Origin of the sequence: Nonomuraea thailandensis, from assembly GCF_024172165.1 — a bacterium.
Classification (GTDB): Bacteria; Actinomycetota; Actinomycetes; order Streptosporangiales; family Streptosporangiaceae; genus Nonomuraea; species Nonomuraea thailandensis.
In genome coordinates this window covers 11,959,802-12,185,506 of sequence record NZ_JAMZEB010000002.1, presented here as the reverse complement: position 1 = coordinate 12,185,506, position 225,705 = coordinate 11,959,802, and the positions used below count along the sequence as shown (strand labels likewise).

Below are 225,705 nucleotides of genomic sequence, written 5' to 3'. Positions count from 1 at the left end.
GAGCTGTTCGAACGCGTCGCGGCCACCGCCCAGACCCTGGGCCTGGGCACCGCCCGCGACCTGCTGGTCAACGAGCGGGGGCGGCTGCCCGGCGGCAGGATCAGCAGGGACGGCCTGGCCAGGGCGGCCCGCGGGCGGTCGGCGTTCGCGCAGCCGCCGTCGTACGCGCGGCCCCCGGTCCCGACCCCGCGGGACGAGGGCGACATCGTCACGCTGCTGCGCGTGCCGGGGCAGTCGGCGGGGCCGCTCCGGTCCGGCGGCGGCGTCGGCACGCAGCCGCAGGGGCCGCCGGCCGGCCCGCTCCAGTTCGGGCCCGGCATCGGCACGCAGCCGCAGGAGCCGGAGACGCCGGCCCAGCGGATCTGGCGGGAGGGGCGCGACGAGGCCGCCACCGTGCACCGCCCGGGCGGGCGCCTGGCCAAGGCGTCGCGGGCGCGGCGGCGGCGCACGGTCCTGGCCACGGTCGTCTTCGCCGTGATCATGGCGGGGGCGGTCCTGGCCTGGTTCAGGCTGGGGAACGCGCCGGACCTGGCGGTGAAGTCGATCAACGTGGTGGCGCCGAAGAAGACGCAGGGCTGCGGAAGCGCGGTCATGATCACCGGCACCGTCGTCACGAACGGGGCGCCCGGGGAGATCACCTACGAGTGGCGCAAGAACCTGGACAAGGAAGTCGTCAAGGGAACGCTGCGCACGAAGGCCGACCAGACCTCGTACACCGTGCCGCTGCGCTGGACGTTGCAGGGCAGGAGCAGTGTCAAGGCCACCGCGACGCTGCGGATCATCACGCCGGGTCCGGAGATCACCGACAGGGCGACCTTCACGTACAAGTGCTGATCGCCGGATCCGCCCATGCACCTCGAAGCGATTTCTTACTAATCTGGCGAACATGACCACGCAGACCCCCGCGGGCTGGTACCCGGACCCCTACGGCGAGCCCCAGCTCCGCTGGTGGGACGGCAACCAGTGGACGGACGCGACCCATGCGCAGGAGCAGGGCGCGTCCCAGCCCCAGCCGTCCTCCGGGCCCCAGCCCCCTTCGCAGCAGCAGCCGCAGCTCCAGCCCCAGTCCGGCCCCGGCTGGGCGGCGACCCCGGCGAACCCCACGGCCCAGTTCGGCCAGCCGACGTACGGGCAGGGAGCCTACGGCGCGCCCACGGCGCCCACCCAGCAGCAGCCGCAGTGGGGCGGCGCGCCGCTGCCCGGCCCCGGCTACGGTCCGCCGCCCAAGCAGAGCAACCCGCTGCCCTGGGTGTTCGGCGGTCTGGCGGCGCTGGTCGTGCTCGCGTTGATCGTGGTCGCCGGGATCTTCTTCCTCAACAGCGGCGACTCGGGCAGCGCGGCGCAGCCGAGGCGGTCCGACACGTTCGAGCCGCAGCAGCCGCCCACGAACGAGCCCCCGTCGCAGCAGCCCCTGCCCAGCCAGGGCGGCGAGTTCCCGCAGCCGGCCAACGGCACCGTCACCGACCCGCGCGCCGGCGTCTCCTTCCTGGTGCCGGACGACTGGGGCGTCGCGGCCCCCGGCGACGTCAACAACGGCAACCCCGCCGAACAGCAGTGGACCGCCGGGGTCAAGGCCGTCTCCCACGAGAACTACAAGGGCGAGGGCGACTGGATCGGCAACGTCTACACGGGCGTGCTGAACGAGCTCTACCCGTACAGCGGCGTCGCGGGCATGGGCGAGACGGCCAAGGCCGTCTTCGTGCACTTCTCCACGCAGTACTACGAGCCCGCGCACGAGAGCGAGATCGTCGCCGACAAGGCCATGAAGATCGGCGACCGGGACGCCTGGGTGCTGCAGTTCGAGCTCGACTTCACCAAGATCTCGGAGGAGAACGGCTACAAGTGGAAGAAGGAGAACGGGGCCATCGTGCTGATGGACCGAGGCGAAGATCAGAGCCCGGCGATCGTCTACGTGAGCGTTCCCGACAATCTCGGCACGGACGTGGTCGGCAAGGTTCTCAGCTCGCTCAAGCCCGCCTGACCGGTGGCACTAGGCTGGTGGGGGTAACAAGCGGGCGGATCGCTCCGAGCCGCTGGGCGAGGAGATCGTATGAGTGACTTGCTGGTCTGGATCGACTGCGAGATGACCGGGCTCGACCTGAGCCGCGACGCGCTCGTCGAGGTGGCGTGCGTCATCACCGACAGCGAGCTCAATCAGCTGGACGAGGGCGTCGACGTGGTCATCAAGCCGCCGCCGGAGTCGCTGGAGCAGATGTCGCAGGTCGTGCGCGAGATGCACACCGCCTCGGGCCTGCTGCCCGAGCTGGCGGGCGGCGTGACGTTGTCCGAGGCGGAGTCGCTCGTGCTCGACTACATCCGCCGCCACGTGCCCGAGCCGAAGAAGGCGCCGCTGTGTGGCAACTCGATCGGCACGGATCGCACGTTCATCGCGCGCGACATGCCCGGGGTGGATGCGTATTTGCACTACCGGATGATCGACGTCTCGTCGATCAAGGAGCTGGTGCGCCGGTGGTACCCCCGGGTCTACTTCGCCGCGCCCGAAAAGCAGGGCGGACACCGGGCTTTGGCGGACATCACGGAGAGCATCAGGGAGCTGCGCTACTACCGCGCGGCCATCTTCGTGGGGCAGCCTGGGCCCGATTCGAGCACGGCCAGAGCCCTGGCTGAGCGCGTCAGCGGTTAATCGGGTGGCGTAAAGACTCCCGAATCCCGCTACACTTTTCCTGTGCCGCCACACAGCGGGTGGCCATGGTGGGTGTAGCTCAGTTGGCAGAGCGCCAGGTTGTGGTCCTGGATGTCGAGGGTTCAAGTCCCTTCACTCACCCCAAGGCGAACGGCCGGTCCGTCAGGACCGGCCGTTCGCGTTTTCTCCCGGGCAACGGCCCCAAATCATGACAATGCGGGTTATGCTCGCTGTCTAACGCTAACGCCGGCAGCACGGGGGCCATCGGCGATCTTGACAGTCTGCGCGCCCCCGGAGGCCGGATGAGAGTCGACGACGCAGCTTTCGAAAGCGTGTTCACGTCGCTGAGCAAACGCGAGGCCGAGGTCATGGACCTGATCGCCACCGGTCAGTCCAACGGGCAGATCGCGCAGCGGCTGTTTCTCAGCGAGAAAACGGTCAAGAACCACGTCAACCGGATCTACGCCAAGCTCGGCGTGGACTCCAGGGTCACGGCCATCGGGCTCTGGCGGTCGCGGCGGCAGTAGCGATCGGTGACGGCTGTCACCGATCCTCGGGCGCACGATCGGCCACGAGGCCACCTCACCACGCCCCACCACCTTGCGTGACACGGCCCTCATGCCCGATGCGCGCCCGCCCCGGCCACCGTGCTCGCCGGAGCACGGGCGCACCAGGCGCGGCACGCAGGGCACAGCCGGGGCGATGCGCCGGCCGAGGCGGGTGGTCACTTGCTGAGGCATGCGGCGATCTCCCCTTCCGGGCCACGGTAGCCACGTTTCGCCGCCGGATACGGGACCGGACGATCTGGGCGCTTCCGGCCCGGGCGTGTTTAAGAGAAGCTGGCGGTGCCATTGACATCCATGAGCCCGTTGAGGGGGAAGGAGAGATCATGGTGCAGAGAGCGCGGGTCGTCGTGGTGGGCGCGGGTTTCGCCGGGCTGGCCGCGACGAAGGAGCTGGCCAGGAGCGGAGCGCTGGTGACGCTGGTCGACCGGAACCCGTACGCGACCTTCCAGCCCCTGCTCTACCAGGTGGCCACGGCCGGAATGGGCACGGCGGACGTGTCCTTCCCGATCCGGACGTTCGCCGCGAAGTGGCCGAACGTCCGGGCACGCCGGACGGCGCTGAGCAGGATCCTGCCGGACAAGCGGCGGGTGGAGTTCGACGACGGTGGCGCGCTCGACTACGACTACCTCGTGCTGGCCACGGGCGTCACCACCAACTGGCTCAACGTGCCCGGCGCTCCGGAGAACGCGCTGCCGATCTACTCGCTGGGCGACGCGGCGGGCCTGCGGCGCCGGCTGCAGCACTACCTGGAGGACACCGCGACGGGGCGGCGCGAGAGCACGCACGTCGTGGTGGTGGGGGCGGGGGCGACCGGCGTCGAGACGGCGGGCACCCTGGCCGAGCTGCGGCGCAACACGCTGCCGCTGACCCATCCCGAGGTGCGGCCGGACCAGACGAGCGTGACGCTGGTGGAGCGCTTCGACTACGTGCTGGCGCCGTACAAGCCGCGGCTGCGGGACGCGGCGGCGCAGGCGCTGCGCAAGCGGGGCGTGAACCTGCGGCTGGGCGCCACCGTGGCCGGCGTGGAGCCGGACGCGGTGCTGCTGGAGGACGGCACGCGGCTGGAGAGCGACGTGACCGTGTGGGCGCTGGGCGTCACCGCGCCGCCCGAGGTGGCCGCGTGGGGCCTGGAGCAGGGCAAGGGCGGGCGCATCAAGGTGACGGACGCACTGAACGTGCCCGGGCATCCGGAGATCTTCGTGGTGGGCGACCTGGCCGGCGCGCCCCACGCGCTGCCGCAGCTCGCGCAGCCGGCGATCCAGATGGGCAAGCACGTGGGCAGGCAGATCGCCGCGATGGCCAAGGGCGGGCAGCCACGGCCGTTCTCCTACCGGGATCCGGGGATCATGGCGACGGTCGGGAAGGCCGAGGCGGTGCTGCAGCTGGAGAACGGGCTGACGATGCGCGGGCTGCCCGCCTGGCTGGTGTGGATCTTCATCCACGTGGCGTACCTGCTGGGCGGGCGCAACCGGATCAGCGTGCTGCTCAACTTCTTCTGGCGCTACGCCGGCCCGCACCGCAGCCGGGCCAGCGTCACGCAGTAGCGGGGCCTACAGCGCCGCGGACAGGGCGGCCAGGCCGTGGTCGAGGTCGGGCTCGGGGATGTTCAGGGCGGGGCGCAGGCGTACGGAGCTGGGGCCGCACGGCAGCACCAGCACGCCGTGCTCCTCCCGGAGCCGGGTCACCAGGGCGTCGCGGGCCGCCTGGTCGGGCAGGTCGAAGGCGCACATCATGCCGCGGCCGCGCACGTTCGACATCGCCTGCGGGCGCTCGGCCTCCAGCTTGCCCAGGCGTTCGAGCAGCACGTTGCCCACGGTGGCGGCCCGGGCGATCAGCCCGTCACGCTCGATGATCTCCAGGAGGCCCCGGCTGCGCACCATGTCCACCAGGCCGCCGCCCCACGTGGAGTTGATCCGGCCACTCTGCTGGAACACGTTGTCGGGCACCTCGTCCACCCTGCGTCCGGCCATGATCCCGCCGACCTGCACCTTCTTGGCGAACGCCACCACGTCGGGCTCCAGCCCGAGCTGCTGGTACGCCCACGCGGTGCCGGTCGTGCCGCCGCCGGTCTGCACCTCGTCGAGGATGAACAGGGCGTCGTGCCGGTGGCACAGGTCCTGCATGGCCCGCAGGAACTCGGGCCGCATGTGGTTGTCGCCGCCCTCGCCCTGGATGGGCTCGGCGATGAAGCACGCGATGTCGTGCGGGTGGCGCTCGAACGCCTCCCGCGCCTGCGCCAGCGCCCGCTCCTCGGCGGCCTCGACGTCGCCGAAGTGGATGGCGGGCACGTCGATCCGCGGCCAGTCGAACTTGGGGAAGCGGTCGGTCTTGCCGGGCTCGGTGTTGGTCAGGCTCAGGGTGTAGCCGCTGCGGCCGTGGAAGGCCTTGGTCAGGTGCATGACCCTGGTGCCCAGGTCGCGTGAGCGGCCCGCGGCCTCGTTGCGGCGGCTCTTCCAGTCGAAGGCGGTCTTGAGCGCGTTCTCGACGGCCAGGGCGCCGCCCTCGACGAAGAACAGGTGCGGCAGTTCGGGGTCGCCGAGCACGCGGGCGAAGGTGTCGACGAAGTCCGCCAGGTGCTCGGTGTAGATGTCGGGGTTGGCCGGTTTGTTGCGGGCCACCTGGCCGAGCAGCCGGACGTGGTCGGGGTCGAAGGGCGGGTTCACGCCGAGCGGGGCCGAGGCGAAGAAGGTGTAGAAGTCCAGGTAGCGGCGGCCGTTGCGGGCGTCGACCAGCCAGGAGCCGCGGCTGAGCTCCAGGTCGAGCACGAGGCGGTAGCCATCGGTGAGCAGGTGGCGGGCAAGGCGGGTGTGTACGTCCATGGCACCTCCACAATGGGCGGAAGCCGGGCATTCCTCTTGAATAACACGGCTATATATACAAAATTTACGGCACACCAGCCCTTGGCGTGAAGTTCTTCACGCGCAAGGACAACGCAATCATGGCGATGCCGTACAGGACCGCGAAGGCGCCGATGAGCCAGACGAGGCTGAGCATGCCCGCGCCCGGCCAGATGAGGAGCAGCACACCGAAGATCACCGACAGCGCGCCGCCGACGATGAACATCCACTCGTTGTCGATGAGCTTGCGCAGGTGGATGCCGGCCACGATCTCGGAGACGCCGGTGAAGATCGCCCAGAAGGCCACGACGTAGAGCAGGGCCAGGGAGGTGATCCCCGGCCAGACGAGCGCCACGATGCCGGCGAGGATGCCGATGACGCCGGAGACGATGAGCCAGGCCCGCGACCGGGCGCCGTGCCGGAATCCGGCGAACAGCGCGAAGAGGCCGCTGACGAGGGCGTACGCGCCGAAGAAGATCACCAGGACGAGGAGCGTGATGCCCGGCCAGATGAGGGCCAGGACGCCGAAGATGACGGCCGCCAGCCCTCTGACGAGCAGAAGCCACCAGGATTGCGAGATTTCCCCCATGCTGGTCTGCTTTCCGACTCTTACCCGGAAAGAGACCAGCAGTGGGTCAAATGTCGGTGATCCGTACGGCCACGGTGCCGGTGTCGCCCCTCCGAAGCCTGCTGCCCAGCAGGACCAGGCGGCCGACGAGGCCGTACTTGCGGCGGATGAGACCGCGTACACGCTCGGTCTCATCCGCGCCGAGGAGCTCGGCCCGGCCCTTGACCGGCGGCGTCCTGACGTTGCCGCGGACGTCACAGCCGGCCACGGTGACGTCGGGGTTGTTCCTGATGCGTTTGATCTTGCCGGAGTCGGCGGTGGTCCAGATCACGGCCGCGTCGCCGTCCTGGACCACCCAGACGGGAGTGGCGACCGGGGTGCCGTCCTTGCGGTAGGTCGTCACCGAGATGTACTGCTCTGTGCCGAGATTCACACCTTCGAGTATGACAACGACCTGATCAGGACCCCGTCACCAGCCCGAACGCGGCACGCACCACTCCGAGCTGCTCGTCGGTCACCGACGGCTTGATCGGCGCGCCGGGGTCGACCGCCATCGTGGTGACGACGTACGTCTTCCCCTCCGCGGTACGCGCCAGGAAGCTCAGGTCCGACACCCCCGGCTCCGACCCGCCCTTGAACCACCGCGTCGGCCACTTCGCCCGGTCCAGCCCGATCCCGGCGTCATTGATCGACATGACCTCGCCGATCCGCGGGTCGCCCAGCTTCACCAGGCCCGCGTACGCCCGGCAGATCTCGTTCGGCGAGGCGAACCACTCCAGCGAGTCCAGCTCGCGCGGCTGCGTCCACGCCTGGATCTTCGACAGCGGCACACCGGCCACGACCTTCTTCAGGTAGGCCCGCTGCCTGGCGTCGTTCAGCGCCAGGTACCGCTCGGCGTGGCGCGGATACTCGGCGCCCTTGAGCGCGAACAGCTCCCGCGTCGTCAGGAGCGGCACGTTGCGCGCGTCGCGGACGCCCCACTCGCGCATCGTGCGCTCGACCGCCTTGCGGCCCACCTTGTGGATCAGCAGGTCGGTGGCCGTGTTGTCGCTGATGGAGATCATCAGCCTGGCGGCCTCCAGCACCGTCACCCTGCTGCCGTCGGGGCGGTCCTGGAGCACGCCCGACGGCAGGCTCTTCAGCTCAGGCGTGATCGTGAGCCGGGTGTCCCAGCGCAGGGCGCCGCTCTTGACGCGCTCGGCCACCGCGCCCAGCACGTACAGCTTGATCATGGATCCGAGAGGCCGCCGCTCGCCGGCGGCGACGGCGTGCGCGGGGCGGCACGTGCCGTCGGCGGCCAGCTCGGCCGCCAGGAAGGCGGGCTTCGGTGAGATCCCGCGCAGCCGCTCGTCCACCTCGGCCCAGGTGCGCGGGTCCGCCGCGCTGAACAGCAACCCGGCCATCAGGCCGGCGGCGTCCACCGTGATCACGACATTGAACGACTCGGCGCCCACGGCGGCCTGGGCGACCAGCTGACCGTTGCGCGAGGACAGCACGCGCTCCAGCTTCATGCCCTTGAGCCCGGCCAGGCTCTGGTTGATCTGCGCGGGCGGGATGCTCTTGAGGAAGTCGGCGGTGAAGTGCCGGGCCAGCTCGCTCTCCGCGATCGGCGCCCGGTTGACCGCGTCGAGCAGCCAGCCGAGCTGCCGGCCCGCCGGAGTGCCGGGGACCTCGGGCGTGGCGCTGATCACCGTGCCCGTGGCCTGGGCGGGGACCGGCTGGCTGACGCAGGCCGTCACGGCGATCGCCGCCGCGGCCGCCGCGAGGACCCGGACGGGCTTCGACGGAGTGTGCATGAGAGGGGCTCCATTCGCAGAGATCGGCTTCGTCTCCGCCAAGCCAACCCCGGCGGGCGAGCTCGCCACCACGGGGTGAGCCACCGTTCCGGCTGGTGCGGATGACCGCAGGAAATATGCGGATAACCTCGTAGACGCTTCCTCTGAACACCCTTCACGATGGGGCCTCATGAGTTCCAGGCTGGTGGCCGGACCACTGGCGTTGATCGCCGCAGGCGGGATGGTGGCCGGCCCGCTGCTGGAGAGCGGCCTGCCCGCCCCGCCTCAGCAGTGGGCGTTCATCGTGCTCACCCTGCCGCTGCCCGCGCTGGGCTGGCTGCTGGCCGTCAGGCGGCCCGAGCTCCGCTACGGCTGGTTGCTGCTGGCCGCCGCCCTGGCGCTGGGGCTCGGCACCTTCGGCGTCGGCCTGTCTGCCCGTGGTGACGCGCACGCGCTCACCACCGCCCTCGGCTCGCTGAGCGCGGTGTTCTACGGGCTCACCTGGATCTTCGTGCCCCTGCTGTTCCCCGACGGGCGGCTGCCCTCACGCCGTTGGCGGGCCGTGGCCTGGATCTCGGGCGGCGCGATCGCCCTGCACGCCGGAGGGAACCTGGCGTTCGGCTACAACCCCTACCACCCGCCCAGCGGGCCGCTGTCGGCCACGCAGTGGGCCGGTGTGTACGCCTCGTCAGCCGGGCAGCTCACCACCTGGGTCATGGCGGTGATCGTGTTCTGCGGCCTGGTCGTCCGGTGGCGGCGCAGCGGCCGGGCGGAGCGCGGGCAGTACGCCTGGATGGTCGGCGGCATGGCGGCGACCGCGGCGGGAGCGGTGCTGCTGTCCCTGTTCCACTTCGCCGGGCCCCGGTACGGGGTCGCCGGACTGGTCGGGATCCTGGCCGTGGTGGGGTCGTTGCCGGCCGCGATCGCGGTGGCGGTGGTCCGCCACCGGCTGCTCGACGTCCGCGTCGGGCTCCGCGGCTCGCGCCTGCACCTGGTGTTCGACCTGCGGCCGACGGTGGACGAGGTGCTGTCCGACCTCGGCACGGCGCTGGAGGAGACACCCGAGCCGGTGGAGCAGCTCGCCCGGCTGGCGGCCGCCGTACGCGCCGGGCTGGACCTGCGGTGGGCGGCGGTGACGCTGACGGACGGCACCCGCGTGGTCTCCGGCGAGCAGGAGGGGCGGGCGGTGCTGGAGCTGCCGGTACGCGGCGGGCGCATCGAGTGCGGGCCCCGCGGCACCGGCCCGCTGACCCGCGTGGACAGGAGGCTCCTGGAGGCGCTGGCCGTGCCCGCCGGGCTGGCCATCCAGAGCGCCGGCCTGGTCACCCGCCTGGTCAACGCCCAGGAGGCGGAGCGCCGCCGCATCGAGCGCAACATCCACGACGGCGTGCAGCAGCAGCTCGTCGCCCTCATCGCCGGCCTGGAGCTGGCCAGGGCGACCGGCGCCGGCCCCGACATGCTCGCCGGCCTGCGCGAGCAGGCCCGCCAGACCCTGACCGACCTGCGGGAGCTGGCCGCGGGCATCCACCCGTCCGCGCTCAGCCAGGGCGGCCTGGTGGAGGCCGTGGAGGAGCGCTGCTCCCGCCTGCCCGTACGGACGACGGTGACCTCTCCCCCGTCGCTGCGGGCCAGGCGCTTCACCGACGAGGTCGAGGGCGCGATGTACTTCACGGTGAGCGAGGCCGTGACCAACGCCCTCAAGCACGCGGGCGCGGCCACCATGGAGGTACACCTGACCCTGGACGGCGGCCGCCTGCGTGCCACCGTGGCCGACGACGGCAAGGGCTTCGACCCGCGCACGCAGGCCCGCCGGGGGCTGGCCACGCTCGCCGACCGGCTCGACGCGCTCGGCGGGAGCCTGACAGTGGACAGTGAGCCGGGAAAGGGGACACGGGTGAACGCGTGGGTGCCGGTCGATGGGTGAGCTGATCCGTACGGTGGTGGCCGACGACCACTACCTGGTGCGCGAGGGCACCCGGCAGTTGCTGGAGATGTCGGGCGAGGTGGCGGTCGTGGGCGCGGTGGGCGACGCCGACGAGCTGCTCGACGCCGTACGCAGGCTCGGCCCCGACGTGGTGATCACCGACATCCGGATGCCCGGAGGGCAGTGGCGGCAGGGCTTCGAGGGCATCGACGCCGCCCACCGCATCCGCTCCGCGCATCCTGGGGTGGGGGTGGTGGTGCTGTCGCAGTTCTCGGACGCGCTGTTCGCGTTCGAGCTGTTCAAGCACGGCACCGAGGGGTTCGCGTACCTGCTCAAGGACCGGGTCGGCGACCTGGACGAGCTGCTCGGGGCGATCAGGGCGGTCGTCTCCGGCGGCTCGGTCATCGACCCGAAGGTGGTCGAGGGCCTGCTGGCCAGGCGCGACGTGCGCGGCCAGCAGGAGGCCCTGACCACCCGCGAGCGGGACGTGCTGCGCGAGATGGCCCACGGCCGCACGAACTCCGCCATCGCCCGCGCCCTGCACCTGTCGATCTCCTCGGTGGAGAAGCACGTGAACTCCATCTTCACCAAGCTCGGCCTGGAGAACAGCGGTGACGTGCACCGGCGGGTGGCGGCGGTCCTGGCCTACCTGGGGCCGGAGCCGTCCTGAGTCAGCGGTAGGCCAGGCGGCGCAGCAGGATCTCCGCCGGGCCCCGGTAGCCGACGCGGCGCATGAGGTCGGCCAGCAGCAGCGAGAGCAGCCACGTGCCTGCCGCCACGAGCGTGGCGCCGACCAGGCCGAGGTCGTCCTGAAGGCCCAGCCCGTACGGGTAGAAGATCACGATGAACGCGATCGACTGGAAGAGGTACAGGCTCATCGAGCGCTGGCCGAGCGCCTCGACCATGGTGGTGAGCCGGTTGCGGCGCCGCCCGGCGCGGATCGCGACGAGGGCCACCAGGCCCGCCGTGCCGATGCCGCCCGCGTACGCGGTGAGGGGCTGGGCCACCACGGCCGCCCACACCGCCGCCGGCGACGGCTCGGCCCACACGCCGGCCTGGATGAGGGCGGCGGGCAGGGAGCCGGCCACGGACAGGACCATGGTGACCACGGTGGCGCGGACGAGGAAGGGGCGGTGCCGGTCGGGCTCCTCCAGGTAGCGGCGGCGCGCCGCCCACATGCCCAGCACGACGCCGGGGACGACCGAGAGGCCGCCCACGACCAGGCCGAAGGGCCAGACGGAGAGCCGCTCGACGAGCATGGGCAGGAAGCCCTGGCCGTCAGCGGCCACGCTGCCCTTCGTCAGGGTGGAGATGCCCCGCGACAGCGGGAACCACATGCCGACGGCGACGAGGGCGGTGGCGGGGACGAACGTGAGCCCGGCCGTCCACAGCAGTGCCGAGTCCCGGCGCCGCAGCAGGCCGGTCAGCACGACGGCGGCCAGGCCGTAGGTGGCGAGGATGTCGAGGGGGACGAGCAGCGCCACGTGGGCGAGCCCGATGGCCACCAGCCACCAGCCACGCCGGCGCAGCAGCTTGCGGGCGCTCACCCAGTCGCCGCCCGAGCGCTCGAGCTGCCGGTCGAGCAGTTGCACCAGCGCGTACCCGAACAGGAAGGCGAACATCGGCCGCGCGTGGTTGTTGACGAAGAGGAAGTGGAAGATGTCGGTGATCGCGTTGAGCACCGCGGGACCGCGGTGGACGTCGGTCACGAACAGCGGCGCGTGCGCGAACGCGATGGCCAGTAACATCGCGCCGCGCGCCAGGTCGGGGGCGAGGGCTCGCCCGGCGGTGGCGCGCGGGCGGGCCGGCGCCTCGTTCAACGTGGTCATCTGTCGCCCTCCTGGTAACGGCATGTGCGTCAACCCGCCGCGCTCGAGCTCCTGTGCGCGTCCACGCTCTTGCGCAGCGCGGTGGCGATGGGCTCGACGGGCACTGACAGTTGCTCGATCCGGTTCCGGTACTGATGTGCCTCGCTCGATCCCGGAACCCCCTTCATGCGAGCCGCGGCGGCCAGCGCCGCCAGGACGCGGACGTCCCGCTCCATCCGCCCGACCGGCCGGCCCCCGCGGATGGCCCGCCCCACGCGCTCGGCGAGCCTGCGCGACAGGTACGCCTTGCGCGGGACGATCCGCTCCACCGGGATGAACAGCACCCGGTGCCGCTCCACCCGGATCAGCCGGTCGGCGGCCAGCTCGTCACGCACCAGGCGGACCGCCTTCGCGGAGTCCTTGCCGATCCAGCGCCGCCACGTACGCGGCGGCGAGCCGGAGATCTGCTCCCAGACGAGCGCGCGCAGCGAGCCCGTGCCCGCGTCCGCGGGCTCCGCCAGGGCCCGCGCCTTGCCCGACTCGTCGGCCAGGCTCCCCTCCAGCAGCAGCTCGGCCATGGCGGTGGCGCGCAGCAGGTAACCCAGCTCGCTCCGGTTCGCCAGCCGTTCCTTGCGCAGGTCGAAGGCCAGCAGGAAGGCCGAGTGCGTCAGCGTCTCATTCCGCTTCACCGTCGTCTCCATCCGTTCGCTCCCCTTCTTCCTCCTCGGCGTCCCGGCGCGGCCGGCCGCGCGGGCGCATCCGCCCGACCCCCTCGGGCAGCCGCCCCGCCTCTGACAGCGCCCTGCGCAGCAGGAACTCGATCTGGGAGTTCGTGCTGCGCAGCTCGTCGGACGCCCATCTGGCCAGCGCGTCGTGGACCACCGGGTCGAGCCGCAGCAGAAGCTTCTTGCGCTCGGCCATCACTGGTAGAGCGTGCCCGTGTTGACCACGGGCTGGGTGTCGCGATCACCCACCAGCACCACGAGCAGGTTGCTGACCATGGCCGCCTTGCGCTCCTCGTCCAGCTCCACCACGTCGTGCTCGGCGAGCCTGGCCAGCGCCATCTCGACCATGCCGACGGCGCCCTCGACGATCCGCTGCCGGGCCGCCACGACCGCGCCGGCCTGCTGGCGGCGGAGCATCGCGTGGGCGATCTCCGGCGCGTACGCCAGGTGGATGATGCGCGACTCGATGACCTTCACCCCGGCCGAGGCGACCCTGGCCGCGATCTCGGTGGAGAGCTGGTCGTTGATCTCGTCGGCGTTGTCGCGCAGGGACAGCCTCGGCTCGCCGTGGGCGTCGTACGGATAGGTGCCCGCGATGTGCCGCACCGCCGTCTCGGCCTGGATGGCCACGAACTCCACGAAGTCGTCCACCTCGAACACGGCCTGCGCGGTGTCCTCCACCTGCCAGACCACCACGGTCGCGATCTGGATGGGGTTGCCGTCGGCGTCGTTGACCTTGGTGACGTCCGTCTCGTGGTTGCGGATCCTCGTGGAGACCCGGCGGCGCACGGTGATCGGGTTGACCCACTGGAAGCCGGGGTTGCGCAGGGTGCCGACGTAGCGGCCGAGGAGCTGCACCACCCTGGCCTCGCCCGGCGCCACCGCGGTCAGCCCGAACAGCATCACGAACCCGGTCGAGATCGCCAGGACGCCCACGATGAGCGCCGTGAGCCCGGCCGCCGCCGACCCCGACACCAGCAGGGCGATGCCCATGACGACCAGCGCGATGCCGGCCAGCACGATCAGCGTGGCCACGCCCAGCATCACGAACCCGTTCGCGGCCCTGACCTGGCGCTCGTAGGTGTGGGGTGCGGGCATGTCGACCACGCCGTCGAGCGCGCCCCCACCCGATGTGTCTGCCATCGTCTTTCCTCCCGCTCTGTGTGACTTCATCTCGATAGCAAAGTGATATCACTTTTTCGGTGGCGAGGGAAGGGGCGGTAGGGCTGGCCCTACCGGGCATCAGGGTGGCGGCGGCAATGCCGCGGCTCCCACCAGCGCCCTAGGGTTTCTGTCATGAGGAGAACGGCGTTGATCGCGGGCCTGCTGGGGCTCGCCACGGTGCTGGCCGGCTGCGGCGTCGGTGAGCACAGCGAGGACACCGTGTCGTACGACGTCACGGACAAGGTGGCGGCCCTGCACGTCGAGGCCGACTCCGGCACCGTCGAGGTGGTCGAGTCCGACCGCAGCGGCATCCACGTCAGCGAGCGGCTGGTCTGGCGCAAGGACAACAAGCCCAAGGCCACCCACCAGGTACGCGGCGACACGCTGGAGTTGGCGTTCACCTGCCCCACCACCTGGGGCTTCGGCGCCGTGGGGGTGTCCTGCGACGTGAGCTACCGGATCGAGGTGCCCAAGGGGCTGCGCGTCAGGGCGGGCACCGACTCCGGGGACCTCACGCTGAAGAACCTGTCGGGCGAGCTGGATGCCTCGAGCGACTCGGGCGCCATCGAGGCCGGCGGGCTGACGGGCAGGCAGGTCGTCGCCCGGACGGACTCGGGCGACATGACGCTGACCTTCACCGGTCAGCCCGACAAGGTCACGACCTCGACGGACTCGGGGCGCACCGAGATCCACGTGCCTGACGGGCCGTACGCCATCGAGGCGCGGACGGACTCAGGGGGCAAGGAGATCACCGCGACCGCCGACCCCTCGGCGCCGCGCTCGATCGAGCTGACCAGCGACTCGGGCGACCTGGAGGTCGCGACCCCCTGAGGGCGGATCAGCCGTGGGAGTAGACGACGATCGACACCGCGATGTACTGCACCAGGTAGGCGGCGATCGTGAACGCGTGGAAGACCTCGTGGAAGCCGAACCAGCGGGGTGACGGGTCGGGGCGGCGCAGGCCGTACACGACGGCGCCGGCCGAGTAGAACACGCCGCCCACCGCCACCAGCACGACGGCGGCCACCCCCGCGCCTTCGAGCAACTGCGGCATCACGAAGATCGCGGTCCAGCCCAGCGCCAGGTAGAGCACCGTGTAGAGCCAGCGCGGGGCGCTCATCCACAACACCCGGAACATCACTCCGGCCAGCGCCCCGCCCCAGATCACCGACAACACCGCCACCCGCGGCACACCGTCGAGCGCCAGCAGGGCGAACGGGGTGTAGGTGCCCGCGATGATCAGGTAGATGTTCGCGTGATCGATCCTGCGCAGGAACTCCGCCAGCCGCGGGCCCAGCGTGCTGCGGTGGTAGGTGGCGGAGATGCCGAACAACAGGGCCGACGTGATGGCGTAGATCGTCGAGGCCAGACGGGCCTGCAAGGTGGGGCCGAGCGCCACGAGCACGAAGCCGGCGATCAAGGTCACAGGCAGCGCTCCGGCGTGCAACCAGCCTCGCAGCCTCGGCTTGACGGTGATGGTCGTCATGCAACCTACGGTACCGTAGGTTGCAAAAGCCGCGAACCTGTGCCGTCCCGCTGAAAGCGGGCCGCCAGAGGTTAGAGCCCCTTGAAGAAACGGGCGGCAATGGGGACAGCGGTCGACCTTCCGGACCCGCCGTGCCGGACGAAGACGCAGAACGCCAGATCATCGCGGTAGCCGATGAACCAGGCGTGCGACGTCTCGCCCTCCACCTCGGCCGTCCCCGTCTTGCCCGCGACCCCCTCGGGAAGCCCCGCCTCACCCGCCGTCCCGTAGTCGACGACGGCCGCCATCATGTCCCTGAGCGCCGCCACGACGTTCTCGTCCATCGGGACGTCCTCGTGCGGGGTGCCGTCGATGCGGCGCACCTGCTCCGGCGACAGCAACCGCGGCGAGCGCCAGGTGCCGCTCTGGACGGCGGCGGCGAGCGCGGCCATGCAGAGCGGGGTGGCGACCACCTCGCCCTGGCCGATGGCGTCGGCCGCCAGCATGTCGAGGTCGTCGGTCCGGGGCACGGTGCCGCAGGTGCCGCCGATGCCGGTCGCGATCGGCCGGCCGAACCCCCACTCGTCCGCCGTCCTACTCAGCTCCTCCCCCGTCAGCCTGGTGGTCGCCTGCTCGACGAACGTGGTGTTGCAGGAGTGGGCGAAGGCGTCGGTGAACGTGACGACGCCGCGGTCCACCTCGCCGTCGTTGCTCATGGCCCCGTGGAACGGGATCTGGTACGTGCCGGGGCAGCCGACCTGGGCCGCCGGGTCGAGCCCGCCCTTGAGCAACGCCGCCGCGGTGATCGTCTTGAAGGTGGAGCCGGGCGGGAACACGTCGCGCACGGCGCTGTAGTTGTCCCCCAGGCGGTCGGCCAGCGCGAGGATCTCGCCGGTGCTCGGCCGGACGACGATGATCGTGGAGTCCGCCACGCCGTCCAGCGCCCGCGCCGCCGCCGCCTGGACGGCCCGCGAGAGCGTGGTGCGCTCGACGTTCGCCTTGGGCTCGCGGTGCAGCAATGTCCGGTCCGGCTGACCCGGCACCTTCGACACCAGCGCCCAGCCGTAGTTGACCTCCTCGAACTCGGGCTTGAGCGGGTCCAGGTACGCCTCGGCGTAGCTGTCGTTCGGGATCTTGTCGCCCTCGCTGGTGACCAGCTCGGCCGCCGAGGTCTCCACCTCCTCCAGCGCCAGCGTGCCGCCGTCCTTGAGCAGCGGGTGCAGCGTCTCGGGAGCCCATAACACCTTCCACGAGCGGTCCCGCACGGCCAGCCGCAGCGTGCCGTCGAACGGCCAGTCACCCAGCTCGCTGAGCCTGCGCAGCCCCGAGAACGGCACCTCGGCCGTCTGCTCGCCCCTGCTGCGCAACTGGCCGGGGGTGAGCTGGAGGGACTCCACGTGCAGTTCGTCGCTCAGTTTCCGGTGCCGTACGGAGAAGTCGGACGGAGCCTGGTACACCAGCCGCTCCATCGCCGTCACGTTCCCCCGGCGCCAGGCGTCGAAGTACGCCTCGGCCGTCTGGGCGGCGCTGCCCTTGACCCGGTTCGACGCCACGATGGCGAAAGCACCCGCCCCGACTACCGCGACAAGCGCGATAACGAGCACAATCAGCCTTCGCCGTGCCATACGGTACTCCCAGGGAGGGGATCAGACGTGGCTCGTGGACAGCGTGAACCGATGCCTGGCCTGTACCCGGTGACGTTCGGCGAGGTCGAGCTGCTCCGGGATCTGGACAGGCAGGACGGCTGGGTGCTGTCCAAGGATGGCGTACCTCAGTCGTATGTAGATCTTCAAGACCCGACATTTCTGGAATTCGAGTATGTACGACTCATGGCGGATGTGATCGACCTTTTGTCAGAAGGGCCGTTGAGCTGTGTCCACGTGGGCGGCGGCGCCTGCACGATCCCCCGCTACGTCACCGCCACCCGCACCGGCTCCAGGCACATCGTCATCGAGCCCGACGGCCTGCTGGTCAACCTGGTGCGCGAGCAGCTCGACCTGCGCTCGGTGCCCCGGCTGAAGGTCATCGTCGCCGGCGGCAGGGAGGGCACCGCCAAGGTCTGGGACGAGACGGCCGACCTGGTGGTGCTCGACGCGTTCACGGGCGCGACGATGCCGGTGGAGCTGGCGACGGCCGAGTACATGGGCGACCTCGCCAGGATCCTCCGCCCCGAAGGCACCCTCCTGATCAACATGGCCGACGGCAAGGGGCTGGCCTTCGCCAGGCGCCTGCTGGCCACGGTGACGGGCACGTTCAGGCACGTGGCCCTGATGGCCGAGCCGGGCATCATGCGGGGCCGCCGCTTCGGCAACCTGATCGTGGCCGCGTCGAGGACGGAGCTCCCGCTGGAGCTGCTGACCAGGAGGGCGGCGGGCGGCCTCACGCAGGCGCGGTGCGTGCACGGGGAGGCGCTGACCAACTTCGTCGCCGGCGCCGCGCCCATCAGGGACGGCGACCCGGTCATCGCGCCCGTCCCGCCTCCCGCGGTCTTCGGCTGACCCCCGGCGGGGTCTCGCCAGGAATAGTTGAATAATCAACTTGGTTGAGCCGGGCAGACCCGCTGGAAGGAGCGCGACATGCCCGCCGTGACCGTAGAGAACCCGCTCACCCTCCCCCGCCTGCCCGAGCCGCAGGCCGGTACGCCGGGACGCAAGGTGCTCGCCGTCGAGACCGCGCCCAGCGGATTCGAGGGCGAGGGCTTCCCCGTGCGCCGCGCGCTGGCGGCGATCAAGCCGGAGTACCTGGACCCGTTCGTGATGATGGACCAGATGGGCGAGGTCGACTACGCCGCGGGCGAGCCCAAGGGCACGCCGTGGCACCCGCACCGGGGCTTCGAGACCGTCACGTACATGATCGACGGCGTGATGGAGCACCTCGACTCCAACGGCGGCGGCGGCACCATCACCAACGGCGACACGCAGTGGATGACCGCCGGGGCCGGGATCCTGCACAAGGAGGCGCCGCCGGAGTGGCTCGTGCAGCAGGGCGGGCTCTTCCACGGGATCCAGCTCTGGGTGAACCTGCCGGGCGCCAAGAAGATGATCGCGCCCCAGTACCAGGACATCGGCGGCTCCAGTGTCGTGCTGCTGAGCAGCCACGACGGCGGGGCACTGGTGCGGCTCATCGCCGGCGACCTGGCCGGGCACGTGGGGCCGGGCAGCACGCAGACGCCGATCACGCTGCTGCACGCCACCGTCTCGCCGGGGGCGCGGCTGGTCATGCCGTGGCGCAAGGACTTCAACGCCCTGGCGTACGTGCTGTCCGGGCGCGGCACCGCGGGCACGGAGCGGCGTCCGCTGAGCGGCGGGCAGCTCGCCGTGTTCGAGGGGTTCGGGAACCGGCCGGGGCTGGCGACGCAGGCCGGAAGCATCACGATCTCGGCGGCCAAGGAGCCGCTGGAGGTGATCGTGCTCGGCGGCGAGCCCATCGGGGAGCCGGTGGCGCACTACGGGCCGTTCGTCATGAACACCAAGGCCGAGCTGGTGCAGGCGTTCGAGGACTTCAAGGCCGGACGGCTCGGGAGCATCCCCGCCCAGCACGCGTGATCACACCTCTTCCTCATTTGCAGCGCGCACCAGGGCGTGGAGCGCATGCGCGCGCACGGCAGCGAGGGGCGCGGGCTCAGCTCGGGCGCGATGGATCTGCTGCTGCGGCTCAGCTCGGCCGGTGACGGCGGCACCGGCATCGGCGAGCTGGCCCAGGCGGCCGGCGTGAGCCCCAGGAACGCCACCGGGCTGGTCGACACCCTCGAACGGGACGGGCTCGCGCGGCGCACCCCCGACTCGGACGACCGGCGGGCGGTGCGGGCGGTGATCACCGATGACGGGCGGGCCTGGATCGAGGCGTTCAGGCAGCCGTCACGGATGGCCATGAAGGCGATCTTTCACGGCTTCACGGAGGAGGAGCTGGCGACCCTGCGGCACCTGTGCCTGCGGCTGGCGGTCAACCAGGAGCGGCTGGCCGAGCACCTCAGCGGGCAGGTGAGCGCCCAGTGAGCACGCGGGAGGTGGTCAGGGGCTACCACGACGCCCGGTATCGCGGGGACGTGGCCGCGGCGGTGGCGCGGGTGTCGGCCGAGTCGTTCTCGTTCCGCAGCCCGTTCGTCACCTCCGCCGACCCCGCCGGGCATCTGGCGGGGCTGGAGGGCTTCCTGCGGGTGGTGGCGGAGGTGGAGCTGATCAGCGAGCTGTACGGCGAGTCGGAGGCCACGCTCGTGTACGACGTGCACACGGCGACGCCCGCCGGCGTCCAGCGCACGGCCGAGCACTTCCGGCTGCGCGACGGGAAGATCTGCACGATCATGCTGATCTTCGATGCCGCCCCGTGGCAGCCGATGGCCGCCGCGATCAGGTGAGCGGCCCCGTCATTTCAGGGTCAGGCAGGCGACCCTCGCCCCCGCCTGGCCGACCTCGGGCCCGGAGGTGGTGGTCGGCTGGGAGTGGATGACGAGCGAGCCGGGCAGCTTGGCACGTTCCAGCATCCAGTCGTTCCGGGCGCTGGAGCGGCCCGCGCCCTCGTCGTCGGTGGTGAAGTCGAGCCAGACCTCGCTGTCCGCGTCGATCCGGCCCGGGTGGTGCTGGTAGTGGGGGCCGGCGTCGTCGGGCTTCCTGCCGCACGGCTTGGTGTGCAGGTGGGCGCCGTAGCGGCGGCCGGGCAGCAGGCCCTCGACGACGAGCGAGGTGCGCGTCTGGCCGTCGCCGGACTCGATGGTGACGCTGGCCTGGGCGCCCTGGGGGGCGAGCTTGCGATCGTAGGCGATGGCGCCGGGGTCGTCGGCGCTGAACTCGCCGGCGGCGTTGAGGTTGACCGTCTCGTCCGGCGCGGTCTTGGCGTTCTGGACGGGGGCCGGCGGCCCGGCGCACGCCCCCGCCAGCGCGGTCGTCGCGGTCATGAGGGCGAGCAGGAACGCGGGCACGCGCATGGGACCTCCCACGGGTCGAGCCCCTCCGGCAACGGGGACTCCGAGAGGCCACCACTCTAACGAGTGATCGGCCCGCTACGTACCGTCATTCGGCCTGGGCGCCATGTTTTGCCGCGATGTCATCGATCGCGGCGGCCAGCGTGAAGTCGAGGTCGGTGAGACCGCCCTGGTCGTGGGTGGTGAGGGTCAGGTGCAGGTCGCGCCACCGGATGTCGATGTCGGGATGGTGGCCGAGCTCCTCCGCCCTGACCGCGATCTCGTCGACGATGCGGATGGCGGTGGGAAAGTCGGGCGCGGCGACCGTGCGCTTGATCGCCTCGCCCTCGCGCCGCCATCGGGGCAGGTCGCGCAGCTTGCTCTCGACGTCCATGCCCACACGTTACTTCAGGGCGCCCGAGCTGAGCCCGGACTGGATCTGCCGCTGGAACACGATGTACACGATCATGACCGGGAGGATGGTGATGGACAGGGCGGCGAACAGGCCGGGCCAGTCCGCCTCGTAGCCGGCCAGCGTGGAGATGCGGGCGATGCCCTGGGTGAGCACCCACTTGTCGGGCGCGCCCGCGAGCAGGACGAGAGGCAGCAGGTACTGGTTCCACTGGCCGAGCACGTTGAAGATGGTGATGCTGACCAGGCCCGGCCTGGCCATCGGCACCATGATCTGGAAGAACGTGCGGGTGTGGGAGGCGCCGTCGATCAGCGCGGCCTCGGCGACCGCCTCCGGCAGCGTGCGGAAGAACGCCGCCAGGAAGAACACCGTGAACGGCAGCGAGTAGGCGATGTAGACCAGCACGAGCCCGACGTGGCTGTTGAGCAGCCCCACCTGCTTGACCACGAAGAACAGCGGCCCGAGCGCCAGGAAGACCGGGAAGGCCAGCCCGGCCACGAAGTAGTAGTAGATCAGCCTGCTCCCGGCGAACCGGTAGCGCGCCAGCACGTACGCCGCCATCGACCCGAACACCATCGTGCCGGCCGTGCCGAAGACGACCACGACGACGGTGTTCAGCATGTACTGCCCGATGTGCGCCTTGTCCCAGGCCCGGCCCCACGCGTCCAGCCGCAGCGCGCCGGGCAGTTGCAGCGGGTCGCCGAAGATCTCGGTGTTGCTCTTGAACGAGGCCAGGAACGTCCACAGCAGCGGCGCGACGATCAGCAGGGCCCAGACGGCCAGTGCCACGTGGGAGAGCCCGCCGAGCAGGCCGGGGCCCTTGTCCTTACGCGAGGCCATCTCTACAGCTCAACCCTCTCACGCCTGGTCGTACGCAGGGTCAGCACCGCGAACGTCACGGTGAGGAAGAACAGCGCCACGCCCATCGCGGACGCGTATCCGACCTTCTGGTAGGAGAAGGCGGTGTTGTAGATGGTGATCGGCAGGATGGTCGTGGCCCCGTCGGGCTCGCCCTTGTCGCCCGCCAGCACCTGGACGAGCGCGAACCCGTCGAAGGCCGCGATGCCCAGGTAGATCCAGCCGACCTGTACGGTGTCGCGCAACAGCGGCAGCGTGATCGAGAAGAACAGCCGGACGCGGCCGGCCCCGTCCAGCGCGGCCGCCTCGAAGTAGTCCTTGGGGATGGCGGCCATGCCCGCGGAGAACAGCACCACGTAGAAGCCGACCGCCTGCCAGACCATCACCGCGATGATCGACCACAGGGCCAGGTCCGGCTCGATGAGCCAGCCGACGGGATCGATGCCGAACCGGGCCAGCACGCCGTTGACGACGCCGTCCGCGTCGGGGCGGTAGACGGCCTGGAACAGCACGCCGACCACGGCCACGGCCAGGACCTGGGGGAAGAAGAACACCACGCGGTAGAACCCCGATCCCCAGACCCCCCGCATGCCGGCGCCGCGGGTGCCGCCGCCGAGGTTGAGGAGGAAGGCGAACGTCAGCGCGATGACGATGGTCGCCAGCGGCAGCACCAGCAGCAGGATCCCGTGATTGCGCAGGGCCCGCCAGAAGACCTCGTCGTCGAGCAGCCGGCCGAAGTTGTCCAGCCCCACGTAGCGGACGATCGAGCTGTATCCGTTCCAGCTCGTCAGCGAGAGCTGGAACGCCTGCACGTAGGGGCTGATGACGAAGACCGTGTAGAGCGCGAGGGGAACGGCGAGGAACGCGGCGACGAAACCGTACGTGCGCAACCGCTGCATCTGTCACTGGCTCCGCGTCTGCTTGGTGACCGCCTCGTCCTGCTTGACGGCGTCGGCCTTCTTCTGCAGGTTGGCGCAGAACTCCTCGGGGGTGATCCGGCCGGCCATGACCACGTTGATCTGCTCGGTGCCGTAGTCGAAGAGCTCCTTGTACCAGCCCTCGAAGCGCGCCTCGGTGATGATGTTCTGCCCGGCCTTGTCCTGGGCGCGGGCGGCGCTCAGGAGGCCGGCGGGCAGGTCGACGCCCTCGGCGGCGCCGTTGACGACCGTGACGTTCCTGGTCTTCTCCGTGAAGCTGCGCGCGCCCTCCTTGGAGAGCATGATGCGCAGGTACTCCAGGCCGCCCTGCGGGTTCTTGCCCTTGGCGGCGACCACGAAGTTCTCGCCGACGCCGACCTGGATGGCGCCGTACGGCATCCTGTCGGAGCCGGTGACCTCGGGGATCGGGGCGATGGCGTACTCGAAGTCCTTCGGCTTGTCCTTGGCCATCTCGTTCTCGATCCAGGAGCCGACCGGGTAGAACAGCACCTTGTTCTGGAGCTGCTTGATCTGGGTCTGCGTGTGGTCGAGGCCGAAGTACGCCTTGTCGCCGTACCTGGTCTGGACGTCCACCCAGACGGTGACCGCCCGCTTCATCGGCTCGGCGTTCCAGGCGTTGTCGACGAGGTTGTCGATGTCGAGGATGACCTGGTTCCCGCCGATCTTCGCGGCGGTGTAGAGGACGTTCCAGAGCTGGTAGTACGGGCCCTTCTGCCCCGGGTAGGCGAACAGCAGGATGCCCTCCCGCTTGGCCGTCTCGCCGAGCGCGGTGAACTCCTCCCAGGTCGTCGGCACCGTCCAGCCCTTGTCGGCGAAGAGCGCGGCGTTGTACCAGAGCGCGCGGTGCGACACGGTGTAGTTCAGCACCAGGTCCTTGCCGGTCACGTTGGCGTTGACGAGCACGGCGGGCGTGACGGTGTCGCGCACCTTCTTGGCGGGGTCGTCGATCGAGGGGGCGTCGAACAGGGGGGCCAGGTCGGCCAGGTGCCCCTCGGCGGCCAGGGCGGCCAGGTCCATCGACTTGGGGCCGGAGTTGTTGATCACGTCAGGCGGGTCGCCGGCGACCAGGCGGGGGCGGAGCTGGGTGCCGATCTCCTGGGTGGCCGTGTGGGTGATCGCGACGCCGGGGAACGCCTTCTTGTAGAGCTGCTCGTGCAGGTCCTTGGCGTAGGAGTCGCCGTACGCGCCGCTGAAGATGGCCACTTCGAGCGGCTTCCCGGCGTCCACGCCGAACGGGTTCGCGGGATCGGCGGAGACCGGGAGCGAGGTGGCGGGGGCGGCCGAGGGCTCGCCGCCGCCGGCGGTGGCGCAGGCGCTGAGCAGGCCCGCGCCGGGGCCGGCGACGAACGCGGTCATGCCGATCCGGCGTATCAGCTGGCGCCTGGTGATCTCGCCCGGGTGGGTCATGGCGGCTCCTGAATTAGGAAAGTTTCCTAAACGATTCCCCGCAACGTACGAACGGGTTCCGACAGCCGTCAAGAGGGCGCAATCGAGACGTGACCTTGCCGTGATGCCTTGCCTAGAACGGCGTTCTAGAAGCAGAGTGGGTCACATGATCGAGGAGTACGCCGACCAGGTGTGGCGGGGCGAGGCGGACGACAGCATCGTCGACGCGGGCATGACGGGGAAGGGCGTCCTGACCGTCACCGAGGGAGTGGGCTGGTGGTCGGGCTTCGGCAACGTCATCGCCTTCGAGAGCGGGGGCGAGCTGGTGCTGTTCGACACCAGCAGCCCGTTCTCGGCGGCGCGGCTGCACGAGGACGTGCGCAAGTGGACACGGGCGCCGTTGACCACCGCCATCTATTCACACGGGCACATCGACCACGTCTTCGGCACCGCGCCGTTCGAGGAGGAAGGCCATCGAGCAACCATTTACGCGCATAAAGCCGTGGTCGAGCGCTTCGAGCGATATTTGTTGACTAATGGCTATAACTCGGTGATCAATCAGCGGCAGTTCCAGGCCCCGAACCTGCGCTGGCCCGACTCCTACCGCCACCCCGACGTGACCTACACCGACACCCTGACCGTGAGGCGCGGCGACCTGACGTTCGACCTCGTGCACGCCAAGGGCGAGACCGACGACGCGACCATCGGCTACGTGCCCGAGCACCGGCTGCTGCTGCCCGGCGACCTGTTCATCTGGGTGACGCCCAACTGCGGGAACCCGCAGAAGGTGCAGCGCTACCCCCGGGAATGGGTGCACGCGCTGCGGCTGATGGCGGCCATGGACGCCGAGATCATGCTGCCCAGCCACGGCGCTCCGATCTTCGGCCGCGACCGCATCAGGCAGGCGCTGCTGGAGACCGCACAATGGCTTGACTCGCTCGTCACGCAGACCCTGGAACTGCTCAACTCCGGAGCCCGGCTCGACGAGATCGTGCATTCCGTACGGCCGCCGGAGCACCTTTCCGACCGGCCCTATCTGCGTGCCCGCTATGACGAGCCGGAATTCGTCGTACGCAATCTGTGGCGGCTCTACGGCGGCTGGTACGACGGAAATCCGGCCCATCTCAAACCCGCGCCCGAGGCCGTTCTGGCGAGGTCCGTGGCCGCACTCGCGGGCGGCCCCGCCGCACTCGCGGACGCCGCGCTGCGGGCCCTCGCCGACGGCGACGAACGGCTCGCGGGACACCTCGCGGAGCTGGCCGCCCTGGCGGCTCCGGACGACACGGGCGTGCACCGCGTCCGCGCGGAGGTCTTCGCCGCCAGGGCGGCGGGCGAGCTCTCGCTCATGGCCAAGGGCGTCTTCACCTGGGCGGCGGAGGAGTCGAGGCGGCGCTCCTAGTCCTTCCACCAGGGAGACCGCCGCGGCCCGTCGATCTTGGGGAGTGAGTCCTTCGGCACGTCGGCGGGAGCGGCGACGTGCACGGCCACGGCGTCGGACGCGATCCGCCACGCGGTCTCGACGGGCCAGTCGTCCTTGACGTGCGCGACGTCGACGTCGTAGCCGCTCCCGCTGCCATCCGGGTCGACCCACATCACCACGTAGGAGATCTTCTCGATCCCGGCCCGCTCGTAGGTGTCCCTGACCTGCCCCACCGGCCTGCCACGCGGGTCGTAGCCCCCGACCACTCCCCCATCGGCGTAGAAGTCGGCCTGCACCGGCGTGGACCAGAGCTCTCCGGGCGCGGCGGGCCGGCCGATCCCGAAGACGACCTTCCCGGTCAGGCCGACGGGCATGGAGACCCTGCCGCACCAGGCGGAGCGGCAGCCCTCCTGATACGTGTGGATGGTGATGCCCGTGCCCGGCGGGAACTTCCCCTCGGTGTACGGGCCGACCAGCTTGCCCACGTCCTGCGGCGCGACAGGGGCCTTGCGCACCTCCGCGTCCAGGCCGACGGCGCGGAACGCCTCGGTGAACGTCGCGGCGTCGGCCTCCGGGTCGTTGATCCGGACCTCGACGAAGTCCTCGCCGGTCCTCAGCGAGACGGCGGCGTTGGCGTACTCGGTGGCCGGCCCGCCGAGCGGCGTCCAGACCACGAGCGCGGCGGCCAGCCCGGCCGCCACCACCCCGAGCCCCACCCCGCGCGCCACACTGCGCGCCACACTGCGCCGCGGCGGGACCCGCCTGCGCCCGGCGGGCTCCCGCCCGGTCGCCGTGATCGACTCCATCAGCGCCCGCGCCCCCTCCCCGGACGCCTGCCCCGCGGGCTCTCCTGCCAGGTCCTCGTCCCGTACGCGGGCGAGATCGGCGATGTTCACAGCCTGCTCCCTTCGAACGCGACGGCGCGCGAGTGGTGGATGCCCGCCTCGGTCAGCCGCCGGGCGAACCGCCTGCGGGCGCGATAGAGCCTGACCCGGACGACGTTCGCCGACGTGCCGAGCACCTTGGCGATCTCGCCCGGGCTCAGCCGCTCCCAGGCGACCAGCGCGAGCAGCTCCCTGTCCGCCTCGGGCAGGGCCCTGAACACCTGCCCGAGCCGGGAGAGCTCCTCGCCGGGTGGCTCGGCCGCCAGCGGCGAGGCGGCGAGCTGCGCGCGCAGGGCGGCGGTGCGCTGCTCGTGGCGGCGCTCGCCGCGCCGGTGGTTGGCCAGCACCTTCCTGGCCACGCCGAAGAGCCACAACCTGGCCTCGTCCCCCTGCGGGACCGCCTCGATGCGGCGCCAGGCGACCATGAACGTCTCGGCCACGACGTCCGCCGCGTCGTCCAGGTCCGGACAACGGCGCAACGCGTACCCGAGCAGGGGACGGTACGAGGACGCGTAGAGCTCCTCGAAGCGCCTCTCGGGATCTGCTCCCACTTAGGCTCCTCAGTCGGGGCGGTCAACACTCAACCCCATGTCCGGGATGTCGGGAGCATTACGCGTTGGAGGGAACTTTCGTGAGGGTTGATCGTGTCATCGGAGTGGGTGTGGTGCTCGTCGACCCCGATGGGCGGGTGCTGCTGGGTGAGCGGGTCAAGGCCGGGGAGCCGCCGTCGTGGTGCCTGCCCGGAGGGGCCGTCGAGCCCGGGGAGAGCTTCGAGGAGGCGGCCGTGCGGGAGCTCCGGGAGGAGACCGGCATCCACGACGCGGGGACGCCCCGGGTGACCGCCGTGGTGCTGGATCATCCGGCGGGCGGGGTGCGGGTGACGGCCGGGGTGAGCATGGCGGCGGGCGCCGCGGCTCCGGTGGTGACGGAGCCGCACGTCTTCCGGTCGTGGCGGTGGTTCTCGCCTGACGGGCTCCCTGAGCCGTTGTTCGAGGCCAGCGCCCGGTTGCTGGGCGCGGTGGAGGCCGGGGGCCGCTATCGGGTCGCCGCCGGCCAGCCGAACTCGAGGTCGAGAACGGCCAGGAACGTCGCGTAGGCCTCGGGGGACCAGTCGGTGTTCACGTGGCAGGCGACCAGGTGCGTGCCGTCACGGCTGCCCAGGACGAGAGTGAACGTGCCGTAGTCCGCGCCGCCGTTGCCCCACACGTGCACGCCGCTGCCGAGCTTCTGCTCCACCCACACCCCGAGCCCGTAGCGGGTGCCGGGCAGCCAGCCGGAGCCGTCGGTCGGCACGGTGGTGTACATCTCCGCGAGCTGCGCCGGGCCGAACAGCCGGCCGGAGAGCAGGGCCGAGAAGAACGTGAGCAGGTCACCGGTCGAGGAGATCATGCCGCCCGCGCTCCAGCCGGTCGTGGTGTTCGACTCGCTGGCGTCGTGCAGCGGCGCCGCCGGGTCGTCCACGTACAGCCTGGAGTAGTGCACAGGATGCGGCCCGGGGATGAGCGTCCGCGTGGTCGGCAGCGACGTGCCGGTCAGCTCCAGCGGCCGCAGGACGAGCCGGTCGAGCACCTCCCCGTACGGCTCGCCGGTCGCCCGCTCCACCATCATCGCGGCCAGGTAGTACTGCGTGTTGGAGTACCGGAACGCCTGGCCGGGCGGGTTGACGGGCGGATGGCGCAGCGCGATCCGCACCAGCTCCTCCGGGGTGAAGGTCGTGAACCGGCGTTCGTACCAGGCCTCGCCCTGGCCGGAGGCGAAGAAGCCGGGGTCCATGCTGAAGTTGTAGAGGCCGCTGGTCTGGTTGAGCAGCTGCCGTAACGTGATCGCGCGGCCGTCGTAGGGGCTGCCGTCGAGCAGGCCGGGCAGCCACTTGTGCACCGTGTCGCCGAGGCCGAGCACGCCTTCGCCGGCGAGCTTGAGCACGGTGGCGGCGGTGAACGCCTTGGCGGCGCTGCCGATCCTGAACAGCTCTCCCGGCCGGCGCTCGCGGCCGGTGGCGAGGTCGGCCTTGCCCGCGGAGGCGAACCAGCGGGCGCCGTCCCGCAGGACCTCGACGACGATGCCCGGCGTCACGCCCGTGGACACCGCCTCGTCCAGTACGCGCCGCACCGCCTCGTTGTCCGCCATGGTCTGTCTCCCTCCGCGCATGTGTTTCTCAGGCCGGAAACGCTACGTTGCGTTTGCGAATCAGTCAACGATAAATGCGCAGGTGAAATACATTGTTGCGCTGGCTATGGCGGTGAACGCAACAGTCGTTGCGCTGACTGTGGTTGAATGCAAGCGACCGAGGAGGGGGCGGCGGATGCCCGAAGGCCGGTTGACGCTTGAGGATCGCGAAACGATCGCGCAGGGCCTGGCGGAGGGCCTCGGGTTCGCCGAGATCTCCCGGCGGCTGGGCAGGCCGACGTCCACGGTCAGCCGCGAGGTGAACCGCAACGGCGGCGCGGGCGTCTACCGCCCGGAGCAGGCGCACGAGGCGACGCGCGAGCGCGCCCGGCGTCAGCGCCCCAGGGCGGCCCCGGCGCCGGAGGCCGCGCCGGCCGGGATCCGCGAGACGGAGGACAGGCTCACCGGGGTCCTCGTCGCCTCCGGGCTGACGAGGATGTCCTCACGGGTGCTGGCCTGCCTCTGCCTCACCGACAGCGGCGGCCTCACCGCCGCCGACCTCGTCCGGCGCCTGCGAGTGAGCCCGGCGTCCGTCTCCAAGGCGGTCGCCGAGCTCGAAGGCATGAGCCTGATCGGCCGCGAGCGGGACGAGCGGCGGCGACGTGACCGCTACGTCGTCGACAACGAGATCTGGTACCGCTCGCTCCTGGCCAGCGCCCGCTTCAACACCGACATCGCCGAGGTCGCCCGCCAGGGCGCCGAGGCGCTCGGCCGCTCGTCACCGGCCGGCGCCAGGATGCGCGCCATGAGCGAGTTCTTCGAGCAGGTGGGCCGGGAGACCGTCGCCGCCGCCCGGCGCTACCGCCACCTCCTCGGCCACTGAGCGGTCGCCCGGGTCAGCCGAAGTGGGCCCGCGTCTCGGCGAAGGCCCGGTCGGTGCCCTCCAGGGCCGCCGCCACGTCCGCCTCGGTGTGGGCCGCCGACATGAACCAGTTGTGCCAGGGATGGATGTAGACCCCGTGGCGCAGGCAGGCGTCGCTCCAGTGCATGGCCACCGACAGGTCCGCGTCGCCGTCGAAGCTGAGCCACGGGATCGTCACGGGGCCCGTCTGGTTCACCACGAAGCCGTGGGCCTTGGCCTGGGCGTGCAGGCCCTCGCGCAGTTGCGAGCCCGCCCGTTCCATGGCGCCGATGCCGTCCTCGTCCCTGAGGGTCTCGATGGTGGCCTTGGCCGCGGCCATGGCCACCGCGGAGAACCAGAACGAGCCGGTCGAGTACAGCGTCTGGGCGGGGCCGCGCAGGGCGTCGGTGCCGGTGACGGCGGCGATCGGGTAGCCGTTGGCCATGGCCTTGGACCAGGCCGTCAGGTCGGGGCGGACGCCGTACGGCTCCCAGGAGCCCCGCAGGTCGATGCGGAAGCCGGCCCGCACGTCGTCGATCACCAGCGCCGCCCCGAGGCGGTCGGCCAGCGCGCGGGCGCCGCGCGCGAAGGCGGGCTCCACCAGCTCCTGGTCCTCGAACGAGTCGTGCTTGAACGGGGTGACGATGATCGCGGCCACGTCGCCCTCGACGGTCGCCGCCGCGGCCTCCAGGGACTCCAGGGAGTTGTAGGCGAACTCCACCAGGTCGGCCCGCTCGTTCGGCGTCGTCCCCGCCGGGGACGGCGTGCACCACGGGTCCGCCCCGTGGTACGCCCCGTGCGCCATCAGCACCTTCGTGCGGCCCGTCGCGGCCCTGGCGACCATGAGGGCCTGCGTGGTGGCGTCCGTGCCGTTCTTGGAGAACATCGCCCAGTCGGCGCTCGGCACGGTGTCCACCAGCAGCTCGGCCAGCTCCACCATGATCGCGCCAGGGCCGTTGAGGCAGTCGCCGAGCGCGGCCTGGCGGGCGGCGGCCTCCTCGACGCGCGGGTGCCGGTGGCCGAGCACGACGGGGCCCCAGCTGCACATGAAGTCGATGTAGGAGCGGCCGTCGACGTCCCACTGGCGGCAGCCCTCGCCGCGTTCGAAGAACTGGGGGTAGCCGGGGGCGAAGATGGCGGCGTTGAGGTGGCCGTACATGCCGCCGGGGACGACTTTCGCGGCGCGCTGGCGGAGGTCGGCGTCTGTGGTCATGAAGCTGGGTCCTAAGTGAGGAGGTCGAGGGTGGAGGGGAGGTCGGTGAGGCCGGCGTCGGAGCCGAGGCCGGTGGCGACGCGGGCGGCGGCGGCCGTGCCCCAGCGGGCGGCCGTCGGCACGTCCTGGTCGTGCAGGAGGCCGGTGAGGAAACCCGCGCAGTAGGCGTCGCCGCAGCCCGTGGTGTCGGAGACGTCCGTCTTGAGCGCCGGCACGTGCCGCGCGCCGGCCTCGGTGACCACCAGGCTGCCGGCGGCGCCGAGCGTGACCAGCACGCCGCGCGGGCCGTCGGCCAGCAGGGTGCGGGCGGCGGTCTCGACGTCCGCGGCGCCGGTCATGAGCAGGGCCTGGGACTCGTTCGGCAGGACGTAGTCCACGTGCGGGAGGAACGCGCGGGCCATGCCGAGCAGGTCGGGCATCTCCGACAGCAGGTCCATCGTGATGACGGCGCCGGCCGCGCGGGCCTCGTCCAGCAGCGCGAAGAAGGCCGGGTCGCCGAGGCCGAACGTGACGTCCATGCCGCCCAGGTGGATGGCGCGGGCCGAGCGGAGCAGGCCCTGGTCGAGGTCGGCGGGCGTCACGCCGAGGTTCGCGCCGGGGACGTGGAAGCTGGGGCGGCCGCCGTCGGGCCGGATGGGCAGGATGGAGGCCGCCGTCTGCTCGCCCGCCCTGCGTACCAGGCGGGAGATGTCCACGCCGCGCTTGGCCAGGATCATCAGCAGGAAGTCGCCGAGCTCGTCGTCGCCGATCGCGCCCATGGTGACCACCTCGTTGCCCAGCTTGACCAGGTCGACGGCGGTCCCGGCGGCGGCTCCGGCCGCGGTGAGGCGGATCTGGTCGACCAGCACCGTGTCCTGGCCCTGCGGGATGTGATCGACGGGTCTGGCGAGGATGTCGACGATGTGGACGCCGACTGTGACGACGGTCATGGTCTTAAATAGACAGACGTCCGAATAAAACGTCAAGAGGTGGGCGATGCCGAAGATCGTTGATCATGATGAGCGCAGGCGCGAGGTGCTGTCGGCGGCCAGCAGGGTGATCGTCAGGGACGGCATCGACGCCGCCACCACCCGGGCCATCGCGAAGGAGGCGGGCTACTCCAACGGCGTGCTGGCGCACTACTTCGCCGACAAGGACGAGATCCTGCTGTCGGCGTTGCGGCAGTCGCACCGGCGCATCCGGGGCCGGCTGACGGGCAAGGTGGCGGGGATGACGGGGCTGGCGGCGCTGCGCGAGGTGCTGCTGGACAACCTGCCGCTGGACGACGAGCGGGCCGGGGAGACGCGGCTGGAGGTGAGCTTCTGGAGCCGGAGCCTGGCCGCCGAGCGGCTGGCCGAGGTGCAGCGGGCGGAGGCGGGCGAGTTGCGGGCCGCCGTGCGGGAGCTGCTGGGGCAGGCGCGGGAGGCCGGGGAGCTGGCGGGGGACGACGACCTGGACGACGTGACCGAGCGGCTGCTCGCCCTGGTGGACGGCCTCAGCCTGCACCTCCTGCTCTACCCCGACCGGCTGGGCAGGGACGTCGTCGAACGCCTGATGCTGCAGGCGCTGGAACGGCTGTAGCCTCACGCGCATGAGCATTCGCGAGCAGTTGTGCGAGTACGGCCGGCGAGCCGTCGAGCTCGGCCTGGTCATCGGCACCTCGGGCAACCTCAGCGTGCGGGAGGGCGACCTGGTGACGGTGACGCCGTCGGGCGCCGCTCTGGACCGGCTGACGCCCGAGATGTGCCCGGTCGTGGATCTGACGACCGGCAGGCGGGTGGCGGGCGAGCTGCGGCCGTCCAGCGAGACGCCGATGCACCTGGCCATCTATCAGACCACCGACGCGCGGGCGATCGTGCACACGCACTCCGTGTTCGGGACGGTGGTGGCCACGACGATGACCGAGCTGCCGCCCGTGCACTACAACGCCTTGATGCTCGGCGGGGTGGTGAAGGTGGCCGAGTACGCCACGTACGGCACTCCTGAGCTGGCCGCGAACGTGCGCGAGGCGCTGGAGGGCAGGCGGGCCGCCCTGATGGCCAACCACGGCGGGGTCACCATCGGGGCGACGCTGGAGGAGGCGTTCGAGGGCACCCGCCTGCTGGAGTGGCTGTGCGAGGTGTACGTGCGGGGGCTGAGCGTCGGCAAGCCGAACATCCTGACGGAGGAGCAGCTCGCCGCCGTGGTCGAGCGGGCGCTCAACCTCCCGCCGCTATGAGGGGAGCGCGGCCTGCTCGGCCAGCCCGAGCGGGAGCCCGCCCGATCCGGCGATCCGGTCGTGGAACTCCTTGAGCGAGCCCTGGAACGACTCCCGGATGCGGTCGATCTCGATCGCGCCCGTGAGGTAGGAGGGCGCCTGCGTGGGCCAGGCGCAGTAGCGGTTCACCTCGCCCTGCGCCGTGCCGGGCGACAGCGACGCCTTGGTGGCCATGAACGTCTCGGCCTCCTCGATCGTCATGTCCTCGCAGTGCAGCGCGGTGTCCACGACGATGCGGGCGGCGCGGAAGACGCGGCAGTCGAGGTGGGCCAGCTCGGTGGCAGGGGTGTCGAAGTAACCCTGCTCGTGCAGCATCTTCTCCACGTACAGGGCCCAGCCCTCGGTGAAGTACGGCGTCCTGAAGACCTTCCTGGCCGTACGCGGGTTGCCCGCCATGTACGACAGGTGCCAGTGGTGGCCGGGGTAGGCCTCGTGCACGGCGATCGAGGGCATCTGGGCCCGCGAGTTCGTGCGCAGCCGCTGGCGCACCTGCTCGGGACTGAAGTCGTCCGGCGTGTACGGCACGAAGAAGATGCCCGTCCGCGACGCGCTGAGGGGCGGCGGCGCCAGGTAGTGGGCGACGGACAGGACCGGGCGGGTGTACTCGGCCGACGGCAGCACGTGGCACTCCTCGCCGTCGGCGAACGTCACCAGGTCCCGCTCCCTGACGAACTCGCGCGCCCGCAGCGTCTCGGCCTCGTACTCGGCGCGCATGTCGGCCAGCGTCGGCGGGTGGTCGTCCATGAGCTGCTCCATGGCGGCCCGCCAGTCCTGGGTGCCGTTGACCTGGAGCGCCACCTCGCGCATGCGCGTGTCCAGCTCCGCCCAGGCGGCCTTGCCCTTCTCGTGCAGCTCGGCGGCGCCGTACCCGAGGAGCTCGCGCTCGCGCAGCAGCGTGGAGTAGAGCCGCTCCCCCATCCGCCAGGTGCCGCCGCACTCGAAGCCGTCGAGGAAGGTGACGAGCTCGTCGAACGCCCGCGCGGCCGGCTCGGCGGCCGCGGCCAGGTCGGCGCGCAGGCTCTCGTCCTCGACCATGGACGGGATCGTGCGGGTCAGGAAGTTGCGGCCGGTGCGCGCCTGGCCGAGCCCGCGCTGGATCAGCAGGGGGGCGGCCAGGTCGGGGTCCAGGTTCGCGCGGCAGGCGGCCAGCACGCCGGGCACCTCGGCCAGGCGGAGCAGCGCCGAGGCGACCAGCTCGGGCTCGGGCTTGAGCCGGCGCTGGAACGGCGCGTACATGGAGGTGAAGATCGCGCCGAGGTAGACGCTCGGGTCGCGCCGCCACTCGGGCCAGGACGCGAGCGCGATCGAGCCTCTGAGCTGCGACAGGACGAGATCTCTGTCGATCGCGTCGTCCAGGGTGGGTGCCTCGGCGGCGGACAGGCGGTCGAGCCAGAGCACCTGCTCGCGCTCGCGGGCCTGCCAGGCGGAGGCGGTGAAATCGCCGAGAGTGTGATCGTAACCGTCGGCCCCTAGCGAGGCGGCGACCACCGGACGGTCGGAAAAGTACCACTTGAGAAACTCGTCCACCGATGCACCATATCCTGAGCAAATGCCCCTGCAGATCACTGGCGCGCTAGGCGACCCTGACCTGATCCGCCTCCCCTGGGAGACCCCTCTCGAAGACTGGCCGCAACACCATCTGGTCGATCTGCCTCGCGGCATCTCGCGGCACGTGGTGCGCTTCGCCCGGCTGTCCGGCAAGGTGTACGCGATCAAGGAGATCAGCGAGCGCTACGCCAAGCGGGAGTACCAGCTCCTGTGGGATTTGGCCAGGCTGGACGCCCCGGCCGTGGAGCCGGTCGCGTACGTCACCGGCCGCGAGGACGGGTTGGACGCGGCCCTGATCACCCGGCACCTGCAGTTCTCGCTGCCCTACCGCGCGGTCATGTCGGGCACCCTGCGCCCCGACACGCTGACCCGCCTGCTGGACGCGCTGGCCGTGCTGCTGGTGCGGCTGCACCTGAACGGGTTCTACTGGGGCGACTGCTCGCTGTCCAACACGCTGTTCCGGCGCGACGCGGGGGCGTTCGCGGCCTACCTGGTGGACGCCGAGACCGGCGAGATGCACCCGATGATCAGCGAGGGCCAGCGGCTGACCGACATCGACAACGCGCACACGAACATCTTCGGCGAGATGCTCGACCTGGAGGCCGGCGGGCTGCTGCACCCGTCGATCGACCCCATGGAGACCGCCGAGGACATCGTCGCCCGCTACCACCGCCTGTGGAACGAGATCAACGAGAGCGAGATCATCGAGGAGGTGGACTGGCACCGCGTCGAGCAGCGCATCAGGCGCCTGAACCTGCTGGGCTTCGACGTGGCCGAGATGATGGTGCGGCGCAAGGTCGGCACGGGCCGCCTGATCGTCCGCCCCAAGGTCGTGGACGCCGGCCACCACCAGCGGCGGCTGCTCCGCCTGACCGGCCTCGACGTCGAGGAGAACCAGGCGCGGCGGCTGCTCAACGACCTCGACGGCTTCCGGGTGGCCAAGGGGCTGCGGCACGAGGACGAGGCGATCGTGGCGCACCGGTGGCTGGCCGAGGTGTTCCAGCCGACCGTGGACGCCATCCCCGCCGAGCTGCGCGGGAAGCTGGAGCCCGCGCAGCTCTTCCACGAGCTCCTGGATCACCGCTGGTTCCTGTCGGAGCAGGAGGGCGCCGACGTCGGGCTGGCCGAGGCGGTGAAGTCGTACGTGGACAACGTGCTGGTGCACAAGCCCGACGAGCGGGCGCTGCTGCCCGAGGAGGCCGATCAGTAGGCCACGCAGACGCGCTGCCGGAGGTGGGCGTTCTTGTCCACCTCGTCGGCGATCGCGACGGCGAAGTCCTCGGCGGTGATGAAGCTGCGGCCCTCGGAGTCGGTCATCAGCAGGTCGCCGCCGAGCCTGAACACCCCGGTGCGCTCCCCCGGCGCGATCTGCGCGGCCGGGGAGACGAACGTCCAGTCGAGGTCCTCGACCTCCCGGAACAGGCGCAGCAGCGAGCGGCCGGCCAGCGCCTCCTTCTTGTAGACCTCCGGGAAGTCCGGCGTGTCGACGAGGTCCTGGCCCGGGGCGACCTGGAGGCTGCCCGCGCCGCCCACGACGACCACCCGCCGCACCCCTGACGCCCGCGCGCCGTCGATGAGCGCGCGGTAGGCCGCCAGGAAGGGCGGCTCGGGCTCGGTGCCGTCGCGCGGCGGGGCGATCGCGGAGACGATCACGTCGTGGCCCTCGGCCAGCGCGGCGGTGTCGTGGACGTCGCCCTTGTCGGGGCCCTTGCGGCTGAGGCCGGTGACCTCGTGGCCGCGGTCGCGGAGCTCGGTGGCGATGCGGCTGCCGACCATGCCGGTCGCGCCGAAGAGAAGGATCTTCATGCGGCCAAGAGTATCCATCGGATACTGGTTACTTCATCGTGCTATAAGTACCTCATGGATACCGGCGATGTCTTCGACCCCAATTGCCCGACCAGGGTGGTCCTGGACCGGATCGGCGACAAGTGGTCGGCGCTGGTGCTGCTCTGCCTCGACGGCGGGCCCATGCGCTTCACCCAGCTCAGGACCCGGATCGGCGGGGTCACGCCCAAGGTGCTGACCCAGACGCTGCGCGCCATGGAGCAGGACGGGCTGGTGACGCGGGAGGTGTTCGCGGAGGTGCCGCCGCGGGTGGAGTACACGCTGACGGAGCTCGGGCGCTCGCTGCACGGGCCGATCTCCGTGGTGGCCGACTGGGCTGAGCGAAATGTCGCCGAGATCATGCGCTGCCGCGAGAAGTTCTCATAAATCGTACGTTTCTCCGTAGTAGTGGTGTTTTTCTACTCCACGGCCGTATAAAACCTCCACGCCCATGACCGGCCGTCACGTGAGGTTGCCCCCTTCGCCCTACGCTGTCTGCGTTCCACCACGGTGAGGGAGGTCACGTGCTGGGAATCGACGGCTGCCTGGCGGAGGTCATGTCCATACCGGGCGCGCTGGACGCCATGCTGGTGGACCACACGAGCGGCATGGCGGTGGCCTTCAGCACGGCCGTGGGCGTGGACGCCGACCGGTCGGCCGCCGCGCTGACCGAAGCCCTGCGCGCCACCACCGACGGCCTGGCCCGCACCTGTCCTGGCGACGTCATCCGGATCGACGACATGCTCGTCACCACGGACAAGGGCCACCATCTGCTGCGGCTGCTGGAGACGGTGTTCGAGGGGCCGCTGGTCATCTACGTACGCCTTGACCTGGAACGATCCAACCTCGCCCTGGCCAGGCACCGACTGCGGTCCATCTCCAGCCGGTTCGCGACGTGACCCATGACGAAGCTGGACACACTCCTGGCCGGGCTCGCCCGCGAGCGCTCCACCGGCGCGCTCCAGGTGGGCAGGAGCGGCACGATCTTCCTTTCCGACGGGCGCGTGACGTACATGGAGTGCGCCCAGGCCCCCAGCGTGGAGCGGCTGCTCGCGGCCAGAGGGCTGATGAGCGAGGCGGCGCTGCGGCGGCTGCCGACCGACGGCGGCTGCGAGCGGCTGCTCGCCGAGGGGCCGCTCACGCAGGGCGAGCTGCAGTACGCGGTGCTCGGCGGCGTCCTGGACGCGGCCTTCTTCCTGCTGCCGGTCAGCGGGGCGCGCCCCAAGTTCCGCCCCGGGGAGCGGCACTGGCTGGGCGGGCAGTGGTTCTTCGACGTGCCGGGGCTGGTGCGGGAGTGCGCGCGGCGGCGGACGCAGCTCGCCGAGATCTGGCCCTCCGCCGACGTGGACACCCTCCCGGTGCGGCCGCTGCCACGGCTGCCCGGCCACGGGGTGACGCTGAGCCGCGTCCAGTGGGAGGTCATCGTCAGGGCCGACCAGAAGGCGACCCCGCTGGAGCTGGCCAAGCAGATCGGCCGGCCGGCGTACCCGGTGCTGCTGGCGGTGCGCCGGCTGGCCGCCTCGGGGCTGCTCGCCGCGCCCGACCTGCCCCAGCGGCGCAAGCCCGGCGAGCGTCCGCCGCACGACCCGCAGGCGCAGGCCCAGCCGCTGGGCCCGCCCGTGACGGGTGACCCGACCGATCTGGCGCTGCTGATGCGGCTGAAGAAGGCGCTCGAGGAGCTGTCGTGAGGTTCCCCTCACTCAGGAGGAGGCCACCTGTGGAGCTACGACAAGAGGTCCTGGAGGAGATGGCGCTCCTGCGCGAGCGCACCCCGGACGTCCAGGGCAGCGTCGCCTGCACCGTGGACGGCCTGCAGCTCGCCTGCGACCTGCCCGGGGAGTCGGGCGAGCAGGCGGCGGCCCTGTCGGCGGCGCTGCTCGCGATGAGCAGGCGGATGCTCGTCATCACCGGCCAGGGAGCGCTCGAGGAGACGCTCATCTCCGGCACCGCCGGCTTCACGGCCTTCTACGCCGCCGGCCCCACCATCGTCCTCACGGTCCTGGCCGGACCCGGCGCGAACGTCGGGCTGCTGAGGCTGGAGGGCAGGAAGACGGCTGCCGCCGTGGCCGCCGTCTCATCACGTAAGCACTGACGAAAGGAGCAAGGGCATGGCCGGCATGGACGTGTCTCTCAAGGAGATGATGACCATCGACGGCTCCATCGGAGCGGCGATCGTCGATCACGGCAGCGGCATGGCGCTCGGCGCGCTCGGCGGCTCCAAGGATCTGGACCTGCAGATCGCCGCGGCCGGCAACACCGAAGTGGTCAAGGCCAAGCTGCGCACGATGGACTCGCTGGGTCTCAAGGACGCCATCGAGGACATCCTGATCACGCTGAGCGGCCAGTACCACATCATCCGCCCGATCACCGGGCGCAGCGGCAAGGGCCTGTTCCTGTACCTGGCGCTCGACCGCAACCGCGCCAACCTGGCGCTGGCCCGCCACCAACTCCGGGGCATCGAGGAGAAGCTGGAGGTCTGACGCGCGTTCCGGTGGCCCGGCCCCCGCGAGGGGCGGGCCACCGGCGGCGTCAGGCCGAGGTCAGCTTGGTGATCTCGGCGACGAAGGCCGGCCAGAGCTCGCGCGGCAGGTCGTGCCCCATCCCCGGGTACGTCACCAGCCGCGCCCCCGGGATGGCCGCGGCCGTGGCCCTGCCGCCCACCACCGGGACGAGCGGGTCCGCCTCACCGTGCAGCACGAGCGCGGGCACCTTGACCTGGGCGAGCAACTCCGTACGGTCGCCCGAGGCCATGATCGCGGCGAGCTGCCTGGCCGTGCCCGCCGGGTCGAAGCAGCGGTCGTAGGCCAGCCCGGCCATCGCCTTGATCCGCTCCTGGTCCAGCTCGTACCCCGGCGAGCCGATGGTCGACCAGGTCAGCACCGCCTGCTCCAGCACCGCCTCGCGGCCCTCGGCGGGCCTGCCCATCAGGATCGCGGCGGCGGCCTCCGTGGGAGGGGCCACGGAGGGGCCGGGCGTGGACATGATGGAGGTCAGCGTCAGCACCCGCCCGGGGTGCCGGATGGCCAGTGTCTGGGCGACCATGCCGCCCATCGAGGCGCCCACGACGTGGGCGGCCGGCCAGCCGAGCACGTCCATGAGGGCCGCGGTGTCGTCGGCCAGGTCGTCCAGCAGATAAGGCGGCGCGGCTCCCCTCGCGGGCACGCCGTGCTCGTGGAAGTGCGTGGACAGGCCGGCGTCGCGGTTGTCGAACCGTACGACGTGGTGTCCCTGCTCGGCGAGGAGCTCGCAGAGCCCCTCGTCCCACTGGATGAGCTGGGCGCCGAGCCCCATGATGAGGAGCAGCGGGCGCCCGGAGGGGGAGCCGAAGCTCTCGTAGGCGATGTCGATGCCGTTCACGGCTGCGCGGGTGGTCACGACGACCAGAATGACATTCTGGTGCTCGCCGCGTAAAGGCCGGACGACGGGTCGAGGAGTGCGGTCAGCGCTTGAGGAGCGTGCGCAGGCGCTCGCCGCCGAGCAGCACGCCGCCGCCCGCCGCGGAGAGCACGCCGGCCATCAGCGCGCCGGTGACCACGCCGGACTCCTCCGGCTCGGCCGCGGGAGCCTCGGGGAGGCTGCCGCCCGCGGCGGAGGAGTCCTCCTCGGGCTGCGGCGGGGTCGCCGGGTTGCGGTCGCGCTCGGACCAGGCGCCGGTCGAGAACGGCACCGGGTAGTTCTTCTTGCCCACGCCGTCGCCCCACTTGGTGATGACGTAGTCGACCTCGATGTGGCCCTGGCCGCCGATGCCGTCCACGCCCAGCGTGCTGGAGTTGAACTCGCCGCCGGTCAGCTCGGCGAACGTCTTGGCGTCGAGGTCGAGCATGATGCCGCGGTTGGAGGGGGTGCCCGGCCCGCGGTCACCCACGAAGAAGGGCATCTTCTTGCCCTTGTAGACCACGTAACCCTCGGTCAGCAGCGGCCAGCTCGGGCTGGCGGCCAGCCCCTTCTGCATCGGCTTGCCACTGGCCGGCAGGCCCGTGTCACCGGCGCGGCCGGAGGCGTCGTCCCAGAAGTACGAGGCCGTGGTCGAGCCCTTGAGCAGGATCTTCTCACCGTCGGTGTCGGTGTCGGTGTCGGCGTGGGCGGCGGTGCCGGCGACGCTCAGCGCGCACAGGGTGGAGGCGGTCAGCACGGCGAGGGAACGCAGGCCAAAGCGGGCAGACATGAAGAAGCAAACCCTTCACTGGGGGACAGGGAGGTTGCACTCAGGGGATGAGGGGCGCAGCGGGGCAGAGCGCCGCGAGGTCGCTACGCGGAGCGCAAGATACGAGCCTTTGGGGAAGGGGGCCGCTCAGGAGGCGCCCGTCAAGACGCGGTCCGGGGGTACGACGCGCTGATGCATGGGGTGACTTGTCCTCTCCATCACGCCTACCGGGTTAGCTGACGGGTTCGGGCGGTGGAGTTGCCCTACCGGCACGGAGCCGGATTCACCCCAACAAAGGTGGTTCCCCGGTTCCCGAAGGTTCGGGATTCGGCGCCAACCGGCCGTCCTTCTGGGGTAAGGACTGGGTCACCGGCTGGTAATGGCGATTACAGTAGCCACGGAAACGGACATCTGCAAACGATTCTTCACGAATCGGGCGAAAGATCTACCTGTCCAGGTAAAGGAAAAGGGGGCACGGCACGCCGTACCCCCGCAGAATTCCAGCCTCAGCCGCCGCTCTTGCGCCTGAACGATCTTTTGCTCGCAGCCGGACCGTGCGCCCCGTGGATCTTGGATGGGTCGCCGCCCCTGCCACCCGCGCCCGATCCCGCCTGCTGGTTGCGCTTGCGGTCCAGCGCCTCGCGGAACTTGCGCTTAAGCTCGTCCTCGGGAGTTTCGCTGACTTCCGGCTCCGGTGTATCCGCCATGAGGACCTCCATGGTGTTGGGGACAGTCACAGCTTCGCACGACCCCGCTTATGACGCGAAACCGGGCTCACTGTGAAGTGAGAGACAGCAAGCGGAAGACAGGGCCGGGACCGCCCGAACGCCCTGCCCGTGACCGGCGAACCGCGCCTCCCGCTCGGCCGCAGCCATCGCGCGCGGAAGCCCGCCGCGGGTCGTGTCGTGACACCCGGCTTCGCGGTCGTAGTCGATCACACTCCACTACTGACAGGTAAAGCGGATCCGTTCCGTTCGTGGTGTTGTGTTGGAACGGATCCGGAAAGTAATCCCGCGATGAGACTCCTCGGTCGTGACCTGGCGATGGATCTGGGAGCGGCGAGCACGCGGATCTACGTCAAACGCAAGGGAATCGTGCTCGACGAGCCCTCGGTCGTCGTGTGCGACGACCGCACGGGCAAGGTCGTCGGCTTCGGGGCGGAGGCGGTCGCCGACTCCGGCGGGCGCACGCACCGGCCTGTCAGCGGCGGGCTGCCCGCCGACGCCGAGCTCGCCCGGCGCATGATCCGGCACTTCCTGCGCAAGGTGCACTGGCATCCGTACGCCAGGCCGCGCCTGGTCATGGCGCTGCCCGCCGACTTCACGCCGATCGACCGCGAGGCGCTGCAGGACATCGCGTACGAGGCGGACGCCAGGACCGTGCGCCTGGTCCCGCACGCGCTGGCCGTGGCGCTCGGCGCGGGCATCTCACCCGCCGACCGCACCGGGCGCATGGTGATCGACATCGGCCTCGACGCCGCGCGGATCGCCGTGTTGTCCGGCGAGTCCGTGGTGGCGACCGGCGCGGTGCCGTACGGCGGGCAGGCCGTGAACAGGGCCATCGTGCGCTTCGTGGAGCGCGAGCACGGGCTGCAGCTCGACGACCACGAGGCCGAGTCGGCCAAGCGGCACGCGCACGACGGGCACGTCGTCGTGCGGGCCCGCGATCCCGGCACCGGCCGCGAGCGGGAGCTGCGGCTGGCCGTCCAGCACCTCTTCGAGGCCACCGGGCAGCCGGTCGAGTCGATCGCGCGGGCGGCGATGGAGACGGTGGAGCGCTGCCCGGCCGAGCTGGCCGCCGACCTCGGGGAGCACGGCGCGGTGCTGGCCGGCGGCGGGGCGTTGCTGCGCGGGCTCGGGCGGCGGCTGCGGGAGACGCTGTGCATGCCCGTGCGCAGGGCCGAGCGCCCGCTGGAGTGCGTGGCGCTGGGGCTGGGCCGGTGCGTGGACGAGCTGGGCCTGATCGGGAGGCTCCGTGGCGGCCGTACATGATCGACGACCTGTTCCACAGCGGGGTCTCCCTCGCCGACAAGGCCATCAGGACCGTCGCGGTGTACGTGACCGTGGCGGCGCTGCTGCGCATCGGCGGCAAGCGGGGCATCGCCCAGCTCAACAACTTCGACTTCGTGGTCATGCTGCTGATGAGCAACGTCGTGCAGAACGCGATCATCGGGCCTGACAACTCGCTGGCCGGCGGCCTGGCCGGGCTGGTGATCCTGATGGCGGTGAACGCGGTCGTGGTGCGGCTGGCGGCGACGGTGCCGGCGGTCGGCAGGCTGGTCGAGGGCAGCCCGATCGTGCTGGCCCGCGACGGCGGCTACCTGCCCGCGGCGCTGCGGCGGCTGGGCGTGCGGCAGGCCGACGTCGACGTGGCGATCCAGCTCAGAGGCGGTACGAGCGTGGCCGACACGAGCCTGGTGCGGCTGGAGCCCGGCGGCGCCGTGCTCGTCAGGCTGCGGCCCGACGAGGAGAACGCCGAGCGGGGTGACGTGGCGGAGCTGCGTACCCGGCTCGACCGCATCGAGCGCAAGCTCGACGCCCTGGCCAGAACAGGAGGCAGCGCATGACCGTCCGCGGCATCGACCACGTCGGGGTGACGGTGCCCGACCTCGACACGGCCACGGAGTTCTTCGCCCGCGCGTTCGGCGCCGAAGTGCTCTACGACACCCTTCCCCGCGCGCAGGGCCCCAAGGGCGGCTGGGCGACCGAGCGGCGGCTCGGGGTGCCTCAGGGCACGGCGGAGGTCGCGGTGCGCATGCTGCGCCTGCCGAACGGGCCGGGGATCGAGCTGTTCGAGTTCAGCGGGCCGCGGCAGGGCGGGGCCGCGTTGCCGTGCGACCTGGGGTGGCAGCATGTCGCCCTGTACGTGGACGACCTGGACGAGGCGTTGCGGCTGGTCGCGGAGGCGGGCGGGATCCGGCTGTCGGAGCCGGTGCCGCTGCCGGGGCCCGAGTCGGGCGAGGGCAACCGGTTCGCCTACTGCCGGATGCCCTGGGGCGGGACGGTGGAGCTGCTGACGTATCCGGACGCGCAGCCGTACGAGAAGGACACGGACCAGCGACGCTGGCGGCCCTGACCTGGGTCAGAGGCATACGCGCAGGCCGGGAGCCTGCTCCCAGCCGGTCAGGGCGAGGACGCGGCGGACCGCGGGCGAGATCGGGTCGAGGATCAGCTCGCGGTCCGCGGGTAATCGGGCGGCGGCGACGATGACGAGGCGCAGGCCCGCCACGTCGATGAAGGTCAGGCCGGACAGGTCGAGCCGGATGTCGTGGCTGCCCGCCAGCAGGGCCCAGCCGAGGGCGCCGGCGAGCAGGTGACGGTTGCCGCGGTCGATCTCGCCGGTGATGCGCAGGCCGAAGGGGTGCGCGACGAGGGTGACGCGTGCTCGGTCAGCTGTTTCGAAGGTCATCCGGCTCCGTGGGGGCGGACTGCCGTACAGTCTGGCCATCTGCCCTAAAAGGACCGGTTTATGCCGATGCGAGCTGGCGCCGCCGTGCTTTTTGCGTGATTCACTCGTTAGCTCACGGTGATCTTCGATAGGGTCCATTCGTGCGCGCCCGCCGACACGCTCTGTCCGCGATGCTCATCTGTGTCGCGGCGGTCACGGCGTGCGCCACCGCGTCCGAGCTGCCCACCCTGGAAGCGGCCACGAGGCGGCTCGATGCCGACGCCGACGCGCTGATCAGGGCCTCGGAGCTGCGGCTGACGTCCTTGCGGCGGGCCGATGACGACACCTGCGTGCCAGGGCAGCTACGGCATTTCGTCCAGGCGGAGAGCGAGCTGGCCGACGCGGCGGACGGGCTGCTGGCGCGGTTGCGGACGCTCGGGTACGACAAGGTCGTCGACGATCTCGACCTGCGCGACGACGAGCAGGGTGTGGCGGTGCTGCGCCATCCCACGACGCGGCTGGAGTTCGAGCTGACCGTGCTGTCCGGGGAGAGGGCAGGGGTGCGGGTGGTGGGCAAGACGACCTGTTACGCGGCCGGGTAGCCGCCCCCCTGCGGCTACCCGGCTCGCTGCTCGGCTACCTGCGGCTGCCCACCGTCCCGTGACTGCCCATCTTCCTGTCGGCTGCTTCCCGCGGCTGCGCGGCTTCCTGCGGCCCCCGGCCGTGGTTACGGCGTGGACAGGGCCTCGGTCGGGGACAGGCGGGAGGCACGGATGGCCGGGTAGAGGCCTGCGACGGCGCCGATGAGCAGGGTGGCCGCGAGGCCGCCGACCGTGGCCCAGGCCGGGACCACCGAGGGCCAGCCGCTGTAGAGCGCGTACCCCATCGTCACCCCCGTCCCCAGCAGGACGCCGCCGGTGCCCCCCAGCGCCGACAGGAGCAGCGACTCGGCCAGGAACTGCGTCCTGATCTGCCCCCTGGTCGCCCCCAGCGAACGGCGCAGGCCGATCTCCGCGCGGCGTTCCAGGACCGAGATGACCATCGTGTTGGCCACGCCGACCCCGCCCACGAGCAGGGCCACCGCGCCGACGCCCAGGAGCAGGTTGGCGAACGCCTGGCTGGTGGCCTGCTTGGCGGCCAGGGCGTCGGACGGGCGGGAGATGTCCACCTCGTTCGGCGCCTCGGGGTTGGCCGTGCCCGCCAGCACCTGCCGTACGGACTCCAGCCTGGACTCCTCCGAGCGGGTGTAGAGGGTGGTCGGGTGGCCGTCGAAGCCCAGCCGCTCCTCCGCCACCGGCCAGCCGACCAGCACGCCGCTGTCCAGCTCCGTGGCCAGCGCGACCGGCTCCAGGATGCCGACGACCGTGAACCGCACGCCGCCCACGACGATCTGGGTGTCCGGGCCCGCCGCGCCGATGCCGAGCCGCTGAGCGGTCAGCGAGCCGATCACGGCGGCGGGGTAACGCTCGGTGGCCGCGTTCAGCCAGGCTCCGCCCCGCAGGGTCGCGCCCACGGTGGCGGGCAGGTCGAGGCGGGCCGCGTACGCGGTGAGCCCGCCCGTCTGGGCCTCCGGGATCTGCTCCGAGCGGTAGACCTTGGCCTCGCCCACCTTGCCGATGGACGAGACCCCCTCGACCGGCCCGATGCGCTCGATCATCGCCTCCGCGTCCTTCGGCATCTGGGCGGCCTCGCCCGTGATCGTGGATCCCGCCGAGAGGGTGAGCAGGTTCGTGCCCAGCGCGGAGAGCTGGCGGTCGAGCTCGGCCCCCGAGGAGGACGACAGCCCGACCACGCCCACCATGGCCGCGATGCCGATGGCGATGCCCAGCGCGGACAGGAACGCCCGCAGCGGGCGCGTCCGCAGGCCGACCGCGCCCACCCGCATCACGTCGGCCGACCGCATCCGGGCCGGGAACAACCGTGGCCGCTCGACGGGCCGCTCGATGGCCGTCATCACGCCACCCCGGATTCCACGGGCCCTACCGGCTCTCGCGCCGAGTCGGAGATGATCTCGCCGTCGCGCATCCGCACCTGCCGGGGCAGGCTGGCCGCGATCTCCCGGTCGTGCGTGATGATCACGATGGTGGTGCCGGCCGCGTTCAGCTCGTGCAGCAGCTCCATCACCCCCGTGCCCGAGACCGAGTCCAGGGCCCCGGTGGGCTCGTCGGCCAGGAGCAGCGGCGGGTCGCCCGCCACGGCCCTGGCGATGGCCACGCGCTGCCGTTCACCGCCCGACAGCTCGTGCGGCTCGTGGTCCATGCGGTGCTCCAGCCCCACCCGCTTGAGCGCGCCGGCCGCGCGGCGGCGGCGCTCGGCCCTGCTCAGGCCTGTGTAGACCAGGCCGTCGGCCACGTTGTCCAGCGCCGGGACCTTCGCGGCCAGGTGGAAGGACTGGAAGACGAACCCGATCGTGGTCGCCCGCAGCGCCGAGAGCTGGTTGTCCGACAGCTTCGAGACGTCGTAGCCGTCGATCTGGATGGTGCCCGACGTCGGCCGGTCGAGGGTGCCGACGACGTTCAGCATGGTCGACTTGCCCGACCCGGACGGGCCCACGATGGCCACCAGCTCGCCGTGGCCGATCCGCAGCGACACCGACTTCAGCGCCGCCACCCCGCCCGGGTACGTCCTCGACACGTCCGTCAGAGCGATCATGGGGTACGTCATTTCGGCATCCCCACGGTCATGCCCTCACTCAGCCCGTCACCCGAGACCTCGACCTTGCCCCCGGCGAACAGCCCCGTCTCGACGGCGACGTACCTGGAGCCACCGCCTTCGACGACCTCCAGGCCGAACCCGCCCTCCTGCAGCGCCACCAGCGCCGCCACCGGCACCGTCAGCACGTTCTTGCGCTGCGACGCCGTGAACGTCACGTCCACCGACGCCTTGTCCAGCCCCTTGGCCGACTTGGCGCTCCCGATCGAGACCAGCGCCTCCACCCGCGTGTCCGGCTCCTCCTGCCCCTCGCCGGGCACGATGACCGTGGCCACCTCGGTGACCTTGCCCTTCACGCTCTTGCCGTCCGGCAGCGTGACCTCGACCTTGGCGCCCTTCCTGGCCATCCGCTGGTCCTCGGCCTCGAGCTGCACCGTGATCACCTTGGACGTGCCCGTGTACGTCAGCACCTTCTGGCCCGGCTGGGCCGGCTGGCCCTCCTCGGCCTCGACGCTCTCCACGCGCACCTTGCCGTCGGCGAAGACGACCTGGCCCAGCTTGACGACGCCGGTCTCGTCCAGCCCGCGGTCCTCCTGCCATTCCAGGACGGCCTCGTAGGTGTCGTAGGTGAACTCGTCGTCCACCGTGAAGCCGTCGTAGCCGAGCTTGTCCAGGTTGCGCTCCAGGTTCTCGACGTCCTTGCCCTCCGTGCCGATCTTCAGGTCGCGGTAGGCGGGCGTGTCGCCGTACATGAGCGTGACGGGGTCGTTGTCGAGCCGGTACAGCGACTTCCCGCGCGTGACCGTCGCCCCGCTCTCGGGCAGCCAGGTGATCGTGCCGGGCGCCCGGCTCACGGCCGTGGTCACCGGGCCGTAACCGAGCTCGCCGTCGGCGTCTCTCGTGTCGTTCAGGGTCTGCCTGGACACCGTGGCGGTGGCCGGGGGCAGGGCGCTGGCCGACCTGGTCGGGCCGGCGCCGCCCTCCAGCAGGCCCGTGCTGTTGACCGCGACGAACCCGCCGCCCGCCGCCGCCACCGCGATCAGGAGCCCGGCCACCAGCCTGCCCCTGCCGCGGCGGCGGCGCTGCCGGGCGGGCGTGGCCTCCGGCTCCGCCCTGCCGTCGACGGTGGTCCTGTCCGTCATTGGGCCCATCAAGAACCTCCCATGCCGGCCTCAGCGGACTCCTTCTGGCACTTCTCCTGGGCGGCCTTGAAGTCGGGGTCCTCGCCGACCTCGGGGGTGAGGCGCATCATGTTGCCCTCGGGGTCGGGGTAGGCCTCGACGCCGTTGTCGCGCATGCACTGGGCGAGCTTGCGCATGTTCTCGGCCTGCTTGGGGTCGCCGCCGCCCTGACGGGTGCCGCTCGGGGCGTACTGCTTGCACGCCTCCTGGGCCGCCTGGACCTTCTCCTGCGGCGTGTTCTTGTCGAACTTCATCATCACCCTGCCGCTGGGGTCGGGGTCCGGCATGTCGATGCCGTTCTCGCGCATGCACTGGGCGAACTTGAGGCCCTTGGCCTGCGGATCCTCGCTCGGCTTGGCGCTGGCGGCCTGGTTGCCGGTGCCGGTGCCGGTCACCGAGGCCACGTCCGAGCCGCCGCTGTCGCCCGAGCCGCAGCCGGTCAGGACCAGGGTGAGTGCGAACGGCGCCGTGACCAGCGCGCTGAGGACTCGTCGTCGCATGAAGCTCTCCTCGTCGAAGAAACCGTCGGATGAACGTCGTTCGATGGGAGATGCAATAGGGGGCGATGTTTCCTCAGCGTTTCCACCTCCACGGCCCTCGAAGGTGCGGCCGCGCCGGCGTTGCCCGGGCTTGTTCGGAGCAAATGCGGCGGCGTTGCCCGGGCTTATTCGGAGCAAATGCCGCCTCCGTCACACTCGGCTCTGTAAGCGGATGGAAGACCTGAGGTGCGCGATGCGGGTGCTGGTGGTTGAGGACGAGCCGATGCTCGCCGACGCGATTGCCGAGTGGCTGCGCGAGGAGACGCACGCGGTCGATCTGGCGCACGACGGCGAGGCGGCGCTGGAGCGGATCGCGGTCAACGACTACGACGTGGTCGTGCTGGACCGGGACCTGCCGCGCGTGCACGGCGACGAGGTCTGCCGGGAGATGGTGGCCTCGGAGTGCGACGCGCGGGTGCTGATGCTCACCGCAGCCGCGCAGCTCGACGACCGGGTGACCGGCCTGTCCATGGGGGCCGACGACTACCTGACCAAGCCGTTCGCCTTCCCCGAGCTGGCCGCCAGGGTGCTGGCGCTGGGGCGGCGCTCGCGGCCCGCCGCGCCGCCCGTGCTGCGGCGGGCCGGGATCACGCTCGACCCCGCGCGGCGGGAGGTGTTCAGGAACGGGCGGTTCGTCCCGCTGTCGAAGAAGGAGTTCGCCGTCCTGGCCGAGCTGCTGCGGGCCGGCGGCAACGTCGTCTCCGCCGAGCAGCTCCTGGAGAAGGCGTGGGACGAGAACGCCGACCCGTTCACCGGAGCGGTCCGGCTCACCATACTCAAGCTGCGCCGCAAGCTGGCCGACCCGCCGGTCGTGGAGACCGTGGCGGGAGTGGGGTACCGGATCGCGTGAACCTCCTGCCGTCGTCACTGCGCAGCCGCGTGCGGCCCACGCTGCGGCTACGGCTCACGCTGGTGTACGGGGCCGTCTTCCTCCTGGCCGGGCTGGTGCTGCTCGGCGCCACGTACCTGCTGTTCAACCAGCAGCTCGCGCAGACCTTCGACGACCGGTACGCCGCCCCCATGGAGCCCGGCCGCTCCAAGCAGCTCTTCATCAAGCAGGACGGCGTCATGCTGTACGGCGACGCCGCGGTCGAGTGGCTGTGGCGGCAGCAGCAGGAGCTGCGCGACGCCGCCGTGACCTCCCTGCTCACCCAGGGGGCCATCGCGCTCGTCGTGGTCGGCGGCGCGGCGGTGGCCCTGGGCTGGTGGGTGGCCGGCCGTGTGCTGGCCCCGCTGCACCTGGTCACCGAGACCGCCCGCAAGATCGCCGCCGCCCCCATGGCCGAGCGCGGCCTGCACGAGCGGATCGCGCTGCGCGGGCCCGCGGACGAGGTCAAGGACCTGGCCGACACGTTCGACACCATGGTGGAGCGGCTCGACCACTCCTTCGACGGGCAGCGCCGCTTCGTGGCCAACGCCTCCCACGAGCTGCGCACGCCGCTGACGCTCAACCGGGCGCTGGTCGAGCTGGCCATGCACCGCCGTACGGCCTCCCACGACGTCAAGGAGCTGGGTGAGAGCCTGCTGGAGATCAACGCCCGCCACGAACGCCTGATCAGCGGCCTGCTGCTGCTCGCCAGGTCCGAGCAGGAGGTCGCCGACCGCTCGCCCGTGGACCTGGCCGACATCGTCACCCACGTGGCCGCCCAGGCCGCCGGCCAGGCCGCCGACGCCAAGATCACCGTGTACGAGGTCGTCGCCCCCGCCCCCACCACCGGCGACGCGCTGCTGCTCGAACGGCTCGTGCACAACCTGGTGGAGAACGGCATCCGCTACAACCTCGACGACGGCACCGGGTGGGTGCGGGTCGTCAGCCGTACCGTGTCGGGGGACAAGGTGGAGGTGGAGGTCAGCAACACCGGGCCGGCCGTGCCACCGTACGACGTGCCGCTGCTGTTCAAGCCGTTCCACCGGCTGGCGGGCGAGCGCGCCGTGACCGGCACCAGTGCCGGGCTCGGACTGTCGATCGTGCGGTCGGTGGCCGTGGCCCACGGCGGCGACGTGCGGGCGCGGCCCCGGGAGGGCGGCGGCCTGATCGTGGCCGTGTCGCTGCCCCGGGTCACCGCCCGCTCCTGGTGAGCAGCGCGCGAGCCCTCCGCTCCAGGTAGGCCACGTGACCCGGCACGTGCGGGGTCACCTCGCCGGGCGGGGCGGTGCAGCGGACGAGCAGCACATGCAGCATGTCGTCATTTCTCCTTATATATAGAGGTGTCCGGGAAGGGTCCCGCGCTCGTGCTGACAGGGTTCGCCGTGACAGGCGGTGCTCCCATCGATGCGCAGGAGAACGAGGCCATGCATCTCACGCTTTCCTCCCGGTACAGTGCGGCGCTGGTCGGGGGCGTCCTCATCCCCCGCGTCCTCGACCTCGGCTTCGGCCTTCGCTTCGGCCTCCGCCAGCCCCAAGGTCGCGAAGGCCGCGGACGGGCGGAAGCTCTCGGCGTGCCGGAACCTCCGGTGCGAGGTCGAGGTGAAGGGCGGGACACGATCCGGTTCGCCGCCAGGTACGACATCCAGGCGTTCCACGTGCAGCAGATCGCCAGGCAGACGCTGTACTTCGCCACGGCCGACAGCGACGGCGGGGTGCACGGTTACGTGGGCGGCTCGGGATCCGTCAGCACGGCCGACGCCCACGTCGAGATGACGCCGCTGGGAAGCAAGCGGACGATCCTCAAGATCCGCCCGAGGTGACCACCTCTTCCCCGCCCGCCCCAGCACCCCCTTCCCGCAGCCGGCCCGCCCGGACGCGCACCCGGCGGGAAGATGTCGGCACCCCTTCCGGCTCGTGGCTCCGCGGCCCGCGCCCCTGCGGGAGGGGGCGCGGGCCGAGGGTGCCACCTTGCCAGGAGCCACCGACGGAATCGGCTCACGGCCGGTCACGGACGTAGTAGTGGCCGAGGGTGTCGTCGTACCGGCCGGTGGGGCGGCAGCAGCGGCGGAAAGCGGCGCCCGGAGCCGCAGGGGCACGGGTCGTTGCCGCCGAGCTTCTCGATCAGCTCCTTGCCGCGGCCGGTGCCACGGTCGCCGCGCTTGACGTGCGTCTCGCTAGAGGGAACCCCCTGCGGCGCTTGCTGATCGGCTCAAAAGGACATCTCGTCGCGGTGCATGGCGGGCCTCCTCGATCCGGGGCTGACGGAGGTCACGATAGGTCGCCGGTACGCCGGGCGGCGACCGGTTTTTCCGGCGCGTAGTAGGAGTCGACGGCGGGCTGGCCGGTGTAGTTCGGGCCGGCCTGGTCGTCGGCGCCGAGGTAGCGGTAGGGGAGGTCGAGGGTGCGGGGGCCGGTGCAGCGGATTCTTCTCGTACGGGCGTCGTACGTCAGGCCCTGCGAGCGGAGGGCGGAGGTGAGGCGGCGGCCGGCGGGAGAGCCGTCCTCCAGGCGCCGACGATCTCGGCGTGGCGGCCGAGGAGGTGGGTGGCCTCGCCGAGGGCGTACGCGGCGCCGCAGCACAGGTCGAGCCAGCGGGCGGGCCCGGTGGCCGAGGCGCGGCGCAGGAGGGCCGGGACATCGATGCCGAGCTCCCGGTTGTAGGCGGGCAGGCGGCGTTCGCGGTTCATGAGGTTGTTGGCGACCACCGTCGACTGCTCCAGCTCGGCGTCCGTGGTCAGGCGCACTTTCGGCTCCTCGCTGCCGGACTGCCGGGAGGATTTCGGACAAGTACTCGACTTCACTACAAATCCTGATTCGGGTCGCTATCGTACGTAAGATCCACCGCACCCGTCCCAGGAGTCACTTCTCTCATGGCGCACATGGAACCGCTGCGGGAGGACGACCCGGCGGCGGCGGGGGCTTATCGGCTGCTCGGCCGGCTCGGCTCCGGCGGGCAGGGCACCGTCTACCTCGGCCAGGCGCCCGACGGGCGGGCGGTGGCGGTCAAGGTGCTGCGTGAGGGGCGGGCGGGGTTCGGGGAGCGGCTGGCCAAGGAGATCGAGGCGGCCCGGCGGGTGGAGCCGTTCTGCATCGCGCAGGTGCTCGACGCCTCGCTGAGCGGGCCGCGGCCGTACATCGTGACCGAGTACGTCGAAGGGCCGTCCCTCCAGCAGGCCGGCCGGCACACCGGGGCGGACCTGCAACGCCTGGCCGTCGCCACGGCCACCGCGCTGGCGGCCATCCACCAGGCGGGCATCGTGCACCGCGACTTCAAGCCCGCGAACGTGCTGCTCGGGCCTGGTGGGCCGCGCGTCATCGACTTCGGCATCGCCCGGGCCGTGGACGAGGGCGTCACGCACACCAGTGGCGTCGTGGGGACGCCCGCCTACATGGCGCCCGAGCAGCTCGCGGGGCAGGCCGTGGGTCCGGCGGCGGACGTGTTCGCGTGGGCGTCCGTCATGGTGTGGGCGGGCACGGGGACGCCGCCGTTCGGGCAGGACACGTTGCCCGCGATCATCAACCGCATCCTGCACAACGAACCTCAGCTCGGCGAGCTGGCCCAGCCGCTGCGGCCGGTCGTGTACGCGTGCCTGGCCAAGGACCCGCACCGGCGGCCGAGCATGCGCGACGTGCTCCTGCGACTGCTGAGCGGCCCGAACGCGGCGCCGGGGCAGGGCGCCGGGTTCCCTCCCGGGCCGATGAGCACGCCTGGACCGCACGCCGGCCGGAGGCCCGGACCGTACCCGGGGCCCGGCGCAGGACCGATGCCCGGCGCAGGACCGATGCCCGGCGCAGGACCGATGCCCGGCGCGGGACCGATGCCCGGCGCGGGACCGATGCCCGGCGCGGGACCCGTGAACAGGAGGGGGCGGCGGGCCTCGCGGGGGGCGTTGGGGCGGGTCGGTGCGCCGATGGCCGTCGGCATGGCCGTGATCATGGTGGTGGCGCTGGTCGGCGGGCTCGTCTGGCTGAGTCCGTGGACGGGTGAGCCGGGCGCCGAGTCGCTCGCCGCCGTCTCCCCCGGCTCGTCCGCCACCCGGAGCCCGTCGGCCACCCCCACGAAGGACCCCACGGGCCGCCCCGCGACGCCGAGCCCGCGCAGGACCGCCCGCAAGACCCGGAGACCCACGCGGACACCCACTCCCACGAGCACCCCGAAGACCACGCCGACGACGGCCGCGAAGACCCCCACCCCCACCCGGACCACCAGGAAGCCGGCCACCGGCGCCAAGGCCAGCATCCTGGAGATCGAGCTGTTCGGCGGCCCCGGCCAGTCGGACGCCGACGGCTGCTACATGCCGCCGATCCACTTCCAGACCAACGTGGAGTCGACCCGGCCCGGCGTCTGGGTCTCCTACGCCTGGGTCGTGGACGGCAGGACCGTGGAGAGCCGCAGATCCTGGGTTCCCGAGGACGGCTACACGGCGTTCGTCACGGCCGGCCAGTACATGCTGGACGCGGGCAGCCACACGATCACCCTGCGCGTCACCTCGCCCTCCGCCACCAGCAAGAGCGTCTCGGTCGAGATGTGCTCCCTGGACGACTACTCATGACACCCCAGGCCATCGGCCCGTACCGGGTGGTCGAGCTGCTCGGGGAGGGCGGCCAGGGAGTGGTGTACCTGGGTGTGGCCCCGGACGGCACGCGGGTCGCCATCAAGGTGCTGCGCGACGGGGTGGCCGGTGACGGGCGGTTCGCGAAGGAGATCGCCGCCGCGCGGCGGGTGGAGCCGTTCTGCATCGCGCAGGTGGTGGACGCCTCGCTGGGCGGGCGGCCGTACATCGTGACCGAGTACGTCGAGGGCCCCTCCCTCGCCAAGGCCGGCGTGCACACCGGGGCGGACCTGCAACGCCTGGCCGTCGCCACGGCCACCGCGCTGGCCGCCGTCCACCGGGCCGGGGTCGTGCACCGCGACTTCAAGCCCGCGAACGTGCTGCTCGGCCGCGACGGGCCACGCGTCATCGACTTCGGCATCGCCCGGGCCGTGGACGACGCGGTGACCCGTACCAGCACGATCGTGGGGACGCCCGCGTACATGGCGCCCGAGCAGTTCCTGGGCGCGCCCGCCGGGCCGGCGGTGGACGTGTTCGCGTGGGGGTCGGTGATGGTGTACGCGGCCACCGGCGCGCCGCCGTTCGGCAACGACTCGCTGCCCGCGGTGCTCAGGAGGATCCAGTACGAGGAGCCGCGCCTGGAGGGCGTGCCGGAGCCGCTGCGGTCGATCGTGTACGCCTGCCTGGCCAAGAACCCCGCCACCCGCCCCGCCATGCAGGACGTCCTCTTCCGCCTCATCGGCGCCCCCGCCCAGAGCGGTCAGCGCCAGGCGCACTTTCCGGACGGTGCAGGCGAGGCGCACGTCCCACGCGGCCCAGGCCACATGCACGTTCCAGGCGGTCCGCCGCGTGGCGGCGGGTTCTCCGCCGAGTCCGCGCAGGAGCCTCCAGCCTGGAACGGCCGCGGGCCGATCTCCCATGCCCCCACCGGCCCCGTCCGCGGGTCCGCACGCGGCCGGCTGATCACCGGGCTCCTGGCCGGTGGGACGGCGGTCCTCGTGACCAAGGGCGCGGCGGCGGCGTGGGTCCTGCTGCCCGCCTCGCCCGGCAACGGCACCAGCACCGCCGCGATCACCACCACGGACGCCACCCCCACCACCCCTCACCCGGCCGGCAAGGCGAAGAAGTCGGCCAAACCCCTGCGCCCCGGCAAGACGCCGACGCCCACCACCGTACGCACGAAGGCCCCCACCACGGAGCCCACCCGGACGCCGGCGACGACCGGACCGGCGACCACCAGACCGGCGACCACCAGGCCCGCCACCTCCAAGCCCGCCACCACCAGGCCCGCCACCGGCGGGGTGCAGTCGGTGGCCTTCACCTACGAGGGCATCAGGGTCGGCGACTGCTGGCGATCCGACACCAACATCTGGGCCAGGGTCACCGCCTCCGGCACCTACAGCTACCGCTGGCTGGTCAACGGCCGGAACCAGGGCAGGCAGCAGGGCACCTCCGCCACCAAGCCCCTCCTCCCGTCGATCACCTGGAAGCAGGGCGGCACGTACCGGGTGGTGTTCGAGGTCGTCACCCCCAACCCCAGCCGCAGGAGCATCACGGTGGACATCTGCGACTTCGACCAGGGCTGGTGACGGGCCGGACGGCGTACGGGGGCGGACTCCCGGGTACTGGAGTGATCACCGATACGGAAGGACCTCGCATGGAACTCCCCCGTTTCCACCTCGCCGTCCCCGTGGACGACCTGGACGCCGCCCGCCACTTCTACGGCGACCTGATCGGCTGCGCCCAGGGCCGCAGCTCCGAGCGCTGGATCGACTGGAACCTGCACGGCCACCAGTTCGTCACCCACCTCGCTCCGGCCCGCGCCGAGCGGGTGCACAACCCGGTGGACGGCCACGACGTGCCGGTCCCGCACTTCGGGCTGATCCTGACAATTCCGGAATTTCACAAGCTGGCCGACCGGTTCCGCGCGGCGGGCACCGCGTTCGTCATCGAGCCGTACCTGCGCTTCGAGGGGCAGCCCGGCGAGCAGTGGACGATGTTCCTGCTGGACCCGGCGGGGAACGCGCTGGAGTTCAAGGCGTTCGCCGACGACTCGCAGGTGTTCGCCGTCTAGGATTTCGCGGAAATAACCTCGACATCCAGCCACATATTTCCATTTTTCGGCGGCTTACCGATTGTCCGGGAAAAAGAGTGCGTCCCTGACGCGTCGACCATCATCCAGCCGGCCACGCACCTCGCGCCCCGGAGAGCCGGTCACGGTGATCGGGACGCTGACGGCGACGGTGCCGGCGGGATCGGCGTCCGGAACGGACACCCGCCGCCCGGAGGTGGCGCACGGGTCGTCGCCGCTGACGATGCCGGAGGTCTCGGGCGTGCCGGAGGTCTCGGGCGTGCCGGAGGTCGCGGGCGTGCCGGCCGCGTCGGCCCGTCGAACAAGCCATGCAGATTACCGCCAGGCCCGCATTTCACGCAGCGAATCATCCGAGGAAGAAATCGCGACAAATTAGGAGTATGACTCTTTTGCGAGGAGTTCCGCGAAGCTGGTGGCCGGACGACCGGTGAGCGCGGGAATGTCGCCTGTGACTGCTTCGAGCTCCCCGGCCGCGATCGCGAGGTACGTGGACACCCACGCCTCCACCTGCCACCCCGGCGCGCCGTAGATCTCGCGGGACGCATACGCCTCCGGCACCGTCTCGGCGTGATAGGTGACGTCCCGCCCCGTCGCCGCGCTGATCGTGGCCGCGACCTCGTCCAGCGTCAGCGCCTGCGGCCCGGTCAGGTGGTAGGTGACCCCTTCGTGCTCCTGCGGCGCCAGCAGCACGTCGGCCGCCGCCAGCGCGATGTCGTCCTGCGCCACGGCCGCCACCCGCCCCTGCCCGGCCGGCCCCCTGATCACGCCGTCGTTGCCCGCCATGCCGGGCAGGAAGTCGGCGTACAGGTTGTCGCGCAGGAAGGTGAAGGTCAGGCCGCTGTCGCGGATGTACTGCTCGGTCGCCCAGTGGTCGCGCGCCAGCGTGAAGGTCGCCTCCGGGGCCGCGCCGTAGAACGAGACGTACACGAGGTGGGAGACGCGGGCGTCGCGGGCGGCGTCGACGAACGTACGGTGCTGGCCCAGGCGGTCGGCGCTCTCCGACGCCGACACGAACAGCACGGTCGAGGCCCCGTCGAGCGCCTGCCCCATCGCCTCGCGATCCCCGTAGGAGGCGGCGGCGGCCGTGGCGCGGTCGAGGCGCGGGGCGCGGCCGGCGTGCCGGGAGACGAGCCGCTGCTCGGCACCGGCGGCGGCGAGCAGCGCGGCGACCCGGCCGCCCAGCCGCCCGGTGGCGCCGGTGGTGACGATGAACGACATAACGGCACCCTAGCCGGGGCGCCGCTCAGACCCCGAACGCCGCGCGCGTCCATCGGTACTGGGCGTCCAGCAGCTCGCCCAGCAGGTCGTACAGCGTTCCCTCCGGGGACTCTCCCACCCGCCGCGGCAGGGCGTGCTCGCCTTCGGAACCCCGCTCGGCCATCAGGATCACCCGGCCGTTCCGCCGATCCACCCCCAGCCCCACCAGCGCCCGCCGCGCGCCCGCGCACGCCTCCGCGTCGCCCTCGCGGTAGTAGCCCTCGACGAGGTTCTCCAGCAGGGCGCGGGCGGGCGGGCTCTGGTCGGGGCTGAAGGCCCGGCCCGAGAAGACCATCACCATGGCGTCCACCCGCATGGCGGCCGCGCTGCGCCGGTAGGCGTCGTCGTACGTGCCCTCCGGCGGCACCGGCTCCGCCCGGAAGGACTCGGCCAGGAACCGCAGCACGGAGGCGAGGTCGCGCTCCGCCATCCTGGGATCCATCTCGTACTCGATGAACCCCGCCAGCGGGAACGGCGGATCCGGCAGCGTGTTATAGCCGAGGAAGAGCCGGGGCCGGCCGGGCTCTTCCCTTGAGGAGTCGAGCGGTGCCGTCAGCGCTCCATGCGCCACCCTGCCGAGCGCGCCGCACCCGTGATCGGGCAGACCTTCAGCCGACCGAAACATACTCATGAGCGAAGTGTGGCAGGCGCATTACTCAGCGTACAGCTCAGCGGGCAAACTTCGGCCCCGGTCATGAACGAGCGAGCACCGCCACGGCCTCGACCTCGACGAGCTGGTCGGAGTAGCCGAGCACGGTGACGCCGAGCAGCGTGCTCGGGACGTCGTGCTCCCCCATGTACTCCCGGTACACCTGCCACGCCGTCACCAGGTCGCTCTGCCGAGTGGAGGCCACGTACACGGTGGTCTTGACGACGTCGGTCAGTGAGGCCCCCGCGCCTTCGAGGGCCGTGACGAGGTTGCGCATCACCTGGTGGGCCTGGCCGGCGTAGTCGCCGACGGCGACCGTCCTGCCGTCGAGGTCGAGGGGGCAGGCGCCCGCGACCCAGATCGAGCGTACGGGGGCGTCCACGGTGGCGGCGTATGCGTAGTCGACCTGCTGCGTGAGCTGGTCGTTGCGCAGGAGTCGAACACCTGATGTCATGGCTGTTCTTCCTATCACTCGGCAAGCTGGGAAGCTTCCGAATTTTTCGCCACTTCAGGCGGCGCCGATACCATCCTTCATGGCACCGTCCGCTCAAGGGAGAGTCGCCGTGCGTGTCCACCTGGCCGTCTTAGCCGCCGCCACGATCCTCCCGTTCGCCGCCGCACCGGCCGCGGCGGCCGCCCCCGTGACGTACGAGTGCACCACCGCCTCCACGGGCGAGAAGCAGGAGGTCGGCCTCGACGTCGAGCTGACCGTGCCCGCGCAGGCGACCGTGGGGCAGCAGCTGACGATCGGGTGGAGCGGCGTGTTCGTCACGGGCAAGGAGCTGGTGGCCCCCGCCACGGGCATGGAGGGCGAGCTGAACATGTACGTGTACGCCGGGATCAGCGGCATCGACGACCTGACCTCGGCCACCGGCGTCGCCGAGCTCGGCACGGTCATCCCCGGCGAGCCCGTCTCGATCCCCCCGACGGCCACGATGACGACCACCCCGCGAAAGTCCGGCAGCGGCACGGTGCGCGCGGCCTCCGTCAACTTCGGCCTGACGCCCCAGGACCGCCTCGTCGAGTGCGAGCTGAAGAGCTCGGGGCCGGAGTACCCGCTCACCGTCACCGGCGCCGACGGCTCCACCAGCAGCCCCGACCCCTCCGGCAGCCCCGACCCCTCCGGCAGCGCCACCACTCCCGGCGCCGAGGACGACACCAACGGTGGCGGCAGCGAGCCCGACAGCACCGCCACGACCACCTCCGCCGACGTTCCGTCCGGCGGGGTCGACACGGGCGCCGGCGGGATGGCGGGCCCCGACGGGCGGGCACTGATGCTGACCGGCCTCGCGATCATGCTCGCCGCCGCCGTCGGCCTCCGCCTGCGCAGGCCCCGCTCCCGCACGTAGCGCATCGCGCCCCCGCGGCGAGCGGGCCCATGATGCCGTTCAAACCATTGAACTCTGACGCCGCCGACGTTACGGTGCCACAGAAGTGACTTTCTGACCGCCTGTAATATTGTATCGATTACACCCCGCGAGGTCTGCTTCAGCATGCCAAGAAAAGCGATGATCCCCCTGCTGGCAGCGGCTCTGGCGACCGGTGTCGGAGCGTGCCCCGCCGCCGCCACCCCACCCGCCCAGAACGTCGTGTACGTCGCCAAGAACGGTGACGACAACGCGGCCGGGACGGAGAAAGCCCCGTTCGCCACGATTGAACGCGCGCGCGACGCACTCGCGGGCAGGACGAGCGCGCGCTCCCCCGGGACCGTCTACATCCGCGAAGGCGTGTACCAGACGTCCAGGACGATCGAGGTGACCGGCGCGGAGCAGTCGTACGTCACCTACGCCGCCTACCCCGGCGAGCAGGTGGAGCTGGCCGGGGTCACCACCCTCGCGCCGGACCTGTTCCGCAGGCTCGGCGACGTCCCGGCGGGCGAGGCCAAGTGGTCGTCGAAGTCCCGCGTCCCTGCCGCCGCCGCCCCCCACGTCTTCGTCTACGACTTGGGCGCGCAGAACATCCCCGCCGGAACCCTCAACAAGAACGGCTTCAACTGGAAACCGCAGCCCTTCGCCCCCGCGCTGATCACCGACGACGTCACGCAGACGCTCGCGCAGTATCCCAACGGTGACGCGAAGCTCGACCGCACCCACCTCACCGTGAAGGTGGCCCCCAAGGGCGCCCGCGACTACTTCTCCGACAAGACCGCCGACGGCACGACCATGCCGTACGAGGACATGCTCAAGCTCCCCGGCCCCGTCTACACGGTCAAGGACCCGGAGCTGGCCGCCCGCTACGAGAAGTGGGCCGTACCGGCCGGCGCCGACAACACCGCCTACGAGACCGACGGCTGGCTGTCCGGCTACTTCGGCAACAACTACGCCAACGACCGCCTGCGCATCGAGTCGGCCGCCGGCGGCGACATCGGGACCGGTTACCCGACCATGTACGTCGCCACCGACAAGTGGTCGTCGTTCGTCGCCCAGAACGTGCTGAGCGAACTGGACGCCGAGGGCGAGTACTACATCGACCGCCACCAGGGCCACGACACGCTCTACTACTACCCGCCGGGCGGCACCGTCGAGGGCAAGGAGATCAGCCTCACCTCCTTCGACGCCCCGTTCTTCACCTTGGAGAACGTCAGGAACGTCACCCTCAGGGGCCTGAAGCTGAACGGCACGACGGGCACCGGCGTGCGCCTGCTGGACGCGGAGTCGTGCACCATCGACGGCCTGGAGATCCTCAACGTCAGCATGGACGCGGTCGCGATCGGCCAGGCCAACGACGCGATCACGGCCATCGCCGAATACCGCACCAGCAGGGGCGGCCACCGCAACCGCGTCGTCAACAGCAGGCTGCACGACCTGGGCGGCGGCGGCGTCTTCACGGCCGGAGGCGAGCGCGACTCGCTCGAACGCGGCGGCCACGTGGTCGAGCACAACGAGATCTACGACTTCTCGAAGCTGGCCACGTACACGCCCGCCGGCTACATGTACGGCGTCGGCAACACCTTCCGGCACAACCACGTCCATGACGCGCCGCACATGGCCGTCCAGATCATGGGCAACGACATGGAGATCAGCCACAACAGGTTCGAGCGTCTCGTGACGCACGCCTCGGACCAGGGGGTGATCTATGCGGGCCGGGACTACACGTACCTGAACAACGTGGTGGCCTACAACCTGTTCAAGGACATCGGCGCGGACGGCAACCAGGCTATCTACATGGACGACGGGATGACCGGCATGGTCGTCCACCACAACGTCTTCGACAACGTCCAGCACGGCCTGTTCTACCAGTCCGGTCACAGCAACGTGGCCTCGGACAACGTGTTCAAGGACGTCAAGTACATCGGCCACGACAAGCTCTACCACGAGGGCGGCAAGCGGCTGCCGGTGGCCAACCAGAAGGTCGTGGTCGAGCGCTTCAACGACATGCTGAAGGTCGGCGACGGCACCGGATTCACCAACACGCGCAAGAACGTCGAGAAGTGGCACCGCCGTTACGCCAGGCAGTACCCGAACATCCGCGACTGGTACGTCCCCGTGGACTCCCAGGGCCGGGCGTGCACCTCGGTCGGCGCCACGGAGTGCACCGACGAGTACGTGTGGAGCAATCCGAACTCGGTGTACGTCCCGGCGAACAACGTGCTGACTCGCTCGGTGAGCATCGGCACGGGCGACTTCGCCTACACCGACGACGCGGGCGGGCTGAGCAACAAGACCTTCAACCCGGACTTCGACTCCTACAACGTGAAGAGGGCCACGTCCGCCGAGCTCGCCTTCGACCCGGCCACCGGCCGCTTCGACGCGCGGGCCACGCCGCTCAACGACACGGACGGCTTCGGCCCCACGTGGGTGAAGGAGTGGAACAGGAAGTTCACCCTGGAAGGGATCGGACCTCGCACGTGAGGTGAAACGACATCGGGCACCCTCACCGAGGGTGCCCGATCGCTGGGTGCGCCGCCAGGGACTCGAACCCCGGACCCGCTGATTAAGAGTCAGTGGCTCTTGTGCCGGATGCTAACGCAATGTGCCCAACGCATCGCTCCGTACAGAAATGCCCGTGCCCAAAATATCCAAAAATGTCGCTTGGTGTTTTAGGGTGCTGTTAGCCGAAGAGCAACTATCGAGCAACCCACGGCGTGATTGCGCGGCCTTGACCATTCCGATTTGATCGGATTTGGGGTATCGGTCTCGCATAATCGGTGTTCCTGGAAGGTCTCCTCGGCGATGACGAACCTTGCCGCGGATACCGTTAAGAACGTGCACCACTGCGCCTGCCGAAAATTCCATCCATGCATTTCAAGCCGCTTGTGAGTCCTCGTTAGGACGCCGCCGAGCCGGTCTCGTCGGCGTATGTTCAGGTCGATGATTCGCTCGGGGTCCGTGATCGGGTCCGGGATGGGACGCAGCGGCGCTGCTTGACCCAGGGCTTGATGGGCTTAGAGCGCCTAACGCAATGAAGTGAGGCGCCGCCAGCAGATAAGTGCGCAGGCCAGCTTGAGGAAGGCTTCGTGGATGTCGGCGCGGACTTCCCAGCGGATGCGCAGGCGACGGAAGGCGTGCAGCAGGGCGAAGGTCTGCTCGACGACCCATCGCTGCTTGCCCAGGCCGGAGCCGTGCTCGGTGCCGCGTCGGGCGATCAGCGGGCGGATCTGCAGCTCGCGCACCAGGGCGCGGTACTTGTCGTGGTCGTAGCCGCGGTCGGCGAGCACCACGTCGGGACGCTGGCGAGGCCGGCCGCGCTTGCCGCGCACCTTCGGGATGGCCTCCAGCAGCGGGCGCAGCTGGGTGACGTCGTTGCGGTTGGCGCCGGTCAAGATGACGGCCAACGGGATGCCGGTGGCCTCGGTGATCAGGTGGTGCTTGCTGCCGGCCCGCCCTCGATCGACCGGGGATGGGCCGGTCTGCGCCCCCCTTTTAACGCTCTGATCTGCGAGGAGTCCACCGCGGCGCGGGAGAAGTCGAGCACGTCGGCGGCCCGCAGCCGATCGAGCAGTATCTCGTGCAGCCGCTGCCACACGCCGGAGGCGTTCCACTCGGCCAGCCGCCGCCAGCACGTCATGCCCGAGCCGTAGCCGAGTTCCTGCGGCAGGTGCTCCCAAGCGATCCCGGTGTGCAGCACGAACAAGATGCCCTGCAGCGCCAGCCGGTCATCCAGCCGCTTGCGTCCCGGATGCCGGAACCGCCGCTGACGCTGCGGCAACAACGGCTCGATCACCGCCCACAGCTCGTCGCTGACCTCCCACGGCTTCAGCCTGGCCACCCGCTCTCCTCCCGCTCGGCTACAGCGAGAGATCAAAGCACAACAAAGATCATTCTGTTAGGCGCTCTTAGTGCTGGTTGTAGAAGTGTTCGTACTCGCGCAGGGCGTGGCGTAGGTGGTGTTCGCTCCAGAGCAGGCAGCGGTCGAGAAGCTCGTGGCAGCATGACTGCACCCACCGCTCCATGATCGAGTTTCATGCGCGGCATCGGAATACCGGTGAGCACCGTCTTGATGCCGGCCTCGGCGAGAATCTCGTCCATGAGGGCGGGGAACTTCCCATCCCGATCTCGGATCAGAAAGCGCGCCCGGCAGTTCGCATCGTGCAGATCCATCACGAGATTCCTGATCGCCTGGATGACCCAGCTCGCGCTCGGGTGCGCGGTGGTGCCGAGCACACGGATGCGCCTGGTGGCGTGTTCGATGACGGCCAGGATGTACTGGCGCTGCCCGTTCAGGGTGATGGTCTCGATGAAATGGGCGGCCGGCAGGGCGTCGGCTTGCGAGCGCAGGAAGTCGTCCCATGTGGTGGAGGCCCGCTCGGGCGCCGGATCGAGACCTTCCTGCTTGAGGATCTCCCACACCGTGGACGGCGCAACCTTGATGCCGAGCGTGGTCAGTTCTCCATGCACCCGCCGATAGCCCCAGCTCGGGTTCTCCCGAACCAGACGCAGGATAAGAGCGCGGATGGAGCGGACCGTGGGCGGGCGCCCACGTCGCTTCGGCCGTCAGGTACGGGCATGACGCCGTCTCATCAGATCGCGAATGCCGGCGCAGCACGGCATCCGGCCGGACGAGAAGCCGCAGCCGGCGCAGGACTTCCCGGGGCAGCGAGGTCAGGAGCGCGGCCAGGAAGGCTCGATCCTCGGGTGCGAACCTCACTCTGGGGCGGCGCTGAGTTGGCGTTCAAGGACGGTGATCTGGTGACGCAGGGCGTGGATCTCCACGTCCTTGTCTCGGCCGCCCATGGACAGCAACCGCAGCGCGGCGAATGCGTTCGTGACGGTCAGATAAGCCAGGCGAAGGAGCACAACCGATCATCCTGCCGTACGCGCTGCCGTCTCCCGAGGGAGCGAAGCTCGCGTACTTCACACAAAGCCCTCGCAGGGCCACGACCTGGGCGGATGTAATTGTCGGCAGGCGCAATGCCCGCGGCGACAGACCGGTAGCCTCCAAGCGCACCTGTTCACGCCTGGCTCGCGCCGCCGGGGTAAGACCGCCGCCATCCGGATAACGCATCCTTCTGGCATGCACCCGAACGCCACCCCGAGCAGGCAACCGCGCGATGACACCTCAGACTTTCAACCTCTGTGATGCAGATGGCCGAATGGCGGGAGCTTGGGATCGTCTTAATGAGTGACGATGAGTTTCCGCAGCTGCGGGCCGCTCTGTGGAATCAGATGAGGATAATCTCGAATGAGCAGCTTCGCCACGAGATCGTCGACACTTTCCCTGAGAAGGCTGCTGTTCATACTGAGAAGCTCTTCGCAGATGCCGAGGAAGGAGTTAATCACGTCCTCGTCATCGTCCTCCACCGCTGGCATAAATACTTCGGCAACGACCTCGAGTAGATAGTCGAACATGCTGATGTAGGTTTCGCCGGCTTGCTCGGCCTCCGCGTCGAGCTCCTGAATGAATCGTCGCGCAGAGGGCATCTTCCAAAGGATCTCCCGAGTTCGCAAAATCTGTTCTTCCAGGCTTACGAACTCGTTGAGATCAAAGTCATTCATGGTCATCCCCGAGGGAATATTTGCCGAATATTGGAGTGATAGATCAAGAAATTCTCAGTCTGATACGCAAGCCCGATGCACAGGCCCATTCGTTTGGCAGAATGATTATATCATTGCCGGCTTGGGCAGCCCGAACTCTTCATCGAAATAAGCATTCGCACATTGAGGATCAGCTACGCAGCCCACACTGGTGAAAACGAAGAGTAGGTCACCCAGAGCGCCTAGCGCATTACCTAGCCCCACCATACCGCGAAGGAACCCCGTCGGCTTCTTGCCCGCCCCGGGAACATGATATTTCTTCGCATTGGGATTGCGTTGCTGCCCGGGCTTGCGGACGGAATTCTTGGCCCGTCACACTCTTAACCGCCTCGGTCTTCATTATTTTAGCGATAGTGTTATTGAAATCCTTCAGTCGATCAGAATTGGCCTGAAAAAAGCTTATGACATTGGGGTGATATTGTGCACGATTAAGCACTTGCCAAATCCCTGCAAACTCCTTCGCCGCATAATGTGCGTCGCTTGGCGACAACTTGATCGTGCCCTTTTTGTGGTCCTCCAGTAGTTTAGCTAGTGCGTTAGCCAGCGCCGCCGCTTTGTTTGCGTGATAAATACCCTTTATTTTCTGTCCAGTTCTGAGTTCAAATTCGAGCGCGGATCCGACCTTGCCGTCTCCGACCACTCCGCCCTTCACCTTGTCCGTCTCGTAGATGGCGTTCAGCACCGCTTGAAGCTTCTTATTGGTCACTTTGGGCGGCTTGACTGGCTTGTTGGCAACCCACTTGTTGCCCCTGATGTGATGTGATTCGTAGAAAAGTTTGCATTTGTCGCTAGCTGCGGCCCCACATCCAGGATCCGGCATCGAGCCGTAGCCGACGGAGCCGCCGGCGGAGCCACCGTTGCCTTGCGACGGGTCTGGCTCACTGATGGCGAGCCACAGCAGGTACAGCTCGAAGTCCTCGGCATCCGGTGAGTAATAATTGAGTCCTTTTCATCCTGAGTAGCGGCCCTCTTCGATGAGCTGCAGGACGAGGATGGCCTGCACGATCGCGGTGGCGCGGTGCGGGCAGCAGCGCAGCCGGGTCAGAACCTTCCAGGTCTTCAAGGTGGCAACGGCACGTTCTTCGCAGGCGCGGATGCGAGCGTGCGCGCGGTTGACCGAGCGCTGATGGCGCGACAGCGGCGGCCGCAGCCGATGGCCTTTGAACGGCGTGCGGATGCTGCCGCCCGCACCCTGATATCCCTTGTCGGCGAGAGTCTTGACCCCTGCGGCCATCAGGGCGTCGATCAGACCGGTGGCACGCGCCGCGGTCAGGTCATGCGTGGCACCGGGCAGCACGGGTGAGGCCCAGACGAGCCGGCCGACCGGATCGGCCAGGACTGCACGTTCACACCGTGACGTCGGTGTTTGCCGGAGTAGTACGGCCGTTCGTCGGCCAGCCTGTCAATTGGGATCAGGGTCCCGTCGAGGATGGTGTAGGCCAGCCGGCCGACGCGTAAGACGGCGGCGTGGACGTCGTCAGCGAGCATGGCGAGAAGGTCGATCGCTTCGCGGACGTAACGCCAGGCGGTGCTGGCGCCGACGGCGAAGCCCGCGGCCAGGCGTGCGTAGGTGTCGCCGTTTCGCAGGTGGGCCAGGACCAGTAGAGCTTGCCGTGACGCATCCAGGCGCCGCCAGCGGCAGCGGCGCTCAGCATGCCGGGCACGGAGCAGCTCGGCCAGGCGGGTCAGGGTGTGATTGGACAGCGGAATCGCGGCAGGATATGACAGCAACGAGGCTCTCCGGTAGAGGCATCGGATCTTGGTCGACTGCTGTCTTACCGGGAGCCTCTTCTCATGCCAACCGGTCCTGGTGCTGCCCCTGCTGACCAGCGCGATCAGGTTGGAAAAGCCTCATTCTCCATGAAGTCCATCTGGGATGCCTCGCTGGCCTGCCAGAAGTCCTCCATGCCTTCGACGAGAGGGCGCCCGTTCGGCATGATCTTCCAGCCCAGCCTAGCGAGCTCCCCTTTCCGAGCCAGGATTTCTTTTCGTTCTCCAGCTCGATCATGCGGGCCCAGCTCGGATCGACGGTGGCGCTGCCGCATGTTCGGCCGTCGCAGGCTACGGCTCCGCCCCCGATGTCTTGCCTGCTATCGGAGAAACCGAAAGATGAACCGGTCCGGGTTTCGTGGAGGCCCTGGTGTGCCCGGGGTTGAGTGGAGGTGGATTTCTGGATTCTTGTGCCGCTTGATGAGAGGAAAGTGGCATGGGACGACGGGGCTACCCGCCGGAGTTCCGGCGCAAGGTACTGGACCTGCTCGAAGCAGGCCGCGCGGCCACCGAGCTGGCGCATGACCTGGACATCAGCACACAGACGATCTACACGTGGCGACGCCAAGACCGCATCGACCGCGGCCTGGAGCCGGGCCTGACCAGCGGCGAGAAAGCCGAGCTAGCGGCTGCCAAGCGGCGCATCGCCGAGCTGGAGACCGAACTGCAGGCCACCCGGCGCGCGATCGAGCTCGTCCGCGAGGCGGCGCCCCCAAAAGACGGTTCGCAGCCATCGCGGTGATGGCCGGCGAAGGCATCCCGGTCGAGATCGCCTGCCGCGTCCTTGCCGTGTCGGTGTCCGGCTACTACGCCTGGCAGGACCGGCCGCCCTCGCCGCGGGCCATTCGGCACGCCTGGCTGACCGACCTGATCCAGCAGATCCACCAGGACTCACGCGGCACCTACGGCGCCCGCCGGGTGCACGCCGAACTGACCCTCGGCCACCAGGTCACGGTCAGCCACGGAGCAGTGGAGCTGCTCATGCGCCGGGCCGGGCTGGAAGGCCTCAGCGGCCGGCCCAAGTGGCGACGCGCCAAGCCCGACCAGATCGCCACCGACCTGGTCGACCGCGCCTTCACCCGGACCGGCCCCAATCAGCTGTGGATCACCGACATCACCGAACACCCGACCCGCGAGGGCAAGGTGTACTGCTGCGTGGTGCTGGACGCCTACTCCCGCCGGGTGGTCGGCTGGTCGATCGACTCCACCCAGACCGCCACCCTGGTGACCAGCGCGTTAGGCATGGCCATCGACAACCGCACGCCACCCGCAGGAACGATCATCCACTCCGACCAGGGTGTCCAATTCGGATCCTGGGCCTTCACCCAGCGGGCCAAGGACTCCGGCCTGCTGCCCTCGATGGGCAGCGTCGGCGACTGCTTCGACAACGCCATGATGGAGTCGTTCTGGTCCCGGATGCAGGTCGAACTCCTCGACCGTCAGCGCTGGAACACCCGCATCGAACTCGCCAACGCGATCTTCGCGTACCTGGAGATCTGGCACAACCGGCAACGACGACACAGCAGCCTGGGCATGCTCACCCCGATACAGTTCGAGAACACACCCACCGTGGCATGACAATCCAGGAACGCGACTCCACCGAACCCGGGGCACACCACTGGACCATCAACGTCGGTTGGATGCTGGCCGCTAACCTCGGCCACGACCTGGACTGCTGGCTGCGCCTGCTGACCCTGCATGACCAGGACGCCCTGGACCGCGCTGAGCCGGACACCATGCGTTACCGGCTCTACCATCTGCCCGCCCGGGCCCGGCTGGCCGCTCACGCCCGCCGCCGTCACCTGCGCCTCGAGCGCACCTGGCCTTGGGCCGGGGCGTTCGTCCTGGCCTGGCAGCGCCTCACCGACCTGCCCGCTCTCGCCTGAGAGCCGGACCGGCCGCAACGATCCAGAAAGGAGCCTCATCCGGGCCCGTGGAACCCGGCGCCCCCGCAGCGTCATGCGACGGCCCGCCCCAACCGCCTCGGGGACATTACGGGCAAACCGCGGAGCCGCTCAGGCAACCGAACCAGCTGAAGAATCGAGGCTAGGTGTCGCTATTTAACAACCATTCACCAGCAAGCGAGGCGATCCCTGGCATCTTGGCAGTATTGCACCCCGTGCTGAAAGCCGATGCTCTGGTATCCCTCCTGAGCTACGGCATACATCTCGCATGCGAGCGTTGACTGCTTTTGAGCCTCCGCTAATTTGGCGAGTCCCACAAAGACGTTGGCTTGGCCGCGCTGGTTCCCGACCTCCACATACAGAGTACGAGCCAGCTGATAAAAGTGAGACGCCCGCACGTACTCGCCTCGCATCCGTTCGGCATCCCCCAGACCCAGCACTGCAGTGGCCTGGCCGCGCCGGCTCTCGATCTCCTCATACAGAGTTCGGGCCAGCTGGTAGAACTGAGATGCCCTCAGGTAGTCGTCCTGCAGTCGGGCTACCTCTCCCAGACCCATCACCGCGGTGCCTTGTCCTCGCCTATCTCTGATTTCCGCATACAAGATGCGGGCTTGCTCGAAGAACTCAGCCGCCTTCCCATACTCGCCTCTTATCCGCGCAGCATCTCCTAGACCCCTCGTCGCGTCAGCCTGGCCGCGTATGTTTCCAATCTCCGCATATAGAGTGCGGGCTTGCTGATAGAACTCAGCTGTCTGCATATACTCGTCCTGCATCAGAGCGGCATCCCCGAGACCTCTCAACGCGTCAGCCTGGCCGCGCCGGTCCCCAATGTCCGCATACAGAGTGCGGGCCTGCTGGTAAAACTGCGCTGCCTCCTCGCACTCGTCCCGCAGTCGGGCGGCATCCCCGAGACCTCGCAACGCGTCAGCCTGGCCGCGCCGATCTCTAATCTCCGCATACAAGATGTGGGCCTGCTCGAAGAAATGGGCCGCTTGTGCGAACTCATCTTGCAGCCGGGCAACCTCTCCTAGACCCCTCACCGCGTCGGCTTGGCCGCGTGTGTTCCCGCTCTCTGCAAATAGGGTATGGGCTTGCTGGTAGAACTGCGCTGCCTGCATGTACTCGTCCCGCAGCCTGGCGACATCCCCTAGCCCCCAGACGGCGTGGGCCTCGCCGAGTCGATCCTCCATGCTGCGCGCTCGCTCTCCCAAGCGCGTGTAGAGATCGCGGGCACTGATCGCTCGATCGTCCAGTCGCAGCCACCGCGCAACTTCAATCACCAGATTGTTGGCGTCGTCCACGCTGGTCTGCAGAGCCATTTCAGCAACGGTGATGAGTTCGCCAGTCGCGGCGCTCAGCCATGCTCGAGCCTCAGCGGGTGTAGCGAATAACGTAGGTGCGCCGGGGGTATCAGAAACGGAGGTGAGGGTAGCTATCGCTGCTTTCACTCGCTGTTGCAGAAGCGTGGCCAAGCGGTTGTACGCGTCGAATTCCTGTTCCGGGGCGGCGTCGAGATGGGTGCCATGGGCGGCGGCGTTATCGGCGTATTCGGCAAAGAGGTCGTGAAAGGTGTAGCGATCGGTGGGCAGCAGGGACAACAGAGCTTGACCATGCAGCTCATCCAAGCGCAACGCGCTGACATACATCGGCTGGCCACTAAGTGCGCCGATGGAGTGGGCGTCAAAATCGGGGCCGGGGTGGCGGGCACACCACCGGACTATCTGTTGCTGGGCGGGGTTAAGGGCCTGGTAGGACACCGTGAACGCGGCTCGTACCCGCTGATCGATGTCGAACAGATGGTGAAAGCGTTCCCGCCCTTGGGCCATCGCTTCATGCAGGGCATCACGAACATGCTCCGGAGCTACGCGGGCCAAACGACGGCCGATTGGGTCTAACGTCAGTGGCAGATACCCGCACAGTCGGGCAATTTGCTCCAACACGCTTGATGTAGGCAACGGCCGGTCGCTACGGGCTCGTAGCAATTTCACCGCATCGGTCCGAGTCAACGTGTCCAACCGAAGCCGCTGTACCTCATCCAGGTCAACCAGCTCATCGCGGCTGGTGATTAGGGCGAGACAGCCCGGCGCTGCGTGCGGAAGAAGCGGCTGGATGTGAGCGGTGTTACGGGCGTTGTCCAGCAGGAGCAGCACGCGGCGCTCGGCCAGCCACCCCCGCCACAACCGTTGCCGCCCATCCAAACCGTCGGGAATTTGAGCGGCTTCAAAGCCCGCCCAACTTAACAAATCAGCCAGCATGTCTTTAGGGGTGGGGGGAATCGTGCCGGGGGTGAATCCATACAGATCGGCTTCTAATCGCGCGTCAGGAAAATCGGCTGCAATGGCGGCTGCGACTGCGCGAGCCAGCGCGGTTTTTCCCACCCCCGCCATCCCATGCACCGCAGAAATTACTACTGACTGCCCCTGCCCACGGGTCGCTCGCACGCGTTGTACTACGTCTGCGACTTCTTGGTCACGGCCCACCATCTGGGGTGGGGCCACAAGCGGCAGCAGCGATATACGCGGGCGCACTACATCGGCAAAGATGTTGATCTGGGTGCCGCTGCCCTGAACGGCCTGCTGGGCGTGCCCCTCAGCCTTGGCGTCTACCCCACCCGTTTCCGGGGCCTGCCATGCAGGGTGTTCGGCGGTCACGGGGCGGACGAGCGGAATGTGTTGCGCTGAGTGCCCTGGCCCTGAACTGCTTGCTGCGCTTGATCATGGGCAGAGGCGTTCAACTGCACCGCTCCAGCCTGCACCGTGCCAGAGGCGATGTGGGACTCGATAAAAATCACCAGTCTATCGAGCGGAGGGGCGATGGAGGGATCGTCCTCCAACATATCGATCAAGCGGGTCCGCCATATCGTCTGCTGCTCGTCTGCCACCCGCGTACGGTCATCGGCAGACAGCAGCTCTTGTCTAGAGTCCTCCAACCGGACTGCCTGTCGTTCTTGCGCTTGCGGATCGCCGCGGCTCAGCAGACTGGCAGTGCGAGTCTTGATCTGCTCCCACGCGTCCTCGGTCATAGCCGACACCATCGCCCCTGCCGCAGTCCCCGCCAGTACACTCAACGCCTCAGCCAGCATGGCCGTCCCCATCTCCTCTGTGCGCCTGTTCGTGCTCCTTACGCGCCATCCCTCTATAACGTGATACCGCACCGAGGCCGGTCTTTCACCAAACTTGGCCGACTAGCATCGCGCGGCCCCGGGATCAGTGAACCTTTTTCATCCTCGTGCGACCTCGTAGTCCTGCCCGAGCGCATGTGAAGATGACCGCATGATCGAGACGAGCCGCGGGGAAAAGCCTGCGGTACGCAGAGCCGCGTACGTGGGTGCGACGCTCCTGGCTGGCATCCTTGTCGTGGCCCTGATCTGGGCTGAGGACCTGCGCTTCATGCACTCGTCAGGGGATATGGAGGCGGTCGCCCGCACCTTGGAGGAGGGCGTCGAACTCAGGGATCAAAGCATCGGAAGCCTCTCGTTCGAGTTCGTCCGCCGGGAGGACGAACAGGTCTACTTCTACCGAGGCAAGGGGGGGAGGGGACGGCTACGGCTATGTCTGGAGCCCCGTGAGCCGACCGGGCGATGTCCGGCACGTGAAGGGGCCTTGGTACGAGTTCCGGGACGACGCGCACCAGTGAGCTGCTCCGCCCTCAGGCGGCCTGGGCGACGCGGTGGTTTTGAAGGACGGCGATGGCCTTGCACAGGGGGCCGGCCTTGGACAGGCTGCAGCGTAGCTTTCGGAGGATCTTCCAGCTCTTCAGCTAGGCGTTCGCGCGTTCGCCAGGTCCGCGGAATTTGGCGTGGGCGCGGTTGGCCTGCTTCTGAGATTCAGGCTTGTCCTTGCCCTTGTACGGGGTGAGAACCGGACCTTCGGCCCCTTGATACGCCTTATCCGCCAAGGTGACGATGCCGCCTGCTCCAGTGCACGCAGGATGCCCCAGATGCGAGCAGCGCTCAGATCATGGGCCTTGCCGGGCAGGGCTCCAGACGTCCACAGGATGGTGCCGTCCGGGGAGGCGATGACCTGCACGTTCATCCCGTGCACCCGGTGCTTGCCGGAGAATTACGGCCGATCGGCGGCGATCCGGTCGGTGCGGATCAGCGTGCCGTCCAACACCAGGTAGTGCAGCCCGTCCCGCTTCGCCTTGCGCAGCGCCTGGCCCAGCTTGGGCGAACGCGCCGACAACAGTGCCACCGTCTCCTCCACGTACCGCCACGCGGTTGCCGTTGACACCCCGAAACCGGCCGCGAGCTCGGTATAGGTCTCGCCCTTGCGCAGATAGACCAGGACCAGCAGCGCTTGGCGCCCCGGGTTGAGCCGCCGCCAGGCCGACCTGATCGCCTTGCGGTGCCGGCGGATCACTCCGGCGACGTAGTTCAAGGTCTGATGCGACAAATCGACGGCAGCACGATAGAAAAGCATCCGAGGCCCCTGGTTGTGACGGATCTGGTTGTGGTGATCAATCCATCTACCAGGGGTTTCTTACGCCGCCAGGCGAACGCCAGGCTCGCGATCACGCTGTGACCAGCGCCCCGCCGCCAAGGGGATGCAAAAGCCTCAATAATGGCCAACCTTCGGGGGCAAAAGGAGGAGGCCGCAGTCGCCTCCTGTGAAGAACGGCGCGCCGACTGCGGCGAGGGGCCGCCTGCCCCGGACACTGCGGCCGCTGGTCGGCCGGGTGGTTGGTAGAGGTCCGGGCGTGGCCGCCGTACCGGAGAGCTCCGGCGACGCCGGAGCATCTCCGCTCCCAAACAAGGCGCTGTGGGCCCGGGTCGCGAGCGCGGTAGGCGTCAGCGGTACCGCCGGTGCCCTGGCGCTGAGTGGTGCGCTTCTGCTGGCTGTGACATTCCTCGGGGTACTCACCGTGCTCACGGGCGTCGTAGTTACGATCTCGCTCTTGCGCGACGATTCGCGCATGTTCGAACGATTGGTGTGTCTCACCGGGCTGCTGCTGGGCCGACGTGTCCAGAGCTACCTGACCACCTTGCGTGAGACAGACCACACCACCCCCGTTGTGATCAAAATTGAGGAGGTCAGGCCGACGCCGCTGCCACCAGCCGACCCGAGCGCCGAGGACAAGTAGCCCAATCGCCGGGTACGGAGCCCGTCCGCACCCGGCGATGCCCTCGCGCAGCGCGGCGGCCTGCCCCAAGATCCAGCGAGCGTCCGGCGTGGGGATGTCGAGCAGCCCCGCGATCACTCTTCCTGATGGGCGGGCGCCCCGGCCGCTTCGGCCAGCAGGCACGGGCATGACGTCGGTTCATCAGGCGCGATGCCGGCGCAGGATGGTGTCCGGTTAGATGAGGAGCCGCAGTTGGCGCAGAACCTCGCAGGCAGCGCGATCAGAAACACAGCGAATCATCCTGCCGTCCACGCCTCCGTCTCCCGGGTGACCGAAGCCCGCGTACGCCACGCGAAACCCTTACAGAGCCATAATTTAGGCGGATGTAATCATCGGCAGGCCCAGAGCAAGCCAACATCAGGAGCGCGCGTTACGGCCAATTTGATCATGTCTTGAGCTGGGGCAAAAGACAACTCGCCCCAACACGCAGCCAAAGCCTTGCAGGCTGCCCATGCCTGGATGTCCACATGGGCCGGTGTTGACGATCGGGTCCATGGCGAATGCCACGACATCCTGTCGCGTGCCGGAACCGTGCCGAAGAGCAACCACCGAGCAACCAATGGCGCGTCTCGGTCTCTCCAGGGGCGGGCGGAAGCCCTTCGAAACCGAGAAACCCCAGCTCAGCGTGCTGAGCCGGGGCTTCCGTATGGTGCGCCGCCAGGGACTCGAACCCCGGACCCGCTGATTAAGAGTCAGCTGCTCTGACCAACTGAGCTAGCGGCGCGCTGGCAGATAGGAATATACCGGTGATCCGCATCCTGGTCGAATCGGTATCCGGGGCCCATCTCCGGCTAGAATAAAGTTCGGCTCACAGGCACCGGCAGACAGGATCATGCATGTTCGACTCGCCCGCCGACGTGACGGAGCGGCTCGCCGCCGTGGACTACCTCTCCGACGACGCCATCTCCACCTCGGTGTTCCTGGCCGCGGCGCTGGGCAAGCCGCTGCTGGTGGAGGGCCCGGCGGGAGTCGGGAAGACGCAGCTCGCCAAGGCGGTGGCCCGGACGACCGGGGCCGAGCTGATCCGGCTGCAGTGTTACGAGGGGCTCGACGAGGCCAGGGCCCTGTACGAGTGGAACTACAAGAAGCAACTCCTCAGGATCCAGGCCACCAGCGACGACGACGACATCTTCACCGAGGAGTTCCTGCTGGAGCGGCCGCTGCTCAAGGCCATCAGGGCCGAGGGGCCGACGGTGCTGCTCATCGACGAGATCGACAAGGCCGACGTCGAGGTGGAGGGGCTGCTGCTGGAGCTGCTGTCCGACTTCCAGGTGACGATCCCCGAGCTCGGCACGATCGGCGCCACGCGCAGGCCGTACGTGGTGCTGACCTCCAACGCGACCCGCGAGCTGTCGGAGGCGCTCAAGCGGCGCTGCCTGTACCTGCACATCGAGTACCCCACTCCGGAGCGCGAGCGGGACATCGTGCTGGCCCAGGTGCCCGACATCCGGGCCGAGCTGGCCGAGCAGCTCGCCAGGACGGTGGCCACGCTGCGGGCGCTGGAGCTGAAGAAGGCGCCGTCCGTGGCCGAGACCGTCGACTGGGCCAACACGCTGCTGGCGCTGGGCCGGGACGAGCTGGACGAGGCGACCGTGGCCGGGACGCTGGGCGTGGTGCTCAAGCACGCCTCCGACCACGAGCGGGCGGCCAAGGAGCTGGGGCTCCCGGATGCCTGAGCAGCGGGGATCGCTCGTCGACCGGCATGTCGGGTTCGTGCACGCGTTGCGGGCGGCCGGCGTGCCGGTGTCGGTGGCCGAGGGGCTCGACGCGGCCAACGCGATGCGCGTGATCGAGCTGGCCGACCGCGAGTCGCTGCGGGCCGCGTACGCGGCGACGCTGGTGAAGAAGCCGGCCTACCGGCCGGGGTTCGACGTGCTGTTCGACCTGTGGTTCCCGGCCTCGACCACCGGCCTGTCCGCCGTGCGCACGGGCAGCCGCGTCGATCCGGGGACGGCGGAGCTCAAGGAGCTGCGCGAGCACCTCGCCGGCCTGCTGACCGACTCGACCGACCAGGAGATGCGCGAGTTCGCGCAGGCCATGGTGGAGCGGTTCGGCAGGCAGGACTCGGCGGGGCCGGGCCGGCAGAACTGGTTCTCCTACAGCGTCATGCGCGCCCTGTCGCCCGAGACGCTGATGGCCTCCATCCTGCGCAACGTGCTGCAGGGCCGCGAGCGCGGCGGGCTGGCGGAGAAGACCGTCCGCCAGCAGGTCACCACCGGGATCAGGCGCTTCGAGGAGGCCGTGGCCACCGACGTGCGCCGCCGCATCGCCGAGGAGTCGGGGATCGAGCGGATCGCCCGCTCGGCCGTGCGCCCGCCGCTCGACCAGATCGACTTCCTGCGCGTCACCAAGGCCGACCTGGCCAGGCTGCGCAGGGAGGTCTACCCGCTGGCCAGGCGGCTGGCCGCGCGACTGACGATCAAGCACCGCAAGGGCCGGCGGGGCCGGCTCGACTTCCGCCGGACCGTACGGGCCTCGTTGCAGAGCGGCGGCGTGCCGCTGACCACCCACTTCAAGCCACCCCGCCCGCACAAGCCCGAGCTGGTCATCCTCTGCGACACCAGCGACTCGGTCTCGTCGTTCGCGCACTTCACGCTGCTGCTGACGTACGCGCTGCGCGAGCAGTTCACGAAGGTGCGGGCGTTCGGGTTCGTGGACACGGTGGACGAGATCACCCGGTTCTTCCTGCCGGGCTCCGACGTGGTCGAGGCCGTGACCAGGCTGGTGAACGAGGCGGACATGGTGCGCTTCGGCCGCACCAACTACGGGCACAGCCTGGAGCGCTTCGCCGAGCGGTACGCCGACGCGCTCGGCCCGAGGACGACCCTGCTGATCCTGGGCGACGCCCGCTCCAACTACCAGCCACCCGCCCTGGACGTGCTCAAGTCGCTGGTGTCGAGGACCCGCTCCGCCTACTGGCTCAACCCCGAGCCGCGCCCGCAGTGGGACACGGGCGACTCGGTCGCGAGCGAGTACGGCACGGTCGTCCCCATGTCGGAGTGCCGGAACGTCGCCCAGCTCACCGCGTTCATCGAGACGCTGGCCTGACCCTCAGACGCGCTGGAGCTCCCGGGCCGCGGTGCGGGCCAGCAGCTCGATCTGCGAGTCGTTCAGCGCGCCCGTGTCGGTCGCCTTGATCAGGCGGGCCGCCGTGCGCGGCCTGAGCAGGGTGAGGCCCTCGGCCGCCACCACGCCGTTCCTGGGCAGGACCCCGCAGTGGACCGCGATCATGGGGTTGATCGTGACCGGGACGCCGGTCTCGCGCGTGAGCAGATCGGCGAACGCCTCGGCCTTCTCCACCAGCGCCTTGGCGGTCTTGCTGCCGTACTTCTCGCCGAAGAACAGCCGGCCCGCGTAGCACGCGATCTCGATGTCGGGCGCCCAGGACTCGTTGTCGACGATCCAGATGCCGCCCGGGCCGATCACGAGGTGGTCGATGGAGGCCTGGCCGCGGATGGCCCGGCCGTCCAGGACCTGGTAGCCGTGGCGGCGCAGGGAGCGGCGCAGCACGCGACCGGTGATCGCCTCGCCACGCCTGGCGCCGCGCCACACGGCCGTGCGGTAGAAGGAGTACCAGTCGAGGAGCCAGTCCCCGCCGTAGACGAGCGCCGCGAGCAGCAGGCCGGTCAGCGCGGAGACGCCCGAGAGGTCGAACCTCAGGCCGAGCGCCACGCCGATGATGAACCCCACTCCGGCCTTGACATAGCGGTACTTACGCCGGTTCGGCGCGTCCTCGCGCCAGAACTTCTCGTACCACCACTGCGGGGAAGACCCTGTGTACTTCTCGTTGGGCTGCACGTAGATAGAGCCACCGGGCACGGCAAACTCCCCGAATGAGTAGATGTTGTGCAGGATCTGCCACGCCGAAGATCCCTCGCCGGTCAAGAGATACCCGCTCCCCAACCAAGGTGAGCCTAAGGTGACGGAATTAGTACCCGCAAGACCATCAACCGACCAGTCGGTATGCTAAGGCGGTGACCAAGGGGGACGATGTGAAAGACGAACCGGTCAGACAGCGACTGCTGGCCGAGGCGACCAGGCTGTTCGCCGATCGGGGCTTCGAGAGCACCTCCGTGCAGGAGATCGTAGTGGCGGCAGGTGTCACCAAGGGTGCGATGTATCACTATTTCGACTCCAAGGATGATCTGCTCCACGAGATCTACGCCCGGGTGCTGCGCATGCAGATGGACCGGCTGACGCAGATCGCCGACGGCCCCGGCACCATCCAGCAGCGGCTGCACAGGGCCGCGGCCGACGTCGTGGAGACGACGGCCGCCAACCTCGACGACTCGAAGATCTTCTTCAGGTCGATCCACCTGCTCGCGCCCGAGACGCAGAAGACCGTGCGCGCCGAGCGCCGCCGCTACCACGAGCGCTTCCGCGGGCTCGTGGCCGAGGGGCAGCGCACCGGCGTCTTCAGCGACCGCGTCCCGGCGGAGCTGGTCGTGGACTTCTTCTTCGGCTCGGTGCACCACCTGGGCTCCTGGTTCCACGCGGCGGGGCCGCTGACCGGCGCCCAGGTGGGCAGGCACTTCGCCGACCTGCTCCTGACCTCCCTCGACGCCCCGCCGTCAGGAGGGCCCGGGCACGTCGACCAGTGAGGCCAGCGCCTCCCGGTGGTCGCCGGGCGTGCCCAGCGCGATCTCGGTCGCCTTGGCGCGCTTGAGATACAGGTGCACGGGGTGCTCCCAGGTCATCCCGATCCCGCCGTGCAACTGCAGGGCCTCCTCGGCCGCGTGCACGGCCACCCCCGCGTTCCACGACTGCGCCACGGCCACGGAGATGGACGAGGCGTCGGCCACCGCGTTCCTGGCGGCGGCCCTGGCCCGCACCACGTCCAGCCACAGGTCCGCCAGCCGGTGCTTGATCGACTGGAACGAGCCGACCGGCCGGGCGAACTGGTGCCGCTCCTTGACGTAGGCCAGCGTCGTCTCCAGGCACCACTCGGCCACCCCGAGCTGCTCGGAGGCCAGCAGCCCCGCCCCGAACCTGAGCACCGCGGCCAGGTCGCACCCCCCGACGCGCCGCGCCCCGGTCCTCGCGAACGTGACCGTGGCCACCGGCCTGGTCAGGTCCAGCGAGGGCACGACCTCGACGGAGGCGCCCTCCACCGCGTACAGGTCGCCGCCGACCGGCACCAGCAGCACGTCGGCCACCTCCGCCCCGGCCACGCCGGTGACGGTCCCGGACAGCCGCCCGTCGCCGTCCACGGTCACGGACGAGCCGCGGGCGGGCGCGTACGGGGACGCGGCGAACGACACGGCCAGCGCCGCCGTCCGCCGCCCCTCGGCCAGCTCGCCGAGCAGCGTGTCACGCGTCGGCAGCAGCGCCTGCGTGGCCAGCACCGCGCTGGTGAAGAACGGCACCGGCGCCACCGCCCTGCCCAGCTCCTCCAGCACCACGGCCGCCTCGCTGGCCGACGCGCCCGCGCCGCCCAGCTCCTCGGGGATCAGCAGCCCGGCCACGCCGATCTCGCCGGCCAGGGTCTTCCACAGGTCCAGGTCGCTGGGCTCGGACTCGATGCGCTTGAGCACCGCCGCCGGCGGGCAGCGGTCGGCGAGCAGCCCGCGCACGGAGGACCTGAGCTCCTCCTCGACCTCGGAGTACAGCAGGGTCATCGCGGCAGGTCCTTCCAGGGCACGTCCTTGTCGACACGGGGTTCGGAGGGCAGGCCGAGCACCCGCTCGGAGATGATGTTGCGCAGGATCTCGGAGGTGCCGCCCTCGATGGAGTTGCCCTTGGCCCGCAGGTAGCGGTAGCCGGGGCCGCGGCCGTAGAAGTCGACGTCCTCCGAGCGGCGGAACGCCCAGTCGTCGTAGCCCAGGTCGCGCCGCAGCTCGACGTCCACCCCGGTCAGCGCCTGGTTGAGCCGGGCGAACGACAGCTTCATGCCCGACCCCTCGGGCCCCGGCTGCCCGGCGGCGAGCTGCTCGCGCAGGCGGGCCCCCGACAGGCGGGTCACCTCGGCCTCCACCCACAACGACAACAGCCGCTGGTGCAGGTCATGGGTGCGCAGCTCGGGCTGCTCACGCCAGGCCGACAGCACGGTGGCCATCACGCCGCCCCCGCGCCGCGTGGGCGCCCCGCCGATGGCGACGCGCTCGTTCATCAGCGTGGTCTGCGCGACCCGCCACCCGTCGCCGACCTCGCCCAGCCGCAGGTCGTCGGAGAGCCGCACGCCGGTCAGGAACACCTCGTTGAACTCGGCCTCACCGGTGATCTGCCGCAGCGGCCGCACCTCGACGCCGGGCGCCTGCATGTCGCACACGAAGTACGTCAGGCCGCGGTGCTTGGGCACGTCCGGGTCGGTACGGGCGACGAGGATGGCCCACCGGGAGTGGTGCGCGCCGGACGTCCACACCTTCTGGCCGTCCACCACCCACTCGTCGCCGTCCCTGACGGCCCGCGTCGCCAGCGTGGCCAGGTCGGAGCCGGCGCCGGGCTCGCTGAAGAGCTGGCACCAGATCTCCTCCCCCGTCCACAGCGGCCGCAGGAACCGGCGCTTCTGCTCGCCGGTCCCGAACGCCAGGATCGTCGGCGCCGCCATGCCCAGGCCGATGCCCTGCTTCCCGCCGTTGATCTGCGGCGTGTCGGCCAGCTCCCGCTCGACGACCTGCTGTAGCTCGCGAGGAGCCGCCAGCCCGCCGAGCCCTTCGGGGAACCACACCCACGCCAGCCCGGCGTCGAACCGGGCCCGCAGGAACTCCAGCCGGTCCCCGCTCGGATCGTGCTCGCCGAGGAACGCGGCCACGCGCTCCTTGATCTCCGCTTCGTTCACATGTACCTCTTCAGCTCGCGATAGGCCAGTGACCGCTTGTGCACCTCGTCGGGCCCGTCGGCCAGGCGCAGGGAGCGGGCTCCGGCCCAGAGGCCGGCCAGGGGGAAGTCCTGGGAGACGCCGCCCGCGCCGTGGACCTGCACGGCCTTGTCGAGGATCCACTCCACGGTGATGGGAGTGGAGATCTTGATGGCCTGGATCTCGGTGTGGGCGCCCTGGTTGCCCACCGTGTCCATGAGCCAGGCCGTCTTCAGCACGAGCAGGCGCGCCTGCTCGATCCTGATCCGGGACTCGGCGATCCAGTCCTGGATGACTCCCTGCTGGGCGACGGACTTGCCGAACGTCGTCCGGGCCAGGGCCCGCCTGCACATGAGCTCCACCGCGCGCTCGGCCATGCCGATCAGGCGCATGCAGTGGTGGATGCGGCCGGGGCCGAGCCTGGCCTGGGCGATGGCGAAGCCGCCGCCCTCCTCGCCGACGAGGTTGCCGGCCGGGACGCGGACGTCCTCGAACACGATCTCGGCATGGCCCCCGTGATCGGCGTCGGTGTAGCCGAAGACGTGCATGCCGCGCTTGATGTGCAGGCCGGGGGTGTCGCGGGGGACGAGGATCATGCTCTGCTGGCGGTGCTTGGGCGCGTCCGGGTTCGTCTTGCCCATGACGATGAAGATCTTGCAGTCGGGGTTCATGGCCCCGGAGATGAACCACTTGCGGCCGTTGATGACGTACTCGTCGCCGTCGCGGGTGATGGAGGTGGCGATGTTGGTGGCGTCGGAGGAGGCCACGTCGGGCTCGGTCATCGCGAACGCGGAGCGGATCTCGCCGTCGAGCAGCGGCTGGAGCCACTCCTTGCGCTGCCACTCGTTGCCGAACATGGACAGCACTTCCATGTTGCCCGTGTCGGGCGCCGCGCAGTTGGTGGCGACGGGGGCGATGGAGGGACTCCGGCCCATGATCTCGGCCAGGGGGGCGTACTGGAGGTTCGTCAGGCCGGCGCCGTGCTCGCCCGGCAGGAACAGGTTCCACAGGCCGCGCTTCCTGGCCTCGTCCTTGAGGTCGTTCAGCAAGGGCGGCGGGCTCCAGCCACTGGTCTGGGCCTGCTCCTCGAAGGCGGGCTCTGCCGGATAGACGCATTCGTCCATGAAGCGGAGCAGGCGCTCGCGCAGGTCCTCGGTGACGGTGTCAAAGGCGAAGTCCATGGGCGTGAGCCTACCGACCGGCCGGTATGAGTGTCGACAGGTGGTTCCCCGCAAAAAGGGGCATGTGGCCATAAAAGTGGCACATGGGGTCTCATAAGGTTGCCCACATGACCGCGAAGCTGCCTGCGCCTGTGGTGCTCGAGAACGACGTCGTACGCCTCGAGCCCCTCACCATGGACCACGTACCCGACCTGTTCGCCGCCGGTGGCGGTGACGAGGAGCTGTGGCGCTGGCTGCCCATCGACGCCCCGCGCACCGAGGAGGAGCTGGGCAAGGTCGCCAGGAAGCTGATCGACGACGACGTGCACGTGCCGCACGCCGTGGTGTGGAAGCAGAGCGGGCGGGCCGTCGGCTGGACCACGTACGCCGACGTGCCCGGCTTCGACGCGAGCGTCGAGATCGGCTGGACCTGGTACGGCAGGGCCGCCTGGCGCACGGCCGTGAACACGAGCTGCAAGCTGCTGCTGATCGACCACGCCTTCGCCCTGGGCTACAACCGCGTCCTGCTCAAGACCGACAACCTCAACCTCCGCTCGCAGAACGCCATCAAGCGCATCGGCGGCGTGCACGAGGGCACCCTGCGCCGCCACCGCAAGAGGCCGGACGGCACCTGGCGCGACACCGTCTGTTTCGGCATCCTCGAAGAGGAATGGCCGCAGCACCGGGATCGGCTGACGGCCCGGTTGAACCTTTCCTAGAAAGGCGGCGTCTCACCCCGCATGACCGACCGGCTGGGGGGCTACTGGCTCGGCGCCCGGCTCGACGGCGGCGGGCAGGTCGTCGTGCGCGAGGCGTACGACGAGTCGGGCGCCCGCCACGCGCTGGGGGTGCCGTGCCTGCCCGACGCCGACGCGCGGGCGAGGCTGGCCGCCTCGGCGCAGGCGGCGGAGCACGTCCGGTCGCTGTCGGTGGCCAAGCTGACCGCGATCTGCCTGGACGGCGAGCCGCCCTACCTGGTCAGCGAGTACATCGAGGGCCCGGCGCTGAGCCAGGTGGTGGAGCGGCACGGCCCGTACGCGGGCGACGACCTCTACCGGCTGGCCGCCGCCACGGCCACCGCGCTGGCGGCGGTGCACGAGGCGGGCGCGGTGCACGGGGCGCTCACGCCGGAGAAGGTCGTCCTGGGGGCCGAGGGGCCCCGGCTGGTCGGGCTGGGCCTGGCCGGAGACGGCGGCGGGCCGCCCGCGGACGTGCACGCCTGGGGCCGGCTGCTCGTCTTCGCCGCCTACGGGCCGGGTGACCGCTCGGACGGCGTGCGATTAGACGGCGGCGAGCGCTTCGACCGGCTGTTACGCGGGCTCGTGGCCGCCGCGCTGCACCGGGACCCGGAGCGCCGCCCGAGCGCCCGCCAGCTCCTGATGTCCCTCCTGGACGCGCCCCAGTCGCAGCAGGGCCGCCTGCTGCCCCCCGAGCCCGTCGACGACCCGCCGCTCGGAGCCCGCGCCGAGGCCGTCTACGCGAAGCTGAGCCCGGCCGAGCAGGACCTGGTGCCTGACGTGTTCCTGCGGCTGGTGGGCCTCGACGCCGAGGGCGCCGACGCCGTCGTGAGCGCCGGCAGGGACGAACTGGTCGCCGGGCGGGGGCCCGACGAGGTGGCGGCCATCGACGGGGTGCTGGCGGCGTACGGCAAGGCCGGGCTGATCGGGGAGCCTCCGGCGATCGCGTACGGCGCGCTGTTGCGGGCCTGGCCGCGGCTGCGGGAGTGGCTGGACGGCGAGCGGGCCGGGCTGGCCGTGCACAGGGAACTGGCCGAGGCGGCGCGGCGGTGGGAGGCGGACGGGCGCCGCGAGTCGCTGCTCTTCCAGGGCGAGCCGCTGGACAGGGCGCTGGCGTGGGCGGCCGGCGGGCGGCGGCGGGTGACGCTGAGCGCGGGTGAGCAGACCTTCCTGGACGCGGGCCTGGCCTACGTGCGGCGGCGCGCCCGCGCGCGGCGCACGGTCATGGCGGGGGTGTTGTCGGTCGCCATGGTGGCCGTGCTGCTCGCGCTCTGGCAGCGCGGTGTGGCCGACGACCGGCTGGACGAGGCGATGGCCAGGGTGGCGGCCTCGCGGGCCGAGGCGCTGCGGGTGGCCGACCCGGTCACCGCGCGCAGGCTGGGCCTGGCCGCGTGGCTGCTGGCGCCGACCCCCGAGAGCAGGCGGGCCCTGGCGGCGCACGATCCGGCGGTTGAGGCGTTCGCCGACCCGCACGCGGGGCCGCGCACCCTGCACGCCATCACCGCCGACGGGGCCACGCTGGCCGCCCTGGACGAGGGCACGCTGCGGCTGTACGACCTGACCTCCGGCGGCCGGCCGCTGGCCACCACGGGAGGCCCCACGCAGAGCGTGCGGGCGATGGCCTGGTCGCCGGACGGCCGGACGCTCGCGCTGGTCGGGGTGGACCGCTCGTACCTGTACGACCTGCGTACCGGGATCCTGGGCCGTCCCTTCGGCCGCGGGCTGGGCGCGGCCGGGGAGCAGTCGGCCTGGTTCAGCCCGGGAGGCGGGCTGCTGTTCGCGGCGGCCAGGCAGTCGGGCGAGCGGTGGGCGTGGGACCTGCGGGCGGGGCGGGCCGCGTACGTGGGCGAGTACGCGGTGATCGGCCCCGGCGACCGGGTGGCGCTGGTGTTCGACGGCAAAGACTCGCAGATCAGGCGGGCCGGCCGGTCGTCGCCCGCGCCGTGGCTGGACAGGATGCCGTGGGAGTACACGACGTTCGCACCCGACGGCGTGCGGGTGGCCATCGCCGAGGAGACCGGCATCCAGATCTACGGGCTGGACGGCGTGCCCACGCGCAACAGCCGTTACCGCCCCTCCCCCGGCCACCTGCGGTTCAGCTGGGACGGGCGGCTGCTGGTCAGCACCGGCAGCGACCGCGTGCGGGTCTGGCGGCTCGACCACGGCACGCAGATCGCCGACCGGCAGGTGCCGGCCGCCGCGGAACGGCCCGCGCAGGCGGCGATCTCCGCGGACGGCCGCTGGCTGCGCGTGCTGGCCGGGCGCGGCACGGTCCTGACCGTCGACCTGGCGGCGCCGTCCGCCCCGGCCGACCCGGCGGCGTGGGTGTGCGAGCGGTACGGCCCGCTCTCGGCCGAGGAATGGCGGCGGCACCTGCCGGAGGTGCCGTACCGGGAGACGTGCTGAAGCGCGGCTGGGACGAGACGGCGCCGTGACGCGGGGATGGTTGTGTACTTCTTCGTATGCGAACCTGGTTCCCGGAGGGATGCATGAAGACGGGCGCGACGCTGCGGGCGGTGATGAGCGCGCTCGGCGGACCGGTGACGGGGCTCGTCGCGGCCCCTGGCGGGCTGGACGTCGAGCTGCGCGCCGTCGTCATCGCCGAGCCCGGCGACCCGGTCGGGCCCGGCGACCTGGTGCTGGTGGCGGGGGCGCGGGGCGAGGCGGCCGTGCCGGTGATCGAGGCGGCCGCCGGGTGCGGCGCGGCGGCGGTCGCGGTGAAGGGCACGCCGGTCGAGGCGATGCGGCAGGCCGGGATCGCGGTGCTGAGCGTGGCCGCCGGCGCGCGCTGGGACCAGGTCGAGACGCTCGCCAGGGCCGCCATCGAGGGCGCCGGCGGCGACAGCCACCAGGACCTGTTCTCGCTGGCGCAGACGGTCGCCACGCTGACCGGAGGCGCGGTCACGATCGAGGACACCGCGCACCGCGTGCTGGCCTACTCCGAGTCCGACGACGACGTGGACGAGCTGCGCCGCCAGTCCATCCTGGGCCGCAACTGCCCCGAGTCCTACCTGGCCCACCTGCGTGAGTGGGGCGTCTACCAGCGGCTGTGGGCCGGCGAGGAGGTCGTGGACGTCGCCGAGCGGCCCGACCTGGGCGTGCGCCGCAGGCTCGTCATCGGCGTGCACGCGGGCAGCCGGCCGCTGGGCAGCATCTGGGTGCAGGAGGGGCGCGCGCCGCTGGCCGGGCGCGGCGTCGAGGTGCTGCGCGGCGCGAGCCGGCTGGCCGCTCTGCACCTGGCCCGCCTGTACGGCGGCGCCGCCACCGCCCGCACCGAGCAGGACCTCGCGGTCGGCCTGCTGACCGGCCGCTTCGACTCCGAAGGGCTGGCCAGGCACCTGGGCGTCGATCCCGGCACGCCCACGGCGGTGATCGCCGTGGACCTGCGGGAGCGGCCCGACCGGTCCTGGCTGGAGCTGCGCAGGACCCAGGCCACCGAGATCATCTCGGTGCACGCCGCCGCCTACCGCCGCGACGCCATGGTCATCCCGGCCTGCGGCCTCGTCTACATCCTGCTGCCCGACCCGGCGGGCGCCACCCTGTCCACCTGGACCACCGACCTGGTGGCGGCGCTGCGGCGGCACCTGGGCACGCCCGTGCAGGCGGCGGTCTCCGGCGTGGCGGCGCACGTCAGCGAGGTGCCGAGGGCCAAGAAGGAGGGCAGCAGGATCCTGGAGATCATCGCCTCCGCGCCCGAGCGGCTGATGGCCACCGTCGCGGAGGTGCGCTCCTCCATCGTGCTGGGAGACATGCTGGACGTGCTGCGCGGCAGCGGCCTGCACGACCCGACGCTCGACGCGCTGGAGCCGGAGCTGGCGCACACGCTGCTGGCCTACCTGGACGCGTTCGGGGACGTGGCGGCCGCGGCGGAGGTCCTGCACGTGCATCCGAACACCGTGCGGCACCGGATGCGCCGCGCCGGCGCGCTCACCGGGCTCGACCTGTCCGACCCTGAGCAGCGCCTGGTCGCGATGATCCAGCTACGGCTGGGCTCCTGAGGGGCCTACTCCTCCGCCGACTTCATCAGCTTCGCGTAGGCGAGCTGCAGCCAGTCCGAGACCGCCACCGCCGTCATCGTGGCCCCCACGAGCCTGGTCACCCGGGGAGCCAGCACGAGCCCGGCCGCGTACGCGGTGGCCACCCACTGGGCCAGGCAGAAGGGGCAGGCGAGCAGCTCGCCGATCGCCCCGCGCGGCTTCTCCTGCACCTCCGACGGGCCGCCCTGCCCCTCGTACTGGGTGAACGGGGCCCGCAGCGGGCTGGTGACCGGGTCCTTGGCCAGGCGACGCGACACCTTGTGCGTGCAGGCCGCCATCAGCGCCAGGTCCATCACGCCGACATGGTCGGGGACCTTGCGCCCCGCGAGCATCGCCACGGCGGCGGCCACACCGACCGTTCCGCCGTACGCGCTGAGGAGGCCGACGTACCCCGCCAGAGGCCGGTCGTGCCCGTTCTCGTAGGCCCGTTCCGTCTTTTCCAGAATGTCGGTCATAGCTTCCCGCGCTACCCGGAACCCCTGACATCCAACGTCTAGTTGACGATCGTTTGGGTAGCCCGTTCGCATGAGTAGCCACGGTCACGCGGTCACTGACGCCATCCTCGACACGCTCAAACGTGCCAGCTCAGGGCTGAAGGAGGCCGGAGTGAAATTCGCGCTCGCCGGCGGGTGCGCGGCGTACGCGCGTGGCGCGGCCCCCTCGCTGCATGATGTGGATTTCGTCCTCACCGAGCACGACGTGCCCGCCGCGCTGGAGGCGCTGCGCGGACTGGGCTTCCAGACGGCCAAACCGCCGGAGGACTGGCTGGTCAAGGCGTACGACGACGGCCGGCTGGTGGACCTGATCTTCCGCGTCTCCGACCTGTCGATCACCGACGCGTTGCTCGACCGGGCGGAGCCGCTGAAGGCGTCCGCGGTGATCGTCCCCGTGCTGGAGGCCACCGACCTGGTCATCTCCTGGCTGCTGCCGCTGTCGGAGCACGCCTGCGACTACGGCGCGCTGCTGGCGCAGGTGCGGGCGCTGCGCGAGCAGGTGGACTGGCCGCGGGTGGCCGCCGTGACGGCCGACTCGCCGTACGCGACCACGTTCATCACCCTGCTGGAGCGGCTGGGCGTGCTGAACGGGCCGGTCGTGCCGTCCGGCGACCCCAAGTGGCCCTGATCAGCCGCGCCGCGTGGCAGCCGTGACCCGCTTGAGGATGCGGTCCCACTCGGTGCCGAACGGGTTGTCCTGCACCAGGTACGTCCACGTCGCCGTGGGCCGCTTCAGATCCGGCTCCGGCGCCTCGAACGACTCCAGCGAGCGCTTCTCCACCTCGGCCAGCAGCGATTTGTACTCCGCCACCGCCTCCCGGTGGAACTCGTCGATCGGGCTCATCCGGCCCAGCGCCCGCAGGTGGATCCCCTCGCGCAGGTCGGTCAGGAACGCCAGGTGCTCGGTCCAGCAGCGGTCGATGGCGTGCAGGACGATCTGGCGGGCCGTCTCGTCCCTGGTGTCCTCGGGCATCGACGCCCAGCGCTCGGGGTCGGCCTCGGCCAGCGCCTTCGCGGCGGCGTCGCCGTGCAGCACCTTGTCGCGCCACTCCAGGATGAGCTCGCGCTGGTGCTCCAGCAGCCGGGTGTAGCGCCACGTGTTGCGGTGGATCTCCAGGTTGACGCCCTCGGCGACGCGCTGCGCGTGCCCCACGAGGTACGCGCCGCGCCGATGGCGCACGACACCGTCGGCGTCGGCGGCGGGCGGGCGCTCGTCGGGGACGAACTGGGTGATCAGATCGTCCTTCGTGCTCACGAAGAAGACCGAGCCGCCCGGGTCGCCCTGGCGGCCCGCGCGGCCGCGGAGCTGGTCGTCGAGGCGGCTGCTGGCGTGCCGGCCGGAGCCGATCACGTAGAGGCCGCCGAGCTCGGCCACGTCGTCGCCGAGGCGGATGTCGGTGCCGCGGCCGGCCATCTGGGTGGAGACGGTGATGGCGGCGCGCTCGCCCGCCCTGGCGATGATCGCGGCCTCTTCGGCGTCGTTCTTGGCGTTGAGCACGACCGGCTCCAGGCCGCGCCGCTGCAGCAGCTTGGCGAGGTTCTCCGACTCGGCCACGTCGAGCGTGCCGATGAGGATCGGCCGGCCGCTCTCGTGGACCGACTGGATCTCCTCCACCAGCGCCGCGTCCTTGTCGGGCACGGTCGGGTAGATGCGGTCGGGCTCGTCCACCCGCACGCACGGCCGGTTCGGCGGGATCACCGCGACCTTGAGCCCGTAGAACTCGCCGAGCTGCTCGCTGACGGCCACGGCCGTGCCGGTCATGCCGCAGATCTGCGGGTAGCGGCGGATCAGGCCCTGCACGGTGATGGAGTCGAGGATCTCGCCCTTCTCGCTGGGCGCCAGCGCCTCCTTGGCCTCCACGGCCGCCTGCAGGCCGTTGGGCCAGCGCTGGAGCAGCGCCACCCGGCCGCGGGAGGGGTTGATGAGCTGCACCTTGCCGTCGCGCACGATGTAGTCGACGTCGCGGGTCAGCAGGGCGTGGGCGTGCAGGGCGAGGTTGAGCTCGATGAGCGTGCCGGGCTCGTGCTCGTCGTAGAGGTCGACGCCGAGCAGGTTCTCGACGCTGTCGGCGCCCTTGGGGGTGAGGTAGACGTTGCGGGCCTGCTCGTCGATCTCGTAGTGGTAGCCGCGCACGAGCTGGCGCACCAGCGCCGCCATCTCCGGCACCGCGTTGCCGGGGTCGGCCGCCCCGGCCATGACCAGCGGCACCCGGGCCTCGTCCACGAGCACCGAGTCGGCCTCGTCGATCAGGGCCACCTCGGGCGCGGGCACGATGATCTCGCTCGCGTCCGTGCGCAGGCGGTCGCGCAGCACGTCGAACCCGATCTCGCTGACCGGCCCGTACGTCACGTCCTTCGCGTACGCCGCCCGCCGTTCCTCCGGCGTGGAGTTCTGGTCGATCCAGCCGACGCTGACGCCGAGCGCCTCGTAGAAGGGGCCCATCCACTCGGCGTCGCGCTTGGCCAGGTAGTCGTTGACCGAGATGACGTGCACGCGCTTGCCCTGCAACGCGTATCCGGCCGCCGCCATGGCCCCGGACAGGGTCTTGCCCTCGCCGGTGGCCATCTCGGCGACCTTGCCGTCGAGCAGGGCGAGCGTGCCCAGCAACTGCACGTCGTAGGGCCGCAGCCCGAGGGTCCGGTCGGCGGCCTCGCGCGCGACGGCACAGAACTCGGCCAGATCGCTCATGTCGGGTTTGGGCAGCTCTTCGAGCTCGCGGAGTTTCTCCGCCCGGCCGTCCGCCGCTTTGACGATCTTCTGATAGGGCGTCAGAGGGACGCCTCCCGGACGGTCCAGGAGGTTCCTCAGTATTCCCTTAAACGAGGCCACAGTTCCTCCAACGCACGCTTCGCCGACACCGTTCCCTTCATTCGTCGGGGCCCGTCGCTTGGCTTTGGGGCGGGGAGCGGAGCGACGATTCGGCAAGCGTCGCCGTACCGGACCTTAACTCATCCGGCGGCCAGGACCGTCACATCACGCGGTTTCCGCTCGTGCGGCGAGCACCGTGACGGCGGCCAGCAGCAGCACGCAGCCCGACCAGGCCAGGGGCGTCAGCCGCTCGCCGAACAGCAACACGCCGAGCAGCGCCGCGCCCACCGCCTCGCCGAGCGAGATGATCGACACGGTGGTGGCGCGCAACGCGGTCAGGGCGCGGAAGAACAGGCCGTACGCGAGCGCGGTCGGCACCGCGCCCAGGTAGACCAGCAGCGCCACGGACGACCAGCTCACCTCGGGCACCACCCCTTCCGCCAGCGCGAACGGCGCCAGGCACACCGCGCCGACCACGAACCCGCCGACCGCCGCGGCCCGCGGGTCGTCGTCCCTGCCCTGCCGGGACAGCAGCGTGACCCCCGCGTACCCGGCGGCCGAAACCAGCGCGAAGGCGATGCCGGCCGACGAGCCGGCCTGCATCGCGGCCTCGCCGGTGAGCAGGAGCAGCCCGGCCAGCGCGGCGGCCAGGGCGCAGAGCGCGAGCCGGCCGAGCCGTTCGCGCAGCAGGAAGCGGCTGCCCAGGGCGGTGAAGATCGGGCTGGCGCCCATCGTGACGACGGTCGCCACGGCCACGCCGGAGTGCGCGATCGCGGCGAAGTACGCGGTCTGGTAGACGGCCATCCCGGCGCCGACGAGCACGGTCCTGACGTTCCACGCCAGCGGGGCGCTTCTGGTGATGAGGAGGAGGAAGGCGGCGCCGAGGAGGTAGCGCCACAGGGAGACGCCGACGGGGCCTAGGCCGCCGGTGTCGAAGAGGAGGGATCCGGCTGCGCCGCCGGTGCCCCAGGCGGTCGCGGCCACGGAGACGTACAGGGCGCCCCGCCGGGCGGAGACATGGGTCATGACAGGAGTTCTCCGGGTGGAGTGGTCGGAATCGGGCCCGGTGTGCGGGCAGCAACCACCCCCGGATCGCTCGGGACCCGGAGAGCTCAGGAAACGCCGCCCGCTAGCGGGCGGGAGGCGGGGAACAGATCAGGCGTCTCGGCACGGGGCACAGCCTACGGGACTCGCCGGCCGGGCACGCACCAGGTCACGGCTTGCGGGCGACCCCGCCCAGCAGCAGCTCCTCCCAGGGCGCGAGCGGGCCGGGAACGCGCTCGTCCGGGTGCCACTCGGGGAAGTGCACCACGCCGGGCTCCACCAGGCGCAGGCCGTCGAAGAAGCGTTCGATGGCCGGGCGGTCGCGGAAGTGCCCGGTGCCCATGGTGGCCTGGAGCATGACCTCCAGCGCCTTGGCCTTGGGGCTCTCGGAGGCCAGGAAGTTGGAGACGGCCAGGTAGCTGCCGGGCGGCAGCGCGTCCACGTAGGCCCTGACCAGCGCGTGCGGGTTCTCCTGGTCGGAGAACAGGTGCAGCAGCCCTACGGCCAGGACCGCCGTGGGCTGCGACAGGTCGATCAGGCGGCGCACCGCCGGGTGGCCGAGCACGCCCGCCACGTCGCGGGCGTCGGCGGTGACGGCGTCGGCGCAGGGGTTGCCGTTGAGTATCGCGCGGGCGTGCGGCTCGACCATGGGGTCGAGGTCCACGTACACGACCCTGGACGTGGGGTCGGCGAACTGCGCGACCTCATGGGTGTTCTCCACCGTGGGCAGACCGGCGCCGAGGTCGATGATCTGCCTGATGCCCGCCTCGCGGACCAGGAAGTCGACGACCCGACCGATGAAGGCGCGGTTGCACCAGACGAGATCCACCACCTCGGGGACCGCGGTCCTGAGCTTGCGCGCCACCGAGCGGTCGGCGGCGAAGTTCTCCATGCCGCCCAGCAGCGCGTCGTGCACCCGGGCCACGCTCGGCCGCTCCGGGTCCACGCCGGGAGGCGCCCACTCAACGCTCATCCGACCTCCTCGCGCGGATCGTATCCGCACCTGGGGCCCCGGCGCCCGGACTGGCGGTCAGTTGTCAGGAGAGTCAGATCACCAGTCGGGCCGTCAAGGAGCGGCCAAGGCATCGTCACAGGTTTATGCGGATATCGACGGGTAGTTGAGGGCTTGCCCGAGAAAGACGGAAGAAGAGAGGAAGAGAGCACCAATGGAGCTCTGGGACTATCGACCTGACGTCTACGACCGCGGGCAGGCGCTGGATCTGGTCGGGTACCACGTCCAGGCCACCGACGGCAAGATCGGGTCCGTCGATGAGGCGACCTACGAGGTCGGCGAGAGCTACATCATCGTCGACACCGGTCCGTGGATCTTCGGTAAGAAGGTCCTGCTCCCGGCCAAGGTGATCACGAACATCGATCCCCAGGAACGCAACGTGTTCGTGGCCCGCACCAAGGCCGAGATCAAGGACGCGCCCGAGTTCGACGAGGGCACGTTCAAGGAGCCCGAGTACCGGTCGCGGCTGGGGGACTACTACGGCCGCTTCCCCGGGTGACTTGATGCCGCAAGCGGAGGGCCGCGCCGAGAAGGCGCGGCCCTCTGGCATACCTGACAGAGGATGGCAGGTACGGCTGGAAGGCTGGTCCGCATGACGACGAGAGCAAGCCTCATGGCCTTCACCATCGACTGCGACGACCCCAAGGCCCTGGCCGCCTTCTACCACGAGGTGACCGGGATGGAGGTCACCTACGCGGAGGACGAGTACGCCGCCATCTCCGACGGCACCGTCAACATCTACTTCGGCCGCGTCCCCGACCGTAAGCCGGTCCGGTGGCCGAGCCCCGACAAGCAGTTCCACCTCGACCTCCAGGTGCCGGACGTGGAGCAGGCCGCCGCGGAGTACGTGACGCTCGGGGCCACCAGGCCCGAGTTCCAGCCCGGCGTCACCGAGGAGGGGACGCGGTGGATCGTGCTGCAGGACCCCCAGGGGCACCTGTTCTGCGTCTGCCGCAAGTCCTGATCCCGCGAGCCGCGGGCCACCGCCGGCTCAAGGATGCGCCACATGTTCGTGCAGGTCGGGAGCAACATATGCCGACTTTTCAGCCGAAAGGATGATTCTGGAGGTTCTGCTGCCTCTTAAGCTGGAGCAATGCTCCTGAAAGGATCCCTGCTCCTGCGCGGGCCGCGATGACCTGGGTCGGCATGCTGATCGCCCTGGCCGGAGCGCTGGGATACGCGCTCGGCGCGGCGATGCAACAGTTCGAGGTCGTGGCCGAGGGCGCCTCGCTCAGCCTGGTGAGACGCCCTCGATGGTGGGTCGGCGGCATCATCTCCTTCAGCGGTGCCTGCCTGCACGCCGTCGCGCTGAGCTTCGCCCCTCTGGTCGCCGTGCAGCCGATCAGCGTCGCCACGTTGGTGTTCGCCGTGCCGCTGGCCGCGTTCATGTACGGGCGCAGGCCGTACCGCGCCGAGATCCTCGGCTCGATCGCGGTGGCCGTGGGCCTGCTCTGGCTCATGCTGCTGGTGCCCGCGCACAACGTCACGCCCGTGCTCGGCGACGGCGCAGCGCTGGCCTTCATCGCCGTGATCGCGGCGATCGCGCTGGTCACGCAGCTCATCGCGAGCCGGGTGCACGGGCCGCTGAAGGCCATGCTGCTCTCCGTGGGGGCGGGGGCCGTGACGGCGAGCGTGTCCACGTTCGTGCGCGTGGTCGGCGGCGGGATGCAGGGCGACTGGGGGCGGTTGATCCACTGGTTCAGCCTGGCCGTGCCCGTGCTGCTGGTCTGCGCGGTGGTGCTGCTGCAGCGCTCGTACGCCGTGGGCTACTTCGGCATCGCCTACGCCGGAGTGCAGGTCATCGACCCCATCACCTCCGTGCTGGCCGGAGCGATCCTGCTCGGCGAGCCGCTGCCGACGTCCCCCTCGACGGCCGTGCCCGCCGTGCTGGCCGCCGCGCTGACCATCGGCGGCACGATCACGCTCGGCCGGCTGGCGCCCGACCACCACGCCAAGCCGGCCCCTGCCGCGCCGCCCGCGCCGGCGCCGGTCCCGCTGGAGCGCCCGGCGGCCACGCCGGCCGCCCGCCAGACGTCGGTCACCGTCCAGCCCCAGCCGGTGGACGCCAGCTCAGCACCTCGTCCATCGACCGCAACATCAGATCTGGGCTGAGGCGCGCGGCGGCCGACAGCCCGAAGTCGCGCAGCCCCACCGCCAGCGGATTGCGGAGCTTGCTCATGCGGCACAGGCTCCAGGAGCGCTGGACGATCTTCGCGGTCCGCTTCACGCGCGCGGCGCTGTAGGCCGCGAGCGCGCCGTCGGGCAGCGCGCCGCCCGGGCCGCGTGAGGCCTGACCGGCGTGGTGCGCCAGGACCACGCCGTCCTCGATCGCCTGGCAGGCGCCCTGCCCCAGGTTCGGCGTCATCGCGTGCGCGGCGTCGCCGACCAGGGCGACCCTCCCCCGGTGGAAGGCGGGCAGCGGCTCGGCGGTGCGATAGACGTCGTTGCGGATGATGCGGGCGGGATCGGCCGCCCGCAGCAGGGCCGGGATCGGGTCGTGCCAGTCGCCGAACCTGCGCAGCAGCTCCGCGCGCTCGTCGGCGTGCACGGTGCCGGCGGGCAGCACGTCGGTGGCGTAGACGTAGACGACGTCGCCGGCCAGCAGGTGGATGCCGAACACCGTGCCCCGGCCCCAGCTCTCGCAGCGCGGGACCGTCAGCCCGCCGCGCGGGACGAGCCCGCGCCAGGCCGTCACCCCCGAGTACACCGGCTCCGGGTGCGCGGGGAAGAGCGCGCGCCGGGTGGCCGAGCCGATCCCGTCGGCGCCCACGACGAGGTCGGCCTCCAGGTCGCCCGCGTCGGTCCGCACGAGGCCCTTGTCCGCGTCCACCTCCGAGACGGTCGTGCCCAGGCGCAGGTGCTCGCGGCCGAGCGCGTCCATCAGCACCTCCAGCAGCGTGGCCCGGACCATGAGCACCACCGAGTCGCCGTACTTGGCGTCCGCGACGGCCTCCGTGGTGTGCGTCAGCCACCTGCCGTCCGCCCGGCGCAGGCCGAGCCGGCCCTCCACGGTGGCCAGCTCCCTGATCCGGTCCCCGACGCCGAGGACGTCGAGCGCCTTGAGCGCGTTGGCGGCGATCGCCAGCCCGGACCCGACCGGCTCGATCGCGGGAGCGCGCTCCAGCACGGTCACCTCCCAGCCCCCGCGCCGCAGCGCCGCCCCCGCGGCCAGCCCGCCGACGCCTCCGCCGATCACCACAGCCCTTGCCATCACGGTCTCCTTCAACTACGTCTGTAGTGTCAGCCTACTACGCCTGTAGTTCGGGGTCACTACCGCTGTAGTATCTGGTCCCGTGAAACGCTCCGACCTCGTCGCCGACACGGCCATCACCCTGCTCGCCGAGCGAGGCATGCGCGGGCTCACCCACCGGGCCGTGGACGAGGCGGCGGACCTGCCGCCCGGCTCCACCTCCAACCTCGCCCGCACCCGCGCGGCGCTGCTGGAGCTGACGTTGTCACGGCTCACCGAGCTGGAGGTGCTGGCCCTGGCCGGGGCGTACGGCACCGACCCGTTCGAGCTGGCCTGCCTGCCCGCGCGCATGGCGCAGGCGCTGCACGTCCAGCTCATGGACCGGCGCCGGACCCTGGCCCGCTACGAGCTGGCCCTGGAGGCGACCAGGCGGCCGGAGCTGCGCCGGATCTACGACGAGGCCGGGCGGCGCTTCCGCGACCCGGCCGTCACCATGCTGGCGGCCCTGGGCTCCGCCGACCCGGTGACGCACGCGCGCAACCTGGTGGCGTTCGGGGAGGGGCTGATGTTCGACGCCATCGCCGGCGCGGGCAGCGTGCCCACGCCGGAGGAGCTGGAGGCCGCGCTGGACGACCTGCTGGCGGGCATGCTGCGGCCCGGGGATCAGCGGACCAGCGGCAGGACCTCGCGCTCGTAGAAGTCGAAGAACGCGTCCTGCTCGGCCCCGATCTGGTTGACGTAGACCTCGTCGAACCCGGCGTCCACGTACTGCTTGATGGCCTGGGCGTGCACCTCGGGGTCGGGGCCGACCGGGCTGCCCGCGACGGCCTCGTCCTCCGTCACCATCGCGGCGAGCTGCTCGAAGTGCCGGGGCAGCGGCAGGAGCTGCGAGGCCTCGCCCTTGACGCCCTGCGTGGGCCACAGGCGGTGCACGGTCCTGCGGGCCGCCGCCTCGTCGGTGGCGTAGCAGGCCTTGAGCCCGCCGAGCGCGGGCTTGCCCTCGCCGCCCGCCTCGCGGAAGGCGCGTACGGCGTCGGCGTCCGGCGCGACCGAGATGTACCCGTCGCCCAGCCGCCCGGCCAGTGACGTGGACTTCTTGCCCAGCCCCGACACCAGGACGGGCGGCGGCTCGTCGGGCAGCGTGTAGAGCCGGGCGGTGTCCACGCGGTAGTGCCGGCCCCGGTGCGTGACCAGCTTGCCGGTGAACAGCTCCCGCATCAGCCCGATCGCCTCCTCCAGCATCTCCAGCCGCTCGCTCAGCGGCGGCCAGCGGGACTCGATCACGTGCTCGTTGAGCGCCTCGCCGGTGCCCACGCCGAGCCGGAACCGGCCGCCGGTGAGCGCGGCCGTGGTGGCCGCGGCGTGCGCGATCACCACCGGATGCGTGCGGACGAGGGGGCAGGTCACGGCGGTGGCGATGGGCAGGGACGTGGCCTCGGCCAGCGCGCCGATCACCGACCAGACGAACGGGGACTGCCCCTGCTCGTCGAGCCAGGGGTGGAAGTGGTCGGAGATCCACAGGGCCTCGAAACCGGCGCGTTCGGCGGCCTTGGCCTGGCGCACCAGCTCCTGGGGGCCGTGCTCCTCACAGGACAGGAAATAACCGAAGGTCGTCATGGGTTTTTTCCCTGCCCTGACGCGTTATGTTATGCGGCGCCTCCTGAGGGCAGATGCCAGCGCATGGCTACTTTGCTCTGGATCATCGCAGTAATTCTCGTCATCTCCGGGATCTATGTGATCCTGGCCCGGCGCGACCTGCTCTGGGGGATCGTGCTCATCGTCCTCGGTTTCCTGGTCGGGCCTGGCGGGGTCAGCATCTTCAATGTTTAGGGGCGCCGTCCGGTTCGTTCAACGCCCCTTTCCTGCCGCTGGGCCGATCCCCGAGAACGGTCCAGCGGTCTCTACGTTTTGCTGAAATATCGACAGTGACGCTCCTCGATTCCCGCGTGCCGGGAATGAGGAGCACGTGAGTAGATTTCCGCCGTTCAGCCGCTACGAGACCGGCGCGGCCTCGGCGAGAGTCCGGGACCTGCTCGTACGGCTGCGCCTGCACATGCGCGACGAGGCCATCCTCGACGAGGCCATCGCCCGCCTCGCCACCGAACTGAACGTCCGGCCCGGCGAGGCGGCCGAGCAACTCGCGCGGATGGCCAAGCACAGCGGCCTGGAGCTCGTCGAGGTCGCCAGGGGCATCGAGCGCCCCCCTGACGAGCCCAGGCAGGCGCACGAGGTGCCCGCCTGGGTCACCGGCATGCTGGAGGCCATTCACGCCTCCGCGCTCTACCTCGCCCCCGTCAGGGACGCCTCGGGCCGCGTCGTGGACTTCCTGATCCTGGCGGCCAACCGGCACGCCAGGACGGCGGCCGGGCGTACCGCCGCCGAGGTGGCCGGGCGCCGCCTGATGGCGGTCAGCCCCGGAGTGGCCGGCTCGGGCCTGCTCGACGACTACATCAGCGCCTTCGAGACCGGCGAGCCCGTCCACCGCGAGGGGCTGGAGTTCGTGGAGGTGCTGGACTACCTGCTCTGGCCCGCCACGCTGAACGTGCGCGCAGCCCGCGTGGACGACGGGCTGCTGGTGAGCTGGCGCCCCCTGGACGACGAGGAGCTGCTCGTCTCCGGCTGGGAGCGCGCTCAGCGCCTGGCCGAGCTGGGCTGGGGCGAGTGGAACCTGGCCACGCAGCGCACGCTGTGGACGCCCCAGATGTATGAGATGTTCGGCCGCGACCGGAACGACGGCCCGATGTCGCTGGAGGACCTGCCGACCGTGGTCGTGCCGGAGGACCTGCCGATCGTGGAGGACCTGATGCGTTCCCTGCTGGAGCACAGGGAGGCGGTCGAGACGGAGTTCAGGATCCAGCAGCGGCACGGGGTGCGGCACCTGTGCGTGTTCAGCGAGCCGCTGCTCGACGCCGACGGCGTGCCGGTCAAGGTGCGCTTCCTGGCCCAGGACGTGACGAAGAACCGGCGCAGGGAGCGGGCCCTGGCGGTGGCGCACGAGCAGGCCCACCGGCAGCGCCAGCGGGCCGAGGAGGAGCACCGGGTCACCGTCCGGCTCCAGGACACGATCCTGCCGATCCGCCGCGGCCTCATCCACCTGCCGGGGCTGGCCGTCGGCGTGCGCTACCTGCCCGGCGAGGAGCTCATCCGGCTCGGCGGTGACTGGTTCAAGGCCCGCCTCCTCCCCGACGGCAGGGTGCTGATCGCCATCGGCGACGCGATGGGGCACGGGCTGACGGCGACGAGCATCATGCTGCAGATGCGCTCGGGGCTGGCCGGCCTGGCCTACACGCAGCAGCCCGCCGGCCAGCTCGCCACCTGGCTGAACGATCTGATCGTGCACTCCAACCAGGGCGTCACCGTGACCGGGACCGCCATCATCGGCCACTTCGACCCCGGCGACTGCACGTTCCGCTGGACGAACGCCGGTCACCCGGCACCCGTGCTGATCAGGGACGGCAGGCCCGAGCCGATCGACGGGGTGCAGGGGGTGATGCTCGGCGCGTTCGACGTGAGCGAGTACCAGATGACGACCACGCAGCTCCGGTCGGGGGACGTCCTGCTGCTCTACACCGACGGGATCGTCGAGCGGCGCGGGCAGGACCTGGAGGTGGGCATGGAGGCTCTGCTCCAGGCCGCGCACCTCTGCAGCGACGACGACCCCGAGCGAATGATCGACTGCCTGCTCAACCGGCTGGGCGGCGACGCGGCCGAGGACGACGTGTGCGTGCTCGCCGTGCGGGTGCTGTAGCCACGGGTGCCGTGGCGGGGACCGCGGCTAGTGCTCGTGCGGCTGCATGTCGTCGGAGCAGTTGAGGCAGTACACGGCGTACGCCCTGCTGAGCACCGGCAGCGCCACGTTGCGGACCCGGATGCCGCCGGGGGTCATGCCCTTCTCGCTGCCCTTGTGCGCGTGCCCGTGCAGGATCAGATCGGCGCCCGCCGTGTCCACCGCCTCCGCCAGCAGGTAGCTGCCGAGGAAGGGGTAGATCTCGTGCGGCTCGCCCTCCAGCGTCTCCTTGATCGGTGAGTAGTGCGACAGCACCACCCGGTGGTCGGCGACGATCTCCTTCAGCGCCACCTTCCACGCCTCGGCGATGTAGCGGGTGTGGGAGACGAAGTTCTTGATCTCGCGCTCGCCGAACTCGCTGGCGCACTTGCCCGCGAACCCGCCGCCGAACCCCTTCCCGCCGACCACGCCCAGCTTCTTGTCGCCGCACTGCACCACGACGCCGTCGTCGTCGAGCACGATGACGCCGGCGTCGCGCAGCTCGCTGGCGATCTCGTACTGCAGGTCGGAGTGGTAGTCGTGGTTGCCGAGCACCGCGACGACGGGGATCGACAGGCCGCGCAGCTCGTCGGCCACCACCCGGCCCTCCTCCAGCGTGCCGTGCCGGGTGAGGTCCCCCGCCAGCATGAACACGTCCGCGCGGTCCTCGATGCCGTTGAGCTTCTTCCTGTACTGGCCTCTGACGTCCTCGCCGAGGTGGATGTCTCCCACGGCGGCTATACGCAGGTCAGTCAAGATGCTCATCCTCCCCCGGCGCGTTCGCCTCGACGACGTTGATCTCGTTGTGCACATGGAGCTCGGGCGCGACCTCGTGCGCCACCTGGCCGAGCCGCTCCCGCTGCTCGGCGCCGCTCACCTGTCCGCGCAGGAAAAGCTGGTCGCCTCTGATGTCGACGCGAATTCCGAGCTCGTGCGTGCGTCCGTCCTCGGCCAGCGCCTGCTGGACACGGGCCGCGACGTACTGCGGAGCTTCCATCGCTCGCCTCCTTCTTCTGTCGGCGCATGCCCAGGTGCGAACCGCTCAAACGGCACGAATCAGCTCAATGACCGCCCGTTCGACGGGGCCCGCCGTCGCGAGCTGCCCGAAATCCGCGTCCGCCCCGAGGTCGGTCAGCGCCGCCGCGATCGTCCTGTCCTGGTCGTACGCCTCCACCACGCGCGGATCCACGTACGACGCCCGCGCCACGGTCGGGGTGTTGCCCAGGTACTCCGACACCTCCCGCATCACCCGGGTGACGGCGCGCTTCTTGCTGGTGACACCCGCACGAGCGGGCCTGGACACCGCCAGGCCCACCGCCGCCAGGACGGTGGCGTGCCAGGTGCGGAAGTCCTTCGCCGTGACCTCGTAACCGATGATCCCGCGCAGGTACTCGTTGATGTCCTCGCTCCTGATGTCGCTCCACCCGCCCCGGTGCCGGTAACGCAGCAGTTCCCCGTCCGCGCCGAGCGCCTTGAGCGAGCGCAGCACCTTGCACGCGGCCGGGTCGGCCACCTCGACCTCACGCGCCACGTCGCCCTTGGCCTGGTAGGAGCAGACGACCAGGCCGCCCGAGCAGGTGACGTGCTCCATCCTGAGCGTGGCCAGGCCGTAGGTGTCGTAGCTCTCGCCGCCGATGCGGAAGAAGCCGATGTCGAGCAGCCTGGCCGCGGCGGCCAGCACCCGCTCCTTGGTCAGCCCGCGCCCCTGGAGCTGGTCGTCCACGGCCTTCCTGAACGCGGGCAGCCGCTCGGCCATTTCCAGCACCCGGTCGAACTTGGCCCTGTCCTGCTGCTCGCGCCACAGGTCGTGGTAGCGGTACTGCCGCCGGCCCGCGGAGTCCGTGCCGACGGCCTGCAAGTGGCCTTTGGGCGAGGTGCAGATCCACACGTCCTTCCAGGCAGGAGGGATGGCCAGCGCCCTGATCCGGGCGAGCGTGGCCGGGTCGCGCACCGGGCGGCCACGGGGGCCCTCGTAGCTGAACCCGCGCCCGCGCCGCCGCCGCACGATGCCCGGCTCGCTCTGGTCGCTGGGGTGCAACTCGTCGGTGCGTTGATCTCGCTCGGGCACGCCACCGGGCTACCCCGGACGTTAGGCGGCAAACGGTACGGGCAGGTGAGCCGCATGTCTGACAACGGAGATTGGCGCGAGGAAAGGGACCGGAGAGGCCATGCCATGGTTCCCGCCACCCCGCGCGACATCATGCACGTCAGGGTGGGGTCGTTCATCCTGGTGTTCCTGTTCGCGTTCGCGGTGCTGGGCCTGCTCACCGGGGCACTGCTCATGACCATCATCGCCGTCGTGCTGGCCATCGCCACGGCGGTCGACATCGCGCTGGCCGTACGGCGCCAGAAGCAGCGACGAGGAACGGACCGAGAGGCGGGCTGATCACGACATGGCACCACTTCGTGGACGCGTGGTAGTGGTGACGGGCGCGAGCGGCGGGGTCGGGCGCGCGGTGGTACGCGAGCTCGGCGCGCAGGGCGCCAAGGTGGCGCTGATCGCCCGCGGCACGGCGGGCCTGGGCGCGGCCGCCGTGGACGTCGGGGTGGAGGGCGGCACGGGCCAGGTGTACGAGGCCGACGTGGCCGACTACGAGCAGGTACGCGCCGCGGCGGAGCGCATCGAGAAGGAGATGGGCCCGATATCCGTATGGATAAACACCGCCTTCTCCTCCGTCTTCGCCAAGTTCACCGACATTTCCCCAGATGAGTATGAGCGCACCACGGCGGTGACGTACCTGGGCTACGTCTGGGGCACCAAGGTCGCCCTCGACGTGATGCGGCCGCGCAACGCCGGCGCCATCGTCCAGACCGGGTCCGCCCTCTCGCAGCGCGGCATCCCGCTGCAGTCCGCCTACTGCGGGGCCAAGCACGCCATCAAGGGTTTCACGGAGTCGGTGCGCACCGAGCTCCTGTCCGACGGCAGCAACGTGCGCGTCACCCTCGTCCAGCTCCCGGCGGTCAACACCCCCCAGTTCGACTGGGTGCTGTCCAAGCTGCGCCGCCACCCCCAGCCCGTCCCGCCGATCTATCAGCCCGAGGTGGCCGCGCGGGCGATCGTGCACGCCGCCACGCATCCAGAGCGCAAGGAGTACTGGGTCGGCAGCAGCACCGTCGCCACCATGCTCGCCCAGCGCGTCGCGCCCGCTCTGGTCGACCGCTACCTCGCCCGGACGGGCGCGCAGTCGCAGGTGACCGACGAGAAGGCGCCCACCGGGGTGGCCAACCTGTGGGAGCCCGCCGACGAGAGCAGCGACTACGGGGCGCACGGCTCGTTCGACCACCGCTCGCACGGGCGCAGCCCGCAGCTCTGGCTCTCCCAGCACCGGGGCCCGGTCCTGCTGGCCCTCGCGGGCACCGCCACGGCCGCGGCCCTGGCCGCCGTACGGCGCACCCGGCGCGGCTGACCCACCCGGCCTCCTCCTGAGGACCCCGGCCGGAGTGCGGCGGCCGGGGTGATCGGGCCCGTGCACCGAGTTAACCGGCGGCGCCGGGGTAGACGGGGCGGAAACCATCTCAGGGGAGGTCATGATGCCTGACCGCGATCTTCAGTACCTGGCCGAGCTGGCGGCGCAGTTGCGGGTGGACTCCGTACGGGCGGCGGCGGAGGCCGGCTCCGGCCATCCGACCTCGTCCATGTCCGCGGCCGACCTGATGGCCGTGCTGTTCGCGTGCCACCTGCGCTACGACTTCGACAACCCGGCCAATCCGGCCAACGACCACCTGATCTTCTCCAAGGGACACGCCTCGCCCCTGCTCTACTCCCTCTACAAGGCGGCCGGCGTGATCAGCGACGAGGAGCTGCTGTCGTTCAGGCGAAGAGGCAGCCGGCTGGAGGGGCATCCCACGCCCCGGCTGCCCTGGGTGGACGTGGCCACCGGGTCGCTGGGGCAGGGGCTGCCCGTCGGGGTGGGGGTGGCGATGGCCGGGCGGCTGGAGCGGTTGCCGTACCGGGTCTGGGTGTTGTGCGGCGACAGCGAGCTGGCCGAGGGCTCCATCTGGGAGGCGGCCGAGCACGCGGGCGCCGAGGGGCTGGCGAACCTGACCGCGATCGTGGACGTGAACCGGCTCGGCCAGCGCGGCCCCACCAGGCACGGCTGGGACACCGGGGCGTACGCGCGCCGGTTCGGGGCGTTCGGCTGGCACACGATCGAGATCGACGGGCACGACCCCGGCCAGATCGACTACGCCCTGGGCAACGCCCGCAACACGCGGCGGCGGCCGACCGTGATCCTGGCCAAGACCCGCAAGGGCGAAGGGGTCCTGGAGGTCGAGAACCGCGAGGGCGCCCACGGCAAGGCGCTGAAGGACCCGGGCAAGGCCGTCGAGGAGCTCGGCGGGCCGAGGAGCGTGCGGGTCGAGGTGCACAGGCCGGAGGCGGGCGCGGCGCCGTTCCGGTTCGGGAGCAACGGGATGGAGCTGCCCTCGTACCCGGTGGGCGAGAAGGTGGCGACACGGACGGCGTACGGGGCGGCGCTGGCGGCGCTCGGCTCGGCCCGCGGGGACGTGGTGGCGCTGGACGGCGAGGTGGCGGACTCGACGAAGACGGAGACGTTCGGCAAGGAGCATCCCGAGCGGTTCTTCGAGATGTACATCGCCGAGCAGCAGCTCGTCGCGGCGGCCGTCGGGCTGCAGGTGCGGGGGTGGAAGCCGTACGCGGCCACGTTCGCGGCGTTCCTGACCAGAGCGCACGACTTCATCCGGATGGCGGGCGTGAGCCGGGCGGACATCCGGCTGGTCGGCTCGCACGCGGGGGTGGCGATCGGCGAGGACGGGCCCTCGCAGATGGGCCTGGAGGACCTGGCGATGATGCGGACCGTGCACGGCAGCACCGTGCTGTACCCGTGCGACGCCAACCAGACGGCGGCCCTGATCGCCGAGATGGCGGACCTGGAGGGCGTGTCCTACCTGCGGACCACGCGGGGCGACACCCCGGTGATCTACGAGCCGGGCGAGCGGTTCTCGGTGGGCGGGTCGCGGGTGCTGCGGCACTCGCCCGGCGACCGGGCCACGATCGTGGCGGCGGGCGTCACCGTGCACGAGGCGCTGGCGGCGGCCGACGGCCTTCAGGCGGAGGGCATCCCGGTGGGGGTGATCGACCTGTACTCGATCAAGCCGGTCGACGCGGCGGTGCTGGTCGAGGCGGCGACCACCACCGGCAACCTGATCACGGTGGAGGATCACCGGGTCGAGGGCGGGCTCGGTGACGCGGTGATGGACGCGGTGAGCGAGCTGGGGCCTCGGGTGGTGAAGCTGGCCGTGACCGATCTGCCCGGGTCGGCGACGCCGCAGGAGCAGCTCGCCGACGCCCGGATCGACCGCCACGCCATCGCCGGCGCGGTCAGGCGGCTGCTGTGAGCGGGCATGAATGAGGGCCGGCGATCCAGCTGGATCGGCGGCCCTCTGTTGTGTCGGTCGGTGTTGTGTCGGTCGGTGGCGCAGGCGCCCCGCTGCGTCAGCGGGACTTCTTCGCCGTGGAGCTCTTCTTGGGAGCGGACTTCGTCCTGGACGTCGACTTCGACGCCGGCTTGGAGGCCGACTTCGACGTCGACCTGGACGTCGGCTTGGGCCCCGACTTGACCTTGGACGTCGTCCTGGTGCCCGACTTCGACGAGGAAGCCGCCCTCGTGCTGGTGGACTTGCTGCCGGACTTCGTGGTGCCGGCCTTGGTGGTGCCGGACTTCGTGGTGCTGGCCTTGGTGCCGGCCTTCGTGCCGGTGGACCTGGTCGTGCCGGTGGACCTGGTCGTGCCGGTGGACCTGGTCGTGCCGGTGGACTTCGTCCCGGTGGACTTCGTCGCGCCGTTCGACTTGGCGCCGTTGGACTTCGCGCCCTGGCGGGACTTCGCCGTGGCCGTCCTGTTGGCCTTCTTGATGGCGCCGACCAGCTCCTGCTTGGTCATCTTCGACCGGCCGGTCACCCCCAGCCTGGCGGCCACCTGCTGCAGGTGGTCCTTGCTGGCGTTGGCGTCCACGCCCTCGGCCGTCCGGCCGGAACGGTCGGTGGCGCCCTTGTCGGAAGGGCCCTTGCCGTTCTTCGCCTCCCAGTGGTCGCCCACCTTCTCGAAGGAATGTTTCAGCGCGGCGAACGCGGTCATGTGGGCGCGCCGCCCCTCGCCGTACTCCTTGACGGCCGAGTCGTGCGCCTTGATCCACGTGTTCTGCGCCTTCTTCGGAGAACGCTTGATGGTCGACGGCAGCTCTTCAACAGCTGGCATGTCGATTCACCTCCTACAGCGGTGGTTCGTCGTAGTGGCGACGCTCCTCGTAGACCGTGGTCCTGCGCGTCTCAGGCTCCTCGTAGATCTCGTGCCGGACGACCGGCTCGTCGATCGGGCCGACCGCGCGGCGCGTGACGGTGATCCTGTAGATGCCGAACAGGAGACCGACCAGCCCACCGAGCATGAGGATGACGCCCACTACGTTGATGTCGAGGCCGGCGAGGTCGAACTCGACGGCCCAGGTGAGGATCGCACCGAGCATGATGAGGATGATGCTTCCGGCGATGGTCATCAGATTTACCTCCTTGACACGAAGGAACCTCTATCCACATGTCGAAAAACAAACCAGTCGTGATGATCGGGCTCATGGGCGCGGGCAAGACGACCTCCGGCGTCCTGATCGCTGAGGCCCTCGGGCTGCCCTTCACCGACAGCGACCGGTACCTCCAGGACAAGCACGGCGCCACCTCCGCGCCGATCGCCGCCCGCGAGGGCAAGGAGGCGCTGCACCGGTACGAGGCCGAGCACGTGCTGGAGTCGCTGGCGGGCGAGCCGAAGGTGATCGCCGCGGCGGCCAGCGTGCTGGAGAACGCCGAGGTGCGCGCGGCGATGCGCAAGGCGTTCGTGGTCTGGGTGGACGCCGACGACGCGGTGCTGGCCGAGCGCATGCGCACCAGCAAGCACCGCCCCGACTACGACCCCCGGGAGATGCGGGCCCGCCGCGAGGCGTACTTCCGCGAGGCGGCGGACCTGATCTGCGACGTCGGCATGCTCACCCCCGAGCAGGTGCGCGACGCGGTGCTGCGGAAAATGGGTTTGCCCGACGTTGATCGCGACTGATAGCCAGAAGAGATGTTCGCCGAGAAACCCACGCTGAAGGGCGAGCGCGTGACGCTGCGCCCGGTCGGTCCCGAGCACGTCGAGGGTCTGCTTGAGCTGGTCTCCGACCCGGACGTGCGCCGGCTGACGGGCTCGCACGCCGGCTTCGACGCCGAGCAGCTGCGCCTGTGGTACGCCACGCGCGGCGGCCACCCCGACCGGCTCGACCTGGCCATCATGGCGGACGACGAGTACGTCGGCGAGGTGGTGCTCAACGAGCTCGACGCCGCCAACCTGTCGTGCAACCTGCGCATCGGGCTGATCGGCCCCCGCGTGTTCGGCAAGGGTTACGGCACCGAGGCCATCGAGCTGGTGCTCCGCCATGCCTTCACCACCACGCCGCTGCACCGGATCAGGCTGGGCGTCTACGCCTTCAACGAGCGGGCGCGGCACGTCTACAAGAAGCTCGGCTTCGTCGAGGAGGGCGTCGAGCGCGACGCCCTCCTGTGGGACGGGGAGTGGCACGACTGCGTGCTCATGGCCGTGCTCCGGCGCGAGTGGCAGGCCGGATCGCGAAGCCTGGCATAATGATCATGACGCGCATGGGTCCCCCGAGGCGCGCGGGGGACCTGTGGCGTCCCTCCCGGTTACGTGGCCCCGGACAACCAATGGGCGGTGTCGTGCATCTAAGCTCCAGTGACGATGCGCTTGGTGCCCGGTGACCCAGAAAGGCTTGGCGGCTATTGGCTGGCCGCCAGGCTGGGTGCCGGTGGCCGCGGCGTCGTCTACGACGCCTACGACGACGAGGGCCGCAGGTTCGCGGTCACGGTGCCGCGGGGCGAGGTCGGGCGCCGGTACGAGCGGGTGACCTGCCGCCATCTGGCGGAGGTGGTCGCCGTCGGGTCCGACGGGGGCGTCCCGTACGTGGTGAGCGAGTTCGTGAACGGGCCCGACCTGCGGCAGGCCGTCGCGCTGCACGGGCCGTACACGGGTGACGAGCTGGTCGCGCTGGCCGGGGCGCTGGCGCAGGTGCTGCGCGCGCTGCACGACGCGCGGCTGACCCATCGGGGGCTGAACCCGGAGAGCGTGCTGCTGGCCGACGACGGCCCCAAGGTGATCGAGCTGGGCCTGCCGGTCTCCGGGCCGGTGGGCGCGTACACGTACCAGGCGCCCGAGGTGCTCACCGGCCAGGCGGCCGAGGCGGCGGCGGACGTGTTCGCGTGGGGCGCGGTGGTGCTGTTCGCGGCGACCGGGCGCGACCCGTTCCACGGGGAGAGCCTCGGCGGCATCATGCACCGGCTGCTGACGGTCGATCCCGACGTGAGCTGCCTGCCCGACTCCCTGTGCGAGCTGGTCGGGCGGGCGCTGGCCAAGGACCCGGCCGAGCGTCCCACGGCCGCCGAGCTGCTGGTGGACGGCGGGGCGGAGCTGAGCCCGCCGCAGGCGTACGTGCGGCAGCCCTCCCTGGGCGAGCTGGCCGAGGAGGTGTACGCGGGGCTCACGCCCGCCCAGCAGCAGGAGGTGCCCGGCCTGCTGCTGCGCCTGCTCGACGGCGACACCCCGCACGACGAGGGCGACGTGCTGCGGCCGCTCATGGAGGCCGGGCTGCTGGTACGCCGCAGCGTACGCGTGCCGGGCGTCGAGACCTCGGTCGGCAGGCTGGTGGCCGTCAGCGACGACCGGGTGGCGCCGGCCAGCGCCGCGCTCTACCGGGCGTGGCCGCGGCTGCGCGGCTGGGTGGCCGACGAGCGCGAGGGCATGCTGGTGCACCGCCGCATCCGCGAGGCCGCCAGGCACTGGTCCGAGCACCGGCGCGGGCGCGGCCACCTGCTGCGCGGGCACGAGCTCGACACCGCGCTCGGCTGGGCCGCCACCAAGCGCCGCCACGTGCGGCTGAACCAGCTCGAACGCGACTTCGTCAACGACAGCGTGGCCCTGTCCAAGCAGCGCAGGAAGCTGCTGGTGCCCTCGCTGGCGTCCGTGGCCGCGGTGCTGGCGGTGGCGGTCACGATGACCGTCGTGTCCGTTCACGGGCAGAACGACCTGCGCGAGCGCCTCATCGAGGCCGACGCCCGCGCCGTGGCCGCCAGGGCGCAGGCCCTGCGCACCTCCGACCCGCGCACGGCGATGCGGCTGAGCGTGGCCGCATGGCGGCTGGCGCCGGTCTTCGAGGCGCGGTCGGCGCTGCAGGCCTCGCTGGTGCAGCCGGAGCTGGCCGTGTTCACCGATCCCGAGGCCGACGCGCAGGCCCGCTACCTGCTGAGCGGGGACATGCTGGTCCGGTGGGACACGAGTGCGCTCACCGTCTGGGACGTGCCGGCGAGGCGGCGGGCGGCGACGTACGCGCTGCCCGCCGGGGCCACCGCGCTGAGCGACGACGGGCGGTACGCGGAGGTGGGCGACGGCGGGCCGATCGACGTGACCACCGGGCGCGCGCCCGCCGCTGCCGTCTACGCCATCAGCAAGGGGAACAGGACGCGGGTCTATCGGGGGACACGCGTGTCGCTGGACGTGACGGACGCGAAGGTGGCGCTGTCGCCCGACGGGACTCGGGCGGCCGTCTCGCGGCTGACCGGGCGGGTCGAGCTGTGGGACCTGGCGCCGCGCCGTACCAGGACCGGGGTGGTCGAGGTCGAGCCGTCCACGGGGGCCGCCGCCCCAGCCGTCGCCTTCAGCCCCGACGGGCGCACGGTGGCGGTGGCGGGGCGCGACGGGGTCGCGCTGGTGGAGGCCGGGGGCGTCCGGTCGCGTACGGGGAGCGCGGAGACGTTCGGCGCGGCCGGGGAGCCGGGGCCCGACACTCCCTCCGACCTCGCTCACGGCCCGGAGCCCGCCCCGGCCGCCGCCGCGCAGAGCCCTGGGGTGCTCGCCCTCCCGACCCCCGCCCAGGCCCGGCCCTCGGCCCCGCCCGCTACCCCGGCTCCCGCCTCGCACCCTCCCGCGACGGCCGCCTCACAGGCTCCCGTGGCAGGCGCGTCCGCGAGCACCGGCGCGCAGGCGACCGGCCCGGACCGGGCCGAGACCTCCGGCGGCGGCCAGAGCGCCGAGCCGCAGGCCCGCGCGACCGGAGCGGACCGGCCGAACGCCGAAGACGGGGGTGCCGGGCAACCCGACGGCGGTGAACCCCAGACGGCGCGGACCCGTGGCGGGGAGGCGGGGGCCGACCGTGACGGCCGGGCGGGCCGGCCGGGCGACGACACGGGGGCCGCGCCGGGCACGGCACGGGAGAGCGAGGCCGGGACCCCGCAGGACGGTGCGTGGGGCGCCGAGGTCGTGGACGGGCTGGAGACGACCCCGGGCGCGTCCGCGGGCCCGCTGGTCTTCAGCCCCGACGGCCGCCTCCTGGCGCTCCCCGGCGACGGCGAGGTCCGCGTGTGGAACGTCGCCGAGCGCCGCCTGGCCGGCTCCTACCCTCTCCAGAACCCCGGCCACGGCCTGGCCTTCTCCTCCGACGGCCGCCAGTTGCGCTACCTCAGCGGCCTCGGCTCGGTCGTCTCGCTCGACGTGTCCGGCCTGCCGGCGCCGTCCGACGACGGGCACGTCGCCGCGTTCTCCGGCAACGGCCGCGTCGCCGCCAAGGAGGTCGGCGACGCCATCGAGCTCACCGACACCGAGGAGCACAGGAAGCTGGGCCGCATCGCGGCGGCCGGCGACCTGGCGTTCGACGCCGGCGGGCGGCTGCTGGCGGTGGCGGGCGACCCGGTGACCGTGTGGGAGGTGGCCGGCGGCAGGCAGGTGTCCACGATCACGGCGGGCGGCGACGTGCCCGCCGTGGCGCTCTCCCCCGACGGCGGCACCCTGGCCACCGCCCGGGGGACGCTGCTGGAGACGTGGGACGTGCGCACGGCGCGGCGGATCAAGGCGTACGCGGGCGCGGGCGACCTGGCGCTGGCCTTCAGCCCCGACGGCTCCACGCTGGCCGCGGGCCCGAACCTGCTCGACCTGTCCACCGGCCGGATCACCCCGCTCGACCTGAGCGACGGCGCGGCCCCGACGGCGCTGGCCTTCTCCCCCGACGGCGGCAGGCTGGCGATCGCGCTGGACGCCGGCAGGGTGCTGCTGTGGGACGTGCGCGAGCGCGAGCCCATCGGCACGATCGAGACCGGCTCGGCCCCGGTGGACGAGCTGCGCTTCTCCCCCGGCGGCGACCTGCTGGCCGTCGACGCCGCCCGTACCTCGCTCTGGGACACCGCGGCGCTGCGCGAGGTCGGCCAGGTCGGGTCGTGGGCCGCCGGGCCGGCCTTCAGCCAGGACGGCAAGCGGCTGCGCGGGGTCACCCTCGACGGGACCGTACGGGAGGTCGCGGTCGATCCGGGGCTGACGGCGCGCGAGGTGTGCGCGCGGGCGGGCGGCGCGCTGAGCAGGGCGGAGTGGGCGCGCCTGATCCCGGAGAGCGGCTACCAGGAGAGCTGCTGACCCCGGCGCCGCCTCCGGCCTGCCTGCCCGGTCAGCTGACGACCTTGAGCACCTTTCCCTGCGGGCTGGCCACCAGGTAACCACCGCGGCTGTAGGTGTCGGAGGCGTAGACCAGCAGCACCTGCTTCGTCGAGGTGAACGAGTAGTCGGGCTCCACGATCATGTGGTGGGAGATCGGGGCGCGGGCGCCGAGGTCCTGCTTGGCCTTCTTGAGCAGGTTCGGCAGGGCGTTCCAGTTGAACGTGGCCAGGTCCACCAGGGGCGTGTCGAACGTTCTTCCCGTCCGGGGGCCGGTGACCTCGCCGTCGCGGTAGTCGTAGCTGTCGAAGACCTCCGGGTCGTCCTTGCGGGGGACGTCCACGGAGGCGTGGGTCGGGTGGATCGTCATCCTGACGATCCTGGTCCCGCCGATGACCGGCTTCAGCTTGGCGATCATGCCGCGCATGCCCGCGGGGGTCAGCAGGTCCTTCTCGGCGGGCTCTTCCGTGGGCTCTTCCGTGGACTCTTGCGTGGGCTCCTCGGCGGGGTCGTCGGCCGGCTCCGTGGGATCGTTCCCGAGGCTCAGGCTGGTGGACCGCGGGTCGCCGTCGCGGCCCGCGGTGGCCGGCGGGAGGGACTGCCACACCAGCACGGCCGCCACCACCGCGATCGCCACCGCGGACGCGGACACCGCCACCACCGCTCCCCGCGCGCCGCGCCGGCTGCGGCGCGTGTGCGCGGTGTCCGCTCCCTGCACCGGCCCCCGACCCCACGGGGGCTGCTGCGGGGCCTTCCCGTACCCGGGCGGCACGGTCTGCCCACCGGGCGGGAAACCGGACGCGGACGGCCCGGTCTGCCCGGCATACCCGGCGGGAGGGAAGGCCGGAGCGGGGCCGGGGAAGGAGGGCGCGGGGCCCGGGAAGGCGGGGCCGGAGGGCATGGGTTGCGGCGTCGCGGGGCCGGGGAAGGCCGGGCCGGGGGGCATGGGCTGCGGCGTCGCGGGGCCGCCGGCGTAGGGGCCGGGCAGCGCGGGCGGGCGGCCGGCCTCGGCCTCCGCCAGCATGCGGTCCAGGGTCTCGGGGTCCGGCCGGGCCGACGGCTCCCGGACGAGCAGGGCGCCCAGCACGGGGCCGAGCGCCCCGCCCCGCTCCGCCGGCGGCACGTCCTGGTTGAGCACCGCCGCGAGCGTCGCCAGCGTGGTGCCGCGGCGCAGCGGATGCCGCCCCTCCACCGCGACGTAGAGCATCATGCCCAGCGACCACAGGTCGGAGGCGGGATCGCCCTCGACCCCGTTGATCCGCTCGGGCGCCATGTACTCGGGCGAGCCGATGAACGACCCGGTGGCCGTGAGGCTCGTGGACTCCCGCATCGCCGCGATGCCGAAGTCGGTCAGCACCGAGCGGCCGTCCTCGCGCAGCAGCACGTTGGCGGGTTTGACGTCGCGGTGCTGGATGCCGACCGCGTGGGCGGCCCGCAGCCCGGACAGCACCTCCCGGCCCAGCCGCGCCGCCTCCCTGACCGGCAGGGGGCCGTGCTGGAGGAGGTCCTGGAGCGAGCCGCCGGTGACCAGCTCCATGACGATCCAGGGGTAGCCCTGCTCCCCCGGGTCCACGATGTGGTGGATGGTGGCCACGTGGGGGTGGTTCAGCCGGGCCAGGGCGCGGGCCTCGCGCAGCACCCTGGAGCGCAGCTCGCGGGCGAGGGTGGGGTCGTGCTCCTCGATGGCGGGGTCGGGCGGGCGCACCTCCTTGAGCGCGACCTCGCGGTGCAGGGCCACGTCCCAGGCGCGCCACACCAGGCCCATGCCCCCGCCACCGAGCCGCTCCACGAGCTCGAAGCGGCCGTCGATCACCCTCTTGTCCATGCGGGAAGCGTAGGGCCGGCCCGCCGGGGTTCGCTACGCGCCCGGCCTGTCCTCCAGCCGCGGGAACAGGATCGCGCCCTTGGTGATCGTCGAGCCGGGCGGGAGGCCGCCCCACTCACCGGCGTCCTGGACCCGCTGGCCGGCGAGAGGGCCGAGGGCGGGCTCCGCGCCGAGCGACTCCCAGAGCCGCTGTGAGCTCTCGGGCATGAACGGGTGCAGCAGCACCGCGACCGCGCGCAGGGACTCCGCGGCGGTGTAGAGGATCGTCGCCAGGCGGGCCCGGCCCTCCGGGGAATCGTCCTTGGCCACCTTCCACGGCTCCTGCTCGGAGATGTAGCCGTTGACCTGCTTGACGAAGTCGAAGATGGCCTGGATGCCGGCCTGGAACTCGACCTCGTCGCCGATCTTCCTGTCGGCCTGCGCGACAGTCCTCGCCAGGCTGTCGTGCACGGCCTTCTCGGCCGCGCCGCCGGCGGTCGCCTCGGGCAGGACGCCGTCGAAGTACCTGCCGACCATGGCGGCCACGCGGGAGGCGAGGTTGCCGTAGTCGTTGGCCAGCTCGGAGGTGTAGCGGGCGGCGAGGTCCTCCCACGAGAACGAGCCGTCCTGGCCGTAGGCGATCGCGCGCAGCAGGTACCAGCGGAAGGCGTCCACCCCGAAGTGGGAGGTGATGTCGCGCGGGCTGATGCCGGTCAGGTTCGACTTCGACATCTTCTCGCCGCCGACCAGCAGCCAGCCGTTGGCGACGACGCGGCCGGGCAGCCGCAGCCCGTTGGCCATCAGCAGCGCCGGCCAGATGACCGCGTGGAAGCGGAGGATGTCCTTGCCGATCAGGTGCACGTCGGCCGGGAACCGGCCCTCGAAGGCGTCCTGGTTCTGGTTGTAGCCGACCGCCGTCGCGTAGTTGAGCAGCGCGTCCACCCACACGTAGATGACGTGCCGGTCGTCCCACGGGACGGGCACGCCCCAGTCGAAGGTCGAGCGGGAGATGGACAGGTCCTGCAGCCCCTGCCGGACGAAGCTGACCACCTCGTTGCGAGCCGACTCGGGCTGGATGAAGCCCGGGTTGGCCTCGTAGTGGGCGAGCAGCCGGTCGCCGTACTCGCTCAGCCTGAAGAAGTAGTTCTCCTCCTTGAGGATCTCGACCGGCCGCTTGTGGATCGGGCAGAGCTGCGCGCCCGCGTTCTCGCCTTCGCCGGGGAGCAGCTCGCCGGGGAGCTTGTACTCCTCGCAGCCCACGCAGTACGGGCCCTCGTACCCGCCCTGGTAGATCTCGCCCTTGTCGTACAGGTCCTGGACGAACTCGCGCACCCGGTCGGTGTGCCGCTTCTCGGTGGTGCGGATGAAGTCGTCGTTGTCGATCTCCAGATGCCGCCAGAGGGGTTTCCACTCCTCCTCCACGAGCCTGTCGCACCACTCCTGCGGGCTGACCCCCTTGGCCTCTGCGGTGCGCAGGACCTTCTGGCCGTGCTCGTCGGTGCCGGTCAGGAACCACACCCGCTCGCCGCGCTGCCGGTGCCAGCGCGTGAGCACGTCGCCCGCGACGGTCGTGTAGGCATGACCCAGATGCGGAGCGTCGTTGACGTAGTAGATGGGAGTGGTGACGTAGAACGCCTTTCCACTCTGACTCCCGGATGCGGTGGCCACCATGCGCGAGATCCTAGTGGCCGCCCGACCGTCGTTCCGGGTGAACGGCAGACGCCGGATTCGCCCGGCGAGCAGGGCGGACCCGGTCAGGCGAGGGTGGCCAGCTCCTCCGCCGCCACTCCGTGCGCGAACGGCAGGCCCCGGGCGTACCTGTCCAGCTCGTCCACGGCCAGGTCGGCGATGCGGGCCAGCTCCCCGCCCAGCGAGCCGGCGATGTGCGGGGTGAGCAGGACATTCGGCAGGTCGTACAGGGGCGAGTCCGCCGGCAGCGGGTCGGGCTCGGTGACGTCGATGACCGCGTACAGCCGGCCGGAGGCCAGCTCGGCGACGAGCGCGTCCTGGTCGACGAGCGCGCCCCGGGCGGTGTTGATGAGGGTGGCGCCGTCGCGCATGCCGGCCAGGCGGGCGGCGCTGACGAGGTGGTGGGTCTCGGGCAGCGCGGGCGCGTGCACGCTGACCACGTCGCACCGCTCGAACAGCTCGTCCAGCTCGACGTGCGGCACGCCCAGGTCCTCGCTCAGGTACGGGTCCGCGACCAGCACGTCCAGCTCGAACGGCCGCAGCAGCTCGATCACCCGCCGCCCGATCTTGGACGCGCCGATGATGCCGACCGTGCGCCGGTAGTTGCCGAACCCGGGGAACATCCCGTCGTAGTCGAGCCGCGTCCCCCGGTGCTCCCGGTAGAGCCGGGCGATGTCCGTCACCCGCTTGTTGGCGAACAGGATCGCGGCCAGCGTGTACTCGGCGACGGGCTCGGCGTTGGCCGCCGCGGCGGAGGAGACGAGCAGGCCGCGCTCCCAGCACGCCTCGGTGACGTGGTGCTTGACCGAGCCGGCCGCGTGCACGACGGCCCGCAGGCGCGGCGCCGCGGCCAGCACCTCGGCGGTCAGGGGCGGGCACCACCAGCTCGTGTAGAGCACCTCCGCCTCGGCCAGCGCCGCGGCCACGGCCGGATCGGCGAAGTCGGCGGCCACCAGGTCGGGGTCCACGTCGGCGATCGCGAGCAGGCGCTCGCGCACCGGCCCGGCGATGAGCCGGGCGGCGATGTCGGGCCCCATGGCGAGCAGGGTCTTCGGCCGCGAAACGGTCATCACGCTCCCCCGGACATCACTATGGTCAAGGCGATCATAACGATCACTCTCGGGCCGGTCCCGCGCGGGCCGCCCCGACGGGAGGTGGCGCACGTCCGGCTCGCTGGCGCCACCGTGCGGCACGTCACTCACCGAGATCGCTGAGCTTCCCGATCAGCGCCGTGCGGGAGGTGATGCCGAGCTTGGTGTAGATGTGGCTCAGGTGGTATTCGACGGTCTTGACGCTCAGCACCAGCTTGCGCGCCGCCTGCCGGTTGGTCAGCCCCCTGCTGATCAGCACCGCCACCGTGTGCTCCTGCGGCGTCAGGCCGAGCCTGGCGGTGTCCTGCGGGCGCAGCACCGCCCGCCCGCTCGCGGCCAGCTCCAGGTCGCACTGCTCCAGGTACGGCAGCGCGCCCAGCCGGGAGAGCGTGAGCTGGGCCGCTTCGAGCTGCTCGGCGGCGGCCGAGCGGCGGCCCCTGCGGCGCAGGAACGTTCCGTACGCGAGCTGGATCCTCGCCTCCTCGAACGGTGTCTCGATCTTGGCGGTGTGCTCCAGAGCCACCTGGTAACAGGTCTCCGCCTCGCCCGGCTCGTGCCTGGCCGCGTGCAGCCCCGCCCTGGCCCGCGCGGCGGCGGCCAGCACGCTGCGCCGCTCCCTGTCCAGGGCCAGCAGCTCGCACGGCACGAGAACCCCTTCCGCCTCCTCCGGCAGGCCGGTGTTGACCAGGGCGTCGGCCAGCAGCGTGCGCCAGAGCACGACGGCCGGCTCGTCGGCCAGGTCCATCCTGGTGAGCGGGGTGAGCGCGGTGACGACCGCGTCGTGCTCGCCGCGGGCCGTGGCCACCAGGGCCTCGGCGGCGGCCGTGCTGACCTGGGCGGAGACGTTGCCGGGCGAGCAGGCGGCGCGGGCGGCGCGTACGTGGGCGGCGGCCCGCTCCCACTCTCCGCGCGCGGCCGGCACGAGGGCGGCCACGGCGTGCGCGTAGCTGGCCAGCCACGCCTGGCCGAAGTCGTCGGCGGTCGAGGCGCCGAGCTCGGCGTGCCCGGCGGCGTCGTCCCACCTGCCGAGCCGGTACTCGGCCTGGGCCAGCGTGGTCGCCACCAGGAGCTGGAACGGCGCGGACCTGCCGGCGCCCACGGCGAGCAGGCCGAGCAGGTCCGCCTGCGCGCCGGCCAGGTCGTCGGCCCACAGGCGCAGGGTGCCGCGGCCGAGCAGCGCGTCCAGCTCCCCCGCCGTGCCCTGGGCCGGCGCCGGCAACTCGGCGCTCTCCGCCAGGCCGTCCTCGACGTCCCCCGCCAGCCCCATTCCGACCAGCCGGGCGAACCGCACGAACGCGCGCCCGCCACCCTCGGCCACCTCGCCGCGCGCCCCGCCCTCAGGGGTGAGCGCGGGCGCCGGCGCCCGCGTGGCGCGCCCGCCGTCCCGGGCGGTGGCGCGTTCCGCCCAGCGGGCCGCGTCCGCGCCGCAGCCGCGCAGCAGGCCGGCCATCGCCTGCCGGGTGGCGATGGCCGAGGTGAGCCAGGCGTCGCCGCTCCCCTGTGACGGCGCGGCGCCGCCTCCCCGCGCCGGGCCGCTGCCCGGCGGGTGCGCGCCGCCGCCCGCGTGCGTCCAGGCGTCGTCGAGCAGCCGCACCGCCTCCTCCACCCGCCCCGCCACCAGCGCCACCGAGCCCTGCACGTAACCGTGAACCCCGGGATCGCCGCCGGGCGCCACCTGGGCTCCCAGCGCCCCGGCGTCCGCGGGCCGGCCGGCGGCCAGCAGGGCCTCCACCGCCTCGGCGATCAGCCGGTCCCGTTCCGGCCCGTCCTGGGTGAGCTGGACGGCCCGGGTCAGGCACCCGCACGCGCCGGCCCAGTGCCCGGCCGCCGCCTGCCGCCGCCCCACCAGGGCGACCTCGCGGACGAGCTCGTCGTCCACCTGATCGGCGGCGGCGAGCCTGTGGTGCAGCCGGTGCACCACGTCGTCCACCAGGGAGGCCGCCAGCAGGTGCAGCCGCCGCCGGGTGGCGGGCCCGAGGTCGTGGTAGACGGCGGCCCTGACCAGCGGGTTCGGGAAGCCGACCGACACCCCGGCCCCCGTGCGCCACTCCACGAGCAGCTTGGCGGCGGTGAGCTGCTCCAGCGCAGGCAGCGGCTCGGCCAGCCCGGCCATGCGGGCCACAAGGTGCAGGGGCGCGGACGTGCCGAGCACGGCGGCGGCCGTGAGCAGCCGCTGCGCGGAGTTCTCGCACCCGCCCAGCCGCCCGCGCACCAGCGTGGCGTACGCGCGCGGCGCGGGCAGCGGGGCGTCCACGTCGGCCAGGGTCTCGGCGCGCACCTGCTGGAGCAGCGCCCGCGCGTGCAGCGGCACGCCCTTGGTGTGCTCGTGCAGCCGATCGGCGGCCTGTGGAGTCAGCCGTACGGGGCCGAGCCGGGCGCTGAGCGCCTGCAGCTCGCGCGCGCTCAGCCCGCCCAGCGGCAGCCGCAGCGCCGCGCTGCTGCGCAGCAGCCGCCGCAGCCCCTCCGGCAGCCGGGGATGGTCGCTCTCCCTGACGATCACGACGGCGAGCACCCGGTCGGTACGCAGCCGCCGCAGCGCGAACGTCAGCGCCTGCAACGAGGGCAGGTCCGCCCAGTCCGCCCCGTCGATGGCGACGACCACGGGCGCGGTGAGCTGGAGCTGAGCCAGCAGCTCCAGCAACGCGGCCCCCACGGCCAGCGGGTCGGGTGCGGCCCCGGCGGCCAGCCCGGCCAGCGCCTCGGGCACCTGCTGCGCCTGGGCTCCGAGCTGCGCCAGCACCCCGTACGGCAGCTCGGACTCGCCGTCGTCCCCGCTGACGTCCAGCACGACCGCGTTCTCGATCGCGGACAGGAACTCCCCTGCCAGTGCCGTCTTGCCGATCCCGGCGGGCCCCTCCAGCACGACGAGGCTCGACCGTCCTTCGCACACCCGCCCGAGCTGGGCGTGGAGCACCGCCAGTTCCCGGCACCGGCCGACGAACTGTTCGTCCCGGGAGCGCTCGGGTCCAGTGCGGAGGGCGCGGGCTGCCATCGGACTCACCCCCTCGCCGGATGTTCCCTAGGCCAAAGTTCATCGTGGGCCTTGGCCCGGCGGGCGTCCAGTGTCCTTGACCCGAGTCAGCTCTTTCGGTCATTAGGGAAACGCCCCGGGGTAATCCCCAGGGCGTTCCCTGATGCTCGCGACAGAACCCATTCATACCGTCCAACGTGGACGAATGCCCCAAAACGCCGGGAGAACATCATGCCGTCCTACATCGCAGAGGAGCAGCGGGGAGCGGAGGCACGGATTCTCAACGTGCTGTTTCCCACGATCCTCCAGGGACTCCAGCTGACCCACCAGGCAGCGGACCAGTTCGGCGCACGGCCGCAACAGGCGCACATGCTGCCGATGAGGCCGCACATGGAGCACCGGCCCGTGGAATACCACCAGCAACAGCAGCGCTACGCCGGCCCGGAGACCTACGCCCGGCTCGCCGCCGACCGCTCGTTCATGGACGTGGCCGCCGTCGTCATGCCGGTCGTGCAGGCCATCATCCCGCCGCTGGTGGAGCAGCTCCTGTCGTTCGGCCCGGCCAAGGCCGACACCGACCAGAACGAGGAGGACCGGTTCCTGCAGTTCGTGCCGCAACTGCTCGGCACGGTCACCCCGATCATGATGCAGGTGCTGCCGGGCCTGCTGCAGTCCATGCACGGCATGCGGGCCGAGCACCCCGTACGCGTGACCGACCGCGAGCTCAACCAGCGCTACTTCGGCCCCATCGTGCAGGCCACGCTACCCGCGATCGTCTCGCAGCTCCCCGAGCTGCTGGCCATCGTGCACGGCGACCAGCGCTCCCCCATCCGGTACGAGCGCATGCCCGGCCGCGGCCCGATGCAGCTCATGCGGATCACCAGGACCGAGCTCGCCAACGCCCACCGGCTGCGCGACGGCGACGTCCTGCACCTGACCGAGACCCCGGCCCAGCCCGGCACCACCGAGGTCCGCATCACGGCGGCGCCGCACAGCATCTGGTGGAAGGGCGTCCAGGTCACCGACGAGACCGACAGGCAGCTCTGCTTCGTCGAGACCGACGGCGACCGCTACGCCGTCTTCGAGTCCAGGGCCGTGCAGGCCGGCGGCTCGATCGTGTTGTGGAAGGCGCGGATGTTCGGCGAGCACGCGCCGATGTACGTCATCCCGATCGGCGACCTGTCACCGGACGGCAAGTGCTTCACCTTCCACTGGGCCGCCGACTGATGGCCGGGCCCACGCTGCGGCTCGGCAGCAGAGGGGAAGAGGTCAGGCGGCTGCAGGAGCTGCTGCGCGCCCGCGGCCACCGGCTACGGGCCGACGGGTACTTCGGCGGCGCCACCTACGGGGCCGTGCTGAGCGTCCAGCAGCGCGCCGGGCTGCCCGCCGACGGTGTGGCGGGCCCCGACACCTGGCGGGCGCTCGGCCGGACCGCGGCGAGCACGGCCGACGAGCCCCGCCCGGACGAGCCGGCCGAGTGGAACGTCATGATCTACATGGCGGGCAACAACAACCTGTCCGACGCCGCGGGCCGCGACCTGGAGGAGCTGCGCGCCGTCCAGTCGTACAACGGCGTCCGGGTCACCTGCTTCGTCAAGCGGCAGGACGCCGGGGGCCGGGCCCAGCACCTGGAGATCAGGGCGGGCGGCGCGCCCGACCTGGTCGAGGAGCTGCACCCGCCGGTCGACTCCGGCCACCCGCAGACGCTTCTGGACTTCGTGCGCTGGTCCGTCGCCCGCGCGCCCGCCCGGCGGTACGCCCTGGTGATCTGGAACCACGGCGGCGGCTGGACCCCGGACGACCTCGACCAGATCTACACCCACGTCAGGGGCCGCGCGGTGCGGCGCGACGTCGAGAGCGGCTACGTCCGCAGGGCTCCGCGCGCGGCGATGGCCGACGGCGAGCCGGCCTTCTCCGAGCTGTCCAGGCTGACGGAGTCGCAGGAGATCACCAAGGCGGTGTTCACCACGTCGCTGACCGAGGTGCTGCGCCTGCCGACCGGGCAGGACCGGGCGATCGCCGGCGACGACGGCACGTTGCACTCGCTGGACACCATCGAGCTGTGCAACGTCATGCGGGCCGTCCACCAGGACCTCGGCCGGCCGATCGACCTGCTCGGCATGGACGCCTGCCTGATGAGCAACCTCGAGGTCTGCTACGAGATCCGCGAGCACGCGGGCGTCGTGGTGGGCTCGGAGGAGCTCGAACCCAACGAGGGCTGGCCGTACACCGAGATCCTCACCGCCATGGCGGCCGACCCGCGCATGGACGCGCGCGAGCTCGGGCGGATCGTGGTGGAGGAGTACGTCAAGTCCTACCGCGGCACGCCCCGGACCGTCACCCAGTGCGCCGTGGACGCGACGCGCATCGAGGAGTTCATGCGCGAGTTCCAGACGCTGGCCGAAGGCATGCGCCGGCAGGTGCGGATCAACCGGTCCGTGGTGGACAGCGTGCAGTCGGTCGCGACCCGCTTCCACATCGACCGGTCGCTGACGGACCTGCGCACGATCTGCCTGGCGCTGGTGGCCGACTCGCGGACCGACCCGACGCTGGCCTCGGTGGCCGACAAGCTGCTGGCCATCCACGGGCCCGGCGGCTTCGTGATCAGCGAGGGGCACCAGGGCGAGAAGGTCGAGGAGTGCGGCGGGCTGAGCGCGTACTTCCCGATGGAGCGCACGATCTCGCGCTACTACGGGGACCTCCAGATCGCCCAGCACACCGAGTGGGACGAATTTCTCAGGGACTACGCGAAGGCGCGTACCATCAGGCGATAGGAGGGCGTCGCAGGCCACATGCCGGCGTCCCGCCGGCGTCGCTGGGGCTATTGCGGCCCGGGACCGGCCGCAATAGCCCCTACCTTTACTGTCATGGATCCCCTCATCAGCCGCAGGGCGCTCAACCGGGCCACGCTGGAGCGGCAGCACCTGCTGCGCCGCACCGGCGGCTCCGTGACCGAGGTCGTGGAGCAGGTGGGCGGGCTGCAGGCGCAGACCCCGCACACCTGGTACACCGGCCTGTGGAACCGCATCGCCGGGTTCAACCCCGCCGACGCCGCCGACCTGCTGCTCTCGCGCGAGCTCGTGCGCATCGCGCTGCAGCGCTCCACCATCCACCTGGTCTCCGCCCGCGACTGCCTGGCCATGCGGCCGCTGCTGCAGGTGGTGACCGAGCGCGGGACGCGCACGACGTTCGGCAAGCGGCTGGCGGGCGTGGACCTCGACGAGCTGGCGGCGGTGGGCCGGGCGCTGCTGGAGGAACGGCCGATGACGTTCGCCGACCTGGGGCGGGCGCTGGCCGAGCGCTGGCCGGACATCGACCCGCACGCGCTGGGCCAGGGCGTGCGCTGCCTGGTGCCGCTGGTGCAGGTGCCGCCGCGCGGCGTGTGGGGCAGGAGCGGGCCGATCGCCCACACGAGCGCGGAGTCCTGGATCGGGTTCGAGGTGCCGCCGATGACGCCGGCCGAGCTGGTGCGCCGCTACCTGGCCGCCTTCGGGCCCGCGTCGGCGCAGGACGCTCAGACGTGGTCGGGGCTGACCCGGCTGGGCGAGGTGTTCGACTCGATGGACCTGGTCAGGTTCAGGGACGACGCGGGCAGGACCCTGTACGACCTGCCGGACGCGCCCCGCCCCGGCGAGGACGTGCCCGCCCCCGTGCGGCTCATGTACGACTTCGACAACCTCTTCCTGTCCTACGCCGACCGTTCCAGGGCGATCACCGAGACCGGGGCGGCGGCGCTGCAGGGCTTCATGGGCACGAACGTCATGCCGCGCGTGATCCTGGTGGACGGCGTCACGGCCGGAGACTGGACGGTCACCCGGGCCAAGGGCGTCTCCACGCTCACCCTCCACCAGTGGGAGCCGATCAAGGTGCTGGACGAGGCCGAGGAGGAGGGGCGGCGGCTGCTGGAGTTCCTGGCGCCGGGCGACGAGCACGTCGTCTCAGTCCTTGACGGCCCCTCCAAGCCCTGACACCAGCCGCCGCTGCACGGCGACGAAGAAGATCAGCACCGGGATCGTCATCAGCGTCGAGGCCGCCATGATCCCGCCCCAGTCGTTCTCGTCCGGTTTGAAGAAGACGAGCAGCGCCGCGGGCAGGGTCTGGTTGTCCTTGGCGGAGATGATGAAGGTCCTGGCGAAGACGAAGTCGTTCCAGGCGGTGATGAAGGAGAACACGCTGGTCGCCACCAGCCCGGGTGCGACCAGCGGGAACAGGATCCGCCACAGCACGGTCGCCCGCCCGGCCCCGTCGATCATCGCCGCCTCCTCCAGTGCCTCGGGCACGGCGGCGACGAACCCGCGCATCATCCAGATCGCGAACGGCAGCGTGAACGCGAGCTGCACCACGACCAGCGAGGCCAGCGTGTTCAGCAGCCCCAGGTCCCGCACCACGAAGAACAGCGGGATGGTCAGAGCCTCGACCGGCACCATCTGCGCGATCAGGAACATGATCAGCACGGTCGTCCTGAACCGGAACCTGAACCTGGTCACCGCCACGGCCGCGAGGAACGCCACCGCGGCCGACAGCACGACCACGCTCAGCGCCACGCCCGCGCTGTTGAGCAGGTAACGCCCGAAACCCTCCCCGGTCAGCACCCTGACGAAGTTGTCCAGGGTCGGGTGCGACGTCCACGGCCTGACGTCCAGCGACTGGATCTCGCCGTCGGGCTTGAGCGCCGACAGCACCATCCAGTACAGCGGGAACGCCGTCAGCAGGGCGACCACGCAGGCCACCGTGTTCGGGACGATTCTCCTCACAGCCGTTCCCCTCCCCGATGCAGCGCCCGGATGTAGAGCAGGGTGAACACCAGCAGCACGAGCGTCATGACCACGGCGATGGCCGAGCCGAGCCCGTACTCGGAGGAGCCGAACGCGGTCTGGTAGGCGTAGACGTTCAGCACGGTGTTCTGCCCGGCGACGCCGCCGCCGTTGGTCATCACGTAGATCTGGGTGAACACCTTGAAGTCCCAGATCACCGACTGGATGACGACGATGGTGATCAGGGGCCGCAACATCGGCACGATCACTTTCCAGAACGTGTGCCACGCCGAGGCCCCGTCCAGCGCCGCCGCCTCCAGCACCGAGCCGGGGACGGCCTGGATGCCCGCGTACAGGGTGAGCATGACCAGCGGGAACGAGTGCCACACGATCGTCGCCCCGACCACTGCGAACGTGACCCACCGGTCGTAGAACCAGTTGAAGCCGGCGAGCCCCAGCACCTGGTTGACCAGCCCGAGGTCGGCGTCGAACAGGAACATCCACACGGTGGAGCCGGTCATCGCGGGCGCCGCCCACGCGCCCAGCGCCGCCAGCGACAGCGCGGTCCTCGGCACCGGCCCGGCGCGGGTCAGCAGCACCGCCAGCGCCGCCCCGACCGCCAGCGTGGCCAGCACCAGCGCCGCCGCGAAGCCGATGGTCTGCAGCAGCACCTCCCGGAACCGGCCGTCGCCCAGCAGCGCCGCGTAGTTGCCGAACCCGACGAACGTGCTCGGCTGCCCGCCGCTGACCTGGGCCTGCCGGTAGTCGAAGACCGACAGCAGGCCCAGCATGTAGAGCGGGTAGCCGAACAGCGGCACGAGCACGGCCGCGGCGGGCAGCAGGTAGAGCCATGGGCGATGGCCGGACCCGGCTCTCACGAGCGGCCGAAGGCCGTCTTGACGGCGGCGGCCGCCTCGGTGGTGGCGGCGTCCACGGTGGCCTGGCCGGTGGCGATCTTCTGCAGCATCGTGGGGATGACCTTGCCGTTGTCGATCTTCACCCAGGCGGGGTCGATCGGCACGAACTTCGTGCCCTTGGCCACCGTGTCGAGGAACGGCTTCAGGAACGGGTCCTTGGCCGCCAGCTCGTCCCGCACGGAGGTCAGCGTCGGCAGGTTGCCCATGGCCTCGTACATCCTGGCCTGGTACGCCTTGCCGCCCAGCAGCTCGACGAACTCCACGGCCAGCGTGCGGTGCCTGGCGTGCTTCATCACGCCGAGGTTGTTGCCCCCGGCGAAGGCCGGCGCGATCGAGCCCTCGGCCGAGCCGGGCAGCGGGACGACCGCGTACTTGCCCGCCGCCGCCCCCGCGTCCACGGCCGAGCGGCTGAAGTTGCCCAGGATGCCCATCGCGGCCTTGCCGCTCGCGAACAGCTCGACGGTCTTGCCGCCGGTGAGCGACACGCAGGCCTGCGGCGGGCAGATGTCGTCCGTCAGCAGGTCCGTGTACGCCTTGACGCCCTTGCGCGAGGCGGGCGAGTCGAGGGCGGTGATGTCGCCGCCGGCGTCCCAGACGAAGGGCAGGGCGCCGAAGGTGTACTCGCCGCCGACGGCGATGCCGTACAGGTCTGGCTTCTTCGCGCGGATCGTGCGGGCGGTCTCGGTCAGCTCGGCGATCGACGACGGCGGCTCCAGCTTCAGCTCGTCGAAGACGTCGGTGCGGTAGTACAGGGCGCGGATGCCGATGAACCAGGGCAGGCCGTACTGCTTGCCGTTCACGGTGGCCGACTCGACCAGGCCCGGCGTCAGGTCCCCGGCCGGGAGATCGAGCTCGGCGAACCCGCCGGCGGCCGCGTACTCGGCCAGGTCGGTGTTGCCGTACTCGGCCACGTCGGGCGAGCTGGACGGGTCGTTGAAGGCGCCCTTGAACTTCTCGTGCCTGGCCGGCGTGGTCGGGATGTAGGTCACCTCGACCTGGACGCCGGCGTGCGCGGCGGTGAACTCCTTGACGGCCTCGGCGACGACCTTCTCCTTGGGGGCGCGGTTCGGCTCGTCGAAGAGCCAGACGCGCAGCGTGCCGGTCTTCTCGTCGGCGCCGCCCGTAGCGGGGGCGGTCGAGGGGGCGCAGGCGGCCAGCGCGAGCAGGGCGGCGCCGGCGGCAACATAGTTAAGAAACTTCACTATTACCTCCCGAGCGTGACCCTAGGAAGCCGCGCGCGGGACGGAAAGCGCTCTCGCACGTTGTTGTGCACTGCACAACCTCATGTTGCATAGCGATTTCCCCCGCTATCGTGGGCGACGTGCAGGAACGCAACCAGTCCGCCTCGCTCAGGCGCGCGCTGACGTTGCTCGACCACGTACGCGAGCACCCGGGCCTGACGCTCACCCAGCTCGCCGAGGCGGCCGGCCTGTCCAAGAGCACGGTGCTGCGGCTGACCGTGCCGCTCGTCGAGGCCAAGCTGCTCGACCGCGACCGCAGGACCGGCGTCTACCGCCTGGGCCACGGCACGCTCCGGCTCGGGCAGGCATACCTCGCCACCCTCGACCTGCGCGCCGTGGCGGCCGGGGAGTCGCACCGGCTGATGAGCGAGGTGCGCGAGACCGTGCACCTCGTCGTCCACGACCACCCGCACGTCGTCTACATCGACAAGGTGGAGAACGAGGCGAACGTGCGCATGGCCTCCCGCATCGGCAGCCGCGGCCCCCTCCACTCCACCGCCGTCGGCAAGGCCATCCTGGCCTGGCTGCCCGAGGAGCTCCTGGCCGAGCTGGTCCTGGAGCCCAGGACCAGGCACACGATCACCGACGCCGAGCGGCTGCGCGCCGAGCTGGCGCACATCAGGCGCCGCGGCTACGCCGTGGACGACCGCGAGAACGAGCCCGAGGTGCGCTGCGTCGCCGCACCGATCTTCAACCACCACGACGCCGTCGCCGCCGCCATCTCCGTCTCCGGCCTCACCTCGCGCATCACCGCCGCGCGGGTACGCGAGCTGGGGCCGCTGGTGGCGGGGGCGGCGGTGCGCATCTCGAGAAAGCTGGGTAGTACGAGCCGATGACTGAGCTGGTGACCTTCGGCGAGACCATGGCCCTGTTCGCCGCCCGCCGTACGGGCCCGCTGCGCTTCGCCCGCGACTTCGACCTCGGCCTGGGCGGCGCCGAGTCCAACGTCGCGATCGGCGTGGCCCGGCTCGGGCACGACGTGACGTGGATCGGCCGGGTGGGGGCCGACGAGTTCGGTGACCTGATCCGGGCGACGCTCGCGGGCGAGGGCGTGCACGCGCACGCGATCCCCGACCCTGCCGCGCCCACCGGGCTGATGATCAAGGGCAGGCGCACGGCCGACCTCATCGACGTGCGCTACTACCGCAGGGACAGCGCGGGCTCGCGGCTGAGCCCCGCCGACCTCGACCCCGGCCTCATCCGCGCCGCCAGGGTGCTGCACGTCTCCGCCATCACGCCCGCGCTGTCGGGGTCGGCGCGGGAGGCCGTGCGCCACGCGATCTGCGAGGCGCGCTCCGCCGGGGTGACCGTCTCGCTCGACGTCAACTACCGGCGCGCGCTGTGGACGCCCGAGGAGGCCGGGGCGTGGCTGCGGGAGGTGGTCGGCGAGGTGGACGTGCTGTTCGCGACCGAGGCGGAGGGCCGGCTGATCGCCGACGCCGAGGGGGCCGAGGAGCTGGCCGCGGCGCTGGCGGGGCTCGGGCCGCGGCACGTGCTGCTCAAGTTCGGCGCCGAGGGGGCGATGGAGCTGTCCGGCGGCGTCGTACGGCGGGCGGAGCCGTACCGGGTGACGGAGGTCGACTCGGTGGGCGCGGGAGACGCCTTCGCGGCCGGCTGGCTGGCCGACTGGCTGGCCGGGGCGGAGCCCGGGCAGCGGCTGGCCACCGCGTGCGCGGCGGGCGCGTTCGCCGTCACCAGCCAGGGCGACTGGGAGAGCCTGCCCCGCCGCGCCGACCTCGACCTGCTCCGCCGCCCCGCCGACGGCGTCAGCCGCTGACCACCACACCAAGTCCGCATATGTCGTAGCCTGCCGGAATGCTTGATCACCATCTCGACGCGCTCTTCCAGGCAGCCGCCGACCGCGATCCCGACCGGCTCTTCGAGCACGCCTCGCAGCTCTACGCGGCCACGGAGACCGCCGACAGGGCGACCCTGTCCGCCGTGGCGGCCCGCTTCGGCGAGGTCTTCGACCTGGTGCCGCCCGGCGTCGGCGCCCGCCTGGGCATCGTGGCCGGCGCGCTGGCCGAGCGCGGCGCCGACCCGGCCCCGCTGGCCGAGCCCCTGGTCGAGCAGCTCACCGGGCTGCTGGAGCAGTCGGCCAGGTTCGCCGCGGCCTGGCGCTCGGCCACCGGCGAGGAGCCGCCCGAGCCCGACGACAACGACCCCGGCTGGTTGCCGAGCACGGCCGGCCGCCTGACCGGCCTGCCGGAGCGGGAGGCGTTCGGGCTGGCCGACGCCTGGGCGAGCGTCCACATGGCGCACATGCCGGTCCTGTCCATCCTGCAGCTCTCCCCGGAGGTGCGCGCCGGGCTGCCCGGCCGCGAGCGCCTGGCAGCGGCCCTGTCGGCGGTGGCCGACGACCGCGAGGACCTGGAGTGGCTGGCCGGACTGCTGGCGGTCCTGGAGGACGAGCACCTGATCGTCCTGCACAGGGAGACCGGCCGCGGCTACGAGGTCGTCATCGGCGGCATCGGCGACAACTTCCAGCTCCACACCCTGCTGGCCGACGTGGTGAGCGGCCCGTCCGACCACGGGCTGATCGAGGGCGTGCAGCCGGACCCCGAGTGGGTCATGGCCGCCACCGACGGCGACGTGGACCCGGAGGACGGCCCGGTCCACGGCCAGTTCAACCTGGTGGACGCCTACGGCAAGTGGATCTGGAACGAGGGCGTCCCCGCCGACATCCCGAAGCTGGACGGGGTGCGGGTCGTCGTGCTCGACCCGCCGCCGTACGCGCGGTCGTGGAGCCCCGGCAGGCGCTACCCGATGATGCCGGGCGTCATCCGCCTGGAACGGATCCTGCCGTCCGACGAGGCCGCGGCCTGGATGTCCAGGATCGTCCCCGAGGGCGGCGGCGAGTAGGCCCACCGGCTCCCGATCGGCGAGGGGCCGATCGGGGCCGAGCCCTTACCATGTGGGACATGAAGCGCCCGCTCGGAGAGCTCGAATCCACGATCATGGACAGGATGTGGTCCTACCGCAGGCCCGCCTCCGTCCGTGACGTGCTCGAAGACCTCCGCACGGAGCGCGAGATCGCCTACACCACGGTCATGACCGTGATGGACAAGCTGCACACCAAGGGCCTGCTGCGGCGCGAGCCGGTCGGCCGGGCCTACGTCTACGAGCCGGTGGCCACGAAAGAGGCCTACACCGCCGAGCTGATGCGGCACGCGCTGGCCACCAGCGGCAACCAGGCCGCGACCCTCGTGCACTTCCTCGAGCGCCTCACCCCGGAGGAGGCCACGGCCCTGGAGGCGGCCCTCCAGGTCTTCCCGCCGGGCAGCCGCCGCCCGTAGGAGCAACCTTTGCCCGTTTCCGCTCCGGCCTTGAGGGCAGGCGGGGAAAACTCGTCCCGGGGGAAGGAACGGTGCAATGACAGACGTTTCGGGCATGGGTTCGCGGCCTGACGACAACCGTGAGGTGCTCACCAACCGGCAGGGGCACCCGGTCTACGACAACCAGAACCAGCGCACGATCGGCCCGCGGGGCCCGGCGACGCTGGAGAACTACCAGTTCCTGGAGAAGATCAGCCACTTCGACCGGGAGCGCATCCCCGAGCGGGTGGTGCACGCCCGGGGCACGCTCAGCTACGGCTACTTCGAGGCGTACGGCAGGCTCGGCGACGAGCCGATCGACCGCTACACCCGGGCCAAGCTCTTCCAGCAGGAGGGCAGCCGCACGGACGTCGCGGTGCGCTTCTCCACGGTGATCGGCGGGCGCGACTCGGCCGAGACGGCCCGCGACCCGCGCGGCTTCGCCATCAAGTTCTACACCGAGGACGGCAACTGGGACCTGGTCGGCAACAACCTGGCCGTCTTCTTCATCAGGGACGCGATCAAGTTCCCCGACGTCATCCACGCGCTCAAGCCGGACCCCGTCACCTTCCGGCAGGACCCGAACCGGATCTTCGACTTCATGTCGCAGACTCCGGAGTGCATCCACATGCTGGTCAACCTGTTCAGCCCGCGCGGGATCCCGGCCGACTACCGGCACATGCAGGGGTTCGGGGTGAACACCTACAAGTGGGTCAACAAGGACGGCCAGTCGTTCCTGGTGAAGTACCACTGGATGCCGAAGCAGGGCGTGCGCAGCATGACCGAGGCGGACGCGGCGGCCGTGCAGGCGCACGACCTGGGCCACGCCACCAAGGACCTGCACGACGCGATCGAGCGCGGCGACCACCCGGAATGGGAGCTGCTGGTCCAGGTCATGAGCGACGACGAGCACCCCGAGCTGGACTTCGACCCGCTCGACGACACCAAGGTGTGGCCGGAGAACGACTTCCCCGCGCTGCCGGTCGGCCGGATGGTGCTGAACAGGAACGTGGAGAACCAGTTCGCCGAGAACGAGCAGTCCGCGTTCGGCACCGGCGTGCTGGTGGACGGGCTGGACTTCTCCGACGACAAGATGCTGGTCGGCCGGACGTTCTCCTACAGCGACACGCAGCGCTACCGGGTCGGCCCGAACTACCTGCAGCTCCCGGTCAACCAGACCAAGGCGCCCTGCCGGACGAACCAGCGGGACGGCCAGATGACGTACTTCGTCGACACGGCCGGCGAGAGCCCGCACATCAACTACGAGCCCTCGGTCCGCGACGGGCTGCGCGAGGCCCACTACCCGCACCCGGACGAGGTGGGCCCGGTCGTCACCGGCCGCCTGACCCGCAAGCGCATCCCGCGTACCAACGACTACGTGCAGGCGGGCCAGCGCTACCTGCTCATGGAGGAGTGGGAGCGCGACGACCTCGTCGCCAACCTGGTCACCAACCTCAAGCAGTGCGACCGGGTCATCCAGGAGCGCATGGTCTGGCACTTCCTGCTCGCCGAGGACGACCTGGGGCTGCGCGTCGGCGAGGGGCTGGGCATCACGCCGGACGACGTGGCGGGGCTGGAGCCGCTGCAGAGCCAGGACCTGACCGACGAGGACCGCGGCCGGCTGTCCAAGCTGGGCAGGAACGGCCCTCGCGACGTCGAGAACCTGAAGATGACCCACTGCGTGCCGAACGAGCGGGCGGCCCACGCCGACCGCTGACCACTGACCTTTACGTCCGCCTCTCCTGGAGAGAGGCTGGACGTAGGGAGGAGGTCGTCATGGACTACAAGCAGTGGAACGTGCAGATCTGGATCAGCGAGGATGACGACGACGCCGTGACCACGGCCACGGTCGTTCTGTTCACCCCTGACGGGAAGCGGCACGAGAGCGTGGCGCACGCCCGCCGCAACCCGGACGACCGGCCCGTGCCCGGGATCGGGGACGAGCTGGCCGTCGGCCGGGCCCTGTCCGACCTGGCCTCGAAGCTGATCGAGGACGGCGCCAAGGACGTCGCCGAGCTGGCGAGCCATGTCTAGAGGAGCCGCGGCTGGAGCGGCCGCGCCTGGAGGAGCCGGGCCTAGAGGAGCCCGGCGCTCGCCAGGAGCTTGCCGATCCGGCCGACCTCGTCCTCGTTGAGCGGGACCTGGGGCAGCGCGGTGATCGGGCAGTCGATGACGCCGCGCAGGTGCAGCGCGGCCTTGAACGCCCCGAGCCCCGACGAGCTGCCGCCCATCCGGTCGCCGCCCACGTGGACGATCTCGAACAGCCTGACCAGGCGCTCCTGCTCGGCCCTGGCCGCCTCCCAGTCGCCCTGGGAGGCGCAGCGGTACAGCTCGGCGTACCCCTGCGGGTCCACGTTGCCCAGCCCGGGCACCACGCCGTCGGCGCCCATCCACAGCGCGGAGTCGACGGTCACCTCGGACCCGGTGAGCACACTGAACGGCGCCTCGCGGCCCATGACGACGGCGCGCAGGCCGCCGTCGTCGCCGCTGGAGTCCTTCAGCCCGGCCAGCACCCCCTCGGCGGCCAGCTCCAGCACCAGCGCGGCGCTCAGCTTGGTGTGCACGGACACCGGCAGGTCGTAGGCGTAGACGGGCAGCCCGCCCCGCGCGGCGATCGTCCTGAAGTGGGTGCGGATCTCCTCGGGATGCGTGCGCGTGTAGAACGGCGCCGTCACCACCAGCCCGGACGCCCCCGCCCCGGCGGCGACGCGCGCGTGTTCGAGCACCCGGGGCGTGGTCATGTCGATCACCCCGGCCAGCACCGGCACCTGACCGGCCACGTGCCCGACGACGGTGTCCAGCACCGTCCGCCGCTGGGCGTCCGTCAGGTAGGCCACCTCGGAGGAGGAGCCCAGCACGAACAGCGCGTCCACCCCGCCGTCGATCAGGTGGTCCACCAGCCGCACCAGCGAAGCCGTGTCCACCTCGTACTCGGAAGTCATGGGGGTGCACACCGGTGGGATGACACCGGACAAACTCATACTCGCTCCTGGATCAGTTCGATGTCGGTCGCCCCTGCCGCCACCGGATGGTGGCAGTGGAACAGGTGCTCGCCCTCGACCGTCGCCTCGGGCATCTCGGCGGCGCAGACGTCGTCCGCGCGCCAGCACCGCGTGCGGAACGGGCAGCCGCTCGGCGGCCTGGTGGCCGACGGCACGACGCCCACCAGCGGGATCGGGTTGATCGGCGAGATCAGCCCGGGCGTGGCGGAGAACAGCGCCCTGGTGTACGGATGCCGCGCGCCCAGCGGCACCGACTGCGCCGGCGTGCGCTCCACGATCCTGCCCAGATACATGGTGACCACGCGGTCGCTCATCCTGCGGACCGTCTGGATGTCGTGCGAGACGAACACCAGCGCCAGCCCGAGCCGCTCCTTCAGATCCAACAGCAGGTTGAGTATCTGCGCCCGCACCGACACGTCCAGCGCGCTGGTCGGCTCGTCGGCCACGACGAGGTCGGGTTCGAGCGCCAGCGCCCTGGCCACGGCCACGCGCTGCCGCTGGCCGCCGGAGAGCTGGCCGGGCAGCGCGTCGGCCGCGCCGGCGGGCAGCCCGACCAGGTCGAGCAGCTCCCGTACGCGGGCGTCGCGCTGGGCGGGGGTGCCGCGGCCGTGCACGTTGAGCGGGTCGCGCAGCACCTGCCTGATCGGCAGCCGCCGGTTGAGCGCCGTGGACGGATCCTGGAAGATCATTCCCACGCTCGACCCGACGAGCTCGCGCCGCTCGGACTCCTTCATCCCCCACAGGTCCCGGCCGCGGAAGGTCACGGTGCCCGCGGTCGGTTTCTGCAGCCCCACCAGCACCTTGGCCAGCGTGGACTTGCCGCAGCCCGACTCGCCCACCACGCCGACCGTCTCGCCGGGGCTCACGGTGAGGTTCGCGGCGGTCAGCGCGTACACGCGGTCGCGCCCCAGCAGGCCGCCCGAGCGGGCCCTGTGCACGACGTGCACGTCCTTCAGCTCAAGCATGCTGCTCGCTCCTCACCAGCGTCGGCGCCGGGTGGTGGCAGGCCACCTGGTGCGTGGCGTCCCCTTCCAGGACCGGTTTCTCGGTACGGCACACGTCCGAGGCCATCGGGCACCGGTCGGCGAAGCGGCAGCCGGGCGGGAAGTCGGCCGGCGCCGGCACCACGCCGCGGATCTGCGTGAGCCGCTCGGCCCCCGACTCCAGCGACAGCACCGAGCCGAGCAGGCCGCGGGCGTAGTGGTGGGCGGGCCTGCCGACCAGGGACGCGGTGACGCCGGTCTCGACGATCTGGCCGCCGTACATGACGACCACGCGGTCGGTCACGTCGGCCACCAGCGCCAGGTCGTGCGAGACGAGGATCAGCGCGAACCCCAGCTCCTCGCGCAGCCTCAGCAGCAGCTCGATGACCTGCGCCTGCACGGTCACGTCGAGCGCGGTGGTGGGCTCGTCGGCGACGATCAGCTTGGGGTCGCGCGAGAGCGCCATCGCGATCAGCACGCGCTGCCGCTGCCCGCCCGACAGCTCGTGCGGGTAGGCCGACAGGGTGCGGCGGGCGTCGAGGCCGACGAGTTCGAGCAGCTCGGCGGGGGTGCGCCGGCCGCCTCGCCGGGTGAGCTGCTTGAGCTGGGCCTTGATGGTCATGGCCGGGTTCAGCGAGGAGAGGGCGTCCTGGTAGATCATCGCCATCTCGTGGCCGAGCAGGCGGCGGCGGGCGCGCCTGGACTCGGCGAGCAGCTCCCGCTGGTCGAAGCGCACGTGTCCGCTGACGCGGGCCTCGCGCGGCTGCAGGCCCATGATGGTCAGCGCGGTCAGCGACTTGCCGCAGCCGGACTCGCCGACCAGGCCCAGCACCTCGCCGGGGCGCACCTCGAAGCCGATGCCGTCCACGATGTCGACGCCCTCGGCGAACCCGATCCGCAGCCGCTCCACGGAGAGGATCGGCGGGCCCTGCGGCAGCGGGCGGGCCCGCTCGGCGAGCCTGCGCGCGGCCTCCTCCAGCCCCGGCAGCTCGACGATCTCGCCGGAGCCCGGCCGGGCCTGCTCGAACGCGTCGTCGTCCCTGCGCACCTGCGCCTTGCGCGCCGCCGGGGCGGCCCAGGCGTCGGAGATGCCCTCGGACAGGATGTTGAGCGCGAGCACGGTGATGAGGATGAGCAGGCCGGGGAAGACCGTGGCCCACCAGCCGCCGAGCAGCACCAGGTTCTTGCCGTCGGCGATGACGCTGCCCCACGACGGGTTCGGCGGGCGCACGCCGGCGCCGATGAACGACAGCGACGCCTCGAACACGATCGCGTCGGCCACCATCACCGTGCAGAACACCAGCACGGGCGCGGCGCAGTTGATCGCGACGTGCTTGATGACGATGTGCGGCGTGCGGGCGCCGATGATGCGCTCGGCCGCCACGTAGTCCTCGCCGTACTGCGCGATCACGTTGGCCCGCACGACCCGGGCCACGGACGGCATGTAGAGGAACGCCATGGCCATGACCAGCACGGGGATGCTGCCGCCGAACACGGCCACGAGCACCGCGGCCAGCGCGATGCCGGGGAAGGCCATGATGACGTCGAGCACGCGCATCAGGGTCTCGTCCACGGCCCTGCGCGAGGTCGCCGCGACGGCGCCGATGACCGCCCCGGCGACCAGAGCCAGCCCGGTCGCGCCGAGGCCGATGATCAGTGACCAGCGGGCGCCGTACAGCAGCCTGGACAGGATGTCGCGGTTGGCGCTGTCGAGCCCCATCCAGTGCTCGGCCGACGGGCCGCCGCCGGCGGCCTCCTGGAAGTACGGCGAGTGCGGCGCGATCCACGGCGCCAGCACCGCGGCCAGCACGACCACGGCGATGATGCCGACCGAGACCCACGACAGCGGCTTCAACCGGCGGAAGCCGAGACCGGGCCGCGCAAGGCGCTCTGTCGGTCCACGTCTCATGTGGCACTCCTGAGGCGGGGGTTGACCAGCAGGTAGAGGATGTCGACGACCAGGTTGACGACCATGAAGCCGACCGCGATGGTCAGCACCACGCCCTGGACGACGGCCGGGTCGCCGTCACGCACGGCGTTGATCATGAGCTGGCCCATGCCGGGCAGCCCGTAGATCGTCTCGATCACCACCGTGCCGCCGATCAGGTAGCCGATGCGCAGGCCGAGCACGGTCAGCGGATTGATCAGGGCGTTGCGCAGCACGTTCCGGCCGACGACCACGATCATGGGCAGGCCGCTGCCGATCGCGGTGCGTACGTAGTCGCGGTCCAGCTCCTCCACCATCGAGGTGCGGATGATGCGGGTGAGCTGGGCGGCGATCGGCAGCGACAGCGACAGGGCGGGCAGCGTCATCGACTGCAGCCAGCCGGCCACCGAGTCGGCCGGGTTGATGTAGCCGCCGGTCGGGAAGAGCCCCTCGCCGACCGCCAGCCACTGGATCATCAGCAGCGCCAGCCAGAACGCCGGAGCCGCCACCCCGATCAGCGACACCATGCGGATCACCTGGTCGGGCCACCGGTCGCGGAACAGCGCCGCCGTGACGCCGAACACCAGCGACAGCACCACCGCCACGGCCAGGCCGAGGAAGGTGAGCTGCAACGTCAGCGGCAGCGCGGTCGTCACGGACTCCAGGACCGGCTTCCTGGTCAGCACGCTGGTGCCCAGGTCTCCCTGCGCCAGGTCGGCGACGAAGCGCACGTACCGGACGGGCAGCGGGTCCAGCAGGCCGTTCTCGACCTGGAACTGGCGGATCTGCTCGGGGGTCGGGTTCGCGCCCTGGAAGTAGGCGTACTCCGGCTTGACGCCGGAGAAGCGCATCACGATGAACACGAATGCGATCACGCCGAGCACCAGCGGGATCAGGATGAGGAGCCGCCGCAGCAGCATCCGGGCGACGAGCGTCATGTCCTCTTGGCCTGCAGCAGGTTGATGCCCGGGTACGGCTGGGCGCGGATGCCGGACAGCTTCTTCGGGTCGTAGGCGGTCATCAGCTCGTTGTGCACGACCGGGTAGAGGATGGCCTGCTCCGCCACGAAGTCCAGGTACTCGTGGATCAGCTCGGTGCGCTTGGCCTTGTCCGTCTCCTTGGCGGCCTCGTCCATCATCGTGAAGAGCTTCTCGGCGTCCTCGGTGCCGTCCCAGTGGGCGTACTTCATCCACAGGCCGCCGGGCACGTAGTTGTAGTGCAGGATCAGGTCGGCGTCCATGCCGAACTGGTTGGGGTTCGAGGCCGCCGCGACGACCTGGTACTCCTGCATCTGGTCCATCTTCGTGAAGAGCGCGGCGGTGTCCTGCGGCTCCAGCGTCGTCCTGATGCCGACGGCCTCCCAGGAGGAGGCGATGGTGGGCAGGCAGTCGGCGATCCAGCTCACGTTGACGGCCATGAGGTTGATCGTCAGGTTGCTGACGCCGGCCTCCTTCAGCAGCGCCCTGGCCTTCTCCGGGTCGTGGTCGTAGACGACGGAGGCCCGCTTGTGGTCGGGGTGGCCCTCGTTGAGGAAGGAGCTGGAGGCGGTGCCGTGGCCCTTGAGCGCCACGCCGATCATCTTCTGCTTGTCGATGGCGTAGTGCAGGGCCTGGCGCACCCGGATGTCGTCGAACGGCTTGGTGGCCGTGTTGAACATCAGGAACATGTGGTTCATGCCCTTGCCGCCCTCGACCGTCAGCCCCTGCTGCTTGAGCTGCTCGACGTTGGCGTACGGGATGTTGTCGGCGATCTGCGCCTCGGCGGACCCGCCGGAGATCTTGGCCACGCGGGCGGCGGCGTCCACGATCGTCAGCCAGTTCATCTTCTTGACCGTGGCGGGCCGCGGCCCGTTGTAGCCGTCGAACGCCTCGAACGAGGTGTTGGACTTGGGGTTGTGCGCGGTCAGTCTGTACGGCCCCGACCCCACCGCCTTGCCGCCCTTGGCCTGGTCCCAGGCGCCGGCCTGGCTGAAGACGTGCTTCGGCATGATCTTCGCGATGGTCAGGCGGGGCGCCGCGTCGGGGAACGGGAACTTGAGCACCAGCTCCACGTTCCTGTCGTCCATCTTCTTCACCTCCTGCAGCCAGGACTTGAAGAAGTTGCCGGCCAGCACGTTGTCGGGGCCCAGGATCCGCTCGAAGGTGAAGACCACGTCGTCGGCCGTGACGGGCTGCCCGTCGTGCCACTTGGCGCCGTCCCTGAGCGTGAACGTCCACGTGGTCGCGTTCGGGTCGGCGGGCAGCGCGGTGGCGAGCGCGGGGTAGGGCTCGCGGCTGATCGGGTCGGTGTCCAGCAGACCCTCGTAGACGTGGTTGATGCCGGCCATGGCGAAGGCCGAGGCGGTCTGCGTCGGGTCCCAGCTCTGGTCGTTGCCGTATCCGATGACGGCGGTGATCAGGTCCTTGTCGGTTCCGGCACCGACCGAGCCGGTCGAGGCCGGGCCTCCGGAGCAAGCGGAGAGCGTGGCCGCGATGAACGCCGCCGCACCGGCCGCCCCGCTGTGACGCAGGAAGTCGCGGCGACTGAACTCAGAGCTCACGGTTGCCTCCTGGGAAGAGATATAGGACGTGGGACATCCCATGTCCTACGATGTGCGTAAAGTGGACGCTAATTGCCACCCAGGCTTGAGGTCAACGGAAGATTTCCGGATTGTTACCTGTGATGAAAGGATTCTTCATGACCACAGTCCCGCGTCCGGCGCGCCCCAGCCGCGCCGTCGAGGCCCAGGAGGGCGTCAAGGACCTCATCGTCAGACGCGGGCTGGTGGCGGGCGACTCCCTCCCCACCGAGTCGGAGCTCATGGAGGAGCTCCGGGTCAGCCGCAACTCGGTCCGGGAGGCGCTGAAGGCCCTGCAGGCGGTGGGCATCGTGGAGATCCGCCACGGCTTCGGCATGTTCGTCGGCCGCATGTCCCTGGCCGGGCTGGTGGACGAGCTCACCTTCCACAGCCGCATCACCCTCCAGAACGGCGCCAACCACCTCGCCCACCTGGTCGAGATCCGCGAGATCCTGGAGAGCGGCCTCGTCCAGCGGCTGATCGAGCTGGGCCCCGAGGTGGACCTGACGCCGGTCGCCGACGTCATGGCCCGGATGGAGGGCGAGGCCCAGGCAGGGCTGGTCTCCCCCGAGACCGACCGCCTCTTCCACGACGTCCTCTACCGGCCGCTCGGCAATCCCCTGGTCAGCCGGCTCCTCGGCGCGTTCTGGGACGTCTACTACCAGCTCCGCGACGCCCTCGGCGCTCCCGACGAGCCGCCCGCCGACGTGGCCAGGCGGCACCGCGACATCTACACCGCCGTGCTCAAGGGCGACACGGACGCCGCCGTGGCCGCCGTGCACGCGCACTTCGAGGGCGTACGCAACCGCACGGCCAGGATCGGCGGCTGATCCAGGAGGCGGGCACGTCCAGGAGGCGGGCGCTCAGGAGACCGGCGCGGGCATGACGTGGGCGCTCAGGAGACCGGCGCGGGCGGAACGCGGCCGCTCAGGAGGCGGGCCAGCGCTCGACGCGCCGCCACCTCCCCCGCCACTCGCCGAACCACTGCGCGAACCACGGGTGCGCCCCGGCCAGCGGCATGATGTGCGCCACGGTCTCCAGGTAGTAGCGCCGCTGGAACCGCCACGCCATCCGCTGCAGCTCCTGCACGTTGCTGACCCGGTCCGACAGCTTCACCAGCACGGCCCGCGGCGGCGCCTTGAGCAGCGAGGCCAGGTAGTCGGCCTTCGAGCCGCCACCCGGCTTGGTCACCCACCGCACGAGCGCGGCGACCTCGGGTCCGAAGCGCCGCGCGACCTCGCCCTCGGTGCACGGCGTGTCCTCCAGCACGTCGTGCAGCACGGTGGCCACCAGCACCTCCCGGTCGCTCAGCTCCGCGCCGACGACCGCCACCTCCAGCGCCTCCAGCAGGTGCTCGACGTACGGCCTGCCGGTCGGCCGCTGCTGCACCCCGTGCATGCGCCGGGCGAACGCGACAGCGTCGCGCAGGGAGGCCACGGTGGACGCCGGGAGCGCCCGGGTCAGCGGGCCTTCCGCGTGCGCCCAGGACGGCCAGCTCGTGAAGATCTGCATCCCGCTCCTTCGCATGGGTGGTGCCGCGAGCGTGTCCTAGGCTGAGAATATGGCCGAGATCGCTGTCCCAGACGGGTCATGGACGTTCAATGGGGAAATGCTGCGGATCGTCCCCGGCAGCGACAAGGACATCGAGGAGCTGCGCCGGGCACTGGGCGAGGTGCGCGTGCCGCTGGAGGCGATCGCCGGCGTGGCCTTCGAGCCCGCGCGCAAGGGCGGCCACCTCCGCCTGCGGCTGCGCAAGGGGGCTGACGCGCTGTTCGACGTGGCCGCCGGGGCGCTGGGGCCGCCCGCCGACCCGTACCGGCTGGCCGTGCCGAAGGCCCGGGCGGGCGCGGCCGAATACTTCGCCGACGAGATCCGCGACACCATGGCCGTCCACCAGACGCCGGGCGGCCCCTGCGACGACTACCTCCTGCCCGTTCCTGACGTGCCGATCTCGGCCACGGCCGGCGACGGCGCGGTGCTCTTCGACGGCGAGCGCGTCCGGCTGGAGTGGACCGGATGGGCGAGCTCGGAGAAGGAGAAGGCGGGCCCGCAGGAGTTCCCGCTGTCCGATGTGTCCGGCGTGGAGTGGAAGCCGCAGTCCGGCATGGGGCACGGCACGCTGCGGTTCCGGATCAAGGGCGAGGCGCCGAGCGCCAGGCCGCCGCAGAAGGACCTGCGCTGCGTGTCCTGGGGCATCCAGCGCTTCGGCGGCGCGACGGCCCTGGTCGCCGCCGCCGTGCTGGCCCGCCTGCCGAACGAGCAGCCCGAGCTGCCCCCAGCCGCTCCCCCGCCGGTCGCCGACGACGTGCACGACGCGGTCCTGCGCCGCCTGGCCGAGCTGGGCCGGTTACATCACTCGGGGGTGCTCACGGACGAGGAGTTCGCCACGGCCAAGCAGGCGATGATCCGCCGGCTCCAGGAGTCGTAATCCGCTTTTCCCGTCGCCACTTCTTGCGTACGCTCGACCACGCACAGTGACTTCGGGAGGGGCAATGATCGCAAGATCACACATCGCGGCGGCGGCGACCGGAGCGGCCTTCGCGCTCACGTCGGCGGGGCTGCCGACCTCGGCGTCGGCGGCGGCCACGGTGCTGCGGTGCGACACCTACGTGCACGCCAACGACAACGACCTCGGCATCGCCGCCTGCAGCAACCCCACGGGCCAGACGTGGATCTTCCGGGCCGTGGTGGTCTGCGGCAGGGCGCCCGACGTGGTGGGCGAGTGGGTGACGCTCCCGCCGGGCGGCTACGGGCAGTCGCAGGGTTACTGCGGCGGCATCTTCACCAGCGGGGTCGGGGCCGTCGGCGTGGACGAGCGGCCCGCCTGAGCGGAACGACGAAGGGCACCGTCGCCGGACGGTGCCCTTGTCAGTGGTGGTGCGCCGCCAGGGACTCGAACCCCGGACCCGCTGATTAAGAGTCAGCTGCTCTGACCAACTGAGCTAGCGGCGCAACAAGGGAAACTCTATCAGCCGCCGGGCAGTGGTCGCGCCGGGTCACCCCAGCCGGGTGGCCAGCTTCTCGTACGCCCCGATCACCAGGTCCCAGAACGCGGGCACGTCCACGGACGTCGCCACCAGCGCGTTCGTCTCGCGGCCCGCCACCCTGAAGTCGGTCACGGTCATGCCCCGGGTGAACTCCCCGGCGGTCTCCACGTTCACCACGGCCGGCACGCAGGTGAACAGCGTCGGATCGAGCACGTACGCCACCGCGCACGCGTCGTGGATGGCCGGGCCGCCCTCCGCCGTCACCGCCCCGTAGAACTGCGCGGCCGGCACCAGCAGGTCGGCCAGCCGGCCGAGCGGCCGCATCCGGTCCAGCACCCCGGAGTTGACCACGGCCTTCAGCGTCACGTCGAGCCCGAGCATCGTGACCGTCCACCCGGCCTCGAACACGATCGCCGCCGCCTCGGGGTCGGCCAGCATGTTGAACTCGGCCGCCGGGTTGTGGTTGCCGCGGGTGTAGGAGCCGCCCATGATGACCAGGTCGCGGGCCCACTCCACGACGCGCGGCTCGCGGCGTACGGCGAGGGCGAGGTTCGACAGCGGGCCCACGGCCACCAGCGTGATCTCGCCGGGGGCGGCCCTGAGCGTCTCCACGATGAAGTCGACCGCGTGCCCCTCGGACGGGCCCCGCGCCGGCGTGGGCAGCACCACGTCCCCGAGCCCGGTGGTGCCGTGCACGGCGGTGGCCCTGACCGTGCGGCGCAGCAGCGCGCCCGCGCTGCCCGGCGTCACGGGCACGTCGCCCAGGTGGAGGAAGTCGCGCAGCGCCAGCGCGTTCGCGGTGGTCAGCTCCAGATCGACGTTGCCGCCGACGGTGGTGACGCCGACGAGGTCGAGGGAGTCGGCGGATCCGGCCGCCAGGGCGAGGGCGAGGGCGTCGTCGATGCCGGGGTCGCAGTCGATGAGAACTTTCTTCACGTAACCGGAGGATACGCATGGATCGGGCCGGGCAGTTCCCCCAAAGCTGCCCGGCCCGATCACTGGCGGTCCAGGCCGGCGCTTTCCCCCAAAAGCGCCGGCGGTCCCGCACTTGCGAACCGCGGTCCCCCTCCGCGTCCGCATCGGTGAAGGTCCTCCGGCCAGTCGCCTGAGCTCCTGACCTGCTACAACGCTACCGAGACGAATGCAACGCTCGCGTCATAACGGGGTCGAATATCTGTCTTATCCGCCTACGGAAGCTCCAACCGCACCTCAGTGCCCTCCTCCAGCGACCGGCTCACCGTGCAGTACTTCTCGTGCACCCGACCGGCCACCGCCCTGAACACCTCGTCGGCCTCCTCGGACGGCAGCTCCACGTCGTACGTGATCGTCACCGGGCCCAGCTTGTTCTGCTCGACCTTCTCCGCCTGCACCGTCATCGCCAGCCGCACCAGCCGATGCCCGCGCTTGGCGGTGAGCGGCTCGACGGTCACGATGTTGCACCCGCCCACCGCCGCCAGCAGCAACTCGACGGGGGTGAACACCCCGTCCTCGTCACCGCCTCCGATGAGCACCTCGGCACCACGGGCGTTGGTGGCCCGGAATCCGCCCTCTTCAGTCCGCTCGACACGTACGTTAGCCATGTTTCAGACCCTACTCAGGAACCTTTAATGTTCGTTCAGCATCGTGAGGTCATGGCTAGCGAGGTGAATGTTCGTCAGGGCCCGATCCTCTTCTGGAGCGGGGTCGCGGTGGCCGAGTTCGGCGCGATCGGGCCTGGTTTCGGTTACCCCTGGTCCCCCGCCGCTGTCACGGCGGCGGCGCTGCTCGTGGCGCTGGGCTTCCTCAGCGTCAAGGCCGCCGACTACCTGCGCACCGAGGAGGCCAGGCAGCGCCTGCGGCTCGGCGGCTACCTCGCGGGCGCGCTGCTGGTGGCGCACCAGTTCAGCTCCACCGCCCACGTGACCAGCCTGAGCCGGGTGGGCTCGCTGCTGCTCTACGCCATGGCGGCGGTGATGGCCGTCTGGAGTCACCGGGTTCCCCACGGCACGAGGCCGGCCCTGCTGATCGCGACCGGGCTCGACCCGGGCTCGCTACGCGAGCGCCTGGCCGGCGCGACGGACACCGTGGCCGTCTACCGCGCCGAGCGCGCCACCGACGAGCTGCGCGACCTGGAGCGGAGTTACGGCCTCATCCTCGTGGTGGGCGACGAGCACGACCCGCGGGTCAAGGAGCGTGTGAGCGCCTCCGGCCTGAGCCGCGAGATCCCCGACATCGCCGAGCGCGAGGTGGTCGTGGCGGGTCCGCGGCGGTTCAAGCGGTACGTGGGGGGCGCGTTGTCACGCCTTGCCATCCCCAAGTCACAGATTCATTTCAAATCAGGGCAAAAGGTTTAGGCTCACCATACGCCTCACCTGACAGCGTGGATACCAGGACAAGGAGGCAAGGTGACGACTTCTCAGATCGCCCGGTCCGCGACGACGTTCCCCGGCAGCGCCCGTGTCGAGATGATCATGGGCAGGCCGGTCAGCGTGGACATCCGCACGGCACTGCCTGCTCGTGAGCTGACCCCCCTGCTCGATGACGCGTTCGCCTGGCTGAGGTGGGTGGACGACACCTTCGGCCCGGCCGGCCCCGACAGCCAGATCGCCCGGCTCAACCGCGGCGGGACGATCAGGCAGGTCCCGGAGCTCATCGAGGTCCTGCACCGCTGCGACGAGCTCAGCGAGGCCACCGGCGGCTGGTTCGAGCCCCGCATCGGCGGCGTGATCGACCCGTCGGGCTACATCAAGGGCTGGGCGCTGGAGCGCCTGTCGCGGGCCCTGTCCAACGCCGGGGCCGGCGACCACCGCATCACCGCGGGCAACGACGTCAGGGTGCGCGGCTCCTCCGCGCCGGGCAGGCGCTGGCGCGTGGGCATCCGCGACCCGCGCACCGACGTCGTCCGCAAGGTCGTCTTCGCCCACGACCTGGGCATCGCCACCTCGGGCGGCTCGTCCGTCGTCGACCCGCACACGGGGCAGGTCGCCGAGGGGCTCGGCTCGGTCACCGTGATCGGCCCTGACCTCGGCATGGCCGACGGCTACGCCACCGCCATCTACGCCATGGGGCCCGCCAGGGGTCGCCGCTTCGCCGCCGACCTCGCGGAGTCGGGGCCGTACGAGACGATGATCGTCACCCGGGACGGCCAGGAGCTCACCACGCCCGGCTTCCTCGGCCACAGCTGCCCCCAGGCCCGCCTCGCCGGCTGACCCGCCTCGGCCCGGGCCACACCCCGGCCCCGGCGCGGCCACACCCGGCCCTGCCTGACCTTGGCCCTGAGCCTGTCCGGCCCGGGCCCTGTCCGGCCCTGGGTCCTGCCTGGCCCCGCCTGGCCGGGGCCCCGGCTCAGGCGTCGGGATGCTTGCGCAGGTAGTCGAGGTACACCGGCCGCAAGGCCTCGCCCAGCTTGCCCTCGCCCGCCGCGATGGCGTCGCTGAGCAGCGCGGAGACCTTGCTGAGGTCGTTGGCGGTCTCGTTGGCGTGACCGCTGGCGGCCTCGGCGGCCGGGATCACCTTCAGCAGCTCCCACAGGAACCCCAGGTCCCCATGCCGTACGGCATACCGCACCGCTCGCTCGTGCAACTCGTCGGCCGGCAGCGACTCGAGCCCGTTCGCGTCCATTTCGCTTCCTCCCCTGCACGCCTGTTCCCCGGTTGGCGCGCCGATAACCGGGACTACGCACAGTGACGGCCGGGCATCGTTGTGACTGCGCCCTCTATCGAGCGCCGATCTCAAGTGGGAGGATCAATCAGCGTGAGATTCATCATCAGAACCCTCGCCGCCGCGGTGGCACTCTGGGTGGCCATCCAGTTCATCGACGGCATCGACGTCGACGCTCCCACCAACTCGGCCAGGTACTGGGGCGTCCTGCTGCTCGTGGCGCTGATCTTCGGCATCGTCAACGCCATCGTCAAGCCCATCGTGAAGGCACTCGGCTGCGCGGTGATCGTGCTGACCCTGGGCCTGTTCCTCCTCGTGATCAACGCGGCCATGCTCTACCTGACGAGCTGGATCGCCGGCGAGCTCGACATCCCGTTCCACGTGGACAACTTCTACCCGGCGGCGTTCTGGGGCGCGGTCATCGTCAGCCTGGTGAGCTGGCTGCTCGGCCTGCTCATCCCCGACAAGGACTGACCCTCCCCGTGGAGCTCGACGGCGCCGGCCTGACCTGCGCGCAGGTCCACGAGGCCGCGTACGGCGGGGCCCGGGTCACGATCGCCTCCCTCGATCGCGCCCGGGCCGCGTGGGCCACCGCCAGGGAGCTGACCGGCCCCGTGTACGGCAGGAGCACCGGCGTGGGCGCCAACCGCGACGTCGTGGTGGCGGGCGCGGGCCTCGACCTCCTGCGCAGCCACGCGATCGCCGCCGGGCCGCCCGTCCCGCCCGCCCGTGCCAGGGCCATGCTGGTGGTCCGGCTCAACCAGCTCCTCTCGGGCGGCTCCGGCGTGGACCCGGCCGTGTGCCTGGCGCTGGCGCGCGCGATCAACCACGGCTACACCCCGCCCCTGCACACGTACGGCGCCATCGGCACCGGCGACCTGACCGCCCTGGCCACCACGGCCCTGTGCCTCCTGGGCGAGCTCCCCTGGCGCCACGACCCGGCGCCGCCCGCGGACGCCTCCCCCACGGCGTTCCAGGGCGCTCCCCGCCATCCCCTCACCTCGGACGACGCGCTGCCGTTCATCAGCTCGGGCGCCGCCACCCTCGCCGACGCCGCCCTCGCCTGTCACCGTCTCGGCCATCTCCTCGACGCGGCCATGGACGTGGCCGTGCTGTCGTTCACCGCCGTGGACGCCTCGGCCGAGCCGCTGGCCGCCGTCGTGCAGGAGGCCCGCCCGCAACCGGGCCAGGCCGCCGTGGCCGCCCGGCTGCGCGGCCTGCTCGCCCACGAGCCCACCCCCCGGGTCCAGGACCCGTACGGCTTCCGCGCCTTCGCCCAGGTGCACGGCGCCGCCCTCGACATCCTCGGCCGGGCCGTCGCCACGATCGAGACCGACCTCAACGCGGCCACCGAGAACCCGCTCTTCGCCGCCTCCCTCGCCTGGCACAACGGCAACTTCCACTCCGCCCCCGTGGCCCTGGCGCTCGACGCGCTGCGGGCCGCGCTCGTGCAGACGGCCCAGCTCAGCATCGCCCGCCTGGCCACGCTCATGGACCCGGCCTACACCGCCCGCCTGCCGTTCCTCGCCGACCGGCCGGGCGCCTCGGGCGCGCTGATCCTCGAGTACGTGGCCCAGGACGCCCTGGCCGGCCTGCGCCACCTGGCCAACCCGGTGACCACGGGCACGGCGACGATCTCGCGCGGCGTGGAGGACCACGCGGGGTTCGCCACCCAGGCCGCCCGGCACGCCCTGCGCTGCGTCGAGCCGCTGGAGATCGTCCTGGCCTGCGAACGCACCGCCGCCCTCCGCGCCCTGCACGCCCCGGCGCCCGACCGCCCGCTCACGGCGGACCTGGAGGACTCCCGCCGCGCTCTGTCACCCGGCTAACGGCATCCCCCGGCCCGCCCTCACGACACCGGCGGGATCTCAGGGCACCCGGGCGACCGACCCGCGCTCCCTGAGCGTCGGTCTCTGCATGACGCGCCGCCGCCGGGCCCCGCCGTCGGCCGCCGCCGAGATGAGCCGCACCGCCGCCCGCACGATCCCGTCGATGTCCCAGTCGACGGTCGTGAGCCCCGGTGACAGCAGCCCCGACATCGGATGATCGTCGTAACCCATGACGGACACGTCGCCCGGGATGGACAGCCCCAGCTCCTGCGCCGCCGCGTACACGCCGTAGGCGATCGAGTCGGCGAAGCAGAACACGGCGCTCGGCTTGTCGCCGCCGAGCAGCTCGTGGGCGGCCGCGGTGGCCCCCGCCAGCCCGTGCGGGGCGGTGGCGACCTCGATGTCCAGCCCCAGCCGGTCGGCCTCGGCCATGACGTGCACGTCGGCGGGCCGGTCGGGCGTGCTGGCCTGGGTCGAGGTGAGCACGGCGACGCGGCGGTGGCCGAGCGTGCGCAGGTGCTCGAGGGCGAGCGTCACCCCGCTGCGGTTGTCGAAGACGACCTCGCCGGCCGTGCCCGCGATCGAGTCGCCGATCGCCACCACCGGCAGCGACTCGCACAGCTCGGGCCAGAACCCGGCGGCCGGGTCGATCGGCTGGACGATCATGCCGTCGACCCGCTGGTCGCGAAGCTGCTGGGCCAGGGCCCGCTCCCTGGCGGGATCGCCGAACGCGTCGAGGATGAGGGCGTAGCGGTCTTTCTCCCGCAGCCCCCTGCTGATGCCGACCGCCAGCGACTGCTGCCAGAGATCCTCCAGCGAGCCGCACAGCAGGCCGATCATGCCGGTGCGACCGCTGGCCAGCGCCCTGGCGATGGGATCGGCCTCGTAGCCGAGCTCGGCGGCGGCGGCGCGGACCCGCTCCATGGTCTCCTCCGACACCTGAAGGCCGCGTAGCGCGTAGGAGACGGCCGCCGGGGACAGGCCTGTGGCCTGGGCCACCTCACGGATGGTCGCTCTCTTGCGAGGCATTCCGCCAGCCTATTGCGTGACACCGACAGAAGCAGATTCCCTGTCATCGATTTGTCAGGTTTGCCGTCATACCGTGAATCCGTGCTCACCAGCCCGCACCCCGTCGTTCCCCGGGTCGAACGCCGGCACCGCCTGATCGAGGAGTTGCGGGCCACCGCGCCGCGCAAGCTCACGGCGCGCTCCCTCGCCGAGCGGACCGGCGTGAGCACCAGGACGGTCGAGCGCGACCTGGCCGCGCTCCAGGCCGCCGGCGTGCCGATCACCGGCCCCGCCGCCCGTTGACAAGGGCTAAGTGAAGCGGTTCACTGAACCGTATCACTGAAACGGTTCACGCTAGGGACGTCGCAGTACAGGATGTTTACATGTATTGTGAGTAGGAAATAGCGGAAGGAGGCGGCCGCCGGTGACTGTCGACGTGCACCAGCACCTGTGGACGAGCGCGTTCGTCGAGGCCCTGCGCGCCCGCGACACCCCTCCGTACCTCGACGGCTGGACGCTGATCCTCGACGGCGAGCCGCCGTACGAGGTGGATCCCGCCGATCACGAGCGGCGCGACACCACCGGGCTGGAGCTGGCGCTGGTGTCGCTGTCGAGCCCGCTCGGCATCGAGTTCCTGCCGCCCGAGGAGTGCTGGCCACTGCTCGACGCCTACCACGACGGCGCCCTCGCGCTGGGCGAGCCCTACGGGGCGTGGGCGGCCACCTGCCACAGCGAGCCCGACCCCGACCGCCTGGCCAAGGATCTCGACCGCGGGTTCGCGGGGCTGCAGATCCCGGCCACGGCCGCGCCCGACGACGAGCTGCTGGAGGTGCTGACCGGCCGCGACCTGCCGCTGTTCGTGCACCCGGGCCCGGCCGGGCCGGCGATCGGCACCCCGCCGTTCCCGCGCCACGCGCACGCGCCCGCCACGCCGCCGTGGTGGCCCGCGCTGGTGCCGTACGTGCAGCAGATGCACGCGTCGTGGCACTACTTCCACGCCGTCGTCCGCCCCAGGCACCCGCGCCTGCGAGTGTGCTTCGCGCTGCTCGCGGGCCTGGCGCCGCTGCACTCCGAGCGCCTGATCGCCCGGGGCGGCGGCGGGCGCGGCCTGGTCGACCCGGACTTCTTCGTGGAGACCTCCTCGTACGGCCCGCGCGCCATCGACGCGATCGTGCGCGAGCTGGGCATCGACGTCGTCGTCAACGGCTCCGACGCCCCCTATGCCAGAGCACCGGAACCCGGCCTCGGCGCGGCCGCCGACCACGCCATCAAGGTCGTCAACCCCCGTCGCCTCATCAGCGGAAAGGAGACTCGTACGTGAACACTGAGCAGATCCAGGACGGGGGCACCTGTGCCAGGCTCCCCGAGCGCGTGCTCGACCGGCGCGAGCTGCGCGACCTGGTGAACGAGCTGGCCGCCCACCCTGAGGAGTGGCACGACCAGGTGGACTTCCCGGCCGACGGCGGCCGTCACTACGCCTCGCTCTACCGCGACGCGTACGTGGACGTCTGGCTGCTGTGCTGGCGCCCCGAGGACGACACGGGCTGGCACGACCACGACATCTCCTCGGGAGCCGTGCACGTGGTCCAGGGCGCGCTGAAGGAGTGCAACCCGCGCATCGGCGGCGAGCACCTGGAGACGGTGGTGCCCGAGGGGCAGTCGTTCTCGTTCGGGCCCGACCACATCCACCGGCTCACCGGCGCGGTGGAGCACAGCGTGTCCATCCACGCGTACTCGCCGCCGTTGTGGCGGCTGGGCCAGTACTCGATCGACGGCACCGGCGTCATGCGCCGGGTCTCGGTGAGCTACGCCGACGAGCTGCGGCCGATGGACAGCGGGCCCGAGCCCGTCGCCCCCGAGCCCGCGGGCGCGACGGCGATCAGCCCCGAGCCGGTCGGCTCCGTGGCCTGAGCACGCAGCAGCTCCCGCAGGGCTCCACGTCGGGCAGCGCGATCCACAGGCAGCAGGTCCTGCGGAAGTAGCCGTCGCCGGCGGGCTCCACGAGCCCGTCGAGCGGCGGCCCGAGCTCCCTGAGCAGCCTCATGTAGTCGCCGGGGACGACCGAGGTCAGCGGGTGGGCGACGGCCTCGGCCGTGGAGCCCCACAACGTGCGCTCGCCCACCTTGGCCAGGGAGCCGATGGCCTCGACGAGGGGCCGCTGCGACTCCTCCAGCGCCTCGCGGATCGCGCCGGCGCCGGAGGCCCAGCTCACGCGCGTGGCCCCGAGCGTCACCCCGGCGCCGGACACCTTGAAGTACGTCCGCGCCGCCCGCATGACCGGCACCCGCCCGTCCAGCGCCCACCCGAGCACCATGGGCAGCGTGTGCCAGTAGCCGTAGGTCTTCCAGAACAGCGCCGCGCCGACGTGCCGTGGCGCGTTCCAGCGCGCGGCCGTCTCGTCCACCAGGTGCGTGAGCAGCGTGTACGGCTGCCGAAGCAGCTCGCGCACCGGGGTCCAGCTCTCGTCGGGCTCGATGACGAGGCCGGGCTCCACCCCGAGCACCCCGCCCCGCCCGTCGGCCATCCGCTGGAGCGTCTCGGTCAGCACGCTGCAACTCCTGGAGGGTCTAGGGGTCGGCTCTGCTCAACGTAGCAGGGCGTCCGGCGAACCAGCCCGCCAGGATCTGCCCCGCGAGCACTCCCAGCCCCGCCAGCAGCGGCACCGTCCACCCGCCCGAGACCTGCCGCAGGAACCCGAACAGCAGCGGCCCCAGGGCCGCGATCACGTACCCCACGGACTGCGCCACGGCCGACAGCGCCGTCACCTCGGCGGGATCCGACGGGCGCAGCGCGATGATCAGCAGCGCCAGCGCGAACGAGGCCCCCTGCCCGATGCCGAGCACGATCATCCACAGCCACGGCAGGGTGGTCGGGGCCAGCAGGATGCCCAGATAGCCGAGGACGGTCAGCACGCCGGCCCCGACCACGTACGGGACCTGCGAGGCGCGCCGGCCGGCCAGGACGGGGACGGCCAGCGAGGTGGCGACCTGCACCGCGTTGGTCAGGCTGAGCAGGTAACCGGCCTGGTCGGCGGCCAGGCCGGCCTCCAGGAAGATCGTCGGCAGCCAGGCCAGCATGACGTAGAAGGTGAGCGACTGCAGGCCCATGAGGGCGGTGACGTACCAGGTGACGCGGCTGCGCAGCACGGTGCCGAACGGTCGCGGCCCGTTCTGCCCGTCCGCCCGGCCGCGCAGCGCCTGAGGGAGCCAGAGCAGCGCCGCCAGCAGGGCGGGCACGGCGAGCAGGGCCGAGACGCCGCGCCAGTCGTAGCCGGTGGCGTGCTCGATCGGGATGACCAGGGCGGAGGCGGCCGCGGCGCCGGCCACCACGCAGGAGACGTAGACGCCGGTCAGGAGGTTGACCCGGGTGGGGAAGTGCTGCTTGACGACGCCGGGCATGGAGACGTTCATGACGGCGATGGCGGTGGCGGCCAGGGCCGAGCCGAGGTAGAGCATGGGCGCGCCGTCCAGGCCGCGCAGCGCGACGCCCGCGGCGATGACCAGCAGGCCCGCCATCAGCGTGCGGTCGAGCCCGATCCGGCGCGCGAGCAGCGGCGTGAGCGGCCCGAACACGCCCAGGCAGACCACCATGACCGTGGTGATCGCGCCGCCGCCCGCGGGCGAGAGGCCGACGTCGTTCATGATCTCGTCGAGGAGGGGGGAGACGCCCGCGATGGCCGGGCGGAGGTTGAGCGCGGCCAGGGCGAACCCGGCCACGAGCAAGGCGGATCTCAACGACATAGAGGACCACTCTCGCACAACGCCTTGACAACGTTGTCTGCCCCTCCCGCATGAGACATGATCCAGGCGTGAGACCGACGATGAAGGACGTCGCCTCGGCGGCGGGCGTGGCGCTCAAGACCGTCTCGCGCGTCGTGAACGGCGAGCCCGGCGTGCACCCCGCCACGGCCGAGCGGGTGCGCGCGGCCATCGACCGGCTGGGTTACAGCCGCAACGAGAGCGCACGGGTGCTGCGCAGGGGCAGGACCGCCACGATCGGGCTGGTCATCGAGGACGTCGCCGACCCGTTCTACTCGGGGCTGAGCAGGGCCGTGGAGGGTGTGGTCATCGACCACGGCTGCCTGTTGCTGAGCGGCTCGTCCGGGGAGGAGCCGGGCAGGGAGCGGGAGCTGGTCGAGACGTTCTGCGCGCGCCGGGTGGACGGGCTGATCATGGTGCCGGCGGGCGACGACCACACGTACCTGCGGCCCGAGCTGGAGGCCGGCACGCCGGTGGTGTTCGCCGACCGGCCGCCGGGTGCGGGGATCGACGTGGACACGGTGCTCACCGACAACGTGGGCGGGGCCGGGCAGGCGGTCCGCCACCTCATGACGCACGGCCATCGCCGGATCGCCTTCCTCGGCGACGACCCGGCCATCTTCACGGCCGCCCAGCGGCTGCGCGGCTACCGCGAGGAGCTGGGCGGGCTGTTCGACGAGCGGCTGGTGTCGATGCGGCCGCCCGCGATGGAGGCCGCCCGCGAGGACCTGGCGCGCATGTTCGCCCTGGACGATCCGCCGACGGCGCTGTTCACCGGCAACGGCCGCCACACCGTGACCGCGCTGCGGGCTCTGGACGGGCGGCGGGTGGCGCTGGTCGGGTTCGACGACTTCGAGCTGGCCGATCTGCTCAGGCCGGGGGTGAGCGTGGTGGCGCAGGATCCGTCCTGGATGGGGCGGGTCTCGGCCGAGCTGCTGTTCCGCCGCCTGCGCGGCGACGGCGGCCCGTCCGAGCATCTCGAACTCCCGGTACGGCTCATCCCCCGCGGCTCCGGCGAGCTTCCTGCCGAGGGCTAGCCCCGTCTCCAGGAGCCGCCGGAGGCGCAGCCGCGACGTGGTCCGGCGCGGGCCGCAGCACGCGCGCCAGCGCGAGCGCGACCAGGATCCCCGCCGCGCCCGACACGGCGATGGCCTGCCCCGGCGCGATCACCTCGCCCAGCCCTCCGATCAGCGCCGCCCCCACCGCCTGCCCGGTCATCAGCCCCGCCGACTGCAGCCCGAACGCCTGCCCGCGCACGTCCTCGGGCACCGCGTCCACGAACCGCCGCTGCAACCCGAGCTGGTACGCCAGCCCGGCCGCCCCCACCGCCGCCAGCGCGGCCGCCCAGCCGATCCCCGGAGAGGCGGCGAACCCCAGCCACGGCACCCCCAGCAGCACCGCCAGCGGCATCGACAGCCGCTCCCGCAGCGCGGGCGCCGCGAACCGCCCCACCACGAACTCGCCGACCGCCATGCCGCCCGCCGCCGCGGCCAGCACCACCCCGGCCTGCCCCTGCCCGCCCAGGTAGGGCACCACCATGGCCTCCGCGCCCGCCAGGCACACGCAGGGCAGCCACCCGGCCAGGAGCAGCCCGCGCACCCGCCCGTCGGCCAGCAGCCGCCGGTTGACCTGCAGCGTCTGCCGCACCGCCCCCTGGTCGGCGGCCTTGCGCGCCGCCCGGTACGGCAGCCCGAACCGCAGCACCAGCGCCGCCACCACCGACAGCCCGGCCGTGACCGCCAGCGCCCCCGGCGGCCCGGCGAAGGTCAGGAAGGCGCCCCCGGCGGCCAGCCCCACGATCTGCGCCCCGGCCGAGGCCACGTTCAGGACCGACCGTCCCAGCACGAACGCGTCGCCCGGCAGCACCTCGGGCAACATCGCAGCCCGCGCCGCGAAGAACACCGGCGAGAACAGCCCCGTGGCCACCACCAGGGCCAGCATGCCCCACACGGGCAGCCCGGCGTAGGCCAGCAGCAGGCAGGTGACCGCCCTGATCAGCTCCCCCGCGATCATCAGCGCCCGCGGCGACAGCCGGTCGGCCAGGGAGAGCAGGAACAGCCCGCCCAGGAAGAACGGCAGCCACCCGGCCATGTACGCCGCGGCCGACAGCCCCGGCGACCCGGTCCGCTCGTACACCAGCACGGACAGGGCCAGCATCTTGATCCCGTCCCCGGCGATCAGCAGCACGAAGCTGCCGAAGATCACCTTGAACTCCCTGACGGCGAACACCTCGCCGAACGTCGCACCCTTCACGCTCACGATGCTGGGTCCGGCCCCTGCTCCGGAGCGACTTCTTCGGATATAACCGAAAGATGCTGGTGACGATCGAGGTCGTTCCGCAGGATCTCATGGCGAGCAGGTTCGCGATCTCACCCCTGATCGAGACCATGCACGCGCAGTGGGTGCTGACGGGCCGCTACCGGGCGGGCGCGCACGGCCCGTGGGTGGCGCGGTGGCGGGAGACGTACAGGGAGCTGGCGCGGCGCCATCCCGTGCTGCGGGCCGCCGGCGCGGTCAGCGGCAACCGGGGGGACGCGAACGTCGACTTCATCGCGCCTCCCCCGACCGCCGTGGACGTGCCGTTCGAGGCGGAGCTGGCGGCCATGCGGGCGACCGCGCCGGCGCAGGCGCACGCGGAGATCGAGCGGGTGCTGGCCAAGCGCCCTCCGGTGGCCCGCTGGGTCAGGGAGCTGCTGCTGGGGCCCGAGGTGGTGGCGCGGTTCGCCGACGCGTACGAGGCGTTGTGGACGGAGATCCTCGCCCACGACTGGCCGCGCTTCCGGGCGATCCTGCAGCGGGACGTGGCCTACCGGGCCGGGCGGCTGGCCGCGTACGGCTGGCAGGCGGCGCTGGAGGACCTCAGCCCGAAGGTGCACTGGCGGGCAGGCGGCCGGATCGAGATCGAGATGACCTCGACGGGCAGCCACCGGCTCGACGGCAAGGGGCTGCTCTTCGTGCCGTCGGCGTTCATGGAGACCATCGGCACCTACCTGGAGGACGACTGGCCGTACGCGATGGTCTATCCCGCCAGGGGCATCGCGGCCACGCCCGCCCCGCCGCCGCGGGACCTGGCCACGTTGATCGGGCGCAGCCGGGCCCGCATCCTGGCCGAGCTGGCCGAGCCCGCCACCACCACCCAGCTCGCCGTCCTGCTCGGGCAGAGCGTGGGCACCGCGGGCGAGCACATCGCCGCGCTGCGCAGGACGGGGCTGATCGCGGGCACGCGGACGGGCCGCAGCGTGGTGTACGCGCGCACGCCCCTCGGCGACGCCTTGATCAACGGCTAGCCTGGGCTCCGGAGCACGAAGCTATAGTGGTTGCGCATCAGTTCTGCAAAAATGTTCACGCACCGACCCAGGAGCGCGCGAATGAATGCCGCCGACGTCGCCCCCGAGGCTCAGGCCCGGTTCCCTCACGAGCTGATGTACGCGGCGGCCCAGCAGTACTACCTGGAGGACGCCACCCAGGGTGACATCGCCAAACGCCTGGGAGTCAGCAGGGCGACGGTGAGCCGGCTGCTCACCGAGGCCCGCAAGCAGGGCATCGTCGAGATCAGGGTGCACCGCCCGGCAGCGCTCGGCGACGGCCCGCTGGCCGCCGAGGTGGCGCGGGCGCTCGGCCTGGACCGCGTCCACCTGGTGCCCAAGGTCAGCGGCCCGGCGCTCGGCCCGTGGCTGGCCCCCGGGGTGACCCGCGCGCTGGCCACCGTCGGCCTGGAGTCGGGTGACGTCGTGCTGGTCTCCTCCGGCACGACGGTGTACGAGTGCGCCCGCGAGGGCCTCGGCCACTACCCGGGCGTCACGATCGCCCCCGCCGTGGGCGGCCAGGAGGAGCCGCAGCCCTGGTTCCAGACCAACGAGACCACCCGCATCCTGGCCGAGCGCGTCGGCGGCGTGCCCGCCTACCTCTACGCGCCCGCGCTGCCGGGGCCGGAGCTGTTCTACTCGTTGCAGCACGAGCCCTCCGTGCGCCGGGTCATGGACCTGTGGGCGCACGCCAAGTGCGCGGTCGTGGGCGTCGGCTCGCCCCCGCTGACCAGGCAGATGGTGCCCTCGCTGATGCCCCGCGACGCCGAGGGCCTGCGCCAGGCGGTGGGCGACGTGTGCATGCGGACCTACGACCGCGACGGTGCCGCCGTCACCTACCCGGGCAGCGAGCGCCTGGTGGCCGCCAAGCCCGAGGAGCTGCGCCGCATCCCGCACACGATCGCCGTCGCGGTCGGCGCGGAGAAGGTGCTCTCGATCGTGGCCGGCGCGAAGGGCGGCTACTTCAACCAGCTCGTCACGGACACCCCGACCGCGGAGGGCCTTCTGGCAGCCGCCCACCAGCTCTGAACACTTTTGCTGGACAAAGTTTCTGAACGCGCGCTAACGTGAGCCGCACCACAGGGTGTGCGCTCGTGTGAAGGCGTTCCCTGTGTCGGGGGCAGGTTGCGTTCGGACCCGGCGTAAGTGAGGAAGAAAACCGTGAACAGAGCTCAGATGCGGACCTCCGCGTTCGCCGCAGTGGCAGTGCTCGCAGGCTCCGTGCTGGCGGCCTGCGGCTCCGGCTCGGACGCAGGCGGGGGCACCGGCGGCGGTGACGGCGGCGTGCAGAACGCCAAGGTCGCCTTCCTCATGCCCGACCTCGCCTCCACCCGGTACGAGCTGCAGGACAAGCCGCTGTTCGAGGCCAAGATGAAGCAACTCTGCCCGACCTGCGAGGTCATCTACCAGAACGCCGACTCCGACGCCGCCAAGCAGCAGCAGCAGGCGAACTCCGCGCTCGCCCAGGGCGTCAAGGCCATCGTGATCGACCCGGTCGACTCCGCCGCCGCGGCCACCATCGTCAAGTCCGCGCAGGCACAGCAGGTGCCGATCATCGCCTACGACCGGCCCATCCCGGCCACCCCGGCCGACTACTACATCTCCTTCGACAACGAGAAGATCGGCTCGCTGATCGCCCAGTCGCTGGTCGACCACCTCAAGGCGGAGAACGCCGAGGGCGGCATCCTCCAGGTCAACGGCTCGCCCACGGACGCGGCGGCCGGGCTGATCAAGAAGGGCATCCACAGCGCGGTGGACCCGAGCGGGTTCAAGCTGCTGGCCGAGTACGACACTCCCGACTGGCAGCCGGAGAAGGCGCAGACCTGGGTCAGCGGCCAGATCACCCAGTTCAAGGACCAGATCGTCGGCGTGGTCGCGGCCAACGACGGCACCGGCGGCGGCACGATCGCCGCGTTCAAGGCCGCCGGCGTGAAGGTGCCGCCGGTCACCGGCAACGACGCCGAGGTGGCCGCCGCCCAGCGCATCGTCGCGGGCGACCAGTACAACACGATCTCCAAGCCCATCAAGATCGTCGCCGAGGCGTCGGCCAACGTGGCCTGGGAGTTCATGCAGGGCAAGAAGCCCGCGGGCAAGACGACCCTTTACGACACGCCGTCCGAGCTGTTCGTCCCCACGGTCGTGACCAAGGAGAACATCAAGGAAGTGCTGTTCGACAGCGGCATCATGAAGGCCGCCGACGTCTGCTCCGGTGAGTACGCCAAGGGCTGCGAAGAGCTCGGGATCAAGTGATGACCGTCCTGTCCCTGCGCGGGATCAGCAAGACCTTCGGCGCCGTGGCCGCGCTCACCGACATCGAGCTCGATGTCGCGGCCGGCCAGGTCGTCGCCATCGTCGGCGACAACGGCGCGGGCAAGTCGACGCTGGTCAAGATCCTCTCCGGGGTTCATCCGCCGGACGGCGGCACGATCACGTTCGAGGGCCGCCAGGTGGAGATCCCCACCCCGGCCGCCGCCCACAAGCTGGGCATCGCCACGGTCTTCCAGGACCTCGCGCTCTGCGAGAACCTCAACGTCATCCAGAACCTGTTCCTCGGCCAGGAGATCCGCCCGCTGCGGCTGAACGACGTGGCCATGGAGACCCGCTCGTGGGAGCTGCTCCGCCAGCTCTCCGCGAAGATCCCGAGCGTGCGGGTGCCGGTCGCCGCGCTGTCGGGCGGCCAGCGGCAGACGGTGGCCATCGCCAGGTCGCTGCTCGGCGACCCGAAGATCATCATCCTGGACGAGCCCACCGCCGCGCTCGGCGTGGCCCAGACGGCCGAGGTGCTCAACCTGGTCGAGCGGCTGCGCGAGAACGGCCTGGGCGTCATCATGATCAGCCACAACATGGCGGACGTGAAGGCCGTCGCCGACACCGTCGCGGTGCTCCGGCTCGGCCGCAACAACGGGCTCTTCGACGTCGACAGCGTCTCCACCGAGGACATCGTCGCCGCCATCACCGGCGCCACCGACAACGTGGTGTCCCGGCGCGCCCAGAAAGGACAGAGGTCGTGACGACAACGGCGACCGACCGCCAGGACGAGCGGCTGCGGAGCCGGGAAGGGCTGCGCGGCGCGCTGACCGACGTGGTCGAGCGGGCCCGCGGCGGTGACCTGGGCGTCATCCCGGTCGTGGTGGGGCTCATCGTCATCTGGTCGGTGTTCCAGATCCTGAACCCGATCTTCCTGTCCAGCGCGAACCTGGTGAACCTCACCCTGGAGTCCGCCGCCGTCGGCGTCATCGCGCTCGGCATCGTCTGCGTGCTGCTGGTCGGCCAGATCGACCTGTCCGTCGGCTCCGTCAGCGGCCTGTCGGGGGCGGTGCTGGCGGTGCTGTTCGTCAGCGAGGGCTTGCCGGTCTGGCTGGCCATCCTGGCGTCGGTGCTCATGGGCGCGGTCATCGGCTGGCTGTACGGGCAGCTCTTCAACCGGTTCGGCGTGCCCAGCTTCGTCATCACGCTGGCCGGGCTCCTGGCCTTCCTCGGGCTCCAGCTCTACGTGCTGGGCACCAAGGGCTCGATCAACCTGCCGTTCGACTCGGGGCTGGTGAACTTCGCCCAGCTCGACTTCGTGCCGGCCTGGCTGTCGTACACGCTCGCCGTGATCGCGGCCGTCTGGCTGTTCGCCAGCGGATACCTGCACGCGCGGGAGCGGCGCAGGGCCGGGCTGTCGGCCAGGGGCGTCTCCACGCTGGCCGTCAGGAGCGTGGCGCTGCTGGCGGTGCTGGCGTTCGTGGTCTGGTACCTCGGGCAGACGCGCGGCGTGGGCTGGATGTTCGTCTTCTTCGTGGCGCTCGTCCTGATCATGCACTACCTGCTGTCACGGACGAAGTGGGGCCGCGCCGTCTACGCCGTGGGCGGCAACGTGGAGGCCGCGCGCCGGGCGGGCATCAACGTCAGGGCGATCTACACCTCCGTCTTCGTGCTCTGCTCGACGTTCGCCGCGGTCGGCGGCATCCTGGCCGCGGCCCGGCTGGCCGCGGCCAACCAGAGCAGCGGGTCGGGCGACGTCAACCTCAACGCCATCGCGGCGGCCGTGATCGGCGGCACCAGCCTGTTCGGCGGGCGCGGCACCGCGTTCGGCGCGCTGCTCGGCATCATCGTGATCCAGTCCATCTCCAGCGGCCTGACCCTGCTCAACCTGGACTCCTCGATCCGGTTCGTGGTCACCGGGGCGGTGCTGCTGCTGGCCGTCATCGTCGACTCCGTCTCGCGCCGGTCCAGGACCTCGCACGGCAGGGCCTGATGGCGATCATCTGCGTGGACGCGGGCACCACGGTCATCAAGGCCGTCGGGTACGACTCCACCGGCGCGGAAGCGGCCGTGGCCAGGCGCGCGACCGTCGTGTCCAGGCCCGCGCCCGGCCACGCCGAGCAGGACATGCACGCCGTCTGGGACGCGGTCGCCGCCACCGTGCGCGAGGTCGCCGGCCAGGTCGGCGGCGCCGACTTCGTCGCGATCACCGCCCAGGGCGACGGCTGCTGGCTGGTGGACGCCGACGGTGAGCCCACCGGGCCCGCCGTCCTCTGGAACGACGCCAGGGCCGCCTCGATCGTCGACAGGTGGACCCGCGACGGGCTGGCCGCCGAGGCGTTCCGGATCAACGGGTCCTCGGCCGCGTCCGGGCTGCCGCACGCCGTCCTCGCCTGGCTGGGCGAGCACGGCCCCGGGCGGCTGGCCCGGTCGAGCACCATGCTGACCTGCGGCGGGTGGATCTTCTCCCGGATGACCGGGGAGCAGGTGGCCGACGAGTCCGACGCGTCGGCGCCGTTCATGGACCTGCGGGCACGGGCGTACGCGCCTGAGCTGCTGTCCATGTTCGGGCTGGGCTGGGCCGAGCGGCTGCTCCCCGAGATCCGCCCCTGCCCCGTCGCCGCGCTCACCGCCGGGGCCGCCGCGGCGCTCGGGCTGGCCGCCGGCACTCCGGTCGTGATGGCCCCGTACGACATCGCCTCGACCGCGCTCGGCGCGGGGGCGGTGGAGCCGGGGCAGGCGTGCGGCATCCTCGGCACGACGCTCTGCACCGAGGTCGTCGTCGACACCCCCGGCCTGGACGGCGAGCCGATCGGCATCACGATCGCGCTGCCCGGCGGCTACCTGCGGGCGTTCCCGACGTTCGCCGGCACCGAGGTGGTGCAGTGGACGTGCCGGCTGCTCGGGCTGTCGGAGCCCGCCGAGCTGGGCGAGCTGGCGATGTCCAGCCGGCCGGGGGCGGGCGGGCTGGCGTTCCTGCCGTACCTGTCGCCCGCGGGCGAGCGGGCGCCGTTCTCGAACCCGCTGGCGAGCGGGGCGCTGCTGGGCATGTCGTTCGAGCACGGCCGCGCGGACGTGGCCAGGGCGGTGCTCGAAGGGCTGACGATGGTCATCCGCGACTGCCTGGCGGCCACCGGGGCCGCGCCCGGCGAGCTGCGGGTGTGCGGGGGCGGCTCGAACAGCGCGCCCTGGCTGCGGCTGATAGCCGACGTCACCGGGCTGCCCGTGCACCGCTCGGCCGACACCGAGGTGGGGGCGCGGGGGGCGTACCTGGTGGGGCTGGCGGCCACGGGCGCCGCGCCGTCCGTGGCCGCCGCCGCGTCGCGGCACGTACGGCTGCGCGACGCCGTCGAGCCCGACCCCGGCCGCCGCGCCTTCTACGACCGGCTCTTCCGGGACTTCCTCACCCTGCGCGACAACAGCTCCGGCGCGTGGCCGCTGCTGAGCGACCTGAGGAGCCGTACATGAGCGTGTGGATCGGCATCGACCTCGGAACGCAGAGCGTCCGGGCGATGGCCGTCGCGGGCGACGGCCGGGTGCTCGGCACCGGCAGCCGCCCCCTGACCAGCCACCGCGACGGGCCCCGGCACGAGCAGGACCCCGAGCAGTGGTGGCGCGAGCTGGCCGCCGCCACCCGCGAGGCTGTCAGCACCGTCACGGAGCCCGTCGAGGGCGTGGCGGTGGCCGCGACCTCTGGAACGATCCTGCTCACGGACCCTTCCGGCCGCCCCCTGACCCCCGCGCTCATGTACGACGACCGCCGCGCCGACGCCTCCCTCGCCAACGAGGTGGGGGCGCGGGTGTGGGAACGGCTCGGCTACCGGCGCATGCAGCCCAACTGGGCGCTGCCGAAGCTGCTGTGGCTGCTGCCCGGCGCCCCCGCCGGCGCCCGGCTCGCCCACCAGAACGACTTCGTCAACCGGCGGCTGACCGGGCACGCCGTCGCGACCGACCTGAGCAACGCGCTCAAGACCGGCGTGGACCTCATCGCGGAGCGCTGGCCGCTGGACGTGCTCGACGCGCTGGGCGTGCCCGGCGCGATGTTGCCCGAGGTCGTCCGGCCGGGAACGACGCTCGGGGTGGTGTGCGCGGCGGCGGCCGAGGAGACCGGGCTCCCCGCCGGCACCCCGGTGATCGCCGGCACCACCGACGGCTGCGCGGCCCAGCTCGGCGCCGGAGCCCTGCGGCCGGGGAGCTGGAACTCGGTGCTCGGCACGACGCTCGTGCTGAAGGGCGTGACGAAGGAGCTGATCCACGACCCGCTCGGGGTGGTGTACTCGCACCGCGCCCCGGACGGCTCGTGGCTGCCGGGCGGCGCGTCGAGCACGGGCGCGGGCGCGCTGACCCGCGACCTGCCCGGACGCGACCTCGACGCGCTGAGCGCCGAGGCGGCGGCCCGCTACGGCGCGGACCGCCCGCCCGCGGCGCCGCGTGCCGGTGGCGGCGGCCCGGCCGGGTGGCGGGTGCCGCCCGCGGTGACCTACCCGCTCGTGTCGCGCGGCGAGCGGTTCCCGTTCGCCGCCCCCGACGCCGAGGGCTTCACGCTCGGCGAGCCGGCCGACGACGCCGAGCGGTACGCCGCCATCCTGCTCGGGGCGGCCTTCGTCGAGCGCCTGTGCTTCGACTATCTCGACCTCCTCGGCGCCCCCGTGGACGGCGAGCTGGTCCTGACCGGCGGCGCGACGAGGAGCGCCTACTGGACGCGGCTCAGGGCCGACGTCCTGGAGCGGCCCGTGACGCTGCGGGAGAACGCCGAGCCCGCGCTGGGCATGGCCGTCCTGGCGGGCGGCGACCCGGCGAGCATGATCAGGACCAGGGCGGTCGTGGAGCCGTCGGGGGCCGACCTGCGCGAGCCGTACCTGCGGTTCGTGACCGAGCTGGAACGGCGCGGCTGGCTCGACGCGACCGCCGCCGCACACGCCCGCGAGAGGACCACCACCCGATGACCGACCTCGTGCTCGTCCGCCACGGCGAGACCGTCTGGCACGCCGAGAACCGCTACGCCGGGATCACCGACGTCGAGCTGACCCCGCGCGGCCTCGACCAGGCCGCGCGGCTCGCCGGCTGGGCGGCCGGCGCGGGCCTGGACGCGGTCTGGGCCTCCCCGCTCAGCCGCGCCCGGATCACCGCGGAAACCGCCGCTGCCAAGGCCGGTGCGACGGTACAGCTCGACGAGCGGCTGCGGGAGCTGGACTTCGGCCAGGGCGACGGCCTCACCTCGGCCGAGATGCAGGCCCGCTTCCCCGAGGCCCGCGCCGCGTTCGAGGCCGACCCGGCCGCGCACCCGCTCCCGGGAGGCGAGGACCCGCACCGGGCCGCCGACCGTTTCGTCGCCGCGCTGCGCGACATCGCGGCCGCGCACCCGGGCGGCCGCGTGCTGGTGGTGGCGCACACGACCGCCATCAGGCTGGCCCTGTGCCGGCTCATCGGGGTGCCGCTCGGCGAGTACCGGCGGCTGTTCCCGCGCCTGGACAACTGCGCCCTGACCGAGCTGCGCCTGCGCGACGGGCAAGTGGCGATGCTGCAGTACAACTCCCCGATTGGAGCCGTTCGTTGACCATCCGAGTCCTTGCCGCCGGCGATCACTTCGTCCAGAATCGCCTGCTCATCGACGCCATCCGGCACGCGGTCCCCGGCGAGGTGGACTTCCGCGAGCTGACGCTGCCGTGGCCGGTGGTGCCGTTCGGCCGGGTGGGAGAGGTGGACGAGGCCTCCGACGTGGAGGAGGAGCTGATCGAGGCGCTGCGCGGCGTCGAGGTGTGCGTGACCCAGATGGCCCCGCTCACCAAGCGCGTCCTGGACGCCTCCCCCGACCTGCGGTTGTTCTGCGTGAGCAGGGGCGGCCCGGTCAACGCCAACCTGGAGGCCGCCGCGCGGGCCGGGGTCGCGGTGACGTTCGCGCCGGGCCGCAACGCGGTGGCGACCGCCGAGCACACCCTGGCCATGCTGCTGGCCGCCACCCGCCGCATCCCCCGGACGCACGCCGACCTGGCCGCCGGCGTGTGGCGCGGCGACTACTACACCTACGACAACGTCGGCCCGGAGCTGGAGGGCAACACGGTCGGCCTGGTCGGCTACGGCGCGATCGGCCGCCGCGTGGCCCGCATGCTGGAGGGCTTCGGCGCGAACGTGCTCGTCCACGACCCGTACGTGGACGCCCCGAACAGCGTCGGGCTGCCCGAGCTGCTCGAACGTTCGCTGTTCGTCTCCCTGCACGCCCGCGCCACCCCGGAGACCGCCGGCCTGATCGGCGCCGCTCAGATCGCCGCCATGCCGCGGGGCTCGGTCCTGGTCAACTGCGCCAGGGGGGCGCTGCTCGACTACGACGCCCTGTGCGACGCGCTCGGCTCCGGCCACCTGTTCGGCGCCGCGATGGACGTCTTCCCCGAGGAGCCGATCCCTCAGGGCTCGCGCCTGCTCACGGCGCCGAACCTGGTCATGACCCCGCACCTGGCGGGAGCCAGCAAGGAGACGGCGATGAAGGCCGCCGCGATCGTGGCCGCCGACGTGGCCCGCTACGTGCGCGGCGAGCCCCTGGCGCACGTCGCTACCCCTTGAGCGCCCCCGCCATGAGCCCGCGCATGAAGAAGCGGCCCAGCAGGACGTAGATCAGCATCGTCGGGATGGACGCCAGGATGGCCGCCGCCATCTGCTGGCTGTACGGGGTGGCCTGCGCGCCCGCGATGTTGTTCAGCATCACGGTCGTGGGCCAGCTCGTCGGCCCGGTCAGGAAGACGGCGAACAGGAAGTCGTTCCAGAGCGAGGTGAACTGCCAGATGATCACCACGGCGATGGCCGGCCCCGACACGGGCAGCACCACCGACCAGTACGCCCGCAGCATGCCCGCCCCGTCCACCCGCGACGCCTCGATCAGCTCGTCGGGGATCGTCACGTAGTAGTTGCGGAAGATCAGCGTGCAGATCGGGATGCCGTAGACCACGTGCGCCAGCACCAGCCCGGGGATGCCGCCGTAGAACACCCCCTGCAGCCCGGCGAACTGGTCGATCGACACCAGGAGCTGCACCAGCGGGATCATCACCCCCTGGTAGGGGATGAACATCCCGAACAGGAACAGCGTGAACAGCACGTCCGCCCCGGGGAAGCGCCACTTGGACAGCACGTACCCGTTCATGGAGCCGAGCGCGCACGACAGCAGCGAGCCGGGGACGGCGAGCAGCACGCTGTTCCACAGGCCGGGGGCGAGCTTCTCCCACGCCACCCGCCACGCCTCGGTCGTCCACGTCTGCGGCAGGTTCCAGGCCTGGCCCGGGTCCGCCTCGGTGAGCGGCTTGAAGCTGGTGACGAGCAGGACGTAGATGGGGATCAGGAAGACCACCACGAACAGCACCAGCAGCCCGAACCTGGTCCACCCGAACACGGCCGCCCTGCGCCCGGCCACCGCCGTCATGAGCGCCTCTCCTTACGCACCGACCAGATCAGGTACGGGATCACGAAGATCGCCACGCTGAGCACGATGTACGAGGCGATCGTGGCCCCCTTGGCCGGATCGTTGGAGTCGAACACCGCCACCCACATGAACACCGCCGGCACGTCGGTGATGATCTGCTTGCCGGACACCGCCACGATCAGGTCGAACACCTTGAGCGAGATGTGCCCGAGGATGATCAGCGCGGAGAGGGTGACCGGCCGGAGCAGCGGCAGCACCACGTGCCGGTAGACGCCCCACTCGGTGCAGCCGTCCACCCGGGCGGCCTCCCGCAGCTCCTCGGGCACCCCCCGGAAGCCGGCCAGGAAGAGTGCCATGACATATCCGGACATCTGCCAGATGGCCGGCAGCGCCATCGCCGCCATCCCCCAGTCCGGGTCCCGGAACCACTGCCACTGCGGCAGCCCGATCCAGTCGAAGAGCCGGTTCAGCCCGACCGCCCGCTCCTGCGTGCCCGAGTTCATCAGCCACCGCCACACGATGCCGGTCGCCACGAACGAGATGGCCATCGGGAACAGGTAGATCGCCCGGAACGTCCCCTCGCCTCTGATTCCCTTCTCCATGAGGAACGCCAGCAACCACCCGAGCACCAGCGCGCCCGCCACGAACACGACCGTGAACATGATCGCGTGGTTCACCGAGAGGTGCCATCGCTGCTGGTCCCAGATGTCGATGAAGTTCTGCAGCCCGACGAACTCCCCCTCGGACACCGCGTCGTGCTGGTCGGTCATGGCGACCCGGAAGTTCCAGCCGAGCATGCCGTACACGAACACGCCGATCAGGATGATCGACGGCGCGACGAGGAGCAGTCCGGGCAGCCACGTGCGTGCCCGCCTCACAAGCGTGTCCCTCCCGGGGGACGGCCGCGGCCGTCCCCCGTGTGCCGAAAGTCACTGGGCGTTGGCCGTGGCCGCGTCGGCCAGCCCCTGCTGCAGCGCCTTGACGTCCTTGCTGCCGAGGTAGAGCCCGACCGCCTCGTTGATCGCGGCCAGCCACGGCTGGTTCACCGCCACACCGTGCTGGATCGACCCGGCGAGCTTGTTGCTCGACCAGTCCTTCAGCGCGTCGGCCAGGTAGTCGGTGTAGAGCGACTGGTCGGCGTCCTTGCGGGCGGGGATGGAGCCCTTCTTCGGGTTGAAGGCGTCCTGGCCCTCCTTGCTGGCCGCGACCTTCAGCCAGGCCATCGCCCCGTCACGGTTCTTCGCGCCCTTGGGCAGGGTGAAGCTGTCGGACAGCCACAGGTAGGTGCCCTCGGTGCCCGGCGCGGGCGCCCAGTCGAAGTCCGTCTTCGACTGCTTGCCCAGCCCGCCCTCCGGCGGGTTGTGGAAGTAGCCGTACGCCCAGTCGCCCATCACGTTGAAGGCCGCCTGGCCGTCGGCCACCTGCTTGGCCGCGGGCTGCCAGTCGTCCTGCGGGTCGCCCGCGTACTCCATGATCTTGGCGAAGTTGTTCAGCGCCGTGGTCACCTGCGGGCTGTTCCAGTCGGCGCCCGGCTTGAACAGGGCGTTGTACGCGTCGGCGCCGAGCGAGCCGAGCAGCACGCTCTCCATCAGGTGGGTGACCGTCCACTCCGAACCGATCGACAGCGGGATCTTTCCCTTGGCCTTGACCTTTTCCAGCGCCGCGACGAACTCCTCGATCGTCTTCGGCGCGGCGGCGACCCCGGCGTCCTTGAGCACGGCGGGATTGAACCACAGGACGTTCGAGCGGTGGATGTTCACCGGCACGGAGTAGATCTTGCCGTCGACGCTGATCTGCTCGACGAGCTGGGCCGGGAAGACGTCCTTGAGCTTGAGCTCGTCGTAGAGCGGGGTGAGGTCCTCCAGGTTGCCCGCCTTGATGTAGCCCTGCAGCTCGGCGCCCGCGTGACCCTGGAAGGTGTCGGGCGGGGTGTTCGCCTGGAGCTTCGACTGCAGCAGCGCCTTGGCCTTGTCACCGGAACCGCCGGCCACCGCCGCGTCGAAGAAGGTGAGGTTCGGGTTCTGTTCCTCGAAGATCTTTCTCATCGCCTGCAGGCCGTCGGCCTCACCCGGACCCGTCCACCAGGAGAAGACCTCAACCTGCTGCTTCCCGCCGCCGCTCGCGGCGGGCGCCTGCGTGGCCTGTCCCGCGCCACCGCCTCCACAGGCCGCCAGGCCCAGCACGCTCGCCATCGTGATCGATACGGCCGCTAACCACCGTCGCATCCCACACCATCCCTTCGAAATCCCCCGAAGTTGGTGATTTGACAACGTTGTCAACAACGGCTATCAACCCACTTCGGGCCGCGCGTCGTCAAGGGATGGGCGGTAACAGCTCCGCATACTCGGCCGTCAGGCCACGCGCTCCAGCGTGCCGTCGGCGCCCGCCACGACCGTGACGCCGAAGTCGTGCCCGGGGCCCGCGAGATCGCCGCCGCCCGCGGCCACCACCAGCGCGCCCTTCGACACGCCGAGCCCGACCAGGGCGAGCAGGCCGCAGCCGCCGTCGGGCGGCTGCGTGGTCAGCACCACGTCCGTCTCCGACAGCCCTACCGGCAGGTCGAGGGCGGCCATTCTGGCCAGCAGGCCCGCATGGGACAGGCGGGCGCCGTCGGCGAGCAGCACGGCGGGCTGGCGCTCGGCGTCGAGCGCGGGCAGCGCGGTGGGCTCCAGCGTGAGCAGGCAGCGGAAGTCGATCGTGCCGGGCGCCGGGCCCAGCGAGACCACCTGGCGCACCCGCGACTCCCCGGCCGCCACGATCGCCGTCTCCGCCAGGTCGGGCGTGGTGATCAGGACGCGGGCGTCGCACTCGCGCAGCCAGGCCGCCATCTCGTACGCGCCGAGCCCCGGATCGATCGGCGCCGCCACCCCTCCGGCCGCCACCACGGTGTGGACCGCCAGCGCCTGGGCGCCCGCCGTGGACACGTGCACGCCCACCACCTGGTCACGCCGGGCGCCCTCGCGCACGAGCCCGGAAGCCGCCCTGGTCACCTCGGTCACCAGCCTGCGGTAGCCGTAGACGTGGCCACCGCGCAGGTCGATGAGGGCAGGGCGGTCGCCGCGCTCGTAGGCCCGGCGGAACACTTCATGGATCACGGTGCCGGTGGCCGAGGCGGTGGGTCTCATCCCGTCAACGTACGACCGCCGGTACGGCCCTGGCATCCACCGGATTATGTAGGCCGCTGTGCATTCCCGCGCTGAGTGTGCACTTCTCCTGCGAGGTGGGCGGGCCCGAGCCCTGCGCGGCTCGAGCCCGCTGCCACGCGCCCGGAGCCGGGCCCCCACCCCTCCGAGAAGGCCCAGCCCCACGTGGACGCGTGACGTCCCCGATCGATCGGCCGCGGCGCCCCGTCGCGAGGGGCGAGGTACGCGCGGTGCGGTCGATCACGTAACGAACGGTAGGCGTGCAGAGGGCGCCCGCACATGCGCTGACATGGCCATTCGACGATGTACGCGCGATGTGTAGAAGGCCCGGCGGCTGCCGGTCATCCGTGCGGCGATCTGTGTACGCGCGGCGGAACCCGGCCCGGCGGGCGGCATCGGCGGCTTGTTCGATGGAGAAGTGCCGCTCCGCGTGGGCACACTCACACCATGGCCGATGAGCCGCTCGAACTCGGGGAGATGTCGTTCTCCGAATGGTATGCCCACACCGACAAGATGGCGGAGGTCGGCTTCCTGACCATCGCCAGGAAGCTGCCGTCCCTCATCGGGCAGGCGATGCGGATGGCCTGGCGGGCCAGCCCCCGCGACACGGCGGCCGCGGTCGTGCTCAACCTGCTCGGGGGCGTGTTCACCGCGTTCGGCCTGCTCGCCACCACCGGCGTGCTGACCGCCCTGTTCAGCGAGGGCCCCACCCCCGGCCGCGTCATGGCCGCCCTGCCCAGCCTCGCCCTGGTCGCCGCGGCGGCGGTGCTGCGCGCGACCATGCAGGCCGGCGCGGGCTGGGCGCAGTCACGCCTCGACCCGCAGGTCACCCGGCTGACGGAGGAACGCCTGTACGGCCTGACCAGCCGCGTGAGCCTGGTGGCCTACGACGACCCCGACTTCCACGACGCCCTGCAGCGCGCCAGGCTGCGCGGGGCGGCCATGGCCGACTCGGTGGTCACCTGCACCATCGACGTCGTCACCGCCGCCATCGGCATCGCCGCGGTCGCGGGCGTCCTCGGCGTGCTGCATCCGGTGCTGCTCCCGCTCCTCCTGCTGGCCGTGCTCCCCGACGCCTGGGCCGCCGTCCGCAGCGCCCGCATGCAGTACGCCACGATGTACTCCCTCATCCCCGCCAACCGCCGCAAGTGGATCATCGGCCAGCTCCTGGCGGAGCGGGAGCCGGCCGCCGAGGTGCGCTCCTTCACCATGCGCGGCTTCCTGCTGCGCATGTACGACGCGGTGGCCAGGGCCGAGCAGGACGTCATGCTCGGCCTGGCCCGCCGCCAGACCCTGGCCCGCCTGGCGGGCGAGGCCCTCGGCGGCCTCGGCGCCGCGCTCGTCTACGTCGCGCTCGGCGTCCTGCTCGCCGTCGCCGCCATCCCCCTGGCCGTGGCCGGCACCGCCGTCCTGGCCATCCGCTCGGCCCAGGGATCGCTCGGCCGGCTCATGTACGCCACCAACCGCCTCTACGAGGAGGGCCTCTACTTCACCGACTTCCTCGACTTCTGCGCCGACGCGGAAAGCCGCATCCCCGGCTCCCGCCACACCCCCATCCCCGAGACGTTCGAGCGCATCACGGCCACCGACCTCACCTTCACCTATCCGGGCGCCTCCGCTCCGGCCCTGCGCGGGGTGTCGATCGAGATCAAGCAGGGCGAGGTGATCGCGTTCGTCGGCGAGAACGGCTCCGGCAAGACCACCCTGGCCAAGATCCTGTCCGGCCTGTACGAACCCGACACCGGCACCGTCCGCTGGGACGACACCGACCTGCGCCAGGTCAGCCCCGAAGCCCTGCGCCTGCGCACCGCCGTCATCGCCCAGGACCACACCCGCTGGCCCCTCACCGCCCGCTACAACATCACCATGGGCACCGGCAAGGGCGAGCCCGCCCTGCACGCCGCCGCCGCGGTCGCCGGCGCCGACGAGGTCATCGCCGGCCTCCCCCACGGCTACCGCACCCTGCTCGACCGCCGCTTCAAGGACGGCCACGAGCTGTCCGGCGGCCAATGGCAGCGCATCGCCGTCGCCCGCGGCTTCCACCGCGACGCCGACCTGCTCATCTGCGACGAACCCACCGCCGCCCTCGACGCCCGCGCCGAACACGCCCTCTTCGAACGCATCCGCCACCACGCCGACGGCCGCACCGTCCTGCTCATCACCCACCGCCTGGCCAGCGTCCGCTACGCCGACCGCATCTACGTCCTCGACCACGGCCGGATCACCGAACAAGGCGACCACGACACCCTCATGTCCCTCGACGGCCTCTACGCCGACCTCTACACCCTCCAGGCCACCGCCTACCGCTGACGCCCTCCGGCGTCACCGCAGCGCGGCCTGGATGACGGCGCGGGCGATGGCGGCCACGGCGTCCACCCGATCCCCCGGCCGCTCCAGCACCACCCCCACGGCCACCTCGGGGGCGTCCGCGGGCGCGAAGGCCGTGATGACGGCGTTCTCCCCCGGCACGCCCTGCGACGCGGACGTCTTGGCCGCCATCCGCACCTCCGTCCCGGTCCCGGTCCCCTTCCCGGAAGCCGGCGAGACGGCCGTCATCATGGCCGCCAGGTACCGCGCCAGCATCGGCGGCACAGCCGTCCGGTACGGCACCGGCGAGGCCCGGTTGATGACCGCCCCGTCCGGCAGCCGCGCCTCCTCCACCAGGTAAGGCCGCATCAGCACCCCGTTGTTCGCCACGGCCGCCGACAACATGGCCACCATCAGCGGCGTCACCCGGTTGTCGTGGTGCCCGATGGCCGCCAGCGCGATCTGGGTCCTGTCCAGGGCCGGCGGGTACCGGCTGGGCGTCGCGAGCAGCGGGATCCGCAGCTGGCCCGCGTTGAAGCCGAACGCCTCCGCCTGATCCCGCAGCAGGTCCTGCCCGAGCTGCAGGCCGATGGCGGCGAAGGCGGTGTCGCAGGACGCCTGGAACGCGTATGCGAGCGTCGGCCGCCCCTTCCCGCACCGCCGGGCGTCGAGGTACGCCGGCGCCCCCGGCAGCCGCAGCCGGGCGGGCGCGTGCACCGCGCCCGTCGGCGTGTACTCGCCGGACGCCAGCGCCGCCGCCGCGGTGACGAGCTTGAACGTGGATCCGGGCGGATAGAGCCGGTTCAGCGCCCGGTTGAGCAGGGGTTGCGAGGGCGCCTGCCGCAGCCGCCGCGCGGTGTCGGCCAGCAGCCTCCGGTCGAAGGTGGTCAGCGCGTTCGGGTCGTAGGTCGGATAGGTGGCCAGCCCCAGGACCGCCCCGGTCGCCGGGTCGAGGGCCACCACCGCCCCCGGAATGCCCGCGGCCCGCAGCCCCTGGTACGCCGCCCGCTGCACGCGGTCACGGATCGTCAGCCGGACGTCGGCGCCTCCGACCCTCCCGTTCCCGACCAGCGACCTGACCCTGACCTTGGCGTCGTCGCCGGACAGCACCGCCTCCTGCGCCTGCTCGATGCCGGTCGTGCGGTGCAGCGCCACGTGCCCGGTGACGGCCGCGTACTCCTCGCCACCGGGATAGGTCCGCCGGAACCGGTACGGGCCTTCGGCGGCCAGGCTGGTGGCGATGGCCGTGCCGTCGTAGGTGAGGATGTCGCCGCGCGGGCGGCCGTACCTGTCGATCAGCGTGCGCTCGTTCCTGCGGTCGGCGTTGAGCGCGGGCGAGCCGAACGCCTGGATGATCGTGACGTGCGCGAGCAGGGCGAACAACATCACGGCGCACACCTTGGCGACCCGGCTCAGCGGGACGTCGAGCCACCTCCCCCTCGATCCAGCCATGGATCGAGGTGTAGCAACCGGGCCGCAAAGGCAGGGCTACAGGAGACTGCGGTAGTAGGAAATCTTGTGGTGGATGTAGCTCTGGCGCCCGGCGAGGTTGGCGATCTGGGCCTGGACCTGCCGGTCGTGCTCCTCCAGGAGCTCGATGCGGTCGGGGATCGTGTGGTCGCCCGCGCGTACGAGCTCGGCGAAGCGCAGCATCGTGGCGATGGGCATGCCCGTGTCGCGCAGGCAGCGCACCATGCCCAGCCAGCCGACGTCCTCCTGGCTGAACCTGCGCTGCCCGGCCGCGTTGCGGTCGACGCGCTCCAGCAGGCCGATCTTCTCGTAGTAGCGGAGGGTGTCGATGCTGAACCCGGTCTCCTCGACGACTTCCGCGGGGGTGTACACGCTCACGTGTCCAAGAATCTCACCTGGAGCGCACTCCAGGTCAACCGCTTGACATGGAGTGCGCTCCAGGTCCCAGAGTCATGCGCCATGAACATCGCACTGGGCACGATCCCCTTCGGCACCGCCGTGGACCTGGGCACCACCTTCGCCATCCTGGACCGGTTCGTGGAGGCCGGCGGCACCAGGATCGACACGGCCAACAACTACCCGTTCTGGGTGGAGGGCTGCACGGGCGACGAGAGCGAGCAGGCCATCGGGGCGTGGCTGGCCGCGCGGGGCAACCGGGACGAGGTCTTCATCAGCACGAAGGTCGGCGCGCGCCCCACGGTCCCCGGCGCCGTCACCCTGGACTCGGCGGAGGGCCTGTCCGCGGCCACGATCGCCGAGGCGGCGGAGGGCAGCCTCACGAGGTTGCGGACGGACTACATCGACGTGTATTGGTCGCACATCGAGGATCGTTCCGTCCCGTTCGAGGAGACTCTGCGGGCGTTCGACGAGCTGGCCCAGGTCGGCAAGGTCCGGGCCATCGGCGCGAGCAACATGCCGGCCTGGCGGCTGGAGCGGGCCAGGAACGTCTCCGCGGCGCACGGCTTGACGCCCTACACCTACGTGCAGCAGCGCCACACCTACCTCCGGCCGCGCCCGGGCGCCAAGCTGCCGGAGTCGGGGCACACGCTGGTGTCGGACGACCTGCTCGGCTACCTGGCCGCCGAGCCGGACCTGACGCTGTGGGCGTACAACACGCTGATGTTCGGCGCCTACACGCGGCCCGACCGGCCCGTCCCCGAGGTCTACGACCACCCGGGCACGACGCGGCGCCTGAAGGTGCTGCAGGAGGTCGCGGACGAGCTGGGCGCGACCAGGAACCAGGTGGTGCTGGCCTGGCTGATGGCCGACGGGATCGTACCGATCGTGGGGGTCTCCACGATGGAGCAGCTGGAGGAGGCGATCGGGGCGGCGGAGCTCAAGCTGGACGAGGACGCGCGCGCCCGCATGGACGCCGCCGCCTAGGCAGGCATCAGGGCAGGTGGTCGGCCAGGTAGCGGCGGACGAGCTGCTTGCACTCGGCGATGAGCTCGGGGTCGCCGGCGGGGTCGGCGCGGAAGGCCAGCTTGAGCACGGCGTCGGTGGCCTCGACCGCCACCAGCAGCGCCCGGTCCAGCCCGGGGCCGACGGGGGCGTCGAGCAGCTCCATCGACAGGGTGCGCAGGCGCTCGGCCACGACGACGTTGTTCTCCTGCGTCTCGTCGAGCGAGCGCTTGCCGCCGTCGCCGGGGGCGCCGAGCACCTCGCCGAAGTCGACCACGGCGAAGCCCGGGGTGGTGCGCTTCATGTCGACGAACTCGTCGATGGCCAGATCGACCAGATCGGTCCAGTGGCCGAGGTCGGCCGCGGGGATGAGCTCGATGATGCGCTGCAGGAACGCCTCGAGGTTGCGCCGCGCCAGCGCCCGCACCAGCCCCTGCTTGTCGTGGAAGAACTGGTAGAAGGTGCCGATGGGCACCTCGGCCCGGCGCGCGACCTCCTTCGTGGTCAGCGCGTCGTAACCGACCTCGTCGAGCAGGAGCGCGCACTCGTCGAGCATGCGCTCCACGCGCTCGACGCTCCGGCGCTGAGCGGGTCGGCGGCGCAGGGTACTGGTCATGCCTCCATCCTTGCGCATTCCCGCCACGATGAGTCAGAGTCTTTGACCTCGGATAACATGAGCCACCCTCGCATAGGAGGCGGGAATGTTCTTGTGGGGCACGGCGACGGCGGCCTACCAGATCGAGGGCGCGACCAGCGAGGACGGCCGGGGCCCGTCCGTCTGGGACACCTTCTCCCACGAGCCCGGCCGCACCAGCCGCGGGCAGACCGGCGACGTGGCCTGCGACCACTACCACCGCTGGCCCGAGGACGTCGCCCTCATGGAGGGGCTCGGCGTGAACGCCTACCGCTTCTCCATCGCCTGGCCGCGTGTGCTGCCCCTGGGCTCGGGCCAGGTGAACGCGCCGGGCCTGGACTTCTACGACCGGCTGGTGGACGCCCTGCTGGCGGCCGGGATCCAGCCGGTGCCGACGCTGTTCCACTGGGACCTGCCCCAGGCGCTGGAGGAGCGCGGCGGCTGGCTGAACCGCGACGTCTGCGAGCTGTTCGCCGGCTACGCCGCCGTGACCGCCGAGCGGCTGGCCGACCGCGTCCCGCTGTGGATCACGCTGAACGAGCCGTTCGTGCACATGGCCTACGGCTACGCCATGGGCGTGCACGCCCCCGGCCGGGCCCTGCTGACCGGCGCCCTGCCCGCCGCCCACCACCAGCTCCTCGGCCACGGGCTGGCCGTCCAGGCGCTGCGGGCGGCCGGCGCCCGCCAGGTGGCGCTCACGAACAACTGCACGCCCGTCTGGCCGGCCTCCCAGGAGGAGCCGGACCTGCGGGCGGCCGAGGCGTACGACATCCTGCACAACCGCCTGTTCAACGACCCGGTGCTGCTCGGCGCATATCCGGACCTGTCGGCCTACACGCCCGAGCCGGACTTCGTCCGCGACGGCGACCTGGCGACCATCGCCGCACCGCTGGACGCCCTCGGCGTCAACTACTACAACCCCACCCGCATCGCCGCCCCGACCGGCGACGGGCTCCCCTTCGACGACGCCGGCATCAGCGGCTTCCCGACCACGGCGTTCGGCTGGCCGGTAGTCCCCGGCGGCCTGCGCGAGCTGCTCACCGGCCTCAAGGCCCGCTACGGCGCCGCTCTGCCGCCGATCCTGATCACCGAGAACGGCTGCTCGCAGGAGGACGTCCCGGCCGCGGACGGCACGATCGACGACCTCGCCCGCGTCGACTTCCTGGACCGGCACATCGCCGCCATGCGCCAGGCCATGGCCCAGGGCGTGGACGTGCGCGGCTACTTCGTCTGGTCGCTGCTGGACAACTTCGAGTGGGCCGAGGGTTACGACCAGCGCTTCGGCCTGGTGCACGTGGACTTCGACACGCAGCGCCGCACGCCGAAGCGCTCCTACCACTGGTACGCGGAGTTCCTCGCAGGTCAGAACACCGACACGTGAACGTGGTCGTAGTGGTTGGCGGTCACGCCGCCGCGGTCGGACATCGGGTCCCAGCCGCCGCCTGAGCGGATGTCGTAGTAACGCTGCTTCCAGATGATGTACATGACGCCCAGCCGGGGGCCGTTCTTGATCAGCCAGGCGGCCAGCGCGTCGCCGTTGGCCCCGTCGGAGCCCCCGGCCATCCTGCCGCCGCTCGACATCATGAAGTCGCAGGCCCGGCCCTTGCCGTGCTCGCCCGGGTCGCCGGGGCGCAGGCAGCCGACGCCGTACTTCATGGGGAAGTTCGCCATGATCTCGGCGCGTACGTTGATCATGCGGGGTGTCAGGCCCTCGGCGCCGCCCGGCTGCTGGAAGCCGTACTTCTGCAGCAGCTTCTGGATGTCGTCCTTCTTGTTCTCGAGAGCCTTGATCTCCTTGCGCAGCTTCTCGATCTTCTCGTTGGCGTTGAGCTTGGCGTCGTCGGACTTCTCGATGAGCTTCTTGATGCTCTCGACCCGCTCGGCCCGCTCGTTGGCCATGTAGGTCATGTTGGCCGCTCCGCCCAGCATCGCGTACGGGTCGCCGCTGGGGGTGAGGAGCCGTACGCCGTCGAGCGGCCCGAGCATGTAGGAGGTCTGCGCGATCCGGCTCACCTCGGCCTGGGCGGCCCTGAGCTGCGCCTCCAGGCTGCCGGAGTTGTCGGTGGCCCTCTTGGCCTGGATCCTGATCTCCTCCAGGCTCTGGATCTGGCCGCGGTAGAGCTCGTTCAGCCGGGCGGCCTGCTTGGTGAGCCTGCGCAGCTCGGCCGGGCTGGGATCGGCCAGAGCCGGTGCGGGAGCGGGCAGCCCGAGCAGCCCGGAGAGTACGGCGACGAGAACGGCGAGCCGCCAGATTCTCACACCCGTCCCCTCCCCTCATAGACGGACCGAAACTATAGAAGATGATCTTGATCTCTGTCATCTGAACGACCGAACTGCTGCACCTTTGGCGAAACTTGTAGGGTTTTGTCCGAATCCGCGGGCGGTGAAAGTTGGGCCTTGTCTAGATCGCTCCAAACGTCTGAGATGGCGATCGATTCCGTCTCTGCGAAGGGGCAGACCGTGACTCGAACCACAAAACTCGCCGCGGCCGTCATCCTCGGCTTAGGCACGTCCCTCGTGGCCACGACCGCCGAGGCGGCCGTGGACCCGCTCCCGCCCGCCGACCGCATCGAGCTCTACCAGCTCCAGAGCCCGCCGGGCACCGCCCAGGCCCTCAGGGAGAAGGGCTTCGACGTCGTCCAGCAGGAGTTCGGGGACGGCAAGGAGCACATCGAGCTGACCGCCGCCCAGGCCGACCTCGCCGTCCTGGACAAGCTCGGCCACAAGCCCGAGCTCGTCCGCAACCCGCAGGGCCAGTCCCAGCTCCAGGCCGCCAGGGCGCAGGCCGCGGCCGGCTACGACGTCTGGAAGTCCTACTCCGAGCCCGGCGGCATCGCCGACCAGCTCAGGGCCCTGGCCAACGCCAACAAGGACGTCGTCAAGCTCCAGTCGATCGGCAGGACGCTCAAGGGCCAGGACATCCTGGCCGTCAAGGTGAGCACGGGCGCCAGGCTGCTGCCCGACGGCATCAAGCCCGCGACCCTCTACTCCGCCACCCAGCACGCCCGCGAGTGGATCGCCACCGAGGTGGACATGAGGCTGCTGAAGCACGTCGTCGCGAACAAGGGCTCGCTGCGGGACCTGCTCAACAGGACCGAGCTGTGGTTCGTGCCGGTGGCCAACCCCGACGGCTACGACTTCACGTTCACCGACGGCAACCGCCTGTGGCGCAAGAACCTGCGCGACAACAACGGCGACGGTCGGATCACCCGCGGCGACGGCGTGGACCCGAACAGGAACTTCCCCACCAACTTCCACTACGACGAGGAAGGCTCGTCGAGCATCCCCAGCTCCGACACCTACCGCGGCACGGGTCCGGCCAGCGAGCCGGAGACCAGGGCCATGGACGGCCTGCTGCGCCGCGTCGGCTTCGAGATGCAGCTCAACTACCACTCCTTCGGCCCGCTGCTGCTCTACCCGATGGGCTGGCAGATCGCCACGACGACCGCCGACAACCCGATCTACGAGGCGATCACCGGCGACGACGCGAACCCGGCCGTCCCCGGCTTCGACCCCGATCTGGGCGCCGAGCTCTACACCACCAACGGCGACACCAACGACCACGCCCACCGGCAGTACGGCACGCTGTCGTGGACGCCGGAGCTCAACGAGGGCTGTGACGGCTGCGGCTTCGTCTTCCCCGACGACGAGGCGCTGGTGCAGGCGGAGTTCGAGAAGAACCTGCCGTTCGCGCTCGACGTGGCCAGGTCCGCGGTCAACCCGGTCGAGCCGGTCAGCCACCTGGGCAACAGGACGCCCGACTTCGAGCTCGACCCGTTCGAGACCAGCCACGGCAGGACGCAGGTCGTCCAGGTCAACGCCAAGCGCAAGCTCGGCCCCGTCCTCCTGAACTACCAGGTCAACGGCGGCCGCACGAAGACCGCCCTGACCAGCGAGTGGAAGGGTGGCGAGCGGTACGGCAAGGGGTACGACCGCTACTACCACCGGCTGCGCGGCAAGATCACCGGCACCGGGCCGGGTGACAAGGTGAAGGTCTGGTTCAGCTCGATCGGCAAGAAGAGCGCCGACTTCACCTACACCGTCGCCTCCGACATCGGCGGCCAGGTGCTGGTGCTCGCCGCCGAGGACGTCACCGGCCTGAGCCCCGCACAGGGCGTGACCGAGGCCAAGTACGCCGACGAGTACGCCGCCGCCCTGCAGAGCGCCGGCTACACCTCCGACGTGTACGACATGGACAAGGCCGGCCGCAAGGCCCCGCACCCGCTGGGCGTGCTCAGCCACTACAAGGCCGTGGTCTGGGAGACCGGCGACGACGTCATCCCGAGGTCGCAGGGCCAGGTGCCCGGCACCACCTCCAAGGGCGGCGTGGACACCGAGCTGGCCGTCCGCGACTACCTGAACGAGGGCGGCAAGCTGCTGCACGCCGGCAAGTACCCGTCGTACGCGGCCAACTTCAACGGCTCCTACTACTACGAGCCCGACCAGCCGGAGAACCCCGAGTGCACGGTCGCCGACGACCCGCCGTGCATCCCGGTCTTCAACGACTTCCAGCAGTACTACCTGGGCGCCTACGTCTTCTTCGACAACGCGGGCACCGATCCCGCCACGCAGCAGCCGTACGCGCTGCAGGGCAACGGCGGCAGGTTCGACGGCTTCTCCGCCACGATCGACCCGGGCCACACGCAGTCGTTCGTGGCCACCTCGGCCATCCTGCCCGCCGACCGGTTCCCCAGGTTCGCCGGCTCGGCCCAGGTCAAGTGGGTGCGCCCGTCGGGCCCGTTCGACCCGCACACCGGCTCCTGGGACGTCTACAGCGGCATCTCCGACCAGTCGTGGAAGCGGCTGACCAGGACCATCGACCTGACCGGCAAGTCAAGCGGCGACCTGTCGTTCTGGACCTCCTACGACACCGAGTTCCACTGGGACTTCCTGACCGTCGAGGCGCGCACGGCGGGCGGCGACGACTGGACCACGCTGCCGGACGCCAACGGTCACACCAGCCAGGACACCGGTGACAGCTGCCTGGTCGAGAACAGCGGCGGCTGGCGCACGATCCACCCGTTCACGCAGCGCTACCAGGGTGTCGGTTGCGAGCCGACCGGCAGCTCCGGCGCCTGGCACGCCGCCTCGGGCAACTCCGGCGGCTGGCAGCAGTGGAAGATCGACCTGACCCCGTACGCGGGCAAGCAGGTCGAGATCTCCATCTCCTACCTCAGCGACTGGGCCACCCAGGGCGCGGGCGTCTTCCTCGACGACTTCGCCGTCACCCTGGACGGCGCGGTCACCGAGTCGACCTCGTTCGAGTCGGACCTGGGCGGCTGGGCCGTCGGGGCGCCGCCGGAGGGCACCTCGGAGTCGATCAACAACTGGTTCCGCACCGACCAGGTCTTCGAGGAGGGCGGCGGCATCGTCACGCAGGACACCGTCTACCTCGGCTTCGGCGTCGAGACCGTGACCGACCCCGCCAAGCGCGCGGACCTGGTCAAGAGGTCCATGCGGCACCTGCTCGGCGACACTCGCTGAGAACCCGTGAGGGGCGCGGCGCGTCGTCGCCGCGCCCCTCTTGCGCGTGCGGACAGAACATGATTCGGTCGCCTTGGGACATGCCGAAGACAAGCAAGCATTCGGTCAAGCAGGAGGCTCACGACATGCGCCAGCACGACAAGCTGTTCATCGGGGGCGAATGGGTGGCCCCCGCGGGCACCGGGACGATCGACGTCATCTCGCCCCACACCGAGGAAGTCGTCGGCCGGGTGCCCGACGGCACCGCCGAGGACATGGAGCGCGCGGTCGCCGCCGCCAGGGAGGCCTTCGACCACGGGCCGTGGCCGCGGATGACGTTCGCCGAGCGGGCCGAGGTGATCGGCCGGCTGGCCGCCGTCTACAACGAGCGGCAGGGCGAGATGGCCCAGCTCATCACCGAGGAGATGGGCTCGCCGATCACGTTCTCCAACCTCGCCCAGGCGCCGCAGCCGCTCGGCATGCTGCAGTACTACGCCGAGCTCGGCAGGACGTTCCAGCAGGAGGAGCAGCGGCCCGGGCTGTTCGGCCCGATCACCGTGCGCCGGGAGCCGGTGGGCGTGGTGGCGGCCGTGGTGCCGTGGAACGTCCCCCAGTTCGTGACCATGACCAAGGTAGCGCCCGCGCTGCTGGCGGGCTGCACGATCGTGCTCAAGCCGGCTCCGGAGACGCCGCTGGACGCGTACCTGCTGGCCGAGTGGGCGGCCGAGGCCGGCGTGCCCGCGGGCGTGCTCAACATCGTCGTCGCCGGCCGCGAGGTCGGCGAGCACCTGATCTCGCACAAGGGCGTGGACAAGGTGGCCTTCACCGGGTCCACGGCGGCCGGCCGGCGCATCGCCGCCGTCTGCGGCGAGCAGCTCAAGCGGGTCAGCCTGGAGCTGGGCGGCAAGTCCGCCGCGATCATCCTGGACGACGCCGACCTGGCCGCCAGCATGGGCTTCCTGTCGATGGCCTCCCTGATGAACAACGGCCAGGCGTGCGTGGCGCAGACCCGCATCCTGGCCTCCCGCAACCGCTACGACGAGGTCGTGGACGCGATCGCGGGCATGGTGAGCTCCCAGGCCGTCGGCGACCCCGCCGACGCCACGACCGGCATCGGCCCACTGGTGGCCAAGCGGCAGCAGGAGCGGGTGGAGAGTTACATCAGGCTCGGCATGGACGAGGGCGCCAAGATCGTGGTGGGCGGGCTCGACCGGCCGTACGACAGGGGCTGGTACGTCGCGCCCACCGTCTTCTCGGGCGTCAGCAACGACATGCGCATCGCCCGCGAGGAGATCTTCGGCCCGGTCCTGGCCGTGATCCCGTACGAGGACGAGGCCGACGCCGTCCGCATCGCCAACGACAGCGACTACGGCCTGGCCGGCACGGTCTGGACGGCCGACGCCGAGCACGGCATGGAGGTGGCCCGCCGGGTCCGCACGGGCACGTACGGCGTGAACTGCTTCATGCTGGAGACCAACGCGCCCTTCGGCGGCTACAAGGCCAGCGGCATCGGCCGCGAGCTGGGCCCGGAGGGTCTCAACAGCTACCTGGAGTACAAGACGATCAGCCGGCTCGGCTGAGCCTCCGCACGAAGCAGAGGGCCCCGCCACCCATGGCGGGGCCCTCTTCGCGGATGGTCACCCAGCGCGCCCCCGCGACGCTGGGCTACCGCCCGACTACAGCAGTATGTCCCACGTCCACCGCACCAGCGGTTTTCTTCCCCAGGGACTTTCTCCCGGCGGTTTCCTTCCATCCGCCCTAGGTAGACGTGTTTTACTCAGGAAAAGTTCGAAGAGATCCATTTGCCGATCCGGCGGACGAGTTCGGGGGTCGCCGCGGCCTCCGCGTGCCCGAATCCGGGCTCGATCCAGAGCTCCTTCGGCTCCCTGGCGCCGTCGTAGAGCTGGCGCGCGTGATCCAGCGGGAAGAACGTGTCCGCGTCGCCGTGCACGATCAGCAGCGGCGCGGGTGAGATGAGCCCGGCGGCCTCGTGCGGCGGCATCGGGATCGGGTCCCACTCGCCCCGCGCGATCCTGGTGCGCTTGGCCACCCGCGCCGCCCACCGCCCGAACGGCTGCTCGATGGCCCAGTGCACCCGCCTCATCGGCTTGGTCCCCCGGTAGTACCAGCGGGCGGGACCGCTCACCGCCACCACCGCGTCCACCCTGCCGTCCACCCCGCCGTCCACCCTGCCGTCCACCCTGCCGTCCGCCCCGCCGTCCACCCCGCCGTTCACCCTGCCGCGCAGCCCGGCGTGCCGCACGGCCACCGCCGCGCCCATGGAGAAGCCGACAACCGCGATCTTGGAGTAGCCGGCCACGCGGGCGTGCCTGACCGCGGCCTGCACGTCGAGGATCTCCAGGTCACCGACCGTGGTCTCGCCGCCGGACCTGCCGTGCCCGCGGAAGTCGAAGGCGATCACACCGCCGTATCCGCTCAGCACGTGCACGATGCGGCGCACGGTGCGGTCCCGCCACGACCCGGTGAAACCGTGCGCCAGCACGATCCCCACGTCGGTGCGGGCGGAGGGGGTGTGCGCGGCGTCGATGCGGACCCCGTCCTCGGTTCTGAGCATGACGGGGAAGTTGGGCGCGAGAGGCATGGCTACGAGGTTATGTCCGCTGGGCGTCGATCCCGCGCTCGGCCGCCCACACCGCGATCTGCGAGCGTGCGTCGAAGCCAAGTTTGTCCATGATGTTGGCGATGTGCCGGGCCACGGTGGCCGGGCTGATCACCAGCTCCCCGGCGATCGCGCGATTGCTCATGCCCCTGCTGAGCATCGCCGCGATCTCACGCTCCCTCGGCGTCAGGCCGGAGTACCGCGAGCCCGCCCCCACCTCCGCCGGCAGCGGCCCCCGCCCGGCCTGCCTGGGCCGCCCGCCGGGCACCCGCCCGGCCGCCTCGCCGGGCACCTGTCCGGCCGCCTCGCCGGGCACCCGCCCGGCCGCCTCGGCAGGCAGCCCTCGCCCGGCCTCGTCGCGGAGCACCCGCCTGGCCACCTCCTCCGGCGGCCACTCCACGCCCCTGGCCCACAGCAGCCTCACCCGGCCCTCGCCGAGCCTGTCGCGGGCCGACGTCAGCAACTCCTGCACCCGCCCGGGCGTGCCGAACTGGCCGATCGACTCGCGCAGCGCGGTGGCCGCGGCGCCGGCCAGCACCGCGCCCTCCAGGTCGCCCTGCGCCTGCGCCAGCGCCGACAACGCCGACAGCGCCCGCACGATGCCCCTGCGCTGCCCCGCCTTCCTGCTCAGCTCCAGCCCCGCGGCCACGTGCTTCTTGGCGGCGGCGTGGTCGCCCAGCCCCGCCGCGACCCGGCCGAGCCGGGCGTGGCAGCGCGCCAGCTCGACCCGGTTGTCCATGCCCTCCAGCAGCGGCAGCGCGCCGGCGTGGCAGGACATGGCCGTCTCCAGGTCGCCCGCGGCCTCGGCCACCGCGCCGAGATGGGTCAGCGCCCTGGCCTGGGTCCAGTGGTGACCCGCCTGCCGGCCCAGCGCGAGCGCCTGCTCGCCGTACCGCCGGGCCTGCCGCAGCCGCCCCTGGAACAGCGCCAGGTTGAGCTGGGCGATGCGGACGGTCGCCAGGTTGAACAGGTCGTCGTGGGCGGTCGCCGCCGCCTCCAGCTCCTCCAGGTAACGCAGCGCCCGCTCGCTCTGCCCCGTGCGGAAGAACACGGTCAGCGCCACGCTGTAGGTGATGCCCAGCCAGTGCGTGTACGGGTGCCGCTTCTGCTCCTCCACCCCCTGCACGATCAGCTCCTCGGCGCGTACCAGCTCGTCGGCCAGCTCCAGCCCGTACGCCAGCGCACCCGCCGCCACCGCGACGACGTCGTCGGGCACGTCCGCCAGGTCCAGCGTGAGCAGCCGCTCGTGCCAGCCGACGCTCTCGCCCAGGTCGCCTCGGACGGCCAGGATCGCCAGCGCCGCCCGCGCCAGCCGCAGCCCCACCACCGCCTGGCGCGACTCCACCGCCCAGTCGATCGCGATCCGGCAGTCGGCGAGCAGCGTGCGCCCCCTGGTGAAGTGCGCGAACCGGGCCGGCCACGGCATCCGCGGCTCCAGCGAGCCGCCCTCGTAGCAGCGCTCCATCTCCTCGCAGACCACCCGCAGGTGCCGGTCGCGCAGCCGGGCGACCTCGCCCACCTCCGCGAGCCGGTCGGCGGCGTAGCGGCGGATGGTCTCCAGCAGGCGGTAGCGCCCCGAGCCGCCCTGGTGCAGCACCAGCGACTTGTCCACCAGGCCGCCGAGCAGGTCGAGCAGCTCCGCCCTGCGCAGGATCCCGCCGTCGGCGCACACCCGCTCGGCCAGCCCCAGGTCGAACAGCCCCGCGAACACCGACAGCCGCCGCAGCAGCACCCGCTCCTTGGGCCTGAGCAGGTCGTGGCTCCAGTCCACCGCGGCCAGCAGCGTGCGCTGCCGGGCGGGCGCCGTGCGGTGGCCGGTGGTGAGCAGGGTGAACCGGTCACCGATGCGGTCGGCGATGCGGCCGGGGCTCAGCAGGCTCGTCCGGGCCGCCGCCAGCTCCAGGGCCAGCGGCAGGCCGTCGAGTGCCCGGCACAGGCGTACGACGTCGCGCATCTGCTCCGTCACCCCGCGCGCCCCGGCCGCCAGCGCCCGCTCCACGAACAGCAGCACCGACTCGGCGTCGGGATGTTGCTCGTCGGGCAGCTCCAGGGGCGGCACCCGCCAGACCAGCTCCCCCTGGATGTGCAGCGGCTCCCTGCTGGTGAGCAGGAAGCGCACGCCGCGGCACTCGGCGACGAGCTCGGCCACCACCTCGGCGCAGCTCTCGACCAGGTGCTCGCAGGTGTCGAGCACGATCAGCGTGCTGGCGTCGCGCAGGCGCACGCGCAGGCCGTCGAGCAGCCGCCCCGGGATCTCGTCGCGCACGCCGAGCACGCCTGCCAGCTCGCCGGCCACCAGGGCCGGATCACCGATGCGGGCCAGCTCCACCAGCCACACGCCGTCGGCGAACCAGGGCCGCGCCAGCGCCGCCACGCGCAACGACAGCCGGGTCTTGCCGATGCCGCCCACTCCGCTCAGCGTGATCACGCGTTCCTCGCGGACCAGCGTGCCCAGCTCGGACACGTCGCGTTCGCGGCCGATGAAGCGGTTGGGCTCTACGGGGAGATTGTGCGGGGCTTGCACGGTCATGTCGGGGCCCAGGGTGGTCGCGGGAGGCTCTCTCCTACGGCCTAAGTGTCCCCCGCGCCGGAGCCCCGTGCGATCACTTTGCGTGCAGACTCAGCAACCGGTCGGATACGAATGTGAGGCGCTCAGGTCTGCGACGCTCAGGTCCGCGACGCTCATGATGATCCGCACGCGTGACTCGTCGGCCGCGTCGAGGGCCTGGCGGACGTTGGAGATCATCACGCGGGCGCCGCTCTCCTGGATGCGGTCCCGCAGCGTGGCGGTGTCGAGATCGGGCGGCAGGGGCCAGACGACGCCGCCCGCCGCGATCACCGCGTTGGCCGACACCAGCAGGTCGGGCCCCACGGGCAGGCAGATGAGCACGGTGTCCCCAGCGCGCACTCCCCTGCGTCGCAGCTGGACGGTCGCGACCGCGGACCTGTCGTCCAGCTGCTCCTCGGTGAGCTTCAGGCCCGTGCCCGAGTCCACCATCACGATGCGCTCATCCATGGGGCCCACCGTAGGGAGGGCATCTCGTGCACACATGGGGCGGAATATGCAGATCCCTATGCAGAACTCGGCACGGCTACGGAGCGCCCTTCTGATGCTCCGTGGCCCACACCGCGATCTGCGCCCGCGAGGTGTAGCCGAGCTTCTCCATGATGTTGGCGATGTGGCGGGCGACCGTCGCGGGGCTGATCACCAGCTCCTCGGCGATGGCCCGGTTGGACAGCCCGCGCGTGAGCAGCCCGGCGATCTCCAGCTCGCGCGAGGTCAGCAGCGAGTGCTTGACCGGCTCGGCCGCCACCGGGGCCCGGGACGTCAACCGCTCGCCCTCCAGCACGTGGCGGGCGGCGTCGTCGGGGCTCATCGTCCGGCCGCGTGACCACAACGAGGTCGTGCGGCCCTCGCCCAGCTTGGTGCGGGCCCGCCCGAGCAGCTCCTCGATCCTGGTCGTGGCCGAATGCTGGCCGATCGACTCGCGCAGCCCCGCCGCCGCCGCCGCGGCCAGCACGGCGCCCTCCAGGTCGCCCTGGCACTCGGCCAGCACCGACAGCCCCACCAGGCAGCGGGCCACGCTCTGCCGCTGGCCGGTGGCCCGCGCCAGCTCCAGGCTGGCCGCCAGCCGCTCGCGGGCGGCGCCGAACTCGTGCAGCATCGCCGCCGCCCTGCCGATCCTCGCCAGGCAGCGGGTCAGCTCGGGGTCGCTGCCCAGCTCGCTCAGCCAGGGGACGGCCATCTCGTACTGGCTCCTGGCGGTCATCAGGTCACCGCGGGCCTCGGCCACCGAGCCGAGCTGGACCGCCGTCCTGGCCATCAGCCAGCGGTGCCCGTGCTCGCGCGCCCGCGCCAGCGCCTCCTCGCCGTGCCGCTGCGCCTCCCGGAGCCTGCCGCGCACCAGCGCGACCGCCGACAGCCCGAGCAGCCCCGCCGCCTGGTTCCAGGTGTCGCCGGTGCGGGTGGCCAGGGCCAGGCCCTCCTCGGCGTGGTGCAGCGCGTCGTCGGCACGCCCCATCCGCAGCAGCACGGTGACGACCAGGCTGTGCATGACGCAGCGCGGGAACACGTCGTCGCGCGACATCCTGGACAGGCTCTCCTCGGCCACCTCCAGCGCCCGGCCCAGCTCGTCGCGTGCCTCCAGCCCGTAGGCGAGGTACGCCCTGGCGTGCGCGATCTGGCCCGCGGGCACCCCGGCGGGATCGAGCGAGAGCAGCCGCTCCAGCCGCCCGACGATCTCCACCACGTTCCCCGCCAGGGGCAGCAGCCCCGTGCTGTTCCTGCACAGGCGCAGGCCCGCCGCCACGTTGCCGGACTCGACCGCCCAGTCGAGCGCCACCCGCTGGTCGTCGATGAGGTCGCGGCTGGCGGTCAGCGCCTCCAGCCGCGCCGGCCACGGCACGTCCGGCTGCACCATCTCGGTCGTGAAGTGGCGCTCCTGGAGCTCGCACAGCACGTCGAGGTGCCGCTCGCGCAGGACCTCGCGCTCGCCGGCCTGTTCGAGGCGCTCGACGGCGTAACGCTTGATGGTCTCCAGCAGCCAGTAGCGTCTGCGGCTCTCGTCGCACAGCACGAGCGATTTGTCCACCAGCCCGCCGAGCAGATCGACGATCTCGCCCTCGGGGATGGGCCGCTCGGCGCAGACCTGCTCGGCCAGCTCCAGGTCGAAGTCACCGGCGAACACCGACAGCCGCCGCAGCAGCACCTGCTCCTTGGCCGAGAGCAGGTCGTAGCTCCACTCGACGGCCGCCAGCAGCGTGCGCTGGCGGGGCGGAGCGGTGCGGCCTCCGGTCGTCAGCAGCGAGAACCGGTCGTCGATGCGGTCGGCGATCTGGCCGGGGCTCAGCAGGCTCGTACGGGCCGCGGCCAGCTCCAGCGCCAGCGGCAGCCCGTCGAGCGCCCGGCACAGCCGCACCACGTCGGGCAGGCACTCCGCGCCCAGCCGGGTGCCCGCGGCCGCCGCGCGGTCCATGAAGAGCGTCACGGACTCGGCGTCGGTCGTGGCCCGGTCGGGCAGGTCGAGCGGCGGCACCCGCCAGATCAGCTCGCTGGCGATGCGCAGCGGCTCCCTGCTGGTGGCCAGGACGCGCAGCGACGGGCACGCGGCGACCAGCGCGGCGGCCACCTCGGCGCATCTGTCGACCAGGTGCTCGCAGTTGTCCAGCAGCAGCAGGCAGCGCTGGTCGCGCAGCCGGGCCGTCATGGTGTCGAGCAGCGGCCTGGCGGCCTCCTCGCGCACGCCGAGCACGCGGGCCACCTCCTGCTCGACGAGCTCGGGCCGGCCGAACCTGGCCAGCTCCACCAGCCACACGCCGTCCGGGTACGACGGCACCAGCCCGGCCGCCACCTGGAGGGCCAGCCGCGTCTTGCCGATGCCGCCGACCCCGCACAGCGTCACCACCCGCGTCTCGCCGATCAGGTCGTGCAGGTCATCGAGGTCGCGCTCGCGTCCGACGAACCGGTTGGGCTCTGCCGGAAGGTTGTGCCGGGGGGTATTTGGCATGTGCTCACCCTGCGTCGCGGAAGGATCACACTCTCCCACAGTGTCGCACTTTTCACAGGCCAAGCGAGCTCACGACCGCCCTTTCGTCCACGACACGCAGAACGGGGTCCCCCAGCAGTCTCCTGGCCAGGTCGTACGGCGCCACGACCATGGTGGCCCGCCGCTCCTGGGCCAGCACGCGGCAGCCGACCAGGCTCGGCCCGTGGGCGACCACGACCTGGGCGCCCGCCGTCATCGCCAGGTCGATCACGCGCAGCCCTCTGAACGGCTCGCTCACCGCGCTGATGACGACGTCGTCCTTGCCGACCACGAGCCGGGCGGCGAGCCTGCGCAGGTCGGTCGCCAGCTCGGTGTTGTCGAACAGGCGCGCGCCGTCGAGCGTGAGCGCGGGCCCGGCCAGCGGCCCGAACTCGACCGCGCCCGAGGTCAGCAGCTCCGTGAACGACCTGGCCCCCGGCGTGGGCCGGAAGGCGAAGACCTGGTCGACCTTGACGGCGGCGGGGTCGTGGTGGTCCTGGGTGATCATCAGGCGCCCGGTGCCGGTGCCCGAGAGCACCGCCACCCCGCCCGCCCAGGCGACGGCGTGCACGGCCACGGGCAGGGTCGCGCCGAGCGGGACGTTGACGAGCACGTGGTCGCCGTACCGCAGGCCCTGGGCGCGGAGCCCGGCGGCGGCGCGGGTGACCCGTCTGGCGAAGGTCGTGTAGGACAGCACCTCGCCGGTCCTGACATCGCTCACCGCCGGCTGCTCGCCCTGAATCGGTGCCGCCGCCATCACGAGCTCTGTCCAGGTCATGACCATAATCTAGGGACCAGGACCAAGATTGCCATGCGCACAATTGTGCAAGCCCCTATGTAGGTGGGGCTCATCCTGCGGGAAAACACCGTCGCTTCACCCGCGCGTACGCTCGCCGCCACCTTGTCCGCTCTCGCCATCAGAGGGGATCAACTAGACTTAGTAGGTCGCGACTTCGCGCGGCGGCCCCCACGACACAGAGCGAGACGTCATCATGCCTTTGAACAGCCGCGACGACCTGCGGAACATCGCGATCATCGCGCACGTCGACCATGGCAAGACCACGCTGGTCGACGCCATGCTCTGGCAGTCCGGGGCATTCCGCGCCAACCAGGACGTCGACGACCGCGTCATGGACTCCAACGACCTCGAGCGCGAGAAGGGCATCACCATTCTCGCGAAGAACACCGCCGTCCAGCACGGCGGCATGACCCTCAACATCATCGACACGCCCGGCCACGCCGACTTCGGCGGCGAGGTCGAGCGCGGCCTGTCGATGGTCGACGGCGTCGTGCTGCTGGTCGACGCCTCGGAGGGGCCGCTGCCGCAGACGCGGTTCGTGCTGCGCAAGGCGTTCGCCGCCAAGATGCCGGTCATCCTGTGCATCAACAAGGTCGACCGGCCCGACGCCCGCATCAAGGAGGTCGTCGACGAGGTCTACGAGCTGTTCATGGACCTCGACGCCACCGAGGAGCAGATCGACTTCCCGATCGTCTACGCCTCGGCGAAGGCGGGCCGGGCCTCCCTGGAGCGCCCCGCCGACGGCGGCATGCCCGACTCCGAGGACCTGGAGCCGCTCTTCGACATCATCAAGTCGACGATCCCGGCGCCCACCTACGACCCCAACGCTCCGCTGCAGGCGCACGTCACCAACCTCGACGCCTCCTCCTACCTGGGCCGCATCGCGCTGTGCCGGATCCACCAGGGCGTGCTGCGCAAGGGTCAGCAGGTGGCCTGGTGCCGCACCGACGGCTCGATCCAGAAGGTCAAGATCACCGAGCTGCTCATGACCGAGGCGCTGGAGCGCAAGCCCGCCGAGGAGGCCGGGCCCGGCGACATCATCGCCATCGCCGGCATCCCCGAGATCATGATCGGTGAGACGCTGGCCGACCCCGACGACCCGCGCCCGCTGCCGCTCATCACGGTCGACGAGCCGGCCATCTCGATGACCATCGGCACCAACACCTCGCCCCTGGTCGGCAAGGCCAAGGGCTCGAAGGTGACCGCCCGCATGGTCAAGGACCGCCTCGACAAGGAGCTGGTCGGCAACGTCTCGCTGCGCGTGCTGCCCACCGACCGCCCCGACGCGTGGGAGGTCCAGGGCCGTGGCGAGCTGGCGCTGGCCATCCTGGTGGAGCAGATGCGCCGCGAGGGCTACGAGCTGACGGTCGGCAAGCCGCAGGTGGTCACCAAGGTCGTCGACGGCAAGGTGCACGAGCCGGTCGAGCGGCTGACGGTCGACTGCCCGGAGGAGTACCTCGGCGCGGTCACCCAGCTCCTGGCGGTGCGCAAGGGCCGCATGGAGCACATGACCAACCACGGCACCGGCTGGATCCGGATGGAGTTCGTGGTGCCGGCGCGCGGCCTGATCGGCTTCCGCACCGAGTTCCTCACCGAGACGCGCGGCACGGGCCTGGTGCACCACGTCTTCGACTCCTACGAGCCCTGGTTCGGCGAGCTGCGCACCCGCAACAACGGCTCGCTGGTGGCCGACCGGTCGGGCCCGGTGACCGCGTTCGCCATGCTCAACCTCCAGGAGCGCGGCGTGCTGTTCGTCTCGCCGACGACCGAGGTCTACGAGGGCATGATCGTCGGCGAGAACTCCCGCTCCGACGACATGGACGTGAACATCACCAAGGAGAAGAAGCTCACCAACATGCGCTCCTCCACCAGCGAGGAGACGGAGAAGCTGATCCCGCCGCGCGTCCTGTCGCTGGAGCAGGCCCTCGAGTTCATCCGCGAGGACGAGTGCGTCGAGATCACCCCTGAGGCCGTGCGCATCCGCAAGGTCGTGCTCGACGGGGCCACCCGTGGCCGCGCCGCCGCCCGCGCCAAGCGGAGCTGACGGAAATCTTCAAACCGAGCCGCGTTTTGCTCGCTTTTCGCGAACAAAGCGCGGCTTTTCGGTTAGTACGGGAAGTAAGCCTCCCGGCTCGGCCACCTGCGATGGATGAACTCTCCCGGGTCACGCCGTAAAGAAAAGTTGTCATGGGAGCAGCTGTAATCACACCGTGACCCTGAGAGATAGAACAATCCCGCATGCCGGAGAATCATCCAAATTGTGGGAAAGCTCCGGATGGCAATCGCGTTCGGGCTGGCGCTGGTGTCGTTGGGGGCGATCGTTTGGTGCACCGTTGCAGCCAGACCAGTAGCGGAGCCTGCTCCGCCGAAAGGCACCGCAGGCCCCAACCCGTGGGTGGCCGCGGCCACCCGCGCCGACCCCGACGTGCAATGGGCCCGCAGGGCCGAGAGCACGGTGATGATCACCAGGGCGGGCGCCGCCGACCTGGAACCGGTCCCTGACGGCCGGCTCGATCCCCGGCAGCGCCACGTCAAGGTGACCGTCGAGCACCGGCTCCATCTCGCGAGCCGTGACACCCTCATCGAGGCGTTGCGCCAGGGCAGCGGCTTCCCCGGCACGCTGCAGCAGGTCGTCGACTCGGCGTTCGGCGCGATCAAGGTGGACGGCCCGGGCCTGGCACCCACCACGCGCCTGGCGCCGGTCCTCATCTCCCAGGGCGGGCGCACCACGGCCCGGTTCACGGTGACGCTGTTGCGCCAGCTACGGCCCGACCAGTTGCTGAAGCTGAACTTCGAGGAGCCCAAGGCGTTCCCCCTCATCGTCACCAGCCGGTCCATCGCCGTGCTGCCCGCCGAGTGGACCGTGCTGCGACTGGAGGGCATCACGCCGGAGCAGGAGGAGGCGGAGCGGCTGGCGTTCACCGTCGGGGCGTATCCGGTGAGCATGACGCTGGCTCACGACTCCTTCGGCTTCGCCGACGTGGTCGTCGAGGAGGACTTCTCGTGGGCCACCGCGCTCGGCGTGCTCACCGCGGTCGCGCTGACGGTCTTCCTGGTGCGCGCGCTCGGCGAGGGCTGGTGGGCGCGGCTGGCCAACAGGGAGCTGTTCGTCGGGCTGGCGCTGGCCGCGCCCGCGCTGCTGATCCCGCTGTTCGCGGAGGACTGGTCGGCGGTCGCGTACGTGATCCTGTTCATCGCCGTGCCCCTGCTCGCGCTGCGGCACGCCGGCCGGGTGCTGCCCACCAGCCCGCCCTGGGACACCCGCGACCTGCTGGTCGTGACCGGCGTGGGCGTGGTGATCGGCCTCGGCATGCTCGTCTGGTCGTGGCTGCACGGGCAGCTGTCCGGGCAGGCGCTGCTGGCGGGCGGGGCGGTGGCGGCCGTCGCGGCGGCGGGCTCGGCCGTCGCGTTCAGCGTGGACCTGGGGGTGCGGCCGGTCGTCGTGCGGCTGGCCGTCCTGTCGGCCGAGGCGGCGATCGGGCTGCTGGCGCTGGCGCTGTGGCTGCGGGCGCTGGCCGGTGGCGTGTACCCGCCCGACAGCATCCGGCTGGTGTTCGCGCTGAGCTGGGCGCTCATCCCGATCGCCGCCATGGCCGTGGCGACCAAGCAGTGGAGACGCCAGGCCGTCGTGGGCGCCGTGTTCATCAGCCTGCTCGTGCAGGGGTGGCCCACCGAGTGGCTGGACGCCGGGTCGTGGAGCCTGGCCGTCGCGCAGGAGGAGCCGCGGATCGGCAACCTCGTGCTGACCCCGATCGTGCGCGGGGTGCTGGGGCTGCTGCTGCTCGGGTTCGTGATGCTGGTGCTGCGGCTGCGGCGGCTCGGCGGGCAGTGCTCCGCGGTCGACAACCCGGTGGCCGAGTCGACCATGATCTGCGTGCTGATGGTGCTCTACATCACGCCCAGCGGCAGCACCACGCTGGCCGACATCGACGTGCCGCTGCCCCTGCTGGCCATCACCTCGCTCGTGGCCTGGGCGAGCGCCCAGTGGCTGCTCACGGGCCCGCGCATGGCCATCCCCGAGCCGATGGACCTGGAGGAGCACCGGGCCCTGGTCAGGGCCGCCCTGCACAAGCGGCTGCTGCTCGTCTCCGAGCAGGAGCTGTACCGGATCGGGCGGGGCAGGATCGGCGCGGGCGAGCTGACCATGGCCGAGTTCGACCAGCAGCGCAACACGCTGGAAGCGGCCATGAACCGGCACGGCAGGCACCCGGAGACCGCGTTCGCCACCTCCTCCGGCTGCACGCCCTGGTACAACGGCATCCACGCGTTCACCGTCAGCCTGCTGCTCAGCCTGCCCTTCGCCCTCGTCTACGGCTGGCCCGAGGGGGTGGACCTGACGAGCTTCGTCTTCGACGGGCGTTACCTGATCACGCTGCCCGCCTTCGGGTTCCTGTTCGGCTACTTCTACCCGCGGGTCCGGGGCACCCAGCCGATGACCAAGGCCCTGCACCTGACCGCCGCCGCCCTGCTGACGGAGCTGTCGGGCTACCTGTCGACACTCGCCGAGCCGGACATCGGGCCGATGGACAAGGCGCAGGTCGTGGCCATCGTGGTGGGGCAGGTCATGATGGTGTGCATCGGGCTCGGGCTGTTCTGGGAGTGGCGCATCATGCACCTGGCGGGGGAGCCGTGGGCGCGCGTGCGCAACCTGCGCAGCGTCCGCAGCCTGGCGGCGCCGACGCTCGCGCTGGTGCTGGCGGCGGGCACCACGGCGGCCTCCTCGGCCGCCGGGCAGACGGTGGACCGCATACTGAAGGGCGACCAGATCGTGACGATCCAGGCACCCCGCTGACCTGCGGGAGTGAGCCGGCCCGCGGCCGGGCGCCGACCGGGCACCGGCCGGGCCGGCTCGGCGCGCCCGGGCTAGCGCCGGGGCAGCTCGCTCCCCCGTACGTGCGTGCACAGCCACTCCACCAGCGGCCCGTACGCCCGCCAGGCGTGCTCGACCCGCCCGCGCGCCTTCGCCGTGTGCACCCACTCCTGCGGCTCGAACCGTTTCCCGGCGAAGAGCGACCGGTGCCGCAGCAGCTCGATGCGCGGATGGTCCTGCTCGAAGCCCCGGGGCCGCGTCTTGAGCCGATCGCCCAGCAGCTCGTACCCCTCGACCACCAGCGCGCCAGTGATCGCCTCCAGCGGCTTGCCCGACAGGTCCTCGTCCACGGCCGCCCGGTAGCGGGCCACCTGGTCGGAGGCCGTGGAGTAGACGCCGCCCGCGGCGAACAGCCCCTCGGCGCTGATCTCCACGTAGAGCCCGATCCCCGGCATGGCCTCCACGAACGCGCCCTGATGGGTCTTGTACGGCGCCTTGTCCTTGGAGAAGCGCACGTCACGGTAGGGGCGGAAGAGGTGGGCGGGGCCGAACTCCGCGGCCAGCTCGTCGGTCAGCGCCAGCATGGGCGCCCGCACCGCCTCCTCGTAGAGGTGCTTGTGCCGGCCGAAGTACGTCTTGGAGTTGTCCGCCTCGAGCCCTTCGTAGAACAGGAACGCCTCGTCGGGAAAGCCGCTGAAACCCATGCCGACAAGAGTGCCACGCCGCACCGACAGGTCCGCGCCCAGGTCAGCGCCCAGGTCAGCGCCCGGGTCAGCGCCCGGGTCAGCGCCCGGGTCAGCGCGCGGTGTAGGTCCTGCCGGGCGCGGGCGTCCTGCCGTACAGCTCCGACACGGTGACGAACGTGTACCCCTTCCTGCCGAGCGTGTCGAGCATCGCCGGCACGGCGTCCACCGTGCTGCGGTGGATGTCGTGCAGCAGGACGATCGAGCCGGGCTTGGCGGCGCCCGCCCGCTTGGCCACGGTGGTGGCGACCCGGTCCTGCCAGTCGAGGGTGTCGAGGTTCCACAGGATCTGGGCCAGGCCCTCGCGGCGCGTCTCGGCCGCGACGTCGTCGTCGGTCGACCCGTACGGCGGCCGCATCACCCGCATCCGCACGCCGGTGAGCCGCTGCACGATGTTCTCGGTGTGCTTGAGCTCCTTCTTGAGCGCCTCGTGCGGCAGCTCGGCGAGCGGCGGATGGCTCCAGGAGTGGTTGCCGATCTCGTGGCCGTCGTCCACGATGCGCCGGGTGGTCCGCCCGCCCTTGTCGGCGGCCACCATCTGCCCGATGACGAAGAACGTGGCCCGCACGTCACGCTGCCGCAGCATGTCCAGCAGCCGCACGGTGTGCTCTCCTGGGCCGTCGTCGAAGGTCAGGGCCACGCACTTGAGCCGGGCGCAGTCGAACTTACGGCTGGCCGGCCAGCCGTGCTGCATCGATCTCAGCCGTTTGGCGAGCGCCAAGGGATCGACGACGACCGGCCTCGACGGCACGATCTGCACCCTGGCCTGCTGCGGGCGGCGCGGCACCGACGCTGTCACGCAGCTCACCAGGGCGACCAGGGCCAGCGGCAGGGCCCATACGCGCATGCTTCCCCCCGAAACGCCGCATGCGGGGGCCTACGGATAATCCTGGACCGGTACCCCCCGCAGCTCCCTGGCCAGGTCATCCCACCAGAGTGGGATATCCGCCTGCAATTCCTGGAAGCGGCGCGCCACGCGCATGGCACATCCGACCGGATCCGTACCCAGATGCCGACGTTTCACCGGTCCTTCCTGCCACCGGTAAAAACCATCCCTGTAACGGACGACCAGGCCGATCCACACCGAGATGGTCTCGTCGTCGCCCACCTCGTACGCGCTGGTGACGCCCAGACCATGAAGCTCCGCATGGAGTTTCTCCGTCGCCGCTCGGGCCTCACTCACACGCCACCCCCTGCCGACGTTCCGCGGCGCGGTGATCGTCGCAGGCGTTCACCGCACACAAGGGATGTACCCAGCAACGGGCATCAGCCGTCCAAGACATGGAGTAATCATGAAACTCCGGGGCGTGATCAGGGGGACTTTCGCGCTTATTGCTCGCGCGGGTCCTGGGAGTCCAGAGGATAGCGGGAGTCGTGGGGCTCGCGTGGCTCGGCCACCACCATCACGAACCTGAGCTCGGTCTCCGCCCTGTTGGCGTACCGGTGGGGGCGGTCGGCCGTGAAGAGCACGGCATCATCTTTCCCTATCACGTGACTCTTGCCGTACACCGTGAGTGTCAGCTCCCCCTCCAGCACCGTCAGCATCTCGCGGGTGCCGGCCGGGTGGGCGTCGCCGTCGTGGTGCTCGCCGGGGGCCAGCCGCCAGTCCCACAGCTCCAGGATCATCGGCATGTCCGCGCCCACCAGCAGCCGCGCCTCGCCGTTCCCCTGGCGGAACGCCACCACGTCCGCCTTGTCCACCACCCGCACCATCGGCACGTCGGCCACCTCGACCAGCCGCGCCACGGTGACGCCGAGCGCCGAGGCGATCCGGGTCAGCGTGGACACGCTGGGGTTCGTCCGCCCCTGCTCGACCTGCACCAGCATGCCCCTGCTCACGCCCGACCTGGCGGCCAGCGCGTCGAGCGTCAGCCCGCGGTGGGCGCGCTGGGCGCGGACGTTGTTCGCGATGGCCTGTGTGATGAGCTCCGGGTCCTCCATGGGAGTGCAGTCTAGTGAAATGAATTTGCAGTGGAATGTACCCTCTGTGTTGTACTGACAGTCCACTCCATTGAACCGAGAGGAGATCACGGTGACGGTGCTCCTGGCGACCGCCTGCGCGATCGTGTACGGCACGGCGGACTTCTTCGGCGGCCTGGCCACCCGGCGCTCGCAGGTGCTCTCCGTCGTCGTGATCTCGCAGATCGCGGGCTTGGCGCTGATCCTCGGCCTGCTGCCGCTGCTGCCCGGCACGTACAGCCACGCGGCACTGCTGTGGGGCCTGGCCGGAGGGCTGTCGGGGGCGGCCGGGCTGGTGCTGTTCTACCGGTCGCTGGCCACGGGCGTCATGTCGGTGGTGGCCCCGACGACCGCCGTCACCTCGGCGGCGCTGCCGGTGGTGTTCGGGCTCGTCACGGGCGAGCGGCCGCAGGTCTGGGCCCTCGTGGGGGTGGTGCTGGCGCTCGGCTCGGTGCTGCTGGTGAGCCAGGAGAAGCCCGGCGGCGGGCACGGCTCGCTCTCCTCGGTGCTGACCGCGCTGGCCGCCGGCGCCGGGTTCGGCGGGTTCTTCATCCTGCTCGCCATGGCTCCGCACGAGGCGGGCCTGTGGCCGCTGGTCGGCGCGCGGCTGTCGTCGGTGTCCACGGTGGCCCTGCTGGCGCTGCTGACCCGGCGCGCACTCAGGCCGGGGCCCGGCTCGCTGCCCGTCATCCTCGCGGCCGGCGTGCTCGACATGGCGGCGAACGTGCTCTACCTCCTGGCGCAACGTGACGGCCTGCTCAGCCTGGTCGCCGTGCTGGTCTCGCTCTACCCCGCCAGCACCCTGCTGCTGGCCAACCGCGTGCTCGGGGAGCGGCTGCGGGCCGTCCAGGTGGTCGGCGTGGTATGCGCGCTCGCCGCAGTGGCGCTCATAGCCGTTGCGCAGCACCTCTAGCGCTTGCTACGTTTCGCCCGTGCGCCCTGTGCGGGCACGTTCCGATGGTGAGTCGTTGAAGCACGTGGCCGTGCCGTACGACTCTGATGAGTGCTTTCTGGATCTGACGGTGCCGCGGGTGCGCGCCGCGCTGGACGAGGGCAGGCGGGTGCTGGTGATCACCGGCGCCGCCAAGCTGGCCCACCTGCGCGAGGCCCTCGGGCGCGAGGCCGAGTACATCGACAGCCGCGTGCCCGCCTCCTGGTACGACCACCCGTACCGGATGCTGGCCGCCTACCACGAGTACACCCGCGGCCGCCGCACCCTGGTGATCGGCGAGCCGAGCTGGACGGGCAGGAGCGGGCGCCAGGTCAGGGAGCTCATCCGCAGCGACTCCGTGATCAACGCCGCGCTCCGCGCGACGGCGGTCATCATGCTCTGCCTGTACGACCTGCGCCGCGTCCCGGAGAGCGTGCTCCACTACGGCCCGGTCAACCACCCCGTGCTGCTCGGCTCCGACGGCGAGATGACCAGCAACCGCTTCGTCGAGCCGCACGAGCTGGTGCTGCACGACGACCGGGCCCCGCTGCCCGAGCCGCCAGGCGACGCCGGCACCTTCCGCTTCACCGCCAGGGAGCTGAAGAAGCTGCGCCGGCACGTCGGCGACTACGCCGGCTCCGCCGGCATGGACCGCAACCTCATCACCTCGCTGGTGATCAGCGTGTCCGAGATCGCCGCCAACAGCGTCGAGCACGGGGCCGGGCACGGCACGATCACGATGTGGACCGGCGACGGCGAGCTGGTCTGCGAGATCGCCGACCCCGGAGGCGCGCTCGACGACCCGTTGCCCGGCTACATACCACCAGAGCCCGAATCCCCACGGGGATACGGGCTCTGGATCAGCAGGCAGCTCTGCGACCTGGTGGAGTTACGGGCGGAGGACGGGCTGTTACGCGTCCGCCTCCATCTCAGCATGCGGACCTAGGCGGCACGCTGCGCGGGCAGGCGCACGGCGCCCTCCTCGCGGGCGTACTCCTCCAGCATGCCCCGCAGCTGGCGGCGGCCACGGTGCAGCCGCGACATCACGGTGCCGATGGGCGTGCCCATGCGCTCGGCGATCTCCTTGTAGGCGAACCCCTCGACGTCGGCCAGGTAGACGGCCACGCGGAAGTCCTCGGGGAGCGAGCGGAGGGCGTTCATCACGACGCTGTCGGGCAGCCGGTCGAGCGCCTCGGTCTCGGCCGAACGCAGGCCCGTCGAGCTGTGGGACTCGGCGGCGTGCAGCTGCCAGTCCTCGATCTCCTCGGCCGCGGACAGCTTCGGCGAGCGCTGCTTCTTGCGATAGTCGTTGATGAAGTTGTTGGTCAGGATCCGGTGGAGCCAGGCCTTGAGGTTGGTGCCCTCACGGAACTGGTGGTACGACGTGTAGGCCTTGGCCACCGTCTCCTGCACCAGGTCCTCGGCGTCGGCTGTGTTACGGGTCAGGCGCATGGCGGAGGCGAACAGCTGCGACGTCACGGGCACGACATCGCGCTCGAACCAGTCCTGACGCTGCTCATCGGTCATAGTGATCAAAATTCATTCCCCCTTGCGCTATCCCCCGTACCGGCACAAGCCGTCTGACAGCGGTCCCATCTTCGCAAGTCCCTAGTAAGGGACGCGTTAGAGAGCTCCGCCATGGTCAGAAGGGGTTGATCGTCCATCTGCTCGCGGCGTGCGTGGTCACGTCCACGGCCGGACAAGTCTCATTATCATAACACTAACCCACCAATCCTGCAGTAATAGTGGCGAGAGTCACATGGGATAGCGTATGAGGATGAGATTCGTGGACCGGCACCATTCGGGTACACGCCGCTGGGTGGCTGAGGCCATACGCAAGGTCGAGGCCGATGCCAACCGTAGTTGCGACACACATCTGCACGTCTTTCCGCTGCCCTCGCACTGGGGAGTAAACCTCTACTTGAAAGACGAGTCGGTGCACCCAACAGGTTCACTGAAACACCGTCTGGCCCGCTCGCTATTCCTCTACGGTCTGGCCAACGGCTGGATCGGCCCGTCCACGACGATCGTGGAGGCCTCCAGCGGCTCCACGGCCGTCAGCGAGGCGTACTTCGCCCGGCTGCTGGGCCTGCCGTTCATCGCGGTCATGCCGGCGGCCACCTCGCCGGAGAAGATCCACCTCATCGAGTTCTACGGCGGCAAGTGTCACCTGGTCGACGACCCCGGCGCCATCTACGACGAGTCGCACCGCCTGGCCGCCGAGACCGGCGGCCATTTCATGGACCAGTTCACCTACGCCGAGCGGGCCACCGACTGGCGCGGCAACAACAACATCGCCGAGTCCATCTTCTCCCAGCTCTCCCTGGAGCCCCATCCGGAGCCGGCCTGGATCGTGGTGGGGGCCGGCACCGGCGGCACCTCCTCCACCATCGGCCGCTACATCCGCTACCGCCGCCACGCCACCCGCCTGGCCGTCGTGGACCCGGAGGGCTCGGCCTTCTACCCGGGCTGGACCTCGGGCGACGCCTCCGCGACCGCCCCCGGCTCACGCATCGAGGGCATCGGCCGCCCCCGCGTGGAGCCCTCGTTCCAGCCCACCGTCATCGACCGCATGATCGCCGTGCCGGACGCCCGCTCGATCGCCGCCATGCACTGGACCCGCGAGGTCACCGGCCTGGACGTCGGCGGCTCCACGGGCACGAACCTGGCGGCCTGCGTAGAGCTCGTCCAGGAGCTGCGCGAGTCGGGCGAGCAGGGCAGCATCGTGACCCTGGTGTGCGACAGCGGCGACCGGTACAAGGGCACGTACGGAAACCCGCGCTGGCTGGCGGAGCAGGGCCTGGACATCGAGCCTCACCTGGCGGACCTGCGCGCCTTCCTGCACCGGGATTAGGTAAGGCGAGCCTAAGCTGTCATACTTCAGCGGAACGAGGCAGAGCTGAGGAGGACGTGGGTGAGCGCAGTGGCCGTCGCCCCGCGCCTCCACGGCCTCCGCCGGCGCCGCGTCACCGTGCTGCTCGCGCTGCTCGGCTGCGTGGCGGTGGCGGTCGTGCTGAGCATCACGATCGGCTCCAAGTCCGTGCCGCTCGCCGACGCCTGGCACGCGCTCACGGCCCCCACCGGCACCGAGAACGACCTCGTCATCCGCTCCCTGCGCCTGCCCAGGACCGCCCTGGGCGTGCTGGCCGGGATCGCGTTAGGCGTGGCCGGCGCGCTCATGCAGGGCCACACGCGCAACCCGCTCGCCGACCCCGGCCTGCTGGGCGTCACGCAGGGCGCGGCGTTCGCGATGGTGGCCTCGATCATCCTGCTCGGCGCATCCAGCCTGCTCGCCTACATCTGGTACGGCCTGGCCGGCGCCCTGGTGGCCAGCGTGGCGGTGTTCGCGCTGGGCATGGTCGGCGGCCGGGGCGGCCCGACCCCGGTCACCCTGGCGCTCGCCGGCACCGCCGTCAGCGCCCTGCTCTACGCCCTCACCTCGACCATCGTGCTGCTGGACGAGCAGGCGATGGACGTCTTCCGCTTCTGGCAGGCCGGCTCGATCGCCTCCAGGGGCGGCGACGTGGTCTGGCAGGTGCTCCCGTTCGTGCTGGCCGGGCTGGTGCTCGCGCTGGTCAACGCCCCCGGGCTCAACGCGCTCTCCCTCGGCGAGGACGTGGCCCGCGGCCTCGGCCAGAACATCCCCAGGACCAGGACCATCGGCGTCGCCGCCGTCACCCTGCTGTCGGGCGCGGCCGTCGCCGCGTGCGGCTCGCTGGCCTTCGTCGGGCTCATCGTGCCGCACCTGGCCCGCCCCCTGTCGGGCACCGACCACCGGTGGCTGCTGCCGTACTCGGGGCTGATCGGCGCGGGCCTGCTCCTGATCGCCGACGTCGTCGGCCGCGTCGTCGCCCCGCCGGGCGAGCTGGAGGTCGGCGTGGTGCTCGCGCTGCTCGGCGCCCCGTTCTTCGTCGCCCTGGTCCGCCGCAGAAAGCCCGTACGCCTGTGACGACCCTACGGATGTCCGCCGTCTCCTGGCGGGTACGGCCACGCGGTGTCACGCTCACCCTGACGGGGCTCGTCCTGCTCGTCCTGCTCATGGCCCTGAACATGCGCATCGGCGACATCGGGCTGACGCTGCCCGAGGTGCTCTCCGCCACCTTCGACGTCGACAGCGCCGCCCACTTCGTCGTCATGGAGCTGCGCCTGCCCCGCGCGCTGACCGGCGCCCTGGTCGGCGCCGCGCTCGCGCTGTCGGGCGCGATCATCCAGTCGATCGCCCGCAACCCGCTGGCCAGCCCCGAGATCCTCGGCGTCACCACCGGCGCCTCCGTCACCGTGGTGGCCGGGCTCGTGGCCTCCGGCAGCGCGTACGGCACCGTCAGCGGCCTGCTGGCCACCCTCGGCATCCCCGTGCTCGCCCTGCTCGGCGGCCTGGCCGGCGCCGCCGTGGTGTACGGCCTGGCATGGCGGCGCGGCCTGGACGGCTACCGCCTGGTGCTGGTCGGCATCGGCGTGGCCGCCGTGTTCACCAACGTCAAGTTCTGGCTGCTGACCATCGGCGACGTCAACGACACCGCCCGGGCCATGGTCTGGATCAGCGGCTCGCTCAATGGGCGCGGCTGGGAGCACGTGACGCCCACGGCGCTGGCCCTGGCCGTGCTGGTGCCGCTGACCCTGCTCGGCACCCGCTCGCTGGACGCCCTGCGCTTCGGCGACGACACGGTCACCGGGCTCGGCATCCGCATGAACCTGGCCCGCGCCCTGCTGATCCTGGCCGCCGTGCTGCTGGCCGCCGTGGCCGTCGCGTCGGCGGGCCCGATCGCGTTCGTGGCCCTGGCCTCGCCGCAGATCGCGCTGCGCCTGGTCCGGTCGGGCCGGCCGCCGCTGCTGTGCTCGGCGGTCGTCGGCGCCGTGCTCACCACGGGTGCCGACCTGATCGCCAGGACGGCCTTCTCCCCCATCGAGCTGCCCGTCGGCATCGTCACGGCCGTGCTGGGCGCCCCGTACCTGATCCACCTGATCTGGAGGTCGCGGAAGTGAGACTGCAGGCAGCCGGCGTCAAGCTCGGGTACGGCGACCGCGTCATCGTGGACGGGCTCGACCTCGGCATCGAGGCCGGCACGGTGACCACCATCATCGGCCCGAACGGCTGCGGCAAGTCCACGCTGCTGCGCGCCCTCGGCCGGCTGCTCAAGCCGCAGGGCGGCGAGGTGCTGCTGGACGGCAAGCGCATCGACCAGATCCCCACCCGCGAGGTGGCCAAGATCCTCGGCGTGCTCCCGCAGTCGCCCTCCGCGCCCGAGGGCCTGACCGTCGCCGATCTGGTGGCGCGCGGGCGGCATCCGCACCAGACGTGGTACCGGCAGTGGTCCTCCGACGACGAGGGCGCGGTCGCGGCGGCGCTCGACATGACGGGCCTGGCCGACCTGGCCGAGCGGCCGCTGGACGAGCTGTCGGGCGGCCAGCGGCAGCGGGCGTGGATCTCCATGGCGCTGGCCCAGGGCACGGACCTGCTGCTGCTCGACGAGCCGACCACGTTCCTGGACCTGGCCCACCAGGTGGAGGTGCTGGAGCTCGTCCGTCACCTGCACGAGGAGGCCGGCCGCACGGTCGTCATGGTCCTGCACGACCTCAACCTGGCCGCGCGCTACGCCGACCGCCTGGTCGCCATGCGCGCCGGCCGGGTGATCGCCTCCGGCACCCCGCACGAGGTGCTCACCGAGAACCTGCTGCGGGAGGTGTTCGAGCTGGACGCCAAGATCATCGCCGACCCGGTGGCCGGCACGCCGCTGGTCGTCCCCATCGGCCCGCTCCACCACGACAGGGGCGGCGCGCGCGGCTAGGACGAGCCGCGCCGTAAGAGCGCCCGCTGGACGTCCTCGTCCTCGGGAGCCAGCTCCGCGGCCCTCAGCAGGTCCTCGCGCTCCTGCGCGTCCAGGCCGACCGCCCGGTACACCAGCGACCGGTTGAACAGCAGCTCCGCCGACTCCTCCAGCTTCAGCGCCCGCGTCAGGTCCGCCAGCGCCGCCTCGTGGTCGCCCCGCTCGAACGCCAGCTCCGCCCGGCCCGCCCAGGCGGGCACCAGCTCGGGATCGAGCTCCAGCGCCTGGTCGAAGGCCATGCGCGCCTCCGGGTAACACTCCTCGGCGAGCTCCACCTGGCCCAGCACGCACAGCAGATGGGCGTCTCCCGGCGTCAGCGCCAGGCCGCGCTCCACGTCCTGCCTCGCCCTGGCGTGGTCGCCGGCCGCCGCGTGGATGCCGCAGCGGTTGACGTAGGCGGGGGCGAACGCCGGATCCAGCTCCAGCGTGTGGTCCAGGTCCGCGAGGGCGCCCTCGACGTCGCCGGCGGCGTAACGCACCTCCGACCGGTTGTAGTACGCCTCGGGGAAGGGCGGGCTGAGGCGCATGACCGCCTCGTAGTCGGCCAGCGCCTCCTCCTCGCGGCCCAGCTCGTGCAGCAGGTTCCCTCGGTCGAGGTAGTAGTCGGGGTAGCCGGGGTCGGCCTCGACGGCGCGGGTGTAGTCGGCCAGCGCCGCCTCCCGCAGCCCGGCCATGGCCAAAAGCTGGGCCCGGTTGGCGTACAGGACGAGCCGGTGGATCGGGTGCGCCCGCGCCAGGCGCGTCTCGGCCAGCTCGATGGCCTGTCCCACCAGCTCCATGGCGGCGTCCCTGCGGCCCCTGCGCAGCTCCACCAGGGCCTTGCCGTTGAGGTCGAACCCCAGGTGGAAGGCGCGCTCCCCCTGGTCGGGCAGCAGCGACGTGATCGTCACCGCCTCGTTGATCCAGGCCAGCGCCTGCTCGGGGTCGCGCTGGGCCGGGTCGTGGTGGCGTACCAGGATCATGGCCGTGGCGTAGGCGGCGGTGGCGCGGTGCTTGGGGTCGGTGCTGAGGCGCCTGATGCGGTCGTAGAGCTCGCGGGCCTCCTCCTCGCGCCCGACGGCCTCCAGGGACCCCGCCACCCGCTGCAGCAGCCGCTGCCAGCGCTCGGGGTCGTCCTCGTACGCCAGCCCGCGCAGCACCTCCAGCCCCGACTCGGCCATGGCGTGGTGGAAGCCCTCGTCGCGGTACCGGTCGAAGTCGGCGGGCAGCGGCCCCGAGCCGGGCCGGGAGGGCCCCTCCTCGATGGCCAGCAGGCCGGGACCGAGCCTGCGCCGCAGCACCGCCACCAGCTCCGCGTCGGTGTGGTCGGCCTCGCCGAGATTCGCCACGCGCGCGGTGAGCGGCCCCGATCGGCTCAGGCAGCCGCGGGCGAACTCCGCCAGCCCGTTCGCGATCCGCAGGCTCCGGCGCACCCCTGGCACCAGCACCCGCTGCTCCCTGGGCAGCTCGTCGGCCAGCGAACGCCGCCGGGCGGGCACCAGGTGACGCAACTGTGGCGCCGCCGCCCTGATCTCGATGTCGTGCGCCGCGACCAGCTCCGGCCGGTGCTCCAGCTCTGCCGGCACCAGGTGCCCGAGCAGCGCGGCGGCAAGCGTGTACGGGCCGCCGATACGGCGATCCGCGTCGATGAAGATCGTCTCCACGCGGTCCCTCTCCCGTGGTCAGACACGGCCGACGCCCCCACGCGGCACACCCCTCCGCCGGCCGTGCCCCACCACGGCCGACGCCCTGTCACGGCACCAGCTTGAACCCCGTGACCCTGCCACGGCCAGCCCCGGCCGCCATCCGCCCGCCCCGGCCCCTCCGCCGGGACCCGCCGAAGCCGGCGGGCGGGGAGGGGACGGAGGCCCGCACAGCGGGCTACGAGCGGATCAGGCGCTGTGCCTGGGCGCAGCCCCGGCAGTCGGCTTCACGGTGCCGGGCTTGTGAACAACGATCTTCTTCATGGACGGGCCTTTCACGTTCCAACGGGACCGAACGATCAATGACCGGTACATGTCAACACATTGAAAAGTCGCCGATCAAGGTTTCATCTGGTAAAGGCCCATTTCAACGACATTTTGGACGAGCCCGAAAGCGTCACTCCCCGCCGAGGATCGCGTCCACGAACACCTCGGGGTCGAACGGCGCCAGATCGTCTGGCCCCTCGCCCAGGCCCGCCAGCTTGACCGGGACGCCCAGCTCACGCTGCACCGAGATGACGATGCCGCCCTTCGCCGTGCCGTCGAGCTTGGTCAGCGCGATGCCCGTGATGTTCACCACCTCGGCGAACACCTGCGCCTGCCGCATGCCGTTCTGACCGGTGGTCGCGTCGAGGACCAGCAGCACCTCGTCGACCGTGGCCTTCTTCTCGATGACCCGCTTGACCTTGCCCAGCTCGTCCATCAGCCCGGTCTTGGTGTGCAGCCGCCCGGCGGTGTCGACGATCACGACGTCGACCTTCTCCTCGATGCCCTTGGCCACCGCGTCGAACGCCACGGACGCCGGGTCGCCGCCCTCGGGCCCGCGCACCGTGTCGGCGCCCACCCGCTCGCCCCACGTCTGGAGCTGGTCGGCGGCGGCGGCGCGGAAGGTGTCGGCCGCGCCGAGCACCACCTTCTTGCCGTCGCCGATCAGGGATCGGGCCAGCTTGCCGGTGGTGGTGGTCTTGCCGGTGCCGTTCACGCCCACGACCAGGACGACCGCGGGCCGCTCGCCGTGCTTGCGCACGTGCAGCGTGCGGTCGAGGTCGGGGTTGACCTGGGCCAGGAGCTGCTCCCTGAGCAGGCCGCGCACCTCGTCGTGGGTGCGGCTGCCCAGCACCTTCACCTTGGTGCGCAGCTCCTCCACCATGGCGCGGGTCGGTGCGACGCCCACGTCGGCGGTGATCAGGCTCTCCTCGATCTCGTCCCACACCTCGTCGTCGAGGCGGTCGCGGGACAGCAGCTCCAGCAGGCCGCGCCCGAGCGCGTTCTGCGAGCGGGCCAGGCGCGAGCGCAGCCGCACCATCCGGCCGGCGGACGGCGGCGGAACCTCGACCTCGGGCTCCACGACCATCGGCTCGGCGGGCTTGACCGGCGGCGGAAGCGTGGTGGTGGCGCCCTCGGCCTCCTCACCCGCGCCGGCGGGCCGCTTCTCCTCCTCGGGAAGCACGGGGGCCTCTGGCGGCTTGACCGGCGGGGCCGCCTTGCGACCCGGCCTGAACAGCAGGAAGAGACCGCCGGCCGCCAGCAGGGCGACGACGGCCACGATCACGATGACGCCGAGGTAACCATCCACAAGATGTCAGTTTTCCAGATCGACCACCATGGTCACGCCCAAGGCCACACCGATCAGGCCGTTTCGCGTTCCCTCAGCCGCTGGCTGACGACCTGTGTCACGCCGTCACCGCGCATCGACACGCCGTAGAGCGCGTCGGCGATCTCCATCGTGCGCTTGTTGTGGGTGATGACGATGAGCTGTGAGCTCTGTCGCAGCTCCTCGAAGAGCATGAGCAGCCGCTGCGTGTTGGTGTCGTCGAGGGCGGCCTCGACCTCGTCCATCACGTAGAAGGGCGACGGCCGCGCCTTGAAGATCGAGATCAGGAACGCCACCGCCGTCAGCGAACGCTCGCCGCCCGACAGCAGCGACAGCCGCTTGACCTTCTTGCCCGGCGGCCTGGCCTCGACCTCGATGCCGGTGGTCAGCATGTCGCCGGGGTCGGTCAGCACCAGCCGGCCGTCGCCGCCGGGGAACACCCGGCCGAAGATCTGCTCGAACTCGCGGGCCACGTCCTCGTACGCCGAGGCGAACATCTGCTCCACCCGGTCGTCGACCTCCTTGACCACGGTCAGCAGGTCGCGCCTGGTCTTCTTGAGGTCCTCCAGCTGGGAGTTGAGGAAGGAGTGCCGCTCCTCCAGGGCCGCGAACTCCTCCAGCGCCAGCGGGTTGACCTTGCCGAGCTGGTTCATCTGCCGCTCGGCCGCCCTGGCCCGCTTCTCCTGCTCCTCGCGCACGTACGGCACGGGCGGCTCGCCGGGCACCGGCGCCTCGGGGCCGTACTCGGCGATCAGCGACTCGGCCTCGACCCCGAACTCCTCCAGCGCCCGCTGCTCCATCTGCTCCAGCCGCAGCCGCTGCTCGGTGCGCGCCACCTCGTTGCCGTGCACCCGGTTGACCAGTTTGTCCAGCTCCTGGCCCAGCTCGCGGACGCGCAGGCGGACCTGCTTGAGCTCGGCGTCCACGGCCACCCTCGCCAGGTCGGCCTCGTCGCGCTCCCTGGAGGCGAGCTGGACGGACGCCGCGAGGGCCTGCAGCACCTGCTTGGCGCCCTTACTGACGGCCTCGGCCAGCGCGGCCTGGCGCCTGCGCCTGGCGCGCTGAGCGGCCGCCTGGGCGCGTTCCTCGCGCTCCCGCCTGGCGGCCCGCAGCAGGCCGTCGGCGCGGCCCTCGATGCCCTTGACGCGCTCCTCGGCGGTGCGCACCTGCAGCCGGGTGTCCATCTCGCGCTGCCTGGCGCCCTCCACGGCGCTCGCCAGGTCGTCGCGCAGGTCGGTGGTGGGCTCCGACTCCAGCTCCTGGGCGTACTCGGCCTCGGCCAGGCGGATCTCCAGCTCCGCCAGCTCCTCCTGGCGCTCGGTGCGGGCCTCCTCCGCCCTGGCCACGCTCCTGGCCAGGCGCTCGGCCTCGTCGCGGGCCGCGTCGGCGGCGGCCTCGATCTGGGCGAGCCGCTGGGCCGCCGCCGCGTTGCGCTGGTCGGCCTCGCGCTGGCGGGCCCTGATCTGGTCGAGGCCGCCCTGGGCCGCGCTCACCCCCGCCTGGGCGGTGGTGACGGTGGTCTGGGCCTCGCCGACGTGCGCCTGGGCGGCCTCCAGGGCGGCCTGCGCGGCCTGCTCGGCCTCGATCGCCGTGTCCAGGGCCGTGGCGGCGGACTCAGCCCTGGCCTCGGCCTCCTCAAGGTCCGCGACGGCCTCGTCGAGCGCGGCCCGCACCTGGAGGACGGACGTGCCCGCCTCCGCGCCTCCCGCCGCCAGGTGGGCGCTGACGAGATCGCCCGCCTCGGTCACCGCTCTGAGATGGGGGTGGCGGTCGGCGACGGCCCGGGCGGTCTCCAGGTCGGCCACGAGCACGACGTCGGCCAGCACGTGCTCCAGGGCGGGCCGAAGGTGGTCGGGCACCGTCACCAGGTCGGCCACCCACCGGCCGCCGCCGGGAGCCGCCGCCCGCGGGCCGCCCCCGCCGTACGCCTCCTCGCCTCCGCCGAAGCCGTTGCCCGCCACCAGGAGCGTCGCCTGGCCGGACCCCTGCGAGCGCAGCAGCTCCAGCGCCTCCACGGCCGTGTCGAGGGTCTTGACGGCGATGGCCTCGGCGGCCGGGCCCAGGACGGCGGCCACCGCCTGCTCGGCCCCCGGTGTCACCTGCATCGAGGCCGCCAGCGGCCCCAGCACCCCGGCCAGGTCGGCGTCCAGCACCGCCGCGCCGCCGTCGCCCTTGGCCAGGCCCAGCTCCAGGGCGTCACGGCGGGCGGCCAGGGCGGCGACCGAGCGCTGGGCCTGCTGGTCGGCGGCGCGAGCCGTGCTCACGCCGGACTTGGCGGCCTGAAGGGCGGAGCGGGGCGCGTCGAGGCCGGACTTGGCCTCTTCGAGGGCGGCGCGCGCCTCGTCGGCCACCGCCCTGGCCTCCTCGACCATGGCCTGCGCGGCGGCCAGCTCCTCGGCCAGCCCCGGATCGACGGCGGGCTCCTCCAGCCGCTGCGTCTCGAGCTCTTCCCTGGCCTGCCGCTCCCGCTCGCCGGCGTCGGCCACGGCCTGCTGGAGGCGCCCGATCTCCTCGCCCGCGGCGCGGGCGCGGCTGCGTACGGAGTCGACCTGCCCGCGCAGCTTGGCCAGGCCCTCGCGGCGGTCGGCGGCGGCCCTGGCGGCCATCGCGAGCCGCTGCTCCTCGGCGCTCAGCCCGGCCTCGGCCTCGGCGCGCCGCTGGACGGCGTCCTCCAGCAGCTCCTGGGCCTGCTCCAGCTCGGCCTTGAGGATGAGCTCCCGCTCGCGCACCTCGGCGGCCTCGCGTTCGAGCTCCTCCGGGTCGCGGCCGCGGCGCTCGATGGCGGCGGCGTCGAGGGCGTGGCGGTGGCGCTCGGCGGCGAGCTGCTCCAGGCCGGTGATGCGCTCGCGCAGCGAGGACAGCCTGAAGTAGGTCTCCTGGGCGGCGGCCAGCCGCGGCTGGGCCTCGGCCTCGGCGGCCTCCAGCGCGCCCTCGCGCTGCTGGGCCTGGGCGAGCTCGGTCTCCACCTGCTGCCGCCTGGCCGTGATCGCGGCCTCGTCGGCGGCCTCGCGCTCCAGCGTGCCCCTCAGGATGCACACGTCGTCGGCCAGCAGCCGCAGCCTGGCGTCGCGCAGGTCGGCCTGGATGACGGCGGCCCTGCGGGCGATCTCGGCCTGGCGGCCCAGCGGCTTGAGCTGGCGGCGCAGCTCGGTGGCGAGGTCCTGGACGCGGGTCAGGTTGGCCTGCATAGCGTCGAGCTTGCGCAGCGCCTTCTCCTTGCGCTTGCGGTGCTTGAGCACGCCCGCGGCCTCTTCGATGAAGGCCCGCCGGTCCTCGGGGCCCGCGTGCAGCACGGCGTCGAGCTGGCCCTGCCCGACGATCACGTGCATCTCGCGGCCGATGCCCGAGTCGGACAGCAGCTCCTGGATGTCGAGGAGGCGGCAGGTGTCGCCGTTGATCGCGTACTCGCTCTGCCCCGACCGGAACATCAGCCGGCTGATCGTGACCTCGGTGTAGTCGATCGGCAGCGCGCCGTCGGAGTTGTCGATGGTCAGCGTCACCTCGGCGCGGCCCAGCGGGGGCCGGGATGAGGTGCCGGCGAAGATGACGTCCTCCATCTTGCCGCCGCGCAGCGACTTGGCGCTGTGCTCGCCCATGACCCAGGCCAGGGCGTCGACGACGTTGGACTTGCCGGACCCGTTGGGGCCGACGACGCAGGTGATGCCGGGCTCGAAACGCAGGGCGGTGGCCGAGGCGAAGGACTTGAAGCCGCGCAGGGTGAGGGTCTTCAGGTACAAGCGCGACCCCCTTCTCCTGAACGGACCTTGAACAGACCTCGGAAAAGCCTACTGGTCCTAGCTGCCCCGGGTGGGCATCTACAGTCGGGTCCGCGCTCCGCCAGGAGTTTCAGGGCAAATAACAAGGGACGCCTCTCAGAGACGTCCCTGGGTCTTGCGCTCCGATCACTCTCAGGTGAGTGCCGGCTCGCGCTCCTGCACGCGGCTTAGCGCCTCGTCGCGGGTTTGCGCTGCAAGAGCGTCATTCGTGGCCTGAAGTCGGATGAGTTCTGCCTCCAGATCCCGGATACGCTGCTGCAGGCGGCGCATCTCCGAGACCATCCGAGGGTCAGGACCGCCGACGTGGCCGAGTAGAGCCTTCGCCATGGTAAAGGGTCCTCCACGCTGAGTGACCAGACTGGTTCGCGCACTTCTATTCCGCGGGAGGGGTGCGCGTGGTACCTAACAAGAGTCGCACCGGCAGTGTGGGCGGTCAAGTCGAACGAACCGCTGAGCCCTACTGATGGGCACTCCCGACATACAACTATACCCTATTTGGGCGGTTTGGCGAAACGGGCTACCTCTCCGTGAATCCGCCCAAACTACCTCGGGGTTCGCTCCAGCGTTCCACTACTCCATCCACCCTGCCCGGCGTGTCGCAACCTCTGAGCAGCTCCAGGAGCTTGACGCACGCCTCGCGCTCCCCCTCCGCGACCACCTCGACCCGGCCGTCGTCGGTGTTGCGCGCCCAGCCCACCAGGCCGAGCTCCAGCGCACGCGCCCGCGTCCACCAGCGGAAGCCCACCCCCTGGACGCGGCCCCTGACCCAGGCCGTCAGCCGGACGTCCTCGCCGCCCTCCGCCATGTCATCCCCCTCACGCCACCAGTGCCATGGCCGACTCGCGGACCGCCGCCTCGTTGAACGCCCTGATGGCGGCCGTCTCCCTGCCCCGCGCCCAGGCCAGGCCCAGGATCGACGGAGGCAGCCCGGTGACGGGCACGAAGCTGAGGTCGGGACGGGCGAGCTGAAGCGCCGTGGGCGTGCAGAACAGCATGCCGCCCCTGTTGAGCGCCACCTGAGTCAGGCCCTCCTGCGTGGTGGCCACCTTACCGGCCCGGGGAATCGGGCGCCCGGAAGGGGTTACGGAGGGTGCCATCCGCTCGTGCCACGCGCGCGGCGCCGGCCCGTCGAGACCGATGAGCGGGACGGAGGCCAGCTCCTCCACCCCCATGCCCGTCCGGCTCGCCAACGGGTGCCTGACGGAGACGCCGAGCAGGTGGGACACGTGGTTGAGCCCCTCACCGGTCACCAGGTCCGGCTCGTCCACCGGCAGCAGCGTGAACGCGATGTCCACCAGCCCCGCCCGCAGCTTGCTGAAGGGGTCGGAGAGCGGGATCTCCACCAGCTCGACCACGCATCCCGGATTGCGCAGCTCGAAGGCCCGCACGCTGCCCGTCACGACGTCCGTCGGCGTGGCCAGGAACCCGACCCTGATCACCCCCGTCACCTCGCGCGCCGCCGCCTTGGCCCTCGTCACGGCCTGCGCCATGCCGTCGTAGGCGGGCCGCAGGTCGGCCAGGAAGCGCTCGCCGAGCGGCGTGAGGCGCACGCGCCTGCTCGTCCGGTCGAAGAGCCGGCCGCCGATCCTGGTCTCCAGGGAGCGCAGGAGCTGGCTCACCCGGCCCGGCGACAGGTAGAGCCGCTCCGCCGTACGGGCGAAGTGCAGCTCCTCGCTGAGCACGATGAAGCACTCCAGCTCCCTGAACTCCATGCCCCGACCTCCGGCTCGATCGCTTAGCCCACCTAAACCAAGCCTTCGGGCTTCGTCATTGTTCCCGCCCGCGGCCGGCAGAAGGCTGGGCCGCATGACTGTGACAGATGTTCCCGTACGGGCCCGCTGGCTCGCCGTGACCTCGGTGGCGGTGGGCACGTTCACCGTGGTGACCAGCGAGATGTTGCCGGTGGGCCTGCTGACCACGATGGCCGCCGACCTCGGCGTCTCGGCGGGCACGGCCGGCTTGACGATGACGGCGCCCGGGCTGGTGGCCGCCGCCGCGGCGCCCGTCCTGGCGATCACCGCGCGCCGGGCCGACCGGCGGCTCCTCCTGCTGGGGCTGATGGCGCTGCTGGCGGTGGCCAACCTGGCGGCAGCGGCGGCCCCCGCCCATCCCGTCATGCTGGCCGCCAGGGTGCTGACCGGGGTGAGCATCGGCGGGTTCTGGGCGTTCGCGGCCGGGCTCGGGACGCGGCTGGTGCCGGAGCGGTCCGTCGGGCGGGCCACCTCGATCATCCTGGGCGGGGTCTCCGTGGCGTCGGTGCTGGGGGTGCCGGCGGCGACGTTCGTCTCGTCGTTCGCGGGGTGGCGCAGCGCGTTCGCCGCGGCGGGGGTGCTGGCGCTGGCCCTGCTCGCGTTGCTGGCCACGTCGCTGCCGCCGTTGAAGCCCGCACCGGAGCCTGAATCGTCACCCGTGCCGGAAAAGCGCTCCTCGTGGCTCTCAGGGCCGCTCAAGCTCGTCCTGGTGCTGACGGCCCTGACCGTCTCCGGCCACTTCGTGGCCTACACCTACGTCCGTCCGTTCCTGGAGGAGGTCGCGCACGCCGGCCCCGCCTTCGTGAGCACCGCCCTCCTGCTGTACGGCGCCGCGGGCGTGGCGGGGAACTTCGCCGCGGGCGCCCGGGCGGCCAGGAACCCCCGGCTGACCCTGATCACGCTGGTCACGCTCATGGCCGTGGCCATGGCGGCGCTGGTGCTGACCGGCGTGCCCGCGCTCCTCGCGCTCGTGGTCTGGGGGCTCGGCTACGGCGGAGTCGGGGTGACCCTGCAACTGTGGATCATGCGCTCGGGCGGCGGCGAGCTGGGCACGGCGCTGTTCGTCGGCGCCTTCAACGTCTCCATCGCGCTCGGCGCGCTGGCCGGCGGCCGGATCGCCGACGGGCTGTCGGTCTCCGCGGTGATGTGGGCGGGGGCCGGCCTGATCGTGATCAGCGGCGCCGTCGCCGCCGTCGGAGGCAGGGTCAGCGCGGCCGCCGCTGGCACCGGGGGCAGGAGTAGGACGAGCGGTTCATGAACGCCTCGCGCCTGATGGCGCTGCCGCACCGGGAGCAGGGCAGGTCGCGCCGCCCGTACACCTCCAGCGAGCGCTCGAAGTACCCGCTCTCGCCGTTGACGTCGACGTACAGGCTGTCGAAGGAGGTGCCGCCCTGTTCGAGCGCGGCCCCCATGACGGTGCGCACGGCCGTCAGCAGCTCCGACACCTTGGGCCTGGTCAGCGTCTCCGTCGGCCGGGCCCAGTGCAGCCGGGCGATCCACAGCGCCTCGTCGGCGTAGATGTTGCCGACACCGCTGATCAGCGACTGGTCGAGCAGCGCCCGCTTGATCTCGGTGCGCTTGGCCCTGAGCCTGCGGGTGAACTCGGCCTCGTCGAACGCGGCCTCGAACGGGTCGGGGGCGATGTGCGCGATCGGCGCGGGCACGCCCCCGGCCAGCGGGCTGAGCATGACGTGACCGAACGTGCGCTGGTCCACGAAGCGCAGGTCGGGGCCGCCGTCCTCGAAGCGCAGGCGTACCCGCAGGTGCTTCTCCAGCGGGGTGTCCGGCTGCACGACCAGGAGCTGGCCGCTCATCCCCAGGTGGGCCATGAGCGCCTCGTCGGCGCCCGACAGCGGCAGCCACAGGTACTTGCCGCGGCGTTGCGCGGACAGCACCGTGCGGCCCTTGAGCCGCGCGGTGAACTCGTCGGCGCCGGGCACGTGCCGCCTGATCGCGCGGGGGTGCAGCACCTCCGCCGAGGCGATCTCGCGCCCGGTCACCCATTGCGCCAGGCCGCGCCTGACGACCTCGACCTCCGGCAGCTCAGGCACCTGTGACCTCTTCCGAACGGGGGTACACGACTCTCACCCTGTGGCCAACGCCGGGCGCCGCCCGAACCTTCCCGGGGGGGCTCAGCCCGCGGGCTGGCTCTCACGCTGGTCGCGACGGGCCCTGATGCGGGTCCACGCCGCCTCGGCCGCCTGCTGCTCGGCCTCCTTCTTGCTGCGCCCGGTGCCCGACCCGTACGACTCGCCGCCGACGCGGACCATGGCCGTGAACGACTTGGCGTGGTCGGGCCCGCTCTCCTCGACGTGGTACTCGGGCACCCCGAGCGCCTCGGAGGCGGTCAGCTCCTGCAGCGAGGTCTTCCAGTCGAGCCCGGCGCCGAGCGAGGCCGAGCGCACGATCAGCGGGTCGAACAGCAGGTGCACCACCCGGAACGCCTCGTCGAGGCCCTTGTCGACGTAGATCGCGCCGATCAGCGCCTCAAGGGTGTCGGCCAGGATGGAGGACTTGTCGCGCCCGCCGGTGCCCTCCTCGCCCCTGCCGAGCCGCAGGAACCGGCCGAGGCCGAGGCCCCTGGCCACGTCGGCCAGCGCGCGCATGTTGACCACCGCGGCACGCAGCTTCGCGAGCTGGCCTTCCGGCAGGTCGGGGTGGTTGCGGTAGAGCGTGTCGGTGACCACCAGGCCCAGCACCGAGTCGCCGAGGAACTCCAGGCGCTCGTTGGTGGGCAGGCCGCCGTTCTCGTACGCGTAGGAGCGGTGCGTCAGCGCCCGCTCCAGGATGTCGAGGTCGAGCCCGACCGAAAGGACCCGCTCCAACTCGTCTCTGGCGACCTCGACGGCCACCGGCTTAGGACCTGCGCCCACGTGCTTCCTCCTCGGACATCTTCCTACGGCGCGCCGGCTGCGGAAGATGCCCGAAAACGTGGTGGGCGTCGGGGTAACACGTTAGCCCCGGCGTCCACCACGGCCGCGGGCGAACCGCCGCCGCACGCATCTGAGACGTTAACGCCGACCGAGGCACTTTGGCACCCGGTCGGCATCACGTCAACTGCTACTGAATCAGGCGGACGGCTCGATGACCTGACGACGGTTGTAGGTGCCGCAGGTGGGGCACGCGATGTGCGGCTGCTTGGGCGAACGGCACTGCGGGCAGCTCACCAGGGCGACAGCAGTCGTCTTCCACTGGGAGCGACGGGCGCGGGTGTTGCTCCGCGACATCTTTCGCTTCGGGACGGCCACGTCACTTCTCCTGATCGTTATCTTTGTCGGTAATCAGACCTTGCAACGACGCCCAGCGGGCGTCGATCTTCTCGTGCCGGTGATCGTCGCCGGCCTCGGCCAGCTTGATCCCGCACTCCGTGCAGAGCCCCTCGCAATCCTCACGGCACACGGGGCTCAACGGCAGTGCGAGCACCACCGCGTCGCGGAACGTCGGCTCGAGGTCGAACAGCTCACCGTCGAGCAGCGAATCCTCCTCCGAGGCGTCCTCGTCGGAGTAGAAGAACAGCTCCTGCAGATCGACGTCGATCTCCAAGGAGACCGGGTCGAGACACCGCGCGCACTCCCCGGCGAGCGGAGCACGCGCCGTGCCCGAGACGAGCACGCCTTCCATCACTGCTTCGAGCCGGAGATCCAGCTCGACTTCGGCGTCCTTGGGGACACCGATCATGTCGACGCCGAGGTCCGCCGGAGCCGGGAGCGTCAGGGTCATCTGCCGCATCGTCCCCGGTCGCTTACCCAGGTCATGAGTGGAGATCACCCACGGGGAGCGGGGGTCGAGGTGCTGAGTCATCCTGCTCTCGCTAGGCATGGCGAAAACAATCGCCGTCGTACAAGGCCGAAATGAAAGGATAGCAGCTCGCGGTCAGCCCCTGAGCCGCTCGATGAGCAGCGTGTGCACCAGATCGGGCACCAGACCCGAGACGTCCCCACCATACCGGGCGATCTCCTTCACCCGGGAGGAGGACAGGAACGAGTACTCGGGGTTCGTGGGCATGAACAGCGTCTCGACCCCCGACAGGCGGTAGTTGAGCTGTGCCATCTGCAGCTCGTAGTCGAAGTCGCTGACCACCCTGATGCCCTTGACGATGGCGGGGATGTCGTTCTGCCTGCAGAAGTCGACCAGCAGGCCGTGGAACTTCTGCACTTTGACGTTCGGGTATTCCTTGGTCACGGTCTGCAGGATCTCGATCCGTTCGTCAACCGTGAACAGGCTGCTCTTCTCGACGTTGATGAGGACTGCCACGGTCACCTCGTCGTACAGCCGTGCGGCACGGCCGATGATGTCGAGGTGGCCATTGGTGATGGGGTCGAACGACCCCGGGCAGACTACGCGGCGCAAGACGCCTCCCAGGTCTACGGGTTCCCGGCGGCGCGACCGTACCAAACGGACGCTTCGCCATAACGACGGACCCTCTCCTCAACGTAACCTTCCGGCCACATCAAGGGCTTTCCCCTGCTTTCCCTCTCGAACGCCACCAAAGCCTCGTCCGCCAGCCAGCCGTTGTCGCGCAGCAGCGCCAGCACCGTCTGGACCTCGTCGTCCGCCACGACGTAGGGCGGATCGGCGAAGACGATCTCGAACGGCGCCTCCGGGGGCCTGCCCAGCAGCCGCTCCACCTTGTCGGCCACCACCTGCGCGCCCTTCAGGCCGAGCGCGGCGACGTTCGCCCTGATCGTGCGGACCGCCTTCGGGTCGGACTCGACCAGCACCGCCTCGGCTGCGCCCCGTGACAGCGCCTCCAGGCCGATCGCGCCCGAGCCGGCGTACAGGTCGAGGACGCGGGCGTCGCGCAGCCCGTACAGTGAATCGAGCGTCAAGAGGATGCCTTCCCGAGCTCTGTCGCTGGTCGGCCTCGTGCCGCGCCCCGGCGGCACGGCCAACCGCCGCCCACCTGCCACGCCTGCGATGATCCGCGTCATGTGACCCATTGTTCCGCATGTTCACGCAGGTCAAGAGTGGACAAGTGTCTGCCTCGACTGCGCAAGGGTGATTGGCATCGGGGTGCCCGGCCCGCAAGATGATGACTGCGGCCTTCAAGGTGACCCACGTGAAGGCCGACCGGCGTGATCGTGAGCCCTTCCGCACGCCGGTTCCCTCGGCACCTGACCCGAGGGTGGGCCCAGCCGGGGACGGCATTCGGGGGGAGGCCGTCCCCGCGGCTGGGTTCGCAGGATCGCAGGTCCTTCCCAGGCACGCGGCCGGAGCCGCAGGCTCTCAGGTCTTCTCCAGGTACTCCGCCCGCTCGTCCGCCAGCAGCCGGTCGATCTCCGCCCGCAGCCCCTCGTGCCGCGCGAGGTCGGGGTCCGCGTCCAGCAGGGCGGCGGCCTCGTCCCTGGCCGTGGCGATCACGTCCTCGTCACGCAGCAGTTGCAGCAGCTTCAGCGACGACCGCTTGCCCGACTGCGCGGCCCCCAGCACGTCGCCCTCCCGCCGCTGCTCCAGGTCGACCCGCGACAGCTCGAAGCCGTCCAGGGTGGCCGCCACCGCGTCCAGGCGAGCCCGCGCGGGAGTGCCCTCGGGAAAGTCGGAGACCAGGAGGCACAGGCCGGGCAGGCCGCCCCGGCCGACGCGGCCGCGGAGCTGGTGGAGCTGGGAGACGCCGAAGCGGTCGGCGTCCATGATGATCATGACGGAGGAGTTGGGCACGTCGACGCCGACCTCGATGACCGTCGTGGCCACCAGGACGTCGAGCTCGCCGCGGGTGAACGCGCGCATGATCGCGTCCTTCTCCTCGGGCGGGAGCTTGCCGTGCAGGGTGCCGACGCGCAGGTCGTGGAAGGGGCCCTCGGTGAGCAGCTCGGCCACGTCGAGGACGGCCAGCGGCGGGCGGCGCTCGTCGTCGGAGGCCGCGCCCGCCAGGTCGCCCTCGTCGCCCTCCAGGTCGCCGATGCGGGGGCACACGATGTACGCCTGCCGCCCCAGCGCCACCTCCTCCCTGACCCGCTGCCAGGTGCGCTCCAGGTAGTGGGGCTTCTCGGCGGCCGGGACGACGTGGCTGGTGATGGGCGCGCGGCCCGACGGGAGCTGGGAGAGCGTGGAGACCTCCAGGTCGCCGAAGACGGTCATGGCGACCGTGCGCGGGATCGGGGTCGCGGTCATGACCAGCACGTGCGGCCGCCCGCCGCCCCCCTTCTCGCGCAGCGCGTCACGCTGCTCCACCCCGAACCGGTGCTGCTCGTCCACCACGACCAGCCCCAGGTCGGCGAACTGCACGTGCTCCTGCAGCAGCGCGTGCGTGCCGACGACGATGCCCGCCGTGCCCGAGGCCGCGTCGAGCAGGGCCGAGCGGCGGGCGGCGGCGCCCATCGAGCCGGTCAGCAGCGTGACCGCCGTGCCGCCGAACATGCCGCCCTGCGCCAGGTCGCCCAGCATGTTCGTGATCGAGCGGTGGTGCTGCTGGGCCAGCACCTCCGTGGGGGCCAGCAGCGCCGCCTGGCCGCCGGCGTCCACGACCTGGAGCATCGCCCGCAGCGCCACGACCGTCTTGCCCGCGCCGACCTCGCCCTGCAGCAGCCGGTGCATGGGGTGCTCGCGCGCCAGGTCGTCGGCGATCTCCTCGCCGACCTGCGCCTGCCCCTCGGTCAGCGAGAACGGCAGCCGCGCGTCGAAGTCGGCCAGCATCCCGTCGGCGCGCCGCGGCCTGGGCCTGGCGGGCCAGGCGGCGGCGGCCTGGCGCCGCTGCAGCAGCACGGCCTGCAGCACGAACGCCTCGTCGAACTTCAGCCTGTTGCGCGCCCGCCCCACCTCCGCGATGTCCTTCGGCCGGTGGATGGCCACCAGCGCCTCCCCGAGGTCCTGCAGCTTGTGGCGGGCCCGCAGGCTCGCGGGCAGCGGGTCGTCGAGGGGTCCGAGCGTGTCGAGCACCATGCCGATGGCGCGCCTGATCGCCCACGGCGTCAGGTCCTTGCCGGCCGGGTAGATGGGCACGGGCGCCGCCGCGAACTCCTCCGCGCTCGCCTCGCTCTCCTCGAACAGCTCGAACTCGGGGTGCGTGAGCTGCCAGCGCGGAGTCGCGCGGGCTCCGAACAGCCCCACCTTGCCGGCGAACATCCCGCGCCGCCCCGGCTTGAGCCGCGACTCGGCCACGTGGGAGCCCTTGCCGAAGAACGACAGGTAGATCTTGCTGCCGCTGCCGTCGACGACCTCGACCTCCAGCCAGGTGCCGCCGCGGTTGCGCATGGGCTTGCGCATGAGCCTGGTCACCTCGCCGACCACGGTGACGTGCTCGTCGACCTCCAGCGCGTCCAGCGAGGTCAGCTCGCCGCGCTCGGCGTAGCGTCGCGGGTAGTGGCGCAGCAGGTCGCCGACCGTCTCCAGGCCGAGCACGCTGTGCAGCAGCTTGGCGGTCTTCGGGTCGAGCGCCTTCGTCAGAGGCTCGTCGAAACGGCTCACGGCAATAAGTTCTACCGCCTGCGGCCGACAGGAATCCCCGATGACGCCTTTCCCGGGGAGTCCGGGGTCACTCCACGCCGATCAGGAGCGGGTAGCCGCCCTGCTCGCCGTCGTACACGACCAGGTCCACGTCCGGCCGCGTGCGCCGCAGGTGCTCCTCCAGCCCGCCCGCCAGCCCCGCCGGCGCCGGCGCGCCCGTGACCAGCGTGACCAGCTCGCCGCCGCCCGCCAGCATCCGGTCCACGACGACGGCGGACACGCCGGCGACCGAGCCGCCGATCACCGCCACGTCCCCGTCGATCAGGCCGAGCACGTCGCCGGGCCGGCACACCCCGGCGCTGGTGAACGCCTCCCTGTCCGCCACCGTCACATGCCCGTACCGGGTGTGCCCCGCCGCGTCGGTCATGGCCACCACGTCGTCGTCGAAGCGGCGCAGCGGGTCGTGCACGGCCAGCGCCGCCAGCCCCTGCACGGTCGCCTTCGTGGGCAGCACGCTGACCGTCACCCCGTCCTCGCGGGCGATCTCCGCCGCCGCGGCGGCGACGGCGCGCACGCCGTCGTCGTTCGGCAGGACGGCGACCTCGCTGCCCGCCTCCCTGATCGCGGCCAGCATCGCGGGGAGCGCCGGCCGGGTGCCCGGCGCGCGCCGCACCACGACCGCGCCGCACTCCTCGAACAGCGCCGCGATCCCGTCGCCCGCCGCGACCGCCACGACGCCGCGCCCCGCGCTGCCGCGGTGGACGCGCTCGGCCAGGTACGTGATCCGGATCCGGTGCGGCCTGCCCGCGCGGATCCCGGCCTCGACGGCGGGCCCGGCCTCGGGGACGTGCACGTGGACGTTCCACAGCCCGTCGCCGCCGACCACGACCAGCGAGTCGCCCATGGCGTCGAGCTCCCCGCGCAGCCACGCCACCGCCCCGTCGTCGGCCTCCAGCAGGTACATCACCTCGTACCCCGCCCCCACCTCCGTCATCGGCGACACCCTGGAGGTGGGCGCGGGCACGTCGTAGTGGCCGGCGGAGGAGCCGCTGATCACCTCGGCGAGGGTCTCCAGCACGATCGCCGCCCCCGCGCCGCCCGCGTCCACGACGCCGCTGCGGGCCAGCACCTCCAGCTGGCCGGGCGTGCGGCGCAGGGCCGCCCGCGCCTCCCCGGCCGCCTGCCTGGCCACCTCGCGCAGATCCCCCTCCACGTCCTGTACGGCCCGCGCCGCCGACTCCAGCACGCTCAGCACCGTGCCCTCGACGGGCCTGGCCACGGCCTCCCTGGCGAGCACGGCCGCCCTGAGCAGCCCGGCGCGCAGGTCGGGGCCGTCCTTGAGCACCTCGGCGAGGCCGCGCAGCGCCTGGCTGACGATCACCCCCGAGTTGCCGCGCGCCCCCACCAGCGCCCCGTACGAGAGCGTCTGCCACACCACGGCCACGTCCACGTCGTCGGGCAGCGACTCGACGGCCTCGGCGGCGGACAGCATGGTCAGGTGCAGGTTCGTGCCGGTGTCGCCGTCGGCCACGGGGAACACGTTGAGCGCGTCGATCTCCGTCCTGGCCTGGCCGAGCGCGTCGGCGGCCCGGCGGGCCCAGCGACGCACGGCGGGCGGTTCGAGGATCTTCATACGACCTCCCGCCCGGCCAGGATGCGCTACCGTTGTGCGTGGAGAATATCGCCGCTCGGGACCCGGTCCAGATGCTCTGGTTCGCGTCCATCGGCGTGGATCAGATATTCTCGTCTGGCTGGCCGGTTGTCCCGGCATGCCCTCCGCCCGGAAAGCATCAGCGGACAGGGCTACATCGACTGTTTTAAGGAGCGATACCGTGGCTTCCGTCTGCGATGTCTGCCGCAAGGGGCCGACCTTCGGCAACAACGTGTCCCACTCGCACCGCCGCACCCGCCGTCGTTGGAACCCCAACATCCAGACGGTCCGCGCGGTCGTGGGCGGCACGCCGAAGAAGCTGAACGTGTGCACGTCGTGCATCAAGGCGGGCAAGGTCACCCGCTAGTTCATACTTCCACGAAGGCCCGCTTCTCCCGGTGAGGGAGCAGCGGGCCTTCGTCATGCCCTGGGGCGCGCACGGCCGCTCGCACGTGCGAGCGCTTCCGGCCCGCCCGCCGCCACGCCCCCAGTGGGTCGGCGCGCGCCCCGAAGGGGTCTGCCACGCGAGCGGCAGCTGACCGCACAAAAAAGGGCCGCCCCGGATGCTGACGGCCTCCTGCACCCGCTGACGGCCTTCTGCGGCCCGTTGGGGTCCTCACGCCGGGGCGAGGCCGTAGCCGGTCTCGCCCCTCGTGCGGTCGTGCGGTCGTGCGGGCGCGGCTCAGGTGACGACGCAGTCCCCCGCGACCAGGCCGCAGTTCTGCGCCTCCGAGCCCCTGCCCGTGGCCGTGAACGTGACCTCCACCGAGGCCCCGGCCGCGATCGTCGCCGTCAGGTCCAGGATCAGCAGGTCGCCGTCCTGGGTCCATTCGGCCCCGTCCACGTCCGTGACCCGGCCGTCCACCGGGACGGAGACCGTCGGGTTCTGGAGCGTCTGGGGCGAGGTGTTGGAGAGCGTCAGGTTGGCCGAGTAGGTGGTGATGCGCTGCTTGATCGTCTGCCTGACGTTGACCGAGCTGCCCGCGCCACTGCCCGACGAGCCCACCGTGCCCGTGGAGGTGGGCGCGGGGGTGCCGCCGGTGGGCGAGCCCGCTCCCGTGTCGGTATGGGAGTCGTCCAGCGTCGAGACCTCCTCGCTCGGGGTCTCCGACGCGCTCTCCTCGACCGGCGGGTCCTCGGTCTCCTCGTCCACGGGGTCCGCCGGCCTCTTCGTCTTGCTCTTGCTCGGCGTGGGCGTGGGTGAGGCGGTCGTGCGGGGCGGCGTGCGGACGTTGGAGGAGGCGGTGGGCGTCGGCGTCTGCGCGGGCTCGCTGTCCTCGGCGGCGTCCTCCACGGGCTCGTCCTCGGACGGCGCCTCGGACTCCTCCTCCGCGGGCTCGGACACCGACGGGCCGGGACCGCTGCTGGTGACCTGCACGGCCGCGCACGTCGTGCCCTCGCACTTGGCCGGGTCACCCGACGAGCTCATGAACTTGACGCCCGCCACGGTCCCGCCGAGCACGACCGCCACGGCGGCCACGGACAGCAGGGCCACCCTGCCCTTGCCGGCGCCCGAGGGGGCGGCCAGCACGTCGTCGCCGCCACCGCCGCCGCGCCCCGACTTGCGGCGGCCACGGCGGCCACGGGGCTCGTCGTCCGGCGCGTCGGAGTCGTTGGACCAGCCGGAGCCGAGGAAGCCGGTCTCGGCGCTCGCCCAGGCCGGGGCCAGCGCGGCGGTCGGCTCACCGGCCACCTTGACGTCGCCCGGCTCGGGCGGGGCGCCGTAGACACCGTTGGGGCCGGAAGGCGAGTCGAACCTGGCGGTGCGCTCGGAATCGTCGAAGGAGTCACGGCGACCGGCGTCCCCGTCGAACGCCCCAGGCCCGTCGAACGGACCGGAATCGGCACCGGTCCGGCTGAATGGGCCCGACCCGTCGCCGGGCCGGCCGAACGGTCCAGGCCCATCTCCGGGCCGGCCGAAGGGACCCGTCCCGCCGCCGAAGGACCCGGGCCCGTCAGCAGGCCGGCCGAAGGGGCCGGCACCGTCTTCAGGCCGGCCGAAGGGGCCAGGTCCGTCGCCGGGCCCAGGATGCCCAGGAGGCGGTCCGTCGAACGGCCCAGGACGTCCAGGCGGCGGCCCGCCGGGCGCGCCCATGCGGTCGGCGGGTCCGTCGAAGAACGACGTGCGCTCAGCCGGCACGTCGAAGAAGCTGGTGCGCTCGGCGGCGGCGTCGAGCGGGCTCGGCCGGTCGAAGGGACCGGAGCCCTGCGCGCCCGGAGCGCCGAAGGCGGCCGGCTGGTCGGGGCCGTGGAAGGCGGGCTCGCCGGGCCCGTTCGCAGCCGCGGGGAAGTCGCCGGTGGAGGGGCCGGAGAAGCCGCCGTGACCGGGGGGCTGGTCCCACTCGGGCGGCCGGGCGAAGGCGCCCGTCGTCTCCAGCGGGCCGACCTCGTCCTCCATGGGCCCTCTGTTGGGCGGGAAGCCGGGTGCTGGGTCGTTGGCAGGGGGGAAGCCGCCGGCGAGGTCGTTGGGCAGCGCGAAGGCCCCGGTGGTCTCGAACGGCTCCGGCTGCGGCCCACGCGGCGGCGGCGCGTCGGTGCGCCGCGGCATGGGGGCCCACTGCCCCGTCACCTCCGGTCGGTCCGGCAGCGATGGCCAGCCTGGCGGCTCGGCCTGCTCGTCAGGACCCCAAAAAGCGCTGTCCCCCCGTTCATCCCCGTCGTCGGATCCACCTGTGCCGTGGCGGCCCATGGCTGCCCTTTCTTCCGGTTACAGTGGCCGCCAATCTTCATAACACCTTTGCTACGCCGTTGTCACAGCAATCCCACTAGTCATACCCCAAACACGGAAAATATCACTTAAATCGGGACAGATCATCACCCAAAGTGATCCCAGCCACGGTGTCCGATTTCTCGCCCGTACACCAGCACGCCCTCGCCCTCGGCCACCCGGCCCACCACGTGCCATCCGGCCGGCAGCCGTACGTCCGGAGGGAACACCGCCGCCAGAGCGTGATCCTCACCACCCGCCAGCACCCACTCCAGCGGATCGGCCCCCAGCTCCTTGGCCGCCGCCGCCACCGGCTCCGCCACGGGGAACGCCTCGGGATCCAGCTCCACCCGCACCCCGCTGGCCTCGGCGACGTGCCCGAGGTCCTGCAGCAGCCCGTCGCTGACGTCCAGCATCGCGCTCGCCCCCAGCTCGGCCGCCACGGGCCCCATCGCGTACGGCGGGCACGGCGCACGGTGCCCGGCCACGGCCTCCAGCAACGGGCCGTCGTCCACGGGCACCCCGGCCTCCAGCAGCGCCCATCCGGCGGCGGCGTACCCGAGCCGGCCCGCCACCGCCACCACGTGCCCGGGTCTGGCGCCCGAGCGCAGCACGGGAGCCCTGCCCCCGAGGTCGCCCATCGCGGTCACCCCGATGACGACCAGGTCGCACCGGGTGACGTCACCCCCGGCCACGCTGGCGCCGACCGTCGCGCACTCGTCGGCGAACCCGTCGGTCAGGGCGTCGAGCCAGCTCAGCGGCAGGTCGGCGGGCAGGCCGAGCCCGACCACGAGCGAGGTCGGGGTCGCGCCCATGGCGGCGACGTCGGCCAGGTTCTGGGCGGCGGCCTTGCGGCCCACGTCGTAGCCGGTGGACCAGTCGCGGCGGAAGTGCCGGCCTTCGAGCAGCAGGTCGGTGGAGACGACCACGCGCCCGTCGGGTGCGCGGATGATGGCGGCGTCGTCCCCCGGACCGAGCATTACCGCCTCACCTTGGGGCAGACGGGTGGTAATACGATTTACCACACCGAATTCGCCGAGATCTCCGACTGTGATGACGCACCTCCTGACGCACACAGGGTACGGTGGGCGTTCGGCGTGATCCAATCGCCCGGGAGGACGTGATGGTGCAGGCCTACATCCTTATCCAGACCGAGGTCGGCAAGGCCGCCGCCGTGGCCCGCGAGATCTCCGGGATTCCGGGGGTCACTCAAGCGGAGGACGTGACGGGGCCCTACGACGTGATCGTTCGTGCGGAGGCGAGAAACGTCGATGAGCTGGGCAAGCTGGTCGTCGCGCAGATTCAGGCGGTGAACGGGATCACGCGTACGCTTACGTGTCCGATCGTCCATATCTGAAGGTAGTTCTCGCATGCGTGCCGCCGCCGTCCTGCTCGTTCTCCTAGCACTCGCCGGTTGCGGCGGCACCGTACAGGTCGAACCGCCCGTCCCCGAGGGCGAGGCGGTCGCGGCCTGCGACAAGCTGGCTACCCTGCTGCCGCGGACCCTCGACGGCGACGAGCGCGGCACGTCCACGCCCGAGTCGCCGTACGTGGCCGTCTGGGGCTCGGGGGCCGTCGCGCTGCGCTGCGGCGTGCCCCGGCCCGCCAGGATGGCGCCCACCGACACGCTCCAGGAGATCGGCGGCGTGGGCTGGTTCCCCGATCCCGCCAGGCCCGCGCTCTTCACGGCCGTGACCGACACCGCCTACGTGGAGGTCACGGTCGGCGGCGAGCACGTGGCCGCCGAGGTGCTGGCCGACCTGTCGAAGCCGATCGCCCAGCTCTCGCCCCAGGCCGGCTGAGCCCGGCCACTGCCCCCGCGGGCAGCCTCACCGCAGACCTCACCGCAGTCGGTCTCACCACAGTCGGCCTCACCACAGTCGGCCTCGCCGCAGACGACCTCACCACAGACGGCCTCACCGCAGACGGCCTCAGGGCAGGCGTTCTCACCGCAGGCCGGGTGAGCGCGACAGGGCGAGCTGGATGAGCCGGTCCACCAGCGCCGGGTAGGACAGGCCGGAGGCCGCCCAGAGCTGCGGCGCCACCGACAGCGACGTGAACCCGGGCATGGTGTTGATCTCGTTGAAGACCAGCGTGCCCTCGGGCGTGTAGAAGAAGTCGACCCGCGCCAGCCCCTCGCACTCCAGCGCCTCGAACGCGCGCACGGCCATCGCCCGCAGCTCCTCGGCCGTCTCCTGCGGGATGTCGGCGGGCACGGTCAGCGACATCTGGTCGGGGTAGTACTTGGCCTCGAAGTCGAAGAACTCCTGCCCGCCCTCGACCCGCACCTCTCCCGGCATCGACGCGGCGGCCGGCTCGTCGCCGAGCGACTGCAGCACCGCGCACTCGATCTCGCGCCCGGCGATCGCCGCCTCGACGAGCACCTTGGGGTCGTGCTGCCGGGCGAAGTCCACCGCCGCCTCCAGCTCGGCCCTGTCGGAGGCCTTGGAGATGCCCTGGGACGAGCCCGCCCTGGCCGGCTTGACGAAGACCGGGTAGCCGAGCTCCTCGGCCTCCTTGAGCACCTGCTCGCGGTTGAGCCGCCAGTCGCGGTCGCGGATGACGACGTAGGGGCCGGTCGGCAGCCCGGCGGCGGTGATGACGGTCTTCATGTACGCCTTGTCCATGCCGACGGCGCTGGCCAGCACGCCGGAGCCGACGTAGCGCACCCCCGCCATCTCCAGCAGCCCCTGGATCGTGCCGTCCTCGGCGAACGGCCCGTGCATGACGGGGAACACCACGTCCACCGAGCCCAGCTCGACGGGGATGCTGCCGGGGTCGTAGGCGACCAGCGAGCCGGAGCCCGAGGGCAGCGCCAGCGCCGCGCCGGTGGTGTCGACGACCGGCAGCTCCCCGGCCTCGATGGCGAACCGCTGGTCGGAAGCGGCCAGCACCCACCTGCCGTCCTGGGCGATCCCGATGGGGACCACTTCGTACTTGCTCCTGTCGATCGCATCCAGCACGCTGCCCGCGCCCATCAGGGACACGGCGTGCTCGGAATTGCGGCCTCCGAAAACGACGGCGACGCGTGGCTTGCTCATGGTGTCCGAATCTACCGGGGTGTCCCTGTCACAGCGAGTCGAGCACGCCGTATTCAGGTCATTCTCACACTCCGTAACGCTCCGGCTTGGGCGAGCGGGACATGAGCAGCATGCCCGCCTCCGACGGCGACATGCCGTCGTGCACGACGCCCACGACCACCTCGGTGATCGGCATCTCGACGTCGTGCTTCCTGGCCAGCTCCAGCACGGACTCGCAGGACTTCACGCCTTCGGCGGTCTGCTTGGTGACCGCGACGACCTCTTCCAGGGTCATGCCGCGGCCCAGGTTCTCGCCGAACGTACGGTTGCGCGACAGCGGGGACGTGCACGTCGCCACCAGGTCGCCCATCCCGGCCAGGCCCGCGAACGTGTGCGCGTCGGCCCCGAGCGCCGCCCCCAGCCGGGAGATCTCGGCCAGGCCCCTCGTGATGAGCATGGCGCTGACGTTGTCGCCCATGCCCATGCCCGCGGAGACGCCGACCGCCAGGGCGATCACGTTCTTCACCGCGCCGCCCAGCTCGACCCCGACCACGTCCGGGTTGGTGTACGGGCGGAACCACGGCGGCAGGTGGCAGATCGCCTGCAGCCGCTCGGCCACCGACAGGTCGGCGCAGGCCACGACGGTGGCGGCGGGCTGGCGGGCGGCGATCTCGGGCACCAGGTTCGGCCCCGAGACGACCGCGACCCGCTCCTCCGGCACCTCGGCCACCTCGCGGATGACCTCGCTCATCCGCTTGGTGGTGCCGACCTCGATGCCCTTCATCAGGCTGACGAGCACCGCCCCGTCCGGGATCATCCCGCGCCAGCCCGTCAGGTTGGCGCGCAGCGTCTGCGACGGCACGGCGAGCACGACGAACTCGGCCTCGTCCAGCGCCTCGGCGGGATCCGTCGTCGCCCGCAGGCCCTCGGGCAGCGTCACGCCGGGCAGGTAGTCGGCGTTGGCGTGGTCGCGGTTGATCGCGTCGACCACCTCCTGCCTGCGGCCCCACAGCGTCGTGCGGCTGCCGGCCTCCGCCAGGATCATCGCGAACGTGGTGCCCCACGAGCCCGCGCCGAAAACGGCCACCTTCGTCATTCCTTCACCGTCCGGCCGGGTCGTAGGGAGTCGCCGGTGCCTGCTCGCCGCGCAGCTCGGCGAGCTGCGCGGTGATCGCGGCCATGATGTCGGCCGTGGCGTCGCGCAGCACGTCGGCATGCGGCTGCTTGCCCGCGTACTTGGACAGGTCCACCGGCGGCCCCACGCTCACGTGAAACGTTTTGCGCGGGAACAGCCTGGGCTTCTTCTCACCGTACGGCAGCAGCTCCTGTGCTCCCCAGTGGGCCACCGGGATGACCGGCGCACCGCTCTCCAGCGCCAGCCGGGCCGCGCCCGTCTTGCCGACCATGGGCCACAGGTCGGGATCGCGGGTGCAGGTGCCCTCGGGGTAGAACAGGATCGCGCACCCGTCGGCGAGCCGCTCGGCGGAGATGCGCAGCGACCTGGCGGCCTCGCTGCTGCCCCGCTCGACCGGGATCGCCAGCAGCGCCCGCACGGCCCGGCCCAGGAACGGCACCCTGAACAATCCGGACTTCGCGAGAATCACCGGCCACCGCCCGTTGTTGTACAGGAAGTGCGAGAGCAGGACGGGGTCGGTCCACGACAGGTGGTTGGCGGCGATGATCACGCCGCCGGTCCGCGGGATGCGGTCGCCCTTGCGCCAGTCGCGCTTCACCAGGAGCCGCGACAGTGGCTTGACCACGACGACGGCGAAGGTCTCCCAAGGACGCGACGGTCGCGTGAGGCGGCTCATGGTCTCCTCCAACACGTACGGGACGAGCCCCAAGTCTCCCGGTTGGCCGCTCGGGATGTCGAGGCGCGATGCTAGGCCGCGTTGACAGCCCGGTCGTGCACCGTACCGCAGGCGCGGGCCTGCTTCCGCCCGCGCCGGGCGCGCTCGCGGGCCCTGCGCCCAGGGGCCCGATAGCGGCGATACTGGTACGCCCGCTGCACGAGCAACGCCGGCATCACGGTCCCGTGTCCGATCCCTCACCCTTCATGCACCCGTTCGATCTTGCCGAGCCGTTTCACGGCCTCGCCGCCCTGGGGCCCGGCGCGGGTTCCACGCTCAAGGAGACTTGATGAGCATCCGCTGGTCCCTGGTCATTCCGGTGAAGACGCTGGTCGCGGCGAAGACCCGGCTGGCCGCCGCGACGGGCCCGCACCGCACCCGCCTGGCCGTGGCCGTGGCCTGCGACACCGTGTCGGCGGCGCTCTCCTGCCCGGCGGTCGCGCGGGTGATCGTCGTGACGGCCGACCCCGCCGCCGCGGGGCCGCTCGCCGCGCTCGGCGCCGACGTGGTGCCCGACCCCGA

General features: G+C 71.3%; 218 protein-coding genes, 4 tRNA genes, 4 pseudogenes and 1 riboswitch (2 of these 227 only partly in view). Of the genes and pseudogenes, 106 read left to right on the top strand and 120 right to left on the bottom strand.

What is annotated here, in order from left to right; translation table 11 throughout:
- From HD597_RS60845 to HD597_RS60820, 6 genes are all read left to right on the top strand, one after another.
- Positions 1–834 carry the 3' portion of a hypothetical protein gene (locus tag HD597_RS60845; RefSeq protein ID WP_253758294.1) on the top strand. 579 nt of this gene lie to the left of the window's left edge, so only the last 834 of its 1,413 coding nucleotides appear in the window; the start codon falls outside the window, past its left edge; its stop codon occupies positions 832–834.
- A gap of 52 nt (positions 835–886) precedes the next feature.
- Positions 887–1,981, top strand: coding sequence for a DUF2510 domain-containing protein (locus tag HD597_RS60840; protein ID WP_253758292.1), 1,095 nt, complete (start codon positions 887–889; stop codon positions 1,979–1,981).
- Positions 1,982–2,050: 69 nt separating this feature from the next.
- Positions 2,051–2,644: an oligoribonuclease gene (gene orn, locus HD597_RS60835; protein WP_253758290.1), complete on the top strand. Its 594-nt coding sequence runs from the start codon at positions 2,051–2,053 to the stop codon at positions 2,642–2,644.
- A 68-nt stretch (positions 2,645–2,712) separates the two neighbouring features.
- Positions 2,713–2,788, top strand: a tRNA-His gene (locus tag HD597_RS60830).
- A gap of 188 nt (positions 2,789–2,976) precedes the next feature.
- Positions 2,977–3,171 (top strand): helix-turn-helix domain-containing protein, encoded by a 195-nt coding sequence (locus tag HD597_RS60825; protein ID WP_253758288.1) that lies wholly within the window; start codon positions 2,977–2,979, stop codon positions 3,169–3,171.
- A 362-nt stretch (positions 3,172–3,533) separates the two neighbouring features.
- The gene (locus HD597_RS60820) at positions 3,534–4,754 is read left to right on the top strand and encodes an NAD(P)/FAD-dependent oxidoreductase (RefSeq protein ID WP_253758286.1); all 1,221 of its coding nucleotides are present in this window, start codon (positions 3,534–3,536) and stop codon (positions 4,752–4,754) included.
- 6 nt (positions 4,755–4,760) lie between these two features.
- On the opposite strand, the gene lat is transcribed toward HD597_RS60820, so the two are convergent.
- The 4 genes from lat to HD597_RS60800 all read right to left on the bottom strand — a co-directional run bounded on the left by lat (position 4,761) and on the right by HD597_RS60800 (position 8,411).
- The gene (gene lat, locus HD597_RS60815) at positions 4,761–6,029 is read right to left on the bottom strand and encodes an L-lysine 6-transaminase (RefSeq protein WP_253758285.1); all 1,269 of its coding nucleotides are present in this window, start codon (positions 6,027–6,029) and stop codon (positions 4,761–4,763) included.
- 64 nt (positions 6,030–6,093) lie between these two features.
- Positions 6,094–6,636, bottom strand: a complete 543-nt coding sequence (locus HD597_RS60810) for an HdeD family acid-resistance protein (RefSeq protein WP_253758283.1) — start codon at positions 6,634–6,636, stop codon at positions 6,094–6,096.
- A 46-nt stretch (positions 6,637–6,682) separates the two neighbouring features.
- Positions 6,683–7,048, bottom strand: coding sequence for a PPOX class F420-dependent oxidoreductase (locus HD597_RS60805; protein ID WP_253758281.1), 366 nt, complete (start codon positions 7,046–7,048; stop codon positions 6,683–6,685).
- A 25-nt stretch (positions 7,049–7,073) separates the two neighbouring features.
- Positions 7,074–8,411: a serine hydrolase gene (locus tag HD597_RS60800; protein WP_253758279.1), complete on the bottom strand. Its 1,338-nt coding sequence runs from the start codon at positions 8,409–8,411 to the stop codon at positions 7,074–7,076.
- A 169-nt stretch (positions 8,412–8,580) separates the two neighbouring features.
- Here HD597_RS60800 and HD597_RS60795 point away from each other — a divergent pair, with 169 nt between their 5' ends.
- Positions 8,581–10,314, top strand: a complete 1,734-nt coding sequence (locus HD597_RS60795; protein ID WP_253758277.1) for a sensor histidine kinase — start codon at positions 8,581–8,583, stop codon at positions 10,312–10,314.
- Complete coding sequence (locus tag HD597_RS60790; RefSeq protein ID WP_253758275.1) at positions 10,307–10,984, top strand: response regulator transcription factor; 678 nt, start codon at positions 10,307–10,309, stop codon at positions 10,982–10,984. The genes HD597_RS60795 and HD597_RS60790 overlap by 8 nt, the downstream gene beginning before the upstream one ends.
- 1 nt (position 10,985) lies before the next feature.
- Here HD597_RS60790 and HD597_RS60785 read toward each other — a convergent pair whose 3' ends face one another.
- Genes HD597_RS60785 through HD597_RS60770 form a run of 4 tightly spaced genes read right to left on the bottom strand, consistent with a single transcriptional unit; the run spans position 10,986 to position 13,990 of the window.
- Entirely contained in the window at positions 10,986–12,143 is a 1,158-nt protein-coding gene (locus HD597_RS60785) for a DUF418 domain-containing protein (protein WP_253758273.1), read from the bottom strand.
- A 29-nt stretch (positions 12,144–12,172) separates the two neighbouring features.
- Positions 12,173–12,811, bottom strand: coding sequence for a GOLPH3/VPS74 family protein (locus HD597_RS60780; RefSeq protein WP_253758271.1), 639 nt, complete (start codon positions 12,809–12,811; stop codon positions 12,173–12,175).
- Entirely contained in the window at positions 12,798–13,043 is a 246-nt protein-coding gene (locus HD597_RS60775) for a type II toxin-antitoxin system antitoxin (RefSeq protein ID WP_253758269.1), read from the bottom strand. The genes HD597_RS60780 and HD597_RS60775 overlap by 14 nt, the downstream gene beginning before the upstream one ends.
- Entirely contained in the window at positions 13,043–13,990 is a 948-nt protein-coding gene (locus tag HD597_RS60770; protein ID WP_253758267.1) for an SPFH domain-containing protein, read from the bottom strand. Before HD597_RS60770 ends, HD597_RS60775 begins: the two co-directional genes overlap by 1 nt.
- Positions 13,991–14,143: 153 nt before the next feature.
- Here HD597_RS60770 and HD597_RS60765 point away from each other — a divergent pair, with 153 nt between their 5' ends.
- A complete protein-coding gene (locus HD597_RS60765) occupies positions 14,144–14,842 on the top strand; it encodes a DUF4097 family beta strand repeat-containing protein (protein ID WP_253758265.1) in 699 nt (232 codons plus the stop codon).
- Between the two features lie 7 nt (positions 14,843–14,849).
- Here the strand turns inward: HD597_RS60765 and trhA are convergent, their stop codons facing one another.
- The gene (gene trhA / locus HD597_RS60760) at positions 14,850–15,497 is read right to left on the bottom strand and encodes a PAQR family membrane homeostasis protein TrhA (RefSeq protein WP_253758263.1); all 648 of its coding nucleotides are present in this window, start codon (positions 15,495–15,497) and stop codon (positions 14,850–14,852) included.
- Positions 15,498–15,568: 71 nt separating this feature from the next.
- Positions 15,569–17,029 (bottom strand): penicillin-binding transpeptidase domain-containing protein, encoded by a 1,461-nt coding sequence (locus HD597_RS60755; RefSeq protein WP_253758261.1) that lies wholly within the window; start codon positions 17,027–17,029, stop codon positions 15,569–15,571.
- A 123-nt stretch (positions 17,030–17,152) separates the two neighbouring features.
- Here HD597_RS60755 and HD597_RS60750 point away from each other — a divergent pair, with 123 nt between their 5' ends.
- The 4 genes from HD597_RS60750 to HD597_RS60735 all read left to right on the top strand — a co-directional run bounded on the left by HD597_RS60750 (position 17,153) and on the right by HD597_RS60735 (position 19,830).
- Positions 17,153–17,974 (top strand): spermidine synthase, encoded by an 822-nt coding sequence (locus HD597_RS60750; protein ID WP_276083315.1) that lies wholly within the window; start codon positions 17,153–17,155, stop codon positions 17,972–17,974.
- Positions 17,975–18,052: 78 nt separating this feature from the next.
- Complete coding sequence (locus HD597_RS60745; RefSeq protein ID WP_253758257.1) at positions 18,053–19,021, top strand: pirin family protein; 969 nt, start codon at positions 18,053–18,055, stop codon at positions 19,019–19,021.
- A gap of 45 nt (positions 19,022–19,066) precedes the next feature.
- Positions 19,067–19,471: a MarR family winged helix-turn-helix transcriptional regulator gene (locus tag HD597_RS60740; RefSeq protein WP_253758255.1), complete on the top strand. Its 405-nt coding sequence runs from the start codon at positions 19,067–19,069 to the stop codon at positions 19,469–19,471.
- Entirely contained in the window at positions 19,468–19,830 is a 363-nt protein-coding gene (locus HD597_RS60735) for a hypothetical protein (protein ID WP_253758254.1), read from the top strand. The genes HD597_RS60740 and HD597_RS60735 overlap by 4 nt, the downstream gene beginning before the upstream one ends.
- Before the next feature lie 9 nt (positions 19,831–19,839).
- Here HD597_RS60735 and HD597_RS60730 read toward each other — a convergent pair whose 3' ends face one another.
- The 5 genes from HD597_RS60730 to ngcE all read right to left on the bottom strand — a co-directional run bounded on the left by HD597_RS60730 (position 19,840) and on the right by ngcE (position 23,988).
- Positions 19,840–20,397 carry a superoxide dismutase family protein gene (locus HD597_RS60730; RefSeq protein ID WP_253758252.1) on the bottom strand — a complete coding sequence of 186 codons (558 nt, stop codon included), beginning with the start codon at positions 20,395–20,397 and terminating at the stop codon, positions 19,840–19,842.
- 85 nt (positions 20,398–20,482) lie between these two features.
- On the bottom strand, positions 20,483–20,767 hold the full coding sequence (locus HD597_RS60725) for a 4a-hydroxytetrahydrobiopterin dehydratase (protein ID WP_253758250.1): 285 nt from the start codon (positions 20,765–20,767) through the stop codon (positions 20,483–20,485).
- A gap of 9 nt (positions 20,768–20,776) precedes the next feature.
- Entirely contained in the window at positions 20,777–21,625 is an 849-nt protein-coding gene (locus tag HD597_RS60720) for a carbohydrate ABC transporter permease (protein WP_253758249.1), read from the bottom strand.
- A 2-nt stretch (positions 21,626–21,627) separates the two neighbouring features.
- The gene (locus tag HD597_RS60715; protein WP_253758248.1) at positions 21,628–22,542 is read right to left on the bottom strand and encodes a carbohydrate ABC transporter permease; all 915 of its coding nucleotides are present in this window, start codon (positions 22,540–22,542) and stop codon (positions 21,628–21,630) included.
- 3 nt (positions 22,543–22,545) lie between these two features.
- The gene (gene ngcE, locus HD597_RS60710; RefSeq protein ID WP_253758247.1) at positions 22,546–23,988 is read right to left on the bottom strand and encodes an N-acetylglucosamine/diacetylchitobiose ABC transporter substrate-binding protein; all 1,443 of its coding nucleotides are present in this window, start codon (positions 23,986–23,988) and stop codon (positions 22,546–22,548) included.
- 145 nt (positions 23,989–24,133) lie between these two features.
- Here ngcE and HD597_RS60705 point away from each other — a divergent pair, with 145 nt between their 5' ends.
- Positions 24,134–25,366 (top strand): alkyl sulfatase dimerization domain-containing protein, encoded by a 1,233-nt coding sequence (locus tag HD597_RS60705; RefSeq protein WP_253758246.1) that lies wholly within the window; start codon positions 24,134–24,136, stop codon positions 25,364–25,366.
- Here HD597_RS60705 and HD597_RS60700 read toward each other — a convergent pair.
- Together HD597_RS60700 and HD597_RS60695 are read right to left on the bottom strand one after the other, a co-directional pair.
- Positions 25,363–26,283, bottom strand: a complete 921-nt coding sequence (locus tag HD597_RS60700; RefSeq protein WP_253758245.1) for a hypothetical protein — start codon at positions 26,281–26,283, stop codon at positions 25,363–25,365. The two genes, HD597_RS60705 and HD597_RS60700, sit on opposite strands and share 4 nt — an antisense overlap.
- Positions 26,280–26,822, bottom strand: a complete 543-nt coding sequence (locus HD597_RS60695; protein ID WP_253758244.1) for an RNA polymerase sigma factor — start codon at positions 26,820–26,822, stop codon at positions 26,280–26,282. Before HD597_RS60695 ends, HD597_RS60700 begins: the two co-directional genes overlap by 4 nt.
- A gap of 80 nt (positions 26,823–26,902) precedes the next feature.
- Between HD597_RS60695 and HD597_RS60690 the strand changes: the two genes are divergently transcribed.
- Complete coding sequence (locus HD597_RS60690; protein WP_253758243.1) at positions 26,903–27,367, top strand: nucleotide triphosphate diphosphatase NUDT15; 465 nt, start codon at positions 26,903–26,905, stop codon at positions 27,365–27,367.
- Here the strand turns inward: HD597_RS60690 and HD597_RS60685 are convergent.
- Positions 27,307–28,398, bottom strand: coding sequence for a serine hydrolase domain-containing protein (locus tag HD597_RS60685; RefSeq protein ID WP_253758242.1), 1,092 nt, complete (start codon positions 28,396–28,398; stop codon positions 27,307–27,309). The genes HD597_RS60690 and HD597_RS60685 overlap by 61 nt on opposite strands.
- A gap of 175 nt (positions 28,399–28,573) precedes the next feature.
- Between HD597_RS60685 and HD597_RS60680 the strand changes: the two genes are divergently transcribed.
- On the top strand, positions 28,574–29,260 hold the full coding sequence (locus tag HD597_RS60680; RefSeq protein ID WP_425572271.1) for a helix-turn-helix domain-containing protein: 687 nt from the start codon (positions 28,574–28,576) through the stop codon (positions 29,258–29,260).
- 13 nt (positions 29,261–29,273) lie between these two features.
- Here the strand turns inward: HD597_RS60680 and HD597_RS60675 are convergent, their stop codons facing one another.
- Positions 29,274–30,491 (bottom strand): aminotransferase class III-fold pyridoxal phosphate-dependent enzyme, encoded by a 1,218-nt coding sequence (locus tag HD597_RS60675; protein ID WP_253758240.1) that lies wholly within the window; start codon positions 30,489–30,491, stop codon positions 29,274–29,276.
- Positions 30,492–30,502: 11 nt separating this feature from the next.
- Complete coding sequence (locus HD597_RS60670) at positions 30,503–31,420, bottom strand: carbohydrate kinase family protein (RefSeq protein WP_253758239.1); 918 nt, start codon at positions 31,418–31,420, stop codon at positions 30,503–30,505.
- 46 nt (positions 31,421–31,466) lie between these two features.
- On the opposite strand from HD597_RS60670, the gene HD597_RS60665 reads away from it, so the two are divergent.
- The gene (locus HD597_RS60665; RefSeq protein ID WP_253758238.1) at positions 31,467–32,051 is read left to right on the top strand and encodes a TetR/AcrR family transcriptional regulator; all 585 of its coding nucleotides are present in this window, start codon (positions 31,467–31,469) and stop codon (positions 32,049–32,051) included.
- A 10-nt stretch (positions 32,052–32,061) separates the two neighbouring features.
- Positions 32,062–32,688, top strand: a complete 627-nt coding sequence (locus HD597_RS60660; protein ID WP_253758237.1) for a class II aldolase/adducin family protein — start codon at positions 32,062–32,064, stop codon at positions 32,686–32,688.
- On the opposite strand, the gene HD597_RS60655 is transcribed toward HD597_RS60660, so the two are convergent.
- Positions 32,683–34,254: a DUF885 domain-containing protein gene (locus HD597_RS60655; RefSeq protein WP_253758236.1), complete on the bottom strand. Its 1,572-nt coding sequence runs from the start codon at positions 34,252–34,254 to the stop codon at positions 32,683–32,685. The two genes, HD597_RS60660 and HD597_RS60655, sit on opposite strands and share 6 nt — an antisense overlap.
- A 22-nt stretch (positions 34,255–34,276) precedes the next feature.
- On the opposite strand from HD597_RS60655, the gene HD597_RS60650 reads away from it, so the two are divergent.
- Positions 34,277–35,485 (top strand): DUF4032 domain-containing protein, encoded by a 1,209-nt coding sequence (locus HD597_RS60650; RefSeq protein ID WP_253758235.1) that lies wholly within the window; start codon positions 34,277–34,279, stop codon positions 35,483–35,485.
- Here the strand turns inward: HD597_RS60650 and HD597_RS60645 are convergent.
- Positions 35,479–36,081, bottom strand: coding sequence for an NAD(P)-dependent oxidoreductase (locus HD597_RS60645; protein WP_253758234.1), 603 nt, complete (start codon positions 36,079–36,081; stop codon positions 35,479–35,481). The genes HD597_RS60650 and HD597_RS60645 overlap by 7 nt on opposite strands.
- A 54-nt stretch (positions 36,082–36,135) precedes the next feature.
- Between HD597_RS60645 and HD597_RS60640 the strand changes: the two genes are divergently transcribed.
- The 5 genes from HD597_RS60640 (at position 36,136) to HD597_RS60620 (ending at position 38,579) form a co-directional block, all read left to right on the top strand.
- Positions 36,136–36,486, top strand: a complete 351-nt coding sequence (locus tag HD597_RS60640; RefSeq protein WP_253758233.1) for a winged helix-turn-helix transcriptional regulator — start codon at positions 36,136–36,138, stop codon at positions 36,484–36,486.
- Positions 36,487–36,623: 137 nt separating this feature from the next.
- A complete protein-coding gene (locus HD597_RS60635; RefSeq protein ID WP_253758232.1) occupies positions 36,624–36,998 on the top strand; it encodes a roadblock/LC7 domain-containing protein in 375 nt (124 codons plus the stop codon).
- A gap of 3 nt (positions 36,999–37,001) precedes the next feature.
- Positions 37,002–37,787, top strand: coding sequence for a hypothetical protein (locus HD597_RS60630; RefSeq protein WP_253758231.1), 786 nt, complete (start codon positions 37,002–37,004; stop codon positions 37,785–37,787).
- A 29-nt stretch (positions 37,788–37,816) separates the two neighbouring features.
- Positions 37,817–38,191, top strand: coding sequence for a roadblock/LC7 domain-containing protein (locus HD597_RS60625; protein ID WP_253758230.1), 375 nt, complete (start codon positions 37,817–37,819; stop codon positions 38,189–38,191).
- Between the two features lie 16 nt (positions 38,192–38,207).
- The gene (locus HD597_RS60620) at positions 38,208–38,579 is read left to right on the top strand and encodes a hypothetical protein (RefSeq protein ID WP_253758229.1); all 372 of its coding nucleotides are present in this window, start codon (positions 38,208–38,210) and stop codon (positions 38,577–38,579) included.
- A gap of 49 nt (positions 38,580–38,628) precedes the next feature.
- On the opposite strand, the gene HD597_RS60615 is transcribed toward HD597_RS60620, so the two are convergent.
- The 3 genes from HD597_RS60615 to HD597_RS60605 all read right to left on the bottom strand — a co-directional run bounded on the left by HD597_RS60615 (position 38,629) and on the right by HD597_RS60605 (position 40,950).
- Positions 38,629–39,474, bottom strand: coding sequence for an alpha/beta fold hydrolase (locus HD597_RS60615; protein ID WP_253758227.1), 846 nt, complete (start codon positions 39,472–39,474; stop codon positions 38,629–38,631).
- A 64-nt stretch (positions 39,475–39,538) separates the two neighbouring features.
- Complete coding sequence (locus tag HD597_RS66395; RefSeq protein WP_308210934.1) at positions 39,539–40,264, bottom strand: hypothetical protein; 726 nt, start codon at positions 40,262–40,264, stop codon at positions 39,539–39,541.
- Between the two features lie 185 nt (positions 40,265–40,449).
- Positions 40,450–40,586, bottom strand: a riboswitch (cyclic di-AMP (ydaO/yuaA leader).
- A gap of 163 nt (positions 40,587–40,749) precedes the next feature.
- Positions 40,750–40,950 (bottom strand): DUF5302 domain-containing protein, encoded by a 201-nt coding sequence (locus HD597_RS60605; protein WP_253758225.1) that lies wholly within the window; start codon positions 40,948–40,950, stop codon positions 40,750–40,752.
- 309 nt (positions 40,951–41,259) lie between these two features.
- Between HD597_RS60605 and HD597_RS60600 the strand changes: the two genes are divergently transcribed.
- From HD597_RS60600 to HD597_RS60590, 3 genes are read left to right on the top strand one after another with little or no spacing between them, the layout of a single operon-like run.
- Entirely contained in the window at positions 41,260–42,234 is a 975-nt protein-coding gene (locus tag HD597_RS60600) for a rod shape-determining protein (protein ID WP_253758223.1), read from the top strand.
- Positions 42,231–42,809, top strand: coding sequence for a DUF421 domain-containing protein (locus HD597_RS60595; protein WP_253758222.1), 579 nt, complete (start codon positions 42,231–42,233; stop codon positions 42,807–42,809). The genes HD597_RS60600 and HD597_RS60595 overlap by 4 nt, the downstream gene beginning before the upstream one ends.
- The gene (locus HD597_RS60590) at positions 42,806–43,318 is read left to right on the top strand and encodes a VOC family protein (protein WP_253758220.1); all 513 of its coding nucleotides are present in this window, start codon (positions 42,806–42,808) and stop codon (positions 43,316–43,318) included. The genes HD597_RS60595 and HD597_RS60590 overlap by 4 nt, the downstream gene beginning before the upstream one ends.
- Positions 43,319–43,324: 6 nt before the next feature.
- Here HD597_RS60590 and HD597_RS60585 read toward each other — a convergent pair whose 3' ends face one another.
- Entirely contained in the window at positions 43,325–43,651 is a 327-nt protein-coding gene (locus HD597_RS60585; RefSeq protein ID WP_253758218.1) for an STAS domain-containing protein, read from the bottom strand.
- 140 nt (positions 43,652–43,791) lie between these two features.
- Here HD597_RS60585 and HD597_RS60580 point away from each other — a divergent pair, with 140 nt between their 5' ends.
- Positions 43,792–44,232, top strand: coding sequence for a hypothetical protein (locus HD597_RS60580; protein WP_253758216.1), 441 nt, complete (start codon positions 43,792–43,794; stop codon positions 44,230–44,232).
- 125 nt (positions 44,233–44,357) lie between these two features.
- Here the strand turns inward: HD597_RS60580 and HD597_RS60575 are convergent, their stop codons facing one another.
- The 4 genes from HD597_RS60575 to HD597_RS60560 are packed head-to-tail and all read right to left on the bottom strand — an operon-like array spanning position 44,358 to position 47,963.
- Entirely contained in the window at positions 44,358–45,584 is a 1,227-nt protein-coding gene (locus HD597_RS60575) for an ABC transporter permease (RefSeq protein WP_253758214.1), read from the bottom strand.
- Positions 45,584–46,282 carry an ABC transporter ATP-binding protein gene (locus tag HD597_RS60570; RefSeq protein ID WP_253758212.1) on the bottom strand — a complete coding sequence of 233 codons (699 nt, stop codon included), beginning with the start codon at positions 46,280–46,282 and terminating at the stop codon, positions 45,584–45,586. Before HD597_RS60570 ends, HD597_RS60575 begins: the two co-directional genes overlap by 1 nt.
- Positions 46,283–46,290: 8 nt before the next feature.
- A complete protein-coding gene (locus HD597_RS60565) occupies positions 46,291–47,424 on the bottom strand; it encodes an efflux RND transporter periplasmic adaptor subunit (protein WP_253758210.1) in 1,134 nt (377 codons plus the stop codon).
- An 8-nt stretch (positions 47,425–47,432) separates the two neighbouring features.
- Complete coding sequence (locus tag HD597_RS60560; protein WP_253758208.1) at positions 47,433–47,963, bottom strand: hypothetical protein; 531 nt, start codon at positions 47,961–47,963, stop codon at positions 47,433–47,435.
- A 232-nt stretch (positions 47,964–48,195) separates the two neighbouring features.
- On the opposite strand from HD597_RS60560, the gene HD597_RS60555 reads away from it, so the two are divergent.
- On the top strand, positions 48,196–48,852 hold the full coding sequence (locus tag HD597_RS60555; protein ID WP_185101472.1) for a response regulator transcription factor: 657 nt from the start codon (positions 48,196–48,198) through the stop codon (positions 48,850–48,852).
- Positions 48,849–50,081, top strand: coding sequence for a sensor histidine kinase (locus HD597_RS60550; protein WP_253758207.1), 1,233 nt, complete (start codon positions 48,849–48,851; stop codon positions 50,079–50,081). Before HD597_RS60555 ends, HD597_RS60550 begins: the two co-directional genes overlap by 4 nt.
- Here HD597_RS60550 and HD597_RS65570 read toward each other — a convergent pair.
- The gene (locus HD597_RS65570) at positions 50,062–50,184 is read right to left on the bottom strand and encodes a hypothetical protein (RefSeq protein ID WP_276083312.1); all 123 of its coding nucleotides are present in this window, start codon (positions 50,182–50,184) and stop codon (positions 50,062–50,064) included. The two genes, HD597_RS60550 and HD597_RS65570, sit on opposite strands and share 20 nt — an antisense overlap.
- Positions 50,185–50,456: 272 nt before the next feature.
- On the opposite strand from HD597_RS65570, the gene HD597_RS60545 reads away from it, so the two are divergent.
- Positions 50,457–50,690, top strand: a complete 234-nt coding sequence (locus HD597_RS60545; protein WP_253758205.1) for a hypothetical protein — start codon at positions 50,457–50,459, stop codon at positions 50,688–50,690.
- Between the two features lie 185 nt (positions 50,691–50,875).
- On the opposite strand, the gene HD597_RS67145 is transcribed toward HD597_RS60545, so the two are convergent.
- Complete coding sequence (locus HD597_RS67145; RefSeq protein WP_372513656.1) at positions 50,876–50,992, bottom strand: SEC-C metal-binding domain-containing protein; 117 nt, start codon at positions 50,990–50,992, stop codon at positions 50,876–50,878.
- A gap of 325 nt (positions 50,993–51,317) precedes the next feature.
- Positions 51,318–51,614 (bottom strand): hypothetical protein, encoded by a 297-nt coding sequence (locus HD597_RS60540; protein WP_253758203.1) that lies wholly within the window; start codon positions 51,612–51,614, stop codon positions 51,318–51,320.
- Positions 51,615–51,740: 126 nt separating this feature from the next.
- Between HD597_RS60540 and HD597_RS60535 the strand changes: the two genes are divergently transcribed.
- The 4 genes from HD597_RS60535 (at position 51,741) to HD597_RS60520 (ending at position 55,891) form a co-directional block, all read left to right on the top strand.
- A complete protein-coding gene (locus HD597_RS60535) occupies positions 51,741–53,423 on the top strand; it encodes a serine/threonine-protein kinase (protein ID WP_253758201.1) in 1,683 nt (560 codons plus the stop codon).
- Complete coding sequence (locus HD597_RS60530) at positions 53,420–55,012, top strand: serine/threonine protein kinase (protein WP_253758199.1); 1,593 nt, start codon at positions 53,420–53,422, stop codon at positions 55,010–55,012. Before HD597_RS60535 ends, HD597_RS60530 begins: the two co-directional genes overlap by 4 nt.
- A gap of 68 nt (positions 55,013–55,080) precedes the next feature.
- Entirely contained in the window at positions 55,081–55,497 is a 417-nt protein-coding gene (locus tag HD597_RS60525) for a VOC family protein (RefSeq protein WP_253758197.1), read from the top strand.
- A gap of 145 nt (positions 55,498–55,642) precedes the next feature.
- Complete coding sequence (locus tag HD597_RS60520; protein WP_253758195.1) at positions 55,643–55,891, top strand: hypothetical protein; 249 nt, start codon at positions 55,643–55,645, stop codon at positions 55,889–55,891.
- Here HD597_RS60520 and HD597_RS60515 read toward each other — a convergent pair.
- From HD597_RS60515 to HD597_RS60505, 3 genes are all read right to left on the bottom strand, one after another.
- Positions 55,888–56,733, bottom strand: a complete 846-nt coding sequence (locus HD597_RS60515) for an SDR family oxidoreductase (RefSeq protein ID WP_253758193.1) — start codon at positions 56,731–56,733, stop codon at positions 55,888–55,890. The genes HD597_RS60520 and HD597_RS60515 overlap by 4 nt on opposite strands.
- A 25-nt stretch (positions 56,734–56,758) precedes the next feature.
- Positions 56,759–57,403 carry a hypothetical protein gene (locus HD597_RS60510; RefSeq protein WP_253758191.1) on the bottom strand — a complete coding sequence of 215 codons (645 nt, stop codon included), beginning with the start codon at positions 57,401–57,403 and terminating at the stop codon, positions 56,759–56,761.
- 61 nt (positions 57,404–57,464) lie between these two features.
- Positions 57,465–57,875, bottom strand: coding sequence for a RidA family protein (locus HD597_RS60505; protein WP_253758189.1), 411 nt, complete (start codon positions 57,873–57,875; stop codon positions 57,465–57,467).
- 109 nt (positions 57,876–57,984) lie between these two features.
- Here HD597_RS60505 and HD597_RS60500 point away from each other — a divergent pair, with 109 nt between their 5' ends.
- Positions 57,985–58,770: a hypothetical protein gene (locus tag HD597_RS60500; protein WP_253758187.1), complete on the top strand. Its 786-nt coding sequence runs from the start codon at positions 57,985–57,987 to the stop codon at positions 58,768–58,770.
- Positions 58,771–58,929: 159 nt separating this feature from the next.
- Positions 58,930–61,272 (top strand): right-handed parallel beta-helix repeat-containing protein, encoded by a 2,343-nt coding sequence (locus tag HD597_RS60495; RefSeq protein WP_253758185.1) that lies wholly within the window; start codon positions 58,930–58,932, stop codon positions 61,270–61,272.
- A gap of 47 nt (positions 61,273–61,319) precedes the next feature.
- Here HD597_RS60495 and HD597_RS60490 read toward each other — a convergent pair.
- The 7 genes and pseudogenes from HD597_RS60490 to HD597_RS60460 form a co-directional block, all read right to left on the bottom strand.
- Positions 61,320–61,390: transfer RNA gene (locus HD597_RS60490), tRNA-Lys, on the bottom strand.
- 424 nt (positions 61,391–61,814) lie between these two features.
- A protein-coding gene (locus HD597_RS60485) for an IS5 family transposase (RefSeq protein WP_372513611.1) occupies positions 61,815–62,629 on the bottom strand; the annotation gives its coding sequence in 2 pieces (ribosomal slippage) (positions 61,815–62,275 and positions 62,275–62,629; 816 coding nt in all).
- Between the two features lie 32 nt (positions 62,630–62,661).
- On the bottom strand, positions 62,662–63,258 hold the full coding sequence (locus HD597_RS60480; protein ID WP_253758183.1) for a hypothetical protein: 597 nt from the start codon (positions 63,256–63,258) through the stop codon (positions 62,662–62,664).
- Positions 63,259–63,504: 246 nt separating this feature from the next.
- Positions 63,505–63,657: a hypothetical protein gene (locus HD597_RS60475; protein ID WP_253758181.1), complete on the bottom strand. Its 153-nt coding sequence runs from the start codon at positions 63,655–63,657 to the stop codon at positions 63,505–63,507.
- 318 nt (positions 63,658–63,975) lie between these two features.
- A complete protein-coding gene (locus tag HD597_RS60470; protein ID WP_253758179.1) occupies positions 63,976–64,362 on the bottom strand; it encodes a hypothetical protein in 387 nt (128 codons plus the stop codon).
- A gap of 223 nt (positions 64,363–64,585) precedes the next feature.
- Complete coding sequence (locus tag HD597_RS60465; protein WP_253758177.1) at positions 64,586–65,101, bottom strand: hypothetical protein; 516 nt, start codon at positions 65,099–65,101, stop codon at positions 64,586–64,588.
- Positions 65,102–65,344: 243 nt separating this feature from the next.
- Positions 65,345–66,126 (bottom strand): annotated as a pseudogene (locus HD597_RS60460) (transposase family protein).
- Between the two features lie 475 nt (positions 66,127–66,601).
- On the opposite strand from HD597_RS60460, the pseudogene HD597_RS60450 reads away from it, so the two are divergent.
- Together HD597_RS60450 and HD597_RS60445 are read left to right on the top strand one after the other, a co-directional pair.
- Positions 66,602–67,743 (top strand): annotated as a pseudogene (locus HD597_RS60450) (IS3 family transposase).
- A complete protein-coding gene (locus tag HD597_RS60445) occupies positions 67,740–68,051 on the top strand; it encodes a hypothetical protein (protein WP_253758175.1) in 312 nt (103 codons plus the stop codon). Before HD597_RS60450 ends, HD597_RS60445 begins: the two are co-directional and overlap by 4 nt.
- Before the next feature lie 185 nt (positions 68,052–68,236).
- Here HD597_RS60445 and HD597_RS66390 read toward each other — a convergent pair whose 3' ends face one another.
- The 3 genes and pseudogenes from HD597_RS66390 to HD597_RS60430 form a co-directional block, all read right to left on the bottom strand.
- Positions 68,237–70,720, bottom strand: coding sequence for a tetratricopeptide repeat protein (locus tag HD597_RS66390; RefSeq protein WP_253758173.1), 2,484 nt, complete (start codon positions 70,718–70,720; stop codon positions 68,237–68,239).
- Positions 70,717–71,091: a hypothetical protein gene (locus HD597_RS60435; protein ID WP_253758171.1), complete on the bottom strand. Its 375-nt coding sequence runs from the start codon at positions 71,089–71,091 to the stop codon at positions 70,717–70,719. Before HD597_RS60435 ends, HD597_RS66390 begins: the two co-directional genes overlap by 4 nt.
- Before the next feature lie 626 nt (positions 71,092–71,717).
- Positions 71,718–72,490 (bottom strand): annotated as a pseudogene (locus HD597_RS60430) (transposase family protein).
- 277 nt (positions 72,491–72,767) lie between these two features.
- Between HD597_RS60430 and HD597_RS60425 the strand changes: the two are divergent.
- A complete protein-coding gene (locus HD597_RS60425) occupies positions 72,768–73,151 on the top strand; it encodes a hypothetical protein (protein ID WP_253758169.1) in 384 nt (127 codons plus the stop codon).
- Positions 73,152–73,837: 686 nt separating this feature from the next.
- On the opposite strand, the gene HD597_RS60420 is transcribed toward HD597_RS60425, so the two are convergent.
- Positions 73,838–73,914 (bottom strand) — tRNA-Lys (locus tag HD597_RS60420).
- A 112-nt stretch (positions 73,915–74,026) separates the two neighbouring features.
- On the opposite strand from HD597_RS60420, the gene HD597_RS60415 reads away from it, so the two are divergent.
- Entirely contained in the window at positions 74,027–74,866 is an 840-nt protein-coding gene (locus HD597_RS60415; RefSeq protein ID WP_253758167.1) for an AAA family ATPase, read from the top strand.
- The gene (locus tag HD597_RS60410) at positions 74,859–76,238 is read left to right on the top strand and encodes a vWA domain-containing protein (protein WP_253758165.1); all 1,380 of its coding nucleotides are present in this window, start codon (positions 74,859–74,861) and stop codon (positions 76,236–76,238) included. Before HD597_RS60415 ends, HD597_RS60410 begins: the two co-directional genes overlap by 8 nt.
- Positions 76,239–76,241: 3 nt before the next feature.
- Here HD597_RS60410 and HD597_RS60405 read toward each other — a convergent pair whose 3' ends face one another.
- Positions 76,242–77,009, bottom strand: a complete 768-nt coding sequence (locus HD597_RS60405; protein ID WP_253758163.1) for a nuclease-related domain-containing protein — start codon at positions 77,007–77,009, stop codon at positions 76,242–76,244.
- Positions 77,010–77,182: 173 nt separating this feature from the next.
- On the opposite strand from HD597_RS60405, the gene HD597_RS60400 reads away from it, so the two are divergent.
- The gene (locus HD597_RS60400) at positions 77,183–77,791 is read left to right on the top strand and encodes a TetR/AcrR family transcriptional regulator (RefSeq protein ID WP_253758161.1); all 609 of its coding nucleotides are present in this window, start codon (positions 77,183–77,185) and stop codon (positions 77,789–77,791) included.
- Here HD597_RS60400 and HD597_RS60395 read toward each other — a convergent pair.
- Genes HD597_RS60395 through HD597_RS60385 form a run of 3 tightly spaced genes read right to left on the bottom strand, consistent with a single transcriptional unit; the run spans position 77,762 to position 81,167 of the window.
- Positions 77,762–78,808, bottom strand: a complete 1,047-nt coding sequence (locus HD597_RS60395) for an acyl-CoA dehydrogenase family protein (protein ID WP_253758159.1) — start codon at positions 78,806–78,808, stop codon at positions 77,762–77,764. The two genes, HD597_RS60400 and HD597_RS60395, sit on opposite strands and share 30 nt — an antisense overlap.
- Positions 78,805–79,968 (bottom strand): acyl-CoA dehydrogenase family protein, encoded by a 1,164-nt coding sequence (locus tag HD597_RS60390; protein WP_253758156.1) that lies wholly within the window; start codon positions 79,966–79,968, stop codon positions 78,805–78,807. The genes HD597_RS60395 and HD597_RS60390 overlap by 4 nt, the downstream gene beginning before the upstream one ends.
- Complete coding sequence (locus HD597_RS60385; RefSeq protein ID WP_253758154.1) at positions 79,965–81,167, bottom strand: acyl-CoA dehydrogenase family protein; 1,203 nt, start codon at positions 81,165–81,167, stop codon at positions 79,965–79,967. The genes HD597_RS60390 and HD597_RS60385 overlap by 4 nt, the downstream gene beginning before the upstream one ends.
- A gap of 107 nt (positions 81,168–81,274) precedes the next feature.
- Between HD597_RS60385 and HD597_RS60380 the strand changes: the two genes are divergently transcribed.
- The 3 genes from HD597_RS60380 to HD597_RS60370 all read left to right on the top strand — a co-directional run bounded on the left by HD597_RS60380 (position 81,275) and on the right by HD597_RS60370 (position 85,881).
- Positions 81,275–81,865, top strand: coding sequence for a GNAT family N-acetyltransferase (locus tag HD597_RS60380; protein ID WP_253758152.1), 591 nt, complete (start codon positions 81,275–81,277; stop codon positions 81,863–81,865).
- Between the two features lie 21 nt (positions 81,866–81,886).
- Positions 81,887–84,289, top strand: a complete 2,403-nt coding sequence (locus HD597_RS60375) for an nSTAND1 domain-containing NTPase (protein WP_253758150.1) — start codon at positions 81,887–81,889, stop codon at positions 84,287–84,289.
- Positions 84,290–84,372: 83 nt separating this feature from the next.
- Positions 84,373–85,881: a PucR family transcriptional regulator gene (locus HD597_RS60370; protein WP_253758148.1), complete on the top strand. Its 1,509-nt coding sequence runs from the start codon at positions 84,373–84,375 to the stop codon at positions 85,879–85,881.
- Positions 85,882–85,886: 5 nt separating this feature from the next.
- Here the strand turns inward: HD597_RS60370 and HD597_RS60365 are convergent, their stop codons facing one another.
- Entirely contained in the window at positions 85,887–86,375 is a 489-nt protein-coding gene (locus HD597_RS60365) for a DUF1360 domain-containing protein (protein WP_253758146.1), read from the bottom strand.
- 70 nt (positions 86,376–86,445) lie between these two features.
- On the opposite strand from HD597_RS60365, the gene HD597_RS60360 reads away from it, so the two are divergent.
- Positions 86,446–87,042 carry a nucleotidyltransferase gene (locus HD597_RS60360; RefSeq protein WP_253758144.1) on the top strand — a complete coding sequence of 199 codons (597 nt, stop codon included), beginning with the start codon at positions 86,446–86,448 and terminating at the stop codon, positions 87,040–87,042.
- Here the strand turns inward: HD597_RS60360 and secA2 are convergent, their stop codons facing one another.
- From secA2 to HD597_RS60345, 3 genes are all read right to left on the bottom strand, one after another.
- The gene (secA2, locus tag HD597_RS60355; protein WP_253758142.1) at positions 87,043–89,103 is read right to left on the bottom strand and encodes an accessory Sec system translocase SecA2; all 2,061 of its coding nucleotides are present in this window, start codon (positions 89,101–89,103) and stop codon (positions 87,043–87,045) included.
- A gap of 285 nt (positions 89,104–89,388) precedes the next feature.
- A complete protein-coding gene (locus tag HD597_RS60350; protein ID WP_253758140.1) occupies positions 89,389–90,249 on the bottom strand; it encodes an EamA family transporter in 861 nt (286 codons plus the stop codon).
- 187 nt (positions 90,250–90,436) lie between these two features.
- Positions 90,437–91,240: an SAM-dependent methyltransferase gene (locus HD597_RS60345; RefSeq protein ID WP_253758138.1), complete on the bottom strand. Its 804-nt coding sequence runs from the start codon at positions 91,238–91,240 to the stop codon at positions 90,437–90,439.
- Between the two features lie 193 nt (positions 91,241–91,433).
- Here HD597_RS60345 and HD597_RS60340 point away from each other — a divergent pair, with 193 nt between their 5' ends.
- From HD597_RS60340 to HD597_RS60330, 3 genes are all read left to right on the top strand, one after another.
- Positions 91,434–91,778 (top strand): PRC-barrel domain-containing protein, encoded by a 345-nt coding sequence (locus tag HD597_RS60340; protein ID WP_253758136.1) that lies wholly within the window; start codon positions 91,434–91,436, stop codon positions 91,776–91,778.
- Positions 91,779–91,871: 93 nt separating this feature from the next.
- Positions 91,872–92,243, top strand: coding sequence for a VOC family protein (locus HD597_RS60335; protein WP_253758134.1), 372 nt, complete (start codon positions 91,872–91,874; stop codon positions 92,241–92,243).
- A gap of 167 nt (positions 92,244–92,410) precedes the next feature.
- On the top strand, positions 92,411–93,391 hold the full coding sequence (locus tag HD597_RS60330; protein ID WP_253758132.1) for a DMT family transporter: 981 nt from the start codon (positions 92,411–92,413) through the stop codon (positions 93,389–93,391).
- On the opposite strand, the gene HD597_RS60325 is transcribed toward HD597_RS60330, so the two are convergent.
- Complete coding sequence (locus tag HD597_RS60325) at positions 93,318–94,490, bottom strand: FAD-dependent monooxygenase (protein ID WP_253758130.1); 1,173 nt, start codon at positions 94,488–94,490, stop codon at positions 93,318–93,320. The two genes, HD597_RS60330 and HD597_RS60325, sit on opposite strands and share 74 nt — an antisense overlap.
- A gap of 82 nt (positions 94,491–94,572) precedes the next feature.
- On the opposite strand from HD597_RS60325, the gene HD597_RS60320 reads away from it, so the two are divergent.
- Complete coding sequence (locus tag HD597_RS60320; protein ID WP_253758128.1) at positions 94,573–95,166, top strand: TetR/AcrR family transcriptional regulator; 594 nt, start codon at positions 94,573–94,575, stop codon at positions 95,164–95,166.
- On the opposite strand, the gene HD597_RS60315 is transcribed toward HD597_RS60320, so the two are convergent.
- A complete protein-coding gene (locus HD597_RS60315; protein WP_253758126.1) occupies positions 95,133–96,086 on the bottom strand; it encodes a TIGR03557 family F420-dependent LLM class oxidoreductase in 954 nt (317 codons plus the stop codon). The genes HD597_RS60320 and HD597_RS60315 overlap by 34 nt on opposite strands.
- Positions 96,087–96,149: 63 nt before the next feature.
- Between HD597_RS60315 and HD597_RS60310 the strand changes: the two genes are divergently transcribed.
- Positions 96,150–96,299, top strand: a complete 150-nt coding sequence (locus HD597_RS60310) for a GPGG-motif small membrane protein (protein ID WP_165959640.1) — start codon at positions 96,150–96,152, stop codon at positions 96,297–96,299.
- A 136-nt stretch (positions 96,300–96,435) separates the two neighbouring features.
- The gene (locus HD597_RS60305) at positions 96,436–98,217 is read left to right on the top strand and encodes a PP2C family protein-serine/threonine phosphatase (RefSeq protein WP_253758124.1); all 1,782 of its coding nucleotides are present in this window, start codon (positions 96,436–96,438) and stop codon (positions 98,215–98,217) included.
- Positions 98,218–98,244: 27 nt separating this feature from the next.
- Here HD597_RS60305 and HD597_RS60300 read toward each other — a convergent pair whose 3' ends face one another.
- Genes HD597_RS60300 through HD597_RS60290 form a run of 3 tightly spaced genes read right to left on the bottom strand, consistent with a single transcriptional unit; the run spans position 98,245 to position 100,303 of the window.
- A complete protein-coding gene (locus tag HD597_RS60300; protein ID WP_253758122.1) occupies positions 98,245–98,991 on the bottom strand; it encodes a metallophosphoesterase family protein in 747 nt (248 codons plus the stop codon).
- A complete protein-coding gene (locus HD597_RS60295) occupies positions 98,984–99,232 on the bottom strand; it encodes a BON domain-containing protein (RefSeq protein WP_148442239.1) in 249 nt (82 codons plus the stop codon). The genes HD597_RS60300 and HD597_RS60295 overlap by 8 nt, the downstream gene beginning before the upstream one ends.
- A 45-nt stretch (positions 99,233–99,277) precedes the next feature.
- The gene (locus HD597_RS60290; protein WP_253758120.1) at positions 99,278–100,303 is read right to left on the bottom strand and encodes a DNA topoisomerase IB; all 1,026 of its coding nucleotides are present in this window, start codon (positions 100,301–100,303) and stop codon (positions 99,278–99,280) included.
- Positions 100,304–100,408: 105 nt separating this feature from the next.
- Here HD597_RS60290 and HD597_RS60285 point away from each other — a divergent pair, with 105 nt between their 5' ends.
- From HD597_RS60285 to HD597_RS60275, 3 genes are all read left to right on the top strand, one after another.
- Positions 100,409–100,621 (top strand): hypothetical protein, encoded by a 213-nt coding sequence (locus HD597_RS60285; protein ID WP_253758118.1) that lies wholly within the window; start codon positions 100,409–100,411, stop codon positions 100,619–100,621.
- A 7-nt stretch (positions 100,622–100,628) separates the two neighbouring features.
- A complete protein-coding gene (locus HD597_RS60280) occupies positions 100,629–101,642 on the top strand; it encodes an SDR family oxidoreductase (protein ID WP_276083310.1) in 1,014 nt (337 codons plus the stop codon).
- 121 nt (positions 101,643–101,763) lie between these two features.
- Entirely contained in the window at positions 101,764–103,593 is a 1,830-nt protein-coding gene (locus HD597_RS60275) for a transketolase (RefSeq protein WP_253758116.1), read from the top strand.
- A 475-nt stretch (positions 103,594–104,068) separates the two neighbouring features.
- Here HD597_RS60275 and HD597_RS60270 read toward each other — a convergent pair.
- A pseudogene (locus tag HD597_RS60270) lies at positions 104,069–104,452 on the bottom strand (ChaB family protein); the annotation flags it as partial.
- Positions 104,453–104,465: 13 nt separating this feature from the next.
- Positions 104,466–104,747: a hypothetical protein gene (locus HD597_RS60265; RefSeq protein ID WP_148442243.1), complete on the bottom strand. Its 282-nt coding sequence runs from the start codon at positions 104,745–104,747 to the stop codon at positions 104,466–104,468.
- Positions 104,748–104,785: 38 nt separating this feature from the next.
- On the opposite strand from HD597_RS60265, the gene HD597_RS60260 reads away from it, so the two are divergent.
- The 3 genes from HD597_RS60260 (at position 104,786) to HD597_RS60250 (ending at position 109,690) form a co-directional block, all read left to right on the top strand.
- Positions 104,786–105,295: a shikimate kinase gene (locus tag HD597_RS60260; RefSeq protein WP_253758114.1), complete on the top strand. Its 510-nt coding sequence runs from the start codon at positions 104,786–104,788 to the stop codon at positions 105,293–105,295.
- Between the two features lie 12 nt (positions 105,296–105,307).
- Positions 105,308–105,862, top strand: coding sequence for a GNAT family N-acetyltransferase (locus HD597_RS60255; protein ID WP_253758112.1), 555 nt, complete (start codon positions 105,308–105,310; stop codon positions 105,860–105,862).
- A 123-nt stretch (positions 105,863–105,985) separates the two neighbouring features.
- Positions 105,986–109,690: a protein kinase domain-containing protein gene (locus HD597_RS60250; RefSeq protein ID WP_253758110.1), complete on the top strand. Its 3,705-nt coding sequence runs from the start codon at positions 105,986–105,988 to the stop codon at positions 109,688–109,690.
- Positions 109,691–109,721: 31 nt separating this feature from the next.
- Here HD597_RS60250 and HD597_RS60245 read toward each other — a convergent pair whose 3' ends face one another.
- The 4 genes from HD597_RS60245 to HD597_RS60230 all read right to left on the bottom strand — a co-directional run bounded on the left by HD597_RS60245 (position 109,722) and on the right by HD597_RS60230 (position 117,284).
- Positions 109,722–111,533: a serine/threonine-protein kinase gene (locus tag HD597_RS60245; RefSeq protein ID WP_253758107.1), complete on the bottom strand. Its 1,812-nt coding sequence runs from the start codon at positions 111,531–111,533 to the stop codon at positions 109,722–109,724.
- Positions 111,534–111,566: 33 nt separating this feature from the next.
- Positions 111,567–113,183 (bottom strand): methionine--tRNA ligase, encoded by a 1,617-nt coding sequence (gene metG, locus HD597_RS60240; RefSeq protein ID WP_253758105.1) that lies wholly within the window; start codon positions 113,181–113,183, stop codon positions 111,567–111,569.
- 83 nt (positions 113,184–113,266) lie between these two features.
- On the bottom strand, positions 113,267–114,271 hold the full coding sequence (locus tag HD597_RS60235) for a hydroxyacid dehydrogenase (protein WP_253758103.1): 1,005 nt from the start codon (positions 114,269–114,271) through the stop codon (positions 113,267–113,269).
- Positions 114,272–114,395: 124 nt separating this feature from the next.
- Positions 114,396–117,284, bottom strand: coding sequence for a helix-turn-helix transcriptional regulator (locus HD597_RS60230; protein WP_253758101.1), 2,889 nt, complete (start codon positions 117,282–117,284; stop codon positions 114,396–114,398).
- 210 nt (positions 117,285–117,494) lie between these two features.
- Between HD597_RS60230 and HD597_RS60225 the strand changes: the two genes are divergently transcribed.
- From HD597_RS60225 to HD597_RS60215, 3 genes are all read left to right on the top strand, one after another.
- Complete coding sequence (locus HD597_RS60225) at positions 117,495–118,490, top strand: hypothetical protein (RefSeq protein WP_253758099.1); 996 nt, start codon at positions 117,495–117,497, stop codon at positions 118,488–118,490.
- On the top strand, positions 118,460–120,037 hold the full coding sequence (locus HD597_RS60220) for a clostripain-related cysteine peptidase (protein ID WP_253758097.1): 1,578 nt from the start codon (positions 118,460–118,462) through the stop codon (positions 120,035–120,037). The genes HD597_RS60225 and HD597_RS60220 overlap by 31 nt, the downstream gene beginning before the upstream one ends.
- A gap of 93 nt (positions 120,038–120,130) precedes the next feature.
- The gene (locus HD597_RS60215; RefSeq protein ID WP_253758095.1) at positions 120,131–121,231 is read left to right on the top strand and encodes a winged helix DNA-binding domain-containing protein; all 1,101 of its coding nucleotides are present in this window, start codon (positions 120,131–120,133) and stop codon (positions 121,229–121,231) included.
- Here the strand turns inward: HD597_RS60215 and HD597_RS60210 are convergent.
- From HD597_RS60210 to HD597_RS60200, 3 genes are read right to left on the bottom strand one after another with little or no spacing between them, the layout of a single operon-like run.
- Complete coding sequence (locus HD597_RS60210; protein WP_253758093.1) at positions 121,202–122,017, bottom strand: carbohydrate ABC transporter permease; 816 nt, start codon at positions 122,015–122,017, stop codon at positions 121,202–121,204. The genes HD597_RS60215 and HD597_RS60210 overlap by 30 nt on opposite strands.
- Positions 122,014–122,895, bottom strand: a complete 882-nt coding sequence (locus HD597_RS60205; RefSeq protein WP_253758091.1) for a carbohydrate ABC transporter permease — start codon at positions 122,893–122,895, stop codon at positions 122,014–122,016. Before HD597_RS60205 ends, HD597_RS60210 begins: the two co-directional genes overlap by 4 nt.
- Complete coding sequence (locus tag HD597_RS60200; protein WP_253758089.1) at positions 122,892–124,136, bottom strand: extracellular solute-binding protein; 1,245 nt, start codon at positions 124,134–124,136, stop codon at positions 122,892–122,894. Before HD597_RS60200 ends, HD597_RS60205 begins: the two co-directional genes overlap by 4 nt.
- A gap of 119 nt (positions 124,137–124,255) precedes the next feature.
- Between HD597_RS60200 and HD597_RS60195 the strand changes: the two genes are divergently transcribed.
- From HD597_RS60195 to HD597_RS60170, 6 genes are all read left to right on the top strand, one after another.
- Entirely contained in the window at positions 124,256–125,011 is a 756-nt protein-coding gene (locus HD597_RS60195; protein WP_253758087.1) for an IclR family transcriptional regulator, read from the top strand.
- Entirely contained in the window at positions 125,008–125,952 is a 945-nt protein-coding gene (locus tag HD597_RS60190) for a sugar kinase (RefSeq protein WP_253758085.1), read from the top strand. Before HD597_RS60195 ends, HD597_RS60190 begins: the two co-directional genes overlap by 4 nt.
- A 38-nt stretch (positions 125,953–125,990) precedes the next feature.
- A complete protein-coding gene (locus tag HD597_RS60185; protein ID WP_253758083.1) occupies positions 125,991–127,037 on the top strand; it encodes a serine/threonine-protein kinase in 1,047 nt (348 codons plus the stop codon).
- Positions 127,038–127,096: 59 nt separating this feature from the next.
- On the top strand, positions 127,097–127,471 hold the full coding sequence (locus HD597_RS60180) for a BlaI/MecI/CopY family transcriptional regulator (RefSeq protein WP_253758081.1): 375 nt from the start codon (positions 127,097–127,099) through the stop codon (positions 127,469–127,471).
- 76 nt (positions 127,472–127,547) lie between these two features.
- Positions 127,548–129,206 (top strand): catalase, encoded by a 1,659-nt coding sequence (locus HD597_RS60175; protein ID WP_253758078.1) that lies wholly within the window; start codon positions 127,548–127,550, stop codon positions 129,204–129,206.
- A gap of 59 nt (positions 129,207–129,265) precedes the next feature.
- Positions 129,266–129,523, top strand: a complete 258-nt coding sequence (locus tag HD597_RS60170) for a DUF1876 domain-containing protein (RefSeq protein WP_253758076.1) — start codon at positions 129,266–129,268, stop codon at positions 129,521–129,523.
- 41 nt (positions 129,524–129,564) lie between these two features.
- Here HD597_RS60170 and HD597_RS60165 read toward each other — a convergent pair whose 3' ends face one another.
- The 5 genes from HD597_RS60165 to HD597_RS60145 are packed head-to-tail and all read right to left on the bottom strand — an operon-like array spanning position 129,565 to position 135,940.
- Entirely contained in the window at positions 129,565–130,470 is a 906-nt protein-coding gene (locus HD597_RS60165; RefSeq protein ID WP_276083309.1) for a dihydrodipicolinate synthase family protein, read from the bottom strand.
- Positions 130,467–131,456 carry an ABC transporter ATP-binding protein gene (locus HD597_RS60160; protein ID WP_253758071.1) on the bottom strand — a complete coding sequence of 330 codons (990 nt, stop codon included), beginning with the start codon at positions 131,454–131,456 and terminating at the stop codon, positions 130,467–130,469. Before HD597_RS60160 ends, HD597_RS60165 begins: the two co-directional genes overlap by 4 nt.
- On the bottom strand, positions 131,449–133,383 hold the full coding sequence (locus HD597_RS60155) for a dipeptide/oligopeptide/nickel ABC transporter permease/ATP-binding protein (RefSeq protein WP_253758068.1): 1,935 nt from the start codon (positions 133,381–133,383) through the stop codon (positions 131,449–131,451). Before HD597_RS60155 ends, HD597_RS60160 begins: the two co-directional genes overlap by 8 nt.
- Positions 133,380–134,339 (bottom strand): ABC transporter permease, encoded by a 960-nt coding sequence (locus tag HD597_RS60150; protein WP_253758066.1) that lies wholly within the window; start codon positions 134,337–134,339, stop codon positions 133,380–133,382. The genes HD597_RS60155 and HD597_RS60150 overlap by 4 nt, the downstream gene beginning before the upstream one ends.
- Entirely contained in the window at positions 134,336–135,940 is a 1,605-nt protein-coding gene (locus HD597_RS60145) for an ABC transporter substrate-binding protein (protein ID WP_253758064.1), read from the bottom strand. Before HD597_RS60145 ends, HD597_RS60150 begins: the two co-directional genes overlap by 4 nt.
- Positions 135,941–136,077: 137 nt before the next feature.
- Between HD597_RS60145 and HD597_RS60140 the strand changes: the two genes are divergently transcribed.
- Positions 136,078–136,788 (top strand): FadR/GntR family transcriptional regulator, encoded by a 711-nt coding sequence (locus HD597_RS60140; RefSeq protein ID WP_253758062.1) that lies wholly within the window; start codon positions 136,078–136,080, stop codon positions 136,786–136,788.
- A 97-nt stretch (positions 136,789–136,885) separates the two neighbouring features.
- On the opposite strand, the gene HD597_RS60135 is transcribed toward HD597_RS60140, so the two are convergent.
- Entirely contained in the window at positions 136,886–137,470 is a 585-nt protein-coding gene (locus tag HD597_RS60135; RefSeq protein ID WP_253758060.1) for an HD domain-containing protein, read from the bottom strand.
- Between the two features lie 49 nt (positions 137,471–137,519).
- Here HD597_RS60135 and HD597_RS60130 point away from each other — a divergent pair, with 49 nt between their 5' ends.
- Entirely contained in the window at positions 137,520–138,386 is an 867-nt protein-coding gene (locus HD597_RS60130; RefSeq protein WP_276083307.1) for a DUF4429 domain-containing protein, read from the top strand.
- Between the two features lie 64 nt (positions 138,387–138,450).
- Entirely contained in the window at positions 138,451–138,786 is a 336-nt protein-coding gene (locus HD597_RS60125) for a hypothetical protein (RefSeq protein WP_253758056.1), read from the top strand.
- 47 nt (positions 138,787–138,833) lie between these two features.
- Here HD597_RS60125 and HD597_RS60120 read toward each other — a convergent pair.
- The 3 genes from HD597_RS60120 to HD597_RS60110 form a co-directional block, all read right to left on the bottom strand.
- A tRNA-Lys gene (locus tag HD597_RS60120) sits at positions 138,834–138,910 on the bottom strand.
- Between the two features lie 44 nt (positions 138,911–138,954).
- Positions 138,955–139,881 (bottom strand): nucleoside hydrolase, encoded by a 927-nt coding sequence (locus tag HD597_RS60115; RefSeq protein WP_253758054.1) that lies wholly within the window; start codon positions 139,879–139,881, stop codon positions 138,955–138,957.
- Positions 139,882–140,132: 251 nt separating this feature from the next.
- The gene (locus tag HD597_RS60110) at positions 140,133–140,525 is read right to left on the bottom strand and encodes an OsmC family protein (protein WP_253758052.1); all 393 of its coding nucleotides are present in this window, start codon (positions 140,523–140,525) and stop codon (positions 140,133–140,135) included.
- Between the two features lie 51 nt (positions 140,526–140,576).
- Between HD597_RS60110 and HD597_RS60105 the strand changes: the two genes are divergently transcribed.
- Positions 140,577–141,278, top strand: coding sequence for a ferredoxin reductase domain-containing protein (locus tag HD597_RS60105; RefSeq protein WP_253758050.1), 702 nt, complete (start codon positions 140,577–140,579; stop codon positions 141,276–141,278).
- 51 nt (positions 141,279–141,329) lie between these two features.
- Positions 141,330–142,133 carry an FAD:protein FMN transferase gene (locus HD597_RS60100; RefSeq protein ID WP_253758048.1) on the top strand — a complete coding sequence of 268 codons (804 nt, stop codon included), beginning with the start codon at positions 141,330–141,332 and terminating at the stop codon, positions 142,131–142,133.
- Positions 142,134–142,269: 136 nt separating this feature from the next.
- On the opposite strand, the gene HD597_RS60095 is transcribed toward HD597_RS60100, so the two are convergent.
- Positions 142,270–142,545 (bottom strand): hypothetical protein, encoded by a 276-nt coding sequence (locus HD597_RS60095; RefSeq protein WP_253758046.1) that lies wholly within the window; start codon positions 142,543–142,545, stop codon positions 142,270–142,272.
- A 132-nt stretch (positions 142,546–142,677) separates the two neighbouring features.
- Here HD597_RS60095 and HD597_RS60090 point away from each other — a divergent pair, with 132 nt between their 5' ends.
- Both HD597_RS60090 and HD597_RS60085 read left to right on the top strand, forming a co-directional pair.
- On the top strand, positions 142,678–143,058 hold the full coding sequence (locus tag HD597_RS60090) for a phage holin family protein (protein ID WP_253758044.1): 381 nt from the start codon (positions 142,678–142,680) through the stop codon (positions 143,056–143,058).
- Between the two features lie 8 nt (positions 143,059–143,066).
- Positions 143,067–144,413, top strand: a complete 1,347-nt coding sequence (locus HD597_RS60085) for an aromatic amino acid lyase (RefSeq protein WP_253758042.1) — start codon at positions 143,067–143,069, stop codon at positions 144,411–144,413.
- A 39-nt stretch (positions 144,414–144,452) separates the two neighbouring features.
- On the opposite strand, the gene HD597_RS60080 is transcribed toward HD597_RS60085, so the two are convergent.
- Complete coding sequence (locus HD597_RS60080) at positions 144,453–145,442, bottom strand: LacI family DNA-binding transcriptional regulator (protein WP_253758040.1); 990 nt, start codon at positions 145,440–145,442, stop codon at positions 144,453–144,455.
- 81 nt (positions 145,443–145,523) lie between these two features.
- On the opposite strand from HD597_RS60080, the gene HD597_RS60075 reads away from it, so the two are divergent.
- From HD597_RS60075 to HD597_RS60065, 3 genes are all read left to right on the top strand, one after another.
- Complete coding sequence (locus HD597_RS60075) at positions 145,524–145,724, top strand: HTH domain-containing protein (RefSeq protein ID WP_253758038.1); 201 nt, start codon at positions 145,524–145,526, stop codon at positions 145,722–145,724.
- Positions 145,725–145,845: 121 nt separating this feature from the next.
- Positions 145,846–146,742 carry an amidohydrolase family protein gene (locus HD597_RS60070; protein WP_253758036.1) on the top strand — a complete coding sequence of 299 codons (897 nt, stop codon included), beginning with the start codon at positions 145,846–145,848 and terminating at the stop codon, positions 146,740–146,742.
- Entirely contained in the window at positions 146,739–147,332 is a 594-nt protein-coding gene (locus HD597_RS60065; RefSeq protein WP_253758034.1) for a cysteine dioxygenase, read from the top strand. The genes HD597_RS60070 and HD597_RS60065 overlap by 4 nt, the downstream gene beginning before the upstream one ends.
- Here HD597_RS60065 and HD597_RS60060 read toward each other — a convergent pair.
- Positions 147,301–147,969 (bottom strand): hypothetical protein, encoded by a 669-nt coding sequence (locus tag HD597_RS60060; RefSeq protein WP_253758032.1) that lies wholly within the window; start codon positions 147,967–147,969, stop codon positions 147,301–147,303. The genes HD597_RS60065 and HD597_RS60060 overlap by 32 nt on opposite strands.
- 19 nt (positions 147,970–147,988) lie before the next feature.
- Positions 147,989–149,161: a CynX/NimT family MFS transporter gene (locus HD597_RS60055; protein ID WP_253758030.1), complete on the bottom strand. Its 1,173-nt coding sequence runs from the start codon at positions 149,159–149,161 to the stop codon at positions 147,989–147,991.
- A 68-nt stretch (positions 149,162–149,229) separates the two neighbouring features.
- Between HD597_RS60055 and HD597_RS60050 the strand changes: the two genes are divergently transcribed.
- Entirely contained in the window at positions 149,230–150,216 is a 987-nt protein-coding gene (locus HD597_RS60050) for a LacI family DNA-binding transcriptional regulator (protein WP_372513610.1), read from the top strand.
- Here the strand turns inward: HD597_RS60050 and HD597_RS60045 are convergent.
- Positions 150,176–151,432, bottom strand: coding sequence for an MFS transporter (locus HD597_RS60045; protein ID WP_253758028.1), 1,257 nt, complete (start codon positions 151,430–151,432; stop codon positions 150,176–150,178). The two genes, HD597_RS60050 and HD597_RS60045, sit on opposite strands and share 41 nt — an antisense overlap.
- Positions 151,433–151,491: 59 nt before the next feature.
- On the opposite strand from HD597_RS60045, the gene HD597_RS60040 reads away from it, so the two are divergent.
- From HD597_RS60040 to HD597_RS60000, 9 genes are all read left to right on the top strand, one after another.
- Positions 151,492–152,466, top strand: coding sequence for a DUF5937 family protein (locus HD597_RS60040; RefSeq protein WP_253758026.1), 975 nt, complete (start codon positions 151,492–151,494; stop codon positions 152,464–152,466).
- A gap of 81 nt (positions 152,467–152,547) precedes the next feature.
- Positions 152,548–153,513: a sugar-binding transcriptional regulator gene (locus HD597_RS60035; RefSeq protein WP_253758024.1), complete on the top strand. Its 966-nt coding sequence runs from the start codon at positions 152,548–152,550 to the stop codon at positions 153,511–153,513.
- Positions 153,514–153,645: 132 nt separating this feature from the next.
- Positions 153,646–154,734, top strand: a complete 1,089-nt coding sequence (locus tag HD597_RS60030; RefSeq protein WP_253758023.1) for an ABC transporter substrate-binding protein — start codon at positions 153,646–153,648, stop codon at positions 154,732–154,734.
- A complete protein-coding gene (locus HD597_RS60025) occupies positions 154,734–155,495 on the top strand; it encodes an ATP-binding cassette domain-containing protein (RefSeq protein WP_253758020.1) in 762 nt (253 codons plus the stop codon). The genes HD597_RS60030 and HD597_RS60025 overlap by 1 nt, the downstream gene beginning before the upstream one ends.
- Positions 155,492–156,724: a sugar ABC transporter permease gene (locus HD597_RS60020; RefSeq protein ID WP_253758018.1), complete on the top strand. Its 1,233-nt coding sequence runs from the start codon at positions 155,492–155,494 to the stop codon at positions 156,722–156,724. Before HD597_RS60025 ends, HD597_RS60020 begins: the two co-directional genes overlap by 4 nt.
- Positions 156,724–158,199 (top strand): FGGY-family carbohydrate kinase, encoded by a 1,476-nt coding sequence (locus HD597_RS60015; RefSeq protein ID WP_253758015.1) that lies wholly within the window; start codon positions 156,724–156,726, stop codon positions 158,197–158,199. The genes HD597_RS60020 and HD597_RS60015 overlap by 1 nt, the downstream gene beginning before the upstream one ends.
- Complete coding sequence (locus HD597_RS60010) at positions 158,196–159,677, top strand: FGGY-family carbohydrate kinase (protein WP_253758013.1); 1,482 nt, start codon at positions 158,196–158,198, stop codon at positions 159,675–159,677. Before HD597_RS60015 ends, HD597_RS60010 begins: the two co-directional genes overlap by 4 nt.
- Positions 159,674–160,288 (top strand): histidine phosphatase family protein, encoded by a 615-nt coding sequence (locus HD597_RS60005; protein WP_253758011.1) that lies wholly within the window; start codon positions 159,674–159,676, stop codon positions 160,286–160,288. The genes HD597_RS60010 and HD597_RS60005 overlap by 4 nt, the downstream gene beginning before the upstream one ends.
- Positions 160,285–161,289, top strand: coding sequence for a 2-hydroxyacid dehydrogenase (locus tag HD597_RS60000; protein WP_253758009.1), 1,005 nt, complete (start codon positions 160,285–160,287; stop codon positions 161,287–161,289). The genes HD597_RS60005 and HD597_RS60000 overlap by 4 nt, the downstream gene beginning before the upstream one ends.
- On the opposite strand, the gene HD597_RS59995 is transcribed toward HD597_RS60000, so the two are convergent.
- The 4 genes from HD597_RS59995 to HD597_RS59980 all read right to left on the bottom strand — a co-directional run bounded on the left by HD597_RS59995 (position 161,279) and on the right by HD597_RS59980 (position 165,264).
- Positions 161,279–162,139, bottom strand: coding sequence for a carbohydrate ABC transporter permease (locus HD597_RS59995; protein ID WP_253758007.1), 861 nt, complete (start codon positions 162,137–162,139; stop codon positions 161,279–161,281). The genes HD597_RS60000 and HD597_RS59995 overlap by 11 nt on opposite strands.
- Positions 162,136–163,017, bottom strand: coding sequence for a carbohydrate ABC transporter permease (locus tag HD597_RS59990; protein ID WP_253758005.1), 882 nt, complete (start codon positions 163,015–163,017; stop codon positions 162,136–162,138). Before HD597_RS59990 ends, HD597_RS59995 begins: the two co-directional genes overlap by 4 nt.
- A 51-nt stretch (positions 163,018–163,068) precedes the next feature.
- On the bottom strand, positions 163,069–164,364 hold the full coding sequence (locus tag HD597_RS59985; protein ID WP_253758003.1) for an ABC transporter substrate-binding protein: 1,296 nt from the start codon (positions 164,362–164,364) through the stop codon (positions 163,069–163,071).
- Between the two features lie 126 nt (positions 164,365–164,490).
- Positions 164,491–165,264 (bottom strand): AMP-binding protein, encoded by a 774-nt coding sequence (locus tag HD597_RS59980; RefSeq protein ID WP_253758001.1) that lies wholly within the window; start codon positions 165,262–165,264, stop codon positions 164,491–164,493.
- Positions 165,265–165,729: 465 nt separating this feature from the next.
- Between HD597_RS59980 and HD597_RS59975 the strand changes: the two genes are divergently transcribed.
- Positions 165,730–167,592 (top strand): ABC transporter ATP-binding protein, encoded by a 1,863-nt coding sequence (locus HD597_RS59975; protein ID WP_253757999.1) that lies wholly within the window; start codon positions 165,730–165,732, stop codon positions 167,590–167,592.
- 12 nt (positions 167,593–167,604) lie between these two features.
- On the opposite strand, the gene HD597_RS59970 is transcribed toward HD597_RS59975, so the two are convergent.
- Together HD597_RS59970 and HD597_RS59965 are read right to left on the bottom strand one after the other, a co-directional pair.
- Positions 167,605–169,041, bottom strand: coding sequence for a penicillin-binding transpeptidase domain-containing protein (locus HD597_RS59970; RefSeq protein ID WP_253757997.1), 1,437 nt, complete (start codon positions 169,039–169,041; stop codon positions 167,605–167,607).
- Between the two features lie 36 nt (positions 169,042–169,077).
- Positions 169,078–169,437, bottom strand: a complete 360-nt coding sequence (locus HD597_RS59965) for a MerR family transcriptional regulator (protein ID WP_253757995.1) — start codon at positions 169,435–169,437, stop codon at positions 169,078–169,080.
- A gap of 81 nt (positions 169,438–169,518) precedes the next feature.
- Here HD597_RS59965 and HD597_RS59960 point away from each other — a divergent pair, with 81 nt between their 5' ends.
- Positions 169,519–170,442: an aldo/keto reductase gene (locus HD597_RS59960; protein ID WP_253757993.1), complete on the top strand. Its 924-nt coding sequence runs from the start codon at positions 169,519–169,521 to the stop codon at positions 170,440–170,442.
- Positions 170,443–170,449: 7 nt separating this feature from the next.
- Here HD597_RS59960 and HD597_RS59955 read toward each other — a convergent pair whose 3' ends face one another.
- The gene (locus HD597_RS59955) at positions 170,450–171,076 is read right to left on the bottom strand and encodes a TetR/AcrR family transcriptional regulator (protein ID WP_253757991.1); all 627 of its coding nucleotides are present in this window, start codon (positions 171,074–171,076) and stop codon (positions 170,450–170,452) included.
- An 85-nt stretch (positions 171,077–171,161) separates the two neighbouring features.
- Here HD597_RS59955 and HD597_RS59950 point away from each other — a divergent pair, with 85 nt between their 5' ends.
- On the top strand, positions 171,162–172,475 hold the full coding sequence (locus tag HD597_RS59950) for a GH1 family beta-glucosidase (RefSeq protein WP_253757989.1): 1,314 nt from the start codon (positions 171,162–171,164) through the stop codon (positions 172,473–172,475).
- Here the strand turns inward: HD597_RS59950 and HD597_RS59945 are convergent.
- Positions 172,457–173,353 carry a VldE C-terminal domain-containing protein gene (locus HD597_RS59945; RefSeq protein ID WP_253757987.1) on the bottom strand — a complete coding sequence of 299 codons (897 nt, stop codon included), beginning with the start codon at positions 173,351–173,353 and terminating at the stop codon, positions 172,457–172,459. The two genes, HD597_RS59950 and HD597_RS59945, sit on opposite strands and share 19 nt — an antisense overlap.
- A gap of 201 nt (positions 173,354–173,554) precedes the next feature.
- On the opposite strand from HD597_RS59945, the gene HD597_RS59940 reads away from it, so the two are divergent.
- Positions 173,555–176,578: a M14 family metallopeptidase gene (locus tag HD597_RS59940; protein ID WP_253757985.1), complete on the top strand. Its 3,024-nt coding sequence runs from the start codon at positions 173,555–173,557 to the stop codon at positions 176,576–176,578.
- Positions 176,579–176,703: 125 nt separating this feature from the next.
- Complete coding sequence (locus HD597_RS59935; protein ID WP_253759957.1) at positions 176,704–178,137, top strand: aldehyde dehydrogenase; 1,434 nt, start codon at positions 176,704–176,706, stop codon at positions 178,135–178,137.
- A 197-nt stretch (positions 178,138–178,334) separates the two neighbouring features.
- Here HD597_RS59935 and HD597_RS59930 read toward each other — a convergent pair whose 3' ends face one another.
- From HD597_RS59930 to HD597_RS59910, 5 genes are all read right to left on the bottom strand, one after another.
- On the bottom strand, positions 178,335–179,159 hold the full coding sequence (locus HD597_RS59930) for an alpha/beta hydrolase (protein ID WP_253757982.1): 825 nt from the start codon (positions 179,157–179,159) through the stop codon (positions 178,335–178,337).
- 10 nt (positions 179,160–179,169) lie between these two features.
- Positions 179,170–181,707 (bottom strand): LuxR C-terminal-related transcriptional regulator, encoded by a 2,538-nt coding sequence (locus HD597_RS65560; protein ID WP_276083303.1) that lies wholly within the window; start codon positions 181,705–181,707, stop codon positions 179,170–179,172.
- A gap of 90 nt (positions 181,708–181,797) precedes the next feature.
- Positions 181,798–182,193 (bottom strand): AMP-binding protein, encoded by a 396-nt coding sequence (locus HD597_RS59920; protein WP_253757980.1) that lies wholly within the window; start codon positions 182,191–182,193, stop codon positions 181,798–181,800.
- Positions 182,194–182,269: 76 nt separating this feature from the next.
- Complete coding sequence (locus HD597_RS59915; RefSeq protein WP_253757978.1) at positions 182,270–184,684, bottom strand: LuxR C-terminal-related transcriptional regulator; 2,415 nt, start codon at positions 184,682–184,684, stop codon at positions 182,270–182,272.
- A gap of 52 nt (positions 184,685–184,736) precedes the next feature.
- The gene (locus HD597_RS59910) at positions 184,737–185,480 is read right to left on the bottom strand and encodes an AMP-binding protein (protein WP_253757976.1); all 744 of its coding nucleotides are present in this window, start codon (positions 185,478–185,480) and stop codon (positions 184,737–184,739) included.
- Positions 185,481–185,694: 214 nt separating this feature from the next.
- On the opposite strand from HD597_RS59910, the gene typA reads away from it, so the two are divergent.
- Positions 185,695–187,545, top strand: a complete 1,851-nt coding sequence (typA, locus tag HD597_RS59905; RefSeq protein WP_253757974.1) for a translational GTPase TypA — start codon at positions 185,695–185,697, stop codon at positions 187,543–187,545.
- A 351-nt stretch (positions 187,546–187,896) separates the two neighbouring features.
- Positions 187,897–190,293, top strand: a complete 2,397-nt coding sequence (locus HD597_RS59900; RefSeq protein WP_253757972.1) for a hypothetical protein — start codon at positions 187,897–187,899, stop codon at positions 190,291–190,293.
- A 71-nt stretch (positions 190,294–190,364) separates the two neighbouring features.
- Here HD597_RS59900 and HD597_RS59895 read toward each other — a convergent pair whose 3' ends face one another.
- From HD597_RS59895 to HD597_RS59880, 4 genes are all read right to left on the bottom strand, one after another.
- A complete protein-coding gene (locus HD597_RS59895) occupies positions 190,365–191,015 on the bottom strand; it encodes a DUF2461 domain-containing protein (protein ID WP_253757970.1) in 651 nt (216 codons plus the stop codon).
- Positions 191,016–191,106: 91 nt separating this feature from the next.
- The gene (locus HD597_RS59890; protein ID WP_253757968.1) at positions 191,107–191,901 is read right to left on the bottom strand and encodes a polysaccharide deacetylase family protein; all 795 of its coding nucleotides are present in this window, start codon (positions 191,899–191,901) and stop codon (positions 191,107–191,109) included.
- Positions 191,902–191,931: 30 nt separating this feature from the next.
- A complete protein-coding gene (locus HD597_RS59885; RefSeq protein ID WP_253757966.1) occupies positions 191,932–192,237 on the bottom strand; it encodes a hypothetical protein in 306 nt (101 codons plus the stop codon).
- Between the two features lie 146 nt (positions 192,238–192,383).
- Positions 192,384–192,995 (bottom strand): helix-turn-helix domain-containing protein, encoded by a 612-nt coding sequence (locus HD597_RS59880; RefSeq protein ID WP_253757964.1) that lies wholly within the window; start codon positions 192,993–192,995, stop codon positions 192,384–192,386.
- A gap of 91 nt (positions 192,996–193,086) precedes the next feature.
- Here HD597_RS59880 and HD597_RS59875 point away from each other — a divergent pair, with 91 nt between their 5' ends.
- Both HD597_RS59875 and HD597_RS59870 read left to right on the top strand, forming a co-directional pair.
- Entirely contained in the window at positions 193,087–193,926 is an 840-nt protein-coding gene (locus HD597_RS59875; RefSeq protein ID WP_253757962.1) for a DMT family transporter, read from the top strand.
- A gap of 64 nt (positions 193,927–193,990) precedes the next feature.
- Complete coding sequence (locus tag HD597_RS59870) at positions 193,991–194,890, top strand: anti-sigma factor RsbA family regulatory protein (RefSeq protein WP_253759953.1); 900 nt, start codon at positions 193,991–193,993, stop codon at positions 194,888–194,890.
- On the opposite strand, the gene HD597_RS59865 is transcribed toward HD597_RS59870, so the two are convergent.
- Positions 194,887–195,471 (bottom strand): sigma-70 family RNA polymerase sigma factor, encoded by a 585-nt coding sequence (locus tag HD597_RS59865; protein WP_168021809.1) that lies wholly within the window; start codon positions 195,469–195,471, stop codon positions 194,887–194,889. The two genes, HD597_RS59870 and HD597_RS59865, sit on opposite strands and share 4 nt — an antisense overlap.
- A gap of 250 nt (positions 195,472–195,721) precedes the next feature.
- On the opposite strand from HD597_RS59865, the gene HD597_RS59860 reads away from it, so the two are divergent.
- From HD597_RS59860 to HD597_RS59845, 4 genes are read left to right on the top strand one after another with little or no spacing between them, the layout of a single operon-like run.
- Positions 195,722–196,798 carry a PLP-dependent cysteine synthase family protein gene (locus HD597_RS59860; RefSeq protein WP_253757960.1) on the top strand — a complete coding sequence of 359 codons (1,077 nt, stop codon included), beginning with the start codon at positions 195,722–195,724 and terminating at the stop codon, positions 196,796–196,798.
- 60 nt (positions 196,799–196,858) lie between these two features.
- A complete protein-coding gene (locus HD597_RS59855; RefSeq protein WP_253757958.1) occupies positions 196,859–197,893 on the top strand; it encodes a FecCD family ABC transporter permease in 1,035 nt (344 codons plus the stop codon).
- Positions 197,890–198,927 (top strand): FecCD family ABC transporter permease, encoded by a 1,038-nt coding sequence (locus HD597_RS59850; RefSeq protein ID WP_253757956.1) that lies wholly within the window; start codon positions 197,890–197,892, stop codon positions 198,925–198,927. The genes HD597_RS59855 and HD597_RS59850 overlap by 4 nt, the downstream gene beginning before the upstream one ends.
- Entirely contained in the window at positions 198,924–199,730 is an 807-nt protein-coding gene (locus HD597_RS59845; protein ID WP_253757954.1) for an ABC transporter ATP-binding protein, read from the top strand. Before HD597_RS59850 ends, HD597_RS59845 begins: the two co-directional genes overlap by 4 nt.
- On the opposite strand, the gene HD597_RS66385 is transcribed toward HD597_RS59845, so the two are convergent.
- The 6 genes from HD597_RS66385 to HD597_RS59815 form a co-directional block, all read right to left on the bottom strand.
- Positions 199,727–201,412 carry a tetratricopeptide repeat protein gene (locus tag HD597_RS66385; RefSeq protein ID WP_253757952.1) on the bottom strand — a complete coding sequence of 562 codons (1,686 nt, stop codon included), beginning with the start codon at positions 201,410–201,412 and terminating at the stop codon, positions 199,727–199,729. The two genes, HD597_RS59845 and HD597_RS66385, sit on opposite strands and share 4 nt — an antisense overlap.
- Before the next feature lie 436 nt (positions 201,413–201,848).
- On the bottom strand, positions 201,849–203,027 hold the full coding sequence (gene ftsY, locus HD597_RS59835) for a signal recognition particle-docking protein FtsY (protein WP_253757950.1): 1,179 nt from the start codon (positions 203,025–203,027) through the stop codon (positions 201,849–201,851).
- A gap of 53 nt (positions 203,028–203,080) precedes the next feature.
- Positions 203,081–206,782 carry a chromosome segregation protein SMC gene (smc, locus tag HD597_RS59830; protein ID WP_253757948.1) on the bottom strand — a complete coding sequence of 1,234 codons (3,702 nt, stop codon included), beginning with the start codon at positions 206,780–206,782 and terminating at the stop codon, positions 203,081–203,083.
- A gap of 171 nt (positions 206,783–206,953) precedes the next feature.
- The gene (locus HD597_RS59825; protein ID WP_043618321.1) at positions 206,954–207,148 is read right to left on the bottom strand and encodes a hypothetical protein; all 195 of its coding nucleotides are present in this window, start codon (positions 207,146–207,148) and stop codon (positions 206,954–206,956) included.
- Positions 207,149–207,338: 190 nt separating this feature from the next.
- The gene (locus HD597_RS59820) at positions 207,339–207,626 is read right to left on the bottom strand and encodes an acylphosphatase (RefSeq protein ID WP_253757946.1); all 288 of its coding nucleotides are present in this window, start codon (positions 207,624–207,626) and stop codon (positions 207,339–207,341) included.
- 10 nt (positions 207,627–207,636) lie between these two features.
- Positions 207,637–208,533: a LysR family transcriptional regulator gene (locus HD597_RS59815; protein ID WP_253757945.1), complete on the bottom strand. Its 897-nt coding sequence runs from the start codon at positions 208,531–208,533 to the stop codon at positions 207,637–207,639.
- Between the two features lie 94 nt (positions 208,534–208,627).
- Between HD597_RS59815 and HD597_RS59810 the strand changes: the two genes are divergently transcribed.
- On the top strand, positions 208,628–209,830 hold the full coding sequence (locus tag HD597_RS59810; RefSeq protein ID WP_253757943.1) for an MFS transporter: 1,203 nt from the start codon (positions 208,628–208,630) through the stop codon (positions 209,828–209,830).
- Here the strand turns inward: HD597_RS59810 and mutM are convergent.
- The 8 genes from mutM to HD597_RS59770 form a co-directional block, all read right to left on the bottom strand.
- Positions 209,778–210,623, bottom strand: coding sequence for a bifunctional DNA-formamidopyrimidine glycosylase/DNA-(apurinic or apyrimidinic site) lyase (mutM, locus tag HD597_RS59805; protein WP_253757941.1), 846 nt, complete (start codon positions 210,621–210,623; stop codon positions 209,778–209,780). The genes HD597_RS59810 and mutM overlap by 53 nt on opposite strands.
- Positions 210,624–210,704: 81 nt before the next feature.
- Positions 210,705–211,424, bottom strand: a complete 720-nt coding sequence (rnc, locus tag HD597_RS59800; RefSeq protein ID WP_372513655.1) for a ribonuclease III — start codon at positions 211,422–211,424, stop codon at positions 210,705–210,707.
- Positions 211,425–211,640: 216 nt separating this feature from the next.
- Positions 211,641–211,820 carry a 50S ribosomal protein L32 gene (gene rpmF, locus HD597_RS59795; RefSeq protein WP_033409409.1) on the bottom strand — a complete coding sequence of 60 codons (180 nt, stop codon included), beginning with the start codon at positions 211,818–211,820 and terminating at the stop codon, positions 211,641–211,643.
- 1 nt (position 211,821) lies between these two features.
- Positions 211,822–212,391, bottom strand: coding sequence for a YceD family protein (locus HD597_RS59790; RefSeq protein WP_372513609.1), 570 nt, complete (start codon positions 212,389–212,391; stop codon positions 211,822–211,824).
- Between the two features lie 54 nt (positions 212,392–212,445).
- A complete protein-coding gene (gene coaD / locus HD597_RS59785) occupies positions 212,446–212,922 on the bottom strand; it encodes a pantetheine-phosphate adenylyltransferase (RefSeq protein WP_253757937.1) in 477 nt (158 codons plus the stop codon).
- 14 nt (positions 212,923–212,936) lie between these two features.
- On the bottom strand, positions 212,937–213,503 hold the full coding sequence (gene rsmD / locus HD597_RS59780) for a 16S rRNA (guanine(966)-N(2))-methyltransferase RsmD (protein ID WP_253757935.1): 567 nt from the start codon (positions 213,501–213,503) through the stop codon (positions 212,937–212,939).
- A 295-nt stretch (positions 213,504–213,798) separates the two neighbouring features.
- Positions 213,799–215,976, bottom strand: coding sequence for an ATP-dependent DNA helicase RecG (recG, locus tag HD597_RS59775; protein WP_253757933.1), 2,178 nt, complete (start codon positions 215,974–215,976; stop codon positions 213,799–213,801).
- 67 nt (positions 215,977–216,043) lie between these two features.
- The gene (locus HD597_RS59770; RefSeq protein WP_253757931.1) at positions 216,044–217,588 is read right to left on the bottom strand and encodes a DAK2 domain-containing protein; all 1,545 of its coding nucleotides are present in this window, start codon (positions 217,586–217,588) and stop codon (positions 216,044–216,046) included.
- A gap of 199 nt (positions 217,589–217,787) precedes the next feature.
- Between HD597_RS59770 and rpmB the strand changes: the two genes are divergently transcribed.
- Positions 217,788–217,973 (top strand): 50S ribosomal protein L28, encoded by a 186-nt coding sequence (rpmB, locus tag HD597_RS59765; protein ID WP_043618345.1) that lies wholly within the window; start codon positions 217,788–217,790, stop codon positions 217,971–217,973.
- A 315-nt stretch (positions 217,974–218,288) separates the two neighbouring features.
- Here the strand turns inward: rpmB and HD597_RS59760 are convergent, their stop codons facing one another.
- Both HD597_RS59760 and HD597_RS59755 read right to left on the bottom strand, forming a co-directional pair.
- Complete coding sequence (locus HD597_RS59760; RefSeq protein ID WP_253757929.1) at positions 218,289–220,154, bottom strand: hypothetical protein; 1,866 nt, start codon at positions 220,152–220,154, stop codon at positions 218,289–218,291.
- Positions 220,155–220,420: 266 nt separating this feature from the next.
- Entirely contained in the window at positions 220,421–221,368 is a 948-nt protein-coding gene (locus HD597_RS59755; RefSeq protein ID WP_372513654.1) for a thiamine-phosphate kinase, read from the bottom strand.
- A gap of 68 nt (positions 221,369–221,436) precedes the next feature.
- On the opposite strand from HD597_RS59755, the gene HD597_RS59750 reads away from it, so the two are divergent.
- Positions 221,437–221,670 carry an Lrp/AsnC family transcriptional regulator gene (locus HD597_RS59750; RefSeq protein WP_185101347.1) on the top strand — a complete coding sequence of 78 codons (234 nt, stop codon included), beginning with the start codon at positions 221,437–221,439 and terminating at the stop codon, positions 221,668–221,670.
- A 13-nt stretch (positions 221,671–221,683) separates the two neighbouring features.
- The gene (locus tag HD597_RS59745) at positions 221,684–222,115 is read left to right on the top strand and encodes a DUF3515 family protein (RefSeq protein ID WP_253757925.1); all 432 of its coding nucleotides are present in this window, start codon (positions 221,684–221,686) and stop codon (positions 222,113–222,115) included.
- A gap of 144 nt (positions 222,116–222,259) precedes the next feature.
- Here the strand turns inward: HD597_RS59745 and HD597_RS59740 are convergent, their stop codons facing one another.
- From HD597_RS59740 to HD597_RS59730, 3 genes are all read right to left on the bottom strand, one after another.
- Positions 222,260–223,354: a D-alanine--D-alanine ligase family protein gene (locus tag HD597_RS59740; RefSeq protein ID WP_253757923.1), complete on the bottom strand. Its 1,095-nt coding sequence runs from the start codon at positions 223,352–223,354 to the stop codon at positions 222,260–222,262.
- A gap of 64 nt (positions 223,355–223,418) precedes the next feature.
- Positions 223,419–224,429, bottom strand: a complete 1,011-nt coding sequence (locus tag HD597_RS59735; protein WP_253757921.1) for an NAD(P)H-dependent glycerol-3-phosphate dehydrogenase — start codon at positions 224,427–224,429, stop codon at positions 223,419–223,421.
- A 4-nt stretch (positions 224,430–224,433) separates the two neighbouring features.
- Complete coding sequence (locus HD597_RS59730; protein ID WP_253757919.1) at positions 224,434–225,144, bottom strand: lysophospholipid acyltransferase family protein; 711 nt, start codon at positions 225,142–225,144, stop codon at positions 224,434–224,436.
- Between the two features lie 328 nt (positions 225,145–225,472).
- On the opposite strand from HD597_RS59730, the gene cofC reads away from it, so the two are divergent.
- Positions 225,473–225,705, top strand: the 5' end (the start) of a protein-coding gene (gene cofC / locus HD597_RS59725; protein ID WP_253757917.1) for a 2-phospho-L-lactate guanylyltransferase. Its footprint extends 433 nt past the window's final position; the window shows 233 of its 666 coding nt (coding positions 1–233); the start codon lies at positions 225,473–225,475; the stop codon falls past the right edge of the window.

Coding starts and splice junctions, on each gene's coding strand:
- HD597_RS60740 (WP_253758255.1), top strand. CDS start 19,067: ATGCGCGCGCACGGCAGCGAGGGGCGCGGGCTCAGCTCGGGCGCGATG.
- lat (WP_253758285.1), bottom strand. CDS start 6,029: ATGGACGTACACACCCGCCTTGCCCGCCACCTGCTCACCGATGGCTAC.
- HD597_RS59760 (WP_253757929.1), bottom strand. CDS start 220,154: ATGCCGCGGCGCACCGACGCGCCGCCGCCGCGTGGGCCGCAGCCGGAG.
- HD597_RS60765 (WP_253758265.1), top strand. CDS start 14,144: ATGAGGAGAACGGCGTTGATCGCGGGCCTGCTGGGGCTCGCCACGGTG.
- HD597_RS60095 (WP_253758046.1), bottom strand. CDS start 142,545: ATGGACGCGAACGGGCTCGAGTCGCTGCCGGCCGACGAGTTGCACGAG.
- HD597_RS60415 (WP_253758167.1), top strand. CDS start 74,027: ATGTTCGACTCGCCCGCCGACGTGACGGAGCGGCTCGCCGCCGTGGAC.
- HD597_RS60725 (WP_253758250.1), bottom strand. CDS start 20,767: ATGGACGTCGAGAGCAAGCTGCGCGACCTGCCCCGATGGCGGCGCGAG.
- HD597_RS59860 (WP_253757960.1), top strand. CDS start 195,722: ATGAGATTCGTGGACCGGCACCATTCGGGTACACGCCGCTGGGTGGCT.
- HD597_RS59980 (WP_253758001.1), bottom strand. CDS start 165,264: ATGAGACCCACCGCCTCGGCCACCGGCACCGTGATCCATGAAGTGTTC.
- HD597_RS60375 (WP_253758150.1), top strand. CDS start 81,887: ATGACCGACCGGCTGGGGGGCTACTGGCTCGGCGCCCGGCTCGACGGC.
- HD597_RS60515 (WP_253758193.1), bottom strand. CDS start 56,733: ATGTCGTTCATCGTCACCACCGGCGCCACCGGGCGGCTGGGCGGCCGG.
- HD597_RS60535 (WP_253758201.1), top strand. CDS start 51,741: ATGGCGCACATGGAACCGCTGCGGGAGGACGACCCGGCGGCGGCGGGG.
- HD597_RS60380 (WP_253758152.1), top strand. CDS start 81,275: ATGACCGCGAAGCTGCCTGCGCCTGTGGTGCTCGAGAACGACGTCGTA.
- HD597_RS60105 (WP_253758050.1), top strand. CDS start 140,577: ATGGCTAGCGAGGTGAATGTTCGTCAGGGCCCGATCCTCTTCTGGAGC.
- HD597_RS60665 (WP_253758238.1), top strand. CDS start 31,467: ATGCCGAAGATCGTTGATCATGATGAGCGCAGGCGCGAGGTGCTGTCG.
- HD597_RS60110 (WP_253758052.1), bottom strand. CDS start 140,525: ATGGCTAACGTACGTGTCGAGCGGACTGAAGAGGGCGGATTCCGGGCC.
- HD597_RS60215 (WP_253758095.1), top strand. CDS start 120,131: ATGGATCCCCTCATCAGCCGCAGGGCGCTCAACCGGGCCACGCTGGAG.
- HD597_RS60080 (WP_253758040.1), bottom strand. CDS start 145,442: ATGCCTCGCAAGAGAGCGACCATCCGTGAGGTGGCCCAGGCCACAGGC.
- typA (WP_253757974.1), top strand. CDS start 185,695: ATGCCTTTGAACAGCCGCGACGACCTGCGGAACATCGCGATCATCGCG.
- HD597_RS59825 (WP_043618321.1), bottom strand. CDS start 207,148: ATGGCGAAGGCTCTACTCGGCCACGTCGGCGGTCCTGACCCTCGGATG.
- HD597_RS60750 (WP_276083315.1), top strand. CDS start 17,153: ATGCCTGGCCTGTACCCGGTGACGTTCGGCGAGGTCGAGCTGCTCCGG.
- HD597_RS60605 (WP_253758225.1), bottom strand. CDS start 40,950: ATGGCGGATACACCGGAGCCGGAAGTCAGCGAAACTCCCGAGGACGAG.
- HD597_RS60125 (WP_253758056.1), top strand. CDS start 138,451: ATGATCGCAAGATCACACATCGCGGCGGCGGCGACCGGAGCGGCCTTC.
- HD597_RS60360 (WP_253758144.1), top strand. CDS start 86,446: ATGAGTAGCCACGGTCACGCGGTCACTGACGCCATCCTCGACACGCTC.
- HD597_RS60335 (WP_253758134.1), top strand. CDS start 91,872: ATGACGACGAGAGCAAGCCTCATGGCCTTCACCATCGACTGCGACGAC.
- HD597_RS59890 (WP_253757968.1), bottom strand. CDS start 191,901: ATGCGCGTATGGGCCCTGCCGCTGGCCCTGGTCGCCCTGGTGAGCTGC.
- HD597_RS60785 (WP_253758273.1), bottom strand. CDS start 12,143: ATGACCACGTTGAACGAGGCGCCGGCCCGCCCGCGCGCCACCGCCGGG.
- HD597_RS59730 (WP_253757919.1), bottom strand. CDS start 225,144: ATGAGCCGCCTCACGCGACCGTCGCGTCCTTGGGAGACCTTCGCCGTC.
- HD597_RS60175 (WP_253758078.1), top strand. CDS start 127,548: ATGACAGACGTTTCGGGCATGGGTTCGCGGCCTGACGACAACCGTGAG.
- rsmD (WP_253757935.1), bottom strand. CDS start 213,503: ATGACGCGGATCATCGCAGGCGTGGCAGGTGGGCGGCGGTTGGCCGTG.
- HD597_RS60330 (WP_253758132.1), top strand. CDS start 92,411: ATGACCTGGGTCGGCATGCTGATCGCCCTGGCCGGAGCGCTGGGATAC.
- HD597_RS60295 (WP_148442239.1), bottom strand. CDS start 99,232: ATGGAAGCTCCGCAGTACGTCGCGGCCCGTGTCCAGCAGGCGCTGGCC.
- HD597_RS60510 (WP_253758191.1), bottom strand. CDS start 57,403: ATGAGTATGTTTCGGTCGGCTGAAGGTCTGCCCGATCACGGGTGCGGC.
- HD597_RS60840 (WP_253758292.1), top strand. CDS start 887: ATGACCACGCAGACCCCCGCGGGCTGGTACCCGGACCCCTACGGCGAG.
- HD597_RS60505 (WP_253758189.1), bottom strand. CDS start 57,875: ATGACATCAGGTGTTCGACTCCTGCGCAACGACCAGCTCACGCAGCAG.
- HD597_RS59865 (WP_168021809.1), bottom strand. CDS start 195,471: ATGACCGATGAGCAGCGTCAGGACTGGTTCGAGCGCGATGTCGTGCCC.
- HD597_RS60495 (WP_253758185.1), top strand. CDS start 58,930: ATGATCCCCCTGCTGGCAGCGGCTCTGGCGACCGGTGTCGGAGCGTGC.
- HD597_RS60795 (WP_253758277.1), top strand. CDS start 8,581: ATGAGTTCCAGGCTGGTGGCCGGACCACTGGCGTTGATCGCCGCAGGC.
- HD597_RS60470 (WP_253758179.1), bottom strand. CDS start 64,362: ATGACCATGAATGACTTTGATCTCAACGAGTTCGTAAGCCTGGAAGAA.
- HD597_RS59935 (WP_253759957.1), top strand. CDS start 176,704: ATGCGCCAGCACGACAAGCTGTTCATCGGGGGCGAATGGGTGGCCCCC.
- HD597_RS60040 (WP_253758026.1), top strand. CDS start 151,492: ATGCTGGTGACGATCGAGGTCGTTCCGCAGGATCTCATGGCGAGCAGG.
- HD597_RS60230 (WP_253758101.1), bottom strand. CDS start 117,284: ATGGCAGCCCGCGCCCTCCGCACTGGACCCGAGCGCTCCCGGGACGAA.
- HD597_RS60350 (WP_253758140.1), bottom strand. CDS start 90,249: ATGACCCATGTCTCCGCCCGGCGGGGCGCCCTGTACGTCTCCGTGGCC.
- HD597_RS60365 (WP_253758146.1), bottom strand. CDS start 86,375: ATGACCGACATTCTGGAAAAGACGGAACGGGCCTACGAGAACGGGCAC.
- HD597_RS59735 (WP_253757921.1), bottom strand. CDS start 224,429: ATGACGAAGGTGGCCGTTTTCGGCGCGGGCTCGTGGGGCACCACGTTC.
- HD597_RS59955 (WP_253757991.1), bottom strand. CDS start 171,076: ATGACCAGTACCCTGCGCCGCCGACCCGCTCAGCGCCGGAGCGTCGAG.
- HD597_RS60155 (WP_253758068.1), bottom strand. CDS start 133,383: ATGAGACGTGGACCGACAGAGCGCCTTGCGCGGCCCGGTCTCGGCTTC.
- HD597_RS60435 (WP_253758171.1), bottom strand. CDS start 71,091: ATGACCGAGGACGCGTGGGAGCAGATCAAGACTCGCACTGCCAGTCTG.
- HD597_RS66395 (WP_308210934.1), bottom strand. CDS start 40,264: ATGTCTGCCCGCTTTGGCCTGCGTTCCCTCGCCGTGCTGACCGCCTCC.
- HD597_RS60225 (WP_253758099.1), top strand. CDS start 117,495: ATGCCGTCCTACATCGCAGAGGAGCAGCGGGGAGCGGAGGCACGGATT.
- HD597_RS60775 (WP_253758269.1), bottom strand. CDS start 13,043: ATGGCCGAGCGCAAGAAGCTTCTGCTGCGGCTCGACCCGGTGGTCCAC.
- HD597_RS60265 (WP_148442243.1), bottom strand. CDS start 104,747: ATGACCATCGCCGGAAGCATCATCCTCATCATGCTCGGTGCGATCCTC.
- HD597_RS59915 (WP_253757978.1), bottom strand. CDS start 184,684: ATGCCAAATACCCCCCGGCACAACCTTCCGGCAGAGCCCAACCGGTTC.
- HD597_RS60685 (WP_253758242.1), bottom strand. CDS start 28,398: ATGGCGGACAACGAGGCGGTGCGGCGCGTACTGGACGAGGCGGTGTCC.
- HD597_RS60590 (WP_253758220.1), top strand. CDS start 42,806: ATGACCGTCCGCGGCATCGACCACGTCGGGGTGACGGTGCCCGACCTC.
- HD597_RS60575 (WP_253758214.1), bottom strand. CDS start 45,584: ATGACGGCCATCGAGCGGCCCGTCGAGCGGCCACGGTTGTTCCCGGCC.
- HD597_RS59970 (WP_253757997.1), bottom strand. CDS start 169,041: ATGGCTGGATCGAGGGGGAGGTGGCTCGACGTCCCGCTGAGCCGGGTC.
- HD597_RS59910 (WP_253757976.1), bottom strand. CDS start 185,480: ATGACCTGGACAGAGCTCGTGATGGCGGCGGCACCGATTCAGGGCGAG.
- HD597_RS60035 (WP_253758024.1), top strand. CDS start 152,548: ATGAATGCCGCCGACGTCGCCCCCGAGGCTCAGGCCCGGTTCCCTCAC.
- HD597_RS60150 (WP_253758066.1), bottom strand. CDS start 134,339: ATGACGCTCGTCGCCCGGATGCTGCTGCGGCGGCTCCTCATCCTGATC.
- HD597_RS60565 (WP_253758210.1), bottom strand. CDS start 47,424: ATGACGGACAGGACCACCGTCGACGGCAGGGCGGAGCCGGAGGCCACG.
- HD597_RS60395 (WP_253758159.1), bottom strand. CDS start 78,808: ATGACCCTGCTGTACTCCGAGGTCGAGGAGGAGCTCAGGTCCTCCGTG.
- HD597_RS60280 (WP_276083310.1), top strand. CDS start 100,629: ATGGCACCACTTCGTGGACGCGTGGTAGTGGTGACGGGCGCGAGCGGC.
- HD597_RS60745 (WP_253758257.1), top strand. CDS start 18,053: ATGCCCGCCGTGACCGTAGAGAACCCGCTCACCCTCCCCCGCCTGCCC.
- HD597_RS60680 (WP_425572271.1), top strand. CDS start 28,574: ATGCCCGAAGGCCGGTTGACGCTTGAGGATCGCGAAACGATCGCGCAG.
- HD597_RS60560 (WP_253758208.1), bottom strand. CDS start 47,963: ATGCGACGACGAGTCCTCAGCGCGCTGGTCACGGCGCCGTTCGCACTC.
- HD597_RS60160 (WP_253758071.1), bottom strand. CDS start 131,456: ATGCTTGAGCTGAAGGACGTGCACGTCGTGCACAGGGCCCGCTCGGGC.
- secA2 (WP_253758142.1), bottom strand. CDS start 89,103: ATGAGCGATCTGGCCGAGTTCTGTGCCGTCGCGCGCGAGGCCGCCGAC.
- HD597_RS60385 (WP_253758154.1), bottom strand. CDS start 81,167: ATGGACTTCGCCTTTGACACCGTCACCGAGGACCTGCGCGAGCGCCTG.
- HD597_RS59880 (WP_253757964.1), bottom strand. CDS start 192,995: ATGGAGGACCCGGAGCTCATCACACAGGCCATCGCGAACAACGTCCGC.
- HD597_RS59790 (WP_372513609.1), bottom strand. CDS start 212,391: ATGCCTAGCGAGAGCAGGATGACTCAGCACCTCGACCCCCGCTCCCCG.
- HD597_RS60660 (WP_253758237.1), top strand. CDS start 32,062: ATGAGCATTCGCGAGCAGTTGTGCGAGTACGGCCGGCGAGCCGTCGAG.
- HD597_RS60285 (WP_253758118.1), top strand. CDS start 100,409: ATGGTTCCCGCCACCCCGCGCGACATCATGCACGTCAGGGTGGGGTCG.
- HD597_RS60130 (WP_276083307.1), top strand. CDS start 137,520: ATGGCCGAGATCGCTGTCCCAGACGGGTCATGGACGTTCAATGGGGAA.
- HD597_RS60340 (WP_253758136.1), top strand. CDS start 91,434: ATGGAGCTCTGGGACTATCGACCTGACGTCTACGACCGCGGGCAGGCG.
- HD597_RS59740 (WP_253757923.1), bottom strand. CDS start 223,354: ATGAGCAAGCCACGCGTCGCCGTCGTTTTCGGAGGCCGCAATTCCGAG.
- HD597_RS60005 (WP_253758011.1), top strand. CDS start 159,674: ATGACCGACCTCGTGCTCGTCCGCCACGGCGAGACCGTCTGGCACGCC.
- HD597_RS60185 (WP_253758083.1), top strand. CDS start 125,991: ATGCTTGATCACCATCTCGACGCGCTCTTCCAGGCAGCCGCCGACCGC.
- HD597_RS59985 (WP_253758003.1), bottom strand. CDS start 164,364: ATGCGACGGTGGTTAGCGGCCGTATCGATCACGATGGCGAGCGTGCTG.
- HD597_RS60530 (WP_253758199.1), top strand. CDS start 53,420: ATGACACCCCAGGCCATCGGCCCGTACCGGGTGGTCGAGCTGCTCGGG.
- HD597_RS60770 (WP_253758267.1), bottom strand. CDS start 13,990: ATGGCAGACACATCGGGTGGGGGCGCGCTCGACGGCGTGGTCGACATG.
- HD597_RS60245 (WP_253758107.1), bottom strand. CDS start 111,533: ATGGACAAGAGGGTGATCGACGGCCGCTTCGAGCTCGTGGAGCGGCTC.
- HD597_RS60645 (WP_253758234.1), bottom strand. CDS start 36,081: ATGAAGATCCTTCTCTTCGGCGCGACCGGCATGGTCGGCAGCCGCATC.
- HD597_RS60015 (WP_253758015.1), top strand. CDS start 156,724: ATGGCGATCATCTGCGTGGACGCGGGCACCACGGTCATCAAGGCCGTC.
- HD597_RS65570 (WP_276083312.1), bottom strand. CDS start 50,184: ATGCTGCATGTGCTGCTCGTCCGCTGCACCGCCCCGCCCGGCGAGGTG.
- HD597_RS59950 (WP_253757989.1), top strand. CDS start 171,162: ATGTTCTTGTGGGGCACGGCGACGGCGGCCTACCAGATCGAGGGCGCG.
- HD597_RS60525 (WP_253758197.1), top strand. CDS start 55,081: ATGGAACTCCCCCGTTTCCACCTCGCCGTCCCCGTGGACGACCTGGAC.
- HD597_RS59975 (WP_253757999.1), top strand. CDS start 165,730: ATGGCCGATGAGCCGCTCGAACTCGGGGAGATGTCGTTCTCCGAATGG.
- HD597_RS60235 (WP_253758103.1), bottom strand. CDS start 114,271: ATGACCGTTTCGCGGCCGAAGACCCTGCTCGCCATGGGGCCCGACATC.
- HD597_RS60140 (WP_253758062.1), top strand. CDS start 136,078: ATGACCACAGTCCCGCGTCCGGCGCGCCCCAGCCGCGCCGTCGAGGCC.
- HD597_RS60585 (WP_253758218.1), bottom strand. CDS start 43,651: ATGACCTTCGAAACAGCTGACCGAGCACGCGTCACCCTCGTCGCGCAC.
- HD597_RS60315 (WP_253758126.1), bottom strand. CDS start 96,086: ATGACGACCTTCGGTTATTTCCTGTCCTGTGAGGAGCACGGCCCCCAG.
- HD597_RS60800 (WP_253758279.1), bottom strand. CDS start 8,411: ATGCACACTCCGTCGAAGCCCGTCCGGGTCCTCGCGGCGGCCGCGGCG.
- HD597_RS60255 (WP_253758112.1), top strand. CDS start 105,308: ATGTTCGCCGAGAAACCCACGCTGAAGGGCGAGCGCGTGACGCTGCGC.
- HD597_RS60055 (WP_253758030.1), bottom strand. CDS start 149,161: ATGTCGTTGAGATCCGCCTTGCTCGTGGCCGGGTTCGCCCTGGCCGCG.
- HD597_RS60410 (WP_253758165.1), top strand. CDS start 74,859: ATGCCTGAGCAGCGGGGATCGCTCGTCGACCGGCATGTCGGGTTCGTG.
- HD597_RS59815 (WP_253757945.1), bottom strand. CDS start 208,533: ATGGAGTTCAGGGAGCTGGAGTGCTTCATCGTGCTCAGCGAGGAGCTG.
- HD597_RS60670 (WP_253758239.1), bottom strand. CDS start 31,420: ATGACCGTCGTCACAGTCGGCGTCCACATCGTCGACATCCTCGCCAGA.
- HD597_RS60275 (WP_253758116.1), top strand. CDS start 101,764: ATGATGCCTGACCGCGATCTTCAGTACCTGGCCGAGCTGGCGGCGCAG.
- metG (WP_253758105.1), bottom strand. CDS start 113,183: ATGGTGGCCACCGCATCCGGGAGTCAGAGTGGAAAGGCGTTCTACGTC.
- HD597_RS60810 (WP_253758283.1), bottom strand. CDS start 6,636: ATGGGGGAAATCTCGCAATCCTGGTGGCTTCTGCTCGTCAGAGGGCTG.
- HD597_RS60570 (WP_253758212.1), bottom strand. CDS start 46,282: ATGATCGCTCTGACGGACGTGTCGAGGACGTACCCGGGCGGGGTGGCG.
- HD597_RS60790 (WP_253758275.1), top strand. CDS start 10,307: ATGGGTGAGCTGATCCGTACGGTGGTGGCCGACGACCACTACCTGGTG.
- HD597_RS60135 (WP_253758060.1), bottom strand. CDS start 137,470: ATGCAGATCTTCACGAGCTGGCCGTCCTGGGCGCACGCGGAAGGCCCG.
- HD597_RS60345 (WP_253758138.1), bottom strand. CDS start 91,240: ATGAGCGTTGAGTGGGCGCCTCCCGGCGTGGACCCGGAGCGGCCGAGC.
- HD597_RS60705 (WP_253758246.1), top strand. CDS start 24,134: ATGATCGAGGAGTACGCCGACCAGGTGTGGCGGGGCGAGGCGGACGAC.
- HD597_RS60650 (WP_253758235.1), top strand. CDS start 34,277: ATGCCCCTGCAGATCACTGGCGCGCTAGGCGACCCTGACCTGATCCGC.
- HD597_RS60370 (WP_253758148.1), top strand. CDS start 84,373: ATGAAGACGGGCGCGACGCTGCGGGCGGTGATGAGCGCGCTCGGCGGA.
- ngcE (WP_253758247.1), bottom strand. CDS start 23,988: ATGACCCACCCGGGCGAGATCACCAGGCGCCAGCTGATACGCCGGATC.
- HD597_RS60025 (WP_253758020.1), top strand. CDS start 154,734: ATGACCGTCCTGTCCCTGCGCGGGATCAGCAAGACCTTCGGCGCCGTG.
- HD597_RS60325 (WP_253758130.1), bottom strand. CDS start 94,490: ATGGCAAGGGCTGTGGTGATCGGCGGAGGCGTCGGCGGGCTGGCCGCG.
- HD597_RS60260 (WP_253758114.1), top strand. CDS start 104,786: ATGTCGAAAAACAAACCAGTCGTGATGATCGGGCTCATGGGCGCGGGC.
- HD597_RS65560 (WP_276083303.1), bottom strand. CDS start 181,707: ATGACCGTGCAAGCCCCGCACAATCTCCCCGTAGAGCCCAACCGCTTC.
- HD597_RS60310 (WP_165959640.1), top strand. CDS start 96,150: ATGGCTACTTTGCTCTGGATCATCGCAGTAATTCTCGTCATCTCCGGG.
- trhA (WP_253758263.1), bottom strand. CDS start 15,497: ATGACGACCATCACCGTCAAGCCGAGGCTGCGAGGCTGGTTGCACGCC.
- HD597_RS60600 (WP_253758223.1), top strand. CDS start 41,260: ATGAGACTCCTCGGTCGTGACCTGGCGATGGATCTGGGAGCGGCGAGC.
- HD597_RS60555 (WP_185101472.1), top strand. CDS start 48,196: ATGCGGGTGCTGGTGGTTGAGGACGAGCCGATGCTCGCCGACGCGATT.
- HD597_RS60445 (WP_253758175.1), top strand. CDS start 67,740: ATGACAATCCAGGAACGCGACTCCACCGAACCCGGGGCACACCACTGG.
- HD597_RS59895 (WP_253757970.1), bottom strand. CDS start 191,015: ATGGGTTTCAGCGGCTTTCCCGACGAGGCGTTCCTGTTCTACGAAGGG.
- HD597_RS60190 (WP_253758085.1), top strand. CDS start 125,008: ATGACTGAGCTGGTGACCTTCGGCGAGACCATGGCCCTGTTCGCCGCC.
- HD597_RS60170 (WP_253758076.1), top strand. CDS start 129,266: ATGGACTACAAGCAGTGGAACGTGCAGATCTGGATCAGCGAGGATGAC.
- HD597_RS60180 (WP_253758081.1), top strand. CDS start 127,097: ATGAAGCGCCCGCTCGGAGAGCTCGAATCCACGATCATGGACAGGATG.
- orn (WP_253758290.1), top strand. CDS start 2,051: ATGAGTGACTTGCTGGTCTGGATCGACTGCGAGATGACCGGGCTCGAC.
- HD597_RS60675 (WP_253758240.1), bottom strand. CDS start 30,491: ATGACCACAGACGCCGACCTCCGCCAGCGCGCCGCGAAAGTCGTCCCC.
- HD597_RS60620 (WP_253758229.1), top strand. CDS start 38,208: ATGGCCGGCATGGACGTGTCTCTCAAGGAGATGATGACCATCGACGGC.
- HD597_RS59750 (WP_185101347.1), top strand. CDS start 221,437: ATGGTGCAGGCCTACATCCTTATCCAGACCGAGGTCGGCAAGGCCGCC.
- HD597_RS59810 (WP_253757943.1), top strand. CDS start 208,628: ATGACTGTGACAGATGTTCCCGTACGGGCCCGCTGGCTCGCCGTGACC.
- HD597_RS59745 (WP_253757925.1), top strand. CDS start 221,684: ATGCGTGCCGCCGCCGTCCTGCTCGTTCTCCTAGCACTCGCCGGTTGC.
- HD597_RS60165 (WP_276083309.1), bottom strand. CDS start 130,470: ATGAGTTTGTCCGGTGTCATCCCACCGGTGTGCACCCCCATGACTTCC.
- HD597_RS59820 (WP_253757946.1), bottom strand. CDS start 207,626: ATGGCGGAGGGCGGCGAGGACGTCCGGCTGACGGCCTGGGTCAGGGGC.
- HD597_RS59930 (WP_253757982.1), bottom strand. CDS start 179,159: ATGCCTCTCGCGCCCAACTTCCCCGTCATGCTCAGAACCGAGGACGGG.
- HD597_RS60640 (WP_253758233.1), top strand. CDS start 36,136: ATGGATACCGGCGATGTCTTCGACCCCAATTGCCCGACCAGGGTGGTC.
- HD597_RS60720 (WP_253758249.1), bottom strand. CDS start 21,625: ATGGCCTCGCGTAAGGACAAGGGCCCCGGCCTGCTCGGCGGGCTCTCC.
- HD597_RS60010 (WP_253758013.1), top strand. CDS start 158,196: ATGAGCGTGTGGATCGGCATCGACCTCGGAACGCAGAGCGTCCGGGCG.
- HD597_RS59995 (WP_253758007.1), bottom strand. CDS start 162,139: ATGACGGCGGTGGCCGGGCGCAGGGCGGCCGTGTTCGGGTGGACCAGG.
- HD597_RS60630 (WP_253758231.1), top strand. CDS start 37,002: ATGACGAAGCTGGACACACTCCTGGCCGGGCTCGCCCGCGAGCGCTCC.
- HD597_RS59920 (WP_253757980.1), bottom strand. CDS start 182,193: ATGGATGAGCGCATCGTGATGGTGGACTCGGGCACGGGCCTGAAGCTC.
- HD597_RS59770 (WP_253757931.1), bottom strand. CDS start 217,588: ATGAAGATCCTCGAACCGCCCGCCGTGCGTCGCTGGGCCCGCCGGGCC.
- HD597_RS60820 (WP_253758286.1), top strand. CDS start 3,534: ATGGTGCAGAGAGCGCGGGTCGTCGTGGTGGGCGCGGGTTTCGCCGGG.
- HD597_RS59960 (WP_253757993.1), top strand. CDS start 169,519: ATGAACATCGCACTGGGCACGATCCCCTTCGGCACCGCCGTGGACCTG.
- HD597_RS60715 (WP_253758248.1), bottom strand. CDS start 22,542: ATGCAGCGGTTGCGCACGTACGGTTTCGTCGCCGCGTTCCTCGCCGTT.
- HD597_RS60595 (WP_253758222.1), top strand. CDS start 42,231: ATGATCGACGACCTGTTCCACAGCGGGGTCTCCCTCGCCGACAAGGCC.
- HD597_RS60730 (WP_253758252.1), bottom strand. CDS start 20,397: ATGCGCGTGCCCGCGTTCCTGCTCGCCCTCATGACCGCGACGACCGCG.